At 71.9% G+C, this 226767-nt stretch carries 213 protein-coding genes and 2 pseudogenes (2 of these 215 running past the window's edge); 117 read left to right on the top strand and 98 right to left on the bottom strand.

Going from position 1 to position 226767, the window contains the following annotated elements; genetic code table 11:
* Positions 1 to 560: the 5' portion of a Gfo/Idh/MocA family protein gene (locus SMD20_RS09470; protein ID WP_329577796.1), read on the bottom strand. It extends 487 nt beyond the left edge of the window; 560 of the gene's 1047 nt are visible here — the first part of the coding sequence; the start codon lies at positions 558 to 560; the stop codon falls past the left edge of the window.
* Positions 561 to 568: 8 nt separating this feature from the next.
* On the bottom strand, positions 569 to 1336 hold the full coding sequence (locus SMD20_RS09465; protein ID WP_329577794.1) for a ThuA domain-containing protein: 768 nt from the start codon (positions 1334 to 1336) through the stop codon (positions 569 to 571).
* Between the two features lie 150 nt (positions 1337 to 1486).
* On the opposite strand from SMD20_RS09465, the gene SMD20_RS09460 reads away from it, so the two are divergent.
* The 5 genes from SMD20_RS09460 to SMD20_RS09440 all read left to right on the top strand — a co-directional run bounded on the left by SMD20_RS09460 (position 1487) and on the right by SMD20_RS09440 (position 5655).
* Positions 1487 to 1822: a hypothetical protein gene (locus tag SMD20_RS09460; RefSeq protein WP_329577792.1), complete on the top strand. Its 336-nt coding sequence runs from the start codon at positions 1487 to 1489 to the stop codon at positions 1820 to 1822.
* A 445-nt stretch (positions 1823 to 2267) separates the two neighbouring features.
* On the top strand, positions 2268 to 2690 hold the full coding sequence (locus SMD20_RS09455; protein WP_329577791.1) for a cupin: 423 nt from the start codon (positions 2268 to 2270) through the stop codon (positions 2688 to 2690).
* A gap of 96 nt (positions 2691 to 2786) precedes the next feature.
* A complete protein-coding gene (locus SMD20_RS09450) occupies positions 2787 to 2996 on the top strand; it encodes a ferredoxin (RefSeq protein WP_329577790.1) in 210 nt (69 codons plus the stop codon).
* Entirely contained in the window at positions 2986 to 4356 is a 1371-nt protein-coding gene (locus SMD20_RS09445) for an NAD(P)/FAD-dependent oxidoreductase (protein ID WP_329577787.1), read from the top strand. The genes SMD20_RS09450 and SMD20_RS09445 overlap by 11 nt, the downstream gene beginning before the upstream one ends.
* Before the next feature lie 33 nt (positions 4357 to 4389).
* Positions 4390 to 5655, top strand: a complete 1266-nt coding sequence (locus SMD20_RS09440; protein WP_329577784.1) for a cytochrome P450 — start codon at positions 4390 to 4392, stop codon at positions 5653 to 5655.
* Here the strand turns inward: SMD20_RS09440 and SMD20_RS09435 are convergent.
* A complete protein-coding gene (locus tag SMD20_RS09435) occupies positions 5599 to 6372 on the bottom strand; it encodes an SDR family NAD(P)-dependent oxidoreductase (RefSeq protein ID WP_329577781.1) in 774 nt (257 codons plus the stop codon). The genes SMD20_RS09440 and SMD20_RS09435 overlap by 57 nt on opposite strands.
* Positions 6373 to 6521: 149 nt before the next feature.
* Between SMD20_RS09435 and SMD20_RS09430 the strand changes: the two genes are divergently transcribed.
* Entirely contained in the window at positions 6522 to 8825 is a 2304-nt protein-coding gene (locus SMD20_RS09430; protein ID WP_329577779.1) for a HelD family protein, read from the top strand.
* A 22-nt stretch (positions 8826 to 8847) separates the two neighbouring features.
* Here the strand turns inward: SMD20_RS09430 and SMD20_RS09425 are convergent, their stop codons facing one another.
* Positions 8848 to 9303, bottom strand: coding sequence for a MarR family winged helix-turn-helix transcriptional regulator (locus SMD20_RS09425; RefSeq protein WP_329577777.1), 456 nt, complete (start codon positions 9301 to 9303; stop codon positions 8848 to 8850).
* Positions 9304 to 9400: 97 nt separating this feature from the next.
* Between SMD20_RS09425 and SMD20_RS09420 the strand changes: the two genes are divergently transcribed.
* The 4 genes from SMD20_RS09420 to SMD20_RS09405 all read left to right on the top strand — a co-directional run bounded on the left by SMD20_RS09420 (position 9401) and on the right by SMD20_RS09405 (position 16019).
* Positions 9401 to 12625, top strand: coding sequence for an efflux RND transporter permease subunit (locus SMD20_RS09420; protein ID WP_329577773.1), 3225 nt, complete (start codon positions 9401 to 9403; stop codon positions 12623 to 12625).
* A 104-nt stretch (positions 12626 to 12729) separates the two neighbouring features.
* A complete protein-coding gene (gene purB, locus SMD20_RS09415; protein WP_329577771.1) occupies positions 12730 to 14160 on the top strand; it encodes an adenylosuccinate lyase in 1431 nt (476 codons plus the stop codon).
* Positions 14161 to 14173: 13 nt separating this feature from the next.
* Positions 14174 to 14914 carry a GNAT family N-acetyltransferase gene (locus SMD20_RS09410; protein WP_329577768.1) on the top strand — a complete coding sequence of 247 codons (741 nt, stop codon included), beginning with the start codon at positions 14174 to 14176 and terminating at the stop codon, positions 14912 to 14914.
* Between the two features lie 82 nt (positions 14915 to 14996).
* Positions 14997 to 16019, top strand: coding sequence for a DUF4037 domain-containing protein (locus SMD20_RS09405; RefSeq protein WP_329577765.1), 1023 nt, complete (start codon positions 14997 to 14999; stop codon positions 16017 to 16019).
* A gap of 3 nt (positions 16020 to 16022) precedes the next feature.
* Here the strand turns inward: SMD20_RS09405 and SMD20_RS09400 are convergent, their stop codons facing one another.
* The 3 genes from SMD20_RS09400 to SMD20_RS09390 are packed head-to-tail and all read right to left on the bottom strand — an operon-like array spanning position 16023 to position 17941.
* Positions 16023 to 16814: an SRPBCC family protein gene (locus SMD20_RS09400; protein WP_329577762.1), complete on the bottom strand. Its 792-nt coding sequence runs from the start codon at positions 16812 to 16814 to the stop codon at positions 16023 to 16025.
* Positions 16811 to 17134 (bottom strand): ArsR/SmtB family transcription factor, encoded by a 324-nt coding sequence (locus tag SMD20_RS09395; RefSeq protein ID WP_329577760.1) that lies wholly within the window; start codon positions 17132 to 17134, stop codon positions 16811 to 16813. The genes SMD20_RS09400 and SMD20_RS09395 overlap by 4 nt, the downstream gene beginning before the upstream one ends.
* A 45-nt stretch (positions 17135 to 17179) precedes the next feature.
* The gene (locus SMD20_RS09390; protein ID WP_329577758.1) at positions 17180 to 17941 is read right to left on the bottom strand and encodes a MerR family transcriptional regulator; all 762 of its coding nucleotides are present in this window, start codon (positions 17939 to 17941) and stop codon (positions 17180 to 17182) included.
* A gap of 304 nt (positions 17942 to 18245) precedes the next feature.
* Here SMD20_RS09390 and SMD20_RS09385 point away from each other — a divergent pair, with 304 nt between their 5' ends.
* From SMD20_RS09385 to SMD20_RS09370, 4 genes are all read left to right on the top strand, one after another.
* Positions 18246 to 18716, top strand: a complete 471-nt coding sequence (locus SMD20_RS09385; protein ID WP_329577755.1) for an ATP-binding protein — start codon at positions 18246 to 18248, stop codon at positions 18714 to 18716.
* A 643-nt stretch (positions 18717 to 19359) separates the two neighbouring features.
* Positions 19360 to 19611, top strand: a complete 252-nt coding sequence (locus SMD20_RS09380; RefSeq protein WP_329577752.1) for a helix-turn-helix domain-containing protein — start codon at positions 19360 to 19362, stop codon at positions 19609 to 19611.
* 43 nt (positions 19612 to 19654) lie between these two features.
* On the top strand, positions 19655 to 19795 hold the full coding sequence (locus tag SMD20_RS09375; RefSeq protein ID WP_329577750.1) for a hypothetical protein: 141 nt from the start codon (positions 19655 to 19657) through the stop codon (positions 19793 to 19795).
* A 58-nt stretch (positions 19796 to 19853) separates the two neighbouring features.
* A complete protein-coding gene (locus SMD20_RS09370; RefSeq protein ID WP_329577747.1) occupies positions 19854 to 20315 on the top strand; it encodes a nuclear transport factor 2 family protein in 462 nt (153 codons plus the stop codon).
* Here SMD20_RS09370 and SMD20_RS09365 read toward each other — a convergent pair.
* Together SMD20_RS09365 and SMD20_RS09360 are read right to left on the bottom strand one after the other, a co-directional pair.
* On the bottom strand, positions 20309 to 21070 hold the full coding sequence (locus SMD20_RS09365) for a phytanoyl-CoA dioxygenase (protein ID WP_329577744.1): 762 nt from the start codon (positions 21068 to 21070) through the stop codon (positions 20309 to 20311). The two genes, SMD20_RS09370 and SMD20_RS09365, sit on opposite strands and share 7 nt — an antisense overlap.
* 68 nt (positions 21071 to 21138) lie before the next feature.
* Positions 21139 to 22092, bottom strand: a complete 954-nt coding sequence (locus SMD20_RS09360; protein ID WP_329577741.1) for a radical SAM protein — start codon at positions 22090 to 22092, stop codon at positions 21139 to 21141.
* Positions 22093 to 22210: 118 nt separating this feature from the next.
* Between SMD20_RS09360 and SMD20_RS09355 the strand changes: the two genes are divergently transcribed.
* From SMD20_RS09355 to SMD20_RS09320, 8 genes are all read left to right on the top strand, one after another.
* Complete coding sequence (locus tag SMD20_RS09355) at positions 22211 to 22537, top strand: DMT family transporter (RefSeq protein ID WP_329577739.1); 327 nt, start codon at positions 22211 to 22213, stop codon at positions 22535 to 22537.
* Positions 22534 to 23091: a TetR/AcrR family transcriptional regulator gene (locus SMD20_RS09350; protein WP_329577736.1), complete on the top strand. Its 558-nt coding sequence runs from the start codon at positions 22534 to 22536 to the stop codon at positions 23089 to 23091. Before SMD20_RS09355 ends, SMD20_RS09350 begins: the two co-directional genes overlap by 4 nt.
* Positions 23092 to 23111: 20 nt before the next feature.
* Positions 23112 to 23666 carry a GNAT family N-acetyltransferase gene (locus SMD20_RS09345; RefSeq protein WP_329577734.1) on the top strand — a complete coding sequence of 185 codons (555 nt, stop codon included), beginning with the start codon at positions 23112 to 23114 and terminating at the stop codon, positions 23664 to 23666.
* Positions 23663 to 23959, top strand: a complete 297-nt coding sequence (locus SMD20_RS09340) for a DUF952 domain-containing protein (protein WP_329577732.1) — start codon at positions 23663 to 23665, stop codon at positions 23957 to 23959. Before SMD20_RS09345 ends, SMD20_RS09340 begins: the two co-directional genes overlap by 4 nt.
* Before the next feature lie 679 nt (positions 23960 to 24638).
* Positions 24639 to 24893 carry a hypothetical protein gene (locus SMD20_RS09335; RefSeq protein WP_329577730.1) on the top strand — a complete coding sequence of 85 codons (255 nt, stop codon included), beginning with the start codon at positions 24639 to 24641 and terminating at the stop codon, positions 24891 to 24893.
* Positions 24894 to 25444: 551 nt separating this feature from the next.
* Entirely contained in the window at positions 25445 to 25996 is a 552-nt protein-coding gene (locus SMD20_RS09330) for an RNA polymerase sigma factor (RefSeq protein ID WP_329577727.1), read from the top strand.
* The gene (locus SMD20_RS09325; RefSeq protein ID WP_329577724.1) at positions 25993 to 26805 is read left to right on the top strand and encodes a hypothetical protein; all 813 of its coding nucleotides are present in this window, start codon (positions 25993 to 25995) and stop codon (positions 26803 to 26805) included. The genes SMD20_RS09330 and SMD20_RS09325 overlap by 4 nt, the downstream gene beginning before the upstream one ends.
* Positions 26806 to 27121: 316 nt before the next feature.
* Complete coding sequence (locus SMD20_RS09320) at positions 27122 to 27628, top strand: MarR family winged helix-turn-helix transcriptional regulator (protein ID WP_329577721.1); 507 nt, start codon at positions 27122 to 27124, stop codon at positions 27626 to 27628.
* Between the two features lie 43 nt (positions 27629 to 27671).
* On the opposite strand, the gene SMD20_RS09315 is transcribed toward SMD20_RS09320, so the two are convergent.
* Positions 27672 to 28619 carry an NADP-dependent oxidoreductase gene (locus SMD20_RS09315; protein WP_329577719.1) on the bottom strand — a complete coding sequence of 316 codons (948 nt, stop codon included), beginning with the start codon at positions 28617 to 28619 and terminating at the stop codon, positions 27672 to 27674.
* 340 nt (positions 28620 to 28959) lie between these two features.
* Here SMD20_RS09315 and SMD20_RS09310 point away from each other — a divergent pair, with 340 nt between their 5' ends.
* On the top strand, positions 28960 to 30588 hold the full coding sequence (locus tag SMD20_RS09310; RefSeq protein WP_329577716.1) for a helix-turn-helix domain-containing protein: 1629 nt from the start codon (positions 28960 to 28962) through the stop codon (positions 30586 to 30588).
* Between the two features lie 81 nt (positions 30589 to 30669).
* Positions 30670 to 31698, top strand: coding sequence for a tyrosine-type recombinase/integrase (locus SMD20_RS09305; protein WP_329577713.1), 1029 nt, complete (start codon positions 30670 to 30672; stop codon positions 31696 to 31698).
* Positions 31699 to 31821: 123 nt separating this feature from the next.
* Here SMD20_RS09305 and SMD20_RS09300 read toward each other — a convergent pair whose 3' ends face one another.
* Genes SMD20_RS09300 through SMD20_RS09285 form a run of 4 tightly spaced genes read right to left on the bottom strand, consistent with a single transcriptional unit; the run spans position 31822 to position 36245 of the window.
* Complete coding sequence (locus SMD20_RS09300; RefSeq protein WP_329577710.1) at positions 31822 to 33984, bottom strand: peptidase domain-containing ABC transporter; 2163 nt, start codon at positions 33982 to 33984, stop codon at positions 31822 to 31824.
* 58 nt (positions 33985 to 34042) lie between these two features.
* Positions 34043 to 35041 carry a TIGR04500 family putative peptide maturation system protein gene (locus SMD20_RS09295; protein ID WP_329577707.1) on the bottom strand — a complete coding sequence of 333 codons (999 nt, stop codon included), beginning with the start codon at positions 35039 to 35041 and terminating at the stop codon, positions 34043 to 34045.
* Positions 35038 to 36018, bottom strand: a complete 981-nt coding sequence (locus SMD20_RS09290; protein WP_329577704.1) for an MvdC/MvdD family ATP grasp protein — start codon at positions 36016 to 36018, stop codon at positions 35038 to 35040. Before SMD20_RS09290 ends, SMD20_RS09295 begins: the two co-directional genes overlap by 4 nt.
* 56 nt (positions 36019 to 36074) lie before the next feature.
* Positions 36075 to 36245, bottom strand: coding sequence for a hypothetical protein (locus tag SMD20_RS09285; RefSeq protein WP_329577701.1), 171 nt, complete (start codon positions 36243 to 36245; stop codon positions 36075 to 36077).
* A 238-nt stretch (positions 36246 to 36483) separates the two neighbouring features.
* Here SMD20_RS09285 and SMD20_RS09280 point away from each other — a divergent pair, with 238 nt between their 5' ends.
* Positions 36484 to 37119 carry a hypothetical protein gene (locus tag SMD20_RS09280; RefSeq protein WP_329577699.1) on the top strand — a complete coding sequence of 212 codons (636 nt, stop codon included), beginning with the start codon at positions 36484 to 36486 and terminating at the stop codon, positions 37117 to 37119.
* Positions 37120 to 37179: 60 nt separating this feature from the next.
* Here the strand turns inward: SMD20_RS09280 and SMD20_RS09275 are convergent, their stop codons facing one another.
* From SMD20_RS09275 to recD2, 5 genes are all read right to left on the bottom strand, one after another.
* Positions 37180 to 37830: a response regulator transcription factor gene (locus tag SMD20_RS09275; protein WP_329577696.1), complete on the bottom strand. Its 651-nt coding sequence runs from the start codon at positions 37828 to 37830 to the stop codon at positions 37180 to 37182.
* Positions 37827 to 39989 (bottom strand): sensor histidine kinase, encoded by a 2163-nt coding sequence (locus tag SMD20_RS09270; protein WP_329577693.1) that lies wholly within the window; start codon positions 39987 to 39989, stop codon positions 37827 to 37829. The genes SMD20_RS09275 and SMD20_RS09270 overlap by 4 nt, the downstream gene beginning before the upstream one ends.
* A 104-nt stretch (positions 39990 to 40093) precedes the next feature.
* Positions 40094 to 40591, bottom strand: a complete 498-nt coding sequence (locus tag SMD20_RS09265; RefSeq protein WP_329577690.1) for a GNAT family N-acetyltransferase — start codon at positions 40589 to 40591, stop codon at positions 40094 to 40096.
* Between the two features lie 34 nt (positions 40592 to 40625).
* Positions 40626 to 41828 carry a L,D-transpeptidase gene (locus SMD20_RS09260; protein ID WP_329577687.1) on the bottom strand — a complete coding sequence of 401 codons (1203 nt, stop codon included), beginning with the start codon at positions 41826 to 41828 and terminating at the stop codon, positions 40626 to 40628.
* 123 nt (positions 41829 to 41951) lie between these two features.
* Positions 41952 to 44183: an SF1B family DNA helicase RecD2 gene (gene recD2 / locus SMD20_RS09255; protein WP_442942463.1), complete on the bottom strand. Its 2232-nt coding sequence runs from the start codon at positions 44181 to 44183 to the stop codon at positions 41952 to 41954.
* Between the two features lie 80 nt (positions 44184 to 44263).
* Between recD2 and SMD20_RS09250 the strand changes: the two genes are divergently transcribed.
* A complete protein-coding gene (locus SMD20_RS09250) occupies positions 44264 to 44518 on the top strand; it encodes a TetR-like C-terminal domain-containing protein (RefSeq protein ID WP_329592482.1) in 255 nt (84 codons plus the stop codon).
* A gap of 16 nt (positions 44519 to 44534) precedes the next feature.
* On the opposite strand, the gene SMD20_RS09245 is transcribed toward SMD20_RS09250, so the two are convergent.
* On the bottom strand, positions 44535 to 45299 hold the full coding sequence (locus tag SMD20_RS09245) for an NAD(P)-binding domain-containing protein (protein ID WP_329577681.1): 765 nt from the start codon (positions 45297 to 45299) through the stop codon (positions 44535 to 44537).
* 121 nt (positions 45300 to 45420) lie between these two features.
* On the opposite strand from SMD20_RS09245, the gene SMD20_RS09240 reads away from it, so the two are divergent.
* Positions 45421 to 45993: an RNA polymerase sigma factor gene (locus tag SMD20_RS09240; RefSeq protein ID WP_329577678.1), complete on the top strand. Its 573-nt coding sequence runs from the start codon at positions 45421 to 45423 to the stop codon at positions 45991 to 45993.
* Positions 45990 to 46982 (top strand): hypothetical protein, encoded by a 993-nt coding sequence (locus SMD20_RS09235; protein ID WP_329577676.1) that lies wholly within the window; start codon positions 45990 to 45992, stop codon positions 46980 to 46982. Before SMD20_RS09240 ends, SMD20_RS09235 begins: the two co-directional genes overlap by 4 nt.
* Here the strand turns inward: SMD20_RS09235 and SMD20_RS09230 are convergent.
* The 6 genes from SMD20_RS09230 to SMD20_RS09205 are packed head-to-tail and all read right to left on the bottom strand — an operon-like array spanning position 46973 to position 54220.
* Positions 46973 to 47431, bottom strand: coding sequence for a GbsR/MarR family transcriptional regulator (locus SMD20_RS09230; protein WP_329577674.1), 459 nt, complete (start codon positions 47429 to 47431; stop codon positions 46973 to 46975). The genes SMD20_RS09235 and SMD20_RS09230 overlap by 10 nt on opposite strands.
* Positions 47428 to 48246, bottom strand: a complete 819-nt coding sequence (locus SMD20_RS09225; RefSeq protein ID WP_329577671.1) for an alpha/beta fold hydrolase — start codon at positions 48244 to 48246, stop codon at positions 47428 to 47430. Before SMD20_RS09225 ends, SMD20_RS09230 begins: the two co-directional genes overlap by 4 nt.
* Before the next feature lie 41 nt (positions 48247 to 48287).
* Complete coding sequence (locus SMD20_RS09220; RefSeq protein ID WP_329577669.1) at positions 48288 to 50645, bottom strand: penicillin acylase family protein; 2358 nt, start codon at positions 50643 to 50645, stop codon at positions 48288 to 48290.
* A gap of 10 nt (positions 50646 to 50655) precedes the next feature.
* Positions 50656 to 52989, bottom strand: a complete 2334-nt coding sequence (locus SMD20_RS09215) for an FtsX-like permease family protein (protein WP_329577667.1) — start codon at positions 52987 to 52989, stop codon at positions 50656 to 50658.
* Entirely contained in the window at positions 52986 to 53696 is a 711-nt protein-coding gene (locus SMD20_RS09210; RefSeq protein WP_329577664.1) for an ABC transporter ATP-binding protein, read from the bottom strand. The genes SMD20_RS09215 and SMD20_RS09210 overlap by 4 nt, the downstream gene beginning before the upstream one ends.
* Positions 53693 to 54220, bottom strand: coding sequence for a PadR family transcriptional regulator (locus tag SMD20_RS09205; RefSeq protein ID WP_329577661.1), 528 nt, complete (start codon positions 54218 to 54220; stop codon positions 53693 to 53695). The genes SMD20_RS09210 and SMD20_RS09205 overlap by 4 nt, the downstream gene beginning before the upstream one ends.
* Positions 54221 to 54342: 122 nt before the next feature.
* On the opposite strand from SMD20_RS09205, the gene SMD20_RS09200 reads away from it, so the two are divergent.
* Positions 54343 to 57747, top strand: coding sequence for a serine/threonine-protein kinase (locus SMD20_RS09200; RefSeq protein ID WP_329577657.1), 3405 nt, complete (start codon positions 54343 to 54345; stop codon positions 57745 to 57747).
* A 10-nt stretch (positions 57748 to 57757) separates the two neighbouring features.
* Here SMD20_RS09200 and SMD20_RS09195 read toward each other — a convergent pair whose 3' ends face one another.
* From SMD20_RS09195 to SMD20_RS09185, 3 genes are all read right to left on the bottom strand, one after another.
* Positions 57758 to 58120: a DUF488 domain-containing protein gene (locus SMD20_RS09195; RefSeq protein WP_329577654.1), complete on the bottom strand. Its 363-nt coding sequence runs from the start codon at positions 58118 to 58120 to the stop codon at positions 57758 to 57760.
* A 103-nt stretch (positions 58121 to 58223) separates the two neighbouring features.
* Positions 58224 to 58664 (bottom strand): YybH family protein, encoded by a 441-nt coding sequence (locus tag SMD20_RS09190; RefSeq protein WP_329577653.1) that lies wholly within the window; start codon positions 58662 to 58664, stop codon positions 58224 to 58226.
* Between the two features lie 57 nt (positions 58665 to 58721).
* Complete coding sequence (locus SMD20_RS09185) at positions 58722 to 59159, bottom strand: MarR family winged helix-turn-helix transcriptional regulator (protein WP_329577649.1); 438 nt, start codon at positions 59157 to 59159, stop codon at positions 58722 to 58724.
* A gap of 104 nt (positions 59160 to 59263) precedes the next feature.
* Between SMD20_RS09185 and SMD20_RS09180 the strand changes: the two genes are divergently transcribed.
* From SMD20_RS09180 to SMD20_RS09165, 4 genes are all read left to right on the top strand, one after another.
* On the top strand, positions 59264 to 59596 hold the full coding sequence (locus SMD20_RS09180; RefSeq protein WP_329577647.1) for a DMT family transporter: 333 nt from the start codon (positions 59264 to 59266) through the stop codon (positions 59594 to 59596).
* 20 nt (positions 59597 to 59616) lie between these two features.
* Positions 59617 to 59937 carry a DMT family transporter gene (locus SMD20_RS09175; RefSeq protein WP_329577645.1) on the top strand — a complete coding sequence of 107 codons (321 nt, stop codon included), beginning with the start codon at positions 59617 to 59619 and terminating at the stop codon, positions 59935 to 59937.
* A gap of 86 nt (positions 59938 to 60023) precedes the next feature.
* Positions 60024 to 60635, top strand: a complete 612-nt coding sequence (locus SMD20_RS09170) for a TetR/AcrR family transcriptional regulator (RefSeq protein WP_329577643.1) — start codon at positions 60024 to 60026, stop codon at positions 60633 to 60635.
* A 41-nt stretch (positions 60636 to 60676) separates the two neighbouring features.
* Positions 60677 to 61504: an SDR family NAD(P)-dependent oxidoreductase gene (locus tag SMD20_RS09165; protein ID WP_329577640.1), complete on the top strand. Its 828-nt coding sequence runs from the start codon at positions 60677 to 60679 to the stop codon at positions 61502 to 61504.
* 5 nt (positions 61505 to 61509) lie between these two features.
* Here the strand turns inward: SMD20_RS09165 and SMD20_RS09160 are convergent, their stop codons facing one another.
* Together SMD20_RS09160 and SMD20_RS09155 are read right to left on the bottom strand one after the other, a co-directional pair.
* Complete coding sequence (locus SMD20_RS09160) at positions 61510 to 62106, bottom strand: cyanamide hydratase (RefSeq protein WP_329577637.1); 597 nt, start codon at positions 62104 to 62106, stop codon at positions 61510 to 61512.
* Between the two features lie 30 nt (positions 62107 to 62136).
* Positions 62137 to 63774, bottom strand: coding sequence for a serine hydrolase domain-containing protein (locus SMD20_RS09155; RefSeq protein ID WP_329592481.1), 1638 nt, complete (start codon positions 63772 to 63774; stop codon positions 62137 to 62139).
* Positions 63775 to 64000: 226 nt separating this feature from the next.
* Here SMD20_RS09155 and SMD20_RS09145 point away from each other — a divergent pair, with 226 nt between their 5' ends.
* Positions 64001 to 64939 (top strand): helix-turn-helix domain-containing protein, encoded by a 939-nt coding sequence (locus SMD20_RS09145; RefSeq protein WP_442942461.1) that lies wholly within the window; start codon positions 64001 to 64003, stop codon positions 64937 to 64939.
* On the opposite strand, the gene SMD20_RS09140 is transcribed toward SMD20_RS09145, so the two are convergent.
* Positions 64915 to 65367 carry a winged helix-turn-helix transcriptional regulator gene (locus tag SMD20_RS09140; RefSeq protein WP_329577634.1) on the bottom strand — a complete coding sequence of 151 codons (453 nt, stop codon included), beginning with the start codon at positions 65365 to 65367 and terminating at the stop codon, positions 64915 to 64917. The genes SMD20_RS09145 and SMD20_RS09140 overlap by 25 nt on opposite strands.
* Before the next feature lie 129 nt (positions 65368 to 65496).
* Between SMD20_RS09140 and SMD20_RS09135 the strand changes: the two genes are divergently transcribed.
* Positions 65497 to 66369, top strand: a complete 873-nt coding sequence (locus tag SMD20_RS09135) for an aldo/keto reductase family oxidoreductase (protein ID WP_329577632.1) — start codon at positions 65497 to 65499, stop codon at positions 66367 to 66369.
* A gap of 250 nt (positions 66370 to 66619) precedes the next feature.
* Here the strand turns inward: SMD20_RS09135 and SMD20_RS09130 are convergent, their stop codons facing one another.
* Positions 66620 to 67063: a VOC family protein gene (locus SMD20_RS09130; RefSeq protein WP_329577629.1), complete on the bottom strand. Its 444-nt coding sequence runs from the start codon at positions 67061 to 67063 to the stop codon at positions 66620 to 66622.
* A gap of 95 nt (positions 67064 to 67158) precedes the next feature.
* On the opposite strand from SMD20_RS09130, the gene SMD20_RS09125 reads away from it, so the two are divergent.
* The 5 genes from SMD20_RS09125 to SMD20_RS09105 are packed head-to-tail and all read left to right on the top strand — an operon-like array spanning position 67159 to position 71143.
* On the top strand, positions 67159 to 67656 hold the full coding sequence (locus SMD20_RS09125) for a hypothetical protein (RefSeq protein WP_329577627.1): 498 nt from the start codon (positions 67159 to 67161) through the stop codon (positions 67654 to 67656).
* 45 nt (positions 67657 to 67701) lie between these two features.
* Positions 67702 to 68556 (top strand): transporter substrate-binding domain-containing protein, encoded by an 855-nt coding sequence (locus tag SMD20_RS09120; RefSeq protein WP_329577624.1) that lies wholly within the window; start codon positions 67702 to 67704, stop codon positions 68554 to 68556.
* Between the two features lie 60 nt (positions 68557 to 68616).
* Positions 68617 to 69450 carry an amino acid ABC transporter permease gene (locus SMD20_RS09115; RefSeq protein ID WP_329577622.1) on the top strand — a complete coding sequence of 278 codons (834 nt, stop codon included), beginning with the start codon at positions 68617 to 68619 and terminating at the stop codon, positions 69448 to 69450.
* The gene (locus tag SMD20_RS09110; protein WP_329577618.1) at positions 69447 to 70217 is read left to right on the top strand and encodes an amino acid ABC transporter ATP-binding protein; all 771 of its coding nucleotides are present in this window, start codon (positions 69447 to 69449) and stop codon (positions 70215 to 70217) included. The genes SMD20_RS09115 and SMD20_RS09110 overlap by 4 nt, the downstream gene beginning before the upstream one ends.
* A complete protein-coding gene (locus SMD20_RS09105; RefSeq protein ID WP_329577615.1) occupies positions 70214 to 71143 on the top strand; it encodes a DMT family transporter in 930 nt (309 codons plus the stop codon). Before SMD20_RS09110 ends, SMD20_RS09105 begins: the two co-directional genes overlap by 4 nt.
* Here the strand turns inward: SMD20_RS09105 and SMD20_RS09100 are convergent.
* From SMD20_RS09100 to SMD20_RS09085, 4 genes are all read right to left on the bottom strand, one after another.
* On the bottom strand, positions 71070 to 71372 hold the full coding sequence (locus tag SMD20_RS09100) for a hypothetical protein (protein WP_329577612.1): 303 nt from the start codon (positions 71370 to 71372) through the stop codon (positions 71070 to 71072). The genes SMD20_RS09105 and SMD20_RS09100 overlap by 74 nt on opposite strands.
* Positions 71369 to 72031, bottom strand: coding sequence for a GntR family transcriptional regulator (locus SMD20_RS09095; RefSeq protein ID WP_329577609.1), 663 nt, complete (start codon positions 72029 to 72031; stop codon positions 71369 to 71371). Before SMD20_RS09095 ends, SMD20_RS09100 begins: the two co-directional genes overlap by 4 nt.
* Before the next feature lie 127 nt (positions 72032 to 72158).
* Positions 72159 to 73205, bottom strand: a complete 1047-nt coding sequence (locus tag SMD20_RS09090; protein WP_329577606.1) for a hypothetical protein — start codon at positions 73203 to 73205, stop codon at positions 72159 to 72161.
* The gene (locus SMD20_RS09085; protein ID WP_329577604.1) at positions 73202 to 73687 is read right to left on the bottom strand and encodes a SigE family RNA polymerase sigma factor; all 486 of its coding nucleotides are present in this window, start codon (positions 73685 to 73687) and stop codon (positions 73202 to 73204) included. The genes SMD20_RS09090 and SMD20_RS09085 overlap by 4 nt, the downstream gene beginning before the upstream one ends.
* Before the next feature lie 312 nt (positions 73688 to 73999).
* Here SMD20_RS09085 and SMD20_RS09080 point away from each other — a divergent pair, with 312 nt between their 5' ends.
* Genes SMD20_RS09080 through SMD20_RS09060 form a run of 5 tightly spaced genes read left to right on the top strand, consistent with a single transcriptional unit; the run spans position 74000 to position 88248 of the window.
* Positions 74000 to 78520, top strand: coding sequence for a hypothetical protein (locus SMD20_RS09080; RefSeq protein WP_329577601.1), 4521 nt, complete (start codon positions 74000 to 74002; stop codon positions 78518 to 78520).
* An 18-nt stretch (positions 78521 to 78538) separates the two neighbouring features.
* Complete coding sequence (locus tag SMD20_RS09075; protein WP_329577598.1) at positions 78539 to 81376, top strand: phospholipase D-like domain-containing protein; 2838 nt, start codon at positions 78539 to 78541, stop codon at positions 81374 to 81376.
* Positions 81377 to 81413: 37 nt separating this feature from the next.
* Positions 81414 to 87230: a hypothetical protein gene (locus SMD20_RS09070; RefSeq protein WP_329577595.1), complete on the top strand. Its 5817-nt coding sequence runs from the start codon at positions 81414 to 81416 to the stop codon at positions 87228 to 87230.
* A gap of 42 nt (positions 87231 to 87272) precedes the next feature.
* A complete protein-coding gene (locus tag SMD20_RS09065) occupies positions 87273 to 87428 on the top strand; it encodes a hypothetical protein (protein ID WP_329577592.1) in 156 nt (51 codons plus the stop codon).
* A gap of 25 nt (positions 87429 to 87453) precedes the next feature.
* Positions 87454 to 88248: an arginase family protein gene (locus tag SMD20_RS09060; RefSeq protein ID WP_329577589.1), complete on the top strand. Its 795-nt coding sequence runs from the start codon at positions 87454 to 87456 to the stop codon at positions 88246 to 88248.
* 57 nt (positions 88249 to 88305) lie between these two features.
* Here the strand turns inward: SMD20_RS09060 and SMD20_RS09055 are convergent, their stop codons facing one another.
* The 5 genes from SMD20_RS09055 to SMD20_RS09035 all read right to left on the bottom strand — a co-directional run bounded on the left by SMD20_RS09055 (position 88306) and on the right by SMD20_RS09035 (position 91275).
* Positions 88306 to 88689: a hypothetical protein gene (locus tag SMD20_RS09055; protein ID WP_329577586.1), complete on the bottom strand. Its 384-nt coding sequence runs from the start codon at positions 88687 to 88689 to the stop codon at positions 88306 to 88308.
* Positions 88690 to 88859: 170 nt separating this feature from the next.
* Positions 88860 to 89162 (bottom strand): hypothetical protein, encoded by a 303-nt coding sequence (locus SMD20_RS09050; RefSeq protein WP_329577582.1) that lies wholly within the window; start codon positions 89160 to 89162, stop codon positions 88860 to 88862.
* A gap of 237 nt (positions 89163 to 89399) precedes the next feature.
* On the bottom strand, positions 89400 to 89807 hold the full coding sequence (locus SMD20_RS09045) for a hypothetical protein (RefSeq protein ID WP_329577579.1): 408 nt from the start codon (positions 89805 to 89807) through the stop codon (positions 89400 to 89402).
* A gap of 794 nt (positions 89808 to 90601) precedes the next feature.
* Complete coding sequence (locus SMD20_RS09040) at positions 90602 to 91021, bottom strand: hypothetical protein (RefSeq protein ID WP_329577575.1); 420 nt, start codon at positions 91019 to 91021, stop codon at positions 90602 to 90604.
* Between the two features lie 29 nt (positions 91022 to 91050).
* Positions 91051 to 91275, bottom strand: a complete 225-nt coding sequence (locus tag SMD20_RS09035) for a hypothetical protein (protein ID WP_329577572.1) — start codon at positions 91273 to 91275, stop codon at positions 91051 to 91053.
* Between the two features lie 15 nt (positions 91276 to 91290).
* Here SMD20_RS09035 and SMD20_RS09030 point away from each other — a divergent pair, with 15 nt between their 5' ends.
* Positions 91291 to 94332: an AfsR/SARP family transcriptional regulator gene (locus tag SMD20_RS09030; protein ID WP_329577569.1), complete on the top strand. Its 3042-nt coding sequence runs from the start codon at positions 91291 to 91293 to the stop codon at positions 94330 to 94332.
* 957 nt (positions 94333 to 95289) lie between these two features.
* On the opposite strand, the gene SMD20_RS09025 is transcribed toward SMD20_RS09030, so the two are convergent.
* A complete protein-coding gene (locus SMD20_RS09025; protein WP_329577566.1) occupies positions 95290 to 96009 on the bottom strand; it encodes a TetR/AcrR family transcriptional regulator in 720 nt (239 codons plus the stop codon).
* 70 nt (positions 96010 to 96079) lie between these two features.
* Positions 96080 to 97357: an FAD-dependent monooxygenase gene (locus tag SMD20_RS09020; protein ID WP_329577564.1), complete on the bottom strand. Its 1278-nt coding sequence runs from the start codon at positions 97355 to 97357 to the stop codon at positions 96080 to 96082.
* 261 nt (positions 97358 to 97618) lie between these two features.
* Here SMD20_RS09020 and sigJ point away from each other — a divergent pair, with 261 nt between their 5' ends.
* From sigJ to SMD20_RS09005, 3 genes are all read left to right on the top strand, one after another.
* Positions 97619 to 98563, top strand: a complete 945-nt coding sequence (gene sigJ, locus SMD20_RS09015) for an RNA polymerase sigma factor SigJ (protein WP_329577561.1) — start codon at positions 97619 to 97621, stop codon at positions 98561 to 98563.
* A 93-nt stretch (positions 98564 to 98656) separates the two neighbouring features.
* Positions 98657 to 99862 (top strand): NAD(P)/FAD-dependent oxidoreductase, encoded by a 1206-nt coding sequence (locus tag SMD20_RS09010; RefSeq protein ID WP_329577558.1) that lies wholly within the window; start codon positions 98657 to 98659, stop codon positions 99860 to 99862.
* A gap of 46 nt (positions 99863 to 99908) precedes the next feature.
* Complete coding sequence (locus SMD20_RS09005) at positions 99909 to 100316, top strand: nuclear transport factor 2 family protein (RefSeq protein WP_329577555.1); 408 nt, start codon at positions 99909 to 99911, stop codon at positions 100314 to 100316.
* Positions 100317 to 100330: 14 nt separating this feature from the next.
* Here SMD20_RS09005 and SMD20_RS09000 read toward each other — a convergent pair whose 3' ends face one another.
* The 4 genes from SMD20_RS09000 to SMD20_RS08985 all read right to left on the bottom strand — a co-directional run bounded on the left by SMD20_RS09000 (position 100331) and on the right by SMD20_RS08985 (position 104319).
* Entirely contained in the window at positions 100331 to 101275 is a 945-nt protein-coding gene (locus SMD20_RS09000) for a hypothetical protein (protein ID WP_329577552.1), read from the bottom strand.
* 38 nt (positions 101276 to 101313) lie between these two features.
* Positions 101314 to 102312 (bottom strand): zinc-dependent alcohol dehydrogenase family protein, encoded by a 999-nt coding sequence (locus SMD20_RS08995; RefSeq protein WP_329577549.1) that lies wholly within the window; start codon positions 102310 to 102312, stop codon positions 101314 to 101316.
* Between the two features lie 58 nt (positions 102313 to 102370).
* Complete coding sequence (locus SMD20_RS08990; RefSeq protein WP_329577546.1) at positions 102371 to 102814, bottom strand: GNAT family N-acetyltransferase; 444 nt, start codon at positions 102812 to 102814, stop codon at positions 102371 to 102373.
* A gap of 62 nt (positions 102815 to 102876) precedes the next feature.
* Positions 102877 to 104319, bottom strand: a complete 1443-nt coding sequence (locus SMD20_RS08985; RefSeq protein WP_329577543.1) for an MFS transporter — start codon at positions 104317 to 104319, stop codon at positions 102877 to 102879.
* A 349-nt stretch (positions 104320 to 104668) separates the two neighbouring features.
* On the opposite strand from SMD20_RS08985, the gene SMD20_RS08980 reads away from it, so the two are divergent.
* The 5 genes from SMD20_RS08980 to SMD20_RS08960 all read left to right on the top strand — a co-directional run bounded on the left by SMD20_RS08980 (position 104669) and on the right by SMD20_RS08960 (position 108990).
* Positions 104669 to 105805, top strand: a complete 1137-nt coding sequence (locus tag SMD20_RS08980) for an MFS transporter (RefSeq protein ID WP_329577540.1) — start codon at positions 104669 to 104671, stop codon at positions 105803 to 105805.
* Positions 105806 to 105889: 84 nt separating this feature from the next.
* On the top strand, positions 105890 to 106603 hold the full coding sequence (locus SMD20_RS08975; RefSeq protein ID WP_329577537.1) for an ABC transporter ATP-binding protein: 714 nt from the start codon (positions 105890 to 105892) through the stop codon (positions 106601 to 106603).
* On the top strand, positions 106600 to 107289 hold the full coding sequence (locus SMD20_RS08970) for an ABC transporter permease (protein WP_329577535.1): 690 nt from the start codon (positions 106600 to 106602) through the stop codon (positions 107287 to 107289). The genes SMD20_RS08975 and SMD20_RS08970 overlap by 4 nt, the downstream gene beginning before the upstream one ends.
* A gap of 4 nt (positions 107290 to 107293) precedes the next feature.
* A complete protein-coding gene (locus SMD20_RS08965) occupies positions 107294 to 108394 on the top strand; it encodes a sensor histidine kinase (protein ID WP_329577531.1) in 1101 nt (366 codons plus the stop codon).
* Positions 108394 to 108990, top strand: a complete 597-nt coding sequence (locus SMD20_RS08960; protein WP_329577528.1) for a response regulator transcription factor — start codon at positions 108394 to 108396, stop codon at positions 108988 to 108990. Before SMD20_RS08965 ends, SMD20_RS08960 begins: the two co-directional genes overlap by 1 nt.
* A gap of 108 nt (positions 108991 to 109098) precedes the next feature.
* Here SMD20_RS08960 and SMD20_RS08955 read toward each other — a convergent pair whose 3' ends face one another.
* Positions 109099 to 109608, bottom strand: a complete 510-nt coding sequence (locus SMD20_RS08955) for a signal peptidase II (RefSeq protein ID WP_329577526.1) — start codon at positions 109606 to 109608, stop codon at positions 109099 to 109101.
* Between the two features lie 270 nt (positions 109609 to 109878).
* Here SMD20_RS08955 and SMD20_RS08950 point away from each other — a divergent pair, with 270 nt between their 5' ends.
* Complete coding sequence (locus tag SMD20_RS08950) at positions 109879 to 110496, top strand: TetR/AcrR family transcriptional regulator (RefSeq protein WP_329577523.1); 618 nt, start codon at positions 109879 to 109881, stop codon at positions 110494 to 110496.
* A gap of 76 nt (positions 110497 to 110572) precedes the next feature.
* On the top strand, positions 110573 to 111829 hold the full coding sequence (locus tag SMD20_RS08945) for an MFS transporter (protein WP_329577520.1): 1257 nt from the start codon (positions 110573 to 110575) through the stop codon (positions 111827 to 111829).
* Between the two features lie 136 nt (positions 111830 to 111965).
* Here SMD20_RS08945 and SMD20_RS08940 read toward each other — a convergent pair whose 3' ends face one another.
* Complete coding sequence (locus SMD20_RS08940; protein ID WP_329577517.1) at positions 111966 to 112703, bottom strand: SDR family oxidoreductase; 738 nt, start codon at positions 112701 to 112703, stop codon at positions 111966 to 111968.
* A gap of 104 nt (positions 112704 to 112807) precedes the next feature.
* Between SMD20_RS08940 and SMD20_RS08935 the strand changes: the two genes are divergently transcribed.
* Both SMD20_RS08935 and SMD20_RS48330 read left to right on the top strand, forming a co-directional pair.
* Complete coding sequence (locus tag SMD20_RS08935; RefSeq protein ID WP_329577514.1) at positions 112808 to 113167, top strand: winged helix-turn-helix transcriptional regulator; 360 nt, start codon at positions 112808 to 112810, stop codon at positions 113165 to 113167.
* Between the two features lie 30 nt (positions 113168 to 113197).
* Positions 113198 to 113646 (top strand): annotated as a pseudogene (locus tag SMD20_RS48330) (IS982 family transposase); the annotation flags it as partial.
* A gap of 81 nt (positions 113647 to 113727) precedes the next feature.
* Here SMD20_RS48330 and SMD20_RS08930 read toward each other — a convergent pair.
* On the bottom strand, positions 113728 to 115638 hold the full coding sequence (locus SMD20_RS08930) for a multicopper oxidase family protein (protein WP_329592479.1): 1911 nt from the start codon (positions 115636 to 115638) through the stop codon (positions 113728 to 113730).
* An 813-nt stretch (positions 115639 to 116451) separates the two neighbouring features.
* Positions 116452 to 117570 carry a tyrosine-type recombinase/integrase gene (locus tag SMD20_RS08925; RefSeq protein ID WP_329577512.1) on the bottom strand — a complete coding sequence of 373 codons (1119 nt, stop codon included), beginning with the start codon at positions 117568 to 117570 and terminating at the stop codon, positions 116452 to 116454.
* A 121-nt stretch (positions 117571 to 117691) separates the two neighbouring features.
* Here SMD20_RS08925 and SMD20_RS08920 point away from each other — a divergent pair, with 121 nt between their 5' ends.
* Complete coding sequence (locus SMD20_RS08920; protein WP_329577510.1) at positions 117692 to 119083, top strand: hypothetical protein; 1392 nt, start codon at positions 117692 to 117694, stop codon at positions 119081 to 119083.
* A 161-nt stretch (positions 119084 to 119244) separates the two neighbouring features.
* Positions 119245 to 119427 carry a hypothetical protein gene (locus tag SMD20_RS08915; RefSeq protein WP_329577507.1) on the top strand — a complete coding sequence of 61 codons (183 nt, stop codon included), beginning with the start codon at positions 119245 to 119247 and terminating at the stop codon, positions 119425 to 119427.
* Between the two features lie 284 nt (positions 119428 to 119711).
* On the opposite strand, the gene SMD20_RS08910 is transcribed toward SMD20_RS08915, so the two are convergent.
* Complete coding sequence (locus SMD20_RS08910; RefSeq protein ID WP_329577504.1) at positions 119712 to 120545, bottom strand: aldo/keto reductase; 834 nt, start codon at positions 120543 to 120545, stop codon at positions 119712 to 119714.
* Positions 120542 to 120718 carry a hypothetical protein gene (locus SMD20_RS08905; protein WP_442942459.1) on the bottom strand — a complete coding sequence of 59 codons (177 nt, stop codon included), beginning with the start codon at positions 120716 to 120718 and terminating at the stop codon, positions 120542 to 120544. Before SMD20_RS08905 ends, SMD20_RS08910 begins: the two co-directional genes overlap by 4 nt.
* 876 nt (positions 120719 to 121594) lie before the next feature.
* On the opposite strand from SMD20_RS08905, the gene SMD20_RS08900 reads away from it, so the two are divergent.
* Entirely contained in the window at positions 121595 to 121927 is a 333-nt protein-coding gene (locus SMD20_RS08900) for a hypothetical protein (protein WP_329577501.1), read from the top strand.
* Here SMD20_RS08900 and SMD20_RS08895 read toward each other — a convergent pair.
* Positions 121896 to 122258 carry a nuclear transport factor 2 family protein gene (locus tag SMD20_RS08895; RefSeq protein ID WP_329577498.1) on the bottom strand — a complete coding sequence of 121 codons (363 nt, stop codon included), beginning with the start codon at positions 122256 to 122258 and terminating at the stop codon, positions 121896 to 121898. The two genes, SMD20_RS08900 and SMD20_RS08895, sit on opposite strands and share 32 nt — an antisense overlap.
* A 441-nt stretch (positions 122259 to 122699) precedes the next feature.
* Between SMD20_RS08895 and SMD20_RS08890 the strand changes: the two genes are divergently transcribed.
* Complete coding sequence (locus SMD20_RS08890) at positions 122700 to 124049, top strand: glycosyltransferase family 2 protein (RefSeq protein ID WP_329577496.1); 1350 nt, start codon at positions 122700 to 122702, stop codon at positions 124047 to 124049.
* Between the two features lie 91 nt (positions 124050 to 124140).
* Positions 124141 to 125751 carry a polysaccharide deacetylase family protein gene (locus tag SMD20_RS08885; protein ID WP_329577494.1) on the top strand — a complete coding sequence of 537 codons (1611 nt, stop codon included), beginning with the start codon at positions 124141 to 124143 and terminating at the stop codon, positions 125749 to 125751.
* On the opposite strand, the gene SMD20_RS08880 is transcribed toward SMD20_RS08885, so the two are convergent.
* The 7 genes from SMD20_RS08880 to SMD20_RS08850 all read right to left on the bottom strand — a co-directional run bounded on the left by SMD20_RS08880 (position 125708) and on the right by SMD20_RS08850 (position 132176).
* Positions 125708 to 126364: a response regulator transcription factor gene (locus SMD20_RS08880; protein ID WP_329577492.1), complete on the bottom strand. Its 657-nt coding sequence runs from the start codon at positions 126362 to 126364 to the stop codon at positions 125708 to 125710. The genes SMD20_RS08885 and SMD20_RS08880 overlap by 44 nt on opposite strands.
* Positions 126361 to 127551: a sensor histidine kinase gene (locus SMD20_RS08875; RefSeq protein ID WP_329577488.1), complete on the bottom strand. Its 1191-nt coding sequence runs from the start codon at positions 127549 to 127551 to the stop codon at positions 126361 to 126363. Before SMD20_RS08875 ends, SMD20_RS08880 begins: the two co-directional genes overlap by 4 nt.
* A 62-nt stretch (positions 127552 to 127613) precedes the next feature.
* Positions 127614 to 128372, bottom strand: coding sequence for a MerR family transcriptional regulator (locus tag SMD20_RS08870; RefSeq protein ID WP_329577485.1), 759 nt, complete (start codon positions 128370 to 128372; stop codon positions 127614 to 127616).
* Between the two features lie 10 nt (positions 128373 to 128382).
* Complete coding sequence (locus SMD20_RS08865) at positions 128383 to 129267, bottom strand: DUF2268 domain-containing protein (protein WP_329577482.1); 885 nt, start codon at positions 129265 to 129267, stop codon at positions 128383 to 128385.
* A 149-nt stretch (positions 129268 to 129416) separates the two neighbouring features.
* The gene (locus SMD20_RS08860; protein WP_329577479.1) at positions 129417 to 130100 is read right to left on the bottom strand and encodes a TetR/AcrR family transcriptional regulator; all 684 of its coding nucleotides are present in this window, start codon (positions 130098 to 130100) and stop codon (positions 129417 to 129419) included.
* Positions 130097 to 131620 (bottom strand): N-acyl homoserine lactonase family protein, encoded by a 1524-nt coding sequence (locus SMD20_RS08855; protein WP_329577476.1) that lies wholly within the window; start codon positions 131618 to 131620, stop codon positions 130097 to 130099. Before SMD20_RS08855 ends, SMD20_RS08860 begins: the two co-directional genes overlap by 4 nt.
* Positions 131621 to 131726: 106 nt before the next feature.
* Positions 131727 to 132176: a hypothetical protein gene (locus SMD20_RS08850; RefSeq protein ID WP_329577473.1), complete on the bottom strand. Its 450-nt coding sequence runs from the start codon at positions 132174 to 132176 to the stop codon at positions 131727 to 131729.
* A 213-nt stretch (positions 132177 to 132389) separates the two neighbouring features.
* On the opposite strand from SMD20_RS08850, the gene SMD20_RS08845 reads away from it, so the two are divergent.
* The 3 genes from SMD20_RS08845 to abc-f all read left to right on the top strand — a co-directional run bounded on the left by SMD20_RS08845 (position 132390) and on the right by abc-f (position 135852).
* On the top strand, positions 132390 to 133127 hold the full coding sequence (locus SMD20_RS08845; RefSeq protein ID WP_329577470.1) for a VOC family protein: 738 nt from the start codon (positions 132390 to 132392) through the stop codon (positions 133125 to 133127).
* Between the two features lie 131 nt (positions 133128 to 133258).
* Positions 133259 to 134119 (top strand): SDR family oxidoreductase, encoded by an 861-nt coding sequence (locus SMD20_RS08840; protein WP_329577467.1) that lies wholly within the window; start codon positions 133259 to 133261, stop codon positions 134117 to 134119.
* Between the two features lie 47 nt (positions 134120 to 134166).
* Positions 134167 to 135852 (top strand): ribosomal protection-like ABC-F family protein, encoded by a 1686-nt coding sequence (gene abc-f, locus SMD20_RS08835; RefSeq protein WP_329577465.1) that lies wholly within the window; start codon positions 134167 to 134169, stop codon positions 135850 to 135852.
* Here the strand turns inward: abc-f and SMD20_RS08830 are convergent.
* Positions 135776 to 136267 (bottom strand): hypothetical protein, encoded by a 492-nt coding sequence (locus SMD20_RS08830; protein ID WP_329577462.1) that lies wholly within the window; start codon positions 136265 to 136267, stop codon positions 135776 to 135778. The genes abc-f and SMD20_RS08830 overlap by 77 nt on opposite strands.
* Before the next feature lie 179 nt (positions 136268 to 136446).
* On the opposite strand from SMD20_RS08830, the gene SMD20_RS08825 reads away from it, so the two are divergent.
* Entirely contained in the window at positions 136447 to 137853 is a 1407-nt protein-coding gene (locus SMD20_RS08825) for an MFS transporter (protein WP_329577459.1), read from the top strand.
* Positions 137854 to 137862: 9 nt separating this feature from the next.
* Here SMD20_RS08825 and SMD20_RS08820 read toward each other — a convergent pair whose 3' ends face one another.
* Positions 137863 to 138558: a response regulator transcription factor gene (locus SMD20_RS08820; protein WP_329577457.1), complete on the bottom strand. Its 696-nt coding sequence runs from the start codon at positions 138556 to 138558 to the stop codon at positions 137863 to 137865.
* Positions 138555 to 139769: a sensor histidine kinase gene (locus tag SMD20_RS08815; RefSeq protein WP_329577455.1), complete on the bottom strand. Its 1215-nt coding sequence runs from the start codon at positions 139767 to 139769 to the stop codon at positions 138555 to 138557. Before SMD20_RS08815 ends, SMD20_RS08820 begins: the two co-directional genes overlap by 4 nt.
* A 188-nt stretch (positions 139770 to 139957) precedes the next feature.
* On the opposite strand from SMD20_RS08815, the gene SMD20_RS08810 reads away from it, so the two are divergent.
* The 13 genes from SMD20_RS08810 to SMD20_RS08750 all read left to right on the top strand — a co-directional run bounded on the left by SMD20_RS08810 (position 139958) and on the right by SMD20_RS08750 (position 151621).
* Positions 139958 to 140320 (top strand): DUF6223 family protein, encoded by a 363-nt coding sequence (locus SMD20_RS08810; RefSeq protein WP_329577452.1) that lies wholly within the window; start codon positions 139958 to 139960, stop codon positions 140318 to 140320.
* A gap of 44 nt (positions 140321 to 140364) precedes the next feature.
* Positions 140365 to 141138 (top strand): metalloregulator ArsR/SmtB family transcription factor, encoded by a 774-nt coding sequence (locus SMD20_RS08805; RefSeq protein WP_329577449.1) that lies wholly within the window; start codon positions 140365 to 140367, stop codon positions 141136 to 141138.
* A complete protein-coding gene (locus tag SMD20_RS08800) occupies positions 141135 to 141515 on the top strand; it encodes a VOC family protein (protein ID WP_329577446.1) in 381 nt (126 codons plus the stop codon). The genes SMD20_RS08805 and SMD20_RS08800 overlap by 4 nt, the downstream gene beginning before the upstream one ends.
* A 64-nt stretch (positions 141516 to 141579) precedes the next feature.
* Positions 141580 to 142845, top strand: coding sequence for an APC family permease (locus SMD20_RS08795; RefSeq protein WP_329577444.1), 1266 nt, complete (start codon positions 141580 to 141582; stop codon positions 142843 to 142845).
* Between the two features lie 104 nt (positions 142846 to 142949).
* Complete coding sequence (locus SMD20_RS08790; protein WP_329577442.1) at positions 142950 to 143681, top strand: hemerythrin domain-containing protein; 732 nt, start codon at positions 142950 to 142952, stop codon at positions 143679 to 143681.
* A gap of 52 nt (positions 143682 to 143733) precedes the next feature.
* Positions 143734 to 144366, top strand: a complete 633-nt coding sequence (locus SMD20_RS08785; RefSeq protein WP_329577439.1) for a TetR/AcrR family transcriptional regulator — start codon at positions 143734 to 143736, stop codon at positions 144364 to 144366.
* Positions 144367 to 144431: 65 nt separating this feature from the next.
* Positions 144432 to 145004: a DUF1707 SHOCT-like domain-containing protein gene (locus SMD20_RS08780; protein ID WP_329577436.1), complete on the top strand. Its 573-nt coding sequence runs from the start codon at positions 144432 to 144434 to the stop codon at positions 145002 to 145004.
* An 87-nt stretch (positions 145005 to 145091) separates the two neighbouring features.
* Positions 145092 to 146288, top strand: a complete 1197-nt coding sequence (gene trpB / locus SMD20_RS08775) for a tryptophan synthase subunit beta (RefSeq protein ID WP_329577433.1) — start codon at positions 145092 to 145094, stop codon at positions 146286 to 146288.
* The gene (gene trpA / locus SMD20_RS08770; RefSeq protein ID WP_329577430.1) at positions 146285 to 147100 is read left to right on the top strand and encodes a tryptophan synthase subunit alpha; all 816 of its coding nucleotides are present in this window, start codon (positions 146285 to 146287) and stop codon (positions 147098 to 147100) included. The genes trpB and trpA overlap by 4 nt, the downstream gene beginning before the upstream one ends.
* Positions 147097 to 147852 carry a GntR family transcriptional regulator gene (locus SMD20_RS08765; protein ID WP_329577427.1) on the top strand — a complete coding sequence of 252 codons (756 nt, stop codon included), beginning with the start codon at positions 147097 to 147099 and terminating at the stop codon, positions 147850 to 147852. The genes trpA and SMD20_RS08765 overlap by 4 nt, the downstream gene beginning before the upstream one ends.
* Positions 147853 to 147924: 72 nt before the next feature.
* Positions 147925 to 148434 carry a PadR family transcriptional regulator gene (locus tag SMD20_RS08760; RefSeq protein WP_329577423.1) on the top strand — a complete coding sequence of 170 codons (510 nt, stop codon included), beginning with the start codon at positions 147925 to 147927 and terminating at the stop codon, positions 148432 to 148434.
* Positions 148431 to 149123 carry an ABC transporter ATP-binding protein gene (locus SMD20_RS08755; protein ID WP_329577420.1) on the top strand — a complete coding sequence of 231 codons (693 nt, stop codon included), beginning with the start codon at positions 148431 to 148433 and terminating at the stop codon, positions 149121 to 149123. The genes SMD20_RS08760 and SMD20_RS08755 overlap by 4 nt, the downstream gene beginning before the upstream one ends.
* Entirely contained in the window at positions 149120 to 151621 is a 2502-nt protein-coding gene (locus tag SMD20_RS08750) for an FtsX-like permease family protein (RefSeq protein ID WP_329577417.1), read from the top strand. Before SMD20_RS08755 ends, SMD20_RS08750 begins: the two co-directional genes overlap by 4 nt.
* Here SMD20_RS08750 and SMD20_RS08745 read toward each other — a convergent pair.
* Both SMD20_RS08745 and SMD20_RS08740 read right to left on the bottom strand, forming a co-directional pair.
* A complete protein-coding gene (locus SMD20_RS08745; protein ID WP_329577415.1) occupies positions 151601 to 152215 on the bottom strand; it encodes a cysteine hydrolase family protein in 615 nt (204 codons plus the stop codon). The genes SMD20_RS08750 and SMD20_RS08745 overlap by 21 nt on opposite strands.
* A 109-nt stretch (positions 152216 to 152324) precedes the next feature.
* Positions 152325 to 153458: pseudogene (locus tag SMD20_RS08740) on the bottom strand (MFS transporter); the annotation flags it as partial.
* A 135-nt stretch (positions 153459 to 153593) separates the two neighbouring features.
* On the opposite strand from SMD20_RS08740, the gene SMD20_RS08735 reads away from it, so the two are divergent.
* The gene (locus tag SMD20_RS08735) at positions 153594 to 154544 is read left to right on the top strand and encodes a LysR family transcriptional regulator (protein ID WP_329577412.1); all 951 of its coding nucleotides are present in this window, start codon (positions 153594 to 153596) and stop codon (positions 154542 to 154544) included.
* On the opposite strand, the gene rph is transcribed toward SMD20_RS08735, so the two are convergent.
* From rph to SMD20_RS08710, 5 genes are all read right to left on the bottom strand, one after another.
* Positions 154523 to 157051, bottom strand: coding sequence for a rifamycin-inactivating phosphotransferase (gene rph, locus SMD20_RS08730; RefSeq protein WP_329592477.1), 2529 nt, complete (start codon positions 157049 to 157051; stop codon positions 154523 to 154525). The genes SMD20_RS08735 and rph overlap by 22 nt on opposite strands.
* A gap of 129 nt (positions 157052 to 157180) precedes the next feature.
* A complete protein-coding gene (locus SMD20_RS08725) occupies positions 157181 to 157846 on the bottom strand; it encodes a response regulator transcription factor (protein WP_329577409.1) in 666 nt (221 codons plus the stop codon).
* Positions 157843 to 158991, bottom strand: a complete 1149-nt coding sequence (locus SMD20_RS08720) for a sensor histidine kinase (RefSeq protein ID WP_329577406.1) — start codon at positions 158989 to 158991, stop codon at positions 157843 to 157845. Before SMD20_RS08720 ends, SMD20_RS08725 begins: the two co-directional genes overlap by 4 nt.
* 38 nt (positions 158992 to 159029) lie before the next feature.
* Positions 159030 to 159431: a hypothetical protein gene (locus SMD20_RS08715; RefSeq protein WP_329577403.1), complete on the bottom strand. Its 402-nt coding sequence runs from the start codon at positions 159429 to 159431 to the stop codon at positions 159030 to 159032.
* Positions 159432 to 159566: 135 nt separating this feature from the next.
* Complete coding sequence (locus tag SMD20_RS08710) at positions 159567 to 160214, bottom strand: nitroreductase family protein (RefSeq protein WP_329577400.1); 648 nt, start codon at positions 160212 to 160214, stop codon at positions 159567 to 159569.
* A 141-nt stretch (positions 160215 to 160355) separates the two neighbouring features.
* On the opposite strand from SMD20_RS08710, the gene SMD20_RS08705 reads away from it, so the two are divergent.
* Positions 160356 to 160835 carry a MarR family winged helix-turn-helix transcriptional regulator gene (locus SMD20_RS08705; protein WP_329577398.1) on the top strand — a complete coding sequence of 160 codons (480 nt, stop codon included), beginning with the start codon at positions 160356 to 160358 and terminating at the stop codon, positions 160833 to 160835.
* A 131-nt stretch (positions 160836 to 160966) separates the two neighbouring features.
* Here SMD20_RS08705 and SMD20_RS08700 read toward each other — a convergent pair whose 3' ends face one another.
* From SMD20_RS08700 to SMD20_RS08680, 5 genes are all read right to left on the bottom strand, one after another.
* Positions 160967 to 162973 carry a PQQ-binding-like beta-propeller repeat protein gene (locus tag SMD20_RS08700; RefSeq protein ID WP_329577395.1) on the bottom strand — a complete coding sequence of 669 codons (2007 nt, stop codon included), beginning with the start codon at positions 162971 to 162973 and terminating at the stop codon, positions 160967 to 160969.
* A gap of 455 nt (positions 162974 to 163428) precedes the next feature.
* Positions 163429 to 165393 (bottom strand): outer membrane protein assembly factor BamB family protein, encoded by a 1965-nt coding sequence (locus tag SMD20_RS08695; RefSeq protein WP_329577392.1) that lies wholly within the window; start codon positions 165391 to 165393, stop codon positions 163429 to 163431.
* A gap of 309 nt (positions 165394 to 165702) precedes the next feature.
* Positions 165703 to 166941, bottom strand: a complete 1239-nt coding sequence (locus tag SMD20_RS08690; protein ID WP_329577389.1) for a DegT/DnrJ/EryC1/StrS family aminotransferase — start codon at positions 166939 to 166941, stop codon at positions 165703 to 165705.
* Between the two features lie 20 nt (positions 166942 to 166961).
* Positions 166962 to 167711: an amidohydrolase family protein gene (locus SMD20_RS08685; protein ID WP_329577387.1), complete on the bottom strand. Its 750-nt coding sequence runs from the start codon at positions 167709 to 167711 to the stop codon at positions 166962 to 166964.
* Between the two features lie 37 nt (positions 167712 to 167748).
* Complete coding sequence (locus tag SMD20_RS08680; RefSeq protein ID WP_329577384.1) at positions 167749 to 168417, bottom strand: amidohydrolase family protein; 669 nt, start codon at positions 168415 to 168417, stop codon at positions 167749 to 167751.
* Between the two features lie 279 nt (positions 168418 to 168696).
* Between SMD20_RS08680 and SMD20_RS08675 the strand changes: the two genes are divergently transcribed.
* The 3 genes from SMD20_RS08675 to SMD20_RS08665 are packed head-to-tail and all read left to right on the top strand — an operon-like array spanning position 168697 to position 172156.
* On the top strand, positions 168697 to 169422 hold the full coding sequence (locus SMD20_RS08675; RefSeq protein WP_329577382.1) for an amidohydrolase family protein: 726 nt from the start codon (positions 168697 to 168699) through the stop codon (positions 169420 to 169422).
* Positions 169419 to 170195 (top strand): amidohydrolase family protein, encoded by a 777-nt coding sequence (locus SMD20_RS08670; protein WP_329577379.1) that lies wholly within the window; start codon positions 169419 to 169421, stop codon positions 170193 to 170195. Before SMD20_RS08675 ends, SMD20_RS08670 begins: the two co-directional genes overlap by 4 nt.
* Positions 170192 to 172156 carry a hypothetical protein gene (locus SMD20_RS08665; protein WP_329577377.1) on the top strand — a complete coding sequence of 655 codons (1965 nt, stop codon included), beginning with the start codon at positions 170192 to 170194 and terminating at the stop codon, positions 172154 to 172156. Before SMD20_RS08670 ends, SMD20_RS08665 begins: the two co-directional genes overlap by 4 nt.
* Before the next feature lie 22 nt (positions 172157 to 172178).
* Here the strand turns inward: SMD20_RS08665 and SMD20_RS08660 are convergent, their stop codons facing one another.
* From SMD20_RS08660 to SMD20_RS08640, 5 genes are all read right to left on the bottom strand, one after another.
* Positions 172179 to 173066: a dihydrodipicolinate synthase family protein gene (locus SMD20_RS08660; protein WP_329577374.1), complete on the bottom strand. Its 888-nt coding sequence runs from the start codon at positions 173064 to 173066 to the stop codon at positions 172179 to 172181.
* Between the two features lie 62 nt (positions 173067 to 173128).
* Positions 173129 to 173989, bottom strand: coding sequence for a carbohydrate ABC transporter permease (locus SMD20_RS08655; protein WP_329577371.1), 861 nt, complete (start codon positions 173987 to 173989; stop codon positions 173129 to 173131).
* The gene (locus tag SMD20_RS08650; protein WP_329577368.1) at positions 173986 to 174906 is read right to left on the bottom strand and encodes a carbohydrate ABC transporter permease; all 921 of its coding nucleotides are present in this window, start codon (positions 174904 to 174906) and stop codon (positions 173986 to 173988) included. The genes SMD20_RS08655 and SMD20_RS08650 overlap by 4 nt, the downstream gene beginning before the upstream one ends.
* Positions 174899 to 176146, bottom strand: coding sequence for an ABC transporter substrate-binding protein (locus SMD20_RS08645; protein WP_329577366.1), 1248 nt, complete (start codon positions 176144 to 176146; stop codon positions 174899 to 174901). The genes SMD20_RS08650 and SMD20_RS08645 overlap by 8 nt, the downstream gene beginning before the upstream one ends.
* 86 nt (positions 176147 to 176232) lie before the next feature.
* The gene (locus SMD20_RS08640; protein WP_329577365.1) at positions 176233 to 177372 is read right to left on the bottom strand and encodes a DegT/DnrJ/EryC1/StrS family aminotransferase; all 1140 of its coding nucleotides are present in this window, start codon (positions 177370 to 177372) and stop codon (positions 176233 to 176235) included.
* A gap of 65 nt (positions 177373 to 177437) precedes the next feature.
* On the opposite strand from SMD20_RS08640, the gene SMD20_RS08635 reads away from it, so the two are divergent.
* A complete protein-coding gene (locus SMD20_RS08635; RefSeq protein WP_329577362.1) occupies positions 177438 to 178643 on the top strand; it encodes a hypothetical protein in 1206 nt (401 codons plus the stop codon).
* A 10-nt stretch (positions 178644 to 178653) separates the two neighbouring features.
* Here SMD20_RS08635 and SMD20_RS08630 read toward each other — a convergent pair whose 3' ends face one another.
* The 3 genes from SMD20_RS08630 to SMD20_RS08620 form a co-directional block, all read right to left on the bottom strand.
* The gene (locus SMD20_RS08630; RefSeq protein ID WP_329577358.1) at positions 178654 to 179709 is read right to left on the bottom strand and encodes a dihydrodipicolinate synthase family protein; all 1056 of its coding nucleotides are present in this window, start codon (positions 179707 to 179709) and stop codon (positions 178654 to 178656) included.
* 45 nt (positions 179710 to 179754) lie between these two features.
* Positions 179755 to 180762 (bottom strand): NAD-dependent epimerase/dehydratase family protein, encoded by a 1008-nt coding sequence (locus SMD20_RS08625; RefSeq protein ID WP_329577356.1) that lies wholly within the window; start codon positions 180760 to 180762, stop codon positions 179755 to 179757.
* A gap of 87 nt (positions 180763 to 180849) precedes the next feature.
* Positions 180850 to 181734 carry a Gfo/Idh/MocA family protein gene (locus SMD20_RS08620; protein ID WP_329577353.1) on the bottom strand — a complete coding sequence of 295 codons (885 nt, stop codon included), beginning with the start codon at positions 181732 to 181734 and terminating at the stop codon, positions 180850 to 180852.
* 133 nt (positions 181735 to 181867) lie between these two features.
* Between SMD20_RS08620 and SMD20_RS08615 the strand changes: the two genes are divergently transcribed.
* Both SMD20_RS08615 and SMD20_RS08610 read left to right on the top strand, forming a co-directional pair.
* Entirely contained in the window at positions 181868 to 184348 is a 2481-nt protein-coding gene (locus tag SMD20_RS08615; RefSeq protein ID WP_329577351.1) for a hypothetical protein, read from the top strand.
* A gap of 197 nt (positions 184349 to 184545) precedes the next feature.
* Entirely contained in the window at positions 184546 to 185538 is a 993-nt protein-coding gene (locus SMD20_RS08610; protein ID WP_329577349.1) for an aldo/keto reductase, read from the top strand.
* 21 nt (positions 185539 to 185559) lie between these two features.
* Here the strand turns inward: SMD20_RS08610 and SMD20_RS08605 are convergent, their stop codons facing one another.
* From SMD20_RS08605 to SMD20_RS08580, 6 genes are all read right to left on the bottom strand, one after another.
* Positions 185560 to 186552, bottom strand: a complete 993-nt coding sequence (locus SMD20_RS08605) for a hypothetical protein (protein WP_329577347.1) — start codon at positions 186550 to 186552, stop codon at positions 185560 to 185562.
* A 74-nt stretch (positions 186553 to 186626) separates the two neighbouring features.
* Positions 186627 to 187010 carry a DUF6069 family protein gene (locus SMD20_RS08600; RefSeq protein ID WP_329577344.1) on the bottom strand — a complete coding sequence of 128 codons (384 nt, stop codon included), beginning with the start codon at positions 187008 to 187010 and terminating at the stop codon, positions 186627 to 186629.
* Positions 187011 to 187032: 22 nt separating this feature from the next.
* Positions 187033 to 187500 (bottom strand): SRPBCC family protein, encoded by a 468-nt coding sequence (locus tag SMD20_RS08595; RefSeq protein ID WP_329577340.1) that lies wholly within the window; start codon positions 187498 to 187500, stop codon positions 187033 to 187035.
* Positions 187497 to 187832, bottom strand: coding sequence for an ArsR/SmtB family transcription factor (locus SMD20_RS08590; protein ID WP_329577337.1), 336 nt, complete (start codon positions 187830 to 187832; stop codon positions 187497 to 187499). The genes SMD20_RS08595 and SMD20_RS08590 overlap by 4 nt, the downstream gene beginning before the upstream one ends.
* A 282-nt stretch (positions 187833 to 188114) precedes the next feature.
* Positions 188115 to 188528 carry a VOC family protein gene (locus SMD20_RS08585; RefSeq protein WP_329577334.1) on the bottom strand — a complete coding sequence of 138 codons (414 nt, stop codon included), beginning with the start codon at positions 188526 to 188528 and terminating at the stop codon, positions 188115 to 188117.
* Between the two features lie 125 nt (positions 188529 to 188653).
* Positions 188654 to 189922, bottom strand: a complete 1269-nt coding sequence (locus SMD20_RS08580) for an ABC transporter substrate-binding protein (RefSeq protein WP_329577333.1) — start codon at positions 189920 to 189922, stop codon at positions 188654 to 188656.
* Positions 189923 to 190266: 344 nt separating this feature from the next.
* Between SMD20_RS08580 and rsgA the strand changes: the two genes are divergently transcribed.
* Complete coding sequence (rsgA, locus tag SMD20_RS08575) at positions 190267 to 191343, top strand: ribosome small subunit-dependent GTPase A (protein ID WP_329577328.1); 1077 nt, start codon at positions 190267 to 190269, stop codon at positions 191341 to 191343.
* A 41-nt stretch (positions 191344 to 191384) separates the two neighbouring features.
* On the top strand, positions 191385 to 191897 hold the full coding sequence (locus SMD20_RS08570) for a GNAT family N-acetyltransferase (RefSeq protein WP_329577326.1): 513 nt from the start codon (positions 191385 to 191387) through the stop codon (positions 191895 to 191897).
* A gap of 30 nt (positions 191898 to 191927) precedes the next feature.
* On the opposite strand, the gene SMD20_RS08565 is transcribed toward SMD20_RS08570, so the two are convergent.
* Entirely contained in the window at positions 191928 to 193025 is a 1098-nt protein-coding gene (locus SMD20_RS08565; protein ID WP_329577323.1) for a helix-turn-helix transcriptional regulator, read from the bottom strand.
* Positions 193026 to 193203: 178 nt separating this feature from the next.
* On the opposite strand from SMD20_RS08565, the gene SMD20_RS08560 reads away from it, so the two are divergent.
* Positions 193204 to 194640 (top strand): FAD/NAD(P)-binding protein, encoded by a 1437-nt coding sequence (locus SMD20_RS08560; protein ID WP_329577320.1) that lies wholly within the window; start codon positions 193204 to 193206, stop codon positions 194638 to 194640.
* On the opposite strand, the gene SMD20_RS08555 is transcribed toward SMD20_RS08560, so the two are convergent.
* On the bottom strand, positions 194641 to 195522 hold the full coding sequence (locus tag SMD20_RS08555; protein WP_329577317.1) for a helix-turn-helix transcriptional regulator: 882 nt from the start codon (positions 195520 to 195522) through the stop codon (positions 194641 to 194643). It abuts the gene before it with no gap.
* 70 nt (positions 195523 to 195592) lie between these two features.
* On the opposite strand from SMD20_RS08555, the gene SMD20_RS08550 reads away from it, so the two are divergent.
* Positions 195593 to 195814, top strand: coding sequence for a hypothetical protein (locus SMD20_RS08550; RefSeq protein ID WP_329577316.1), 222 nt, complete (start codon positions 195593 to 195595; stop codon positions 195812 to 195814).
* A 192-nt stretch (positions 195815 to 196006) separates the two neighbouring features.
* Here SMD20_RS08550 and SMD20_RS08545 read toward each other — a convergent pair whose 3' ends face one another.
* On the bottom strand, positions 196007 to 196252 hold the full coding sequence (locus SMD20_RS08545) for a hypothetical protein (RefSeq protein ID WP_329577314.1): 246 nt from the start codon (positions 196250 to 196252) through the stop codon (positions 196007 to 196009).
* 164 nt (positions 196253 to 196416) lie between these two features.
* On the opposite strand from SMD20_RS08545, the gene SMD20_RS08540 reads away from it, so the two are divergent.
* The gene (locus SMD20_RS08540) at positions 196417 to 196971 is read left to right on the top strand and encodes an RNA polymerase sigma factor (RefSeq protein ID WP_329577311.1); all 555 of its coding nucleotides are present in this window, start codon (positions 196417 to 196419) and stop codon (positions 196969 to 196971) included.
* Positions 196971 to 197807, top strand: a complete 837-nt coding sequence (locus SMD20_RS08535; RefSeq protein ID WP_329577309.1) for a hypothetical protein — start codon at positions 196971 to 196973, stop codon at positions 197805 to 197807. The genes SMD20_RS08540 and SMD20_RS08535 overlap by 1 nt, the downstream gene beginning before the upstream one ends.
* Before the next feature lie 103 nt (positions 197808 to 197910).
* Here SMD20_RS08535 and SMD20_RS08530 read toward each other — a convergent pair whose 3' ends face one another.
* Positions 197911 to 198954, bottom strand: coding sequence for a LacI family DNA-binding transcriptional regulator (locus tag SMD20_RS08530; protein ID WP_329577306.1), 1044 nt, complete (start codon positions 198952 to 198954; stop codon positions 197911 to 197913).
* 197 nt (positions 198955 to 199151) lie between these two features.
* Here SMD20_RS08530 and SMD20_RS08525 point away from each other — a divergent pair, with 197 nt between their 5' ends.
* The 14 genes from SMD20_RS08525 (at position 199152) to hydA (ending at position 215166) form a co-directional block, all read left to right on the top strand.
* Positions 199152 to 200099, top strand: coding sequence for a dihydrodipicolinate synthase family protein (locus SMD20_RS08525; RefSeq protein WP_329577303.1), 948 nt, complete (start codon positions 199152 to 199154; stop codon positions 200097 to 200099).
* Positions 200096 to 200383, top strand: a complete 288-nt coding sequence (locus SMD20_RS08520; RefSeq protein ID WP_329577300.1) for a (2Fe-2S)-binding protein — start codon at positions 200096 to 200098, stop codon at positions 200381 to 200383. The genes SMD20_RS08525 and SMD20_RS08520 overlap by 4 nt, the downstream gene beginning before the upstream one ends.
* Positions 200380 to 201840, top strand: a complete 1461-nt coding sequence (locus tag SMD20_RS08515) for an FAD/NAD(P)-dependent oxidoreductase (protein ID WP_329577297.1) — start codon at positions 200380 to 200382, stop codon at positions 201838 to 201840. Before SMD20_RS08520 ends, SMD20_RS08515 begins: the two co-directional genes overlap by 4 nt.
* Positions 201837 to 202994 (top strand): NAD(P)/FAD-dependent oxidoreductase, encoded by a 1158-nt coding sequence (locus SMD20_RS08510; RefSeq protein WP_329577294.1) that lies wholly within the window; start codon positions 201837 to 201839, stop codon positions 202992 to 202994. The genes SMD20_RS08515 and SMD20_RS08510 overlap by 4 nt, the downstream gene beginning before the upstream one ends.
* 8 nt (positions 202995 to 203002) lie before the next feature.
* Entirely contained in the window at positions 203003 to 204292 is a 1290-nt protein-coding gene (locus tag SMD20_RS08505) for an amidohydrolase family protein (RefSeq protein WP_329577291.1), read from the top strand.
* Positions 204289 to 206340 carry a hydantoinase/oxoprolinase family protein gene (locus SMD20_RS08500; RefSeq protein ID WP_329577288.1) on the top strand — a complete coding sequence of 684 codons (2052 nt, stop codon included), beginning with the start codon at positions 204289 to 204291 and terminating at the stop codon, positions 206338 to 206340. Before SMD20_RS08505 ends, SMD20_RS08500 begins: the two co-directional genes overlap by 4 nt.
* Positions 206337 to 208070 carry a hydantoinase B/oxoprolinase family protein gene (locus SMD20_RS08495; RefSeq protein WP_329577285.1) on the top strand — a complete coding sequence of 578 codons (1734 nt, stop codon included), beginning with the start codon at positions 206337 to 206339 and terminating at the stop codon, positions 208068 to 208070. Before SMD20_RS08500 ends, SMD20_RS08495 begins: the two co-directional genes overlap by 4 nt.
* Before the next feature lie 93 nt (positions 208071 to 208163).
* Positions 208164 to 209762, top strand: coding sequence for an ABC transporter substrate-binding protein (locus SMD20_RS08490; RefSeq protein WP_329577281.1), 1599 nt, complete (start codon positions 208164 to 208166; stop codon positions 209760 to 209762).
* 26 nt (positions 209763 to 209788) lie between these two features.
* Positions 209789 to 210853, top strand: a complete 1065-nt coding sequence (locus tag SMD20_RS08485) for an ABC transporter permease (protein WP_329577278.1) — start codon at positions 209789 to 209791, stop codon at positions 210851 to 210853.
* Positions 210850 to 211707, top strand: a complete 858-nt coding sequence (locus SMD20_RS08480; protein ID WP_329577275.1) for an ABC transporter permease — start codon at positions 210850 to 210852, stop codon at positions 211705 to 211707. The genes SMD20_RS08485 and SMD20_RS08480 overlap by 4 nt, the downstream gene beginning before the upstream one ends.
* Positions 211704 to 212564: an ABC transporter ATP-binding protein gene (locus tag SMD20_RS08475; RefSeq protein ID WP_329577272.1), complete on the top strand. Its 861-nt coding sequence runs from the start codon at positions 211704 to 211706 to the stop codon at positions 212562 to 212564. The genes SMD20_RS08480 and SMD20_RS08475 overlap by 4 nt, the downstream gene beginning before the upstream one ends.
* Entirely contained in the window at positions 212561 to 213355 is a 795-nt protein-coding gene (locus SMD20_RS08470; RefSeq protein ID WP_329577269.1) for an ATP-binding cassette domain-containing protein, read from the top strand. The genes SMD20_RS08475 and SMD20_RS08470 overlap by 4 nt, the downstream gene beginning before the upstream one ends.
* A 12-nt stretch (positions 213356 to 213367) precedes the next feature.
* Positions 213368 to 213757 (top strand): allophanate hydrolase-related protein, encoded by a 390-nt coding sequence (locus tag SMD20_RS08465; protein WP_329577266.1) that lies wholly within the window; start codon positions 213368 to 213370, stop codon positions 213755 to 213757.
* Complete coding sequence (hydA, locus tag SMD20_RS08460; RefSeq protein ID WP_329577263.1) at positions 213754 to 215166, top strand: dihydropyrimidinase; 1413 nt, start codon at positions 213754 to 213756, stop codon at positions 215164 to 215166. Before SMD20_RS08465 ends, hydA begins: the two co-directional genes overlap by 4 nt.
* Here the strand turns inward: hydA and SMD20_RS08455 are convergent.
* Positions 215141 to 216367: an MFS transporter gene (locus SMD20_RS08455; RefSeq protein ID WP_329577260.1), complete on the bottom strand. Its 1227-nt coding sequence runs from the start codon at positions 216365 to 216367 to the stop codon at positions 215141 to 215143. The genes hydA and SMD20_RS08455 overlap by 26 nt on opposite strands.
* Before the next feature lie 190 nt (positions 216368 to 216557).
* On the opposite strand from SMD20_RS08455, the gene SMD20_RS08450 reads away from it, so the two are divergent.
* Both SMD20_RS08450 and SMD20_RS08445 read left to right on the top strand, forming a co-directional pair.
* Positions 216558 to 216740, top strand: a complete 183-nt coding sequence (locus SMD20_RS08450; protein ID WP_329577258.1) for a hypothetical protein — start codon at positions 216558 to 216560, stop codon at positions 216738 to 216740.
* A gap of 52 nt (positions 216741 to 216792) precedes the next feature.
* A complete protein-coding gene (locus SMD20_RS08445; RefSeq protein WP_329577256.1) occupies positions 216793 to 218937 on the top strand; it encodes a hypothetical protein in 2145 nt (714 codons plus the stop codon).
* A 106-nt stretch (positions 218938 to 219043) separates the two neighbouring features.
* Here SMD20_RS08445 and tsaA read toward each other — a convergent pair whose 3' ends face one another.
* Entirely contained in the window at positions 219044 to 219445 is a 402-nt protein-coding gene (tsaA, locus tag SMD20_RS08440; protein ID WP_329577253.1) for a tRNA (N6-threonylcarbamoyladenosine(37)-N6)-methyltransferase TrmO, read from the bottom strand.
* Between the two features lie 88 nt (positions 219446 to 219533).
* Between tsaA and SMD20_RS08435 the strand changes: the two genes are divergently transcribed.
* The 7 genes from SMD20_RS08435 to SMD20_RS08405 all read left to right on the top strand — a co-directional run bounded on the left by SMD20_RS08435 (position 219534) and on the right by SMD20_RS08405 (position 226263).
* Positions 219534 to 220379, top strand: coding sequence for a metalloregulator ArsR/SmtB family transcription factor (locus SMD20_RS08435; protein ID WP_329577250.1), 846 nt, complete (start codon positions 219534 to 219536; stop codon positions 220377 to 220379).
* Positions 220376 to 220975, top strand: a complete 600-nt coding sequence (locus tag SMD20_RS08430) for a dihydrofolate reductase family protein (protein ID WP_329577247.1) — start codon at positions 220376 to 220378, stop codon at positions 220973 to 220975. The genes SMD20_RS08435 and SMD20_RS08430 overlap by 4 nt, the downstream gene beginning before the upstream one ends.
* A 148-nt stretch (positions 220976 to 221123) precedes the next feature.
* Positions 221124 to 222338, top strand: coding sequence for a L,D-transpeptidase (locus tag SMD20_RS08425; protein ID WP_329577244.1), 1215 nt, complete (start codon positions 221124 to 221126; stop codon positions 222336 to 222338).
* A gap of 119 nt (positions 222339 to 222457) precedes the next feature.
* Complete coding sequence (locus SMD20_RS08420; protein WP_329577242.1) at positions 222458 to 223444, top strand: LLM class flavin-dependent oxidoreductase; 987 nt, start codon at positions 222458 to 222460, stop codon at positions 223442 to 223444.
* A 71-nt stretch (positions 223445 to 223515) separates the two neighbouring features.
* Positions 223516 to 224301 carry a neutral zinc metallopeptidase gene (locus tag SMD20_RS08415; RefSeq protein WP_329577240.1) on the top strand — a complete coding sequence of 262 codons (786 nt, stop codon included), beginning with the start codon at positions 223516 to 223518 and terminating at the stop codon, positions 224299 to 224301.
* Between the two features lie 284 nt (positions 224302 to 224585).
* Positions 224586 to 225047, top strand: coding sequence for a hypothetical protein (locus SMD20_RS08410; protein ID WP_329577238.1), 462 nt, complete (start codon positions 224586 to 224588; stop codon positions 225045 to 225047).
* A gap of 61 nt (positions 225048 to 225108) precedes the next feature.
* Positions 225109 to 226263 (top strand): NADH:flavin oxidoreductase, encoded by a 1155-nt coding sequence (locus tag SMD20_RS08405; RefSeq protein ID WP_329577235.1) that lies wholly within the window; start codon positions 225109 to 225111, stop codon positions 226261 to 226263.
* Between the two features lie 181 nt (positions 226264 to 226444).
* On the opposite strand, the gene SMD20_RS08400 is transcribed toward SMD20_RS08405, so the two are convergent.
* Positions 226445 to 226767: the end of an alpha/beta fold hydrolase gene (locus SMD20_RS08400; protein ID WP_329577232.1), read on the bottom strand. The gene runs 517 nt beyond the window's last position; 323 of the gene's 840 nt are visible here — the last part of the coding sequence; its start codon lies beyond the right edge, outside the window; it ends in the stop codon at positions 226445 to 226447.

The raw sequence follows: 226767 nt of genomic DNA, 5'->3' as shown, positions 1-226767 counted from the left end.
ATCGCCATGTCCTGCAGCAGCGGGTGCTCCAGCGTGGACAGGAACGCCGCCCCCCGGTACGGGATGAAGAACTCCGACGTCATCAGCCCGACCGGCCCCAGCTCGGCCACGGTGCGCCGGTAGGCGACCAGGCCGCGCTGGTGGCGGCGGTTCTGGCTGACGGCGAACAGCCGGCGGGACTCGTCGGCGGCGCGCACCATGGAGCGGGCCTCGTCCAGGGTGACGGCCATCGGTTTCTCGCTCAGCACCGACACCCCGCGCCGCAGCGCCGTCACCGTCACCTCGTAATGGGCCTGCGGGACGGTGCAGTTGACGACGAAGTCGGGCTCCTCGCCGTCCAGCAGCGAGGTCAGGGACGCGCCGGTGGGCAGGTCGTCCAGGCCGAGGGCGTGGGCGGCGGCGCGGGCCCGCTCGGGGGCCACGTCCACCCAGCCGGCCAGTTCGACGCCGGGGTGGGCGAGCAGCTCGGGCGCCCACTGCCCGCCGATGAACCCGGCTCCGGCGATCACCGCGCGCAGCGGCCGGTCCGCTTCCACGGTCGCGAACGTCGCTGACGTCATCGTGCCCCCTACCAGGTGATCGGGGTGTGGGCGTTCTGGAGCGGCTCGCCGGTCCCGGCGTCCGGGGCGGCCCACAGGACCGCGTTGGCCAGCACCCGCCGTACGTCCGGATGGTGGTAGACGGGGTAGTTCTGGTCGCCGGGGCTGAAGTAGAAGACGCGGCCGAGTCCGCGGCGGTAGCAGCAGCCGCTGCGGAACACCTCGCCGCCGGCGAAGCCGCTGACGAAGACCAGCTCGTCGGGCTGGGGGATGCCGAACGGCTCGCCGTAGGTCTCCTGCGCCTCGATGACCAGCGGGTGGGGGACGCCGCGGGCGATGGGGTGGCCGGGGGAGACCGTCCAGACCAGCTCGCGTTCGCCGGCGTCACGCCAGTTGAGCGTGCACGTGGTGCCCATGAGCGAGCGGAAGATCTTGGAGTAGTGGCCGGAGTGCAGCACGAGCAGACCCATGCCGCCGAGCACGCGGCGTCGTACGCGCTCGACGACCTTGTCGTCCACCTCCTCGTGCGCCATGTGCCCCCACCAGGTGAGCACGTCGGTGGCGGCGAGGACCTCGTCGGTGAGCCCGTGCTCGGGCTCCTCCAGGACGGCGGTACGGACCCGTGCCCGCGGGCCCAGCGCCTCGCGCAGCCCGTCGGCGATGGCGCCGTGGATGCCGGTGGGGTAGCGGCGGCGTACCTCCTCCTCACGCTGCTCGTGGTAGTTCTCGCTCCACACGGTGACGTTGAGCGGGACTTCGGCTGTGTGGTCGGCTGGGGGTGGGACGTGGGCCGCCATCCGTTTCCTTCCGGTCGTCGATCGTCGTCCCTTTTCCTCCCCCGCCGCCCCCGCTACGGAACTAGTGATCTACTTTGTAAAGACGCTCGGTGGTTTCACTGCAATAGCGAACCAAACAGAAAAAGCACAAACACCATCAACAGAGGGGAGGTGTTTGTCAACGGCCCCAACTTCTCCGTGTATCGGCATCCGGAGCCCGTCCAGATTGCCTCGGTGCCCCTGCCTGCCGCCGGCTCCTACCTCCTCCACGCCGAAACGATCTTCGAGCAGAACCCCAGCGGTACTCCCGACAGCCGACCCATGAAGGGCTGGCAGGCAGCAACCGTGGGTGCCGAGGAAACGGGTGCGCTCTCGTTTGAGAGTGCGGTCACCACCACCGCGCCCGGCCCGGTGAATCTGGTCTGCCACGGCTTGTGGAACGTCGACATCAACTTCACCGGGGGCTTGCTCATCGCGCAGGCTGTGCCCAAGATCACCAAGTTCTGACCTCGGTGCTCGACTTTGGCCCCGCCGCCCGGTGCGGCGTGCGGCGGGGTCGGGGGCGCTCAGCCGGTTGGTTCGGCTCCTGGGCGTTCTTGTCCGGTGTCGGTGGCTGTCTCGTGTCGTTCCTCTTCGGCTTTGCGTTCGGGGTTGGGCGGGGGTTCGATGGGCTCGGCGGGTACGGGGCGTGGGGAGGAGGTGTGGACGTCGCCTCCGGAGCGTTCGGCGACGATGTCGCTTTCTCCGTTGACTCGGCCTACCGCCGCGGGGAGGTCGGTGTTTGTCCCGTCTTGTGCGTTCATGACCGGCATCTGCCCGACAGGTGGCAGGTGAAGCGAGGGGGTGTACTTCCGGTGTCGTACGCGGGCCGGTCGTCGGTCCCGATGAGGTAGGGGAAGTTCGCTCCGCTCGCCGGATGTTCCCGGGGTGTGGCCGGCGAAGAATTCCCGGTATGAGTGTGACCCCGATCGATCTGTTCGCCTCGTCCATCCACCTCGGTCAGGAGGGCGGGATCCGCGCCGGGAGAAGGACCGCTGACCCCGACCAGGACGGCTGGCGGCTGACGGCGTTCCATGCCAGGACGGGTGCGGACGTGCACGTCGGTCACTGGGAGGTTCATCCGGAGGCCGAGGAGATCGTCTCCTGCCTGGTCGGGAAGATTCGCCTCTTTCTCCGTCCGGAGGGGCCTGGGCAGGAGGAGGAGGAGGAGGTCAGGCTGACGGCGGGTACGGCCGCGATCGTGCCTCGTGGGCGGTGGCACCGCATCGAGCTGGACATTCCGAGCACCATCATGGCGGTGACGCTGCCGCGGGGCAGTCGTGTGGAGAGGCGGGCCGAGGTTCAGGCCGGTGCGCCGGCGCGGCCACCTGCCTGAACCGTCGGGTATTGCCGTTTCCTCGCCGCTCATCCGATTTCTCTTTGCCGTCGCTCCGGGCAGGAACCGGGGGGAGGCGACGGAGGGAGCGGTGGGATGCAGATCGTCGTGGACCTCACGCGCTGCCAGGGCTATGCGCAGTGCGTGTTCCTCGCACCGGAGGTGTTCCACCTGCATGGGGAGGAGGCGCTGCTGTACGACCCGGCCGTCCCCGCCGGCCAGGTCGGGCGGGTGCGTGAGGCCGCGGCGGCGTGCCCGGTCCAGGCCATCCTCCTCGGAGAGGAGGTGGGCTCCGGTGGACGGTGATCCGCGCGAGGGCCGCATCGTCGTGGTCGGCGCGTCGCTGGCGGGGCTGCGGGCCGCGGAGGCGCTGCGTGAGCAGGGCTTCATCGGTTCGCTGACGGTGGTGGGGGACGAGCCTCATCCGCCCTATGACCGGCCGCCGCTGTCGAAGCAGGTGTTGCTCGGTCAGGCGGCGGCGGACGGGACGGGGCTGCCGATGCGGCGGAACCCGGACGCCGAGTGGCTGCTCGGGATGCCGGCCACCGGTCTGGATCCCCTGCGGAAGCGGGTGTTGCTGGCGGACGGGGAGTGGCTTGCCTATGACCGTTTGCTGATCGCGACCGGGACGCGGGCGCGGCCCTGGCCTCATGCGGAGGAGGCGGCTCTGGACGGGGTGTTCACCTTGCGCACGTGTGACGACGCCGGGCGGCTGGCCGAGCGGCTGGCGGCGGGGCCGCGGCGGGTGCTGGTGATTGGTGGCGGTTTCACCGGTTCGGAGATCGCCTCGGCCTGCCGGGAGCGGGGGCTGGAGGTGACGGTCACCGAGCGCGGTCCGGCGCCTTTGGTGGGGGCGCTCGGTGGCACGCTGTCGAAGCTCGCCGCGGGGGTGCAGCGTGCGCATGGTGTGGATCTGCGTTGCGGGGTGACGGTGACCGCGCTGCGCGGGGACGGGAGGGGCCGGTTCGCCGGGGCGGATCTGTCCGACGGTGGCCGTGTCGACGCGGATGTGTGCGTGGTGGCGTTGGGGGCGGTGCGTAACGTCGAGTGGCTGGCGGATGCCGGGCTGGCGGCGGGTCCGCGCGGGGTGGCGTGCGACGCCGGGTGCCGGGCTTTCGACATGTACGGGATCGTCACCGATGACGTTTTCGTCGCCGGTGACGTGTCCCGGTTTCCGCATCCGCTGTTCGAGTACCAGTTGCTCTCGCTGGAGCACTGGGGCAATGCGGTGGCGCAGGCCGAGGTGGCGGCGCACAACATGATCAGTCCGGGGCCGCTGCGGCGTCCTCATCTTTCGTTGCCGGCGTTCTGGTCGAGCCAGTTCGGGCTCAACATCAAGTCGGTGGGCGTGCCCACGTTCTCCGATCAGATCGTGCTCGCGCAGGGGTCTTTGGACGAGCGCCGCCTGGCCGTGGTGTACGGCTACCGGGGCCGGGTGACCGCGGCGGTCACCGTCAACATGGCCAAGTCGCTCGAGTACTACGAGCATCTGATCGAGACGGCTGCTCCGTTTCCGCCGGGGCCTGGTGCGGCGGACCGGCCGCTCGCCGCGGAGCTGACGATTCCTTCCGATGTGCCGGACCCGAAGAGGTTGTCGCACGGTCCGACGGTCGCGCTCACCGGCCATCTGCCGGATCGCCGGCTGACGGTGGTGCGGCATGCCTGATTGTCGCGCCCGTTCACGAGGAGCCGAGACGCCATGACCGCTGACACCCTGCTGGAACGGATCACGGACTACGCCTGCCGTCCTGATCCTTACCCTTTGTACGCGGAGTTGCGTGAGGCCGGTCCGGTGGTGCGGCAGGCGGACGGCAGTCATCTGGTGGGCACGTACCACGAGATCAACGCCTTGCTTCATGATCCGCGGGTGAGTGTCGATCCCCGTAACGGCCTGGTTCGTGATCCGGTCCTGTCGGAGCGGGAGGAGCTTCCCTTTCTCCTCCTCGACGATCCGGCGCATCATCGGCTGCGGACGCTGGCGATGCGGCCGTTCGGCCCGCCGCACAGCCCTGGCCGGGTCGACGCCATGCGTGGTCAGATCGCCGAGCTCACCGGTGAGCTGGTGGACGGGCTCCGGGGCCGGGCGGAGATCGATCTCGTCGACGACTTCGCCTATCCTCTGCCGGTCACGGTCATCTGCCGGTTGCTGGGCGTCCCGCGGGAGGACGAGCCGTTGTTCCGCCGCTGGTCGGACCTCGTCGTCGCCTCGGCCGACGTGCAGCCGGGCGAGGAGGCCGCGGAGCGGGCGCGTACGGGCCGGCAGGCGCGGATGGAGATGGGCCGGTACCTGGTGGATCTCGCCGAGCAGCGCCGTGGGGGTTCGGGCGAGGACATGCTGTCGGCCTTCGTCAACGAGCCGGATCCGGGCCTGCGGCTGACGCGGGAGGAGCTGGCGGAGACGGCCGTCCTGCTGCTCATCGCCGGTCACGAGACCACGGTCAACCTGATCGCGAACGGGGTTTTGACGCTGTTGCGTCATCCTGAGGAGCTCGACCGGCTGCGCCGGGATCCGGGTCTGCTGCCCGGCGCGGTGGAGGAGTTGCTGCGCTACGAGCCTCCGGTGCATCTGCGCAGGCGTGTCCCTCTGGTCGACCTCGACATCGCCGGCTCCGTGGTGCCCAAAGGTGAGCCTCTGATCCTCGTGATCGCGTCGGGCAACCGTGATCCCTGGCGGTTTCGTGAGCCGGACCGGTTCGATCCGGCCCGGGCGGACAACCAGCATCTCGGTTTCGGCGGCGGCGTCCATCTCTGTTACGGCGCGCCGCTCGCCCGGATCGAGGCCCAGGCGGCGCTGGGCGCGCTGATTCCGCTTCTCGGGGCCGTCACGTTGGTGGAGGATCCGCCGCCTTACCGGCGCAATGCGATGTTGCGTGGTCCGCGGCACCTGCCGCTGCGGGTGCGGCCGGCGCTAGTGGACGGAGAAGCCGCCGTCGACGAACAGCATCTGGCCGGTGACGAACGCTGATGCGTTTCCGGCGAGGAACACCGCCGCGCCGGCGAAGTCCTCCGGGACGCCGTTGCGGCCGGTCATGTGGCGGGCGGCGAGGGCTTCGACGCGGCCGGGGATGGCCTGGGCGGGGGCGGTCAGCGGGGTGAGGACGAAGCCGGGGATGATCGTGTTGACGCAGACGCCGGCGGTGGACCAGGCTTCGGCCTGGGAGCGGGTGAGTCCGGCGAGGCCGGCTTTGGCGGCTCCGTAGGCGCCGCTGTCGCCGAAGGCGCTGATGGACTGCTGGGAGCCGATGTTGATGATGCGGCCCCAGCCGCGGGCGGCCATGCGCGGGCCGAAGTGCTGGCCGAGCAGGTAGGGGGCGGTGAGGTTGACGGCGACGGTGAGCTCGTAGTCGTCGGTGGTCAGCTCGGCCATGGGTTTGCGGATGTTGTTGCCGGCGTTGTTGACGAGGATGTCGATCTCCCCCGCGGTGTCTTCCATGCTGTCGCAGACGCGCTGGACGTCGCCGCGGTCGGCGAGGTCGGCGCTGATGCAGGTGGTGGTGACGCCGTGGCGGCGCAGGCGGGCGGCGGCCTGGTCGAGCTCGGCGGGGCGGCGGGCGACGAGGACGACGTCGGCTCCGGCGCGGCCGACGGCCTCGGCGATGGCGTAACCGATTCCGGAGCTGCCGCCGGTGATGAGGGCGCGGCGGCCGTGGAGGGAGAACAGCTCCTGCAGATAGTGCGACACGGTCGCACAAGGTAGCACCTGGGCGGATGCGGGGCGCGCGCGTGGGGGAGGGTGCGGAGATTGCGCGGGCGTGGCGGCGCGGAGTAAGCTCGAATACTCGCATTTACGCGCCAGCTTTCACAGGCTTCCCGATAGGAGTATATCACTCGATGGCTAACCGTCAAGATGGTCTCGCCGAAGCCCTTGACACCGAGCAGCGCACCGTGTCGTGGCTGTACGAACTGCTCGACCTCGCCAGGGAACGCGCGCAGACGGCGCTGCGCCAGGCGTACGGCCGCGGCGGCGGCACCCGTCAGGCGATGGTCGAGCGTGAGGCCCTGGCCTCGGAGCAGGCGCGCAGGCTGGCGCAGCTCAACGCGGTCGAGCGGGGCCTGTGCTTCGGCCGGATCGACGAGCGCTCCGGCCCCAGCACCTACATCGGCAGGATCGGGCTGCGCGACGAGCGGCACGAGGCGGTCCTGATCGACTGGCGGGCGCCGGCGGCGCGGCCGTTCTACGTGGCCACGGCCACCGACCCCGGCGGCCTGCTGCGCCGCCGCCACCTGCATCTGAAGGACCGCCGCGTCGTCGCGATCGACGACGAGGTGTTCGACCTGGAGCGGATGAGCGAGAGCGACCGGCGCACGCTGGTGGGGGAGGCGGCGCTGCTGGCGGCGCTGCGCCGGGGCCGTACGGGCCGGATGGGCGACGTGGTGGCCACCATCCAGACCGAGCAGGACCGGGTGATCCGGGCCGGCCTGCAGGGGGCGCTGGTGGTGCAGGGCGGCCCGGGCACCGGCAAGACGGTCGCGGCGCTGCACCGGGCGGCGTACCTGCTCTACACCCACCGCGACGTCCTGGAGCGGCGCGGCGTGCTGGTGGTCGGCCCGAACGCGATGTTCCTGCGCTACATCGGCCAGGTGCTGCCGTCGCTGGGGGAGACGCAGGTGGTGATGACGACGGCCGGGGAGATGTTCCCGGGCGTGCGGGCGACGGCGGTCGACGCGCCGGCCGCCGCGGTGGTCAAGGGCGACCTGCGGATGGCCGGGGTGGTGGCCGCGGCGCTGGAGCTGCGCCGCCGGCCGCCGGAGGGCGACCTGGTGGTGGAGCTGGACGGGCTGGCGCTGCGGGTGCCGCACGAGACGTGCGTGCGGCTGCACGAGCGGGCGCGGGCGGTGCGGCTGCCGCACAACATGGCCCGCAAGCTGTACGTGAGCGAGCTGCTGAAGGAGCTGGCCCGGGCGGAGGCGCGGGCGCTGGAGGAGTCGCTGCACATCGAGGAGCTCGCCAACGGCGACCCGGAGATGGAGGAGCTGGCCCAGCCGCTGGACCTGGAGGGCGACCTGGACGAGCTGGACCTGGACCTGGCCTCGGGGCGGCTGTGGGACGAGCCGGCCGTGCGCCGCGCCGTCGAGGGCCTGTGGCCGGAGCTGACGCCGCAGCGGCTGATCGCCGGTCTGCTGTCGGACCCGCGGGCGCTCGCGTCGGTCATGCCGCCCGGCCTGGACGGGGCGCCCCTGGTGCGCCCGGCGGACGCGCCGTGGACGGTGGAGGACGTGCCGCTGCTGGACGAGGCGGCCGAGCTGCTGGGCGAGGACGACTCGGCGCGGCGCGCGGCCTCCCGCCGTACGAGGGCGGAGCAGGACGAGGAGCTGCTGTTCGCGAGCGAGGTGCTGCAGACCACCGGCGTGGCCGAGGAGGGCGTCTTCGCGCGGGCGGACGTGCTGGCCGGGCGGCACGCCGACCCGGGCGCGGAGCTGACCACGGCCGACCGGGCGGCGGCCGACCGCGGCTGGGCGTACGGGCATGTCATCGTGGACGAGGCGCAGGAGCTGTCGCCGATGGCGTGGCGGATGGTGATGCGGCGGGTGCCGGCCAAGTCGCTGACGGTGGTGGGCGACATCGCGCAGACGGGTTCGGCGGCCGGGGCGCTGTCGTGGGGCGAGGTGCTGGACCCCTACCTGCGGGGCCGGTGGCGGATGGAGCACCTGAGGGTCAACTACCGGACGCCGGTGGAGATCATGGACGTGGCGGCGGACGTGCTGCGCGCCTTCGACCCGGCGCAGGAGCCGCCGGAGTCGGTGCGGTCGGGGGAGTCGGCGCCGCGCGCGGTGCGGGTCCCGCTGGACAGGCCGGCCGAAGGGCTGGTGGAGCTGGTGGCGCAGGAACGGGCGGCGATCGGTGAGGGCCGGGTCGGGGTGGTGACCTCCGACGCGCTGCGCGAGCTGGTGGCCCGGGAGTTCCCGGCGGCCGACCTGGACGCGCCGGTGACGGTGCTGACGGTGACGCAGGCCAAGGGGCTGGAGTTCGACGCGGTCGTGGTGGTGGACCCGGCGGGCATCCTGGAGCAGTCGCCGATGGGCGGGCGGGACCTGTACGTGGCGGTGACGCGGGCGACGCGCCGGCTGACGGTGGCCTACGAGGGCGAGTTGCCGGCCGTTCTGTCCCGCCTGGCCGAAAGCTCCCCCGCGTAGGGGCCGCCGGGGGCCGCCGGGGTCAGGAGCCGCCGAGCTTCTCCGCGGCGGCCCAGATCGCCCGGGTGACCTCGTCGAGCGCGCGCAGGGTCTCGGTGTCGAGGTGGTCCATGATGCGGCGCATCTGCTGGCTGCCGACGCTGTTGACCTCCTCGAGGAAGGCGGCGCCGGCGGCGGTGAGCTCGACCCGGCGTACGCGCCGGTCGTGGGGGTCCTCGTGCCGGCTGACGAGGCCCTGGGCGAGGAGGCGGTCGACGATGCCGGTGACGGTGCCGGGGCCGACGCCGAGGCCGGCGGCGATCTCCTGGCCGCTGGCCGAGCCGCCGCGCGCGGACAGGAGCATGACGACCTTGAGCTGGCGCATCGTGAGGTTGGAGGTGAACAGGGGAGACGGATGCTGGGCGAAGACGCGTCCCAGGTTGCGTTGCGTCTCGTTGATCCTGCGGATCAGGTCTTCGCGTTCGTCGTTCACTTTCACCTCTCGCTTCCTGAGAAGGTTATCAGGAAGCTTTGATGTGTCTAAATATTCGCCTGATGCGAAGTGTTAGTCTAAGCCGAACTCTTGGAGGGGGCTTATGACCGCTTTCGCCAGGTTGAGCCTGGTCAACCGCACTCTTGTGATCCTGATCGCGGTCGTGCTCAGCGCGTTCGGCGCGTTCACGATCCCGCAGCTGAAGCAGCAGTTGCTGCCGTCGTTGTCGTTCCCCGGCGCGTTCGTGATCGCCCCGTACCCGGGCGCGTCGCCCGACATCGTGGAGGAGCAGGTCGCCAAGCCGATCGAGGACTCCTTCCAGGGGCTGGACGGCATGGAGGCGCTGACGTCCACCTCGCGGGAGGGCGTGGCGCAGGTCCAGGTGGCCTTCGAGTACGGCACCGACATCGAGGCGTCGCTGAACAAGATGCAGCAGGCGCTGAACCGGGTGACGCTGCCGGACGGCGTCGAGCCGCAGGTCGCGGCGGGCAGCACGGACGACATCCCGGTGCTGGTGCTGGCGGTCGGCGACGGCGGCGACCAGCAGGCGATGGCCGACAAGCTCAACCGGATCGTGGTGCCGGCGGTGCAGGGCGTGGAGGGCGTGCGCGAGGCGGCGGTCACCGGCGTCCGCGACGAGGTGGTGACGATCGAGCCGGACGCCGGGAAGATGGCGCTGGCCGGGGTGTCGCCCGCGCAGATCCCCGAGGCGCTGAGGGCGAACGGCACGCCGATCCCGGCGGGCACCCTCACCGAGGACGGCAGGGCGCTGACCGTGCAGGTCGGCACCCGGGTCGACTCGCTGGAGAAGCTGAAGAACCTGTACCTGACGCCGGCCCAGCCCCAGCAGCAGCCGCAGCAGCAGCAGCCTCCGCAGGCCCAGCCCCAGCAGGCCCGCACCCCCGCCTCCCAGGCCCAAGCCCAGGCCCAGGCTCAGGCGCGGTCGTTGCGGCCGGTCAAGCTGGGCGACGTGGCCACCATCAAGCAGGGCGTCGCCGCGGCGACGTCGATCACCCGCACCGACGGGCGCTCCAGCCTCGGCGTGTCGGTGACGATGACGCCCGACGGGAACGCGGTGTCGATCTCGCACGAGATCCACGACCTGCTGCCGGACCTGACCAAGGCGCTGGGCGACGGGTCGGACACGGCGGTGTCGGTGGTGTTCGACCAGGCCCCCTACGTGGAGCAGTCGATCGAGAGCCTGACCACCGAGGGCGTGCTGGGCCTGGTGTTCGCGGTGCTGGTCATCCTGGTGTTCCTGCTGTCGGTGCGCTCGACGCTGGTGACGGCGGTGTCGATCCCGCTGTCGGTGGTGATCGCGCTGATCGTGCTGTGGGCGGGCGGCTACTCGCTCAACATGCTGACGCTCGGCGCGCTGACGATCGCGGTGGGCCGGGTCGTGGACGACTCGATCGTGGTCCTGGAGAACATCAAGCGGCATCTCGGCTACGGCGAAGCCAAGCTGCAGGCGATCCTGACGGCCGTGCGGGAGGTGTCGGGCGCGGTGACGGCCTCGACGCTGACCACGGTGGCGGTGTTCGTGCCGATCGCGGTCGTCGGCGGCATGGTGGGCGAGCTGTTCAGCCCGTTCGCGATCACCGTGTCGGTGGCGCTGCTGGCGTCGCTGGTGGTGTCGCTGACGGTGGTGCCGGTGCTGGCGTACTGGTTCCTGAAGGCGCCGCAGCTCACGCCCGAGCAGGCGCGCAAGCTGCGCGAGGAGGCCGAGGCCAAGGAGCTGCGCTCGCCGCTGCAGCGCGCCTACCTGCCGGTGCTGCGGTTCGCGACGCGGTTCAAGCTGACGACGGTGCTCATCGGGGTGGCGGTGTTCGTCGCGACGATGGGCGTCGCGGGCGCCCTGCAGACGAACTTCCTGGACTCCTCGGGGCAGAACACGATCTCGCTGTCGCAGCGGATGCCGGTCGGCACCGACCTGGAGACCACCGACAAGGCGGCCAAGAAGATCGAGCAGGTGCTCGCCGACGACGACCAGGTCGAGATGTACCAGGCGAACGTGGGCGGCGGCAACGCGATGGCGGGCGCGTTCGGCGGGGGCGGCGGCTCGGACCGGGCGTCGTACTCGGTGACGCTCGCCGACGGGGCCGACACCCCGGCGGTGGAGCAGCGGCTGCGCGAGAAGATCGGCAAGCTGACCGGGGTCGGTGAGGTCACGGTCGGCGCGGCCGGCGGCGGCGGCTTCAACGCCGACGGCATCAGCGTCATCGTCCGCGGCCCCGACCTGGACACGCTGCGGGCCGCCTCCGACCAGGTCGCCAAGGCGATGGGCGAGGTCAAGGGACTGCGGGACGTCTCGTCGAACATGGAGGCGTCCGCGCCGCGCATCGAGGTCGTCGTCGACCGGCAGAAGGCGGCGGCGCGCGGCCTGTCGGAGGCGCAGATCGGGCAGAGCGTGGCGCAGGCGTTCCGCGGCGCGCCGCTCGGCCAGGTGACGCTGGACGGCCGCAACAGCGACCTGGTGCTGCGCGGCGCCGAGGCGCCGCAGGACGTCAAGGAGGTACGTGACCTGCCGCTGATGACGGCCTCCGGCGTGGTGCGGTTGTCGTCGGTGGCGCAGGTCAAGGAGGTCGCCGGGCCCACCCAGGTGACTCGCATCGACGGCGAGCGGTCGGCCACGGTGACGGCCAAGGCCGCGGACGCCGGCGACCTGGGCGCGCTCACCCAGCAGCTGCGCGACAAGCTGGACGGGCTGCAGCTGCCGTCGTCGGCCTCCTACGAGCTGGGCGGCGCGTCGGCGGACCAGGAGGACGCCTTCGCCGATCTCGGCATGGCGATGCTCGCGGCCATCGCGATCGTGTTCCTGATCATGGTGGCGACGTTCCGCAGCTTCGTGCAGCCGCTGATCCTGCTGGTGTCGGTCCCGTTCGCGGCGACCGGCGCGATCGGGCTGCTGGTCGCCACGGGCACCCCGATGGGCGTGCCCGCGCTGATCGGCATGCTGATGCTGATCGGCATCGTGGTGACGAACGCGATCGTGCTCATCGACCTCATCAACCAGTACCGCGAGCAGGGCATGGGCGTGGTCGAGGCGGTCATCGAGGGCGGCCGGCGGCGGCTGCGGCCGATCCTGATGACGGCCGTGGCGACCATCTGCGCGCTGACGCCGATGGCGCTGGGCGTGACGGGGTCGGGCGGGTTCATCTCGCAGCCGCTGGCGATCGTGGTGATCGGCGGGCTGATCTCCTCGACGCTGCTCACGCTGGTGCTGGTGCCGACCCTGTACACGATGGTCGAGCGGGCCAAGGAGCGGCTGCGTCGCCGCCCGCAGGCGCCGGCGAAGGAGGAGAAGGTGCTGGAGCCGACGCCGTCCTGACGGCGCGACAGTAAATGCGGGCCCGGCCGCCGGTGACGGCGGCCGGGCCTTTCCCCGCCCCGGGCGTGCGACGTGGCCGGGGACGATGCCTACACTTGTCGAACGTGACTTCCAAGCCGCGCATCCCGAACGTCCTGGCCGCCCGCTACGCCTCGCCGGAGCTGACCCGCCTGTGGTCGCCCGAGTACAAGATCGTCGCCGAGCGGCGGCTGTGGCTGGCGGTGCTGCGGGCGCAGGCGGAGCTGGGCGTCGCGGTGCCGGCGGGCGCGATCGACGACTACGACAAGGTGGTCGAGCAGGTCGACCTGGAGTCCATCGCGGCGCGTGAGCGGGTGACGCGCCACGACGTGAAGGCGCGCATCGAGGAGTTCAACGCGCTGGCCGGGCACGAGCAGGTCCACAAGGGCATGACCTCGCGCGACCTGACCGAGAACGTCGAGCAGCTGCAGATCCGCGACAGCCTGCTGCTGGTCCGCGACCGCATGGTGGCCCTGCTCGCGCGGCTGGCGACGCTGGCCAAGGAGCACGAGGCCACGGTGATGGCCGGCCGCTCGCACAACGTGGCCGCGCAGGCCACCACGCTCGGCAAGCGGTTCGCGACGGCGGCCGACGAGCTGCTGGTCGCCTACCGGCGGCTGGAGGAGCTCATCACCCGCTACCCGCTGCGCGGCATCAAGGGCCCCGTCGGCACCGCCCAGGACATGCTGGACCTGCTCGGCGGCGACCGGGCCAAGCTCACCGCACTGGAGGGCCGGGTGGCCGAGCACCTGGGGTTCGCCGGCGCCTTCACCAGCGTCGGACAGGTCTACCCGCGCTCGCTGGACTTCGAGGTGGTGACCGCTTTGGTGCAGGCCGCGGCGGCGCCGTCGTCGCTGGCCAGGACGATCCGGCTGATGGCCGGCCACGAGCTGGTCACCGAAGGGTTCGCCGAAGGCCAGGTCGGCTCCTCGGCCATGCCGCACAAGATGAACACCCGCTCCTGCGAACGGGTCAACGGCCTGGCGGTCGTGCTGCGCGGCTACGCCTCCATGGTGGGGGAGCTGGCGGGCGACCAGTGGAACGAGGGCGACGTGTCGTGCTCGGTGGTGCGCCGGGTGGCGCTGCCGGACGCGTTCTTCGCCTTCGACGGGCTGATGGAGACGATGCTGACGGTCCTGGACGAGTTCGGCGCCTTCCCCGCCGTCATCGCCGCCGAACTGGACCGCTACCTGCCGTTCCTGGCCACGACGAAGATGCTGATGGCGGCCGTGCGGGCCGGGATGGGCCGCGAGCAGGCCCACGAGCTGATCAAGGAGCACGCGGTCGCGGCGGCGCTGGCGATGCGCTCGCGCGGCGCGGCCAACGAGCTGCTGGACCTGCTGGCCGGCGACGAGCGTTTCCCGCTGGACCGGGAGCGGCTGGACGCGCTGCTGGCCGACCGGGTGTCGTTCACCGGCGCGGCCGCCGACCAGGTGGAGGCCGTCGCGCAGCGGGTGGCCGAGATCGTGGCCGCGCATCCCGAGGCGGCCGCCTACCGGCCCGGCGCCATCCTGTGACCCGCCCGCAACGTTGACGCGGGAGCTGCGCACACCGGCCGACGTACGGTCGGCGTGCGAGAACGACGACCTGGTCATGTGGGCCGCCCAGGGACTGCGGCCCGGCGCGCGGGCCTGGGCGGCGGGCGGCGCGGTCGTCGCCGCCTGCCCGGACATCTCACGCGGGGACCGGCTGGCGGTGCGGGGCCGGCCACGCGACGCCGCGCCGCTGGTGCGGCACGCCCTGGCCGAGCTGGGGCCGTCGTACCGGCCGCTCGGCGAGGCCGAGCTGATCCGGCAGGTCGCCGCCGCGGTGGACGGGCTGCGGGCGGGGCCGTCCTTCTCCTGGATGAGCCTCACCGAGCTCCGCCACGACGCCGGCGAGAACGGCGTGGACGGGGTGGGGTGGCTGGACGGCGCCGAGGCGGAGATCACGGCGCTGCTCGCGGCCGACGCCCCCGACGCCTACGCGGTGCCCGGCGGCGTCGGGGTGCGCCGGTGGGCGGGGCTGCGCGACGGCGACCGGCTCGCCGCGGTCGCCGCCGACGCCTGGTCGGCCCCGGACGTCGGGCTGCTGGCCGGCGTCGCGACCCGCGCCCCCTGTCGCGGGCGCGGGCTGGCCGAGCGGGTGTGCCGGTGGGTGTCGGGACGGCTCATCGACACCTACGGGCGGGCTGCGCTGATGGTGGACGACGACAACCCGGCCGCGATCCGCGTCTATGAGCGCATCGGCTACCGGCGCCGCCAGGTGATGACCTCCTCCGTCACCGCCTGACCCCCGCCCCGGCGGGCGGGGCGAAAATCGGGTGAGGTTCGGGCGGTGCTGGTGCAGAGTTGACGGCGTGATGTCCGATTTCATGCCGGGTATTGAGTTGTCGCGGGCTTTCTACCACGAGGTGGTGGCGCCGCTGGTGCCGCGGACCGCGCACAGCGCCGCGCTGGTGGGGCCGGGGTCGGAGGTGCTGGCGTTCGACACCGCGCGCTCGGCCGACCACGACTGGGGGCCGCGGGTGCTGCTGTTCGTGCCGGGCGAGCAGGTGGCCGAGGTGGAGGCGCGGGTGCTGGCGGGGCTGCCGGAGCGTTTCCGCGGTTTGCCGACCGTGTTCCCCTATCGCGGCCGGACCGGGCCCGGCGTACGGGTGTGCGAGCCGGGCGCGTGGCTGCGCGAACACCTGGGGTTCGACCCGCGGGCGGGCATGTCGCTGCTCGACTGGCTGTCGGCGCCGTGGCAGCGGCTGGCGGAGGTGACCCGCGGCGAGGTCTTCCACGACGGGCTGGGAGCTCTGGAGGCGGCGCGGGCGGCGCTGCGCTGGTACCCCGAGGACGTGTGGCGGTATGTCCTGGCCTGCCAGTGGCGGCGCATCGCGCAGGAGGAGCCGTTCCCCGGCCGGTGCGGGGAGGTGGGCGACGAGCTGGGGTCGGCGGTGGTGGGGGCGCGGCTGGCCCGGGAGGTGATGCGGCTGGCGCTGCTGCTGCGCCGCCGCTACCCGCCCTACGCCAAATGGCTCGGCAGCGCCCTGGCGCGGCTGCCCGGGTCGGCGGAACTGGGGGAGTGCCTGGGGGCGGCGGTGGCCGCGCGGTCGTGGCGGGAGCGGGAGGAACGGCTGTCGGGCGCCTACACCCGCCTGGCGGCCCTGCAGAACCGGCTGGCGCTGGCCGAACGGCTGGACGAGGGCGTGCGCGGCTTCCACGACCGGCCGTTCCGGGTCATCGGAGGGGACCGGTTCGCCGAGGCGCTGCTGGCGTCGGTGTCGGACCCGGCGATCCGGGCGCTGCCGGTCGCGGGATGCGTCGACCAGCTGTCGGACTCCACGGAGGTGCTGGTGGAGTCCGGGCGGGCGCGGGCGCTGACGGCGGCGGCGCTGGGCCTGACCGCCTGACCCTCAGTTCTCCTCCGCGAGCTCCGCGGCGAGTTCCGCGATGCGGGAACGCCAGGCGGGCAGCGCGGCCGGGTCGCCGGTGCAGGTCAGGACGAGACGGGCGCCGTGGCCGGTGCCTTCGCCCAGCTCCCAGCGGACGCTGCCGCCCGGTGTCCCGTACTCCAGGAGCTTGCCGGGCTCGGCGCGGGTGACGGGGCCGGCCGGGACGGCGGGCACGGTGAACGGGGCGGGCGGCGGCTCGCCGACGGCGGCGCGGTCACCGTCCAGCTGCCGCCAGACGTGATCGGCCGGGCGGACGAGCTGGCGTTCCACGCGTACGGTGCCGCCGTCGCAGGTCGCGCCGTCAAGGCCGAGGATGTGGACGTAGTCCTCGTGCAGCCGCCCCGTCTCCGGCTGGCCGGCGGCGGGGGAGCGGCCGTCCAGATGGGCGAGCAGGGCCATGAGGCAGGTGTGCCAGCCGGAGGCGAAGCTGGCGGCGCCGTACCGGTCGGAGAAGGTGTGGGTGAGCGTGAGCAGGGTGCCGCCGCTCTCGTCGGGCTCCAGCTCCCACCGCAGATGGTCCTCGCCCCAGGTGTGGGCGAACAGACGCGGCGGCTCCCGGTCGGTGACGCGGCCGTCGGGGCCGAAGCCGTAGCCGATCCGCTCGCCGTCGATGGTGACCTCCGCCGGGAACCAGGCGGCCAGGTGGCGCGGCTCGGTGATGGCGCGCCAGACCTTCTCCGGCGGGTGGGACAGACGGCGCCGCATGCGCAGCGAGGTGCGGCCGTCGGGGTGGAGGGTGAGGTCCTCGTTCATCGCACGTCCTTCCCGGGCTCGTCCGGCATGGCGTCCAGATGGGCCTCCAGCCGGTCGAGGCTGCGGGTCCAGAGCCGGCGGTAGGGGGTGAGCCAGGCGTCGATCTCGGCCAGGGGAGCGGGGGTCAGCTCGTAGAAGCGGCGCTGGGCGTCCTTGTGCACGGTGACGAGACCGGCGCGGCGCAGGGCGCGCAGGTGCTTGCTGGTGCCGGGCTGGGTGAGGCCGAGGCGGGAGGTGAGCTCGGTGACGTGGCGGGGGCGTTCGAGGAGCAGATCGAGGATGTGCCGGCGGGCGGGCTCGGCGAGGACGTCGAAAGGCATGCCAGCGAATATACCCGCGCGGTTATATGACCGCAAGGGCATGCATCAGAGGTGGTGGCGGGCGGCGTTGGCGTGGATGGCCTCCCTCACGTAACCGGCCAGGCCCGGCAGGACCGCGTCGAAGAACGCGGTGAAGCGGGCATCGGTGACATACAGGTCGCCGAGGCGGCGGTGAAGGTCGTGGCCGCAGTCGTAGAACCAGCGATGGACATGGCCACGGTGACGTTCGGCCAGATCCATCGCGTGCTCACCGCCGGCCGGCAGCCCCGCCTCGCACGCCTCGGCGAGCGCGCCGGTGATCGCCGCGGCCTCGGCCTTCAGCTCCAGCCAGTCGGCCTTGGTATAGGAGGCGACCCGGCGGCGGCTCTCGGCGTAACGGGGGTCCGCGCCCCAGCGGGCGGCGGCCTCGGCCTCGTGCTCCTCGGGCCGGAAGTCGCCGAACACCTCGAAACGTTCGGCGGGGGTCAGGGTGATGCCGCTGGTGTGTGCGTGGATGGCGCGTTCGACGGCGGCGATCACGTGGCCGAGATGCCGGGCGCGGGCGGTGAGCAGCTCGTGCTGGCGGCGCAGGTGGGTCAGCTCGTCGGCCCGGGGCTCGTCGAGGATGACGGCGATCTCCTCCAGGGGGAAGCCGAGCTCCCGGTAGAGGAGGATCTGCTGCAGGCGGGCGAGATCGGCGTCGGTGTAGCGGCGGTAGCCGGCGCGGGTGCGCTCGGTGGGGGTGAGCAGGCCGATCTCGTCGTAGTGGTGCAGGGTGCGTACGGTGACGCCGGCGAGGCGGGCGACCTGGCCGACCGACAGACTCATGCCTTCCACCATGGACCCTCACGATGGGTGAGGGTCAACTCCTTTGCCCGGCACGTACGTACGTAGGTACTCAAATAGGGATTTCTCACCTCTTGGTGGGGCGGGGTGTGCGGGCATGGTGAGCGAGTACCCGGAGACCGGACGCACCAAGGATGGGGGGATCCGACATGTGCCAGCACCAGCCTCCGTACCCGCCGCACGGCGGCACCGCCCGCCCCGCGGCCCACCAGCCCGAGCGGCGACGGGACCTGCCGCGCAACGGAGCAGCCCGCACGCCGGCGGCCGGACACCGCGGGGGATCGGCATGAGCCCCGCCTGCACGGCCACGCCCGCCGCCATGCCCGCTCTCCTGCCCGCCCTCATGCCGTCACTCATGCCCGCCTGCCTGCCCATGGTCGCCGCGTCATGGACGCTGCCCGCCACGGCCTCCTCGGTGCCACGCGCCCGCCGGGCGGCACGCGGACTGCTCGCCGAGTGGGACGCGCCCCGCGAGACAGGGGAAGCCGCCGAACTCCTGGTCAGCGAACTGGTCACGAACGCGGTCCGGCACGCGCACGGCCCCGTCGTGCTCAGCATGTGGGCCCGCGGCGGCCGGCTGCGCTGCGAGGTGGCCGACGCCGACCCCCGCCCGCCCCGCCCCCGCCACGCCGGCGAACAGGACGAAGGCTCCCGCGGACTGGAACTGGTCCAGGCGCTCGCCGACGCGTGGGGGAGCACCCCCTCCCGGCGCGGCAAGATCGTCTGGTTCGAGCTGGCCGCGCCGGGGCGCGCGTGAGGTTCCCCTGCTCACGCGCGCCCCGGCGCCGCGCCCTCACCCGCTCACGCCACAGCCACCCCATGAACAGGCAAAAACTTGCTGTGGGTTTTGGCAGGAACTGCCCCGGATAAGGGGCCGGACATAACCTGAGAACGACGGCGGGCGGCGGCGCACGAGGCGAACGCCGGCTCCGCCACCTGTGAGGCGCCATGACAACGGTGACGACCAGCAGCATCCCGAGCGGGCAACCCGCCGAGGTGATCGGCCCCGAGAGGCGATCGCGGCGGACTCGCCGGGACCGGCATCGACCCCCAGGACGACCCGGGGGAGGAACCCGCGCCGACTCGCGAGGACCACGCGGACGGCGTACGCTCCCGCAGGCCCAGGACCTGCGGACAAGAGCGCGCCCAGCGCCGCGCTTATTACCGCGAGCAGCCCGCCCGCTCCACCCCACCCGCACGCGGACCCGGCCGGACCGCCTGGCCGCCGTGTCGGTGACCCGCCAGGCCGCGCGACACCCGTCGCAGCCGTCCCGCCACGCCGGACAGCGCCGCCCGCGACCCTGCGAGCACGGCCACCGGCCTGCCGCATCACTCGATCACCGGTTATTACCCAGGTGAGCGAGCGATAACAATACCGGTAACGGTATAGAGTGAGCCCCATGGTGCGACCACCGCTGACCCCCGAAGAACGGCTCCGCGGCGAGCACCTCGGCACGATGCTCCGCCAGGCCCGCGGCGAGCGCAGCATCGTCGAGGTCGCCGCCGCCGCCGGCATGTCCGCGGAAACCCTCCGCAAGATCGAGACCGGCCGGATCGCCACACCCGCGTTCTTCACCATCGCCGCCCTGGCCGACGTCCTCGGCATCTCACTCGACCAGCTCGCCACCCGCACCACCCCCGCCCCCACCTGACCCGGCGTCAGCCCAGCTCAACCCCCTTGTTACCGTCGGTCACATGGACACGGGGGAGCGCCGCCCGCCGCCCAGGCCCAGCCTGCCGCGGCGCCTGCTCATCCTGGCCGCCCTGGCCACGGTCATCCTCGCCGCCGCCGCGCTCGGCGCCGCCTCCTTCCTGCTCACCACGACCACCCGCTGACGGTTGGACGTCTGATCGCCGCCAGCGGAGAACCGCCCCCAGCGGCGAAGCTTGCGCCATGAGCACCACCACCGATCACCCCGACGGGCCGGCAGCCGACGCCTGGACGGTGATGCAGAGGTTCTACGCCGCCGAAGCCGCGTACGTCGCCGCAGGCGGACTCGGCAAGGCGAACTACGCCCACGTCGCCGCCCACCTCGACCCCGAAGTGACCCTGCACCAAGCTCCCGGACTCCCCTTCACCGGCACCGGAACCTGGCGCGGCCACGACGGCATGGAACAGTTCCTGGCCCGCTTCAGCGAGATCTGGGAATCGATGGAGTTCCTGGAGCAGGAGCACTGGGGCGACGAGAACACCGTCGTCGTACGCAACCGCGTCCGCTTCCGCGCCCGCGCCACCCGACAGGAAATCGACACCCTCATCGTGCAACTGATCACCGTCAGGGACGGGCGCATGCTCGAATGCCGCCCCTTCTACTGGGACCCCGCAGCCATCACCGGCGCCTGCGAAAGTCAGTGACCGGCCGCCCGCGCCAGCGGGGAATCCGCACCCGGCTCCAGCGGACGCGACAGGAACACCGGCGCCTGCGCCATGAACCGCGGCTCGGCCCCCAGATGCTCCTGCGCCGCGTGCACCGTGAACGGATGCACCAGATACACATCACCCGGAGAACCGGTCGCCAGCGCCACCGGCCGGTCCCGGCCCACCTCCTCGAACGCCGGCCCGATCTCCATCACGTCCCGCACCCGATCGTCCAGCAGCGCCGCCATGTCCCGCTGCGAACCCACCCGGATCCGCGTCGGCGCGTCCTGCGGCCCCACCTCCGACAGCAGCACCAGCAGCAGCAACGTGTGCGACCGCAGGCTCACCCCGTACGTGCCGTCCGCACGCGGGGTGTTGGCGTCGATGTGCCAGCCCCGATCCTCGGCCGGCGGCACCCGCGGGAACCGCACCGGCACATTGCCCAGACTGCCGAGCGGCACCCACCCGCCCGCGCCCGCCACCGCGTCCAGCGCCGACGCCAGCCGCGCGCTGCCCACGATCCGGCCGAACGGCCCCTCACCCGTCAGGTCCGCCGTCCACACCACCGGCTGCGTCCACCCCGACGGATCGTCCGGCGACAACCCGATGCGCTCCCACAACAGCGCCCGCGCCGCGTCGGCCACCTCGCCCGGCACGACCGACTCCACCTTGACGAACCCGTCGGCCACGAACGCCTCGACGTCGACCGCGCCGCCGCTCATGCTGGTCTCGCTCATGCTGGTCTCGTTCATGCGCCGGAACGCTAGCAGCGCCCACCCACCCGGATCGACCCAATTTCCCGGCCGGGGGACAGGCGCGATCAGACCAGCGAGAGCTGCGCCACCCGCGGCTCCCGCACCCGCGCCTCACCCGGCCCGAACGCCATCCCGTACACCTGGCACAACTGCGCGATCTGCCCCGTGATGCGCCGCTCGTAGTCCGGCGACGGCAGCCCCGCCCGGTCGTACAGCTCCTCGTAACGCGCCACCAGCCGCGGATGCGCCTCACCCAGCCACTCCAGGTACCACTCCCGCGTCCCCGCCGGCAGCCGCAACACCACCGGCTCCACCGCCCGCGCCCCCGCACCCGCGATCCGCCGCACCGTCGCCCCCAGCTGATCGGCCGCGTCACTCAGCAACGGCAGCACCGGCGCCATCAGCACCCGGCACTCCACCCCGGCCTCCGCCAGCGCCGACACCAGCTCCAGCCGCGCCTGCGCCGTCGGCGCCCCCGGCTCCACCGCCCGCCGGATCCGCTCGTCGACGAACGCGATCGACACCGCCACCCGCGCCCCCGCCTCCGCCAGCAACGCCGCGTCCCGCAACACCAGCGCCGCCTTCGTGTAGACGGTGAACGGCACCCCCGCCTCCGCCAGCGCCCCGATCACCCCCGGCATCAGCCGATAGGTGACCTCCGCCTCCTGGTAGCAGTCACCGCTGACGCCCACCGCCAGCTCCGCACCGCCCCAGCGCGCCAGATCCGCGCGCAACCGCGCCACCGCGTTCGGCTTGACCACGATCCGCGTGTCGAAATCACGCCCCGCGTCCAGCCCCAGCCGCCGATGACCCGCCCGCGCCCCGCAACCCCGGCACGCGTGCGCACAACCCCGATAGGGGGAGACCGCCCACTCCTGCGCGATGCCCGCCACCGGCGGCACCCGCTCGATCATCGTCCGGGCCTGCGTCTCGTAGAAGCCGTCGCGCAGCACCGCGCGCCGCTCGATCAGCGGTCGCTCATCGGCGGCGTCAACCAGCGGAAGCGCGTCCCAACCCACACCTTCCAGTGGAACACGTATTCGACTGCGTTTTCAAGCAGTTCCGGCACACCCGGGGGAGCGGAGCCGGACGATAAACTGGGACACCCGTACCAATTCACCCCCAAGAAGGAACACCATGGCCTGGCTCCTCCTCGCCCTCGCCATCGCCTCAGAAATCCTCGCCACCAGCGCACTCAAACTCAGCAACGGCCTCACCCACATCGGCTGGACCATCGCCGTCGCCGCCGGCTACATCACCTCCTTCACCCTCCTCGCCCAAGCACTCAAACTCCAACTCGACATGGGCACCGCCTACGCCGTCTGGTCCGGCGCCGGCACCGCCGCCATCGCCCTCATCGGCGCCGCCTTCATGGGGGAGACCCTCACCCCACTCAAGATCGGCGGCCTCCTCCTCATCATCGCCGGCGTCATCGTCCTCAACCTCGCCGCCCGCACCCCATGAAAACCCCCAACCCCGCCACCCAGGCCCGCTCCCGCCGACGCCGCGCCACCCTGCTCAACGCCGCCGTCGACCTCCTCGCCGAAGGCGGCTTCGCCGCCGTCACCCACCGCGCCGTCGCCCAGCGCGCCCACCTCCCACTCGCCGCCACCACCTACTACTTCGCCTCACGCGACCAACTCCTCGCCGAGGCCTTCGCCCAGCTCGTCGAGACCGAACTCACCACCACCGCCACCTGGATCACCCACCACGGCCTCACCGGCCTGCCCCACGCCCTCACCACCGACACCGACCGCACCCGCCAGCTCGGCCTATGGGAGCTGTACGTCCACGCCGGCCGCGACCCCGTCCTGCAACAGATCGCCCGCCGCTGGACCGACGGCTGCACCCACCTCATCGCCCAAGCCCTCGACCTGCCCGACACCGACCCCCGCGCCCGCCTCCTCTACACCACCCTGTCCACCCTCTGGCTCGAACTCATCGTCGAACAACGCCCCGCCGAACAAGCCCGCACCCTCCTCACCCACGCACTCGAAACCCTTTTGCCACCCCGCTGACCAATCCCTACACTGCCCCCGTGCTCCAACCCACCTACCCCATCACCACCCCCCGCCTCTCCCTGCGCCCCTTCACCACCGACGACCTCGACGCCGTCCACGCCTACGAATCCCGCCCCGACGTCACCCGCTACCTCCACTGGGAACCCCGCGACCGCGACACCAGCCGCGAAGCCCTCGCCAAGAAAGCCACCCGCACCGCCATCCACGCAGAAGGCGACGCCCTCGACCTCGCCATCACCCTCCGCCACAACGACGAGCTCATCGGCTCAGCCCTGCTCATCTGGACCAGCGACACCCACCGCCAAGGCGAGATCGGCTACATCCTCCACCCCGACCACCACGGCCACGGCTACGCCACCGAAGCCGCCCACGCCATGCTCACCCTCGGCTTCACCGGCCTGCACCTGCACCGCATCACCGGCCGCCTCGACGCCCGCAACACCGCCTCCGCCCGCGTCCTCGCCAAACTCGGCATGCGCCACGAAGCCACCCTCGTCGACAACGAGCACGTCAAAGGCGAATGGGCCAGCGAAACCATCTACGCCATCCTCGAGACCGAGTGGACCCCATGACCATCCACCACCTCGCCCTGGCCACCGACTGGCACCACGCCACCCACGCGGGGGAGTACCGCATCTCCACCCTCGGCCGCACCCTCGACGAAGAAGGCTTCATCCACTGCAGCCACGACCTCGACCAGCTCCACCAGGTCCACGACCGCTACTACACCCACGTCACCGAGCCCCTGCTCGTCCTCGACATCGACCCCACCGGGCTCGACATCCGCACCGAGAACGGCTACCCCCACCTGTACGGCCCGCTACCCGTGACCGCCGTCACCCACATCCGCCCCTACACCGCGTGACCGGCACGGCGACAGCGGGGGAGAAGCACCCCGCGACGCAACCCGGGCAGGACGCCTCTACCCGTACGACGACACGCCCCGTGACCACGGGCACACCCATGACGTCCACCAGGGACCCGGCGCCGGCCCGCGCAACAACCCATAACCGTCAGCGCACCCGCTGACCGAGCCCCTTAACGAACCACCCGCAACGACGCCTCACGCGGCCGCCCCGCAGCCACCATCGGCGGCATCGGCGGCGCCGCCTCAGCCACCGGAACAGGCCCCTGCGCCGGCTCCACCGGCACCCTCGGCGTCGGACGCGCCACTTCCCGCGTCCGCTCCTGCGCCACCCGCTCGGCGCAGCCACCCCCGCAATAACCGTTCGTCACGATCAGCCGCCCCCGCAGCTTCGTGTACGCCTCCTTACCGGAAGCGGGCAGAACCCCCTGACACACCGGGCATAAGACGGACTCGATCCCCATGTGCTGCTCCTCTCGCGGCGCGAATAGCAGGAGCTCCACCCTAAAGCCGCGATCCCGCACAAGGACAGCGTTTCCACACAAGGTCAACCTTGCCGTCAGAGCCTGCGAGGGGACCGGGCCCGCCGCGGCCGATCCGGCCTACTTGACATAATGTGCATTATCGAGCAAACACACATGTGCCGAATAAAGCACCCCGCACCGGGAAGACGCACCGCATGTACCCCCTGGAGATCACGACCCCGAGCCTCATCGCGCTCACGGCCGTCATCACCGCAGCCGCCATCTGGCTCGCTATCCTCGCCGTGCGCCTGACCCAGCGGCCGCGTAACCGGCTGAACCCGAGCATCGATCTCGTCGACCAAGCCCGCGAACTCAAAGCCCTCGGCCAGATCCAGGAAGCCGTCTTCCTGGTACGCGGCGAGACCGGCATGAGCCAGCGAGCCGCCGCCCGGTTCGTCAACCGGCTGTGAAACCTGGTTTGGCCGGGTCGCTCCCCGGCGACACTGGATAATGCCGGAAATGATGCGATACCGGACAGAATGTGGGTTCTGTCCGGTTAGATCTGTATTGCGCTTTCCGGTAGCAACAAGTCATCACCGCTCCTACTGCCGCCCCGCTGTTGGCTCGCGGCAGCTCCTGTGCGCTCGCCGGCGACCTTGGCCGCAACGGGCGTTGACGAACTTGAAGAAGGGGTAAAATCTCACCCCTCACCTCTCCCCCGCATTTCAGGGTCGTCGGCACGGACCCATAGTCGGCGGGCCGTGGGTTCAAGTCCCACCTGCCCTACTCACCAATGCCGCGCTCGACCTGGGGTTTCTCGGTTTGCGGGTGTTCCGGTTGAGGATCCCCTTACGGAACGCGGTCCGGCAGGCTGGGGCGGTACTGCATGCGCTCGAGTCGGGGCCGGATCAGGGCGCAGGAGCCCGACAACCGGATTTCGGTGGCACTGAAATCATCCAGTCTCTGCAGGACATGTGTTGGGTGTCGGATACCCGTGGTCTTGTAGAGAGGAAGTGAGTTCGTGCGACCACCTGACAACAGGCGTCGCCGCTTCGAGGAGTTGTACCAGGCCAATCATGATCCGGTGCTCGGGTACGTGGTACGGAGGACGGCGAATGGCCATGATGCGGCGGACATCTTAGCCGAGACTTTTATGACCGCATGGCGGCGGCTGGATGACGTGCCTGCAGGCGACAAGGCACGAGCCTGGCTGTTCGGAGTGGCGCGCCGGGCGCTCGCGAATCATCACCGTGGTGAACGGCGGCACACGGCACTGACCGCCCGGCTGGCATCCGAGCTGAGCGCCATCCAGCGGCAGCCGAGGGAGGAGTCGGCCGACCTGGATGTCTTGGCGAAGGCGTTCGCGGACCTGCCTGATGGCTACCGAGAAGTGCTGTCGCTCGCGGATTGGGAGGGCATGTCCATCGCCGAGATCGCAGTTGTGCTGGACTGTTCGGCCAACGCCGTACGGATTCGCCTGCATCGGGCCCGTCGCCGCCTGGCCCGCGCTCTTTCGACAGACCCTCCAGGACGTGTAGTGCGCGCCCAGGTACCGGAAGGGGACTCCGTATGACCAAGATTTCGATCAGCCGCCTCAACCCCGTCACCGACAGCGAGATTGCCGCGCTGGTGAGCACAGGGGCCAGGGACGAGCTGGCAGAGCACATCACAGCGGCTCCCCCGGAACCTGCACCCCGGTCTCGGTGGCGTCGGCGCCTGATCGTCGGCGTTCCGCTCATGGGGGTGGCGACGGCCGCCGCGGTGGCCGCATTCTCGTCCGGCTGGGTCGGGTCGCAGCGTGCCGAAGCAGCGGTCCTCTCCTTCCAGCGAGAGGACGGATACCTCGTCGTCCGGGTACAGGACCCGAACGCTGATCCCGAGCGTTACCGGGAGGAGTTCCGGCAGCGAGGAATGAACATCGACCTCAAGCTGGCCCCCATTAGCCCTGATAAGGCCGGCAAGGTCCTGTTCATGGAGGATCGCGACGACCCGGCCGGCCGAATCAAGGCGGTTGAGGGCTCGTGCGGGGAGCATGCGTGCTCCGTGGCCGTCAAGGTGCCGGTGGGCTACCGATCGTACGCCAGCATCGTCTTCGGCCGTGCAGCGGAGCATGGGGAGATGTACGACACGGGTCCGGGCGACGAGCCGGGCGAGGGCATCGGTCTGCCCGGCATCGACAAGTACACCGTGCCGGAGGCGGTCGCCATCCTCCGCGCGCGTAACGTACTCATCGAGTACCGCTATCAGTATCGTGGGTCTGACCGGCCGTATCCCAACGGCATCCCCGCCGACAAAGTCGATCCTGACTGGTACATCCACGAGGGTCTGCGCGGCACGGAGAACCAGGCGATTCTGTTCGTAGGCCCGGAACCCGAGGGTTGAGGCCGCCGCCGAGATCGTCATGCAGGCGCACGTACGATCTCACCGTCGCCAACGCTCCAAACGGCGGCGCCGTCTTCACGCTGTGTCTGCCATGCCGTGCTTCCCGGCCCCGGATGGAGACCCCGCAGGAGGACGCCACTCCTCCGCCACGCGCTCGCCGCCGACCTCGCGTCCCTCCTGGCCGTGGTCCGCGGGCGGCGTGCGGCCCAGTGACGTGGTTCCCGCCGGGATCCGCCGAGCGGGCCTGTCGTCTCCCCCGCGACGGCGGTGCTCCCGGCCCCGGGCGGTGCGAATTCGAAGCAGTAGGGTGGGTGGCGTGAGTGACCCGACGGCCGGCCTGAATACTGAGCAGCTTGGCGCGTACTTCGCGCTGATGGAGGTCAGCAGTCTCCTGCAGTACGCGGTGGAGGAGCACCTGCGGGCCGACGGCGACCTCAGCTGGGTGCAGTTTCAGATCCTGGCCCGGCTGGTGGACGCGCCGGAGGGCAGGCTGCGGATGACTGACCTGGCCGATGGCGTCGTGTACAGCCGTAGTGGCCTCACCTACCAGGCGGGTCTGCTGGACAAACGTGGCCTGATCACCCGTTCACCGTCGCCGGAGGACGAGCGCAGCGTGATGGTGGCCGTCACGGACGCCGGCCGGGAGTTGGTCGCCCGGGTGCTCCCTGGGCATGTCGCCCAGGTGCGGGGGCTGTTGTTCGAGGCGATGAGCGACGAGGATCTCGCCGCGCTCAGCGGTGTGCTGGTTCGCGTCCGCGCCCACATGCGCGCCACCCCGCCGCGGTCCGCGAAACCCCGTGCCGGCCGCAACCGGACCGGCTGATCCGTCGCGTCCGCTGTGGCCGTCCCTCTCTCGGTGGCGGGGATCAGGTGGCGGCGGGCGCGACGATGACGACCTTGCCGTGCAGCTCGCCCGCGGCGGCCTGGGCATGGACCGCCGGCAGTTCGGCCAGCGGGACGTGCCGGGCGACGTCCACGTGTAGCTCGCCGGAGTCGATCAATGCCACCAGCTGCCTCAGCTGGCCGGCGTCGCTGCGGACGAACAGGTCGATGCCTCGTACGCCGCGTTCCTCGTCGGAGGGTGCGGGCATCCACACGGTCGTGTTCACCAGCACTCCCCCGGGGTGGATCAGGGTGAGCAGCGCCGCCAGCTGCTCCGGGTCGATCGGGGCGAGGTTGAGCACGACGTCGACCGGCTTGCTCACCGCCGCGCTCACTTCGGTGGTGGTGTGGTCGATGATCTCGTCGGCGCCGGAGGCCCTGACCTGGTCGCGGCTGTGCGGGCCGGCCGTGGCGATGACGTACGCGTCGGCCTGCTTGGCCAGCTGTACGGCGTAGCCGCCGACTGCTCCGCCGGCGCCGTTGATCAGTACGCGCTGGCCGCTGGTGAGCCGGGCGTGGTCGAAGAGGGCCTGCCACGCCGTGAGGCCCACCACTGGCAGCGCGGCGGCGTCGGGCAGTGGGATGCTCTTGGGTGCCGGCGCCAGGATCTCGGCCGGCGCGAGGACGTATTCTGCGGCCGCGCCGGTCCCCGTCATCGGCAGGAAGCCGATGACCTGGTCGCCGGGTTCGATGCCCTGCACGCCCTCACCCAGGGCGTCGATCGTGCCGGAGACGTCGAGGCCGGGGGTGTGCGGGAGCGTGACCGGGATGGGGCCTTGCATGAAGCCTCCGCGGATGTTGCCGTCCACCGCGTTGAACGATGTCGCGGCGACCTGGATCCGTACCTGTCCGGGACCGGGGACGGGCTGCTCGACTTCCTCCTGACGCAGGACTTCGGGGCCGCCGTACTCGTGGAAACGTACTGCCTTCATGGCGGAGCTCGCTTTCGATGAGGATGTTGCTTCGAGTTCGAAGCAACTGTCGAGTACTCTAGACCCGCTTCGAATTCGAAGCAAACGCGCCGCCTGTGGGATGGGACACAGTGCCGCAGGCTGTCAGCCGCACCGGACGAGCCTTGAGGCATCGGGCGTTCCGGCCAGTTCCATGCCGCGCTGGCGGTGATGGCGGCCGGGTGGGAGGCTCGCGCCTTCGCCCGGTTCCTGAACGGCAACGCCGACGTGCTGCGGGAGGGCATGCTGGCCGCGACGCGCTGAACGAGCAGGACCGTCCAGCGTTCATGGCACGTTTGTGACGGTGAGCGGTGGGCATTGAGTGCTGCTGTGCCGCGCCCCCTGCCGCGGGAGGTGGTGTCCGGCGCGTCGGGGGCTCCGGTCGAAGGTCCATCTCATATGTGAGATATGGTCAGCTCTTATGACAGATGATTACCTGGTACGAATCGGCCGGTTGATTCGGGATGCTCGCCAGCATCGCGGATGGACGCAGTTGCAGCTGGCGGACGCGCTGGCGACGAGTCAGAGCGCGGTGAACCGGATCGAGCGCGGCAACCAGAACATCAGCCTTGAGATGATCGCCCGGATCGGCGAGGCGCTCGACAGTGAGATCGTGTCGCTGGGGTACGCGGGTCCGATGCATCTGCGGGTGGTGGGTGGCCGGCGGTTGTCGGGCAGCATCGATGTCAAGACGTCGAAGAACGCGTGTGTGGCGTTGTTGTGCGCGTCGCTGCTGAATTCGGGGCGGACGATCCTGCGCAAGGTGGCGCGGATCGAGGAGGTCTACCGGATTCTGGAGGTGCTGGCCTCGATCGGGGTGCGGGCGCGGTGGATCAACGAGGGCAGTGATCTGGAGATCGTGCCGCCGGCCCGGCTGGAGCTGGAGGCGATGGACACCGAGGCGGCGCGCCGTACTCGGAGTGTGATCATGTTCTTGGGTCCGTTGATGCATCGGACGGAGCAGTTCCGGATCCCGTACGCGGGGGGTTGTGATCTGGGGACCCGTACGGTGCAGCCGCACATGTCGGCGTTGCGGCATTTCGGGCTGGACATCACGGCGACGGGCGGGTTCTATCACGCGCGGGTGGACGGGTCGGCGGCGCCGTCGCGGCCGATCGTGCTGACGGAGCGGGGTGACACGGTGACGGAGAACGCGCTGCTGGCGGCGGCGCGTCATGACGGTGTCACGGTGATCCGCAACGCGTCGTCGAACTACATGGTGCAGGACCTGTGCTTCTTCCTGGAGGAGCTGGGCGTGCGCGTGGAGGGGGTGGGGACGACGACGCTGACCGTGCACGGGGTGCCGGTGATCGATCGGGACGTGGACTACTCCCCCAGTGAGGACCCGGTCGAGGCGATGAGTCTGCTGGCGGCGGCGGTGGTGACGTCGTCGGAGCTGACGATCTGCCGGGTGCCGGTGGAGTTCCTGGAGATCGAGCTGGCCGTCCTGGAGGAGATGGGGCTCGATTGTGATCGGGGGCCGGAGTATCGGGCGGCGAACGGGCGTACGCGGCTGGTGGATCTGACGGTGCGGCCGTCGAAGCTGGTCTCCCCGATCGACAAGATCCATCCGATGCCGTTCCCGGGGCTGAACATCGACAACGTGCCGTTCTTCGCGGCGATCGCGGCGTCGGCGCAGGGGTCGACGCTGATTCATGACTGGGTGTACGACAACCGGGCGATCTATCTGACGGAGCTGACGCGGCTGGGGGCGTCGGTGAAGCTGCTGGATCCGCATCGGGTGCTGGTCGAGGGGCCGACGCGGTGGCGGAGCGCGGAGATGATGTGTCCTCCGGCGCTGCGGCCGGCGGTGGTGGTGCTGCTGGCGATGATGGCGGCGGAGGGGACGTCGGTGCTGCGGAACGTGTACGTGATCAACCGGGGGTACGAGGACCTGGCGGAGCGGCTGAACGCGTTGGGGGCGCGGATCGAGACGTTCCGCGACATCTGAGGCGCCCCGCGTTTTCGTCGGTGGGGTCGGTTACGGTCGTGGGTGATCGTGTGTCCTGGCGGCGTGCAAGGGGGTTGGCGGGTGCGGCCTGCGGAGCTCGAGCGGTTGACGGTGGTGGAGGCGGCTGACCGTTATGTGGAGCTGGTGCGGGCGCGGACGGTGACGGGGGGTTTGTCGGCGTCGACGGCGGAGGTGTACGCGCGGGACGTGGCGACGCTGGTGGAGCTGGCCGGGGCGGATCGGGTGCTGGACGATCTGACGGGCGAGGACGTGGACGCGGTGCTGCTGGCGTTCGCGCGTAAGCCCGACGGCCGCTCCCCCGCCGGGTCGGGCGGCAGGGGGCAGTCGCCGTCGTCGCAGGCGCGCTTTCGCCGGTCGGTGTCGGCGTTGTTCAAGCATGCGGCGCTGGTGGGGTGGGTGCAGGTCAATCCGATGCTGCACGCGACGGTGACGGCGAAGGAGCGCGGCGGGCTGCGTCCGCATCGGCGGGCGTTGACGCGGGAGCAGGCGCAGGGGCTGATCGGGGCGGCGCGGCGGCTGCCCGAGGAGCCGGTGGGGGCCGGCAAGCGGCGTGATCAGCGTACGGAGCTGCGTGACGGGCTGATCGTGTTGCTGCTGGCGACGGTGGGCCCGCGGGTGTCGGAGCTGACGCGGGCGAATGTGGAGGACTTCTTCACCAACGACGGGGTGCGTTACTGGCGGATCTTCGGCAAGGGCGGGCGCACCCGGGATGTGCCGTTGCCGGATGACGTGGCGCGGGTGCTGCAGGCGTATCTGGAGCAGGGGCGGCGGCCTGCGGCGGTGGAGGAGAAGGCGTTGCTGCTGTCGTGGCGGGGGCGGCGGCTGGCGCGGGGTGATGTGCAGGCGGTGATCGACCGGGTGCTGGCGCGGGTGGATCCGGATCGGCGGCGGTCGGTGACGCCGCACGGGCTGCGGCACACGACGGCGACGCATCTGCTGGCGGACGCGGTGGACATGGACGCGGTGCGGCGGGTGCTGGGGCACAGCGATCTGTCGACGCTGGGGCGTTACCGGGACGAGTTGCCGGGTGAGCTGGAGGTGGCGATGCGGACGCATCCGCTGCTGCGGCGTGAGGGGCCCGGCCAGTAGCGGCGCCGGCGAGCAGCCGGTGGCGCCGGCCGTGCACGGCGGCAGGCCGCACTGCCTGCGCACCGGCGTGCTCGGCACGTCCGGACGGGTGAGCCACCACCGGTTCGACGGCCGGCAGTGGCATCAGGGTCTGGACATCCCTTCGCCCGCCGCGTTCGGGCGGGCCTGGGCGGCGAGGAGCTCGGCGTACCTGCCGGGCACGGCGATCAGCTCCTCGTGGGTGCCGCGCTGCACGACGCGTCCCTGGTCGAGGACCACGATGAGGTCGGCGTCCCTGACCGTGCTGAGGCGGTGGGCGATGACGATGCGCGTCTGCGGGAGCCAGGCCAGGTTGGCTTCGACGACGGCCTCCGTGGCGCTGTCGAGGTTGCTGGTGGCCTCGTCGAGCAGGAGCACCTTGGGCCGGCACAACAGGGCGCGGGCCAGGGCCAGACGCTGCCGCTGGCCGCCGGACAGGCCGCCGCCCTCGGTCAGCATGGTCTCGTACTTCATGGGCATGGCCATGATCTCGTCGTGCAGCGCGGCCGCCTCGGCGGCCGCGACCACCCGCTCGAGCGGTGCGTCCGGGTCGTTGAGCGCGATGTTCTCGCGGATGGTGCCGTTGAACAGGGACGGGTCCTGGGTGACGACGCCGAACTGGCGGCGCAGGGTGCGCAGGTTGAGCTCGCTCGCGGGCACGCCGTCGTAGCGGATCTCGCCCTCGACCGGGGTGTGCAGCGCCAGCAGGAGCCTGGCGAGCGTGCTCTTGCCGGAGCCGGAGGCGCCCACCAGGGCGATCTTCTGGCCGGGGTGGATCGACAGCGTGACGCCGCGCAGGGTCCACGGGCCGCGCGGGTCGTGGCGGAAGCCGACCTCGTGCAGCTCGATCCGGCCGCGCAGGCGCAGCACCTCGATGCCCTCGTTCGGTTCCGGGGTGGAGACGAGGATGTCGGCGAGCCGGTCGAAGTGGGCGCCCGCCTGCTGGAGGCTCTGCAGGCTCGTCATGAGCGAGCCGAGCGGGGTCAGCGCGGCCAGGGCGATGGCGTTGAGCGCGATCAGCGCGCCGGCGGAGAGTTCACCGTCGAGCACCCGCCAGGCGCCGATCCACAGCAGCCCGAGCGGCGTGACGACGCGGATCGCCGAGACGACGGCGTCCAGGAGGCCGTGGGTGAGGCCGACGCGCACGTCCGCGTCGAGTTGCTGGGCGAAGTGCTCCGACCACTGGTCCATCGCCCTGCGCTCGGCGCCTGACGCCTTGAGCGTCTCGATGCCGCTGAGCGTCTGGATGAGGGTGCTCTGCGACTTCGACAGTGCTGCCAGCTCCTGCTGCGTCAGCAGGTGGACGCGCCGGGACGTGGCCAGCAGGAGCAGCGACTGGAGCAGCACCACACCGGTCAGCGCCGCCCCGAAGACCGGGTCGCGGGCGTAGACGAGCACGAGGTAGCCGAGGGCGAGCGGCCCGTCGAGCACGGCGGTGATGATCTGTCCGGTGAGCAGCTCGCGCAGGGTCGAGACGCTGGAGGCGCGGGTCACCAGGTCGCCGGTGCCCCGCCGGGTGAAGTACGTGTAGGGCAGGGCCACCAGATGGCCGACCACTCCCTCGCTGAGCTCCTGGTCGGCGCGGGCGCGTACGGTCACCAGCAGCGCCGACCGCAGATACCCCAGCAGGAGCTGGGCCGCCCCCGCGACCAGCACCGCCATCCCCAGCAGCGGCAGCAGGCCGGCGGCGTGCCGTGGCAGGACCGTGTCCAGCAGCAGCTCGGAGAAGAGCGGCAGGGCCAGGCCGAGCAGTTGCAGCAGCAGCGAGGCCACGATGACCTGCGCGAGCAGGCCGCGCCGGCGTTGCAGCAGCGTCCGTACGAACTCCCGCCGCCACGCCCCGGCCAGTGACGACGATCCGCGCCGGAACCCCGCCCCCGGCTCGAAGGCGAGCAGCACGCCGCTGAACCCCGCCGCGAACTCCGGCGGGGTCAGCCGCCGCCGCCCCTGGCCGGGATCGACGATGTCCACCCGGTCGGCGGCCCACCGTTCGACCACCACGAAGTGGCTGGACTGCCAGTGGGCGATGGCCGGGAGCGGCGCCCTGGCCAGGTCGCCGGGGGCGAGCTGGAACGCCTTGGCGGTCAGCCCGTATTCGCGTGCGCCCGCCACGATGGCGCGGGCGCTGAGGCCGTCGCGGCCGACGCCCAGGCGGGCGGCCAGCTCGGTGACGGTCGTGCGGTGGCCGTGATGGCGCAGCACCATCGCCAGGCACGCCGGCCCGCACTCGGTCTGCGTGTTCTGGAGCACCACCCGCAGGCGGCTCACCGGACGCCCCCGGTGTGCACGGCCTGGCCCGGCGGGAGGGCGCGGCGTCCTGGCTGGGTCACAGCCAGTGCCAGGTGATGTCGGCCGCGGCCCGCCGCCCGGCCATGTACTCCGCGAAGCCCGCGCGGCCGGCGGCGGCGAGGGTGCGCGGGTCGGCGGGGTCGGCGGGCCGGCGCTCGCGGACGATGCCGAGCAGGTGGGTCTTGCCGTGGGGGACGGGTCCGATGACGGCGCCCTGGGGGGCGGCGCGCAGCGGTTCGGGCAGGTCGAGGGCGGGGCCGTCGGCGGTGGTGACGGTGATCGGCTCGCGGGAGGCGAGGGCGTGGAGGAGGGCGGCGGCGGGGTCGGGAGCGCCGGCGATCGCGGCGAGGCGATCTTCACGGCCTTCCCCCCATAAGGCCCACACCTGGTCGAACTCGGCCGGGTGGCGCTCCAGGTAGTCGTGCGCCGTCTCCTGCTCGACGCGCGCACGGACCCGCTGCTTGAGCGCCAGGCCGTCGATGTGATGCGCGTAGGCCGTCTCGTTCAGGCCGACGGCGTCGAGCCAGCTCATCAGCGCGGCGCGGCTGTGCAGGCCGTTCCTGATCCGGTAGCCGTCGGACGCCCGCTGCAGCTCCTCCTGGGTGGGCGGGGGCTCCCTGCCCGCCAGGTCGCCCAGGATGCAGTGATCGATCAGCTCGTCCTGGAGGGTGGAGCTGCGCCCGGCCCACGACCGCAGGGTGAGCAGCGCGTTCTGGATGAGCAGGGCGTGGCCGTCCACGGTGACGACCCGGCCGGAGGCCCAGTGGGTGGAGTGGTCCACGGTCCAGGGGACGCCGTCCTCGGCCGGTGCGGTCAGCGCCACGCTTCCCCCGCCGGGGTGGGCCAGCACGAGGTCGTAGTCGACGAGGGGGCTGCCCGGCCGTACGTCGGCGACGAGCTGGGCGCGGGTGCCGGGCCTGGCCGCACGCCACTCGGCGACGGCCCGCCGCGCCTCGGGCACGCGGTCGCGGCGGCGCGGCAGCGCCCGCAGCAGGTCCACGGCTTCGGTCAGGGTGGCGGCGAAGGTGCTGGTCATGCGGATTCACCCGGGTGTTCTGTGGCGGTGAGCCAGTCGGCGATGGCGGCGGAGACGGGCAGGCCGGTGGCGCTCTCGATCCAGCCCCACTGTCCGGCGGGGTTGATCTCCAGGTACACGTACTCGCCCTCGGGAGTGAGGATCATGTCGATGCAGCCGTAGTTCAGGCCGAGCGCGGCGGTCAGCTCCAGGCAGCGGCGCTCGACCTCCACCGGCAGCCGGTGGACCGCGTACGTGGAGAACGTCTGCTCGTAGTGGCGGTAGTCGTAGCGGGTCGCGCGTGATCCCTGGGAGTGGATCTCGGCGGCGAACACCCGCTCTCCCACGACCATGATCCGCAGCTCGACGGCCTTGCTGACGTACGGCTGGAGGATGGCGGGAGACAGGGCCAGGCGGTGCCTGTCGGTGAGACGGCGGCGGGTGATGGGCGTGGTGTAGTGGGAGTGGTCCTCGCCGTCGACCCGGAACTCGACGAACTCCACCTCCTTGGCGATCAGTTCGCCGCCGGCCTCCTCCCAGAACGGGATGAGGTCCTCGTCGTCGTTGGTGACGAGGGTGTCGGGGGTGGTGAAGCCCAGCGCCGCCGCGACGCCGAGGTTGACGAGCTTGTTCTGGGTGCGGAAGACGTCCAGGCTCCTCGCCGGCAGCCAGCGGCCCGCGAGGGTGTGCTCCCACCCCTGCAGCAGGATGGCGGCCATCTTCTCGACGTAGCGCCGGTGCCCGTCGTCGGTGACCCCGGGCGCGCGCGGACGGGTGGGGTGGCGGTTCCAGATCGCGGTGAACCGGGAGCAGTCGTAGGCACGGCCGTCGGCGCGCAGGGTGTGCCGCCAGGAGCCGCCGGTCAGGCGCGAGCTGATCGTGGCGCCGGCGGGGTAGTCGCCTGGGTCCCACCACAGGAACTCGGCGTCCCGTTTGACGAGCTCGGGGACGACCATCTCCACCGAGTCGTCGTCCTTGCCGCTGAGGATGAGAATCAACGAACTTCCTATCGTCAGAGGCGGCGTGCCCGCGCGACGCGGGCACGCCGCTTCCTTTACAGCACGACTACGTGCATGTGGTCCTGCCTGTCGACGGTCTGCCCCAGGTGGCTGCTGGCGGTCCACAGGCACATCTTGACGTGGCGCTCCGCGCCGCCGACGATGGCGTCCAACGCGTCCTCGGGCAGCTCGGCTGCGCCGTCGAGGTCGTCCAAGCGAATGCTCATTCTTCTTACACCTCCCCCTGCAACGATCTTTCGTGTTCCGGACAGGACGAGATCATTCACGCCGGGCGTCCCGGGCGCCCAGGGTGAGGAGTCCCGATGTTGCCCGCGGAGGGCGAGGCCGGTGTCCCGGGCCGCGCGAGGTCAAGCCGTGACGGCGCGCGTGGCTCCGCTCCCTGGCCGCCCGGGACGCCCGGCGGGGATCGTGCTGCCATCGTCCGGCTACGAAGGAGTCACGGCAGTGTCCGAGCGCATCGTCCCCAGCAGCGTCGACCCGAGCAACGTCGACCCCAACGCAACCTCTTCGCCCGCGCGCCCGGTGGCGCGTCCGGGCCACGTCCGGGCCGCCGGGCTGCTCCTGGCCGCCGGCGCCACCGCCTGGGCGGCCTCCACCGTCATCGTGGGTGACAAGATCAAGGACGGCATCCACGACCTCGACACCATCACGGGGATGGTGTTCGTCGCGGGCCTGCTCGCCTTCGTCCGGCTCGTGGCGGTCACCCGCGGCGCCGGCGACGGCTGGACGCGGATCATCCCCCACGGCCTGCTCGTGGTGCTGGCCGGGGCGTTCCTGCTCAACGCGCTGTCCTTCGGCTACGCCCGCCACGACGACTTCCCGCTGCCGCTGATGATCCTGGACGCCTGCTGGCCGCTCGGCCAGCTCGGCATGCTGGTCCTCGGCGTCGTCATCGCGGTGAAGGGCCGCTACCGGGGCGCCCTGCGCTGGCTGCCGCTGCTCGCGGGCGCCTGGTTCCCGGTGACCATGGCCGCCGACCTCGCCGGCGGCTCGGCCGTCTCGGTGTACGTCAGCGCCGCCTGGCTGCTCGGCATGCACGCCCACCTCGGCGTACGGCTCGCCGCCCGTCCCGCCCTCTGAGGCGGGAGCGCCGCCCGGCCCGCCCTCGGAGCCGGGCGGCGGGCGCGGGCGGCGCGCCCGTCACTGGCCGAGGCCGGCCTGCCTGGCCTGGATGATGGCCTGGGCGCGGTCGGCGACCTGCAGCTTGGCGAAGACGTTGGAGACGTTGTTGCGCACCGTCTTCGGCGACAGGGACAGGCGCTCGGCGATCAGCCGGTTGGACAGGCCGGTCGCGATGAGGTCGAGGATCTCCCGTTCCCTGGCAGTGAGCTGCGGGAACGGCTTCTCGACCGGCGGGCGCAGGGTGGCGAGCCTGGCGAAGTAGCGCGTCACCCGCTCGGCCAGCGCGGGCCCGAAGATCACCTCGCCGCTGGCCACCGCCGTGATCGCGCGCAGGATCTCGGTCTGGTCGGCGCCCTTGAGCAGGTAGCCGCGGGCGCCGGCCAGCATGGCGGCGAAGACGCTCTCGTCGTCCTCGTGCATCGTGAGCACGAGGACGTGGGTGCCGGGGCAGCCGGCGGTGATCCGCTCGGTCGCCGCCACACCGTCCAGGCGGGGCATCCGCAGGTCCATCACGACGACGTCGGGGGTCAGCCGCACGGCCTCGGCGACCGCCTCCTCGCCGTCGGCGGCGGTGCCCACCACCTCGGCCTCGCCGGTGGAGTGCAGCATCATTCTCAGGCCGTCGCGGTAGACGGGATGGTCGTCGGCCAGCAGCACGCGGGGCGTCACGGCGCGGTCACCGCCTCAGCCGGCAGGGCAGGCAGGGCGGGCAGGACGGCGTGGACGCGGGTGCCGCCGGCGTCGCCGGCGTCGCCGGCCGACACGGCGCATCGCCCGCCGAGCTCCTCCGCCCGTTCGCGCATGCCGACCAGCCCCACCCCGACCACCGCGCCGGGGCGCAGCCCGCGCCCGTCGTCCGTCACCTCGACCTCCAGCTCGTCGCCCGCCACGGCGACGCGCACGTGACAGTGGGCCGCGCCCGCGTGCCGGGCGACGTTGGTCAGAGCCTCGCAGACTATCCGGTAGGCCGCCACCTCGGTCGCGGCCGGCAGCGCCGCCAGGTCCCCTTCGGTCTCCACCTGGACGGCGAGGCCGCCGTCGCGGAACCTGGCGGCCTCGTGGCGCAGCGCGCCCGCCAGGCCGAACTGGTCGAGAGCCGGGGGCCGCAGGTTGTGCACGAGCCGCCGGACGTCGCCGAGCATGGTGCCGAGATCCGCCTTGACCTGCTCCAGCGCCTCGCGGGCCGCGCCGGTGTCGCGGGTGAGCAGGTTGTGCGCGGCCTGCACCTTCAGCGCGGCGGCGGCCAGGGTGGGGCCCAGCCCGTCGTGCAGGTCCCTGCGCAGCCGCCGCCGCTCCTCGGCGACGCCGGTGACCAGGCGTTCGCGGCTGTGCTGCAGTTCCTCGGTGAGCGCGGTCGCGCGGATGGCGGCCGCGGCCTGGCGGACGACGTCGGCCAGCAGGCGCTGGTCGGACTCGGCCGGCCAGGTGCCGGGGCGCGGCACGAGGGCGAGCCGGCCGATCGCCGCCTCGCGGTAGGCGAAGGGCAGCACGACGACGTCCCCGGCCGGGACGCCGTGCTCCACGATGACGGTCCGCCCGTCCGCGCGGTCCAGCTCGACCCGCGCGTACGGCGAGCCGAACGTCGCCGACACGGCCTTGGCGACCTGCAGCAGCAGCTCCTCCGGCCGGGCCGACTCCTCCAGCCGCCGGGCCAGGGCGGAGACCACCTCGTACGGCTCGGTCCGTCCGGCCAGCACCCGGTCGACCCACCGCCGCACCCGCTCGCGCAGCGGGGCGTAGATCACGCCCACCGCGACCGCCGCCAGCACGGCCGCCTCCGGCTCGCCGATCAGCGCCCCCAGCCCGGCGAAGATCGGCACGTCGACCGCGACGACGGCCAGCGCGAGGCCGCCGTACAGCAGGGCCCAGCCGAGCAGCGGATCGATGTCGTAGAGGCGGTACCTGCTCACCGCGATCAGGACCGCCGCGGCGAGCGCCACCAGCGAGGCGACGAAGGCGAAGTCCTGCGGCAGCCCGCTCACCACGGCGGGCACCACGATCAGGATCGCGTTCAGCAACGCCGCCAGCAGCATCCAGCGCAACTGCGCCCGCAGCACGCCCCGCGAGCCCCTGAAGCGCCACGCGAACGCCGCCACCGAGACGAGGAGGCTCACCACCAGCAGGGCGGGCGCCACCGCCGTCCCCGCGCGCCACACCGCGTCCGGGATCGGGGGGAGCGGCGCGTCGATGCCGGGCCAGTGGCCGCCGGACGACTCGACGTGCCAGGGGACGCCGAGGAACACCACGACCGTCAGGGCCGTCGCGCCGAGCGAGAGCCAGGCGGCCGGCCGCCAGCGCGGCGAGGGCAGACGTCCGTCGGGGAAGAACAGCAGCACGAGCAGCGGCAGCAGGTTGAGCAGCGGTCCCAGCCGCGCGCCGGCGTAGACGGCCGGCGGGGTCAGCGGCAGCGCGCCGCCGTGCCGGGTCAGCGACAGCACCGCGTACGCGCCGGCCAGGCCGTTCACGCCCGCCACGACCCCTCCGGCGATCAGCAGCCAGGTCATGAGGTGGCGCGGCACCCGGACCGCCAGCACGCCTCCGGCGATCGCCAGGGCCGCGGTGGGCACCGCGGACGCCCACACGGCCCAGTTCAGCGGTTCGGGCCGGGTGACCGTCCCGGTCGCCACGTCGATCCAGGTGGCGGCCACGGCGGCCAGGACGGACAGCGCGGCGAGCGCCAGCGCCACGGCCGCGAGCCGCCGATCGGCCGTGGCCGGGGACGCCGGCCTCACGGCGTCCGGGCGGGCCGCGGCGGGAGGGTCCTGGGCGGCGGGGGCGCGCTGATCGGGCGGGGCCGGGACGCGGCTGCCGGCGGAGGGGTCGGGCACGACGCCCAGATTGTCACACCGATCCCGGGGAGCGCATGGGAGCGGTGTCCCGTCCTGGCCGGGTCACCTGTCCCGGGCGGCGCCCCGTCTCTTCCCTCGGGGGGTCAGGGGCGGCGGTGCAGGAGCATGCCGGGCCACTCCCCCACGGTGAAGGGCGCCTGGCGGGTGAAGCCGCAGCTTTCGTAGTAGGCGACCAGGCGGCCGTCGTCGCCGGCGTAGCAGTCGACGCGCAGGAGGTTCAGGCCGCGCTCGCGGGCCTGGCCGGCGGCGTGGTCGAGGAGGGCGCGGCCGACGTCGTGGCCGGCGTGGCGGCGGTCGATGACCAGGGCCTGGACGTAGAGCTCGGGTTCGGGGGCCGGGGTGACGTAGTCGTGGGCGTCGCCGAGCACGACGCAGCCGGCGGGCAGGCCGTCGCGTTCGGCGATGCGCATGCCGCCGCCGTGGGCCCAGCGGGTGACCTGGTCGGTGCGGCGGGGGTTGCCGGTGAAGGGCTGGTCGCCCCACTGGCCGGTACGGCCGCGGGCGGCCAGCCAGGCGACGGCGCTGTCGAACATGGCGAGGACGGCGGGGACGTCGTCGGGGGTGCCGGGGCGGATGTGCACGTCGGGTGGTGTTCCTGGGAGAGAGAGGGGCGGGTCAGGCGTTGTCGTCGTGCAGGGCGCTGCCCTTCTTCCACTGGGAGAAGGGCAGCTGCCAGTAGCCCCAGCCGTTGTCCCATTCGAGCTCGCGGTCGGTGCCGGTGATCTCGACGACGTCGCCGCGCTGCATGGTGTCGTAGAACCAGCGGGCCTGGTCGGGGCGGGCGTTGACGCAGCCGTGGCTGACGTTCTGGCGGCCCTGGGCCCAGACGTTGTCCTTGGCGTGGACGTACTCGCCGGAGTTGGAGATGCGGACGGCGTGGTTGATCATCACGTCGTAGTAGCCCTCGTCGCCCTTCTTGCGGCCCGGGGAGATCATGCGGACGGGGTTGCCGCGCTCCATGGTGAGGTGGACGCCGGAGGTGGTGGTGTATTCGCGGGTGGTGGCCATGCCGGCGCTGATGCGCATGGTCTGCACGCGTTTGCCGTCTTTGTAGACGTACATCATATGGGTGCGGGTGTTGACCTTGCTGATCTGCTTGGCGCCGATCTTGAGGGTGGCGGTGTAGTCCTTGGTGCCGTACAGGCCCTTGCCGGCCTTGATGCCGGTGATGCCGGCGTTGAAGGTGACCTTCTGGTGGGCGGGCCAGTATTTCGCGGTGCGGTAGATGACCTTGCTGTCGTTGACCCAGCGCCAGGCGCCGTCCACGGGCTTCTCCGCGTCGATCTTCAGGGCGCTCTCGATGGCGGCCTTGTCGGTGACGGGCTGGTTGAAGGTGACGATGATGGGCGCGCCGACGCCGAGGGTCTCGCCCTTGGCGTTGGGGGTGACGTCGATGACCTGCAGGGCGCGCTGGGGTTTGGCGGTGGTGAAGGTGCTGGTGGAGGTGGTGGCGCCGGCCTTGGCGGTGACGGTGTAGTCGGTGGAGGGCTTCAGCGGCGTCCGGGAGATCCAGCGGGTCTTGTCGGCGTTGTAGCGGCCTTCGATCTCGTCGCCGCCGGCTTCGACGGTGACGTTCTCGAGGGTGCCGCCGGCCGCCGCCACGACGATCTTCTTGTCGGGGCTGACGGTGGCGCTGCCCTCGGCGGGGCTGATCTTGACGACGGGGGCCTCGGGGGTGGCGCTGGCGGTGGCCTCGGGCGCGTCGGGCCGGCCGCCGGCGGCGTTGCCGCCGGTCGACGAGCAGGACGTGGTCAGCGCGGCGGCGGCCAGCAGGGCGAGCGAGACGGCCGGTGTCCGCCAAGCGGTCGCTACGTTCACAACTGTCCTCTCCCCCGGGATGGTCATCGCACCCCAAAAACCTTAATGCTCCTGCATGTAAGACGAGGAATCATATGGGAGAGTTCGGTCACATTTACATCACTGTTGAACGATCAGGCCAGCTCAACGCGGGGTCAGGCGGTAGGTCAGACCGGTGTGCCGCCGGCCGGCGCCCTTGGTGCGGACGGCCTGCGCCAGTGCCCGGCGGGAGCCGACGATCACCACGAGTTTCTTGGCGCGGGTGATGGCGGTGTAGAGCAGGTTGCGCTGCAGCATCATCCAGGCGCTGGTGGCCAGCGGCACGACGACGGCCGGGTATTCGCTGCCCTGGGAGCGGTGGATGGAGACGGCGTAGGCGTGGGCGAGCTCGTCGAGCTCGTCGAAGGCGTAGTCGACGTGCTCGTCCTCGTCGGTCAGGACGGACAGCTTGTGCTCATCGGGGCGGATGTCGGTGACGATGCCGACGGTGCCGTTGAACACCCCGGCCGCGCCCTTGTCGTAGTTGTTGCGCAGCTGGGTGACCTTGTCGCCGACGCGGAAGACGCGCCCGCCGTAGCGGCGTTCCGGCATGCCCTCGCGGGCGGGGGTCAGGGCCTCCTGCAGGGCGATGTTGAGCGCGCCCGCGCCGGCGGCGCCGCGGTGCATGGGGGCCAGGACCTGTACGTCGCGGCGGGGGTCGAGGCGGAAGCGGCCGGGGATGCGGCGGGCGACGACGTCGACGGTGAGCGCGGCGATCTCCTCCGGCTCCTCGCAGGGGAACAGGAAGAAGTCCTTCATGCCCTCCAGGACGGGGTGGCGGCCGGTGTTGACGCGGTGGGCGTTGACGACGACGCCGGACTCCTGGGCCTGGCGGAAGATCTGGGTCAGGCGCACGCGCGGGATCTCGGGCGCGGCCAGGAGGTCCTTGAGCACCTCGCCGGCGCCGACGGAGGGCAGCTGGTCGACGTCGCCGACGAACAACAGGTGGGCGCCCGGGGCGACGGCCTTGACGAGCTTGTTGGCCAGCAGCAGGTCGAGCATGGAGGCCTCGTCGACGACGACGAGGTCGGCGTCGAGGGGGTTGTCGCGGTCGAAGGTGGCCTCGCCGCCGGGACGCAGCTGCAGCAGCCGGTGGACGGTGGTGGCCTCGTGACCGGTCAGCTCGGCCAGGCGCTTGGCGGCGCGGCCCGTGGGGGCGGCCAGGATGACCTTGGCGCGTTTGGCGCGGGCCAGGGTGACGATGGAGCGTACGGTGAAGCTCTTGCCGCAGCCGGGGCCGCCGGTCAGGACGGCGACCTTCTCGGTGAGGGCCAGGCGGACGGCCTGGCGCTGCTCGGGGGCGAGCTCGGTGCCGGTCTGGCGGTGCAGCCAGGACTCGGCGCGTTCCCAGTCGACGTCGGCGAACGCCTTGAGCCGGTCGTGGCCGGCGTTGCGGCCGCCGCGCAGCAGGGTGAGCAGGGTGCCGGCCAGGGACAGCTCGGCGCGGTGGAAGGGCGGCAGGTAGACGGCGGGGACGGTGTTGTCGCCCGCGGGGACGTCCTCGGCGACGACGCCCTCGGCGGCGGCCAGCTCCTGCAGGCAGGTGGTGACCAGCTCGGCGGGCACGTCGAGGATCTTGACGGCGTCGGCGGTGAGGTTGGGGGCCGGCAGGTAGCAGTGGCCGTCGTCGGCGGCCTGGGACAGGGTGTAGCGCAGGCCGGCCTTGACGCGTTCGGGGCTGTCGTGGGGGATGCCGACGGCCTGGGCGATGGTGTCGGCGGTCTTGAAGCCGATGCCCCAGACCTCGTCGGCGAGCTTGTAGGGCTGGGTGCGCACGACGGAGATGGACGACTCGCCGTACTGCTTGAAGATGCGCACGGCGATGGAGGTGGACACGCCGACGCCCTGCAGGAAGATCATCACCTCTTTGATGATCTTCTGTTCCTCCCAGGCGGCGGCGATCATCTTGGTGCGCTTGGGGCCGAGGCCGGGGACCTCGACGAGGCGTTCGGGCCGCTGCTCGATGACGTCGAGGGTGTCGGTGCCGAAATGGTCGACGATGCGCTCGGCCATCTTGGGGCCGATGCCCTTGATGAGGCCGGAGCCGAGGTAGCGGCGGATGCCCTGGACGGTGGCCGGCAGCACGGTGGAGTAGGACCACACCTCGAACTGGCGGCCGTAGCGGGGGTGGGAGGTCCAGCGGCCGTTCAGCCGCAGCGACTCGCCGACCTGCGCGCCGAGGAGGGGACCGACGACGGTGAGCAGGTCGGCGCCGGTGCGCTCGGTGGCGACGCGGGCGATGGTGTAGCCGGTCTCCTCGTTGGCGTAGGTGATGCGTTCAAGCACACATGAAAGTTCGGTGCCGGGGCCCTGCGCACCCGCGTCTGTCCTCCCCACGCCGATGAGATTAGGGCAGACCTACGACATCGCGACACCCGCCCGACACCGGCGACCTGGAGGCTGGCCTCAAGACGGTGATGCGGGCGACGGTGGCCGAGTTCGCCGACCCGGCCTTCGAGGGGCCGGTCCGCGCGCTCAACGAGGAGGCCAAGAAGGAGCGGCTGCGCAGCGCGCAGAAAGCCGGGCAGCTCGCCGCCGGCGCCGACCTCGACCTGGCGCTCGAACTGCTGTACGCCCCCCTCTACCAGCGCTGGCTGCTGCGCTCCGGCCCGCTCACCCCGCAGTACGCCGACGCCCTCGTCGACGCCTTCCTCAACGCCATGCGGCCCTGAGTCCCGCCGGCGCGGGTCAGCCGAGGTCGGCGAGGACCGCGTCCAGGACCTTGGTGAGCGCTTCGGCGTTGCCCGGGTCGAACCAGGTGGTGCGCACCCGTTCGTTGAGCCCGTTCGGGGTCTCGTGGTCGGCGGCGAGGCGCTGCAGGGAACGGCTCTCGTCGGCCAGGGAACGCCCGGCCGCCTCGAACAGGCCGCGGACGTAACGCTCGGCCTCCTCGGGGGCGAGGCCGTGGCCGGCCGCCCACGTCGCGAGCGTCGCCAGGAACGAGTAGTGCGTGGTCAGCGTGCCGGTCAGCGCGGACATGACGTTGAAGGCCGCCTCGTCCGCGACCGGCAGCGCCTCCCCCAGGCGGGCGAAGAAGGCGTCCACGGCCGGGTGCGACGGGTACGTCACGGTGACGCAGCGGCGTTCACGTACGGAGGGCAGGGGGATGGCCCGCGCCAGCGGAGCGCCGGGGCCCACGATCCGGCGCAGGTCGGCGAGGAGGAGGCCGGCCATCACGCTGACCACGACGGTGCGCTCGTCCACCCGCAGGCCGGCCAGCGCGTCGTGGACGTCGGGGCGGCGCACGGCGACGATCACCAGGTCGGAGCGGTCCACCACCTCCTGGTTGCCGGCGCACACCTGGACGTTGGCGTGGCGTCCGGACAGTTCGGCGGCCGCGCGGGCGCCGCGCGGCGACAGGTGGATGCGCGGCGGATGGTCGACGCCGTCGCTCAGACCGTCCACGATGGCCCGGCCGATCTCGCCGACGCCGATGATCCCGATGTGCTGCACGGTGGCTCCTTGGTGAACGGTCAAGCGCGCGGGCGGTCCTGAAATGATCGCTGCCGGGCGTACATAGGCAGAGGTGTCAATGTAAATGACCCGATGAGGAGATCTGCCATGGGAACCGCCCGTGGATGACCAGCGGCGGGCCAAGTTCGAGGCCGCCTACAACCAGGCCTACGGCCTGATCACGGCCTACGCCGCGCGCCGCTGCGACTCCCCGCAGGACGCCGCCGACGTGGTGGCGGAGACGTTCACCGTCGCCTGGCGGCGCGTCGAGGAGCTGCCGGACGGGGCGGCGGCCACACCCTGGCTGTACGGGGTGGCGCGCAAGGTGCTGGCCAACCACTTCCGGGGCGACAACCGCCGCCGGGCGCGCACCGCCGAGCTCGACGCCGAGATGGCCGACCTGTACGGCCACTCCCCCGACACCGAGGTCGAGCTGGACGCGATCGGCCGGGCGTTCAGGAGCCTGCCCGGGGAGGACCGGGAGTTGCTGTCCCTGGTCGCCTGGGAGGGCCTGGACCGTGAGGAGATCGCCACGGCGCTGGGGTTGTCGCGCAACGCCGTACGCATCAGGCTGCACCGCGCCCGCAGGCGCCTGGCCCGCGCGCTCGCCCGAGCGGGCGAGCAGCAGGGCGAGCAGCAGGGCGAGCAGGCAGGCGCGGGCAACCCGCTGATCCCGTCGGAGAGGTCGCTGTGAGGGAAACCGTGAACAACAGGGACACCATGAACAACACCGGCGACACCGGCGACATCGCCGCGATCAGGGCGCTGGCCCGGGTCGAGCCCGGCGGCCGGGGCGGCGAGGCGTCCGGCGCGGCCGGGCGGGCGCTGCTGGCCGCGATCACCGCGCAGGAGCCGACCCAGGAACCGGCGCAGGAGCCGGCGGCGCGGCCGGTGCGGCGGCGGCTGAGGCGGCCGGTGTTCGGGCTGGCGGCCGCGGTCGCGCTGGCCGCGGGCATCGTGGCGGTCCCGATCGCGCTGCGCGACGGCACGCCCAGCTCCTACGCCGTCACCCTGGACGACGGGACGGTCACGATCCAGATCCGCGACTTCGACGACGCCGCCGGGCTGGAACGGCGCCTGAAGGAGCTGAAGGTGCCCGCGAGGGTCGACCACGTGCCGGAGGGCATGATGTGCCGGGAGCCGCGCGGCACGTTCGTGAAGAACATCCCGCGCGGCCTGTACAGCCTGCCGGAGAACATCCCCGGCGAGACCGAGGGCTGGCAGATGCGGATCAACACCAGGCTGTTCGGGCCCGGCCAGACGTTCGTGTGGACCATCAGCGGCAAGGGCGGCACGACCACGACGTACCTGATGGAGGGCCCGGTGGCGGCCTGCGAGCCCGTGCCCGCGCCCACCCCGCAGATCAGGGAGCCGGAGTTCCGCGTCGCGACCACCAAGGGGCGTTCGCTGGAGGGCCTGCGCGTCGACGAGAAGACCGTCGGCGAGGTCCTGCCCGAGCTGCGCAGGCGCGGCAGGAAGGTCGTCTTCGCGGTCATCTCCGTGCCGCCGGGCAACCCCGGTGGGTACGGCATCGAGCGCACCCAGAAGGAGCCCGTCGGCGACGGCTTCGTGGTGTGGGAGGCCGAGGAGAACGCCGAAGGGGTGATCCGGCTGCTGGTGACGGAGCAGCGGCTGGACAGCAACCCGGTCTACGGCGGCCCCCGGGACGCGCTCTACGACTGACGCGGCCGCGTCCGGCGGCGGTGGCTCGCCAGCAGTTCGCCGCCGACGTCGACGTAGCCGGCGAACAGTCCGATCACGTCGTCGAGCCGTTCCCGCGCGGGGCCGGGAGCCACCAGGTCCTGGCCCTCGCGCAGGGCGGCGATCAGCGTTCTGGCGCGCGCCTGGCTGGCCTCCAGCAGCGACTCGATCCCCGCCGTGGCCTCGACCAGGAGCCGCCTGCTGCCGGGCTGCGGGATCACCCTGGCCAGCCCCCAGGAGGCGAGCTGCCGTACGGCGGTGCTCACCGCTCCCTTGCTCAGTTCGAGCTCGGCGGCGATCGTGTCGTGCGAGATCGGCTCCTCGCCGAGCAGCAGCAGCCCGTAGACGCGGCCGGTCGCGTGCGGCAGGTTCCAGGAGGCCAGCAGGTCACCCACCGAGGTGCAGAACGCCCGCCGCTCGTCGGCGCTCATCGCCGGGCCTGCCCGGGCGCCTCGATCGCGGCCAGGAACGTCTCGATCGCCTCGTTGACCACCCGGGGGTTGTCCTGGTTGGCGATGTGGCCCGCGTCCGGGACGACGACCTCCTCGACGCCTTCGGCGGCGGCCCAGCGGGGCATGGCGGAGGCGATGTCGCCGGTACGGTCCCGCTCACCGCGGATCAGGCACAGCGGCACCGGCGTACGGTAGCCGGGGTCGGGGTCGAGGAGGGCGACAGTGGCCCGCCAGGCCTGCAGGAAGTCCTTCTTCGGCAGCGCGCCGAAGGCCCGCCGGGCGTCGGCCCGCGCCTGGGGGGTGACGGCGGAGGCCGCGGCCATCAGCGGCGGGAGCGCCCTGGCGGGGATCGCCGCCAGGATCGGCGCGGCGGACCGCAGCAGGAGCCGGTCCCAGGAGGACAGCGGCGCGGTGTTCGGCGCCGAGCCGATGACGACCAGGGCCCGCGCGAGGCCGGGATGCCGCCGTACGACGGCCTGGCCGAGATTGCCGCCGAGCGACTGCCCCACCAGGACCGGCCGGTCCAGGGCCAGGTGCTCGACCAGCGCGCGCAGGTCCGCGACCGCCTGCCCGGCGGTGAACGGGACGCCGGGCGGGCGGGAGAGGCCGTGGCCGCGCAGGTCCCACAGCACGACGCGATACCCGCGCTCGCGCAGGTGGTCGCGCTGGGCGTGGAACATCACGTGGTCGGCCCCGGCCCCGTGGGTGAACACCAGGGGGACGCCGTCGCCGCCGCTGTCGGCGTAGCGCAGGTTGCAACCTTGGAAGGGGAACACCGACGGTAGATTCAGCATTCTCTGAATATAGTGAACTTTCCCGCCGTGTGCCCCATCCCCTACCGCAGTCTCGTCGTCGCGAGCTTCGGGTACGCGCTGATCTCGGCCTCGGTGAACCGCCCGGTCACCCACTGGCCGCGCGCGAACAGCTCGGTCTGGTCGGCGTGGTGCGGCGAGGCCGGGTTCGCCGACAGCGAGTACGTCAGCACCGTACGGGCCCGCGGCCCGGCCGGCGTCAGCTCCACCGCCATGAGGAAGCTGGAGCCGGTGTTGACGTCCGGATAACGGCCCTGGTCACCGAGCTCGCCACCGGTGCGGATCCGGTCGAAGCAGCCCTCACCCTCGGTGCAGCCCGGCACCGGTACGGCGCCGTAGCGCTGCGCCTGGCCGGGCGTGAGCGTCAGCGGCAGACCGGCCGCGGTGAACGCGCGCACGGCGTCGGCCAGCGCGCTCTCCACCACCGGGTCGGTGACGTCGAGGCCGCGCGGCGTGGTGAGCGGGTGCGCGGCGTCGAACGGCACCTTCCACCAGCCGTCCGGAGGGGCGGGCGTGCCGTCGCCTCGCGGGTGGGGGCGGTTCAGGCCCAGGAAGAACTCGCGCCACAGGATCGCGCCGCGGCTGTCGAGGCGGGCCCGCCCGTCCCAGGCCGCCAGCGTGGCGCACGCCTGCCGTACGTCGGCCTTGGCGCCGTCGCTCGCCGTCATCACGGGCTTGGCCCGGCACAGCGCGCGCAGATCGGCGCGCAGCAGCTCCGCGCTCAGGTTGCGTTTGCCGGTCGCGATGCGCTGGAGGGTGTCCAGCGTGAAGCCGGCGGCGCCGAGCCCGTCACGGCCCGACAGCCGCTGGGCGATCATGTCGAGGCCGACCCGGGTACGCAGGTCGCGTTGCGTCCCGGTCTCGCCGTAGACGCGCGGGTAGCCGGTCAGCGGCGCGGCGGGGTTGGTCAGCCAGGGGCCGGCGTTGGCGTTGGTGACGTAGTCGGCGCGGGCCAGCCGGGGCTGGGCGGCCGGGCCGAAGATCCCCGGCTCGATTGCGTCGGCGTCCCTGCCCCACAGGCAGTCCGACCGGGAGCCGTCCAGGACGAGCATGCGGGGGTCGTCGCCGGAGCGGCAGCGGCCGGCCTGCTCGTCGGTGACGTGCGCGACGATCGAGGTGTCGGCGAAGTACGCCTGGCCGCCGGCGTCCGCGGCCAGCGTGTAGACGAACGGCATGCCCTGGTGGACGTCCTGCGCGCGGCGCAGCCCGGCCACGTCGCGGGCGGCCGCGATGGCCAGCCACTCGTCGGCGAAACGCAGGTTGGCGGCGTTGGCGTCGGCCAGGGCGAGCGCGCTCTTGTCCGTCCAGTCCACGCCGAGCACCGGGCCGTAGCGGGAGGTGTGGACGGCCGTGGTGACCTCGCCGATCGCGCCGCCGGCCTCGCGTACGGCGACCTTCACCTCCTGCCGGCCCATCGGCTCGGCCCTGCCGTCCACCAGGTACGTGGTGCGCGCGCCCGGCACGAGCGTGAGCCGGTACAGGGTGAAGTGGCCGGCGTGGGAGACGGTGTGCGTCCAGGCCAGGCTCGCGTTGTGGCCGATCTGCACCATGGGCGTGCCGTACAGGCTGCCGCCCGACACGTCGAGCACGCCCGGGATCGTCAGGTGGACCTGGTAGAAGCGGCGGCTGCCGTTCCACGGGAAGTGCGGGTCGGCCAGCAGCATGCCGTGGCCGTCGCGGGTGGCCTCGCGGCCGAGCGCCCAGGCGTTGCTGCCGGGGGCGGGCGTCCTGCCGCCCGGCCGGTCCGCCTTGGCCTCCTGCGGCGCTTTCCTCGCCGCCTGGCCGGAGGCGGCGATGGCCTCCTTGAAGGAGGAGCTGCCGCCCAGGCGGGCCAGGTCGAGCAGGTTCATCCAGACGTCGTCGGCGGTGATGGGGCCGACCCATTCCTTGCCCCGGCAGGTCGGGTCCGGCAGCCGGGCCACGCCGGTGTCGCTCAGGTAGCGGTTGTAGCCGGCGACGTAGCCGTCCACGAGCGCGCGCAGCTCGGCGCTCGGGCCGTACGGCGCGGGGCGGGCGAGCACGCGGCGCAGCACGCCCGACGAGCGGACGTAGGTGTAGTAGGCGTCGCTGGCCAGGTTGGAGATCGGCTCCATGACGTCGTCGGACGTCACCTCCGCGCCGAAGTGGCGTGAGCGCTCGCCGCGCAGGGTCAGCACCCATGAGGCCATGACGCACAGGTTGTCCTGGGCGAAGGCGTAACCGTAGCCGTAGCCGAGGCCGCCGTGGTCCTTGGCCGAGATGTGCGGGATGCCGTACTCGGTGCGCCTGATGTCGGCGGCGTAGCGGCCCGCGTCCGCGGCCGCCGGCGCGGCCACGAGTAAGGAGGCGGCCAGCACAACGGTCAGCACGGGGGCCAGGCGCAGGAAAGCTGTTCTGGTCATCGGCCGGTCCTCATTCGAAACGGGCGTTGTCGGGCGCGGTCACGCGCTTGAGCAGGGGCAGGCCGGCCAGGACGATCAGCAGCGCGGCCAGCAGCCCGCCGCCGACGGTCAGCAGATAGCCGGCGCCGGGCAGCGCCGCCGGAGCGCTCTTGATCGCGAGCTGGTCGATCACCGGCCCGGCCACGCCGAAGCCGGCGGCCGCCGCCACCAGGGCGGCCAGCAGCACGGGGACGGCCGTCTCCAGCACCACCACCGTGGACAGGGTCCGCGTCGGCGTGCCGGACAGCCGCAGCAGCGTGAACGGCTGCCTGCGCTCCACCACGCCCCCGGCGACCGCCACCAGCAGGCCGCAGCCCGCCACCAGCAGGGTCAGCGCGACGATGGCCAGCGCGACGCGCTCCATCTGGTCCAGCAGCACCTCGCGGAACCGGGCGACCTCGGCGAACGTCAGCGGGGTCTCGGCGCTGCCGGAGCCGGCCACGTACGGGGTGAGCGAGGTGCGGATGCGCTCACGGACGGCCGGGTCGTCGGCCCGGATCAGGACCGCCGCCAGGGAGAGCCCGCCCGAGACCGCCGCCTTACCCGCCCCCGCCTTACCCGCCCCCGCCTTCCCCGAGCCGCCGGGCGCGGCCGGGCTGGTGGGGTCCACGATCGGCAGGTTGCGGTCGACCGACAGCAGGTTGTCGCTGGTCAGCAGCCGGTTGAAGTCGGCCGACACCGCGTCCACGCCCGGCGGGCACGCGCCCAGCGCCGGGAAGCGGGCCAGGTCGTCGCACTCGACCACGTGCCCGAGCATGAAGTCGAGCCGGCAGCCGGGCCCCGGGTCGCACGGCAGCGGCCCGGCGGGCGGGTCCTGTGTCCCGGTCCTGCGGTAGATCGGCAGCACGGTGACGCCCGGATGGGCGCCCACCTCGGCGAGCAGTTCGTCCGCCTCGTCGGGTTGGAGCGGCCGGCCGGGAGCGGCGTCGGCGTAGCCGAACGGGACCCGCATCACCTCGTTCAGCGTGCCGCCGCCCGCCGCCCGCTGGCCCGAGACGACGGCCGGGACGATCCCGGCGACGGCCGTGCCGATGAAGACCGCCAGCACGATCCCGTTCACCGACCGGAAGGCCGTCTTCGGGTCGGCCGCCAGGCGCCGCGCGGCCAGCAGGGTCGCCGCGCCCCGGGTGAGGCGGGCGGCCAGCCGCGCGGCCAGCATCGTCAGCCACGGCCCCGCCACCACCAGACCGACCATGACCAGCGCCAGGCCGGCGTCGGCGAGCACCGGGTCCGGCTCCCTGCCGCCGCCCGCGAACGCCGGGCCCGTGAACAGCCCCAGCCCCGCCAGCAGCGGCAGCACCCGCCACCATCCGGGGGCGGCGGCCCGCGTCCTGCGCGCCGCGCCGAGCGGGGTGATCCGCACCCGGCGCAGCGACCACACGGCGGCGACCGCCGCGGCGAGCGGCACGCCCGCGACCACGATCGCGTACTGGAGCGCGGTCGGCGCGACCACGTCGGGGAAGAAACGCGAGCCGGTGACGGCGACGGCGGCCAGCGCGGGCCGTACCGCCTGGAACAGCGCCACGCCGGCGAGCGCGCCCAGCAGCGCGCCGAGCGCCGCGTCCGCCGAGGCGATCGCGTTGATCTGGCGCGCGGTGGCGCCGGCCAGCCTGACGGCGGCGAAGCGGGCCTCGCGGCGGGCCGCGGCCAGGCGCGTGGCGGTGCCGATGAGGACGAGCAGCGGCACGATCAGGCCGATGGCGGCGATGCCGAACCCGTGCTCGTACAGGGCCGTCATGTCGTCCGCCGCCGGGTCTCCGGCGATGGTGTCGACGGCGACGGTGCCGGCCATGCCCGCCAGCTCGGCGGGGGTCCGGCCGACGACGGCGACCAGGTCGTCGGGGCCGGACAGCGCCGCCCGCCCGACGAGGCCGGCGCGGGCGCCGGGGAAACGGCCGGCGAGCTGCTCGTGCGGTACGGAGGCCATCAGGTCGGCGAGCGCGGGCGAGACGTAGTGGCGTCCGGCCGCGGGCAGCGCGGGCAGGCCGGGCATGGCCGGGGCGGGCGTGCCCGGGTCGAGGACGGCGACGTCGAGCCGTTTGATCGGGCGGCCGGCGTAGGAGTCCTGGCGGTGGTTCCACAGCACCGCGCCCGGGGTGGCGCCCAGCGCCCAGCCCGCCGGCGCGGAGCCCGTCGTGCACTCCCAGCAGGGGCGCTCGGCGGTGACGCGGAAGGCGTTGAACAGGGCCACCGTGGACAGCAGCACCGTCACCCCCAACGCGACGGCGGCGCCGACGAGCACCAGCCGGACGGCCCCCTCCCTGCCGCCGCGCAGCGCCAGCCGCAGGCCCAGCCAGAACGTCATCGCACGGCCTCGCCGGCGTAGGGGTCGGTGACCTTGCCGTCGCGTACGATGACCTCCCGGTCGGCGCAGGCGGCCACGCGGGAGTCGTGGGTCACCACGATCACGGTGACGCCCTCCTGGCGGGCCAGGCCGACGAGCAGGTCCATGACCTTCTCGCCGGCGAGGGAGTCGAGCGCGCCGGTGGGCTCGTCCGCGAAGATCACCTTGGGCCGGGTCACCAGCGCGCGGGCGATCGCGACCCGCTGCGCCTGCCCTCCCGACAGCTCGCCGGTGCGCCGCTCGCCCAGGCCGTCCAGCTCCAGCCGCTCCAGCCAGCCGCGCGCCCGCTCGTAGGCGTGCCTGCGCCCGGTCCTGCCGAGCAGCAGCGGCAGGGCGACGTTGTCGGCCGCGGTGAGCTCCGGCACGAGCTGGCCGAACTGGAAGACGAAGCCGAACGCGGTGCGGCGCAGCCGCGACCGGCCGGCGTCGCTCAGGGTGTCCAGCCGGTCGCCGTCGAACCAGACCTCGCCCGCGTCGGGCGTGAAGATGCCGGCCAGGCAGTGCAGCAGCGTGGACTTGCCGGAGCCGGACGGGCCCATGATCGCCAGGATCTCGCCCGCCGTCACCGACAGGCTCGCCTCGCGCAGCGCCGGCGTACGGCCGTAGGAACGGCTGATCGAACGGGCCCGCAGCAGCGGGCCCGGCGCGGGAAGCGCGTCGATGGTCATGCGCGGCGCACCGTCTCCGCCAGCGCGCCCAGCCGGGCCGTGGTCACGTCGATCCAGCGCAGGTCGGCCTCCAGGTGGAACAGGGCGTGGTCGGCCAGCAGGGCGTCCACCAGGGCGCCGCCGCGTTTGACCTCCGACAGCTCGCGCATGCGCCGCATGTGTGTGGCGCGCTGCAGGTCGAGGTAGCGCTGCGCGTCGTGGCCCAGCATCAGCGCCAGCACGACCTTGGTGAACAGCACCGTCTGCAGGAACGGCTCCGCCGCGACCGGTTCGGTCAGCCACGCCTCGACCTCCTGCTTGCCGAGCGGGGTGAGGGAGTAGCGCTTGCGGTCGGGGCCCTCGCCCGGCTCGCTCCGGCCGGCGGTGACCTTGCCGTCGCGGGCCAGGCGGGCGAGCGTCGAGTAGACCTGCCCGAAGGGGAGCGGCTTGCCTCGGCCGAAGTAGGTGTCGTAGGCGCGCTTGAGGTCGTAGCCGTAGCTGGGCTCGCGGTCCAGGAGGCCGAGGAGGGCCAAGGGGACTGTCATGGCCGGAGACTATACACCAGGGGTATACACGCGGCGCATAGACGATGATCGTCGTGGATGCGAACCTTGTCGGGCCGACCGGCATCGAACCACGCGACGTCACTGATCAACCGGGGAGAACGATGGCGACGGCACTGCTCGACGGGGACCCGCAGCGGCTCGGGCCGTACTGGCTGGCGGGGCGGCTGGGCGCGGGCGGGCAGGGCGTCGTCTACGAGGCCTACACCGAGGACGCCCGCCGCGTCGCCATCAAGGTCCTGCACAGCGACCAGGCCGCCCAGCTCGGCAGGGAGGCGGCGGCCGCGCGGCGGGTCGCCTCGTTCTGCACCGCGAGCGTGCTCGACGCCCGGCTGGACGGGCCCCGGCCGTACATCGTCAGCGAGTACGTCGAAGGCCCCAGCCTGCGCCAGGTCGTGGCCAGCGGCCGCCGCTTCGCCGGAGGCGACCTGCACCGCCTGGCCACCGCCATCGCCACCGCCCTGACCGCCGTGCACGACGCGGGCGTCATCCACCGCGACCTCAAACCGGACAACGTGCTGCTCGGCCCGGACGGCCCGCGCGTGATCGACTTCGGCATCTCGCGGACGGCGGAGATGTCGCTCACCGAGACCGGCCTGATCACGGGCACGCCCACGTACATGGCGCCCGAGGTGTTCACCGGGCACCGCGCCGGCGCGCCGGCGGACGTGTTCGCCTGGGGCGGCATCGTGCTGTTCGCCGCCACCGGCGTCGACCCCTTCCAGGCCGAGAGCCTGGGCGGCGTCATGCACCGGGTGCTGTCGGCCAGCCCCGACCTCGGCGTGCTGCCCCAGCAGCTCCAGCCGCTGGTGGCGGCCGCGCTGGCCAAGGACCCGCTCGGCCGGCCCACCTCCCGCGAGCTGCTGCTCGCCCTGGTCAGCGGCGGCGGGCGGCTGGACATGGCCCGGCTGCTGGCCGAGGGCGGGCGCGCCGCCACCCGGATCGCGGTGCAGGCCGACGACCCGGCGCTCGGCACGCTGGCCGAGCAGGCGTACGGGATGCTCGGGCCGGTGGAACGCGAGCTGGTGGCCGAGGTGTTCCTGCGGCTGGTCACCGTGGACGAGCAGGACGAGCTGACCGTGCGGCGGGCCGCCGAGCCCGAACTGCTCGGCGGCCGGGCGCCGCACGAGGCCGAGGCCGTCGAACGGATCCTGACGGTGTTCGCGTACCTGCTGGCCAGGAAGGGCGAGGAGATCTGGCTGGCCCGGCCGGCGCTGCCGCACGCCTGGCCCAGGTACCGGCACTGGATCGACGCCAACCGCGACGGGCTGGCCGCGCACCGCGACCTCCTCACCGCGGCCCGCCGCTGGCAGGCCGGCGGCCGGCGCGACGGCGACCTGCTGCGCGGCAGCGGCCTCGACGACGCCCTGCGATGGGCGGCCGACCGGCGGCGCGACATCACCCTGTCCCCGGTGGAGCGGGCCTTCCTGCAGGCGAGCGCCGACCTGGTCCGGCGCGGCGCCAAGCGGGCCCGGCTGGTCTCGCTCAGCCTCGGCGGACTCCTGGTGATCTCGCTGGCCGCCGGCGGGCTGGCCGTGCAGCAGGGCATCGTCGCCGACCGGCGCGCGGAGGAGATCGCGGCCTCACTCGGCCGGTCGGAGGCGGCCCGGCTGGCCGGGCTCGCCCAGCAGGCACGCCTCACCGACCCCCGGCTCGCCGCGCGGCTCAGTGTCGCGGCGTGGAGCCTGGACCACACCCCGCTGACCAGGGAGGCGCTGATGACGGCCCTGGCCGGGCGCGAGTCGGCGGCGTTCACCGACCCGGCCCGCGCCGCCGACACCGTACGCGCCCTCGGCGCCGACGGGCGCAGCCTGGCCGGCGTGACCGGCGACGCCGCCCAGGTGTGGGACGTGCGCACCGGCCGGCGGGCCGGCGGCGTCACCCGGCTGGGACTGGCGGGGGACCAGGTCGTCGCCGTGGCGCTGGCGTCCTCGCGCCGCACGCTCGCCGTCCTGACCGACCGCCGCGTACGCGCCTTCGACCTCGCCACCGGCAAGGCGATCAGGACGTGGACCTTCGCCCGCCCGCTCGACCTGGTCAACAGCTGGGCGGAGCTCGCGCACGCCGACGACCGGGCGGTGACGATCCGCCGCCCCGGCGGCGGCCTGCGGTGGGACGTGCGGACCGGCGGGCGTACCCGGCTGCCCGAGGCCGAGGTGGCGAGCGCGGACGGCGCCTGGCGGGCGGTCCGGCGGGCCGGAGCCGTCCGCCTGACCCGCGCCGGGAACGCCCCCGTCGACCTCGGCCTCGAGGACGGCGCTGGCAGCCAGGGCGCCTGGAACGGCGGCCGGATGACGGTCAGCGGCGACGGCACGCTGGCCGCCTCGGTCACCGGCTCGCAGATCCAGTTCTGGCGCATGGCCGACGCCCAGCTCCTCACCACCATGCCGCTGCTCGGCAACCCCGACGCCGGCGGAGAGGAACCCCAGGGCGCCTTCGACGGCCGTACCTTCCGCTACCTGGTGGAGGACCGGGTCTTCTCCGTCGACGTCGGCGACCTCGCCCTCACCCCGGCGCGCACGCCGATCGATTTCGGCAGGCTGAGCCCGGACGGCCGCCTGCTGGCGGCGCAGACCGGCGAGGTGACCCGGCTGCGCCCCGTCACCGCCGGCACGACGGGGGGAACGCTGCCCGCTTCGGACGACGTGTTCTTCAGCCAGGACGGCAGGCTGCTGGCCGCCGCCGGCGAGGACGGGGCGCGGATCGTGGACGCCGCCACGCGGGCCGTCCTCGGCGCCGTCACCCCCGGCCCGCGCGGCATGGAGCTCGTCACCGCGGCCTTCAGCCCGGACGGTACCCGCCTGGCACTCGTCCTGCGCAGCAGCGACGACGGGCGCGCCACGGCCGAGCACGCCGTCCAGGTGTGGGACTGGAAGGCCCGGCGCAGGCTCTGGACCACCACGCTGCCGACGACCAACGACGTGGCCTTCTCCCCCGACGGCGCGCTGCTGGCGGTCGCCGGCGCCGGCCAGCGCCTGCTCGACGCCGCCACCGGCCGTCCGGCGGGCCCGCCGTTCGCCGCCACCGGCCGCGACACCCTCGCAGCCCGGATCTTCTTCCTGCACAGCGGCAAGGGCGTGGTGGTCCTGGACTCCCGAGGCCGCCTGACGCCGTGGAGCACCACCGGCGAACGCCTCGGCCCGGTCTTCCGCGAGAAGTCCGGCGAGCCGTCCGTCGCCGCCTACTCCCCGCGCGACGACCTCGTCGCCCTCGGCGTCGGCGAGGGCAGGGTACGGCTGGTCGACCCGGCCACGGGCACCAGCCTCGGCCTCCTGCGTGACACCGCCGGAGGACAGGACCCCGACACCGGGCAGCTGCAGTCGATCGCCTTCACCGCCGACGGCGCCGCCGTCCTGACCCTCGGGCTGGACGGAGCCGTCCACACCCACGCCATCGCGCCGGCCGCCGTCGTCAAGGCGCTGTGCCGGCGGTCGGGCGGCCCGCTCACCGCCGCCGAGTGGAAGACCCACGTCCCCGCGCTCCCGTACCGCGACGGCTGCGCGGGCTGAAGCGGGACGGTCACCGCTTGCCGGACAGCCACTCGGCGAGGACGGCGGCCTGGCTGTGGTCCACGTCCTTAGTGGCGGTCAGCAGCGTGAGCCGGTCCTCGGAGGCCAGGTCGCGCAGATGATCCGCGGCCGGCCGGTGCCCGGCGTCGCGCAGTTCGTCGAGGTAGCGGCGGCGGAACTCGGGGAAACGGCCGGGGTCGTGGCCGTACCACTTGCGTAGTTCGCTCGACGGGGCCACGTCGCGCAGCCACTCGTCCAGGTGCGCGTCCTCCTTGCGCACGCCCCGCGGCCAGACGCGGTCGACCAGCACCCGGCGGCCGTCCTCGGGCGAGGATTCCTCGTAGATCCTGCGGTAGGTGACGTCCTTGCTCATGGCAGCGCTCCCAACCGGCCGGGCATGGCCTGCCAGACGACTGCCCCCGGGGCCGGACGCCGAACCGGCCGGAACGCGAGACCCGGCCGGAACGCGGCGGACGTCAGGGCTGGAGGTCCGTCACTCCCCTGCCGGTCGCGAGGTCGAACGGCACCGAGACCTGGTCGTGCACGATCAGCCACTCGCCGTCGATCCTGCTGAAGCAGAAGGTGGCCCGGACCCACATGCCGCCCGCCGCCGCCCCGTTCTCCAGCGTGCCGCTGAGCCGGCCCAGACCGTGCCCGAACGCGACGCCGTCGCCCACGGTGAGCGTCAGGTCGCGCAGCTCGTACGTCACCTTCTCGAACACCGCGAACACCTTCGCCCAGTTGCGCAGCTTCGCGGCCACGCCCACGTGCTGGAGCGGCGGTTCGACGTCGAAGGAGACCACGCCGGGCGCGTAGGCCCCTTCCAGGGCCCGCAGGTCCTTGGCCTCGATCCCCTCCACCAGCGCCTCGATCCGCCGCCGGATCTCGGCCTCGCCGCTCTCGTCTCGCCTGGTCATCGTTTCCCCCATCCGTCGGGTGTCTTTACCCGTACGACGAAACGGCGCCGCGAAAGGTCAGGCCGGCGCGCCCAGCGCCGTGAGGGCGGCGGCCAGCCGCGGGTCCTCCCGCCCCGCCTCCTCCAGCGCGGCCTTCAGCGTCTCCTCGTACGTGCGGCCGGCCTCGGCGTGCCGGGCGCGGCCCGTCTCGGTGATGACCGTGTAGACGCCGCGCCTGTCGTCCGGGCACAGATCCCGGTAGGCGAAGTCCGCCGCGTTCAGCCGCGCCACCAGGCGGGTCACCGAGCTCTGGTTGAGCCCGACCTTGTCGGCCAGCTCCTGCATGCGCAGCTCGCCGGCGGGCGAGGCGGCGAGGTGGCCGAGCGCGCGGAACTCCGACAGGCCGATGCCGTGCCTGCGCTGCAACGCGGCGGCGAGCCTGCTCTCCACGCGGGTGTGCAGCAGGATGACGCGCTGCCAGGCGGCGGCGGCGTCCGAAACCGTGGTGGTGGCCATGGGACCTCTCAATTCGGAAGACCGGCTTGACACGAGGATACATGTACATGCAACATCCTTTCCAGCAGTTCACTTGCACGTACATACAAATAGGAGCCCCTCCGATGGCCTGGATCCACCTGCTCATCGCCGCCGTCTTCGAAGTCGTCTTCGCCCTGGCGACCAACGCCACCGAAGGATTCACCCGGCTCTGGCCGTCCCTGCTCACGGCCGCCGCCGCAGCCGGCGGGATCTTCTTCCTGAGCCTGGCGCTCAAGACGCTGGACGTCGGCGTCGGCTACACCGTCTGGACCGGCATCGGGTCGGTCGGCACGGTCGTGCTGGGCTCCGTGATCTTCGGCGAGGAGATCACGGTCTGGAAGGCGCTGGCCTTCGTCCTGATCATCGGCGGCGTCCTGGGACTCAAGCTGTCCGACCGCCTCTCCCCCGCCGCCTGAGTCCGAAAGGAAACGTCATCATGGCCTGGATCTACCTCTCCATCGCGATCGTCTTCGAGATCGGCTTCGCCCTCGGCACCAACGCCACCCAGGGCTTCACCCGGCTGTGGCCGTCGGTCTTCACGCTGCTGTCGGCCGCCGGCGGCATCTTCACCCTCAGCCTGGCGCTCAAGACGCTGGACGTCGGCGTCGGCTACACCATCTGGACCGGCATCGGCTCCATCGGCACCGTCGTCCTCGGCGCCCTCATCTACAAGGAGAAGATCACGCCCGCCAAGCTCGGCTCGTTCGCCGCCATCATCGGCGGCGTCATCCTCCTCAAGGTCGCCGCAGGGATCTGACCGGGTGCGGAACCCAGGCGCGGGACAGGTTAAGCTACAGGTGTAAGAAAACTTGCACCTGTAGCTTTTCGTGAGGACGACGTGCCGTGGCCACCAGAGACACCCCCACCGTGCCCGGCGACCCGCGCGTGCGCCGCACGCGATCGGCCCTGGCCCGTGCGCTGATCGAGCTGGCCGAGGAGCGGGACCTGGCCCGGATCAGCGTCTCCGACGTGGCCGGGAGCGCGGGAGTGAGCCGCTCGGCCTTCTACGACCACTACCGGGACGTGCACGAACTGGCCGAGGACGCCTGCACCGCGATGATCGACGACCTGATCGACTCCCTGCCCGGCCCGGCGCTCGACTCGGCGGACCTGGCCGGCGAGGCGATCGAGTCGCTGACGGCGTTCTTCGACCGCCTGGCCGCGCACGCGGGGCTGTACCGCGCGCTGCTGGGGCCGCAAGGCAGCGCCCGCGTGGCCGGCCACATCCGCGGCCGCATCGCCGCGGTCATCCACGACCGTCTGACGCACGCGGACGCCACCGGCTGGCCGGAACACGTCCCGCACGACGTGACGGCCTCGTTCACCGCCGGCGCGCTCATCGGGGTCGCGGTGGACTGGCTGGAGCACGGATGCACCCGGCCCCCGGCGACGATGGCCGCGGCCATCTGGCCGCTGGTCAACGCCCACTACCGCGTCAGCGCCGGCGCGAGCTGAGCGCCCCTTTCCGATCTGTCGCCACCTGAAGGAGAACCCCCATGTCCACTGCTGATGTGTCCGGCAAGTCCCTGGCCGAGCTCGTCTCCCTGCGCGGACGGCGCGCGGTCGTCACCGGAGGCGCCCGCGGCCTGGGCAAGGCCATCGCCGCGCGCCTCGCCGAGGCCGGCGCCGACCTGCTGATCGGCGACCTCGACGAGGAGCAGGCCACGGCCGCGGCCAAGGAGCTGGCCGAGCGCCACGGAGTGCACGCCATCGGCGCCGCCATGGACGTCACCGACGCGGCCGCCGTGGCCGCGGCCGCCGACCGGGCCGTGGCCGAGCTCGGCGGCCTGGAGATCTGGGTGAACAACGCCGGCATCTTCCCCGCCGTACCCCTGCTGGAGATGACCGAGGAGACGTGGGACCAGGTGTTCGCCGTGAACGCCCGCGGCGTCTTCGTCGGCGCGCGCGAGGCCGCGCGGCGCATGTCGGCGCCGCGCGGCGGCAGCGACAGGGGCGGCGTCATCGTGAACATCGTCTCCACCGCCGGTTTCCGGGGCAGCGCGCCCGGCCTGGCGGCGTACGTCGGATCCAAGCACGCCGTCCGCGGCCTCACCCGCGAGCTGGCGCTCGAACTGGCCCCGCTGGGCATCCGCGTTCTGGGGGTGGCGCCCAGCTTCGTCCCCACGGAGGGCAACCTGGCGATGGCCGCCGCGGCCGGCGTGAACCTCGACGAGATCCCGCCGACCGACCTCATGCTGAACAGCCCGATCGGCCGGATCGGCACCCCGGACGACATCGCGCGCGTCGCCCTGTTCTGCGCTTCGGACCTGTCGGCGTTCATGACCGGCAGCACCCTGCTCGCCGACGGCGGCGACACCGCCTGAGCTTCTCAGGCCGGGTGCGTCTCCAGCGGATTGGCGGCGATCCGGCCGGCGACGTTCCTGCGCACCGACGCGGCGGCCGCGCTGCCCGGCTTGCGCCCGGCCTGGTCCTTGAAACAGCCGAGGAACTCCGCGCCGAAGCCCAGGCGCGGATAGCGGGCGAGGACCGCCGCCCTGGCCGGCGCGGGGAACTCCTCCGCGTGCCGGCCCACCACCTCCCAGCTCGTCGCGACCTGCAGCACATGCGCCTCCGGATCGCCGGCCGCCGGCACGTCGTCGCGCATGTGCAGCACGATGATCTCGCGGGCTCGGGCCGCCCGCTCCCGCGGCCAGCCGGCGGCCACGCCGAAGACCCACGCCAACTCGCCTCCGGCCTCCTCGAACGGCAGCCGGTGACTGTCGAAGGGCTCCGTCAGGCCGGCGTCGTGCAGCAGCGCCGCGACGCAGTACAGCTCGTCGTCGAACGCGATCGCGTGCGCCGCGCCGTACATCGCTCCCCACACGTACGAACGGATGCAGTGGTTGAGCAGCGCGGGCGAGCAGTAGCGGGTCGCCACGGACAGCGCGGCGGCGGTCGCGGGCGTGTTCGGGAACGTGATCACCATCACGGAGTGTAGTCGGCTGCTGCGGCGCGGCTACGCCGCCGGAAAGCCGACCGCGTTGGCCGCGTCGGCCTCGAAGCAGTCCGTCGTGGCGAACGCGCCGACGTGTTCCTCGAAGAAGCTCCTGACGCCGTCGAGCGCGTCGTGGACGATGACGTTCACCGCCCTGGTCCCGTCGGCGCTCGCCACCGCCATCGTCCACCGCGCGCCCGCGGGAAGCCTGCCGTACGCCTGCTTCAGTGAATCCCAGAAACCGTCGTGGTCGGAAATCCGGGAAACAGCCATCACGTGCACCGTGGCGCCCTCCTCGTCGATTCTCGGATTGACCCGGCAATTGAGGTGGAGATATCGCGCGGCGCCGTTCTCGAAATCGTAGATCGCGAGAGTCTGGGGTTCCTCGGCCGGATGGGCGGGCGGCATCAGGAAATGGGTCTCGCTGATCGGGAGCAACTCGTGATCGAGCCGTTCCGGCCTGCCGAGGAACTGCGCCTCCATCGGGTTCAGGGTGGATCTGAGGTGAAGCTTCCCGCTTTCGGCCGCCACTTCGAAGCGGTTGCCGGGGCGTTCGTAGACACCTTCGTACCGGGACAGGTCGAGGACGAGGCCCGGGTCGGGCTCCGGCAGGTCGGGGATCGTGACCGTGCCGAGGCCGGCCAGGATCTCGTTGAACACCTGGCGGTAGAGGCCGTCGCGCGGACCGGCGTTCGTCAGCATCGTGACGGCGATGCCCGGCTCCGGCAGGATCCGCAGCCGGGCGCTCTGGCTGATCGCGCTGCCGTCGTGCGCGTAGACGGTCTGCCCGTGCCAGTCGCACACGACGAGACCGAGCGCCCATTCCGGCCCGAACATGTACGGGTCGGGCACCGGGACCCGGGACCGCGTCATCTCGCGGATGATGCCGGGCGAGACGATCTCGGTGCCGTCCGGGGCCTTTCCTTCGTTGAGGAAGACGTACGCCAGCGTGAGCAGGTCGCGGGCCGTCGTGTTGACGTTGCCGCCGGGGCCGAAGGCACGCGGCAGGTGACCCAATGGCGACAGGATCGGCCCTTCGTCGAGGGACAGGACCAGGTGTCCGGTCGCGGCCAGGCTCTCGTCCACGTGCTCGCGGCGGGTGCTCGTCGAGGTCAGCCCCAGCGGTCCGAACAGGCGGTCCCTCATGATGTCGTCCCACCGCCTGCCGTCGATCACCTCCATGACGCGGGCGAGGATCGCGTAGCCCAGGGCCGCGCTGTAGCCGTGGGTGTGACCCAGGGGGTGGACCTGGCGCGCGCCGGCGATGTTGGCCACCATGCGCTCGTACACGTCGTCGTCCTCGCCCGGATCCCCGTAGCTCTCCTCGATGCCGCTGGTGTGGTTGAGGAGATGGCGGGCGGTGACGCGGGCGCTGACGCCGGGGTCGGCGACCCGGAATCCGGGCAGATAGGTCCGCACCGGCTCGTCCAGGGCGGCTTTCCCCTCGTCGACGAGTTGCATGAAGGCGAGGGCGGTCCAGGTCTTGGACACCGAGCCGCACTGGTAGACGGTGCCGGTCGTCGCGGGCTCACCCGTGGAGACGTCCTTGACGCCGACCGCGAAGTCGGTGATCTGCCCGTCGCGCAGGATCCCGATCGTGGCTCCCGGGATCCGGTGCTCCGCCAGCAGTTCGGACACGCGCGCCCGCATCCGGGTCACGTCCAACGCTCTCTCCATAAGTGTCGCCTCAATCCTGTCGAATTCTTTCCGGGCGGGGAAAGGCTACGTTGCGTTCATGAAAGCGTCAACGAAAAGCCGCCGAAAAAGCGGCTCTATACGGGGTCTCGACGCGAATCGTTGCAATGAGATTGTCGATGAATGCAATTCACGGCGAACAGTCGTTGCAATGTACTGTTGGTGAACGCACCGACAGGAGGACGAGCCGATGCCCGGAGGAAGGCTGACCCACGAGGACCGCCGGCAGATCGCGATCTGGCTGGCCGAAGGGCTGGGCTACGCCGAGATCGCCAGGCGGCTGGGCCGGCCCACCTCCACGATCAGCCGCGAGGTGGCCCGCAACAGCGCGCCCGGCGGCTACCTGCCCGACCGCGCCCAGCAGAGCGCCGGGCAGCGCGCCCGCCGCCGCGGACCGGCCCAGGCCGCCGAGCCGCCGGCCGGCGGGTGGCCGTCCGAGCCCGTGCGCGGCTTCGTCGAGCGGTTCGCGACGCTGCTGGTCGGGACCGGTTTCCCCCGGATGCCCGCCCGCGTGTTCGTCTGCCTGCTCACCGCCGGCACCGGGAGCCTGACCTCCGCCGAGCTCGTACGCCGGTTACAGGTCAGCCCGGCGTCGGTGTCCAAAGCCGTCGGCTACCTGGAGACGACCGGGCTGATCAGGCGCGCCAAGGACACCGGCCGCCGCGAGCGTTACGTCGTCGACGACGACATCTGGCTCCGGGCCCTCGTGGCCGACACCGGGGCACACGCCGAGGTCGCGGCGGCCGCGCGGAGCGGCATCGAGATCTTCGGCCCCGGCACGCCCGCCGCCGCCCGGCTGGAACGGATGGCGCGGTTCTTCGCCTGGATCGGCGAGCAGCTGAACGGCCTCGCCGACGCCGCCGCCGGCGACGCGCTCACCGTGGTGGCCGCCCTGGTGCACGCCGCCCGGCCGCTCACCATGGACGACCTCGCCGCCGCGCTGGGCTGGCCCGCGCGGCGGGCGGCGGCCGCCCTGGACACGCTCATCCGCCGTCCGGACCTCGCCGACCCGCTCGCGGTGGAGCAGGCCGGACGCGGCGCGTACGTCGTCGCCCCGAGGCCCGACCGCCTGAGCCCCGCGCAACGCGAGGCGCTGACCGCCGGTCAGCCGGCGTCCCGCTCGTCGTAGGTCTCGCGGTGGGCGAGCACCTCGTCCATGTGCGTCTCGGCCCAGGACTTGAGGCCGCGCATCATCTGGTGCAGGGACAGGCCCAGGTCGGTCAGCTCGTACGTGACCGTGACCGGCACCGTCGGCTTCACGGTGCGGGTGACGAGACCGTCGCGCTCCAGAGAACGCAGCGTCTGCGTGAGCATCTTCTGGCTGACGCCGGCCAGCAGCCGGGACAGCTCCGAGTAGCGCATCGGCCGGGGCTCGCCCGTGCAGCCCGCCTCCGGCTGCGGCTGCGGCGAGCCGCCGCTGCCGAGCGCGGCCAGGATCAGGGTGACCCATTTGTTGGAGATCCGGTCGAGCAGCTTGCGGCTGGGACACACCGCTATGAAAGCGTCGTACTGCGCCTTGGCTTGCGCCCTCTGCTGGGCCGCCGTCGTCGTCGCCATCCGCTGCTCCTCCAACCGGTGGGTGCCCTACGTACTCCGAAGTGCGTACTTCCTGTCAGGAAGTTACCTCACCATACTGAAGCAAGGAGCCGTCAGGCACCACCTCGTACGACCTGAGAAAGCAGAGACATGAGCACGTTTTCCCCTTCGCTTCCCGGCGGCACCTGGACCCTGGGCGACCTGACCGTCACCCGGTTCGGCTACGGAGCCATGCAGCTCGCCGGCCCCGGAGTGATGGGCCCGCCCGCCGACCGCGACGGCGCACTCGCCGTCCTGCGCGAGGCCGTCGACCTCGGCATCACCCACATCGACACCGCCGACGCCTACGGGCCGCACATCACCAACCAGCTGATCCGCGAAGCGCTGCACCCCTACCCGGACACCCTGCGCATCGTGACCAAGGTCGGCGCGACCCGGGACGAACAGGGAGGCTGGCCGCCCGCCCGCGAGCCCGAAGACCTGCGCCGCGCCGTCCGCCACAACCTGGACAACCTCGGCCTCGAGACGCTGGACGTGGTCAACCTCCGTCTCGGCGACGCCCAGGGCCCGCGGCCCGGCTCGCTCGCCGAGCCGTTCGAGACGCTCGCCGAACTCCAGCGACAAGGGCTGATCCGGCACCTCGGCGTCAGCAACGCGACCGCGGACCAGGTCGCCGAGGCACGCGCGATCGCGCCGATCGTGTGCGTGCAGAACATGTACAACCTCGCCCACCGGCAGGACGACGACCTGATCGACGAGCTCGCCGGGCAGGGCATCGCCTACGTCCCCTTCTTCCCGCTCGGCGGCTTCAGCCCCCTGCAGTCCTCGGCGCTCACGGCCGTGGCCGCCCGGCTGGACGCCACGCCGATGTCGGTCGCCCTGGCCTGGCTGCTGCACCGCTCGCCCAACATCCTGCTCATCCCCGGCACTTCGTCCGTCGCCCACCTGCGCGAGAACGTCGCCGGTGCCGGACTCCCCCTCTCCGACGGAGACCTCGCCGAGCTGGACAAGATCGGCGGCTAGGCGGGGGTGACCGGCCCGGACTCGTCCGCGAAGATCACCGCCTGGACAGGCGAAGGCCTCGATGACCCGGCGGGTCACCCCGGGCGGCGGACGGTACGCACTGATCCCTGAACGTTACAAAACCGTACAATCGCTCCACAGGTGACAGTCCATACGATTTCTCCACCAACTCCTATCTATCGGACGGCCTTCCTTGGTCCCTCCCTCACCGCCGGGCACGGGCGGCGCCGTGCCGGCGGCGAGGTCGGGCTCAGTGTTGCGTCCTGCGGACCTCAAGCGTCACGCCGGCGCCCTTTCGGGTGTCGAAATAGCAGAAACCGGAACCGTCACTCCTGCGCCCGCGCGCGATGACGTCCAGACCGAGGGCGCCCGCCCGGGACTCGGCGTCGGCCAGATCCGGGGATTCGAAGCCGAGGTGGTAGACGCCCTCGCCGAACTCCTCCAGGAAACGCCGTTGCGGCGAGTCGAGCGGCGGCGGCTCGCACAACTGAAGCTGCACATTGTCGAGGTCGGCGCACTTGTAGCGCATGGCGGCCGACGCCTCGGCGTTGGGGACTTCGTACTCGACGTACGGCGTGCCCTTCGGGTAGTCGTACCACGGCCCGATGCCCAGGCTCTCGTAATAGGCGACGGACCGATCCAGGTCGGCGACGACGACGCACACGTGGTGCAGCGTCCTGAAGTGGTGGGTCACTTTGCCCTCTCCAGCGGTAGACGAGATGCCCGAATCTCTTGTATACAGACCTGTGTACGGTAACACATGCAGGTCAGTCCACCAGGAGATGTTTCATGTACTACTTCGGCTACTGCACCTACCTGCTCGACGAGGAGCTGCGGAAATACCTGCCCGAGGCGGTCCAGGTGACCAAGGCCAAGGCGGTCAACCATCAGATCCAGTTCCGCGCCGCCGGGGAGCGCACCGACCGCGGCTGGTGCCACCTGGCCAACGTCGGCACCTACGGCAAGGCCGCCCAGGGCATCGTCTTCGAGGTCGACGACACGCGGATGAAGGACGAGTTCGACGACTTCGACATCGTCTACCTGACCGTCCAGGGCGACGACGGCAAGTCCTACGACTGCTTCACCTACATCCTGTCGCGGCCCGGCGTCCGGATGCGCCCGCCGCGGTTCTACTGGGAGCGCGTCCCCAACGGCCTGAAGGAGCAGAACTTCCCCGCCGACTACCAGGCCGAGGTCCAGCGGATTTTCGACGAGGCCGCCGAGTGCCCTGACTTCGAGCGTCCCATGCCCGCGGGCAAGCCCGGACGTTCCGCCGACACCCGCTGATCCCCACCCGCCCTCGTCACCCCCCAGATCCAAGGGGAGATCCCCATGAAATTCCGCGTGCTGCCCACGGCCCTTCTCACCGCTGCGCTGCTCCTGACCGGCTGCTCCGCCGGCGGTGAGACCACCGCCGCGACGAACGCGAAGGCGCCGACCCTGGAAAAGGGCACACTGAAGATCGGCTCGCAGCAGTCGTACATCCCCGGCGAGTTCCGCGCCGACGGCTCAGGGCCCCTGCAGGGCTTCGGTGTGGAGCTCGTCGAGGAAGTCGCCCGACGGCTCGGCCTGACCCCGCAATGGGTGCAGAGCGACTACTCGGCCATCATCACCGGCCTGCAGTCCGGCCAGTTCGACCTCGGTTCCGGCGGCATGAGCCCCAACCCCGAACGGCTGCAGCAGGTCGACATGATCGGCTACTTCCAGTCCGGCGCGACGTACCTGGTCCGCAAGGCGGACGCGGCCAAGTACGCCACCGGCGAGTCCATGTGCGGACAGAAGCTCGGCATGCTGGAAGGTTCCACGACGCTGGAGAAGGCGGTGGCCGCGCTCAACGAGAAGTGCTCCTCGCCCATCCAGATCGAGTACTACACCTCCACCCCCCTGGGCCTGCAGGGCCTGCTGTCGGAGCGCATCGCCGCCTACGCCCCCGATGTGGCGCAGGCGCAGTACATCGTGAAGGAGAACCCCGACCAGTTCGCCACCACGAACTACCACCTCGTCGACTACCTCATCAACTTCACGCTGGTGAAGGACAAGAACTCCGAGCTGCGCAACCAGATCTACGCGACGCTCGAGGCGATGATGCGGGACGGCACGTACACCAAGATCCTCGACAAGTGGAACCTCAAGACGGGCGGCCTGACCAAGCCCGCCTACAACGGCGACCTCGACGCGAAGCCGTGACGATGACGGAGCCCGGTACGGCGGCGTGGCCCGCCGTACCGGCCCTGTGAGAGAAAGCCCATGAACACCACATACTGTCCCGTCAGGAAACCCCGGCCCTGGGGCCAGATCGCCCAGGCCGGCGTCGTCGTCGTGGCGCTTCCCCTGATCATCTGGCCGTTCGTGTCGTCGGACGTGTTCGATCTGGCCACGGTCGGCCGCTACCTGTTCTCCGCGACGATCGTCCAGGCCGTCTGGAGCACGCTGTCGCTGGCGACCCTGAGCACCGCTCTGGCCATCGTGCTGGGCACGGTCATCGCGCTGGCGCGCATCAGTGAGAACGCCGTCCTGCGGGCCGCCGCGACGGGCTACATCTTCGTCTTCCGCGGCACCCCCATGCTGGTGCAGCTGCTCATCTGGTTCTACGCCGTGCCCCGCGTCATCGGCCAGATCAGCCTGAGCGTCCCGTTCACCGACACGGTGCTCATCCCGCAACAGCCGGCCAGCGCCTTCTTCACTCCGTTCATCGCCGGCCTGTTCGCTCTCACCCTGGCCGAGAGCGCCTACATGGCCGAGGTGGTCCGCAGCGGCATCCAGGGCGTGGACCAGGGCCAGCGGGACGCCGCGCGGGCGCTGGGCCTGCGCCGAGGAAAGATCATCCGGCAGATCGTGCTCGTCCAGGCGTTCCGCATCGTCATGCCGGCCGTCGGCAACCAGTACATCATGATGATCAAGAACACGTCGCTCGCCTACGCGATCGGCTACTCCGAGATCCTCCTGTCGGTCAGCCGCGTCTACTACACCAACTTCAAGTATCTGGAACTGCTGCTCGTCGCCGCCTTCTGGTATCTGGTGCTCACCGCGGCCATCACTGTCCTGCAGCATTTCATCGAGAAGAGGTGGCCGGCGCGATGACCGTCAAGCTGCGAGCCGAGCACGTGTTCAAGTCCTTCGGCCGGACCCAGGTGCTCAAGGACGTCTCGATGGACCTGCGTGACGGCGAGATCGTCGCGCTGATCGGCCCCTCGGGAGCCGGCAAGTCCACCTTCCTGCGCTGCGTCAACGTCCTGGAGATCATCGACTCCGGCCGGATCGAGGTCGACGGCGAGCTGTTCGGCTACCGCGAGGCCGGTGACCACCTCCAGCCGCTGGGCGACAAGGAGGCCAGCCTCCAGCGTTCCCGCATCGGCATGGTCTTCCAGCATTTCAATCTCTTCCGCCACATGACGGCCGTCGAGAACGTCGCCTTCGGCCCGCGCGAGGTGCTCGGCCGCGACCGGGCCGAGGCGACCCGGCAGGCGATGGACCTGCTCGCCCGGATGGGCCTGACGGGCCGGGAGCACCACTACCCGCGCCAGCTCTCCGGAGGTCAGCAGCAGCGGGTCGCCATCGCCAGGGCACTGGCCATGGACCCCAGCCTGATCCTGCTCGACGAACCCACCAGCGCCCTGGATCCGGAGCTGCGCGTCGAGGTCGCCAACGTCATCCGCGACCTGGCCCGCGAACGATGCACGATGCTGCTGGCCACCCACGACATCCCGCTCGTGGAGGACATCGCCGACCGGGTCGTCTTCATGGTGGACGGCGCGGTCGTGGAGGAGGGCCCCACTGAGCAGATCCTCAGGTCCCCCGTTCAGGAGCGTACGGGCGCGTTCCTGACGAAGATGACCAGCAGGGCATGAACGTCCTGCTCTACGCGGCGATGACCACGATCTGGGGAGCCAGCTTCTTCTTCACCGCCATCGCCCTCGACGGCTTCAGCCCGTACATGATCGTTCTCATCAGGACGGCGCTGGCCGCCGCGGTGCTCGCCGTCTTCCTGCGTACGCGCCGGCGGCGCCTGCCCTCCTCCCGCCGGGAGCTGCCGCACCTGCTCGTTCTCGGGGCTTTCAACATCGCGCTGCCCTTCACCCTGCTCACGGCGGCCCAGGAGCACGTCAGCTCCTCCACCACGGTGGTGCTGTCGGCGACCACGCCGGTGTTCGTCTTCCTCATGGCCGTCCTGGCGGCCAGGACCGAGCGCTTCGACGCGCTCCGGCTCGGCGGCATGGTGGTGGCCTTCGCCGGGATCGGGCTGCTGTCGGGACCGGGTCAGGCGGACGGGGAGGGGAACTGGCAGTGGCAGCTCGTCGTGGTGGCCAGTTCGATGATCTTCGCGTGCGGAAACGTCTACACCAAGCGCTTCCTGTCACAGCTGGCGCCCTCGGTCATCGCCTGCGGGCAGTTCGCGGCCGGGGCGCTCGTGCTGCTCCCGGTCACGGCGGCGACCGGGCACCTCACCGTCGACCGGCCGGGGCCGCTGCCGATCCTGGCCCTGCTCGAACTGGGCCTGCTCGGCTCGGCCGCCGGCTATCTGCTCTACTTCCGGTTCATCATGCTCTGGGGATCGACCGCCGCCTCGGTCAACACCTACTTCCAGCCGATCGTCGGGCTGCTCCTCGGCGTGCTGGTCCTCGGCGAGCGGATGGCGGGCGCGCAGTGGGCCGCGCTCGGCGTGACGCTGCTCGGCCTGCTGCTGTTCGGGTACGCCACCGTCAGGGCGAGCCGGGCGGGACCCGGCCGCCCAGCCGCAGTACGAGACCGTCCGGTCCCGGCTCGGCTGCCCTGATCAGCCACATCCGGGCGGGCAGCGCCGTGCCCGCACCGGTGGTGTGGGCCGTCACGGACAGCAACGCGCCCGCCGCGCCGCCGCCGGCGGGCAGCAGCACCTCCGCCTGTGCCCGCGCCCCGTCCGCGAAGTTGATCACCAGGCCGACGGGGCGCAGCTCATCCGGCCCCGGCAGCACCACGGCCGCGCCGGGGAACAGATGGGTCCACGCGGTGGACGCCTCGATCACTGCAGGCCCAGAGACGCGCGAATGATCCGGATGGTCGCCGCGACGTGCTCGCGTGCCACCCGCGCGGCGTTGTCGCCGTCACCGGCCCTGATGAACGCCACCAGCTCACGGTGCTGGGAGTTGACGACCTCGTCATCGGCCGGCGTGAACACGACCGGCTGATGGAAGTTCCAGTAGTTGACCTTCGTACGCCGGTAGAACTGCGTGATCAAGGAGTTCGCGGCGCCCTCGGTGATGAGGTCGTGGAACTCGTTGTTGAGCTGGTTGAGCGTCACGCGCGAGATGCCGGGCTGCTCCATCCGCTCGATGAGTTCCTCGATCCTGCCGAGCCGCTCCCCGTCGAGACGGCCCGCGGCCAGGTAGGCGGCGTGCGCCTCGATCCCGGCCCGCGCCTCGATGATCTCCAGCATCTCCTCCGGCGCGTGGTCCCGTACGATCCAGCCCTTGCGCTGGACGACCAGGCCCTCCTGGCGAAGGCGCAGCAGGGCCTCACGCACGGGAGTCCTGCTGACCTGCAACCAGTCGGCCAGTTCCTCCTCGACCAGCCGGTGGTTGGGGCGGAACTCGGCGGAGAGGATCGCGTCGCGCAGACGCTCGTGCACGACGTCGGCCATGAACTCCGTCGTCGGGCGTTTCTTCTTGTCAGGCGTCACGGCCATGCTGAATGTCCTGCTCCCGATACGCGCCGAGGATGCTGTATACAACATTGTACACAGCCAGGACAAGGCCGCGCCCATCAGCGGGTGGCGGCCATCCTGCAACCTATACCCGCCGAGCCGCCGAGGCCTACGGCTGAGGGACGGCGGCGAGGTTGACCACGCGTACCCTGCCGCCCTGCGTCCAGGAGACGACACCCTCACCCACCGACCATCGCCTGCCGCCCGCCGGCAGCCGGGTGCCCTCGAACGTCACGGTCGTCCGGGTGCGGGCGTCGTAGATCTCGCCCGAGCCGACGAAGAACCGATCCCGGTACGGATAGCCGCGCAGCCCTCGGCGGACCTCGTACCCGCTGCCGTCGCCGCGCTGCACGACGGTGTCGTTCCCGCGGGTCCCGGTGCACCAGGTCGCTCCGCAGCGCAGGCGGACGACGCCGGGCGCGGGACGGACCTTGACGGCGGCTCCCGTCCGCAGATCCACGACCCTGGTCGGATTCGTACGCACGTCCAGAGGCTCGTCCGTCGCCCACGGCCACTCCACGAGCTGCAGGCCCTTGGACCCGGGCACCCGTTCCGGGACCCCTCCGTCGATGTTCATCCGCCAGACCCCGTCCAGCGGCGCCGACCACACGAGGTCAGGGCCGGCGAGCGCCAGACGATCGACGTTCTCGCCCGGGATCGGCCCGACCTTCCTCGCCCCTCCGCCGGCGCGCAAGGACGCGACCCAGGCATGCCCGCCGGCGACCCAGGCCACCCGCTCACGGTCGACGGCCAGCAGCCGCGGCACCTGCCCGAGGCCGGTGACGACGGTCCGCGAACTCCTGGAGGCGGCGTCGTAGACCTCGAACGTTCCCCGCTCGCCCCAGACCAGCACCTCCGTGGCGCTGATCGCCGCCAGCGGCCTGGACCGCCCGGGAAGGGTGAACACCGCCTCCGGCCACACCCGGTCGACCGCGTTCCGCTCCGGCCCCGGCTCGGCCGTGTCCACGCGCGGCACGGGCCAGGCGACCGTCACGACGAAGGCCAGGGCCGTCGCGCAGACCGCCGCGAGCGCCACCTGGGTCCGGCGGTGAGCCCGGCGCCGCCGCCTGGCCAGCACGCCGGGCAGCACGTCTCGGTCCTCGGCCCGGTCGGCGATGGTGCGCAGCGCCTGGGCCAGCTTCTCCTCGGTCGTCATCCCCACCTCCCCGTTAGCGCGTCCGCACGGACGCGGAGCGTCGCCAGCGCGCGCGACGCCTGGCTGCGGACGGTCGCCCGCGAGATCCCGAGCCTCGCCGCGATCTCCTCGTCGGCCAGATCCTCGTAGTAGCGCAGCACCAGCACCGCGCGCTGCCTGGCCGGTAAGGCCCGCAGGCGCTGCCAGATCTCGCCGAGCTCGTGTTCGTCCTCGTGGACCGGCGAGGGAACCTCGGCCGTGAGCTGCTCCCGCCGCCTCCTGCGCCACCAGCTCACATGCTGCCGGGCCATGATCGTCCGCACGTACCCCTCGGGGTCGTCCTTGTTGCGTACCCGGCGCCACGAAGAGCTCAGCTTGAGCAGCGCCTCCTGGACCAGGTCGGCCGCGTCGTCGGCGCTGCCGGTCAGCACCAGGCCGTAGCGCAGCAGCGCATGGCTCCTGGCGCGGACGAACTCCTCGAACTCCACCTCCCAGGGACGCACGGGCCGGCGTCCCCGTTGCAAAAAACCTGCCGTCTCGACCAGCTCCCCGGGCTGGCGTTCGCAGGGCGGTCCCCCATTGACGGCTTACCCAACCGGTCCCATGCTGGCGAGGGGGCCTTACGGGATGACGGGCCACAAGAGGCTGGCGCGATGAGCTTCCTACGTGCGAATGCTGTCTCATGCTTGGACGGAGCGGGCCAGGACGGTGTGCACCTGTTGTGGGCGCCGCCTGCGACGGCCGGCTACTCCACGGACGGCTTCTCGGTGCAGCGCAGAGCCGCTCAGAAGGCACCTGCGCCACTCTGCTTCACTGTGGACGAAGCCGCACTCGGTGAACTGGACGCCAAGGGTTGGATCGGCACCGCGCAGGGCGCGCTCTCGCTGCGGCGCGTGGGCGGCCCCGTGTTCCCTCCAGGAATGCTGGACGATCCGTACGACGACCCCACCAAGCCCGAGCGCCCGATCTGCGTGGACTTCTCCGGGCGAACGCCAGGGAACGTGCCGAATCCGCTGCCCGAGAGCGGCATGGTGTTCGCTGTCCAGGACCGGCAGGGCCAATCGCCGGCGCAGGCGAGCATCACTCGGGTCGGCCTTGAATACGACGCGCGGGTCGAGGTGCGGCTTCCCCGTGCCCGGGCCGTCAGACTGGAGGTGCGCGGCCGGGTAAGGGTGGAGGCGTGGAACGCCGACGGCTCGGCGGCCGCCTCGGCCACCGGATCCGGGTCGCTCACGACACTCGAACTCGCCGGGACGGCCATCACCCGGATCGTGCTGGAGACCGGCGGAACGGGCGAGCCCGCCGAACTGATCCGGCTGTGCGCGGGCCGATGGCGATGCGTGACGCCAGCGCCCCGGCCGGGAACCGGCCCGAACCCGCTGTTCCTGGACAACCTCGCCTTCGAGGAGAGCGGCGCGGCGGAGACACGGGCGGTGACCTGGGGCGGCCTGACCGGACTGGACTGCGGCCAGGGACTGGACGTCACGCTGCTTGGTCTTCCCGCGCGAACCGTCAGCTTCACGGTGGCTCGGTTCGCCGGCGAGGGCCTGGCACAGGTCTACGACGGATCGGGAGCGCTGTTGGACGAGGTCCGGATATCCGGTCCAGGGGCACGGCCGTTGACGTTCCGACTAACCGGCAGGGCGATCCGCAGGCTCGTGATCACCCCCGACAACCGCGAGATGCTTCTGCTGGAAACCTGCGTCGAGACCGACACCCGGCCCCCTCTGGGCCCCGGCCCCGTGACGCACGTCCCGCCCGAGCCCGAGCTGTTCCTTCTCTACGAGCTTGAGCTGTACACCAGCCAGAAGGTGAACCGCGTTTCGGCGGACACACCCTACGCGCTGACCATCCTGATGCTCGGCCACGAGGTGGTGGCGGCCCGGGAGGGCGACCCGCACGACCAGAGGTTCGCCGCGGGGCCGGCAGACAAGATGTTGCTCTACGCCCGGAGCGCTCTTCGGGAACTGACGATCTGCGTGGACGGGCCGGTGGAGGAGGAACAGGACTGGGCAGGCGTTCCGTACCTGGTCACCGGCATCCAGCTGCCGATCGGACAGCTGGACGGCACCCTCGGAACACCCGCCGCCGAACTCGCGGCCGCGCGGGCCCGAGCCCTCCCCGGCGAGCAGGTCGATCCGCAGACGTTCGCGGACGTCACATCCGCGCTCAAGGAGACGCTGGAGGTGTCCCGCGGGCTGAGCCCCGTGAGCGCCACGCTACGGACGCGCGCCGACGCGACGGACCCCTTCCACAGCCTCCAGGCATGGCCGTTCGTGATGTCCCTGGCGGTCGATCCGCTGTGGCGGAGGGTCCTCGGCTTGGGCTGGCTGGACACGACGGCCGTCTCGGGAACGACCTACGACTACCGGATCACCGGCAGGTTCCGCCGCGGAGACATCGACGAGATCCTCTACGGCTTCCAGAACGTGCCGCTCGGCACGACCCTGCCGATTTGGTTCGGCTTGGGGCCGTTCCGCTGCCGCACACCCGCCCCCACGACCGTGGACCTTCACCCCGCCCCGGCACCGGGTGCGCTACGCTCCGCCTGCCGCAGGGGCGTGGCCATCACCCACGACAGCCCACTGGACATCTCTGTCGGCTGGCCGACCAGGCACATCGTGCTGGATCTGGCGCCCGGGCACGACCTTGCGGCCGACGGCTACGGCCACCCTCCCGGATCACCGCTCCCCACCTGGCAGGAGCAGGTTCCCGCGGGCGGCCGTGTCACCCTGACTTTCCCCCAGGAGATCAACCGCGTGGTCCTGACCGGGACCGGCTTCCTGTTCGGCCTGCGAGTGCCCCGGTCGGCGTCCGCGGACCCCGACGAGGCCGTTACCGTCTCGGCGGTCCTTCGCGGCGTCCGGCACACGGGCTCCCAGCCGCCTCCAGCCCCGGCTTTCCTCGGGACGGTCAACCTGCAGGAGCCGCCCGCGCCGCTCCCGCCGGACGGCGTTCCCGTCCCGCCGCCCGCATTGGGATTCCGGCTGCGCTGGCTCCCCCCGTACGACGCGAACCCGATGCCGTGGCCGCCGAACCTGGGCGCGCATCCACCCAGCGACGCGATGGCCTTCGTCATCGAGCGCCGCAGAGTCGACACCGGCGGTCCCTACACGTCCCTGGAGCGTGACGGCACGAGCCTGCTCGTTTTCGGCAACCGCACCGCGCGCGGCGAGCCCGCACCGCTGGTTCCCGGCACGGATCTGGCGGCCGCGTTCCCCGAAGCGTGCCCGCCCGAACCCCCGGTGACGACTCTCATGGACCTGGACGACGTGCTCGTCACCGAGCAGGCGGGCGGGCCGCCACCGGGCAGCCTGCACCAGTACCGGATCTTCTCCGTGGACGTTCTCGGCCGCCGGTCCGCCTCGGCCGCGACGGGGTCCGTCGTCCGCCTGGAGAAACACCGCCCTCCGCCCCGGCCCGTCGCGCCCCCGGATCCACCGCCCCCGCCCGGGACCGCCGAGCCCTTCGGTGTTCGCGCCCGTGTGCTGCACCGGAATGACGAGGGGTTGGACGCCGGCGACCTGGACAGGCTTGGAACGGCCACCAACGCCGTGGTGCTGAGCTGGGGCTGGACGGACGAGGAACGCGCGCGTGATCCGTTAACCCGGGAGTTCCGGGTCTACTGGCAGCCCGCGCCTCCTGATGCTGTCCCGGGCCGGCTCACCGGGCCCGCGGTCAGGACCTCCGACGGCTGGGAGATGACCGCGTCCCTTGACAGCGCCATCGCCCCCTCCGCGATGGCCGGCCGTTACCTCTCGACGGGCGGCCGCCCGCACGAGGTCCTTTCCCACACCGGCGGTACGTCGGTCACCGTGGTCCTGCGCCCGTCCAGGCTGTCCGGCGAGCCGCCCGCCGAAGGCCCGTTCGTCTTCCAGCCGCACCTGGACGGAACGGAGCTCCGCCCGTTCGCCTGGGCCGAACGAGTGGCCACCTACCCGGTGACCTCAGCCAAGAGGTACGAGCATGTCCTGCGCGACCGTCTCGCTCCTGACGCCGCCGGCCCTCTGGCGCGCGCCTGGATCGGCGTGAGCGCAGCGGACGGCGAGAGCTACGTGCCGGACGAGTTTCCCGGCGGAGACCGCCCCGGTAACGAGAGCAGCATCGTGCCGGTCGTCGTGCAGGCCCGCTACCGGGGACGGCCCGTCCTCAGCGCCGCCGACGCGCTCCCCGACGTCCCCGAGCATGTGACGACCGAGCCGGTCCTGCCGGCCGTCCCTGTGACGCTGGACCTCCCTGCGATCCTGCCGGACCTCCAGGTACCGGCAGGACACCGCCTCCAGCTGGACCGGTTCGGCGCTGCCGAACTCGTCACCAGGCTCGGCGTCACGGCCGACGGCCGGTTCCGCCTCGCCCTGCCCGACGGCGCCTCCGAGCAGTGGAGTCTGAGCCCGCCCGACCACACCGCCCTCCTCGCACAGATACGCGGAGGCGAACCCGGCCGGATCGAAACGCGGTTCCTCCTGGACGCCCTGCTGCGCCACCGTCCCGCCCTGGAGACGCAGTGGCAGGCGGCCCTGCCGTCTCCGGTGCCGTACGGCACGGTCTCCTTCGACCTTCCCGGACCGGCCGAGCGCCACTTTCTGCGCGTACGTCTGGCCGATCAGGCCGGGCACCTGTCCGCCGAGGCTGCGGTCCTTCCCTTGGCGGTCCGGGTGCCCTCGCCGCGCCCGCCCGGCACCCCCCGGTTCACGGCCGAAGCCGGCGCCGGAGGGACCGTGACGGTCTCCGCGCTGGTGGGCGACTCCTTTGACCTCGCCTGGCTCCTGATGTTCGTGCACCAGGCCGCCCCGGCCGACGCGCTCATCGACCCGGCGGCGACGGTCCTGCGCATGCCGAACCGTCGTGATCTGTACCCCGACGATGGCGTCCGCCTGCGCCTGTCGGACGGCACCCTCCTCGCTCCCCGCCCCTTCGACGTGGCCGCGGGCACGCTCGACCCCCCGTACCGGCAGGTCTCCTGCGAGCTGGGTCCAGCGCCGGAGAAACGTCTGACGCTATGGGCGGTCGCCCTCAGCCGTGACGGCATCCCGTCACCACCGAGCACCGGACGCACCGTGCTGGTGCCGCCAGGCCCGCTGAGGCTCCCGGCCCTGACCGTGAGGGCCACGGACGGGCGCGACGAGGTGTCCTGGGCCGCGGCCGACGGCGTCCGCCTGTGGGCGCTGGAACGCAGCCTTGACGGCGCCGCATGGACACAGGTCACCCCCTGGCTCCCCGCGCACCGCACTGAGGCCGTGCTCGAACTTCCGCCCGGGCGGCCCCGCCGGTACCGACTCGCCGCACAGGGCACCTGGTCACGCTCCGGGCGCGGCGACCCGGTCAGCCTCCTCTGACCCCGAACGGAGCCTGCAGTGCCCTCTTTCTTCTCGCCCCTGACCACGCCGGACGCCTGGACGTACGAGACGGTCGGCCACGTGATCGTCCCGGCCGGGCTCCGCTACGGCGGCTACCGGTTGCGCGGCCTACGCGCCACGCCGCCTGCCGGCGGCACGGCCGGCATCCGCGCGCCCGCCCTCGGCACGCTCCGCAAGGCCATCGGCGGCGGAACGGCCGTCGTTGAGCTCCAGCCGGACCCGTTCCCCGCCCGCCGCCTGATGGCCGCGCTTCCCTGGGGTCTGCCGACCTTCTACCTCGTGCTGCCCGACGACGGCTCGCTCGTCGCGTTCTCCGACGGCGACCTGGCGGCGGGCGGCGAGCCGCTCTGCTCCGGTACGGCGGTCACCATCCTGATGGCCGTCCAGGACAGGCTCGTCCTGGACCCGCCCACCTGGGCCGCGCAGATCCTCGGGGCGATCACCGCCGTACGCGGCGACGCCGCGGACTGGAAGCCATTCCACGACGCGATCGCGCCGCTCGGCCGGCACACGTCCGCGCCGGTCCTGCTCCTGGACCACACCGGCGAACCGCGGATGTCCGGCGAGGTCGACATCGTCCTCGGATCGGCGGCGTACAGGGCCGAGTTGGAGCCCGGCGACGACGGGGACCTGCAGAAGGCCGTGTCCAGGAAGCACCGGGCCGACCACAGGGCCATGCCCATCGCGGACCTGTTCAGCGCGGGCGGCGCCGTCACCATACGCCCGGTCCCGGCCGGCGCCGCGGAGATCCAGCTCGCTCGGCTGGAGGACCAGGCCGCGGCCGCCGGCGAGCAGGCCGTGTCACCGGCCGCCAGGCATCTGATCTACACAGACCTGGGCCAATGGTTCGCGCGGCAGACGGCCGTGTCGGAGGACCCCGCCGACTTCCCGCTGCACCGCTACACACGCGGCAACCGCGTCCGCTACTTCGTGAACGGCCCGGAGTACTTCCACGACCTCCTGCTCGCCCTGCACGACGCCGCCCAGTCCGGCGCCGGCCGGTTCGACCTGGCCGGATGGTCCGTGGATCACCAGGTCAAGCTCATCGTCCCCGGCCCGGACGACCCGGACGACCTGCCCGTGACGCTTCAAGACGCCTGCGCGGCGCTCGGCCTCAAGCACGGTGAGGTGCGCATCCTGGCGTCCCGGCTCTACCAGCTCAATCCCGGCTCGTCGGTCTCCTTCCACCTGGGCGTGCTGCTGACGCTGGTGACCTCGGCGGTCGTCACGCTGCGAGGGGTGCCGGCGATCCGGACCGACGGCTCAGGCGTACTGGTCTGGTTTCTGCTGCTCATCGGCGCCCAGCTCTACCTGGACCGGCTTTTCAGCGCGAGAGGCGAGCCCTTGGAACAGAACAAGCCGGCCGTCGATGAGCTCAGCCAGCTCCAGGGCGTCTCCTGCGTCTACTCGCCCTATCCCGCGACGATCGACGACAACACCGTCCGCTCCCCCGACACCCTCATCCTGCGTACCTTGTACGACGCCACCACCCGCTTCGGCGTGCATCACCAGAAGCTCGCCCTGGTCCGGAACGCGACCCGGACGATCGGCTACTGCGGCGGCATCGACATCTGGCCCGACCGGCTGGACGACGCCCGCCACCTCGCTGCGTTGCCCTTCCACGACGTGCACGCCCGGGTCGAGGGTCCCGCGGTCCGCGATCTGGCCCTCACCTTTCATCAACGCTGGAAGCGTGACGGCGACGCCAACGCCGCGCACGAACTGTCGAACGCCGTGTGGGAGAGCCTGGGGACGGACATCGTGCAGGTCGCGCGGACCTACTTCCGGCCCGCCGCGCCGGCGCGGCGGTTCGCCTTCGCTCCGCAGGGCGACATGACGATCCACGACACGATACTCAACGCCCTCCGTTCCGCCCGCGAGTCCGTCTACGTACACGACCAGTACTTCACCCCGCCCCAGGACTACCGTGACGCGCTGATCGCCGCGGCGGGACGGGTGAAGAGCCTTGTGGTCGTCATGCCCGGACTGCCCGACCAGCCGTTCGGTGAGATCATCAGGACTGGTCTGATCAAGGATGTGTACGACGCCGCCGAGGACGGCGTCGTACACATCGGCTACCCGCGGCTGCGGTGGCGGCTGCCGGGCAACGACCGCCGAGCTTCGTCGGGCAAGTGCCGGCTCGCCGAGAGTGTCGCCGCCGCTGACACGGTCGTGGCGGTCGGGCCACCTGCCAGGGTGCCACCGCCCCCGTTCTGGCTGGCGGTCGAGGGCGAACTGATGTACGTCCACGACGAGATCGGCAGCGATCCCGAGATCCGGCGGCTCGTGGTCGTCCGCGGCGAAGGCACCCGGCTGGTACGAGGCGGCCCGGCTGCCGAGGGTGCCCGGGCCCGCTCCCATCCGGCCGGGGTGACCGCTTCGGTCGTGCACCTGCCCGAGGTCTACGTGCACGCGAAACTGATGATCGTCGATGACGTGTTCCTGAGTCTGGGCTCGGCCAACCTGAACCGGCGCGGCATGTCCCACGACAGCGAAGCGAACATCTTCACGGTTCCGCAGGCGCTCAAGGCCGACCCGGCCAACCCTGTCGCCGCGCTGCGGCGGCGGCTGTGGGCGGAGATGGCCGACCTGCCTGAAGGGCTCGCCGCACCGCTGCTGCGCGACCCAGCCGACGCCGCGCGGCTCTTCCGGCGCTCGCCGCTGCTGGGCAACCGCCTCGTCACCACCGACACCCGGCCGACGCACCTGATGTACGGCGCGTCCACCGGGGACGGCGCCATCAGCGACATCCTGCAAGGCATCGGCCTGGGGCTCGTCACCGCCGACCACCCCCTGCTGTTCGACAGCGTCATCGATCCCGGCACGAGTTCGTGAGGGCCGGGCGCCGGTCATCCGGACGGGAGATCTGAACATGCCGCGACCCACCCGCCTGTTCGACCTGTTCGGCGACTTCACCGGCGATTGGCCGCTGTCGGTCGTGCAGTACTTCGCCGGCCTCCACGCGCCCGGGTCGACCACGCCGGACCCCGGTTCCTGGCTGCGGTCGCTCAACCAGGGAGTGCGCCTCGTCGACGTCCACGCCGGCGTGTCCGGCGACCGGGCCACGGTGGAGGCCGCAGCGCTGCTGGACCTGGGGCAGACCGGCTACCTCGGCGGCTTCCCGTTCGTCATCGCCTCGATGCCGGATGTGGAGTTCCGCATCCAGGAGGTCATCTCACCCGCGGCGGCGGTCCGGGTCTACGTCAGCGCGGCGGACGATGGCACGGAGGTGCTCCTGGAGGGTCTGCCGGTGGAGATCCGGCTTCCCGTGGGCCTGGTCTCGCCGTATCCGAGTGGAGAGCGGGCCACCGGCGACTTCCAGCCAGGACGTCATGACGACCTGCGGATCGTTTATCGAGACATGGACGTCACGTCGGTGTTCGTCCACGTCAGGCTGCACGTGACGGCCGCCGGGGAGACCACCGTGCGCACCGCTGTCCCAGTCGGGTTCTCCGACTGCGAGTTCCTCGGCCTCGCCTGCCTGAACGTCCACGACTTCCAGCTCCTGCCCTCGCCCTCTCTCGCTCCGACGCCCGGGCCGGACCTGGAACCGCTGGAGCCCGACGGCGCGGAGTGGCTCCGGCACGGTATCCGGCCCTGGATCCCCGGGGTGGCCGGACCCTACGACGGCTGCTTCGGCGCTCGCTCGGTCGAACTGGATCCGGCACGCCCGCCGCTCGCGGACGCCCTGCGCGCGCTCAGCGGCCGGGCCGGGCACGCCGACGCCCCGTACACGAGCGGGCCCAGCGGGCTCACGCTGCCGCCGGCGGAACCCGTGAGTCAGGCGGAACTCGTCCTCGAGGACGTCGTCCTGCCGTTCTTCGGGATCCCGCTGCCCCGACATGTCACCATCGGGCTGCGGCGGCGCACGGTCGCCGCGTCCGACCCGGTGGCCGAGACCTCCTTCGAGACCGCCCCGATCCTCGTCGGGATCAATGCGGCCCCGCTGGTGGGAGTCATGGTGGAGTCCCTGTTCTACCGCTCGATCACGCCGACCAGCGCCGACGCGGGGCTGACCGTGTCCGTCGCGTTCCTGCTGAGCGGGGAGGGCGCGGCGAAGCACGCTGTCGGCCTCACGGTCGAGGACGGGTGGACCTTGCTGGCGACGTACCGGCGCGACACCGACCCGGAGACCGGCCGGCCGGTGACGCGGCCGGAACGCGACGCGGTAGACGCTCTCCTGCATCACGAGATAGGCGGGAACATCGTCGACGTGATGGCCGTGCGCGTCGGCTACGCGCTCGGCCGGGCGATCTCGGAGCGCCGCAGCTTCGGGGAGTGCTTCGAGCTGACCGCCGACCTGCTGGTGTACCTGCCTGCCACAAACCCGGGCCCGGCTGGACTCAGGTCCCTCGACGGACAGGCGGTGCAGTTCCTCGCCGAGCGGATCGGCTGGCGCGACGGCACGATCAGCGCCGGCGGGTTCAGCCTGCCGGACGGGGTCGTCGGTCATCTCGGACCGTTCTTCGTCTACGTCAAGGAGATCGGCTTGGTGGCTGAGGACGGGGCGAGCTACTTCAGCGTCTCGGGAGGGCTCGGCTTCGCCTGCCCTCCAGGAACAGCAGGCGGCGCCGGGGTCGAGCGGCTCCGGCTGCGCGTCGCCGGCTCGACGGCGGCTCCCTTGGTCAAGCTCGGCGGCGCTTTCATCTTTCTTCGCGCCGGTTCGTTCGCGCTGGAGGTGGGCGGTTGGTACGTCGATGAGTACATCGGCCCGCTGCACCGCAGCGAGTACGCGCTGACCGGATCCGTCCAGGTACCGCTCTTCGACGGGATCCAGCGTTTCGGCGTGGACGTTCTGTGGGGGTCCATTACCGGCCCCGACACCGACCTCCGCTACTGGCTCATCCAGCTCTTCTTCCAGGGGTCGATCCCGATCAGCGTGGTCGAGCTTCGCGGCGCCCGGCTGCTGTTCGCGAACGACATGCAGCCCAAGCTGGTCGACCCTGGGCCCGGCGAGCTGCGCTACTACAACTGGTACAAGCGGACCGACCCGGTGACCGTGAAGGGCGACCAGCGGATCGCCGCATGGCGGCCCCGCGCGAACTCCTGGGCTCTGGGCATGGGCGCCGGGATCTCCTTCGCCAACGCCGGCAAGGTCATCGAACTGGGCGCCTTCGTGCTGGTCGTGATGGGCCCTGACGAGCGCGGCGTCCTGGTCACAGGGGAGGTCCGGCTGCTCAGCTCGTCCGAGGCCGTTGGCTACTTCGCACTGGAACTGGACCTCGCACGGCACCGCTACAGTCTGCTGTCGGGCGTCCGCCTGCGCATCTCGACGTTCCTGGAGTCGTCCCCGGCGTGGCTGGACGGGATCCTGGCGATCGAGGGCACGGTCTTCCTGTCCAACGATCCCGCGACACTGGCGATCGGGCGGCTGGCGGACGAGCGGAGCTGGCTGTCGGCCCGGCTCGACCTCGACGTCTCCTTCCTCGCCCAGGCGCATTTCCTCGTCGGGCTCTGCCTGGAACTCGTCGAGGGCCCCGACGGCGTCAACGGGTTCGGGTTCGTGCTCCGGGCAGAGGTCGACATCGACGCGGGCATCATCCGTGCCTCGGCGTTCGTCGGCCTCGGCCTCAGCTACGCGGTGTTCACGACCGGGTCGGTCGACCACCTGTTCCGCGCCTGGGCGGAGGCCGGGCTGCGGATCGTGCTCTTCCGCTTCCTCAGGTTCGGCATCACGGCACGCGTGCAGTACAGGCATGTCGGCGCGTGCCCCTCACGCGATGAACTGCAGGGCGAGGTGCGGCTGGAAACTCCCTGGTTCCTGCCCGACGTCACCTGGCACTGGGAGCACACCAGCGGCACCCTGGAGGTGGCGGCGCTGGCCTCGGCGGCCTCCCCGCTCCGCTCGGCCGCCGCCCGGCTGGACTCCAGCGACGAGGTGCTGCCCGTGGTCGTGGTCCGCGCCGACGCCTCCTGGGACGGGCAGGGCCCCTCCCGGCCCATGTCGGTCCGGACGTTGCGCGAGCCGGGTCCCGCAGAGGCCGAGCGGCTCACGCTGCTCAGTGGTCCCGACGCCCCCGCTCCCGTTCCCGTGGACGCGACCATCGAGCTGGAATGGTCCGTCGCGGTCAACGACCGGCTCGGGCTGTCCACCAGGATCGCGTCCGGCCGCGGTGACCAGCGGACCGGCGACCTCCGTCTGGCGTACGACCTGGTGGAAGTACGGATCCGGCGGCGCCCTCGGTACGGGCCGGACCGGGCGTTCCGCCCGCTGGACACGGTGACGGAGCTGGGGGTCGAGTTCACGGAGCGGGGGCCGGAGATCAAGGGTTCGTACGAGGCCACCGCGCTGGCCATGCTGTGGGATCTGGACGTCCGCGCGGACGGCGCGCCCACGACCAAGAAGCTACGGCTCAACGCCGCGACGCCGTTCGGGTTCACCGTGTCCAACCCCGAGACCGACGAGCAGACCCTGGAGGCGTCCCCTGCCTGGCCGTGCTGTGCCGGGCCGGCGCGTGGCGAACCCGCTCCCGGCCACCAGCTCAGCTTCCGGGCCGAGCGGGTCGGGGAGGATCTGCGGCTACCGCGGTTCTTCGCCGGGACGCAGAGCACGGTCCGGTTCCTGTCGCCCGCCCGGACAGCGACGGGCAGCCAGGGGCACACCGCCGGAGTGCTGTCCGCCGGCTCTTTCCTGCCGGCCTTCCGCGTCGACCTCGACGAGGACGCGGCGGCCGTAGTCCTGGCCTACGGGTGCTCGGGCAGCACCTTCGTCCATCTGGTCGACGCCGACGGTGAGCTCATCGAGGTCCGTGATTTCCCCGCCTCATCCTCGGTCCAGCAGGTACGGCTGGTCGCCCGGAGGCCGATTCGCAGGGTGGACGTCTGGGTCGCGCCGCCCGCGTTCCTCCCGGCGCAGCTTTCTGCCTGGCTCGAACTCGACGTCATCGCCTACCTCCCGGTCGCCGACTGGCGCGACCGGGAGGAGAAGCGGCTCGCCTGCGCGCGCCCCGGCAGAATCACCGGTTACGAGGGCAGGGGAAAGCTCGCGTTCCTGCCCAACTTCGAGTACGAGATCGCCGTCACCACGCGGGTCTCCGTGACTCATCCGACCGTCCCTGCCGAGCGGGCCGACGTCGTGGAGTACGTCTACTTCCGGACGAAGGGCCTACCGGGACTCAACGCGACGGAGCGGACCGGCGCCGAACTCGACCCGTACGTCCACCATCTGTACCGGGGCGGATCTGGCACCCTCTACCGGGAAGAGCCCGTGGCGGCGGTCTTCACCGAGGGATTCCAGGTGGCCGTCCCCCTCACACTGCGCCCTGGCGGCTCCGCCGAGGAGAACCTGACGGTCCAGCGCATGCATTTGGTGGCCCGGTCGGACACCGCCGCCGCGAACGCGACACCGTTCGACACAACCAGTGCGGACTGGATCGCCCTCCACCGTCAGCAGCCGTCCGAACTCGTCACCGCCTGGGTGGGCACGAAGACCCAGCCGATCACCACCGGGGCGAAGCTGACGAGCGAGGACCCCAAGCGGGCGCGCCTCGCGGCGCTCACTCAGCGCCCGGACGCCGCCGGCTGCGCACCCGCCGATGCCCGCCAGACCATCGGGACGGTCCTGCTGGCCACTCCCACGACCGGCCTGTGGCCTGCCGGATCCAGGTGCAGCGCGACCGTCCGGCTCCAGGACGCGCCCTTTGTGGACCGGCGGCCGTTCGCGCCCGGGGACGAGACCGCTTTTGAAGCCCTGCTGGACTCCGGGCCCGGCGGCAGGTGGACGACCGACGACTCTGGTCTCGGCCCCAGCGCCCCAGGTGGCCGAGCCTACGCCGTCTTCGGGGAGCCCGGATGGGACCATATGACCGTTCAGGTGACGATCGCCCATGAGGGGACCGCGGCCGGGATCGGGCTGTCGCTCTCGGCCTCGAGCACCGCCGCGCGAGGCCTGTTCGCCCTTGTCGAAGGCGAACGGCTCGTACTGCGCCGACGGTCCCCCGGCGAGCTGGACGTCACGGTCGGCCAGGCCGACCTCACAACTTCGGCGCCCTGGCTGCTTGAGGTCACCGCCTTCGACGACCGCGTACGGGCCAGCGTCGGCGATGTCCGGATCGAGGCCGACAGGGACGAGTTCCGGGAAGGGCGGCTCTGCCTCGTCGCCGACGGCACCGCCCGCTTCACCTCGCTGCTGGTCACCGGGCTGGACCTGTATACGTTCCCCTTCACGACGAGTCGCTACACCTCGTTCGCCGAGCACATCCGGAGCTTCCGCGGAGCTCTCCCCGCGCTCGGGCCCGAAGCCATGGGGCCCGGGACGACGACGTCGACGGTCGCCACGCTCTCCGCCGAACCCGCGCCAGGCGGCGACCCCGCCGCCCGGCAACGCACGTTCGACCGCTGGATCTCCGCGCTCGGCATGCCAGTCGAACAGGACGTCAGCTCGCTCAGGCTGATCCGGTACGTCGAGGACGGCGCGACCGCACTGCTGCTTCTGCAGACGCCGGAACCGCTCGACTTCACCTCCGAGACACAGCTCCAGCTGACCCCTCGGACGACCGCGACGCCCGTCCCCTGTACGGTCCTCCAGGACGGGCCCGGTCTGGCCGCATTGATCGTCCCGGCGAACCCGCTCCCCGCAGGCGCGTATGCCCTCTCATTCACGCTGGCACGCCGCCGCTGGGAGGCCGCTGAGGCTGCTGACGGGCTGGACCACTACACCGCCTCGGCCACACTTGACCTGGCCTGGTGAACCTCCTCAGCGCTTCCTCAACGAGGAGGGGCGTGGGAGAAGGTGGAGATCCACTCGCCGTCCACCTCGCGGGTGTTCCAGCCGATGACCAAATGGGGCTCCAGGGTCTCGATCAAGGCCCCGGCCGCGCGTACGGTGACCACCAAGCTCGACCCGGACAAGCCCGCACTCCAGCTCCCCCCGGCGCCCGAACGCTGAAGGGACTCTTGCGTAGTCTCGCCTCATGACGACCGCGTTATGCGTACCGCAATGGCAAGGATCGGCGTCGGACAGGGCGCCGCGGCTGATGGCCGGCGCCCGCCGCGCCGCCGGGCTCGTTCCCGCCGATGCGGTGGTGACCGTACCGGTGGCGGAGGCCGGCGGTGACAAGGCCGCCGGGGTCCGCGCCTACGACGTGCTCGTGGAGAACCAGCGGTTGACGCGGAAGGCGCTGGCCGGCATCGACGACCGGGTGATCACCGTCGGCGGCGACTGCGCGGTCGACCTCGCGCCCATCGCCGCCGCCCGCGCCCGCTACGGGGACGCTCTGACGGTGCTGTGGATCGACGCGCACCCGGACGTCTACAGCCCGCGGACCCTCCCGTCGGGAGCCTTCCACGGGATGGTGGTGCGCGCGCTGCTCGGAGACGGGCCGGCCGGCCTCGCGCTGGAGCAGCCCCTGACCCCGCGGCAGGTGATCATCGCCGGGGAGCGGGCCGGTGATCCGTCCGAGCACGAATATCTCGCGAAGACGGGGCTGCGCAGGTACGGCGTGGACGACCTGGAGCGCGTGCTCGACGGGCTGCGCGGCCCCGTGTACGTGCACATCGATCTCGACGTCCTGGAGCCCGCCGCCTTCGACGCGACCTGCTACCCGGAGCCGGACGGCGTACGGCCGCAGCGGCTGGCCGACCTCGTCTCCCAGGTGGACGACATCGTCGGGGCCGCCATCACCGAGTACGCGCCCTCCGGCGACGACCTCGACCCCGGCGAGGCCGAGACCATCCGCCTGCTGGCCGCCGCGCTGACCGGCCGCTGACCGGTCAGGTCCGTACGTAGCGGCGGAACGTGCCGTCGGTCTCCTGCTTGAGCCGCGTCACCATGGACTCGGCGTCCTTGCGCGGACGAGCGCGAGCCCTTCGGGGACGGTCTTGAGGGTGTCGGCCTCGCTGTAGCCCCGGGAAATTTCCAACGGATTTGCCTGACCTGCAGCGATAGGATCAAGCTTGGAGAGCGTGATCTCGACGGTGATGTGCGGATTGTCCAGCTGCGGGAGCTGAAGCCCACGCTTGAACTCCTCGGCATCGTCCGGCATCACCTTCGGCTGAACGGTGACCTTGACTTGACCGGTCTCCTCATCTGAGTGCGCCAGCATCGTGGCCACCTCAGGACGGGATCGGAGCCAGGAGACGACCGTGTCCTGGGCCCGCCGGAGCTCCGAGGCCGAGAATCCCTTGCCGCCGATCAGGGTGACCTCCATGGGGAGGGTCCTGGCCAGCCCGATCGCGCGAGCAGGGATGGGACCCTTGAAATCGTACCCCTCGAAGTCCGTCGGGTTGGGCGACGAGGTAGCAGCCACCCGGGCCGCGTATCGCTTGACGACCTCCTCCGGGGATCGGCCCGACGACGCCGCCTCTCGCTTGAGCCGCTTCAGGGTGGGCCGATGCGCTCTGGGCTGATCGGCCCGCGTTCGCCAAGGTCGCCGCCGCCGCGCACCCCGGCGACGTCCTGCCCGGACCACTGTCCAACCTCCACGACCTCGCCGCCAACGACGCGACGACCGCGCTGCTCATCAACGTCATCACCGCCGCCGGGCAGTTCCAGCGCGACCTGCAGAACGAGCTGACCGCCGAGGGCATCGCTGCGGCGGAAGCCGAAGGGCGCTACCGAGGCCGGCCGCCCGCGCTGACCGGCACCCGGCTTGAGGAGGTGCGATCGGCGTTCGCCGACCACGGCACCTCCATCGCGGCTCTCGTCCGTGCGCATGGAGTGAGCCGGGCCGCCATCCGGACCCGCGCTGATCGGACTTCTGCCCGGCCGGCCGGGTCCGCCCGCACTCATCCCGGCCGGGGATCCTGCCGAAGCGTCCCACTAAGTTATTCGCGGGTACGGCCAACGGCTGCCCGCAGGTTCCCCGACCCCCCGTAACCCCCGCCTTCAACGCTCTGTAGCCGCCTGCAACCACTGAATCTACCCGCAGGTGCCTACCTTGACGTGATTCGAGTTCTTGTTGGCCACGCGAGTGCCATTCTTGTAAGCGCTGATCCGAGTGTAGAACTCATAGCAGGAACGTGCCTCCAAGTTCCCGGCGAACACATCCGGAGCGCTCCACGTCGCGGAGCCCTGATTGGTGCGACAAGCCATCGTGTAGTCCGAGTAGCCGCTCGAGTTCTTTTTTCCCATGATTACCACACAAACGTTGGTGTAGTCGCCGTTGTTCGTCATGCTGCCCGACCCCTTGATGTACCGCCCATCGACGATGGTGTAGCCGATGTGGATGACGGAACCTGCGGCTTGTGCTGGGGCGGCGCCTAGGACGCCGCTGGCTACGATTCCCGCCGCACCAATAACTGCCGTAATCTTCTTGAGGTGTTTCACTTGCTAGTCTCCTGTAACTGAAGGGGTGTTGGGGGTTGCGTCTCGGCACCTTGCCGCGCCGGCGCCGTGAGTGTTCGTCGCCGGGGCCAACCTGACCAGATTCAGCTTGGCCCCGGATCCTTCGGCTCTTATGGCCGGCAGTCCGCTACTGTCCGCAATACATTCGAGTACTTGGTAGTAGTGCCCGAGGTGTGCTTCCAGACGGCCTTCGCGCGCCAATCCCGCCAATCCATCATGGTGTCCGCCCTGCAAGGAAGATCCTTGAAAGAGTACGACTTCTGAGAAGGCGTGACGATCCCTGATATCGTGACACGAGTTTGACTCACGTCACTCCAGCCGCCAAGCGCAATCTTTGTCTGGAGCACAATTTCGGCTGAGTGGATCGCGCGGTTCGGGCAGCTGGTGTAGCTCGCCGACCCCTTGATGTATGCGCCATCCTTGATGGTGTACCCGATGTCCATCTTGGTACCGCTACTGCAGTTGATGGCCGCACTGGCTGGCTGGACCTGCCCTACGATCGAAATCCCAAGCGAAAGGGCAAGTACGCCCAGGCGAGCAACGGTCTTCCGCACAGATAATCCTTCCCTGATTTGCGAAATTTCGTGTAACGCGGCCGTTGCAATGTGGACTTCCCGGCACGCTTCAGCCGTCGCGTTGTTCCGATTCTTCCGGCACCAATGCCGTTCCGATGCGCAGTAATGCAGGTGTAAGAGGCTGGTTGACCTCAAAGGGGCCCCGTTGCACCTCATAGTCCGCTAATCGGGGGTATGGACGTGACTCAGGTTTCGGGGAAGCTACTCGCACGGAACGGTGATCGAGTTCGAGCGCAACTCCGTCTTTCCGCCGTCTGAATGGTAGAAGACCACAAAAGTGTCGTATTTGCTCGTGATCCTCGGGTTTTGGCAAATACGATCCTTGGGCGAGAAGGACCGACTCGATGGTGTGGCGATGCCCTTGATCTCAACCTCTGTGGCAAACAGCCGACCACCGTTTCTGCGTATCCAGATCTCGGCCCGGGATATCGGCCGATCCGGGCAGCTTGTGTAGCTGGCCGAACCTTTGATGTATCCGCCGGAAAGGATGGTGTACCCGATGTCCGTCTGGGTGCCGTTGGCGCAACCGGCGGCTGCCTGTGCCGGCGTCGACGGTGCCAGAAAGAGCGCCGTTGCCAGGCTGCCGACGGCAGCTGCCGACTTGATCCGCGTCAGTTTCATATGATCCCTACTTTTGGTAGCGAGAAGAGTCACGGCAGGTGACCTCGGACGTCGATGATCTTTTCGGCGCAGCGGTCGGTGGCGATGATGATGCCGTCCAAGCTGAGATGGACGAGGCCGGCGTCGGTGGCGTTTCCGGTCGCGTGCACTAAGCATGCAACCGTCGAGTTGCCGTTAGGGTTGGCAAAGCATTGGCAGCGGCCGTCAGGAGTATGGCTATGCGATTCCGGGTGCTCGGTCCAGTCGAAGTGCACGCTGATGACGGCCGGGTGCTGAGCCTGGTGCGCCGGCAGGAGCGTTGTCTGCTGGGAATCCTGCTGCTGGAGGCGGGCCGGGTGGTGTCGGTCGAGCGGCTGTGCAGCCTGCTGTGGCAGGACGACCCGCCCGAGCGGGCGCGTCAGTTTCTGCGCAGCATGGCCTCGCGGATACGCGCGCTGCTGGCCGAGGCCGGCGAGGCGGAGCCCGCAGTGACGTTGGTATCCGACCGGGGCGGCTACCGGCTGATGGTGTCTCCGGACATGGTCGATGTGCACCAGTTCCGTCGCCTGCTCGAGATCGCGGCCGCCACCCCCGAGTTGAGTGAGCGGGATCAGATGCTACGAGAGGCGCTCGCCCTGTGGGCCGGTCCGGCGCTGCACAATGCCGCCGACGAGCAACTGCGGCAGCGGATCTGCGCCGATCTGGACGAGCTGCGCTTATACGCCGTCGAGGAATCCGTGGCGGTCGGCCTGGAGCTGGGCCGCCATCACGAACTCATCCCCGAGCTTGCACGACTGACCGGCGAACACCCGCTCAGGGAACGCCTCGTCGGCAGTTACATGCTCGCCTTGCACCGGGACGGACGCTCCGGTGACGCGCTGGAGGCATACGCCCGGACGCGTGACCGGGTGGCCGACCAGCTCGGTCTGGACCCCGGTCCTGCCTTACGCGAGCTGCACCAGGCGATTCTCCGTGACGAGGTTGACCTTCCGCCACCAGCGACATCATCGCACCCTTCTCGACCACCCACGCCCGGTGTGCCGGCGCAGTTGCCTGCCGACGTGCAGGGCTTCATCGGCCGCGAAGCTGAACTGGCCCAGCTCGATGATCTTCTCGATGAGGAGAGCACATCGCTGACGGTTGCCGGGACGCTCGCCGCCGGATCTCCGGCGGTGGTGATCTCGGCCGTGTCGGGTACCGCCGGTGTGGGCAAAACCGCCCTGGCGCTTCGATTCGGGCACCGGGTGCGTTCCCGGTTCCCCGATGGGCAGTTGTATGTCAACCTGCGCGGCTACGACCCCGATCAGCCGATGACCGCAAGCGACGCGCTGGCCCGGTTCCTTAGCGTCCTGGGCGTGCCCGAAGCGGAGATCCCCCTGGAGGTGGACGAGCGATCGACCCTCTACCGCAGCGAGATCGCCGATCGGCGTATGTTCATCCTGCTGGACAACGCCTCCTCGGTCGAGCAAGTCCGCCCGCTGCTGCCCGGCACCGGGACGTGCGCGGTCGTGGTGACCAGTCGCGACAGCCTCGCCGGGCTGATCGCGACACACGGTGCCCGCCGTGTCGAACTCGACCTGCTTACGCAGGACGAGGCGGTTGTCCTGCTGCGCACCCTGATCGGCCCGCGGGCCGACACCGATCCCGACGCCGTCGCGACTCTCGCCCAGCAGTGCGTCCGTCTGCCGCTGGCTCTGCGGGTCGCCGCCGAACTGGCCGTCTCCCGTCCCCTGACCCGCTTGGCCGAGCTCGTCGCCGAACTGGCCGACCTCCAGTCGCGGCTGGACCTGCTGGACGCCGGTGGTGATCCTCGCGCGGCCGTGGCCACGGTCTTCTCCTGGTCCGTGCGGCACCTCTCCGCCGAGACCGCTCGCGTGTTCCGGCTGCTCGGTCTGCATCCCGGATCCGGCTTCGACACCTACAACGCCGCCGCGCTGGCCGGCAGCTCGTTGCCGGAGGCGCGCCGCGCCCTGGACACGCTCGCCCGGGCCAACCTCGTGCACCATGCCGGCGCCGGCCGGTACGGCATGCACGACCTGCTACGCACCTACGCCGCCGACCTGAGCGCGGCCTGTGACGGGGACGGACAGCGCGGGGCCGCGCTGGAGCGGCTGTTCGACTACTATCTGGCCACCTCCGCGGCCGCCATGGACACGCTCTACCCGGCCGAAATCCACCGCAGGCCCCGGATCCCCGCGCCCGCGACCCCCGTCCCGGACCTGGCCGACCCGGGCGCAGCCCGCGGCTGGCTGGAGGCCGAACAGCCCACTCTGATCGCGGTGGCCGCCCACACCGCCGCCCATGGCTGGCCCAGCCACACCAGCCGGCTGTCCACCACCCTGTTCCGTTACTTCGAAGCCGGCCACAACATCGACGCACTGACCATCCACCGGCACGCCCTGGATGCCACCCGGCAGGCCGGAGACAAGGCCGGACAGGCACACGCACTCCATGGCCTCGGAAGTACCTACCTGAAGTCCGGCCACTACGAACAGGCCACCGATCACCTCGAACCGGCTTTGGATCTCTTCCGCCAGGTCGGCGACCCCATCGGTGAAGCGCGCGCCCTGAACAACCTCGGTGGTGCGGAGGACAGCCGGGGCCGCTACAGCCGAGCCACCGAATACTGCCGTCAAGCCCTCGAGCTTTACCGGCGTACCGGCGATCAACTCGGCGAGTCCCGCGCGCTGGTCAAACTCGGCGCGGTGGAGATGCGCCAAGGACACTACGGCGAGGCCACCCACCACCTCCGGCAAGCCCTTCTTCTGGGCCGGCAGACCGGCGACCGTCTCAGCGAAGCCGACGCACTCGACATGCTCGGGTGCGTCGAGCATCGGCAGCGCAGCTACGACCGAGCGGTTGACCACCACCGGCAAGCCGTGGACCTGTACCGGGATACCGGCGACCGAACCGGTGAGGGCATAGCGCTGGCCAACCTCGGCGTCGACTACCTGGGCCTGGGAAAACACGACGATGCCCTCGGGTTCCTCCAGCAGGCTCACACCTTGTTCCTTGAGGACGGCGACCACGAAGGACAAGGCATAGCGCTCAACGGCCTCGGCGAAGCCACGTACGCCGCCGGGCACCACGCCGACGCCGTCACCCACCACAGCGCCGCCCTCACCATCGCCGACGACAACGGCGCGGTGGATGAGCAGGCCCGCGCCCACGCCGGCCTCGGCAAGGCCCATCAAGCCCTGGGCGACCTCGCTCGCGCCCGCCATCACTACGAGCAGGCAATCACGCGCTACGCCGATCTCGACGTGCCCGACGCCGACGATGTACGAGGACACCTCGCCGCCCTGGATCACGTGAGCACCAGCCGGCCGTAACCGCCCCTGTTCACCATTGTTCCGTTGGCGAGCCGAACGGTCGGGCCCGCGGAAACCCAACGCTGATGCTCGCTGCGCCCTATGCCGAGGACCACCTCGAATCGGATGCATCGGAGTCCCGGCCGTCCCCTCGGATGGGCCTCGCTGTAGTCCCGGGGAAACTTCCAACGGATTTGCCTGACCTGCAGCGATAGGCAGGGCCTGCACGGCGGGCGAGGGTCTCGGCGTAGCCGGCGCGGGTGGTGGCCGCCTTCACCGACTCCAGGAAGCGTTCGACCGCGGCCGTCATCGGCGCCCTCATCGGCGAGGCGGGCGGGGGCCCGGTGGCCGGGGCCGGCGGGCCGGGGAAGCACACGACGGACACAGACGTCCTCCAGACAGGCGATGTGTGGCGGCGGAGGTCGAGCTGGGCGAACACCGGCCAAGACGATCAGGCCGGGCGTGACAACGCTGACCAAGATGGTGGCCACCGCCTGAACCGGCGCCACCGCGCCAACTTGGGAGAAGGTCGCGCACCTGCTGACCAGTCAGTTACGCGCGGATCTGGATCGGCGCGGGTTTGCTCCCGCTGACCGTACTCGGCCAGAACGTCCGGATCGATTCCCAGTCGCTCGGCCAGATGGGCCACTGCCGCCGGCGGCGCCGCACCACCTCATCCGGCACGAACCCTAGCCAGGCAACGTGCCGAGTTGGACGGCAAGGCCGAGGCGGTCAGTCGGGCCACGGCCACGACCCGGGTCGACATCGACACCCCCGCACCGCCACCGGTCAGAACCGTACGAACCGTGCAGGTCAGGCAAATCCGTTGGAAATTTCCCCGGGACTACAGCGAGGCCGTGTCGGAGAAGGCCCACCGCTCGGGTCGGCCCGACCCGGACGCAAGGTAGCTTTCATGACCTCTCGCAGAACCGTCCTCTCAGAACGGCGTCAGCGCCAGGTCATGCGACATGGGCCGATTCATTGCTGGAGGGTCTGGCTGCGGGCGATGACGTCCAGGATGCCGTCTCTGGTCTGGCGGAAGACGGCGGCGGCGTCGGCGGCGGCCGCGATGATTGCCTGCTCGGTGGGCGCGACCGTGGGTTCGAGGACGAGGGCCACGGTGTCGGCGAGGACGTCGGCGGGGTCACCGGTGCTGGGCGGGGCGGAGTCCGGGTTGGACATGGCGATGCCGAAGCCGGTGAGCATGGCGTGCATGGCGTAGGACTGATCGGCCAGCGGGCGGTCCTGGCGGAGTAGTCGGTGCCGGCGCAGGATCGGCATGACCGCCTCGCACATGGCGCTGGGCCGAGTGCGGTCGAACAGGTCGCGGTCGCTGACCTGTTCGGTGAGCAGTCGCAGCAGTTGGGCGTCCTTGGTGGCGAGGCGGCGTGCCAGCGGAGATCGCAGCCCGGTGCGGATCAGCAGCGGGGCCAGGCGGCGTGGCAGGACGGCGGCGGGGTCGGCGGTGATGCGGGCGACGATCTCGTCCAGGAAGGCCAGCAGTTCGCGGGCGAACAATCCGAGGATGAGGTCTTCCTTGGTGGGCCAGTACAGGTAGACGGTGCCCTTGCCGACCCCGGCCGCTGCGGCGATCTCGCTGACGGTGACCTTGTGCACGCCGTGGTCGGTCACCAGTTCGCGCGCGCTGTCCAGGATGCGGGCGGCTTTGGGCGAATGATGTTCGACCAGCTGACTCACTGTGCTCCTCCACGGTCGTGCTGTCGGGTCGCGCTCCGTCAGGTTGTTCGGCCAGGTTGTTCAGCTCTGGTCAGGGAGCGGCGACGTCGATGTTCTTGGCCTGCATGTCCTTGTTGTTAAGCATTCTCCTGCCCATGACCTTGCCGACGCCCGGCATCCGCATCAGGCGCATCATTCCCGCCCGCAGGAGAAGCTCTTTACGGTCGTGCGGGGTGAATATGCGGCGTCCGGGCAGGGCGCTTTCCTGCTGCAGGTGGATGAACGGCCGCATCCGTGCCTCCCAGGCCCGTAGCGCGCCGGGTACGTCATCGGGATGGCGTTGCAGCATGGTGCCCAGCAGTTCGCCGCCGGCCATGCCGCTGGAGGCGCCCATGCCCGCGTACAGAGTGACACACCAGGCCGAGTCGCCGATCAGGACGACCCGGCCGTGGTGCCATTGCGGCATCTTGACCTGTTGCACCGAGTCGAACAGCGCATCAGGTGCCTCCTCGTAACGTGTCAGCAGTCCTTCCAGCAGCGGGCCGGTGGGTTCGGGGCCGTAGGCGGCGCGGATGGACTCGATCGGCGGCCGGCTGAATTCGGCGTCGATGTCGCTCGTGCGGTAAGAGAACAGCAGGCTCGGGGCGTGGTCGGCAAAAGGGAAAGCCCACACCGAACGGCCCGGTTCGGCCAGGACCAGGCCCTCGTGCAGGGCGAAGCCGTCGACCGGGCCGTCCAGCACGGTGGCGCCGATCATGTAGTTCAGCGGGTGCAGGTACTCCTCGGGGCCGAAGGCGAGCTTGCGCACCGTGGAGCGCATGCCGTCGGCGCCGATCACCAGGTCGAAGCGCTCGGTGACGGTGGCATCGGCGGCCGCGTCGTGCAGCGTCACCTCCGCCGCGGCGTCGTCCTGAACGATGCGGGTGGGCACGGTGGAGTAGCGGATCTCCACATCGTCCGGCAATGCCGCGAACAATCCTCGCTCCACATCCCCGCGCAGCAGTGGCCGGGGGCCGGCGGCCATGGCGAAGGGGTTCATACCGGGACGGCGGCCTCCCGCCCGGTCTACCTCGTAGCTGGTGACGTGGGGGCCGCTGCGGTCTCCGATGGCCTCCAGCACGCCCAGGCGCCGGGCCGAGGCGATGCCGGCGCCGAACAGGACGATGAAGTATCCGCCGGAGCGGCGTGCGGGCGCTCGTTCCACCACGACCGGCTCCCACCCGACCTGCCGCAGCCGCAGCGCGGTGGCGATGCCGGCTATTCCCAGCCCGACCACCAGCGTGCGGCCGGTCTTACCGACGTTCGTCATGTCGACTCCTCTCGGGGGCTTCCAGCTCAGAATAGCCAACAAACTGACCAGTTTGGTCATTCTGGTCAGTTGAGGCGGTCCCCCTGTGGCTTTGCGAGCGCCGTGACGGCGAGCCGACCGCAGCGCAAGAAGTCCGCCGCGCTTTTTCTCTGGCGGCTGCGTGCCTGGACCGGCTCCGGGCTGGGGCATGAACGCGTCTCGGCGGGGCGCTGGTCTTCGACTACCGCGCGGCTTCGGCGAGAGCGACGGCGAGCCGCGCCAGGTCCCCGACGTCAGCGCCGCGATCGTCTGAGGAAGACGCGACGACCTAGGATCGGGTACATGTCCCTGACCGCGGACGACGTCGACCGGTTCGAAGCCGCCAGGCCGCGCCTGGAGGCCATCGCCTACCGCCTGCTCGGCTCCGCCACGGAGGCCGAGGACGCCGTGCAGGAGACGTTCCTGCGCTGGCAGGCCGCCGACGTCGGCCACGTCGAGGTCCCCGAGGCGTGGCTGACGAAGGTCCTCGCCAACCTGTGCCTCAACGAGCTCGCCTCCGCGCGGGCGCGCCGTGAGACCTACGTGGGTCAGTGGCTTCCCGAGCCGCTGTTCGCCGGGGACCCGATGCTCGGCCCGGCCGACACCGCCGAGCAGCGCGAATCGGTCTCGTACGCGGTCCTCACCCTCATGGAACGCCTCGCCCCCAACGAGCGGGCGGTGTACGTGCTGCGGGAGGCGTTCGACTACCCGCACCGGGAGATCGCCGAGATCCTCGACATCACCGAGGCCGCCAGCCAGCAGATCCTCCACCGCGCCAAGAAGCGCGTCGCGGACGGCAAGGCCCGCACCGAGATCGACGAGGCCGCCACGCGGCGGATCGTCGAGGAGTTCCTGGCGGCCGCCACCAGCGGCCGGATCGAGCCGCTCCTGCGCCTGCTGACCGAGGACGCCGTCGCGATCGGCGACGGCGGCGGGAAGGTCCCGGCCCGCGCCAAGGCGTTCGAGGGCGCCGTCGCGGTCGCGACGTTCCTGCGGGGCCTGTTCAAGCCCGCCGAGGCCAAGCGGGCCCTCATCGGCGGCTCGCCCGAGGTCCACGTCTGGACCGCCAACGGAGGTCCCGCCCTCGTGGCCGTCGTGGACGGCCGGGTCGTCGGCGTCATGTGCCTGGAGATCACCGCCGGGGGCATCGCCGCGTTCCGCAGCCAGTTCAACCCCGTCAAGCTCGACCGCGCGACCGCGCGGTGGACGGCCGCCGGCCACGGGGAGCCCGTGATCGACGGCCTGTGATCCGAGATGTGAGGCGCTTCACACCCCGATCCTGTCAGGAAACGGCGCGCTGCCCGGTTCAAGAGGCGAACCTCGCCAGACAGGAGCAAGGGCATGCAGCACCGCATCATCGTTCTCGGAGCCGGATACACCGGAGCCATCGCCGCCGGACGCCTCGCCAAGCGGCTCCGCCGCGAGGACGTCGCCATCACCCTCGTCAACGCCGAGCCCGACTTCGTCGAACGCGTCCGCCTGCACCAGCTCGCGGCCGGTCAGGACCTCAAGCCCCGGCCGCTGCCCGCGATGTTCGCGGGCACCGGCGTCGAGCTGCGGCTCGCGCAGGTCACCGGCGTCGACGCCGACCGCAGAACCGTGGCCGTCGCCGACGCGAACGGCACCGCAGAGCTCGCCTACGAGACGCTCGTCTACGCCCTCGGCAGCGGCTGGAACGCCCAGGACGTCCCCGGGGCCGCCGAGCACGCGTACGAGCTCGCCGGCCGCGCCGGAGCGCTCCGGCTGCGCGAGCGCCTGACCCGCCTCGACGCCGGGCAGACCGTGCTCGTCGTCGGCGGCGGCCTGACCGGCCTGGAGGCCGCGTCCGAGCTCGCCGAGGCCCGCCCCGACCTCGACGTCGCCCTCGCCGTACGCGACGGCCTCGGCGACTGGCTCTCACCCAAGGGCCGCGAGCACCTGCGGAAGGTCTTCGGCCGGCTCGGGATCACCGTTTACGAGCACACCGACGTCACCGCCGTCGCAGCCGACCGCGCCGCCACCGCCGACGGCCGGACCATCCCGGCCGCGGTCACCGTGTGGACCACCGGCTTCGCGGTCCACCCGATCGCGCGGGCCACCACCCTGGAGGTCACCGGCACCGGCCAGATCGTGGTCGACGGGACCATGCGCTCGGTCTCGCACCCGGACGTGTACGCGATCGGCGACGCGGCCATGGCGATGGGCCCCGGGGACAAGCCGCTGCGGATGTCGTGCGCCTCGGGAGGGCTGACGGCGTGGCAGGCCGCCGACGCGATCGCGGCGCGCCTGACCGGAGGCAAGCTCCCGGCCACGCCGATCCGCTACTTCAACCAGTGCGTCTCGCTGGGCCGCAAGGAGGGCCTGATCCAGTACGTCACCGCCGACGACCGCGCCGTGCGGGCGGTCCTGACCGGCCGGCTCGCCGCCGTCTACAAGGAGCTGGTCTGCAAGGGCGCCGCCTGGGGCGTCGCGAACCCGACGTTCGGGCTGCCGAGCCGGCGCCGCCGCGTCACGCGGGCGCGGGCCGCGGCGGCCCCCGGTCTGCCCGTATCCGCCTCCCGTGAGTAATAATGACAGCATTCTAGAATGCAGTCTCTAATTCGGGAGTTGGCGCATGTCCACAGCGCTCCACGTCGTCGAGAACTTCTACCGCGCCGCCCAGGCGGCCGACGGCGCCGCGATCCTGGCCCTGCTGCATCCGCGGTTCCGCGCTCACACCGCACCGGGCATGCCCTGCGGCGCCGGTGGCACCTTCCTGGGGCCGCAGGAGGCACTCACCCGCATCTGGGGAGCGGTCTACGCCGATTTCGACACGGCCCCGTTCGCGGAGACCTGGCATGAGACCGCCGACGGGCTCATCGTGGTCACGGGCCAGTACCGGGGCGCCGCCCGCGCCACCGGCCGTCCCCACCGAGCCGAGTTCGTCCACCTGTGGCGGGTCACCGACGGCCGGCTCTCCTGGCTGCACCAGTACACCGACACCGCACGCTGGCACGACGCCCTCGCTCCCGCGGCCGCCTGACCGCGGGAGGCCGGCTAGGCCGGGCGCAGAAGCTCCTCGCGCCTGGCCAGCAGCCGGGCCCGCTCGGCCAGCAACTCGGCCCGGAGCGTCTCCAGGTACGCCCCGGTGTCGCGCACCCACTGCGCCAGCTTGGTCACCCCGGCCCTGGTCTTCTCGATGCGCTGATGCTTGAGCGCGTCGGTGATGATGTTGTCGAAGAAGGTGTCCACGAACCACCGCGTGTCCACCTTGGGCATCACCGGCCGGGCCGCGACGACGCCGGTGTCGGCCAGCTCGCGGGAGAAGACGTCCAGAGCCCGCTGGGCATGCCAGGCGGCCTGGTCGGCGCTGGTCAGCTTGCTGTGCTCGTAGGCGTCGGCGAGCAGGCCGCCGCCGAGCATGTCGAAGGTGGAGGCGTTCCTGGCGGAGCCGAGGAAGCCCAGCACGACGTTCAGCGCGTCGAGCGCGCCCCGCCCCGCCTGGTGGGCCTCGTCGCACTCGCGCACCTCGGCGCTCGACCGGTCGAGCGCGGCGGCGAGGTCGGCCAGCTCGCGGGCGCGCGGATCGCCGCTGTCGATGAGCTGCCGCTCCTTCTCGGCCAGCAACCGGGCGTACTCCCCGGGCGCGGGCGCGAGCACGGCCAGCTCGGCGTCGGCCGCCGCCGCGTCGGCTTCGAGGTGCGCGAGCCGGGCCCGGTGACCGTCGACGCGTTCCCTGGCCACGGCCGCCTCGGCGCGCTCGCGCTCCAGCCGCTCCTCGCGGTTGCCCAGCACGCGGGCCAGGACGGCGGACAGCCCGCCTTCCAGCCGGGCGACGTCACGCTCCTCCTCGGCCAGCGTGGACTCCAGGTCCTCCAGGGTGCCGCGGACGTCCGCGATCTGCTGGGCGGTGGTCTCGCGCAGGCGCCGGACGTGCTCGGCGCGGTGCATCCTCGCGGCCGCCTCGCGCAGCCGTTCGTCGAGTTCGGATGGGAGGGTCACACCATGACGACGAACGGGCCGCACCGGACGTTCCGGTGTCAGTGGTCCACGGTGATGACGATCTTGCCGAACTGGTCGCCGGACTCCATGTGCCGATGCGCCTGCACGACCTCCTCCAGCGGGAACACCCGATCCACCACCGGCCGGAACGCCCCGCTCCGCAGCCCCGAGGCGACGAACGCGGCGGCGCGGCGCAGCCGCACCGGGTCCCTGGCGATCTCCAGCATCGTGTACGTCCGCATGTTCAGGGCAGGCATGCCCAGGTCGAACCCGGGATACGGGGTCGGCAGGCCGCTGAGCGCACCCCACAGGAACAGCGTCCCGCCCGCGGCCACCGCCCTGGCCAGGTCGATCACGCCCGGACCGGCGACGGCGTCGAAGACGTACCGGGCGCCCTGGCCGCCGGTCAGCTCCAGCACGCGTCCGGTCACGTCCTCCTCGTCGGAGACGATGACCTCCGCCGCGCCCTCGTCGAGCAGCTGCCGGGCCTTGGCGCGGGTACGGGTGACCGCCACCGGTACGGCGCCCAGGCGGTCGGCGGTGTGGATCGCGGCCAGTCCGACGCCGCTGGAGGCCGCGTTCACCACGGCCACATCCCCCGCCCTCATGCGGCCGATCTCCACCATCGCGCCGTAGGCGGTCAGATAGGGCATCCACACGGCCGCGCCGGAGACGGCGTCCAGCTGCTCGGGGCGGTGCAGCAGCGCGGTGGCCGGCACGATCGCCCGCTCGGCGTAGACGCCGTAGTCGTTCTGGGAGAAGTTGGGCACGACGCTGACGGGCTGTCCCTGCTCGAAGCCGGTCACCCCCGGGCCGACCGCCTCGATCGTGCCGGCGGCCTCGGAGCCGAGCCTGGCGGGCAGCCGCTTGACCGGCTGGATGTAGTGGCCGCTCCTGAACAGGGCCTCGGCCCTGTTGACGCCGATCGCCTCCACCCGGATGCGCGCCTCACCCGGTCCGGGCTCACCCGGGTCCCGGTCCTCCAGCCTCATCACCTCGGGCCCGCCGAGTTCGTGGAACAGCACCGTCCTGGCCATGGGGACCCCTTACACCACGCATAAGTACGAAGCCTGTCGAACTTCGATGGCTATCGTACTATGCGCGGTTGCGCCGGTAGGTGTAGAGGACGAGCCCGTCGTGGAACCTGCCCACCTTGTCGTAGAGCGCGCGAGCCGGGGCGTCCTCCAGCGTGTTCCAGTAGAGGCCAGGGAAGCCCTGCTCCTCGGCGTCCCGCGCCACCCACTCGAGCACCGCCGTCGCGACCCCCCGCCGCCGGACCTCCGCGTCCACGAACAGGTCCGCCAGATAGCACCTCCCCGCGTACCAGACGCTGGCGTGGAACAGGTAGTGCGCGATGCCGACCATCCTGCCGTCCAGCCGGGCGGCGACCCCGCGGGTCCGCTCGTCGCCGAGCAGGCGCCGCCAGGCCCGTTCGTAGTCGTCGTCGCCGCGTTCGACCTCGAAGTACGCGTCCTTGCCACGGGCCAGCGACTCCCAGCGGGCGCGATCGGACGCGGTCAGGAAGTTGATCTCCACCATGGCGCCCATCCTGCCCGAAGGCCAGGTCCGGGTGCTCCGGGGCCCGGAGCACCCGGACGCTGTCAGCCGGCGGGGCGCAGGTCGGCGGTGTCCGCGGCGGCCTCGGCGCGCGGGCCGGGGAGCCTGAGCGCGGCCAGGACGGCCGTCAGCATGACGACGCCCAGGACGTAGACGGCGACACGCATCCCTTCGGCGGAGGCGGCGCGCAGAACCTCGCCGGACAGCCCTTCGATGCCGCGGTTGGCGACGGCCACGAGAACGGCCAGACCCGCGGCGGTTCCCACCTGCAGCGCGGTGGAGGCCACCCCGGAGGCCAGGCCCTGTTCGTCCGCCGGGACGCCGGTGCCGGCGGCGATCCACATGGCCTCATAGGTGATGCCCATGCCCAGACCGATGACGACGACCCCGGCCAGGACGGTGAGGACGGATCCGTCCTCGTACATGCCGGGGGCCAGCAGCGCGGCCCCCACGGCGTTGAGCCCGATGCCGGCGACCAGCGTGCTCCGGGTGCCGAAGCGATGGTTCAGCCGCTCGCTGAGGAAGTTGCCGACCGTGATCGACAGGGTCGGGCCGAGGAACGCCAGCCCGGTCTCCAGCGCGCTCAAGCCGAGGACATTCTGGAAGTACAGCGTCAGGAAGTACGGCACGGCCTGCATCGTCAGCCCGAAGACGAAGATGACCATGATCGCTCCGCTGAGCGCGCGGTTGCGGAACAGCCGCAGCGGCATCAGCGGCGTCCGGCCGCGGGCCTGGAGGCGCAGGAACGCGGCCAGCAGGACCACCGCCAGAACGGCCGCCGCGACCACCTCGGTCCGCGCCCAGCCGGCCTCCGAGCCGTGCGCGACCGCGAAGATCAACATGGTGACGCCCGCGGTGCCGGTCAGGGCTCCGGGCACGTCCACGCTTCCCCTGGTGGCACGGCCGTCGGCGGGCAACAGGGCGAAGGCGGCGAGGGCACCGGCGACGGCCAGCGGGACGTTGACGTAGAACACGGCCGGCCAGCCCAGCGCCTGGGTGAGCACCCCGCCGGCCAGCGCGCCCGCGGTGAGCCCGCCGGCGCCCGCCATGGCCCAGACCGTCAGCGCGCGGTTGCGTTCCCTGCCCTCGGCGAAGGCGGTGTTGACCAGGGCCAGCACCGCGGGGAACAGGATCGCCCCGGCGAGGCCCTGCAGGGCGCGCGCGGCGAGCAGCACCGCCGGCGCCGTGGCCAGGCCGCCCAGCAGGGAGGCCACGCCGTACAGCGTCATGCCGAGCACGAACATCCGCCGGCGTCCCACCAGGTCGGAGAGCCGGCCGCCGAGCAGCAGGAAGCCTCCGTACAGGACGGCGTACATGGTGACCACCCACTGCAGGGTGTGCGGCGTGAAGCCGACATCGGCCGCGATGTCCGGCAGGGCCACGAAGATGATGGTGAAGTCGAGACTGATGATCAAATGCCCGAGCGCGAGAAGCGCGAGGCTCCACCCCGGCCGGCGGCTGCGGGCCGGGGACTGATCGATGGACATGGGTGTGCCTTTCGTCCGTGATGGTGCGGTGGCCTGTCATGGCTGCACCGGACCGGCGGACATTTGTTGGCACACCCCTTCAGAGCGCTGGGATGGGCGGCGCCCGGGCTCGGTCCGTCCGGTCCGGTCATCGCCCCTCCTCCCCCGCGTGTTCGGCGTCGTGTGCGGTACGACTATGGCGCTCGCCACGGCCCACGGGCATCGGACGCCCGGCGGGCATGATCCGGGACCTTGGACCTAGGACCCGGGGCGTCCCGGAAGTGCCACCGATAACCCCTTGCGGTGGGACTGGTGGGATTGGTGGGGTGTTCGCATGGACGGTGGCAGGGCTCGATGGCATGGACCGGCGGTGCTCGGGGCTCTGATGCTGGCCGCCTTCACCTTCAACACCGCGGAGAACCTGCCGGTCGGCCTGCTGGAGCTCATCTCCGCGGACCTGCGGGTGTCCCTGTCGGCGGTCGGTCTGCTGGTCACCGGTTACGGCGTGACGGTGGCCGTCGCGTCGGTGCCGATCGCCCACGCCGCGCGGGCCGTGCCCCGGCGTCACGTGCTCACGGGACTGCTGGCCGCGCTCGTGGTGTCCAGCGTCGTCGCGGCGCTGGCCACCTCCTACTGGCAGCTCCTCGGAGCGCGGCTGCTGACCGCGCTCGCCCAGGCGCTGTTCTGGGCCGTGATGGGGCCGGTCGCGGTGGGGCTGTTCGCGCCCGAGGTCCGGGGACGGGTGGTCGGGGCGCTGTCCCTCGCCGGTTCGCTCGCCCTCGTGCTGGGCATCCCCGCGGGCACCTGGCTGGGGCAGCAGAGCCACTGGCAGGTGCCCATCGCCCTGCTGGCGGCCCTGGGGTTCGTCTCGCTGGTGACGATCGCCGTTCTGCTGCCGACGTCGCGCCCGGAAGAGGAGCCCGCCGCCTACGCGACCGGCCCCGACGTACGGCGGTTCTGGACGGTGCTGGTGGTCGGAGCCCTGTCCTCCGCCGGGGCGTTCACGGGATACACCTTCATCGTGACGTTCCTGGGCGGCGTGAGCGGGTTCACCCCTGGCACGATCAGCGTCCTGCTCGTGGGTTTCGGGGTCGCGTGTCTGGCCGGGGTGGGCGTCACCGGGGTGTTCCTGGACCGTTTTCCGCAGTCCGCGCTGGCCGTCGCCGTGACCACGCAGGCGGCGGGCATGCTCGGCCTGTACGCGTTCGGCCCTCACCAGGCGGCGGCGGTGGCGTGCCTGATGCTGATGGGCAGCGCGCTCGGACCGGTGTTCATGACCACGCAGAACGCGATGCTGCACTGCGCGCCGGGCCGCACGGACATCGCCCTGGCGGCGAACTCCGGCGCCTACAACGCCGGCATCGCGGCCGGCGCCGCGCTCGGTGCACTGGTCCTGCCGCTCGCCGGGGCACGGGGCACCTTCCTCGCCGGCGGGCTGCTGACCGCCGCGTCCTGCGCGGTCCTCCTCGGCGGCCGGCTGCTGGGCGGGCACCGTCACCGGCTATGACCGAGGGGGCATCACCCGGATGGAGGATGCCGGGCGACGCGATGGGTGATGTCGCGTGGGCCGCCGCAACGGGAGCCTTGAGGCATGGAAGCCATCGAGGTGACAGACCTGCGCAAGAGCTACGGGGACACCAACGCCGTGGACGGTGCGACGTTCACGGTCCACGCCGGGGAGACCTTCGGCATCGTCGGCCACAACGGCGCCGGCAAGACCACGACAGTGGAGTGCCTGCTCGGGCTGAAGCGGCCCGACGGGGGCACGGTTCGGGTGCTGGGCCAGGACCCGGCCCGCGAGCGGCGGGCCCTGGCCCAGCGGATCGGGGCGCAACTGCAGGAGAGCGCGCTGCCTGATCGGATCAAAGTGGCCGAGGCGCTTCGGCTGTTCGCCTCCTTCTACCACCGCCCGGCTGACTGGCGGCAGGTGATGGAGCGCTGGAGCCTGAGCCCGCTGGCCCGCAAGGCCTACGGCGACCTGTCCGGCGGGCAGAAGCAGCGGCTCATGCTCGCCTTGGCCCTGGTCGGGGACCCCGAGGTGGTCGTGCTGGACGAGCTGACCACAGGTCTGGACCCGGTGGCTCGCCGGGAAACCTGGCGGCTGGTCGACGACCTGAAGCGCTCCGGCACCACCGTGGTGCTGGTCAGCCACTACTTCGACGAGACCGAGGCCTTGTGCGACAAGGTGGCCGTCTTCGCCCGCGGCCGGGTCAAGGCCATGGGCACCCCGGACGAGATCATCACCCGAACCGGTACCGCTTCCCTGGAAGAGGCGTACTTCGCCCTGGAAGGAGCCACCCGATGAAGGCGTTCACGGCCTTGACGGCCACCGAGCTGAGGCTGCTGTCGCGCGACCCCGCCTCGCTGTTCTTCATGATGGCCTTCCCCCTCATGCTGCTGGTGCTCAAGCGCGGCGAGGGCGCCTCGGTCCCCGGCTACATCGCGATGATCGCGGCCATCGGTGGCATGGGAGCGCTGCCCGGCATCGTGGCCGGCTACCGCGAGCGCAAGGTGCTCAAGCGGCTGGCGACCACGCCGGTCTCCCCCCTGCTGCTGCTGGGCGCCCAGCTGGTGGCGCAGGTCACCGCCGCCTTGGCCGGCTCGACGCTTCTGGTGACCGCCGCGATCGTGTTCTTCGGCGCAAAAGCGCCTGCGAACGTGCCGGCGCTGGCCGTCACGTTCGTGCTGTGCTCAGTGATGGTCTGCGCGCTCGGCTTCGTGATCGCCGCGATCATGCGCAACGCCAGGGGCGCCGGCCTGATCGGCATGCTGGTCATGTTCCCGATGATCTTCCTGGCCGGCGCGGCCGTCCCCCGCAAGGCGCTGCCCGACTCGCTGCGCCAGATCGGCGACTTCCTGCCTTTGACCCCGGGTGTGGACGCGCTGACCAGTGCCTGGGCCGGGACCGCCGCGTTCTTCCCGATGCTGATCCTGTCGGGGATAATCGTCGCGGGCACGGCCCTGGCCGTGGCGATGTTTCGATGGGAGTGACGAGGTGAACGTCTGGGAGGCGCGCTGGTTGCACGCCTTCCACCTGCTCTTCTACGCCTGCCTGGCACTGGGGCTGATCTTGTCGATCGGCGAGCGCGCCGGCCCGGCCCCGGTGTCCTTGGTGGTGGCGGCGCTGATGGCCGGCTGGCACGGGTTCTTCGTCGTCCGCCGGCCGCACCTGCTCGGCCGGCTCCACCCCATGGCGCTCCACTTCGCCGTGCTGTGCGCTCTCTACGTCGCGCTGGTGCTCACCGACCGCTCCTTCGACGTGGTCATCTTCGGACTGATGCCCCAGGCGTACGTGATGCTGCTCACGCCCTGGTCCTACGCCGGCGCGGTAGTGACGATCTTGTGCACCTTCGCCGCGAGGGGCTATTTGGACGACCCTGGCGCCCTGTGGCGGCTTGCAGGCAGCTGCGGCCTGGTGGTGGCGATCGGCCTGTTCGTGACCTACGTCATGCGGCAAAGCGCGCAGAACAAGACGGTCGGGGTGCTGGAGGAACGGGCGAGGCTGGCCAGGGAGATCCACGACACCCTCGCCCAAGGGCTGAGCGGGATCATCACCCAACTGGAGGCGGCCGAGCAGGCCATGCCCGGACAGGGCGCTCCTGACCTGCCCTCCGTGCGCAGGAGAATCACGCTGGCCAAGGAACTGGCCCGCGACAACCTCCGAGAAGCCCGGCGCTCGGTGGACGCGCTGCGGCCCGGCCCCTTGCAGGAGGCGCGCCTGGAGGAGGCGCTGACGCAGGTCGCCCAGCGGTGGGCGGACGCCTGCGAGGTGAGCGCGACCGTGACGGTGGACGGCACCCCTCGGCCGCTGTCTGGGGAGGTGAGCGGCACGCTGCTGCGTGCGGCGCAGGAAGGACTGTCCAACGTGGCCAAGCACGCCCAGGCGGGCAGGGTGGCCATCACGCTGACCTACATGGACGATGAGGTGACGCTGGACGTGTTCGACGACGGCACAGGCTTCGACCCGAGGGCGCACGCCTCCGGTTACGGGCTGGCGGCCATGGGGGAACGTGCACGCGGCGTGGGCGGCACGCTGACGGTGGAGTCGGCGCCGGGAGAGGGGACCGCACTGTGCCTGCGCATCCCCTCAGGCTGATGATCGTCGACGACCACCCGGTGGTCCGCGACGGGCTGCGCGGCATGTTCGACCATGTCGGCGACATCGAGGTGGTCGCCGAAGCCGCCGACGGGTTCCAGGCTCTGGCCATGGCCCGGCGGGCGCGACCGCACGTCGCGCTCATGGACCTGCGCATGCCCGGCCTGGACGGCATCGGCACGATCGAGCGGCTGCGCACGGACCACCCGCAGATCAAGGTGATCGTGCTGACCACCTATGACACCGACGCCGATGTGACCCGGGCCATGGCGGCCGGGGTGGCGGGCTACCTGCTGAAGGACGCGCCCCGCGAGGAGTTGCACCGGGCGGTCCGTACGGCCGCGGCGGGCGGCGCCGTCCTGGCGCCGTCGGTTGCCTCCGCACTCATCAGCAGGCCCGCGGCGCCGGAGCCGAGCCCGCGCGAACTGGAGGTGTTACGGCTGGTGGCGCGAGGCGCGGCCAACAAGGAGATCGCCCGGGCCCTGCTGATCAGCGAGACCACCGTCAAAACCCACCTCAAGCACGTCTTCGCCAAGCTCGGCGTCGAGACCAGGGCTGCGGCCGTCGTCGTGGCGATGGAACGCGGGCTCCTGTAGCGCCGGCGGCCGTCGGAGAACGATCACGGAGCGGAAGGCGTCTCGCCGATCATGAGGGAGGTCCCTCGCATGGCTTGCTGTCGCCTGCCGATGGTCCCGGGCCAGAAGCTAGACGGACTTCTCGCTCGGCACCCTGGCGAGCGGCACACCGCGCAGGCTGAGCAGTACCATCGCAACGCACCCGCAGGTGAGTGCGATGTCGGCGACGTTACCCACGAACAGGCCGTAGTCGATGAAGTCCACGACGTGCCCGCGGGCGAAGCCGGGCTCGCGGAAGAGCCGATCGCCCAGGTGAGACGCCGCCCCGCCGAGCAGCACGCCCAGCACAAGCGCCCAGGCGGGGGAGGCCAGCCGACGCGCGGTGTAGAGAATGCCGGCCACTGCGGCTGTCGCCGCCAGGGCGAACACCCATGTCGCGCCGGTGCCTATGGAGAACGCGGCGCCGGGGTTGTACAGCAGCCGGAAGTGAATCAGAGGGGGGATCACGGCGACGCGCTCACTGTCGGACAGCGTGGAGACCGCCCAGAGCTTGGTGAGCTGGTCCACGACGAGGACCACCGCAGCCAGCATGAGCATCATGCCGTACAGCCGGCTCGAACCCCGCTCTAACCGCATCATTCATGGCCTCCGTGCTGTCCAGCCAATATTCCCCTGAGACTACTAGGTGTACTGACCACGGACGTTGGTGACAGCGGCACGGCCGCGTGGTGTGAGTCGACCAAGATTCACATCCGCCGGAGGCCCTCATGCCCTACCGTGATGCCCCGCTGACCGAACCCGGCCGCGGGCGGTACTTATTCGCTTGTCCCCCTACCTATTGGTAGGTAAACTGCGTCGCCATCCCGGAAAGCCTCATCGGGCTCAGAACGAGACAGGAGATGGGCGGTCGTGACCCAGCAGGTCGACACCCGCACCCGCGCGCGTGACGAGTTCGCGCGGCTCCTGGCCGAACGCGGCTACCTCGGGGTGTCCCTCGAAGAGGTCGCCACGATGGTGAAGGTGAAGAAGGCCAGCCTCTACCACCACTTCCCCGGCGGGAAGGTGGCTCTGTTCGCCGCGGTCGCCCACCATTACATCCACGAGTCCAGCACCTGCCTGCGGGCGGCGCTGGACTCCGGTGACACCGTCCGCGACCGGCTCCTGGCCCTGGCCGGCGCCTACGCACAAGGCGCCTTCAACTCCGTCCTCGGCGACCGCATCTACGACGCCACCCGCCACGTGGACGACGCCACGCGCGCCGAGATCTCTCACGCCTACATGCAGGCCCTGGTGGCCCCCGTCACCGAGCTGATGGAACGGGCGGTCGAGGCCGGAGAACTGCGGCAGGCCGACCCGAGGTTTCTGGCTCTGGCCTTCATGGAACTGGCCGCCGTCGCCCAGCCACTGCCGCCGGAGGTGGCCCTGCCTCCGCAGGAACGCCCGGCGCCCACCCCCTGCCGGCGACTGGCTCAGGACGTCGTCGATCTCTTCCTGTACGGTGCCGCGCCTGACCGGCCCGACATCTGACCCCCAGGCCCGACCCAGCCCAGCCCACGCCTGTCCGGCGACCGACCACGTCCAGCGCGAGCGGAGAAAAGACCAGATGACCACGACCACCCGCTGGCGGCGTAACCTCGCCCTGTTCCTGACCGGGCAGACCGTGTCGTTGTTCGGCTCCATGATCGCGCAGTACGCGGTGATGTGGTGGGTGACACTGCAGACCCGCTCCGGGCTGGCGGTGGCACTCTACGCGGTTGCCGCCTTCCTGCCCCAGGGCGTGGTGTCGATCTTCGGTGGGGTGCTCGCCGACCGGATGAACCGCCGGGTGCTGGTCATGGTCGCCGACGGCGCCATCGCCCTGGCGACGCTGGTGCTCGGCCTGCTCATGGCCAACGGCGTGACCGACCTGTGGATCGTTCTGCTGGCCGTGGCGGTCCGGTCGCTGGGAGCCGGGGTGCAGACGCCCGCCGTACAGGCGATGATTCCGCAGATCGTGCCGGGTGAGCATCTGATGCGCGTCAACGGGATCTTCCAGACCATCCACTCGGCGATGGCGCTGCTCGCCCCTGCCGTCGCTGCTGCGATCTTCGCCTCCTTCGGTCTCGTCTCCGTCTTCTTCCTGGACGTGGTCACGGCGGTGATCGGGATCGGGCTGCTCGCCCTGGTCGCCGTACCGAGCCTGGAGCGCGCGGCCGAGGCCCGCGTCTCTTACCGGCAGGATCTGGTCGATGGGATGCGATACGTCCGCACCCACCCCATCGTGCGCTGGCTGCTCATCGTGTACGCCGTCATCTTCCTGCTCACCGTGGCGCCCTCGTTCGTCACGCCACTGATGGTCGCGCGCAGTTTCGGCACCGAGGAGTGGATGCTGGCGGCACTGGAGATCGCCTTCAGCCTGGGCATGTTGCTCGGCGGCGTGCTGATGTCCACCGTGCTGGCCAACCGCAGCCGGATAGGGCTGATCCTTGTCGCCGTCTACGGCTTCGGGCTCGCGACCGTGGCGCTCGGGCTGAGCGGCAACCTGTGGGTCTTCTACGGCTTCATGTTCGTGTTCGGACTGCTGGTGCCGCCGTTCTCGACCCCGTTCATGACGCTGATCCAGGAGACCGTCGAACCGGCCATGCACGGGCGCGTGTTCAGTTACCTCGGTATCGTGATGGCGCTGGCCACTCCGGTCGGCATGGCCGGGTTCGGCCCGCTGGCCGACGTGGTCAGCGTGCAGGTCCTGCTGATCGTCGCGGGGCTGGCCGCCATCGCCGTGATCGCGATCGCGTCCCGCCTGCCCTCGGGCCGGGCCACCATCGCCGCCGCCCGCGCCACGCACGCTTCCGATGCCGAGGCCGCCCCCGTGGACGCCTGACTGCACGGAGCCGTTCTCATCCGGAGCAACGGTCGTCCTCGATGAGCGTTGCCGCGGCCGTCGGTGATGCGGGTGTGGGCGCCGGTGGCGTCGTAACGAAGCTGGTGGTGATCGACTTGCTGACGGTAGGGCATGCCTAGCCGGGAATGAGCTGGGCGCCGGCGTCCACCGGGATGTGGGCGCCGGTCACCGCGCCGAACCCGCCGTCCACGACCGCGCCGATCACCGCGGCCACGTCCTCGGGGTCGACCATCCGGCCGAGTACCGAGCGTCGTGCCAGCGAACGCTCCACCTCTGGGGTGCGCATCGCCGCGCTGCCCTCGGTGCGTACGGCGCCAGGAGCCACGACGTTCACGGCGATCCCCCACGCGCCCGCCTCGGCGGCGACGTGCCGGGCGAAGGAGTCGAGCGCGGCCTTGGCAGTGCCGTGCGCGATCGCGCCGGGGCGGGCGAGGCCCGCGCTGATGCTGGAGACGTACACGATCTGGCCTCCCCGCTGCTTGCGCATGAGGGTGAGGACCCGCTGGGTGACGTGGAAGACCGCGGCCAGCTCGCCGGTGATCTTGCCTGCGAAGTCCGCCCAGGACAACTCGGCGAGCGGGGCGAACGGCGGGCTGATGTTGGCGTTGCAGATGAGCGCGTCCACCCGCGGGCAGGCGCCGACGAGCTTGTCCACCTCGCCGGGGTCGCGCACGTCGGCCCGCACGGCCCGCGCCGTACCGCCGGCCGCCTCGATGCGCTCGACCACGGAGGCGGCAGCCGCGGTGTCGGTGCGGTAGTTGACGATCGCGCGGAAGCCGCGTCGAGCCAGTTCCTGCGCCGTCACGGCGCCGATGCCGCGGCCTGCGCCGGTGATGAGGGCGGTGCGTTCCATGGACGCCGACACTAAGCTGCGTGCTAACGAAAAGTAAGAGCGTACCTTTTGGTTAGCAACATACCGCCGGGTCGGCGGTCAGGTCGGGGAAGGGATGGGGGCAGGTGAGTGACGCATTCCACAAGGACTGCCCGGCGCGCATGGTGCTTGACCATGTCTCGGGGCGCTGGGCGGTGCTCGTGCTGACGGCCCTGCGCGACGGCCCTCAGCGCTTCCATGAGCTGCGGGCGAAGGTTGAGGGCGTCAGCGAGAAGATGCTGTCCCAGACGCTGCGCACTCTCGTCCGCGACGGCTTCGTCCACCGGACGGTCAAGCCGTCCACGCCGCCGCAGGTCAGCTACGCCCTGACCGGTCTCGGCGGGGGCGTCACCGGGGCGCTGCAGCCGCTGTTCGACTGGGTGCGGGATCACGCGGGCGACATCCTCGACGCCCAGGCCGCCCACGATGCGGCCGCCTCCGGCTAGATGCTTGATTCCAAGGGCTGAGGTTCGGCGATTGCCTGCGGACGTGCAGCGATCGACGATCAGCTGATCGCATCGCCCGATCTGGCGCCGGAACGTCCTGCGACGGGCCCGCGCCTCGAACTGAGCGACGCCGAACTGGTCACGCTGGCGGTGCTGCCGGCACTGCCTCGGCTTCATCTCCGAGTGACGCTGGCTACGCCACGCCCGCGCGCACCTCGGCGGCCTGTTCCCCTACCTGCCCGGCCAGTCCGGCTACAACAAACGGCTGCGTGCCGCCACCGGCCTGGTCCTGCGCCTGATCCGTATCCTGGGCCGGGACGCCGGCTTGTGGAGCGACAATGTGTGGATGGCCGACAGTGTGGCCGCTCCCGGCAGACGGCCCCGCGCAGCAACCTGGCGGGCTGGGCCGAATACGGCTACTGCCCCTCCCATTCGCGCTTCTTCTGGGGCTGCGGCTGCACCTGCTGTCGAATGGCGGCCGATGGTAACGCTACAAATCCATACGATCACATAGCGACATCACGGACATCGACTCGCGAACCGCACTCTGAGACCGGCGCTCATGGGCTGATGCGGTAGGGGCGCATCATTTCGTTGTCCTCGTGTTCGAGGATGTGGCAGTGCCAGACGAACAGACCTGGCCGGTCGAAGGTGGCCTTGATCCGGGTGACCTGGCCCGGGTAGGCGATGACGGTGTCCTTGAAGCCGCGCTCCCAAGCCTCCGGTGGCCGGGCGGGGTCGTGGAACGGGCGGCGGTCCACAATCTGGAAGAGGACTTCGTGGATGTGGATCGGATGGGCGTCCATGGTGAAGTTGTGGATCTCCCATGTCTCGGTGGCACCGACGGCGGGGTTCTCGGTGATCGGGTCGGACCACATCTTCGCCGTACCGCCTCGTTCCAGGGTGCCCAAAAGCACGGCCGCCGGTCCCGTGCCCGTCACCACCCTTGAGGCCCGCTCCAGCAACGCTACTTTGCGTGTGGTGCCGGCCGCGCCGAGTGGGGTGAAGGTGGGCAAGACGAGATCGACCGGTGGCACGCTGCGGTCGGGTGCCGTCAGCGGGCGTACCGTGAATTTCAGGACCTGCCCTGTTGTTGCCGGGTCGGCCGGAGCGGCGGCGTGGCGGCCGTGGAAGGGGCCGTCCGGGGCCTCGTTGATCAGGAACAGTTCCGTCCCCGGGCGGACGTCGGTGAAGTCGACGATCACGTCGGCGCGTTCTGCCGGGGCCAGCAGGACCTCCCCGAGCTGCACGGACGCGGGCAGGAATCCTCCGTCGGATCCGATCTGCCAGAAGGGAAGGGCAGCGGACGCGGGCCGTCTAGCCATCGGATTCGTGACGATCTTCAGATCGAGGAAGCGACCGTTGCACCCGTTGAGGAGCCGGAACCGGTAGCGCCGCGGCTCCACCGCCAGATGCGGCCAGGTGCGGCCGTTGGCCATCATGGTGGTGCCGTAGAACTCCGGGTTCCAGATGGGCGGGATGTCACTGCGGGGAATGTACGGTCCGGCGAACCGGTCGAACTGCCTGCGGCTCACCGGGTAGAACAGCGAGCCGTCGGCGGCGAAAGTCCTGTCCTGGATGACGATCGGGATTTCGTGGACTCCCTGCCGTCCGGTCGCGCCGGAGGCGGCTGCCGGCCCCGGCAGGACGCCCGGCGCGAGGTCGGCGGGACCGCCGCGCAGGAGGTAGAAGCCGGCGAGTCCGGCGTAGACGTTGAGGCGGGTGATCCCGAGGGTGTGGTCGTGGAACCACATGGTCGCGGGCCGCTGGTCGTTGCCGTAGTGGAAGGCCGCCGATCCCGCGCTCCAGGCGGTTTCGTACCGGTCGGCGAAAGCGGCTGCGAAACCGGCGTACTGCGATCCCTCGGTTGCGTACCCTGGCGGGATGTCCCGTGCCGCCGGCAGGAACCACGCTTCGGGATGGCCGTCGCTGTGGTCGGAGCTGTGCCCGCCGTGCAGGTGCGTGACGATCGGGACCGGCCCGAGGTAGCGGCCGGGTGTGTTGGCGAAGGCCGGTCGCGAGTCACGTCCCGCTTGTCCCCCGGGAGGATTGGCCCAGTGCAGTGTCGGATCCACCGCCAGCGGATGAGCAAGAGTCCTCCCGTGGCCGTCGACCAGCTCGTTCACCCACTTGACCTGTACGGGACGGCCGACTCGGGCCTCCACTGTGAAAGCCGGGCTGTTGAAGCTCCGAGGCACCCCCACTGCCCCGTAGCCCAGTACTGTCGTGGCCGGGCTGCCAGGTGGCAGGACCTGCAGGCGGAGCTGTCGCACGCCGATCACGTACCGGTCGGTCGGGCCGGTTGTCGAGGCCGGTGGCATCACGGGCGGAATCGGCAGCGGGACGACGTACTTGGCGATGGACGCAGGGTTCATCAGGCTGCCGAGGAGGGCCACGGCAGGGTCCGAGCGGGAAACCAGGAGGACGGCTCCACCCGCTCCGGCCTTCAGGAACCCCCGTCTCGTGATCATCTCCACCTCCCATTCCCAGGCGAGGGCCAGGACCTTCGCTTCCAGCCTCCGAAGGGCCGCTGAGCCGCTTCCGGAATGCCGACAAAGCGCCTGTCGGGGGTTATGTACCCTGTGTGAGCCGTTGACGGCGGGCCTTTGCCGTGATCCAGCCGTTTCCCGCCTCTGTGCAGAACCATCTGCGGGCCCCTGAGTGGCGAACCGGTGGCAGGTGCCGAGCAGCGCGGTCACAGGGTCGACATCGTCGTCGGGGGCGGGTGGATTGCCGCGCACGGGCCTTCACGAAGGTGGTGATGACGAGGTCGGGGTGGAGGGCGAAACGAAGGCAGCGTCGCCGTACCACGGCCCAACGGCGCGCATCAGGGATCCACGCGCCGGGCATGGCGCCGACAAGGAGTTGCCGAGCGCGTTGGTGATCTTGGGCGGCCGGCCCGCGAGGTCGTAGTCGTAGCTCGTGGCGTTGCCGGCCGGGCTGGTCTCGGTCCTGACCTGGCTGACGGCGTTCACGGTGTAGCCGGGTGATCTTGTTGCCCGGCCGGGCCTGCTTGGTGAGGCGGCCGGCGTCGTTGTAGCCGACGTGAACTGGCGGGCCGTCCATCCAGGGCGGACCGCCAGCGGTTCATCTCGGCTCCCGTTGCCCTGCGCGATCACAAGTCGCGGCGGTCGCCGCTCCTGCGCACCGCACCCCGCTTTCCCGTACGCGCCCCTGCCCGGCCCCGGCTGCGTCGGCGCCTACGTCACAAGCTCACGTCGATCCAGGTCTGGGCAGCCATCGTGGGCATCATCGACAGCCTCACTTCCAGCGAACGGTCCTTGTCATGGTGCGGCGGGAGGCCGATGGTCAGCGGATGTCTCGGACAGCAGGGGCGCGACGGTGGGGACGCGGAGTCGTTCGACGGCGTCGCGGGCTTCTTCGTCGGGGCGTACGTCGTAACCGAGGGTGGTGCTGGGGCTGGCATGGCCGGCCAGGCGGGCGGTCATGATCGCGTCGGCCTGCGGCAGGAGGTTGGAGATGAAGGTGCGGCGCAGGTCGTGGGGCCGTACCGGGGTGGTGGCGGCCTGTTCGGTGCGTTTGGCGAGGATGTCGCGTACGGCCTGGGGGTTCATCTGCCAGGGGCGGCCGTCGGGTGCGGTGCGTACGGTGCCGCCCCGGGTCAGGCGCGGGAACAGCGGGCCACGGTGGGTGCCACGGCGGGCGAGCCATGCCTCCAGACGGCGGGCGGCGAAGGTGTTGACCGGGATGCGGCGCTGCTTGTCGCCCTTGCCGATAACGGTAAGCATGCGCCGGGCCCGGTCGTAGTCGGCGTACTGCAGGGCGACCAGTTCGGCGCGACGCAGGCCGCAGGCGTCCAGTACGGCGATGACGGCCGCGTCGCGCAGCCCGGCGCCGGTGACGGCGCCGGCGGGTGAGCGGTCGGCGTCACAGGCGGCGATGAGGGCGCCGATGACGGTGTCCGGGACGTGCTGGCCGGCCGGTTCGCGGTGGCCGGCGAACGGGGCCAAGGCGACGGCCCGCTGGTGGTCGTCGGTGCTGAGCAGGCCGAGCTTCCAGGCTTCCTTGAGCACGCCGCGCAACGCGGCCAGGTGCTTGTTGCGGTAGGCGGGCGACCAGTCCATCTGGTCGATCTGCTCGCGGATCCAGGCGGTGTGCTCGTAGCGCAGGTGGTGCCAGGGCTGGCCCTGGCCGGTGACGGCGGCGTCGTCGAGCCGGTCGCCGGTGAGCATGCGGGTGATGTGGTCCAGGCAGATCCGCATGCCGCGGCGGGAGTCGGCGCTACCGAGACGTCCTAGGTAGAGCAGGTACGGGTCGCGGGCGGGCGCGATCGCCGTTGCGGCCGTCGGCGCCAGTCCGGCGGCGGAGGCGGGGAAGGCCGGGAAGGCGGCTGTGGGGAGCGGGCGGGACCCTGGCCCCGGGACAAGCTCGGACTCGATCACAGAGCAACCCTAGCAGAGATGATCTTTGAGAAGTTCACTTCTCAGTGATCATCGGAGAAACGCATTAGCGATATGCGAAAGCTGATCTGTACAACGCACATGCTGATGCTAAATTCAGCTCGTGACGGAAACCACTTCCGACGGCGAGCCGACCGCCCCGTCGCCGACGCTGTCGAACGGCCTCCCCCTCGAACCGGGCGAGATCCCGGCATCCCCGGGACCCACTGCAGGACCGAGCACGGGACAGGACGGACAGGAACCGGCCCGCGGCGGCCGCGGACACACCCGCGACTGCCTCGCCCTCGACACCGACGACGTGCTGCGCCAGTGCGCCCGGCCCGGCTGCGGCCGCGCCAAGCCCGAGCGTGAGCCTGGCAAGGGCGGCCGCCCCAGCAAGTACTGCTGCAAGCTGTGCGCCAACGAGGCCAGCCGAGCCGCCGACAGCGCCCCCGCCGCGGTGGCCACGCACACCGCCGTCAGCGCCTTCACCGCCGAGGCCGGCCAGATCCGCGCCGCTCTGCACCAGCGCGACGCCCAGCTGGCCGCCGAACGCGAGCACCTGCAGCAGCTGGACGAGCGCCTCACACAGGTCTGGGACGCAGTCGCGACCCAGCTCGGCCAGGCCGAGACAAGCGTGCAGCAGGCCGAGCAGGACGCCGAACAGGCCCGGACCTCCATGCGCGCCGCCCTGGCAGCGCAGCGCACAGCCGAACAGGAACGCGACGCCGCCCTGCGCGCCCAGCAGGAGGCCCTGCACGCCCAGCGCGAGGCCGAACAGCACCGGGACCGCATCCACGACGAGGCCCGCGCCAACGCCGAACGCCTCGGCGTGCAGATCGGCCGGCTCACCGCCCAACTGCACGACGAGCAGGCCCTGACCAGCCGCCAAGCCGAGCAGCTTCGCACCCTGGACGCCGAGGTGTCCCGCGTCACGGACCTGGCCGAACAACGCGCCGCCGCCCTCGCCGAGCGCGACCGTCAGCTCTCCCAGGCTCACGCCGACACCCGCCGCCTGACCGAACACCTCGAACAGGTCACCGCGCACCTGGCCACCACCCGGCAGCAGCTCGACCAGGCCACCACGCACGCCGAGCAGGCCCGCGCCGAAACCCGCGCGGTCCGCGACGACCTGGCCGAACGGCAACGCCGCTTCGACGAAGACCTCGACCGGCTCCAGGCCCAACGCGACCAGGCCCGCCTGGCCCAAGCCACCGCAGAAACCCGGCTGGAGATGGCCGAACGCGAGCTGCAGACCCTACGCCGCCAGCTTGCTGCCGCCCAGGCGGCCACCGGCCTGGTGGTGCCGCCACTCGCCGACGTCGACGGCCGGCCCGGCGTACGGCTATCGGATGCCGCCGTCCACGCCGTCACCCTGCAGGACGGCGTGGTCCTGCTGCACCACGCCGACAGCGCGATTCCCCTCGGCGACGCCTCCCAGTCGCCGCCGCGCGCCCGAGCGCTGAGCGCCGCCCTGCAGGCCGTCGCCGTTCCCGCTGCCGACCTGGGCGCATGACCATGCCCGGGGTATTTCGGGGACCGCTGAGCGTTGCCCCGCGAGACCGCGGCCGAGCATGGACGACCGGCTGCCGGCAACGCGCAGACCTGCCCTCTTCAGCCGCGCTTCGGCCCTCGGCCGACGAACCTGTACGCGAACGGCACTTCCCCACCGAGCGGATGCGGGCACTCGTCGGAGTCATCCTCTATGCCGCCGCAGGCCTCATCGGGTACCTGGTCGCACCGCTCGCCGGCCTGGTGATCTTCGTGGTGCTGCCGGTGTTCTACGCCCTCACCAGCGCCGGTCTGCACCAGGTGCCTCTCCCACCGGATCGCGCATCGCCCCCGACCTCGGGGAGGTGACGGCCAGGCGCGGAAGCTGGTCAACCCGCAGATATGCCACCGCCATCGTCGATGCCCTCACGCACCGACGCCTGGAGGGGTGCCGCCCGTTCGGCTCGGCGCCACCTTCGCCCACTGGCTGCAACAGCACCGCACAAACCGCGTACGCGTCCGAGGCCCGCGACCGCGCACCTCAGATTGTGCAGTGCGCCGACCGCCGGCAGTGCACCGTGCGGCGCCTTGTTCTCGCCAGAGGAGGACGACAGGCCGGTCCAACCTCCTGCAAGACGGGCTCGGCAGGGTGATCACAGCATGTCGAGCGGCACCTTGTGGTCGGGCGCGGGGAAGGCGCGGTCCAGCGTCGCGAGGTCGTCGGGCGTCAGCCGCAGGTCCAGGGCCGCCGCGTTCTCCTGGACGTGGTCACGGGTGGCGGCTTTGGGTATGGCGATCATCGAGTCGTCGCGCAGGACCCAGGCGAGCGCCACCTGCGCAGGCGTCGCGCGGTGGGCGGCCGCGACCTCGCGCAGTGCGGTGGAGCCGAGCAGGCGTCCCTGCTCGATGGGCGAGTACGCCATGACGGGCATCGAGCGCCGCCGGCACTCGGGCAGCAGATCCACCTCGGGCCCGCGGCGGCTGAGGTTGTAGAGGATCTGATCAGTCTGGGGGGTCGTCCCGGAGGGAAGTGCGGCCAGGTCGCCGACGTCGAAGTTGCTGACTCCCCACGAGCCGATCGCGCCGTCGCTCACGAGGGAGTCGAATCCCCTTACGGTCTCCGCCAGCGGCACACTTCCCGGCCAGTGCAGCAGGTAGAGGTCGATGTGGTCGGTGCCGAGCCGGCGCAGGCTCTCATGGCAGGCGGCCCGCACCCCGTCATGGTCGGCGCGGCTCGGCAACACCTTGCTGATCAGGAAGACCTCGTCACGGCGACCCGAGATCGCCGCGCCGACCAGGCTTTCGGCACCGCCGTTGCCGTACATCTCGGCGGTGTCGATCAAGGTCAGGCCGAGGTCCAGGCCGGCCCGCAGCGCGTCCATCTCTTCGTCACGGCGTACAGGATCCTCGCCCATATGCCAGGTTCCCTGGCCGAGTGCCGGGACCAGGACGCCCGACGGCAGTGCGACGGTGCGGATGGCCGTCATGTGTCTTCTCTTCCTCGCCGGCTCGGTGGGCGCCCCTCGTACATGTGCAGGTCCGACCCGCAGATGTTGGTCGCGGTGACGTGGATCAGGACGTCGGTCGGCCGTTCGACGCGGGCATCCGGCACGTCCTTGACCACCACGTCGCGGACACCGTTGTAGACGAGTGCTTTCATGCTGTTCCCTTGATTGGTTTGCCAGGTGCCCGCGGGCTGGCGTGCGCTCGTATGCGGCGGGTGATGCGGTGGATGCGTTGGCCGGCGGCAATGCGGGCCCAGTGCCGGTGAGCGAGGCGGGCCCAGCTCACGGCATTCCCTCGAAGTTCAGGGCATAGGTTCCGTCTCTGGTCAAATGTCGCCATCGATATGCCCGGCTCGTACGAGGCACGCCGATCCGGTGAGAGCTCAATGTGAAACAGGCTGAGCACGAGGAAACGGCAGAGGAAACGCCGGTGACAGACCTCACGCGGGACGTGGCGTTCAGCCGCGTGGTGTTCGCGATCGTCATCACGCAGCTGATGCCTGATCGGAAGGCGCCGCACTCCCGCTGGGCGAGCTGCCGAAGGAGTGGCCGAGGTACCCGGCCGACATCACCTCCCATCAGCACAGCGGTGCTGATAGGCAGCCCGCTGTCCGGTATGGCTGGCCCCTACTGGCTACCCAGCGGCTGGGCCATCCTCGGCCAGTTCCTGCCCCGGTGCCCGCGGTGCCTCCGGCAGCCTGGCCCGCGCCAACAACTTCTTCGACTGTGCCGGAGCCGGCGCCCCTGTCCTGGCTGCCTGGGTCCTGGCCGGCCTGCTGCTCATCCTCATCGCCGACCGCCGCAACCACCCACACCTCGCAACACGTGGTGCTCGCCACGGCCGCCGACGCCTTCCTGGCCACCCTGCGCACCGCCAACCCCAACACTCACCGCGCCTACGCCTCGGCCATCGACCGCACCATCGAGCGGCTCGGCCGCGACCGGCCGCTCGCCGATGGGACAGCGGCACCGCCCACTTGCTGCCCCGGCTCCTCCGACTCCCGGACGGCAGCACGCGCACGAACGGGCCGGTGTTCCTGTTCGAACGCCGCCCGGTCCCGGCCCGTCGCCCGGCGGCCGCCGACATCTGCCCGCACACCGGCCGCGCTCGCCTGGGCTACGACCGCGCCCGCGTCCTGCTGGACAAGTACGCCGGCCTAGACCTGCACCAACTGCGCCACAGCGCCGCCACCCACCTCGGCGGCAAGACCCGCCACAAGAACCCCCGCACCGCCATGCGCTACGTCAAGCCTGGCGCCGAAGCCATCGCCAAGGTCACCGAGGTTCTGGGACCCCGACGGCGGGCCGTCGTCGGACAACGTGTAGGCCGTGTCAATCGGTCGTGCCGGCGTGCACGGCGATGATTCGCCAGCCGTGCGTCTCGTCGTACAGCCAAGTACGGGTGTAGCGCATCCTGGCCGCGAACGGCGCACCGGAGACGGTGCCTTCGACGGTGCCGAGAAACCACGTCACCCCGGTGCGCCCATCGGCGAGCACGGTCAACTCCTCCTCGGCCACCTTCGTCATCACCTGCGTCCGAGTGCGGTGCAGCTCCAGGTCGTCCGCCTTGGTCGCGACGTTCGCACCGAAGGTAAAGATCAGCCGATCATCCAGCAGCCGATCCAGCGCCTCGACATCTCCAGCGAGCTGCGCGGCCTGGAGCCGGCGCTCGGCGTCCCGCAAGTCTTCCATCATGAGATCCACCCTCCCAGCCGGCGCCGTAGCCGCGCCAGGACGTTCACGCTCGGCTGATCTTTGCAGTCCGATCCAGGGACTCCGGTCGACCGATCCTGACCATCAGTCCCGACCGGCGGGGGGACGCGAGCTGAGCTGTGACGCGACGCCACCTGTGGCACGTCATAGCCCGTCTTCCGCAAAGCTATGGTGTCAATCCTTTCCGGCCTCAGCGGCCCTGGCTAGGGTGCTTCTCGATCAACTGGCGATCACTCATTCACGCCCAGCACAGGGGATTTCGTGCGCCCTCCATCCGTTGTTGTTCCGCCCGCCGTCACCGCCGCCGACACGCCGCGCCCCCGAAGATCCCAGGAGGGTCTTTCGCCCAGCGCGTCGCGCGCGAAACGGATCCGTGCGCGGCTGCGCCGTCTGGACCACGGCGTTCAGCACGGCATCCGGCGGGTGGCGACGCTGGTGCTGCTGTTCCCGCTGCTCCTGCTCCTCGGCCGCGCCATCCCGTACGTGCTCCAGGCTCCGCTTCTGCTCAGCTACGGCTGCCTGGTGCTCGCCTCCACAATTGTGATCTTCTATCTCGCCTACACCAGGTACGCCGACCCGGCCGTGCATCCGCCAAGCGCACACCGCCGCGGCCGCGACACGGACCTGTTCGTCCCGCTGCCCGCTCAGCCCACCGTCAGTTTCCTGGTCGCGGTGCGCAACGAGGAGTCGGGCATCGAGGCGTGCGTGCACTCCATGGTGGCGGGAGACCTCGACGGTGTGCAGGTCATCGTGGTGGACGATGCCTCTACCGACGGCACGCCGGACGTCCTGCGGGAGCTCGCCCGCGAGCTCCCGATCGAGGTCCTCTTCCTGGAGGAGAACGTAGGCAAGAAGCGGGCGCTCGTCCGCGCCATGGAACGTGCCAAAGGGGACGTGATCGCTTTCACCGACTCCGACTGCGTGCTGGCCGCGGACGCCCTGTCCCGCTGCGTCACCGCGCTCGTCAGGCACCCCGAACTGGGCGCGGTCAGCGGGCACGCGCGCGCACTCAACGCTGAGCAGAGCGTCCTCTCCCGTGCGCAGGACGTGTGGTACGAAGGCCAGTTCCGAGTGATCAAGGCGGCCGAGTCGGTCTTCGGCGCGGTCGTCTGCGTCTCCGGGCCGCTGGCGGTCTTCCGCCGGGACGCCATCTACAACTACCTCCCCGCCTGGGCCGAGGACCGTTTTCTCGGCGCGGAGTTCCGTTTCGCCACCGACAGGCAGCTCACCGGATATGTCCTCGGCCAGCGCTACCGCGGGCGCGGCCTGAAGCGGCGACACGCCGATTCGCCGTTCGTGCGCGACGTCGACTACCCCGAGCTTGCCTGGCGCACGTCGTACGTACGCTCGGCCCGGGTCTGGACCACGGTGCCCGACCGGCTCCGGCCGTTCCTGCGCCAGCAGATCCGATGGAAGAAGAGCTTCATCCGCAACATCTTCTTCACCGGCACGTTCATCTGGAGGCGCGGGGTGGGGGCCGCCGCTCTGTATTACGTGCACATGCTGTGGGTGCTCGCCGCCCCGGTGCTCGTGATCCGCCATCTGCTGTGGGAACCGCTCACCGGCATGTGGCTGATGACCTGGCTGTATCTGTCCGGAGTGGTGATCAAAGGATTCTTCTGGGGCATGGCGTTCAAGTTCGGCGCGGACGGCTCGTCGCGCTGGCGTTATCGGCTGGTGATGAGCCTGCTGTCCTCGGTGCTGCTGTCGTGGCTGCTGCCGTACGCCGCCGTGACGATCCGGCGCAAGCACTGGTTCCGGGGGGCCTCGTGAAACGGCTGCTCAGCCCGGTCGCCGGGGTGCTGCTCGCCATGGCGATCGGCGCACTGTACGTGTTCGTGCTCAGCCGAGGGGGGTGGCTGCCGTGGCAGATCCTGTGACCGGACGCGGCGCCGCCGTGCGGCTGGTCAGGGCGAGCCTCACGCTCCTGGCGCTGGCGGCGGTGGCCGCGCCCTTCGTGCTGTCGTGGCGGCTGCACGAGCATCTGAGGTCGGTCGCCGAGCAGGAGACCACCAGCCCTGGCCCGCTCCCGGCCGACGCGGTGGCCGGCTGGCGCGGCCTGGCCGCCGGCCTTCCCGATCGCGCCGCGCCGGTCGTCCTCACCTACCACGACATCCGTCCCGGCGGCGGCGGCCCGTACACGGTGACGCCGCAGCAGTTCGAGTCGCACCTGAGCGCCTTGCGCGCGGCGGGATACGAGACGCTGTCGGGGGCGGAGCTGGCCGCGTACGCGCGGGGCGGACCGGTGCCGCGACGGTCGGTCGTGATCACGTTCGACGACGGGGCGCGCGGCGTGTGGATCTACGGCGACGCGATCCTGGCCCGTCATGGCATGCGGGCCTCGGCGTTCCTCATCACCGGCATGGTAGGCCGCGGGACGTACTACCTGTCCTGGGAGGAGATCTCCCGGATGGCGGCTTCGGGACGGTGGGACTTCCAGAGTCACACCCACGACCTGCACGCCCGGGTCGCGACCGGGCCCGGCGGGCGGACCGGGTCGCTGCTGACCAACCGGGTCTACTCCCCCGCGACCGGCGAGTGGGAGAGTCCCGCCCGCTGCCAAGCGCGCGTCCGAGCCGATTTCGCGGCGGCGTTCCGCGCGTTCCAACAGCATGGGCTGCCGCGGCCGGCCCTGTTCTCCTACCCCTTCTCCGACTCCGGCGACGGCGGGCCGCCGGAGCCCTCGTCGACCGGTACGACGAGTGGGGCCTTCGCCGACCGCATGATCAAGGACTCGTTCGTGCTGGCGATGAGCAACCACGCGTCGCGTCCGATGCCGCCGAGCCGCAGATCCTCGGCGGCGCAGGAGTACGAGCGGCTGGAGGTACGGGCGGACACGACGGCCGACGTCCTGATGCGCGAGGTGACGCGGCGCGTCGAGATCCCTCCCCGGGGAACGCCGCTGGAAGACCACGAACGGTGGACGTCCGCCGGCGGGGAACCCGTGAGGCCGGGCGACTTCCCGCTGACCGGCAGGCACCCGCAGCCGGGCCACGACACCTACAGGTACGCCGCCTACGCCCCCTACAGCTCGGCGGACTGGGACGACTACACCGTGGAGGTGCAGGTGTCCCGGCTCGCCGCGAACACGAACACCGCCAGCCTCCACGCCCGCATCGGCGGGCGGGAGCCGGTGGCGATCCGGCTGTCCACGCGCACGGCCCAGCTCATCAACGGCCGGAGCGGCGGGGGCGTCCTCGCCGAGCACCCGCTCACACCCGGTGCCACGCACCACGTGCTGCTCACGGTGCGAGGAAGCCGGATCGTCGCGCTGGTCGACGGAGCGATCCGGCTCAGCGCGCCCAGCCGCCACGGCGCCGACAACACCGGCGGCATCGCACTGTCGATCGTTCGCGACGGCGCCGGCCGGCGCTGGCCGGTTTTCACCGACCTGCGCGTGACTCCGGGTGGCAGCCCCGGCCCGGCGGCGATCACTTCGACGGTGACACCAGGCCCGCCTCGTAGGCGAGGATGACCAGCTGGACCCGGTCGCGCGCGTCGAGCTTGCTGAGCAGCCGGCCCACGTACGCCTTGACGGTGGCGACGCTGATGACCAGGTCGGCGGCTATCTCCGTGTTGGTCAGGCCGCGGGCGATCAGGGTGAGGACCTCGCGTTCGCGCTCGGTGACGCCCTCCAGCTCGCGCGGTACGGGATCGGGTGCGGGGCGGCCCGCGAACGCCTCGATCAACCGCCGGGTGACGCCCGGCGCGATCAGGGCGTCGCCGGCGGCCACGACCCGGATCGCGGTGAGGATGTCGTCCAGGGCCATGTCCTTGACGAGGAACCCGGATGCGCCCGCGCGGAGCGCGCCGTGAACGTGCTCGTCCTCGTCGAACGTGGTCAGGACGATCACTCGGGCCCGGCTGGGGCCCTGGGCGATCAGCCTGGTGGCCTCGATGCCGTCCATGACGGGCATGCGGATGTCCATCACCACGACATCGGGGTTCAGCTCCTCGGCCAGTTGGACGGCCTGGAGTCCGGTCGCGGCCTCGCCGACGAGTTCGAGGTCGGCGGCGTCGGAGATGACCAGTTGCAGGGCGGTGCGGATCAGTGGCTGGTCGTCGGCCAGCAGGACGCGGACGGTCATCGCGTCTCGGTGGTCAGGGGCAGGCGGGCCGTGACGCGGAAGCCGCCCTCGGCGCGCGGTGCGGCGGAGAAGGTGCCCTGCAGCAGGTTGACGCGCTCCCGCATCCCGACCAGGCCGAAGCCGCTCTCCGGCGGGCGGCGCGGGCCGCGGCCTCCGTCGAGGACCTCGACGGCCAGCTCGTCGTCGCCGTATGCGATCGACACCTGGCAGCGGCTCGTGCCGGCGTGGCGGACGACGTTGGTGATCGCTTCCTGGATGATGCGGTAGGCCGAGACGTCGATCTCCGGCGGCAGCGGGCGGCGTTCGCCCAGCCGGCGCACCTCGACGTGGACGCCGGCGTCCGTCGTCGTGGCCGCGAGCTTGTCGAGGTCCGACAGGCCGGGCGCCGGGTCGAAGGGACGGCTCTGGTCGCCGTGGCGCATGGCGCCGAGCATGCGCCGCAGTCCGGACAGCGCCTCCCGGCCGACCGTCTCGATGTCTCCGAGCGCCTGGCCCGCCCGGCCCGGCTGGGTGTCGATGACCCGCCGGGCGGCGCCGGCCTGGAGGGCGATGACGCCGATGCTGTGGGCGACCGTGTCGTGCAGCTCCCGCGACAGGCGCAGGCGTTCGTCGGCGACGGCCTGGGCGGTGGCCGTGGCGGCCAGCGTCTCGGCGTGCTCGCGGGCCTGGCGTACCGAGTGGCCGACCAGCCAGGCGATGACAGCCGTCATGGCCACCGCCAGCTCCGCCGAGGTGCCGGCGGGCCAGCCGGCCAGCACCCGGACGGTCAGGTAGCCGGCGAGGACGGTGAGCGCGCCGAGCAGGGCGAGGATCCCGGTCCGGCGGGCGCGTCCGGCCGCGATGAAGTACAGCGCGACATCGACCGCCAGGAACTGCGCCAAAGGGATCTCGGCCACGCCCAGCGGCACACACGCGAGGATCGCGGCGGCGAGCAGCAGGCCCAGCGCCGGCAGCGGCCGCCGGCGCAGCAGGACGGCGGCGACGTGCGCCAGCACGGTGGCCGCCACCAGGAAGGCCAATCCATCCCATTGGTAGAAGTAATGCCCGGCCAGTTTGGCGGGCCCGGACTCGCCGGGGAGCCTGATGCGGATGAGGAAGGTGAACACCAGGCCCGCCCACCAGGCGAGGGCCGTCCACGCGCCGGGTGGGACCCGCTTCAGCGGCGGCGAGGGCGGTGTCACGTGCATGCCCGGAATCGTAACGGCGCGTCCGCGACCCCCGCATCGGACCACGGGTGTACGACCAGGGGCTACATCCGGGTCCGCGCGTACGTCCGCAGGGCGTCGCGGACGAGTCTCGCCCCCGCTTCGTCGTCGTACATGCCGGCGAAACGGGGGTCGTCGACGTACATGTCCCCCAGGCATTGCACCATCTCGATCGAGCGCTCCCGGTCGCCCTCGGCCGTGGGGGTGCCCGGGATCCGGCTCAGCCACCGGACGTGCCGGGCGGCCAGTGACTGCGCGTGTTCCGACGCCGGAGCGGCCCCGGCCTTCGCCGCGGCGACCCACGCCGCGACGAGGTCGTCGGTGTCCTGCTTCCAGGCCCGCTGCTGGTCGAGGGTCTTGCCGTGCCACCAGTCGTTGCTCACCTGGTACGCGCGCTCGCCCCAGCGTGCGACGACCTCGTCCTCGTAGTGGTCGTTGAACCCCGCCAGCAGGACGTCCATCCGCGGCTCCGCCCCCTTCCGCAGGGCGTCGAGCGTGTCACGTACCGACCGGACCTGCCGTTCGATGCGGTCACGTTCCTCTTCCAGCGCGGCGAGGTGGGCGCGGAGCCCGTCGCGGACGTCCACCTCGTCGGCGAGGACCTCGGCGATGGCCGGCAGGCCCATGCCGAGCCGGCGCATGAGCAGGATCCGCTGCAGCCGTACGACCGCGGCCGCGTCGTAGTAGCGGTAGCCGTTCGTGCCCACCCGGGACGGTGCCAGGAGCCCGACGCGGTCGTAGTGACGCAGGGTGCGGCTGGTGACGCCGGCCCTCGCCGCGAGTTCCTGGATCGTCCACTCCACCGTCCCAGTGTCACCTGTTCCTGAGCGTGGCCGCGATGATCTCCGCGCTGTCGGCGTACAGGGCCTGGGCCGCCGTCTGCCCGGTCTCCGCCAGGTAGGTGTCGACCAGCCGGCTGCCGGCGGCGTACCCGGCGCCCATCGGCAGCCCCACCGGGGGCAGGCCGAAGCGCTCGGCGCTGGGGTCGCCGTGCACCCAGGCGGTGAAGTTCTGCATGCCGGTCACGTCGAGCCCGGCGAGCACCTTGGCGAAGACCTCGTCGTCGTGCAGGTGCGGCACGCCGATCCGGGTGTGGCCGATCTCGTCGCCGTAGAGCCGGCGGGCGAGGGCGTCGGCCAGGCCCTCGGAGACGATGTGCTCGCCGACCGTGACGGTCGCCGGGTCCCACACGACGCCGCCCGGGCTGAACCGCAGGTTGTGGTGCAGCTCGTGGACGGCGGTGCTCTCCAGCCGTTCGACGTTCTCGGGGAAGGGCCAGAACGTGATCAGGATCTGGCCCGAGATGCCGCCGAACCCGGTCACTCCCTTGCAGGGCCCCATGAAATGCTCGTCACCCGGGTCGCCGAGCACGAACAGCACGTTGATGTCCGGGACCGCCAGCCCCGGCGTCGCCTCCCGCAGCACGGCGAACGCGTCGTCGACGGCGCGTTGCATCCGCTTCCAGGCGTCGGCCGCCGCCAGGGTCTCGAGCGCGTCGAGGCAACGTTCCTCGTCGCGGTCGATCGGGAATCCGGACTGTTGGAGGTGCGTGGCCACCAGGTCGATCTCGCCGGGATAGTAGCGGTACATGCCCCTGACGGGCTCCAGCATCGAACGCAGCAGGTCAGCGCGGTCAGCGGCCGGGGCCAGCAGGATCCGGCGCATGGCGGAGCAGGTGTCAAGAACGGTGATGGACATGGCCCCGATGCTAGAAGTTGACGCAGCGTCAAGGTCAAACCCCGCCTACGCGCCCAGGCGGGGAGCAGGAGCCGGGCGTTGCGGTGGCCGATGCGTAGCCGGCGCGTAGCCGGCGGGGATCAGGTGCTGCTGGACGTCGATGTATCCGGTCATGGGGGCTCGGGTCCCTCTTCCTGATGGTCTTCGGGCCGGCGGTGGGCCTCGGGGGTCCGCTGTCCGGGCTGCCGCAGCAGCCGGTCGGCCTGCTGGAGAACGGCTTCCAGGTAGTGGCGTGTGGCGGCGGAGTCGGCCTGGGCGTCCGGTCTCATGAGCATGCGGTACATGGCCGCGCCCAGAACCATGTCGATCACGGTGTCGAGGTCGGCGTCGGCGGCCAGGAGCCCGTCGCGGCGGGCGCGTTCCAGCGCGGCGTGGATCAGCCGGCGGCGGGGCTGGATGTACTGGTCGCGGTAGGTGGTCAGCAGCGACGGCTGCGTGACGCTGGAGCCGATGAGCTGGGCGAGGACGGCCCGGAACCGGGCGTCGCCGAGGGTGTGGACCCAGGAGTCCATGAGCCGCTGGTCGGCCGGCTGCGCCGCGAGGTCGGCGGTGGCCCAGATGTCGGCTTCCGGGACAAGAGTGCGGGCCTGTTCGATCGCCTGGGTGAGCAGTTCCTCCTTCGTGGACCAGCGGCGGTAGATGGTCACCTTCGCCACGCCGGCGCGCTTGGCGATCTGCTCGAAGTTCGCGCCCTCCAGGCCGCGCTCCACGAACAGCTCCAGCGCCGCCTTCATGATCGCCGCGTCGGCGTCGGGGTCGCGCGGCCTGCCCCGAGTGCGCCTCGTGTCGGTCATCGGAACTCCACCCGCCCCACGGGTGCGCCGGACGTCGGAGCGACGAAGCGGGGCGTGTGCCCTGGCCGTAGCCGCCAGCCGGGTGTGAGGACGGTCTCCATGTGCGCGCGCAACCGCCGCAGCCCTGCCTCGCCGGGTGCTCCCTGGGCGAACGCGGAGGCGACCAGGTCGGACTGGTAGCGGGTGTTGTCGTGGGCGAACAGCGGCACGGTGTCGGCATCGGAGGCCAGCAGGGTCTGGATGCGCCGGGCGGCCTCGAGCTGACGGGCCGTGTCGGCGCCGCCGATGGTCATTTGCCTGACCTGGTCGATGGCCAGGTGAGGCAGCGTGTAGAGAGTGTCGCCCGTGAAGAGCACGTTGCCGCCGTCCACGCGCAGCAGCACGCACATGTGCCCGGGAGAGTGGCCCGAGGTGGGCACCAGGATGACGCTGCCGTCGCCGAAGTGGTCCTGAGCGGCGGGGAAGGGGCCGAAGGCGCCGGAGCCGAAGGCGGGGAAGGAGAGGTTGTTCCTGACCAGGTCGAAGGAGTACGGGTAGATCGTGCCGTGTTCCCAGTCGCGGCGGTCCAGCACCACGGTCGCCTGGGGCAGGTGGCGCAGTCCTCCCGCGTGGTCGTCGTGGACGTGGGTGAGGAACACGGTGGTGATCTCCTTGGCGTCGTAACCGAGCCGGGCCAGGCGGACCCGTAGGTCCTGCTCGGGGGTCAGCCGGTATTCGTCGCGCTGGGTCAGCAGGCGCGAAACCATCTGGTTGTGGTTGTAGTACCCGTCGTGATCGTGGGCTTGTTCCCAGTTGACGCCGGTGTCGACCAGCATGAGGCCGTGCCGGGGGTGGTCGATGAGATAGGCGTACACCGGCACCGCGATCTGGGCCTTGTCCACCAGAGTGCGCAGGTAGCCGTTCAGCCCTTCCCAGCCGTCCAGGCCGCCGTAGAACTGGCCGTAGGTGACGATGGTGTCGCCCGCATGAAGGGGGAACACCCGCACGGCGTCGTCGAGAATCGGCCGCCGCGCGCCCGTGGCACGCACGGCCGCCTGCCGCTCGCTCCGCGCCAGCACCTCACGGCGGTGCCGTTCCACCTGGCCGGCCGAGAGGCCACTGGCCGCGCCCAGCACCAGCCCGGCGCCGGCGGTCAGGAAGGCCCGCCTGGTCTGCGGGGCTCCACGGTCACCCGCCGCCTGGCGTCCGCGCAGGAAAGTGGCCGCCGCCCATGCCAGGCAGGTCGCGGCAGCCAGGGCGAGCAGCACCGGCAGGTCCGCGATGTAGTAGACGACCGCGAGGTAGAGCCCCAGCGTGCTCAGGCCGGCCGGAACGCCGAGGAATACCAGCACACGGCGCCGCGTGGACAGCGGGCCGAGCATGCCGGGCCACAACAGCCCGGCCGCCGATCCGGCCAGCAGCAGCCCGTACGCCACCAGCAGCGGCGCCGGCACGTCCTTCAACCGCAGGACAACCAGCCAGACAGCGCCCACCGCGAGAGCGAGAACCAGTAACCCGATCTTGCACAGGAACTTCAGCATCCGATCACCCCCATTTTGTTAACGCATCCGGTTGCGTTTACATAATAGGGGCCATCACCATCGACCCGCTCCCCCGCCCCTGGTTCCGCCAGAGACGGGTGCAGGATCACCCGCGGTGCAGGGCCGCCGCGGTGTCGTCGGCGATGTGCTCGACCGCCGCCATCGCGCCGAAGGCCAGCAGGTAGACCGTGCAGTGGTCGCTGAACCGACGGTCGGTGGACCGCCAGGCGGCGACGTCCTCGTCGGTCAGGTCGCGCGGGGCGAGTGCCGCGAGGACCGCGACGAGAGCACCGGCCCGCTCCCCCTCGGACAGCCCGTCCAGCGCCTGCTCCAGCCAGGAGCCACGCGGGCGGCACCGGCCCCGGTGGGCGGCGACGACCTCGGTGACGGCCGTCGCCGCGGCGGGCGCCAGGAGCCCCGCTCCCTGCGCGGCGACGGCCGACAGCGTGGCGTAGGCGGCACCGACGGGGTGGCCGGCGGCCCAGGACGGCTCCTGCCCGGCGGGCATCCCCTTGAGCAGCGGCAACGTGTCCCCCGGCCGCAGCCGCTCCCACATCCCCCGCAGGTCGGGGCGACGTGACGTACCAGGCTCGGCATGCGGGTCGTGTCCTTTCCATGACACTCGACGTGAGAGAGGAGTCCTGATCGTCGCGTACGGGAGCCGCGGCGTCGTCGTGCGGCCGGAGGCAACGGGCCGTGCGCCCGCCGTCGTACGGCGGGTCCCGGCTACGACCGCCGGAGCAGGGGCGCGGGCTTAGGGTTGGCGGGCATGGGGCTGCAACTGGTTCAGGTGAATTTCAAGGCTCGGGACGACGCGGCGCTCGGCCGGTTCTGGGCGGAGGCGCTCGGCTGGGGCGTCTCCAGCGAGGGGCCCGGCGTGACCAACGTCGAGCCTGTGGGCTTCACGTGGCCGGACCCGGCCGCCGTGTGCGTCGACGTGGTCAGCGTCCCGGACCCCGAGACGGTGAGGTACCGCGCGCACCTCGATCTGGCCACCACCTCGGCCGCCCATCAGGCGGAGCTGGTGGCGCGCCTGATGGAGCTCGGCGCGACGCCGGCCGACGTGGGCCAGGGCGACGTGCCGTGGACGGTCCTGGCCGACCCGGAGGGCAACGTTTTCTGTGTGCTGGAGCCCCGGGAGATCTACCGGGACACCGGGCCGATCGCCGCGGTGGTCGTCAACTGCGCCGATCCGCGGGCCATGGCCCGGTTCTGGGGGGAGGCGGTCGCCTGGACCGTCCATGAGGCGGGCGACGATTTCGCGCGGCTGCGCTCGCCGAAGGGCGTGGGGCCGTATCTGGAGTTCATCAGCACGCCCGGCGGGAGCAGCGTGTGGACCCGCGTCCATCTCGACGTGCTGCCGTACCCCGGTGAGGATCAGGCGGCGGAGGTGGCCCGGCTGGAGGCCCTTGGCGCGAGGGTCATCGACATAGGCCAGGGGGACGTCCGGTGGCGGGTGCTGGCCGACCCGGAGGGCAACGAGTTCTGCGTCCTGCGCCCGGCCTGAGGCCGCGACCGGCGGATTTCAAGACGAGACGGTCCGTCTTGACGTGACGAAGGAGAGCCGGTACCTTCACAGCATCAACACGAGACGAACCGTCTCGTGTTGCGAACCGCCAACCGATCGGAGATCGCGTCATGCGCACCCCGGAAACCGCCGCCCCCCGCACCTGGTTCATCACGGGTGCCGGTCGCGGCCTCGGCCGCGCGTTCGCCCTGGCCGCGCTGGAGCGCGGCGACCGGGTGGCCGCCGCCGCCCGCACCGTCACCCCGGAGGACTTCCCCAGCCGGTACGCGGACCGCCTGCTCGTCCTGCCCCTGGACGTGACCGACCGCGCCGCCGTGTTCGCCGCCGTGGACACCGCCGCCGAGCACTTCGGCCGGCTCGACATCGTGGTCAACAACGCCGGCACCATGCACTCGGGCATGATCGAGGAGTTCACCGAGGCCGAGGCCCGCGCCCAGCTCGACGTCAACTTCTTCGGCGCGATGTGGGTCTGCCAGGCCGTCCTGCCGCACCTGCGCGCCCAGCGGTCCGGCCACATCGTGCAGGTCTCCAGCATCGCCGCGCTCGGCGGCTTTCCCAGCACCGGCATGTACAGCGCGAGCAAGTTCGCGCTGGAGGGCATGAGCGAGGCGCTGGCGATGGAGGCCGCGTCGTTCGGCGTCAAGCTCAGCATCGTCCAGCCCGGCGGCTACTGGACCGACCTCTACACCAGCATGACCACGGCCACGCCCAAGGAGGAGTACGGTCCCCTGCGCGCCGAGCTGGAGAAGCAGTGGGCCGAGGGCTCGATCGACAGCGAGCCGCACCTGGCCGCCGAGGCGCTGCTGAAGCTGGTCGACAGCGACGACCCACCGCTGCGGCTGCTGCTCGGCAGCATGGTGTACGACCTGGCCTTCGACATCTCCCGGCGGCGGATGGCGACCTGGGCCGCCTGGGAGCAGGTCAGCCGCGACGCCGAGCACGCCGTTCCCGCCCCGGGGAGCGGCCGTTGACGCACCCACCACGCCCCCGGCCGTACCGACACCAGGAGGACGCTCATATGCGCATCGGTCATCCCTCGCCCGGCACCCAGCTCGTCCTGTCCGGAGTCACCGCGCGCTATGACGACAGGATGGTGCTGAACGAGATCTCGCTGACCGTCAAGCCCGGCGAGAAGGTCGGCGTGATCGGCGACAACGGCTCCGGCAAGTCCACGCTCCTGCGCCTGCTCGCCGGCCACCGCCGCCCCGACAACGGCTCCGTCACCGTCACGGCGCCCGGCGGCATCGGCTATCTGGCCCAGACTCTGGATCTGCCGGCGACCGCCCTGGCCGGCGACGCCATCGACGTCGCGCTGGCGGACCTGCGCGACCTGGAGCATCGGATGCGGCGGGCCGAGCTCGGCCTGGACGACGCCACGCCCGCCGAGCTGGCCCACTACGCTGACCTGGCCGCGCGGTTCGAGGCCCGCGACGGATACCAGGCCGACACGCGGGTCGAGATCGCGCTGGCCGCCCTCGGCCTGCCCGGCCTTGACCGTGACCTTCCGCTGAACCTGCTGTCGGGCGGGCAGCGGGCCAGGCTCGCGCTGGCCGCGACCCTGGCCGCCGCTCCCGAGGTGCTGCTCCTGGACGAGCCCACCAACGACCTCGACGACCAGGCCGTCGCCTGGCTGGAGAACCAGCTGCGCGCCCATCGGGGCACCCTGGTCGTCGTCACCCACGACCGGCTCTTCCTGGAGCGGGTCACCTCCACCATCGTGGAGGTGGACCACGATCTGCGCACCGTGCGCCGTCACGGCGACGGCTACCCCGGGTTCCTGGCGGCCAGAGCGGCGGCGAGGGCCCGGTGGGCGCGAGAGCACGAGGAGTGGCGCACCGAGGTCGCGCGCCAGGAGGAGCTGGCCGACTCCCACGCGAGACGGCTGGCCGCCATCCCGCGCAAGGCACCGGCCGCCTTCAGCGGCGCGGGCGCCTTCCGCGCCAGGTCACGGGCGCACGGGGCGATGAGCAGGGTCCGCGGCGCCAGGGAACGGCTGCGCCGGCTCCACCTGCACCGCGTTCCGCCGCCTCCGCGGCCCTTGCGGTTCGCCGGCCCTCTCGCCACCACGGGCGCCGACGACCTCCTCGTGGAGCTGACCGACGTGCGGGTCGGCGAGCGCCTGCACCTCGAGTCGCTGCGCCTGCGACCAGGAGCGCGTCTTTTGGTCACCGGCCCGAACGGAGCCGGCAAGACCACGCTCCTCCGCGTTCTCGCCGGCGAGCTCGTGCCCGACAGCGGCACCGTCCGCAGCACCCCCCGTGTGGGTCATCTGCGTCAGCACGGCGACCTGGCGTACGAAGGAGGCACGCTCCTGGAGGCGTTCGCGGCGGGGCGCCCTGGAGATCCGGCCGAACACGCCGACGCGCTGCTCGCGTTGGGGCTCTTCCACGCCGCCCAGCTCGCCGCGCCGGTCGGCACTCTCTCCCCCGGTCTGCGCCGCCGGCTCGAACTCGCCCGCATGGTCAGCCGGCCGACCGACCTGCTGCTCCTGGACGAACCCACCAACCACCTGTCCCCTGGCCTGATGGACGACCTGGAGGAGGCTCTGGTCGCCTATGAGGGCGCGCTCGTCGTCGTCACGCACGACCGGCGCGTGCGGGCCGGGTTCACCGGCTCACACCTGGAGCTCAGGGCGGGCAGGGCGGAGCTGCCCGGTCGTCGGCCTCGCCCAGCTGCTCTTCCAGCCGCTCCAGGCCGCCCCTGATGAGCCGGCCGTAGTCGTCGTCGCCGAGCCTGCCGATCTCGGCCCGCGCCTGCCGCAGGTGCTCGCGGGCGAGGTCGAGATCGCCCAGCTTGCGGTAGCACTCGGTGAGGTTGAGGTGCAGCGACGGGTACAGGCCGGCCACCGAGAGCGCGACTCCGGCCTCCGCCAGGCGCTCGTCGGTGATCCGGCCGACGGCGGCGAGCGCCCGCAGGTCCCACACGAGCTCCTCGTGCACGTCGTCCTGCACGTCGGCCATGGCGTGGGCGAGAACGCAGATGTACAGCGGGTCGCCCTCCTCGCCGCCGATGTCCTCCCAGATCTGGGCGAACAGGTCACGAGCGGCTTCGCGCCGGCCTTGGTGGTGATGTAACTCCACCCCTTGGCCGATCCGGAGGACCGTCGGGTCGGTGATCATCGGCAGCCCCTTCGCCATCGCGGCAACAGGGGGCCAGCCTATGCGCATCAGGAAACACTGGCGAAACACGATGTGATGTACGACACTCTCTTCCTAGAACCCTGTTTTAGAACAGCGTTCTGCGCTCCCGTGCCGCCGTACCACCCCACACGGGAGCACCTAGCACGGAGGAGAAAGACATGGTGAAGGCCGTCGCCCGGGAACGCCGCCGCCTCGGAGCCCCGCCGCCAGGCGGCATCAACGCGACAGATCCCAATCCCTTCGGATGGGGACCGTTCGTGGTGCTGTTCATCGTGGGAATGGTCGACCGCATCGAAGCCAACCTGATGTCGGGCGTACTGCCCCTCATCCAGGAGGAATGGGGTTTCAGCGACACCGCGGCCGGATCCATCCCGACCGCGGCGGCGCTGGCCGCGGCGCTCGTCGCGCTGCCGGCCGGCTACCTCGCCGACCGGCACAGCCGTACGAAGATCATCGCTGTGGTGGTCCTCGTCTGGGCCCTGGCCACCCTGGGCTCCGGCCTCGCCGCCGGCTTCGCCTTCTTCTACTTCACGCGGGTGCTGCTCGCCGCCGCGGAGAACATCGACAACCCCGCCGCCGGCAGCCTGCTCGCCGACTACTACCCCGCCGCGACCCGCATGCAGGTGTACGGCTGGACGCGGATGACCACGTACCTGGGCGGCGTCGGCACGCTGCTCGGCGGCGTCATCGGCCAGGCGTTCGGCTGGCGGGCCGCGTTCCTGCTGATGGCGATACCCGGAGCGCTGACCGCCATCCTCGTGTGGCGGCTGCGCGAGCCGCAGCGCGGCGAGATGGACCGGATCATGGCCGCAGCCGGATCCTCCTCCGCGCCCGCACCGGCGCCCGGCGCCCTGGAGCCGCCGCAGGCCGGGCCGCCCGAGGCCGACCCCGCCCCCACCCCCGACGCGACCGTGAAGCGGCCCTTCTGGCCGCAGGTCCGTCAGGTCCTGGCCATCCGCACCCTGGTCCTCGTCTCCCTCGGGGTGATGATCCTGACCCTCGGCCTCGGCGGCGTCTACTTCTGGCTGCCCTCCCTCATGGTCCGCGGGTTCGGCATGGAGATCGGCGCCGCCGGCAGCCTCAGCGGCGGCATCACCATCGTGGGCGTCCTGGCCGGGACCGTGATCGGCACCCGCCTCGGCAAGCGGCTGCACGGCCGGGTCCCGGGCGGCCGGCTGCTCGTGGGCGGCACCGGCATCACCGTCGGCTCGGCCGTCCTCGGCGCCGCCCTGATCATGGACTCGTCCGCGGCACTGGTGATCCTCCTCCTGCTGGCCGTCATCATCTCCTCCACCGCGATCCCCACGTGCACGGCGTGCATCGCCGACGTCGTGGCCGCCTCGTCGCGGGGGGTCGGCTTCGCCGTCCTGCAGGTCCTGCTGACGATCGGCGCCGCCTTCGGCCCGCTCATCGTGGGCATCGCCTCGGACGCGACCGGCTCCCTCCTCGTGGCCATGTACGCGCTGATCGTGCCCATGATCCTCGGCGGGCTGGTGGTGCTGGCCTCCCGCAACTCGTACGAACGGGAGGCCGCCCGCGTCCTGGACAACGCCAGGAACTCCTGAACCAGGGGCCTACGTCCCGGGGCTGACCAGCCCTGTCCGGTAGGCGATGACGACCAGCTGGGCGCGGTCACGCGCGCCCAGCTTCGCCATCGCGTGGCTGACATGGGTGCGCGCGGTCGCCGGGCTGAGGAACAGCGCGGCGCCGATCTCCTGGTTGCTCAGGCCCTGTCCCACCAGGGCCAGCACCTCGCGCTCGCGCTCGGTCAGCACCGCGAGCCGGTCCTCCGCGGCCCGGGCCGCGGTACGGCGCGCGGTGAACTGGCCGATGAGGCGCCGGGTGATCCGCGGCGCGAGCAGCGCGTCCCCGGCGGCGATCACCCGGATGGCGTGCAGGAGCTCGGCCGGTCCCGCGTCCTTGAGCAGGAAGCCGCTGGCGCCGGCCTGGAGGGCGTCGAAGACGTACTCGTCGGTGTCGTAGGTGGTGAGGATGAGGACGCGGACCTGCTCCAGCCCGCGCGTCCGCGCGATCTGCGCGGTGGCCTCGATCCCGTCCACCCTGGGCATGCGGATGTCCATGAGGACGACGTCGGGGCGGGTGGCGCGGGCCCGTTCGACGGCTTCGGCGCCGTCGGTCGCCTCCCCCACCACCGTGATGCCGTCCTCGAGGTCGAGCAGGACCTTGAACCCGGATCGTACGAGACCCTCGTCGTCGGCGAGCAGTACCTTGATCGACGCGCCGTCCGGCGGCGAGCCGGCCGCGTTCACAGGCTCGGCCCGGTCGGCGCGAGGGGTAGCCGTGCCCTGACCTCGAACCCGCCGTCCGGGGTCGGCCCCGCGTCGAGCTCTCCGCCGAGCAGCTGACAGCGCTCGCGCATGCCGGCGATCCCGCGGCCGGGCCTGACCGGCCCCCTGGGGCGCTGACCCGGGACGGCACGGCGGCCCTCGTCGGTCACGCGGATCTCCAAGGACTCGATCCCCGGGTTCAGCGCCACCGTCACCCGGGTCGGCCCGACGTGGCGGACCACGTTCGTGATCGACTCCTGGACGATCCGGTAGGCGGCGCCTCCCACCGCGCTCGGCAACGGCGCGCCCGGCACGCCCTCCTCGACCTCGACGTCGAGCCCGGCCTCACGCGCCTTGGCGGTCAGCTCGTCGATCTGCCCCAGCCCGGGGTACGGCACCCGCTCGCCGTCGTCACCGTCGTCGTCCCTGAGCACGCCGAGGATGGCCCGCATCTCCCGCAGCGCGCGGGAGCTGGTCTGCTCGATGGCGCGCAGCGCCTCGCGGGCCACGTCGGGCCGCTTGTCGAGCACGTGCGCGGTGACGCCGGACTGGACGTTGATGATCGCTATGGCGTGCGCGACCGTGTCGTGGACCTCGCGCGCGATCCGCAGCCGTTCGGCGTCCACGCGCGCCCGCGCCTCCTCCTCGCGGGTGCGTTCGGCCAGTTCGGCGCGTTTCTGGGCGTCGGCCGCGATGACCTGCCTGGACCGTACGGACTCGCCGAGCGCCACGCTCATGACCGACGCGCCGATCCGGAAGTACACCCAGCCGATGGCGGCGCTCGGCTCGATGTCGGCCGCGGCGACCAGCCAGCAGGCGGCGAGCACCGAGGTGCCCACGCCGGCGAACACCAGCGACCGGCGCCCGTCACCGTAGGCGGCGACGGTGTAGAGGGCGACGAAGAGCCCGAGCCAGCCGGGCCCGTCGGGGAAGTCGAGGGTGTAGTACGCCAGGCTGGCGAGCGCGGTGGTGAGGAACACCGGCACCGGCCACCGGCGGCGGACGGCGACGGCCAGGCCGCTCACGATGAGCAAGACATAGCCGAGGTTGCCCAGGTCGGTGAGGGGACGCTGGACCACCTCGCCGGCATTGCGCACCATCGTGCCCTGAACCTGCATCACGGTGATGAAGAGCGCGAGCAACACCTCCTGCGCCGGCATCGGCAGGCGCAACGACGCCACGCGGTGTTTCATGCCGCGATCCTATGGTTTCCCCGCTTTGAGCACCCTCCGCCCGGACGCGCGGCCGCCTACGACGACGGGCGTACCGAGGGACGAGCCGGCTACGCGGAACTACGTAGCCGCGGCCGACCGCCGGCGGAGGCCGGGGCCGCCTCGACGGCGTGATGATCGAGCCGTCATCTTCCGCGAAAGGATCCTCGATGTCCGTCCACCATCTGCTGGCGAGCACGCACGTTCTGGCCCAACCCGTCGACGCCTACGCCATGACCACCGGGCGTCTCTGGTCCATGGTGGGCATAGCGCTGGGGCTGGCCGGCGTCGTCATCGGCGCCCTGGCGCTGGCCCGCCGCTCGACCCGCCCCGTCACCAGGAGAAGGGGGGCGATCGTGGCCCTGGCGACGGGGCTGGCCGGCACGGTCGTCGGCGCCCTGGTCGTGGCCGCCGCCGAGGGGGGTCCCGGCACCGGCTACGGAATCGTCGGGGGATGGGTGTGCCTGGTGGTCGGGCCGGTCGCCATGGTCATCGGCGGGCTGGCGCTGGCCCGCTCCCGCCGTACCGCCTGACCGTGGCCGAATACATCAAACGAGTTTGATGTATTGTGCGGAGCATGGAGCTGTCCGGTCGGGCCGTCCCGCCGCCGTTCGTCCGGCTGGCCGCCCACGAGGTGCGCTGGCGGCTGCTGAGCGAGCTGGCGCGCGGCGACCTGCGGGTGCGGGAGCTCGTCGCCCTGGTCGGCGAGCCACAGAACCTGGTCTCCTACCACCTGCGGCTGCTGCGCTCGGCCGGGCTGGTCACCGCCCGCCGTAGCAGCTTCGACGGCCGCGACAGCTACTACCACCTGGACCTGGAGCGCTGCGCGGACGCGCTGGCCGCCGCCGGCGCCGCTCTGCATCCCGCGCTGCGGCTGTCCCCCGCCGAGACGGCCGAGACCGCCGACGCGGCGGGGGCGCCCTCCGTGCTGTTCCTGTGCACCGGCAACAGCGCCCGCTCACCCGTCGCCGAGGCCCTGCTGCGCCACCGCGCCGGCGGCCGCGCCGAGGTGACCAGCGCCGGCAGCCACCCCAAGGCCCGCCTGCACCCCCACGCCGTACGCGTGCTGCGCCGCCGGTACGACATCGACGCCGCCGATCAGCGCCCCCGGGGCCTGGACACGCTGACCGGCCGCCGCTTCGACTACGTGATCAGCCTGTGCGACAAGGTCCGCGAGGTCTGCCCCGACTTCGCCGGCCACCCGCGACGCCTGCACTGGAGCATCCCCGACCCCGCCGCCGACCAGGACGGCTACCCCGCCTTCGACCGCACCGCCGCCGAGATCGACACCCGTATCCGGCACCTGCAACCCGTCCTCTTCCCCGCCCCACGCCAGGAGGTCCGGCCATGACCACAGCCGACCAGGTCGCCAGCGTCCGCTACATCGTCGACGACGTCCGAGCCGCCGTCGACTTCTACACCGCCCACCTCGGCTTCACCGTCAACCTCAACGCCGCGCCCGCCTTCGCCGACGTGGTACGCGGACCGCTGCGGCTGCTGCTGTCCGGCCCCACCAGCTCCGGCGCCCGCGCCACCCCCGCCCGGGACGCGGGCGCCGGCCGCAACCGCATCCACCTGATCGTGGACGACCTGGACGCCGAGGTCGCCCGGCTGCGCGAGGCGGGCCTGCCGTTCCGCAGCGACGTGGTCACCGGCCCCGGCGGGCGCCAGATCCTGCTCGCCGACCCCGCGGGCAACCTGGTCGAGCTGTTCCAGCCCGCCCCCTGAACGCACCAGAACGGGCGACAGTATCGTGGGCCGGGATCGGGGTCCGGGGAAACGGGAGGTCACCGTGGCGGGCACGTCCGCCGGTCAGGACCGGTTGGAACGGCGGCTGGGCCTGACCGACGCCGTCGTCATCGGGCTGGGCTCCATGATCGGCGCCGGCGTCTTCGCCGCCTTCGCTCCTGCGGCGCGCGCGGCCGGCTCGGGGCTGCTGCTCGGGCTGGCGCTGGCCGCGCTGGTCGCCTACTGCAACGCCACCTCCTCGGCGCGGCTGGCCGCCCGTTATCCCACCTCCGGCGGCACCTACGTCTACGGGCGCGAGCGCCTGGGGGACTTCTGGGGCTACCTGGCCGGATGGGGTTTCGTGGTCGGCAAGACCGCCTCGTGCGCGGCGATGGCCCTGACCGTGGGCGCCTACCTTTGGCCCGAGCACGCGCACGCGGTCGCGGTGGCCGCCGTGGTGGCGCTCACCGCGGTCAACTACGCGGGGATGCACAAGACGGTCTGGCTGACCAGGGGGATCGTCGTCGTGGTGGTGTCCGTGCTGGCCGCGGTCGTTCTGGCCTGCCTGACCTCCGGCGCCGCGGACGCCGCCCGCCTCGACGTGACCTCGGAGGCCACCGTCGGCGGGGTCCTGGAGGCGGCGGGTCTGCTGTTCTTCGCCTTCGCCGGCTATGCCCGCATCGCCACGCTGGGCGAGGAGGTCCGTGACCCGGCCTGGATCATCCCCCGGGCCATCCCGCTCGCGCTCGGCCTGACCCTCGTGGTCTACGTGGGGGTCGCGGTGGCGGTCCTGAGCGTGCTGGGCGGCACCGGCCTGGGCCTCGCGACCGCTCCGCTGGCCGAAGCCGTCCGCGCCGCCGGGCTGCCCGCCCTGGCGCCGGTGGTCGGCGTGGGCGCCGCGGTGGCCGCGACCGGTTCGCTGCTGGCGCTGATCCTGGGCGTGTCCCGTACCACGCTGGCCATGGCCCGCGACCGGCACCTGCCGCACGCGCTGGCCGCCGTCCACCCCCGCTTCAAGATCCCGCACCGCGCCGAGCTGGTCGTCGGGGCGGTCGTGGCGGTCCTGGCCGCCACGGCGGACCTGCGCGGCGCGATCGGCTTCTCCTCCTTCGGCGTGCTGGTCTACTACGCCATCGCCAACGCGAGCGCGTGGACGCTCACCCGCACCGAGGGCCGCCCGGCACGGCCGATCCCCGCGGTCGGCCTGGCCGGCTGCCTGGTCCTGGCCTTCGCCCTGCCGCTCTCCTCGGTGATCGCCGGGGCCGCGGTGCTGGCCGCCGGCGCGGCCGCGTACGGCCTGCGCCGGGCGATCACCGCGCGCTCGGCGTAAGCGAGCGCGCCGGGCAGGGGGAAGCATTACCTCCGCTGCCGCGTCGGATCACCGGCGACCGGGCAGGCATGCCGTGTTGGACTGGCTGGGGACCGGAGCGGACGATGAGCGACGCAGCACGGGACGACCGCGCGGCACCGGACGTGCGCCGCCGTAACGTGCTCGGCCTGCCCGTCGCCCTGGCCTGCGGCACGGTGGTGTCGGCCGCGTGCGCGACGTCCACCCCTGCCACCATCGGGAAAAAGGCCGAAGAAGAGGTGCCGGTCACGCCACCGGAAGACCTCATGCGCGAGCACGGCGTGCTCAAACGCATCCTGTTGATCTACCGCGAGGGCATGCGGCGGATCGGCGCCGGCGAGGCGGTGCCGATCCGGCCCCTGCACGCCGGGGCCGGCATCATCCGTACGTTCATCGAGGAGTACCACGAGGAGCTCGAAGAGCGTTACGTCTTCCCGCGCCTGGTCAGGGCCGGCAAGCTGACCGACACCGTCTCCGTCCTGGTCCGGCAGCACCAGCGCGGCCGCGTGCTGACCGGCCGCATCCTGGACGTCACCGCCAGGCCCGTCCCCAAGCGGGCCCGTGGCGACCTCGCCGCCGACCTGGCCGCCTTCGTCCGCATGTACGAGCCCCACGAGGCCCGCGAGGACACCGTCGTCTTCCCCGCCATGCGCGAGGTCGTCCCGCCCAAGGAGTTCAGCGAGATGGCCGAGACCTTCGAGGACGAGGAGCACCGCCGGTTCGGCCCGGCCGGCTTCACCGGCGTCGTCGGGCAGGTCGCCGACATCGAGAAGACGCTCGGCATCTACGACCTGAACCAGTTCACCCCTCGCAGATGACCCTGCCGAACGCTGACGGGACGGTCCTGCCGCGCGCCCTAAACTGCCGGTCATGGCACCAAGACGCAGGCGCGACCCTGCGGAGTCACGCGCCGAGCTGGTGGCGGCCGCGGCGGAGCTGATCAGGCAGCGGGGCCCGGACAACGTGAGCCTGCGGCAGATCGCCGAGGCCGCCGGGGTGGCCCACGGGCTTGTGTCCCACTATTTCGGCAGCTATGCCGCCTTGGTCAGGGAGGTGCTGCGCGTCGAGAACGACCGCATCGAGGCGCGGGTGCGCGAGCGCATCGGCGCCGAGGGCGGCGTGCCACTGGCGGCGGACATCATGGACGTGGTCTTCGACACCCTGGCGGACGAGCGCTACCTGCGCCTGTTCGTCTGGGCGGAGATGCACGCCGACTACCGGGGCGCCACGCGGCCGGAGCTGGTGGAGCTGGTCGACACGATGGAGGCCGGGATCAGGGACGCGCTCGCGGGCCGGCCGACGCCGAGCCGGTCGCGGATCGAGGCGGTGGTGCTGATCGGGCTCTCGGCCGCGTACGGCTTCGCCATCGGCGGCCGGTCGTGGCTGGCGGGCCTGGGTCACGACCCCGATGACCCGGCGCACGCGGCGGAGTTCCGCGTCCAACTCGCGCGGATGATAGGCGCCCACATGGTGGAGGAGTCCGGGGCGGAGGCGGCCGGCTAACTTGTTCTCCAGTTGGAGAATAAGATGGTCCTGCCCCCGCTGATCCCGCAGACAGGACCGAGAGCATGGCCGAACACCCCGACCGTCAGACCCGCCCCTCCGACGAGGAGCGCGAGCAGGCGGCCCGGCGGCTCCAGAACGCCGCCGCCGCGGGCCGGATCGAGCTGGCCGAGCTGGACCAGCGGCTGAGCGAGATCTACGGGGCCCGGACCCATGGCGAGCTCACGCACGCGGGCCGCGGCCTGCCCGAGCCGGCCAGGACGGACTCGCTGGTGGTGGCGGACGAACCCGGCTCCCGTTTCGCCTTCAGCGTGTTCGGCTGGTTCAGCCGCAAGGGCCGCTGGGTCGCCCCGCGGGCGTTCACGTCGTTGTCGATGTTCGGCGGCGGCGAGATCGACCTGCGCGACGCCCGCTTCGCGAGCCAGGAGATCCGGGTGCGCGCCTTCGCCCTGTGGGGGTACACGGAGGTGATCGTGCCCGATGACGTGGAGGTCGAGGTCAAGGGCTTCGGCCTGTTCGGCGCGTTCGACAGGAGCGCCGTCCGCAGCAGGCGGGGGGCGCCGCGGATCGTCGTCAGCGGCCTCGCCCTGTTCGGCGGCGTCGGCACGAAGGCCAAGCCGGCATCCGGACCGTCCTGACGGAGCGGTGGTGGCGGGCCGGGCCCGTCCATGTCACACTCACTGTTATAGAACTCTCCTCAGAGTTCTATACGATGGGAGTATGGCATGCGAAATGTGCTGCCCTGGCGAGAGCCGGCCGGGACGATGGGCGAGCCCCTGACGCGGGGCCGGTTCGGCGAGTACGGCGGACGGTACGCCCCGGAATCCCTCGTGGAGGCGTGCCGCGAGGTGGACGAGGCGTTCCGGGAGGCGTGGGCGGATCCGGGGTTCCGCGGCGCCCTGGCGCGGCTGCTCGCCGTGCACGCCGGGCGACCGACCCCGCTCACTCCGGCCCGCCGGCTGTCGGAGGCGCTGGGCGTGGAGCTGTACCTCAAGCGCGAGGACCTCACCCACACCGGATCCCACAAGATCAACAACGTGCTGGGCCAGGCCCTGCTGGCCACCCGGATGGGACGGCGCAGGCTGATCGCCGAGACCGGCGCGGGCCAGCACGGCGTGGCCACCGCGACCGCCGCCGCCCTGCTCGGGCTGGAGGCCACGGTGTTCATGGGCGAGCGTGACATCGAGCGGCAGGCGCTGAACGTCTTCCGCATGCGCATGCTCGGCGCCGAGGTCGTCCCGGTGACCACGGGCAGCCGCACGCTCAAGGACGCCACCAGCGAGGCCATGCGGCACTGGGTGGGCGCGACCGCCGACTCCCACTACTGCATCGGCTCGGTCGTCGGGCCGGATCCGTACCCGTGGCTGGTCAGGGAGTTCCAGCGGGTCATCGGCGACGAGGCCCGCGCGCAGTGCGCCGCCGAGCTGCGGACCGGCGTGCCGGACCATGTGGTCGCGTGCGTCGGCGGCGGGTCCAACGCGGCCGGCACGTTCGCCGGGTTCGCCGACACCCCGGCGCGGCTGGTCGGCGTCGAGGCGGAGGGCGGCGCGGGGGCGGCCCGCGGCCGGCTCGGCGTCCTGCACGGCTCCCGCTCGCTGTTCCTGCAGGACGACGACGGGCAGATCCTCCAGGCGCACTCCGTGGCCGCCGGGCTCGACTACCCGGGCGTCGGCCCGGAGCACGCCCACCTGCGCGACCTCGGCCGGGCCCGCTACGTGACGGTGACCGACGACGAGGCGATCGCCGCGGCGGTACGGCTGGCGCGCACCGAGGGCATCGTCCCCGCGCTCGAGTCGGCGCACGCCCTGGCCTGGGTGATCCGCGCGGCGGGCGACGGGGAGCTGGCCGCGGGATCGACGGTGCTGATGACGTTGTCCGGCCGGGGCGACAAGGACGTCTCGACGCTGAAGGAGCTGCTGTGACAAACTCCGCCCTGACCGCCGGCGCGGTCGAACGCCACCTGCGCGCCCGCCGGGACGCCGGCCGCGGCCTGCTCATGCCGTACGTCACCGCCGGGATCACGCCCGGCTGGACCGACTACCTGCGGGCGTTCGCCGCAGCCGGGGCGGACGCGATCGAGGTCGGCCTGCCCTTCTCCGACCCCACCCTGGACGGCGTCACCATCCAGCAGGCCAGTCAGGCGGCACTCGACCGGGGGGCGAGCACCCGCCGGATCCTCGCCGACCTGTCCGGGCTGCCGGACCTGGGCGTGCCGCTCGTCGTCAGCACCTACTACAACCTGGTGCTGCACGACGGGCCCCGGGCCTTCTGCGAGGCGCTGCGCCGGGCCGGGGTCGGCGGCCTGATCGTGCCCGACCTGCCGGTGCACGAGGCGGACGAGCTGACGGACGTCGCCGCCGTCACCGGGATCGAGCCGGCCCTGCTGGCCTCGCCGTCCACGCCGCAGGAGCGGCTGGCGGAGATCGCCCGCCACAGCCGCGGATTCGTGTACGCGGTGTCGGTGATGGGCACCACCGGTGAGCGGACCGCCCTCGCCGCGTCGGCGGCGGAGCTCACCGAGCGGATCAGGCGCGTCACCGACCTGCCGGTCTTGCTAGGATTCGGCATCTCCACCCCGGACCAGGCACGCGAAGCCCGCCGGCACGCCGACGGCGTCGTGGTCGGCGCCGCGGTCATGCGGCGGGTGCTCGACGGGGCCGGACCGGACGACCTGCAGTCGTTCCTCATGACCCTGCGGCAAGCTCTCGACCAGGAGTGTGACCGACCACGATGACCCCCGACGCCGGGCACGAGGCGAGATACCGCGCCATCGCCGCCGACCTCGCCGCGAAGATCCGGTCGGGACAGTACGCCCCCGGGGAGGCGCTGCCGCCGCAACGGGAGCTGAGCGCCTCCTACGGGGTGACCCTCATGACGCTGCGCCACGCGCTGCGCGAGCTCAGCGACGAGCGGCTGATCGTCCAGCGGCCCGGAAAGGGCACCTTCGTCGCCCCGCCCCACCTGGCCTACCAGCTCGACTCGCTCCGCAGCCTGGCCGACGACCTGCGCCGGCAGGGCCATGACGTGCGCACCGAGGTGATCGGGCGGGCGGTGCGCAGGGCCCCCGCCGGGATCGCCGCCGAGCTGCTGCTGCGTCCGGGCGACAGCGCCCTGCGGCTGGAGCGGGTCCGCGAGTTCGCCGGGCGGCCCGCCGTGCACCAGGTGTCCTGGGTCCGCCGGCCGGTGGCCGACGAGATCCGCGACCGCGACTTCGCCGCCGTCTCCCTCTACACGGCCCTCGCCGACGCGGGGGTGACGGTCGCCCGGGCGTCCGAGGTGGTCCGGCCGGGGCTGCTCGACGCGGCCGCCGCCCGCCATCTCCACGAGCCGGAGGGCGGCCCGGTGCTGGTCAGCACGCGGATCACGTACGCGCTCGACGCCACGCCCGTGGTGTCCGACCACGCCACCATCCTCGGCAGCATGATGGAGATCCGCACCGAACGCGCCGCCACCGGCCTCTCCCTCACCTGGGGCGCCACGAGCTGAATGCCCGGCGCGCTCAGCCGCCGGACGGAGTTCTCTTGCTACGGGCATACCGAGTATGCATACTGAGTATTCATGTCGATCAGACACGGGCTGCTCGCTCTGCTCAGCACGGGGTCCCGCCACGGCTATCAGTTGCGGGTCGAGTTCGAGGCGTCCACGGGGGCGACCTGGCCGCTCAACATCGGCCAGGTCTACACGACGCTGTCCCGGCTGGAGCGTGACGGCCTGGTCGAGCCGGGCGAGTCGGACGAGCAGGGCCGGGTCGTCTACACGATCACCGCGGCCGGCCGGGAGGAGCTGGCGCGATGGTTCAGCACCCCCATCGTCCAGTCCGACCGGCCGCGGGACGAGCTGGTCATCAAGCTGGCCATGGCCGTCGCCGCCGGCCGGGCGGACGTCGCCGAGGTCATCCACAAGCAGCGGACGGCGACCATGCGCGCCCTCCAGCAGCTGACCACGGCCAAGCGCGCGGCCACGGACGGAGCGGCCCAGCGGCTCGTGATCGACTCCATGATCTTCCAGGCCGAGGCCGAGCAACGGTGGCTGGACCACTGCGAGGCCGTTCTGAAGGAGGAGAGATGACCTACGTACGGCTGGACGGGGTGACCCGGGTCCACGGGGAGGGAGCGACGGCCGTGCACGCGCTCAAAGGCGTGAGCCTGGAGGTGGACGTGGGCCAGCTGGTCGCGGTCATGGGCCCGTCCGGGTCCGGCAAGTCGACCCTGCTCAACCTCGCGGGCGGGCTCGACCGGCCCACCTCCGGGACGGTGCACGTCGGCGAGCAGGACCTGGGGGCCGTACGCGATCTGGCGGCGCTGCGGCGGCGCAGCGTCGGCTACGTCTTCCAGGACCTCAACCTGATCACGTCGCTGACCGCGGCGGAGAACGTGATGCTGCCGCGCGAGCTCGACGGCGTACGGTCGGGCCGGGCCAGGGAGGAGGCCATGGCCGTGCTGGCGGAGGTCGACAGCGCGGACCTGGCCGACCGCTTCCCCGAGGAGCTGTCCGGCGGGCAGCGTCAGCGGGTCGCGATCGCCCGCGCCCTGGTCGGCGAGCGGCGCCTGCTGCTGGCCGACGAGCCGACCGGAGCGCTCGACACGCGCACCGGCGACGAGATCCTGCGGGTGTTACGCGCCCGCTGCGACGCGGGCGCGGCGGTCCTGCTGGTCACCCACGAGCCGCGCTACGCCGCCTGGGCCGACCGGGTGGTGTTCCTGCGCGACGGGATGATCGCCGACACCACGGACACGCCCCTGGCGAGCGCCCGATGAGCGCCCTTCTGGCCGCGCTGCGCATCTCCCGCCGGAGCGCGTGGCGCTCGCGGGGGCGCAGCGCGCTCATCATGGTGATGATCGGCCTGCCGGTGCTGGTGATCACCGGGCTGTTCACCCTCGTCGAGACCATGCACGTCTCCGCCCGTGAGGGGCTCGCGGCCGAGCTCGGCGCGGCCGACGCCCGCATCTGGCAGGCTCCCGCGGGCTCGGAGCTCCGCCAGGAGCCGAACGGGGCGAGCTGGAGCTCGGGCGACGACGGAGCGTCCGCCGTCCGGCGCAGCCCGTCCGAGGTGGCGGCCCTGCTCGGGCCCGGCACCCGGCTGGTCCCGTTCACCACCGGCGTGTTCCAGCCGGGGGCCGAGCGGATCGACGCGCTGCGGATCGACCTGCGCGACCCCCTCACCAAGGGGATGCTGACGCTGACCGAGGGCAGGCTGCCCGCGGCCGGGGAGGTCGCCGCGACACCCGCGTCCGGCCTGCGGCCCGGCGAGGTCCTGCGGATGCCCGGCGCGGCCCCGCTGACCGTGGTGGGCGTGGTCGAGCACCCGCACCGGCCCTCGCTCCGGCAGGTCGTGGGTCCTGACGTCTCGCCCGTGCAGGTGGAGGAGTTCTGGTCGCCGCACGAGTACGGCCCGGGCTGGCTGGCCGACACCCCGAGACCGGTGACCTGGAACGACATCCCCGCGCTGAACGCGGCCGACCTGTACGTCACCTCCCGCGCCATGATCTCGGACTCGGTTCGCATCCTGGTCCGTATCGGCCCGATGAACGTCGCGGGGACGGCCGGGCTCGGCGTCATGGTGATCATGGTGGTGCTGGAGACCGTACTGCTGGCCGGGCCGGCCTTCGCGGTCGGACTCAGGAGACGGCGGCGGGAGCTCGCCGAGATCGCGGCGCAGGGCGGCTCCGCCGCGCATCTGCGGACGATCGTGCTGGCCGACGGGCTGGTCCTCGGCGGTGCGGCCACGTTCGTGGCGACGGCGCTCGGCGTCGGGGCCGGCGCGCTCGGCGCCCCGATCGTGGCGCGATGGACGGCGGGGACGATCGGCCCGGTGGACGTGCCATGGGCGGCGGTGCTGGCCGTGGCCGCGCTGGGCCTGATCTCCGGGATCACCGCGGCGCTGGTGCCCGCCGTCCAGGCGGCCAGGCAGGACACCGCGAGCGTGCTGGCCGACCGTCCGCCCGCCGCCGCCGACGGGCCGGGACGTCCCCTGGCCGGGGTCGTGCTGGTGCTGGCCGGGCTGGGGGCGACCGTGGTGGCGCGCCGCCAGTCGGAATCGGTCTGGGTGTGGGCCGCCGCGGTGCTGATCATGATCGGGCTGCTGGTGCTGACCCCCTGGCTGGTCCGCTTCACCGGGCGGGCGGCCACGCGGCTGCGGCTCCCGCTGCGGGTGGCCGTCCGCGACGCGGTCCGCCACCGCTCCCGTACGACGAGCGCCGTGGCGGCCGTCATGGCGGTCACGGCCACGGCCGTCGCCATGGGCATCGGCGCCCAGAGCCAGACCATGGACTGGCGCAAGGCCTACACCTCGGCGCGCCCGACCGGCATGCTCGCGATCTGGGGCGGCACCATGAGCGACGCCACCTGGAGCAGGCTCCGCGCGGAGGCGGCCCGCCAGCTGCCCGGAGTGCCGCTGGCCGCCGGCTACCAGGCGCAGGACGCCCAGGGCCGCCGCTACGCGCTGCGGTACACCGTGAAGTGGAACGGCATACGTACCCGTCGCACGGCGGCCATCGGTGACCGGGCCCTGCTCCGGCTCCTCCAGGGGCGGGACGACCCGCGGGCGGCCGAGGCGCTGGCGAGCGGCAAGGCCGTGGTGTTCGACCCGGCCGCGGTGCGCGACGGCAAGCTGGCGCTGCGGGCCGGCTCCACGTCCGGTCCCCCGCGCAAACTCGAGGTGCCGGCGGTCGTCGCCGCGCCCGCCGACGAGCACCAGGGCGGCGCCCTGCTGCCGCGCGCCCTCGTCGAGCAAGCGGGGTTCGCCACGGCGGAACGCCAGCTCTACGCGATGCACCGGCCGCCGGCCGGCTCCACGCTGGGGCGCGATCTGGCCAAGGTGACCGGCCGGGTCACGGTCGCCTCCGAGGAGGGCTACCGCAACCTGCCCAGTCCCGGCCTGTGGGGCTGGCTCGTGGGCGCCGTCGTCCTCGCCGCCGGCGGCACGCTGGCCGCCACCGGCCTGGCGGCGGCCGACATGCGGCCCGAGCGGGCGACGATGCTGGCCATCGGCGCGCCGCCGGCGACGTTGCGGCTGGTGGTGGCAGGTCAGGCGCTCTACGTCTCCGGGCTCGGCGCGCTGATGGGGCTGGCCGCGGGAACGGTGACGGGCGTGGCGCTCAGCCGGCCGATGACGACGCACGGAGCCGGGGATCCCGCCACGATCGCCGTGCCGTGGCCGTTCGTGATCGCCGTGGTCGCGGGGCCGCCCCTCCTGGCGACGGCGGCGGCGCTGATCACCAGGACCAGGCTGCCCCTAGCCCGCCGGCTCCAGTGACCCGGCACCGCCCCCGGGCAGGAGCGCGCGCAGGCCGGCCGTGTCGATGACGTGGGCCAGCCGTGGGAAGACGCCGGTCATCAGCGCCTGGTGGACGTCCGGGTCCGGGTCGGCGACCGCGTCGGAGAGGACGTAGAGCCGGTAGTCGCGGTCGGCGGCGTCGGTGACGGTGGACAGCACGACGCCGCTGGTGGTGACGCCGGCGACGACCAGGGTGGTGATCCCGCGCTCCCGCAGCCGCCGGTCCAGGTCGGTCGTGGACAGGGCGCCGACGCGGGTCTTGCGCACGACGATGTCGCCGGGCTCGGGGGCGAGCCGGTGGTGGACGGCCGTGGCGGGATCGGCGTGGTGCAGGAGGCGCTGCCGGCCGAGGAAGGAGAAGGTCTCGTTGGCCGGCGGGATCGCCGCCCAGTCGGCTTCGGTGAATCCGACCCGTACGTAGGCGACGGCGGCGCCGTGCGCGCGCAGGTCGGCGATGGCGCCGGCCACCTGCGACAGCGGCTCGGCCGGGTCGGGGAGCGCGGCCAGGGTCGCCTCCTGGTAGTCCAGGACGAGCAGGGCGGTCGTGCGGGGGTCCAGCGGCGGGACGGTCATCGTCTTTCTCCTTTTGGATGGTGTCAGGCAAGGTGGGAGGCCGGGTCGGGCGAGGGAGCAGCAGCGGGGTCACCAGCAGGAGCACGCCGGCCAGGCCGATGGCCGTACGCGGGCCGAGCAGGCCGCCCAGCACCCCCCAGACGGCGGTGAGGAGCGCGGTCGAGGCCCGGGTCGTCACCGTCCAGGCCGTCAGCGTGCGGGTGACCCGTCCGGACGGAGTGCGTTCGAGGCGGCAGGTGGCCTGGACGGGGTTGAAGACCCCGCAGCAGAAGATGAGCCCGAGCTCGACGCCCATGACCAGCAGGAGTCCCCCGGTGCCCGGCCCCACGAAGGCGAGGCCGGCGGGCCAGAGCGCGCGGAGCACACCGGACGCGACCAGCATCCGGTGCTGCCCGAACCGGGCGACGAGCGGCCGGGCCAGCCGCGCGCCGAACAGCCCGCCGATCGCGGGGAAGGCGAAGGCGAGGCCGTACTGCCACGGCGCGAACCCGAGCTCGCCGAGCATCAGGACGGCGAGCAGCGCGTCGATGGCCATCACCAGGCCGTTGAACAGGGCGGTGTTGAAGAACAGCGGCCGCAGCGTCGCGTCGGCGAGGATGTGCCGCCAGCCGTCGAGCAGGTCCCCGGCCCGCAGGCGGGCGGCCGGCCGGGGCCCGGGGCTCGGCTCCCGGCCGCCGATCGCGCGGATGCCGAGGGCCGAGAGCAGGTAGCTGACCGCGTCGGCCAGCACCGTCGCCACCGGGCCGAGCAGCCCGATCGCCGCGCCGCCGAGGGGCGGCCCGACGATCGTGGTCGTCCAGGCCGTGGACTCGAAGCGGGCGTTGGCGACGAGCAGGTCACCGGCCGGCAGCAGCGTCTTCAGGTAGGCGCCGGACGCGGCGCGGAAGGTGATGTCGGCCGCCGCGGCCACGACCGAGACCAGCAGGAGCTGGACGAAGGTGAGGACGCCGAGCACGTACGCGGCCGGGATCGTCAGCAGCGCCGCGAACCGCAGCAGGTCCGTCCCGATCAGCACCGGCCGCTTGCGCCGGAACTCCACCCACGGGCCGAGCGGCACCGCCACGGCCGCGCCCACGGCCGCCCCGACGGCGGACAGCGCGGCGACCTCCGCCGGCCCTGCGTGCAGCACCTGGACGGCGATCAGCGGGAACGCGCCGAAGGCCAGCCATGTGCCGAGGGCGCTGGTCCCGTACGCTGCCCAGAGCCACCCGAACTCCCGCCCCAGCCGATGCCCGCTCCGCATGCTCGACGCTCCTCGCCGCTCGTCCGCCACAACCGATCCGTGATCGGTGAGCATCAAAGCGTGCGAGGGAGCAGGGGATCAAACAACCCGGATCGGCCCAGCCACAACCAGATGTTGTACCTATAGGGTGTCGGCGTGGATCTCGAAACCGTACGGACGTTCGTCGCCGCCGCCGACGCGGGGCAGTTCCAGGAGGCCGCCGCCGAGCTGGCGATCACCCAGCAGGCCGTCTCCAAGCGCGTCGCCGCGCTGGAGCGCGACCTCGGCGTGCGGCTGTTCACTCGGACCCCGCGCGGCGCCGCGCTCACCATCGACGGGCAGGCGTTCCTGCCCCACGCCCGCGAGCTGCTGCGGGTCGCCGAGCGCGCGGTCGCGTCCGTACGGACCGGCAGCCGGGCGCTGCGCGTCGACGTGCTCGCCTCGCGCGGCGCGGCGTCCGGCCTGATGCGCGCCTTCCACCGGGCCCACCCCGAGATCGAGCTCGGCGTGGTGATGCTGCACGACATCGAGGCGGCCGTCGCCGCCCTCCGGTCCGGCACGATCGACGCGTCCTTCCGCGCCGTCAACACGCCCGGCCGGCCGCTCCCGGAGGACCTCGCGTCCGTACGGGTGCTCGACGAGCCGCTCGAGCTCCTCACCGGCCCCGCGCACGCGCTGGCCTCCGCCCGGTCGGTGACCCCGGCCCAGCTCGCCGGGCACCGCATCTGGATGCCCGGCCTCGCCCCCGGCACCGAGTGGGCCGCCTACTACGACGACCTCGTCGCCGAGTTCGGCCTCACCATCGAGGCGACCGGCCCCAACTTCGGCTCCGACGTGCTGCTCGACACGATCGCCGACACGCCGGCGCTGGCCACGTTCATGGGCGGGCACACCCGGCTCGTCTGGCCCGCCGGCCACGGGCTGCGCCGCATCCCGGTGACCGGTCCCGTGCCGGTCTACCCGCACTCGCTCCTGTGGCACCGCGACAATCCCCACCCCGCGCTGGCCACCCTCCTCGACCACCTCGCCGCCGTGGCGGATCACGGCGGCGCCGGAACGTGGGTGCCGGAGTGGGCCGCGAGGGATCAGTCGAGGAGCTCCACGTAGCCGTCGGTGCCGTTGAGGCGGATCCGCTGCCCGTCCCGGATGAGCCCGGTGGCCCGTTCGACGCCGACGACGGCCGGCAGGCCGTACTCCCGGGCGATCACCGCCCCGTGCGTCATGGGGCCGCCCACCTCCGTCACCAGTCCGGCGGCGGCGACGAACAACGGGGTCCAGCTCGGGTCGGTGTAGGCGGTGACCAGGATGTCGCCCGCCTCCAGGTCGGCCCGCGCCATGTCCGTGACGACCCTGGCCCGGCCCTCGACGGTCCCGGCCGAGGCGGGGAGGCCGGGCAGCGCGCCGGACGGGACGTCGTCCCGCCGGTAGCGGCCGGTGACGACCTCGCCTTCCGAGGTGAGGACCCGGGGAGGGACGAGCGTCTCGTACGACCGGAACGCCGCCCGCCGCTCCGCGACGAGCCCGGCGTCCGCCTCGCCGGTGGTCACGACCTCCCGCAGCTCCTCGAAACGGAGGAAGAAGACGTCGTCCCGCTCGCGCAGGACACCGGACCGGACGAGACGGTCGGCCTCGCGCAGCAACGCCTGCTTGTACGCGAAGTAGCGGCTGATCATGCCGTACTTCGGGTATTCGCGGTAGCCGGTGAAGGCGCGGACACGGTCGATCATCCGCTTGGTCTCCTCCGCCTTCTGGTCCCCGTCGGGCAGGTCGCGCAGCCGCGTCAGCACGTCCTGTTCCTTGCGCCGCGCCTCCTGCAGTCCCTGCTCGAAGTGCCGCCGGCCGGCGCCCGGTTCGAAGTTCCTGACGTTGCCGAGGATGGTGGGCACGAGCATGGCGGGGTTCTCGCTCCAGCGCGTCCTGGTGATGTCGATCTCGCCCGCGCAGCGCATGCCGTACTCGTCGAGGAAGCCCCGGATGGCGTCCCGCGCCTCGCGCCCGCCGGGCAGCCCGGCCAGCTCGTCCAGGAAGGCCGGGCCCTCGCGGCCTTCGTCGGCGACGCGGCGCAGGTGCCCCACGACCTCGGCGTGCGGCCGGACGGCGTCGGCGACGTCGAGGAGCGCCAGCCCCATCTCGGAGGTGACGTTGTGCGGGACCGACTGGGTGAGCACGTCGGCGGCGTTCTTCTCCCCCAGCCACGTCTCCAGGTGGTCGTTGAGCCACCAGGACGCCTCCATGCCCGCCATGATCGCCTGGTAGCTGCGCGGGCTGAACAGACCGCGCCGCAGCTCGGCGAGGTCAGCCAGGATGAAGTCCAGCAGCTCCGGCCCGGACAACGTCGCGATCGTGCGCCGCAGGGTGGCGATGTGCTCCTGGTCGGCCTGGATCAGCTCGGTGACGACGGCCGGATCGGGCTCGGCCGGGGCGGGCGGCACGGGCGGCGCGCCCGTGGCTGGGTCGTCCGGCCGCGAAGGGATGAAGTCGCCGCGGTCGAGGATGGTCCGCAGGGCGTCCCGCATCCACGGGTCGTCCTTGCCCAAGGTCGCGAAGAGCCCCTCCCGGCCCCGGGGCGTCGCCAGCTGGGCGGCCACGTCGACGAACAGCCGCCCGCCTGCCTCGTACATCGGCCGTGGCGTCGTGAGCTGCCACACCGAGAGCCCCAGCGGCTTCATCGCGTCGGTCATCATCTGCTGGTGACCGACGGAGACGTAGACGTGGTTCTCCCCGTCTGCGGTCTCCGGGACGGGGAACAGCGTGGTGATCGGCCGGCTCTGGACGATGTGGACATCGTCGCCGGTCAGGCACCACTCGATGTCCTGGGGGCGGCCGAAGTGCGCCTCGATCCGCCGGCCCAGCCGGGCCAGGGCCACGACCTGGGCGTCCGTCAGGATCGGCCGCGTCTCGGTGGCGAGCGCCGTGGCGCGGACCTGGTCGTCGCGCACCGCGTAGACGTCGCCGGTGACGCGGCCGGAGACGAGCGCCTCGCCGAGCCCCTGGACGGCCTGCACCGTCGCGACCTTGCGGTTGGAGGTCACGGGATCCGCGGTGAACAGGACCCCGGCCGCGTCCGGGTGCACCATCCGCTGGACGACCACGGCCATCAGCACCTTGCGGTCGTCGAAGCCGTTGCGCCGCCGGTAGGTGACCGCCCGCTCGGTGAACAGCGACGTCCAGCACCGCCGGACCTGCCGGACGATCTCCTCCAGGCCCACGACGTCGAGGTAGGAGTCCTGCTGCCCGGCGAAGGACGCGCCCGGCAGGTCCTCGGCCGTGGCGCTGGAACGCACCGCGTACGCGGCCTGCGCCCCGAACCCGTCGAGCGCGTCACTGATCGCCGCCACGAGGTCGTCGGGCATGGTGACGTCCTCGACGGCGCGGCGGATCTCGGCGCTCAGGGCGCGGATCCCCTCGCGGTCGTCCGGATCCACGCGGGACAGCCGGTCGAGCCGGGCGCCGAACGACGGCTCCGCGGTCACCACCCGGCGGAAGGCGTCCGTCGTGACGCAGAAGCCGTCCGGCACGCGGACGCCGTCGATCCGCGAGAGCTCGCCGAGGCCCACCCCCTTGCCGCCGACGTCCGCGAGGTTGGTCGAGTCGATCTGCGCGAAACCCAGCACGTCACCCAATTCGGTTGCTCCATCGTTCGTCGGGTCGGTACGCAACGGGCAAGTATGGAGCACTTTTTTACTTCTCATGAGGGGCGGTGATCTGCTATAGAGTGAAAAGGGAAGGCCCGCATGACCATGTCACGTGCCGGGCCTGATCAGGCCGCTCTCGTAGGCCAGGATGACCAGTTGGACCCTGTCGCGCACGTCCAGCTTGGCGATGGCCCTGGTGATGTGGGTCTTGGCGGTGAGCGGGCTGATGGAGAGCCGCTCGGCGATCTCGTGGTTGGAGAGTCCGAGCGCCACGAGCTCGACCGTCTCCCGTTCCCGTGAGGTGAGGGCGGCCAGCCGCTGTCCCGCGCTGGGCGTGAGATCCTGCCGGTGGGCGAACTGCTCGATGACGCGCCGGGTCACGCCCGGCGACAGCAGCGCGTCTCCCCCTGCGACGGCGGCGACCGCCCGGCGGAGTTCGGCGGGTTCGACCTCTTTGGTGAGAAAGCCGCTGGCTCCGGCCCGGAGTGCGGCGAAGACGTGCTCGTCGGTGTCGAACGTGGTCAGGATGATGACGCGACAGCCCGGAGCGGCCGGGTCCGTGAGGATGCGGCGGGTGGCGGTGATCCCGTCGGTGCCCGGCATGCGGATGTCCATGAGGATGACGTCGGGGCGGGTGCTCGCGGCCAGCCGTACGGCTTCGTCGCCGTCCTGGGCTTCGCCGACGACCGTGATGTCCCGGGAACGGGCCAGCAGGCTGCGGAAGCCGGCCCGTACGAGTGCCTGGTCGTCGGCGAGGAGCACCTTGATCGTCATGCCGTCGAGCCTGCCACAGGGATGTCGGCCCGCACGGCGAAGCCGCCGCCGGCGACGGGGCCTGCGGTGAGCGCGCCCCCGAGTGCGCTCACCCGCTCGCGCATACCGGCCAGACCGTGGCCTTCGGCGACATCGGCGCCATCGGGGATGCTGCGGCCGTCGTCGGTGACCTTGACGGTGATCGAGCGAGGCCGGTAGCCGATCGTCACCTCGGCCTTGCCCGCCCCCGCGTGCTTGAGCGTGTTGGCGAGGGACTCCTGCACGACGCGGTGGACGGCGATGGCGGTGATGGCGGGGACGGCCGCGCGGTCACCGTGCTCGTCGAGGGTCACCTCGAGCCCGGCGGCGCGGGCGTCGGCGATGAGCGTGTCCAAGGAGGCCAGATCCGCCTGGGGCACGGTGTCGCCGGGATCGTCACGCAAGATCGTGATGAGGGAGCGGACGTCGGTCATCGCCCGGTTCCTGACGTCCTTCGCCACGCGTAGCGCGGCGGCGGCCGCTGCCGGGTCGTCCTCCAGAGCGTCGGCGGCGACATTGAGCTGCACGCCGACGACGGCCAGCGTGTGGGCGACGACATCGTGAACCTCGTGCGAGACGCGCAGCCGTTCCTCGGCGGCGTGCGCCCGGCTGTCGGTCTCGCGCAGCCGCTCGCGCCAGCGCGTCGCGGCGGCGTAGGTGAGGCCCGCGGCGATGAGGATCGCCAGGAGTAGCCCTTCCCCCGCGACGTGGATCACGTAGCCGGTCGGGTTGATGTCCAGGAGCCGGCGGGCGTCGACCGCCGAGTAGACCAGTTGGGCCAGGCCGATGACGGGCACCCAGCGCACGCGCGACGTGGTGGCGGCGGTGAAGTAGGCGACCGCGGCCGGCCAGATCCAACCGGCGGGAGACCAGTCCACGGTGAGGTGGTAGACGAAGATCCCGCCGATCGACAGCAGCAGCACGGTCATCGGCCAGCGGCGTCTGACCAGCAGGAGCCCTCCGAGCAGCAGCCCGAGGGGAATCGGGCCATGCCAGGGGTTGTGCACGCCGGTGGCCAGTGCCACGGCGACGAAGAAGACCAGCGTGAGGACGGCGAGCGTGATGTCGGTGATCCGGGCGAGGTGCCGGACAGGCGCGGGTGCGCGTCGTGGGGGTGGTTCGGCCATGCGGAGGCTCTTTCTCGACGAGGGGTGACGGGTTCGGATCAGACGTGGGTGACCAGGAGGGTCACGCCCGCCTCGCCGCCACAGTCGACGAGAACGGGGCCGACGCCGTTGCCGATCGTGGGCGCGAGGGTCGCCTTGGCCACGAATCCCTTCGGATCGTCCTCGACGATGCGGACATTGCGCAGCACCGGGTGCTTCCTGTCGAGCCCGGCCAGCACGGCCTTGAGCCCCTTGCCGCCGCCGCAGTGACCGGTGATCGTCACCTCCTGGCCGCGCCGGGTGGTGGGGTTCGGGCTGACCTGCACCACCGCCCTGGCTCCCTTCGGCGGCTTCGCCGCGGCCGTCGCAGCGGTGGCCTGGCCGGCCTGGGCACCGGCCGGTGCCAGCAGGCCGGCCGTCAGGCTCAGCCCGGCGATCGCGGTCATCACTCTCTTGTTCATGGCGACTTCTCCCGTTCTCATCCTGCTTTCGGACGAGAAAACGCTAGGGCGGGCCGCGGCGGGAGCGCGTCGTCCATCGACTGTCACTTGACCTTGCACCGTTCGGTGTACGCGTTGCACCGAACGGTGCAGGCATCACCAGCGATCCCAGTGCAGCACCTCCTCACGCGGGATGCGGGGAGCGGGCTTGAAGTCGGTGCCGATGGTGAAGGCCAGCGGGATGAAGGCGGCCAGCATGATCTCGTCGTACGGCACGCCGAGCACCTTGGCCAGCTCGGGTTCGAGCGGCCCTTGCGCCGTGGTCCACACCGTGCCCAGGCCGCGCGCGCGGGCGGCCAGCATGAAGCTCCAGACGGCCGGCAGGATCGATCCCCACGCCCCGGCCTGCACGGCCACGGGAGCGCGGTCGGTGCGTCCCTCCACGCCCGGGATGACGAACGCGGGCACCCGGTGGATGTTGTCGGCCAGGTGGCGCAGACCGTCGAAGACCCGCTCGGTGGAGCTGGAGTGGTAGTTCATGCGCCACAGGTCGCGTTCGGTCAGCGGTTGCCCGGAGGCCAGCGGCAGGGCGCGCAGGAAGATGTCGGCCACGGCCCGCCGCTGCTCGGGCTCGGTGACGACGAGGAAGTGCCAGCGCTGCCGATTGCGCCCGGTGGGCGCCTGCACGGCCAGGTCCACACACTCCTCGATCAGCTCGCGCGGCACCGGGCGGGTGAGGTCGAGCCGCTTGCGTACGGCGCGGGTGGTGCTCAGCAGCTCGTCGGGGGTGAGGTTCAGCGTCATGATGTGGTCATTCTCCATCTGCGAGCAAACAATTGGCGGACAGACGGTTGAGACCGTATGCCTGCAAATCATCTGCCGTCAAACAGTCTGTGTGGAGATCGATTCGCGGTAGACTCGCGGCTGACCACACGAGGGAGAGTCATGGCGCCGACGACCAGAACGACGGACCGGGGGACGGCGTACTTTCCGCAGCTCGCCGCCGAGCGGCTGGACATCGCGCTCTGCCGGGCGTCGGCCGCCGTGGCCCGCGCCGCCGACGTGCACGCGACGAAGGAAGGGCTCGGAGTCGGGCAACACCTCGTGCTCCAGATGCTCGACGCCGTCGGCCCCTGCTCCCAGCAGACGCTCAGCGAGGAGCTTCGGATCGACCGCAGCGTCATGGTCGGCATCTGTGACGACCTGGAGAAGGCGGGCCACGTCCAAAGGGAACGCAACCCCCGCGACAGGCGCTCCTACGCCGTCACCATCACCGATGCAGGCCGCCGGCGGCTCACCCAGGCCCAAGCCTCGATCCCGGCCTTCCTCGACGACACCTTCCAGGCCCTCACCCCCGGCGAGCGCGGCCAGTTGAGCACGATCCTCGCCAAACTCCTGCAGGCCGGAGCCGTCAACCCTCGCTGACCCCAGCGTGCCTGCCGGTCACTCCGCGGTCGTGGAGGGCCCGGCCGGGGTTGGGATCCGCCCCCGCCGCCGATCCGGATCGGACGTCCTGTTCCGGAGGTCCGCCAGGTCGGCGGGCCTCCGGGGCGGTGTCAGCTCTGGGGCGGGGTGACGGTGAGCAGGGGGCAGCGCGGGTTCAGGTCGATCCTGGCCAGGTGCCGGCCGCTCAGCGCCCAGGCCTTCCAGGAGCCGGGCTCGAAGTGGAGCTGCGGGTTGGTGTACCAGTCGTCCCCCAGCCCGGTGGCCAGGTGCGTGGCGGTGTCGCTCAGCTCGTAGGCGTTGCCGCCGCCGAAGAACGTGCTGACGAACACCCGGCCGCGGTGGACGGTCAGCTCGCCGTACCCGGACAGGGTCCCCTGGTGCCTGACCGTTCTGGTGGCCAGGTCCAGGGCGATCCAGGCGCCGGAGTTGCGCTTGTACACGCCGTAGAGGAGCCCGTCGTGCACCTTGACGTCCTGGAAGGTACGGAAGCCGGCGACCGGTTCCACCTGCCACAGCACCGTACGGGACCGCAGGTCGAACGCCGCGACCGACGCCGCGGTGTGCACCGGCGGGGTGCCGCCGCCGCCGAGCACGTCGCCGCCGAGGTACACGATGCCCTTGCCGGCGTCCAGCGACAGGCTCATCAGGCTCTGGCCGGGGATGACGCCCTTGTAGACGTCGATGTGGCCGGTGCGGGGATCGACGATCGACAGGGCGCCCTCCAGCTCGGCGCCCAGGGGGGCGGAGGCGACCAGCAGCTTGTCGCGTACGGGGTCGTACTCGATGTCCCAGGGGCGCTGCTGGCCGTGTCCCAGGTAGCCGAGGCTGCGGACCTCGTCGGTGTGCAGGTCGATGGAGATGATGTTCCCGCTGGGGTAGACGGCGGCGTAGATCTTGTCGCCGCGGCGTACGAGGTCCTTCGGCTCTCCGGGGACGCGGAAGCGGCGCTGCTTGCCGGTGCGCAGGTCGCGTACGTCCATGAAGAAGTGACCGCCCACGTACAGGGCGCGGTTCGGCACCAGCAGCATGCTCTGCGGGCGTTCCGCGCCCGCCGGCAGGCCGGCCTCGATCAGGTCGGTGAAGGTCGAGCGCCCGGTGCCCAGGTCGAGCGACCACATGCCGCCGCTGCCCGAGAACCCGACGAGGGTGCCGTCGCCGGTCAGCGCGAGCTTGCGGGTCTCGTCGTCCTGGGAGGGCGGGCCGGCGATCCGGGTGGGGGCGCTGTCGCCGGTGCGGTAGCGGTAGACGGCGCCGTCGGGGCGTGAGGTGCCGTAGACGGTTCCGTCCGGGGCCACGGTGAGCGCGTCGAGGCTGCTGGTCGGGCCGAGGGGGACGTTCCTGGCGTCGGTGCCGTCCTTGCGCACGTCGATGAGGGTCTGGCCGCTCACCGCGAGGATCCGGTCGCCGTGTTCGACGACCACGGAGATGCCCGTCGTCCCTTGGGCCAGCTCGGTGACGGCGCCGGTCGCCCGGTTGATCGCCATGAGCTTGCCCTTGTCGAGCAGGCCCGCGTAGACGTTGTCGGCGTCGGCGGCGAGCGCCCTGACGTAGCGCTCGCCGGTGGCCAGCACGCCGAAGTCGCGTACGGCGCCGGTGGCCGGGACGTACTCCCTGACCCGGCCGTCGGGGTAGGTGCCGGCGTAGATCGTGCCGTCGGGGGCGGCGGCCAGCGACCAGATGTAGCCGCCGTTCTTGCCGAACGAGGCCAGGTGCGCCACCTCGCCGGTGGCCGGGTCGAACCGGTAGAGGTCGGGCACGGGGTAGGTGCCGACGTAGACCTTGCCGCCGGCCACGGCGGTGGCCCAGCCGCCCTCCGGCTCCCCGGCGGCCGGGCCGTCGGGCAGACGCACGCTCCGGACGACCGTGCGGGTGTTCACGTCGATCTCGGCCAGCACGGGCGGCTTCTGGCCGCGGGTGACGACGTAGGCCTTGTCCTGGTGGACCGCGGCGCCCACGATGGCTCCGGTCATGGACGCCGGCCCGAACGTCTCCACCCGTGGCGCGGCGCACGAGGACGGCTGCGCCGGGGCGGCCGCCTGGGCCGGGGACGCGGGTAGGAGCAGGCCGGCGGCCAGGACGGCCAGGACGGCGGGGACTGCGAGGGGTCTGCGCGGCACGGCCGCACCTCCACAAGAGCGTGTTGTCCGATTTTGGCCCCGCAGCGACTCGGCCAGGCCCGGCCCGGGGCTCGGCCGGGCCGGCCGCTCCTCCAGCTCCGCTGTCGTCCGCACGCGGCCTCCTCGGTTCTCGATTTACGGCCCAGACCGTAACTGGACGAAGCTCCGGCTGTCAACGGCGACCAGCTCAGAAGGGGACGGCAGAAAGGAGGAGCCGCGCGTACTTCAGGCCGTGGTCTCAGATGACCGCAGGTTCTCAAGGCCGCGGGTTCGGAAGTCCTCGCGCGCGCGGGCCGGCGCACCGGGACGGGGCCCGTGCACGACGATCGGCGGCGGGCCTTCGACGCGCGGAAACTCCACGTGCGATCCGTCCTGCCGGGACCGGTCCCGGCAGGCGCGGGTGTGGCGCGCCGGCCGAGGTCCGGCCAGGGTTCGGCCCGGATCGGGTGGAACCGCTAGGAGATGGTCACGGTCGGGCAGCGCGGATCGAGACGCACCCGGGCCAGGTCCCGTCCCACGATCGTCCAGGCGTTGTAGGTGCCGGGCTCGAACTGCAGCTGCGGGTTGGTGTGCCACTCGTCGCCGAGCCCGGTCGCCAGCAGCTTCGCCTCCGTCCCCAGCTCGTAGGCGTTGCCTCCGCCGAAGAACGTGGAGGTGAACACCCGGCCCTTGTGAACCTGCAGTTCGCCGTGTCCCGACAGCAGGCCCTGGTGCTTGATGGCGCCGGTGGCGGGGTCCAGGGCGATCCAGGCGCCGAGTACGCGCTTGTAGACCGCGTACAGCAGGCCGTTGTGCACCTTGAGGTCCTGGAAGGTGCGGTGGTCCGGCAGCGGGTCGATCGTCCAGCGCACCTTGCGCTTCTTGAGGTCGAAGGCGGCGATCGAGGCCGTCGTCTTGACGGGCGGAGTGCCGCCGCCGCCGAGCACGTCGCCGCCGAGGTAGACGAGTCCGCGCTCGGAGTCGACGCTCAGGCTCATCAGGCTCTGGTCGGGGATGACGTCCGGGTAGACGTCCATCTTGCCGGTGTCGGGGTCGAGCACCGTCAGGGCGCCCTTCAGCTTCGCGCCGGTCGGCGCGGAGGCGACCAGGATGGTGTCGGTGACAGGGTCGTGCTCGATGTCCCACGGCCGCGACTGGTCGTGGCCGATGTAGCCGAAGCCGCGCACCTCGTCGGTGCGGACGTCGATCGAGATGATCTGCCCGCTGGGGTACAGCGCGGCGAAGACGTTGTTCCCTCGTCGCACCATGGCCTTCGGCTCACCCACGACACGGATCCTGCGCTCCTTGCCGGTCCGCAGGTCGCGCACCTCAACGGCGAAGTGGCCGCCGATGTAGAGGGCGCGGTCGGGCACCAGCAGCATGCTCTGGGTCCGCTCGGGACCGGCCGGGAAGCCGGCGTCGATGAGGTCGACGAACTCGGACTCGCCGCTCCGCAGGTCCAGCCACCACATGCCGCCGCTGCCGGCGAACCCGACGAGCTGCTGCCCCATGAGCTTCAGCGCCCGCGTCTCCTCGCCGGGCGAAGGCGGATCAGCGATCTTGGTGACCGCGTCCTGGCCGGTGCGGTAGGTGTAGACGGCGCCGTCGGGGCGCGAGGTCAGGTAGACGGTGCCGTCGGGAGCCACCTCGAACGCGTCGAGGTTGCCCACGCCGGTGTCGAACTGCCGCTTGTCCGTGCCGTCCTTACGCACGTCGATCAGCGTGCTTCCGCTCGCGGCCAGCACCCTGTCACCGTAGAGCGTGACCGTGCCGACGGCCGCGGGCCCCTGGGCCAGCTCCCTGACGGCTCCGCTGACCCGGTCCACGGCCATCAGCCTGGCCTTCTCCAGCAGGCCGACGTAGGCGGTGGTGCCGTCCACGGCCACGGCCCTGGCGTAGTGCTCGCCCTGGACCAGCACGTCGTATCTGCGGACCGCGCCGGTCGAGGGGACGTACTCCCACAGCCGGCCGTCGGAGGAGGTGCCGAGGTAAAGGACGCCGTCCGGCGCGGCGGCCATGCTCCAGACGAAACCGCCGTTCGCCCCGAAGGAGTGCAGGTGCGCCACCTCACCGCTGGCCAGGTCGTAGCTGTAGAGGTCGGGCACGGGATAGGTGCCGATGTACAGCTTTCCGCCGGCCACCGCGGTGGCCCAGCCGCCTTCCGGCTCGCCGGGCTTGGGGCCGTCAGGAAGCGTCGCGGTACGGGTCACCTTGCGGGTCTCCAGGCTGATCTCGGCCACGACCGGCGGTTTCGGCCCTCGGGAGACCACGTAGGCGTGCCCCTCGTGGACGGTGGCGCCGACGATCGCGCCCGTGACGGAGGCCGGGCCGTACTTGGTGACGGCCTGGGTGAGGCAGCCCGGCGTGGCCGTGGCGTGCGCGGGGGTCGGTAATACCAGAGCGGTCAGGACCATGAGCAGCGCCACACAGATACGCGGCACGGCCGCACCTCCAATAGGTTCGTCCACGCACAATTATGGTCAGGACCGTAATAGGCGAAATGACGGCTCGTCAACATTCAAGGCGCGTCTGACGGTCTTGCCGACGTCGTGGCGCGGTGCGTTCCGGGCCGCGTGGGATGGGTTGCCGCCCAGGGGTGGCGTAGGTCTCCGGTCAGGCGGCGGCCGAGGCGCAGCCGGGTGTGGGCGATGAGGAGCAGCCAGGTCCAGCGGTCGGCGGCCTGGGCGGCGTGCAGCTCGGGCCGGTCCTGGTGTCCTCGATGATGGGCAGCGCACCTATGAGCTCCTGGATCACGGGAGAGATCGAAGCAGGGGCGGGCTCGCGAGGACCTTCGCCAGGGCGTCGGCGATGTGGGCGGCGCTGGAGGGGTCGTCCATGAGCATGGGCTGGCGGACCCAGAACACCTCATGGGCGGCGGCCTCCGCTGACGGGCAGGGCTCCGCGCGGGCGCCCGCCTCGATCAGCGCGGGCATCGTGCCGAGCGGCGGGTAGCCGGCGTCGAGAGGGACGCCTTCCGCGGCCATGGCCGCCAGCAGGGACGGCCGCTCGAAGGGTGTCCGGATGCGGAGCATGAGCAGGTGGCGCGAGTCACGGGTGGTGCCGGGCGGCTGCGGCACCACCGTCACTCCGTCCACGCCGCCATCGGACGGCGGACGCGTCGCGCCACCGCCGCGGCCGGCGGCTGGCCCGAGTGCCGCCAGTTCGCGGTCCAGGGCGGCGGCGAAGGCGTTTCTGCGATCGATCTCGTCGTCGAGCCGGTCGAGCCAGGGCAGCAGCAGGGCGGCCTGGATCTCGGTCAGGCGCAGGTTCCAGCCGACGCGCGGATGGCCGTACCAGGCGCCGTTCAGCGTGCGGCCCACGTTGCAGGCCGACCAGACGGCCTCGTGCACCTTCGGGGAACGGCAGACGATCAGCCCGCCCTCCCCCGCCGTCATGGCCTTGCTGGACTGGAAGCTGTAGACCCCGGCGTCGCCCAGCCCGCCGACGGGGCGGCCCCGGTAGGCGGCGCCGTGCGCCTGGGCCGCGTCCTCGACGACGGCCAGTGCGTGCCGTGCCGCGATCGTGTTCAGTGCGTCCATGTCGGCGGGGCTGCCCGCGAGGTGCACCGGCACGATGGCGGCCGTGCGAGGGGTGAGCGCCGCCTCGACGGCGGGCGGCGACAGGTGGAGGTCGGCGGCGTCGACGTCCACGATCACCGGCGTGGCGCCGGCGAGCAGGACCGCCGTGGCCGTCGCGACGAACGTGTAAGCCGGGACGATCACCTCGTCGCCGGGTCCGACGCCGAGGCCGCGCAGCGCGGCGAACAGACCGAGGGTGGCGTTGCCGACGGCGACGCCGTGCTCGACGCCGGAGCGGCGGGCGAAGGCGGCGACCAGGTCCGCGCAGGCCGAGCCGTCCTGGGTGGCGCCCCATCGGCCGCTCTCCAGGACGGAGGTGACGAGCGCGCGCTGGGCGGCGTCCAGCGGGGGCGGCCACGACGGCCAAGGCTCGGTGCGCACGGGGGTGCCGCCGTCGATGGCGAGCTTCATGGACGGTCTTGGGGACGGGTTCACGGACGTGGTCCTTCCGCGCGGAGGATGCGGGCGAGGTTGCCGCCCTGGATCAGGGCGCGGTCGGCGGGGTCGAGCGGGGCGAGGGCGACGCGGCCGAAGCCGGTGCGCAGGTCGAGGAAGCAGGCGTCGGAGCCGTAGATCACGCGGTCCGCGCCGACCAGACCGGCCAGCCGGGCGATCCACCGCCCGGTCATCTTGGACCCGCAGATCTCCAGGTGGACGTCAGGATGGTCGCGGACGAGCCCGGCGGCACGGACGAAGCCGTGCGGCCAGAGGCCGGCATGCCCGAGCAGCAGCGGGACACCGGGATGCCGCCGCGTCACCGTGACGAACCGCTCCGGGTCGCTCCAGGGCGAGTCCGTCTGACCGTGGGCGAGGACGGGCAGGCCCAGCTCCCAGACGGGGTCGTAGCGGCGGTCGTCGAGCGCGCACTGGTGCACGTCCGGATGGATCTTGACGCCCCAGACGCCCCGCTCCACGAGGCGGTTGCGCTGGTGCGGGTTGTAGACCTGCCAGACCCCGAACCGGCCGGGGTGCCGCTCGGCGGCCTCGAACGCGAGCCGGTTGCCCTCCTCGGCGCTGGGGCCGACGGCGAGCAGGTGGCTGATGCCGATGGCGTCGATGCCGAGGCGGTCCATGAGGGAGACCATGCCGCCGGCCGTCGGGTCGGGGATGAGGAAGTCCGGCCACGAGCCGAGGTGCCCGTGCGCGTCCAGAATCACCGCAGGCGTGGTGTCGGGGATCACCGGAGGTCACCTCCGTACGGGACGCGGGCGTGAGAGATCACAGCAGGTCGCCTCCCGACGCGATCAGGGCGATGTCGGCCTCCGGCAGGTCGAGGTGGTCGAGCAGGAAGCGGGGGCCGCAGTCGTCCATGACGGGGGCGCCGGTGCCGAACACCAGTCGCCCGGCCCCGAAGTGCCCGGCCAGCCATTCGACGCCGCGCTGCGTGTTGACGGTGCCGATCTCCACCCACAGGTTCGGGATGGCGGCCATGAGCTCCCCGATCGCCCGCAGCCGCCGGTAGCCGGGGTTGAGCAGCAGGATGCGCTGCCGGGGCAGCTCCCGCGCGAGCGCGAGGAGCTGTCCGGGCGTGGTCTCGTCGAAGTCGATGGCCGCTGTGACGCCGAGCGCCGCCAGCCACCGCAGGGCCGTCGGCCCGGTCAGCTCGAAGCGGTGCCGTGCCGGGCAGAGCCTGACCATGGGCACGTCCCAGTCCGGCACGGGCTCGAACGGGTCGGGCAGCAGCACGGGCACCGGCAGGAGCCGGGGGTCGCCGAGGCCGAGCAGCGCCTCGTTCCCCGCGTGGGCGTCGGAGTAGAGGCTGAGGGTGTGGGTGACGTAGGCGCGGTCGATGCCCAGCCGCTCCATCTCCGGCCGGGGGTCCTCCGGCAGGTCGTCGAAGGGGACGGGGCCGACGAGCCGGTGCGCGTCCATGACGGTGTACGCCATCAGAGCGCCGGCGGGGTGACGGTGAGCAGGGGGCAGCGCGGGTCGAGGCCGATCCTGGCCGGGTTCCGGCCGCTCGTCGGCCCGGCACACGAAGGCGCTTTCTGCGTGGCGGCCACCCGGGCCGCCTGGGCCGGTGGTACCAGTAGGAGCAGTCCGGCGGCTGGGATCGCGAGGACTGCGAGGGGTTCACGCCACACGGCCACACCTCCACAAGAGCGGGTTGCCCTATTTTGGCCCAGACCGTAATGTGCTGAGCTCGATAAGTCAATGGAGGCTGGTGTGACGGTGTTCGACGCGAGCAGGCTGATCGGCGATCTCGAAGTGAGCCTCGACGTGGATGTCCTGGTCGGCGCCTACCCCGACCGCGACGGCCCGCCGGGCACGCCGGAATCGACGCTGAACATGCTGGCCGCGCACCGCGTCCGGGCCGGGGCGGTGGCGTCCCTGCGGGCCGCCCTGTTCGACGTGCGTTCGGGGAACGACGAGGTCCTGACACTGGGCCCGCCGGTGGTGCCGGTCGGCACCGTGGACCTGCGCGACCCGATCGGCGCCGTCCGTGAGGTCGACCGGCTGGCCGAGCTCGGCGTCAGGGCCGTCAGGCTCTTCCCCGACGAGCAGGGCGTGGAAGCGGGCTTCCCCTCGATCCGCCACGTGGCCAGAAAGTGCGCGGAACTGGGCCTCACCGTCCTGACCGGCGGCGATGTGCGGCGCTTCTGGCAGCCATTCTCCGGCCTCGACGCCACCGTGGTCTTCCTGGACACGCACTTCTACCACCTGGGCGACTTCCTCGTCGCCGCCGCCGACGAGCCCGGTTTCCACACCTCGACGCGCCTGCTGAACTCCCCCGACGCGCTGGAGAGCGTACCGGCCGACCGGCTCCTGTACGGCTCACGCACCCCGCACTACGAGCCGGTCGTCCCCCTGCTGCGCCTGGCGACCAGCGGGCTGAAGCCGGAGGAGATCGCCGCCGTCGCGGGCGGCAACGCGAGGAGGCTGCTCGGATGATCATCGACGTGCACGCCCACTGGGGCCCCTGGTTCTTCACCATGGACGTGGCCGGCGCCAACATGAGCGCCATGGACCGGTACGGCATCGACCTGTCGATCGTCTCGGCCACCGAAGCGGTGATCTACGACGCGGCGGCGGGCAACCGGGCTCTGGCCTCCTGGCTGGAGACCCAGGACCGCCACCTCGGGTACGTCACCGTCAACCCCCGCAGACTCGCCGACGCCGAGCGGGACCTGCGCGCCTACCTGCCCACCGGCAGGTTCGTCGGCGTCAAGATCCACACCGACTACACCCGGTCCCCCGCCTCCTCGCCCCAGACGCGGGAGGCGCTGGCCATGGTCGCGGAGGCCGGGGTGCCCGCGCTCGTCCACACGTGGGGCGCCACGGTGCTGGACCTGGCCGAGGTCTGCCTGGACACGCCCGGCCTGCGGGTCATCGCCGGGCACATGGGCGCCGACGGCCACACGTACGCCATCGAGGCCGCCGCCGCCTGCGACCGCCTCTACCTCGAACCGTGCTACTCCCACGCCCCCGCCGGCCGGGTCGCGCAGGTCGCGGCGGCGGTGGACCCCGAGCGGCTGCTCTTCGGCACCGACTCGACCCTCATCGATCCGGCCTCGGCGTTCGGCGCGGTGGCGGCGGCGGGCCTGGACGAGGAGACGGCCGAGCTGGTCGCGTGGCGGAACGCCGTACGGCTCTTCGATCTGGACATTACGGACCGGTCCGTTATACCGTGCGGCGACCCCTCACAAGGAGTGACCAGCGCATGATCCCTCGCCGCCGCTTCCTCCAAGCCGCAGCCGCCTCCACCGTCACCTCCGCCGTCGCCCTTCCCGCCGCCCCCGCCTCGGCGTCAGCCCTGCCGGCGAGCTCTGCGCCGTCCGCCGGCCGCGAGCCGAAGGGCACGATCACCGACCTGGGCCCGGCCAGCATGGCCAGCCCCCTGGGCAACGCCGAATTCGTCGGCGACGTGCTCTACCTGGGCTCGCGCGGCCTGGCGCCCAACGTCGTGGGCGCCTGGAATCTGGGCGAGGACAAGGTGACGGCGCACTTCGACATCCCTACCGGCGTGGGCATCTGGGCGATGTGCAAGGTCGGCACCGACGTCTACGTCGGCACCCACTCCCGCTCCGACCTCTACAAGATCGACACCCTCACCGGCGCCACGACCCTGCTGGCCAATTACCCGGATCCCTACATCTGGACCATGGCCGCCTCCCCCGACGGCAAGGTCTACCTGGGCACCTCGCAGCCCGGACGCGTGCTCGAGTACGACCCCGCCACCGGCGCCACCCGCGACCTGGGCCAGGCCGCCCCTGGCGAGGCGTACGTCCGCAGCATCGCCGCCGACGCCACCCACGTCTACGCGGGCGTCGGCAGCAACGCCCACCTCGTCGCGATCGACCGGCGGACGGGCGAGAAGCGTGACCTGCTGCCCGCCGAGGTGGCCGACCGGGACTGGGTGTCGAGCATGTCGATCAGCGACACGCACGTCGCCGGCGGCATGAACTCGCTGGCGGAGCTGATCGTGCTGGAGAAGGCGGAACCGTCGGCGTACAAGGTGGTCAAGGCGACCGCGCCGGGCGAGAAGTACGTCGTCTCGGTGCTGATCCACGACGGCTGGGTCTACTTCGCCGGGCGCCCCTCGGGGACCTTCTACCGCTACAACATCGCCACCGGCGCGTACGAGGTGCTGGGCGTGCCGTTCCCGGAGGCGCAGACCGTACGGCTCCTGGAGCACGGCGGGCGCATCTACGGCGTCCAGGAGCCGGGCATCTTCGTGTACGACCCGGCCGGCGGCGAGATCAGCTACGTCAGCCATGTCGCCAAGGGCTACCGGGCGGCCCCCGAGGAGCCCATGTCCGTGCACTCCGACGGCAAGCGGGTCTACGTGGGCGGCAAGGGCGGCTGTGACCTGCACGACCTGTCCACCGGCCAGGTCACCAGGCTGCCCATTCCCGGCGAGCCGAAGACCATCATGAGCGTGGGAACCACCACGTACCTCGGCGTCTACACCCAGGCCGCCCTCTACTCCCACCGCGCCGGCGACGCCGAGGCCAAACTGCTCTTCCGCACCGGCCACAACCAGGACCGGCCCAAGGACCTCGTCCACGACAAGCTGACCGGCCTGATCGTGATGTCCACCCAGCCGGAGCCCGGCCACCAGAACGGCGCGCTCGACGTGTACGACCCGCGCACCGGCCGGCTCGACACCTACCGGCCGATCGCCGAGCGGCAGACCGTGTTCTCCCTGACCGCGCTGCTGGGCACCGTCTACATGGGCACCAGCACGCAGGAAGGGCTCGGCGCGCCGCCGGTCACGTCCACGGCCAGGCTCGCGGCGTTCGACCTGCGCGGCCGCCGGGTGCGGTGGGAGATCGAGCCGGTGGCGGGCGCGAAGGCCGTCACGAGCCTCAAGCACACCGCGCTCGCCCTGTACGGGGTCACCGACACGGGCCTGCTGTTCGAGGTCGACCTGCTCCGGCGCAAGGTCACGCGCACGCTGAAGGTGTGCGACCGGGGCGGGGACCTGGTGCTGGCCGGACGGTACGCGTACACCAGCGACGAGGACGCCGTCTACGAGATCGACCTGGTGAAGTTCACCTCACGCGCACTCGTGGACGGGCTGGCGAGCGACTGGTTCGGCGGCGGCTCCCGGATCAACATCGACCCGTCCCGCAGAGCGCTCTACGCGCTCAGAGGACGCAACCTCATTCGCATCGCGATCTGACCGGCGGGCGGCCGTCCCGAGGCTACGGGACGGCCGCCAGCACCTTGGCCCGCTCGCCGTCCGGCAGGGCGGGCCCGTACGGATCGTGCGCGTGCTCCTCGGGCACGAGCCCCTCCGCGGCGGCCAGCCAGGCCATGCGCTGGACGTAGCCCTCCATGGGAGCCGTGAACGTGGCCGCCGCCAGCCGGTCCAGCCGCGCGGACGCCTTCTCGAAACCGCGCAGGTCCTCGCCCTCGTACGCACGCATCACCGCCGCCGTCGTCTCCACCGACGCGGCCGCGATGCCCACCAGCGCCGCCTGCGCGCCCCACAGCAGCGAGGGGGCGAACATGCGGTCCTCGCCGGTGATCGCCAGGCGGCCGGCCTCGCGGGTGAGGGCGATCGTCTCCTGGCATCCCATCGCGTCGGACAGCAGCGCCGTCTTCAGACCGGCGACCCCCGGCAGGCTCAGGATCCGGTGCAGGGTGGCGGGCGGGCACGGGTCCGTGTAGAGGTCAAAGGCGATGATCGGCAGCCCGGCCGCCGACCACACCGCCTCGTGCAGCGCCACCCGGTCCCCCGGCTCCGGGAACACGAGCACCCCGTCGGCCCCCAGCTCGGCCGCCATCCGCGCGTCCGCGATCGCCCCGTCCTCCGAAGAGCCGACGCCGACGATCACCGGGACGCCCGCGCGACGGGCGCGTACGATCAGGCCGCCCCGCACGGCCGCGGGCAGGAAGGGCCCGCGGCCGGTGTGGGCGAGCACGGCCAGCGCGCCCGCGCCCGAGGCGACCAGCCGCAGGAAGTACTCCTCCGCGACGTCGAGATCCACCTCCCCCGCCGGGGTCATCGGCGTCAGCGCCGCGGCGGCCAGGCTCCCGCGCAGACGGTCACGCAACCCGGCGGCCCGCGCGTCGATCGGCATGCTCATGCTCGCTCCCTCACGTTCAGGCCGACCAGCGTAGGCCGTTCATCCGCGCGAGGGGGAGCCGGTCACTTCAGGCCGGTCATCGCGATGCTGTTGACCAGGTAGCGCTGCAGCAGGAAGAAGACCACCAGGCACGGCACCGCCGAGACGGCGGCCGACGACATCAGCATCGACCACTGCAGCTCCTCCGTCTTCAGCACCGTCAGGCCGACGGTCAGCGTCCGCGTGGCGTCGCTCTGCGAGATCACCAGCGGCCACAAGAAGTCGTTCCAGTGCCACAGGAAGACGAACACGCCGAGGGTGGCCAGGATCGGCTTGGTCAGCGGCACCACGATCGTCCAGTAGACGCGCAGCTCCGAGGCCCCGTCGACCTTGGCGGCGTCGAACAGCTCATCGGGCAGCCCCAGGATGAACTGGCGCATCAGGAAGACCGCCTGGGAGTTGGCCAGCGTCGGCACGATCAGCCCCCAGAAGGTGTCGACGCCGTCGAGGTCGGAGACGAGCACGTACAGCGGGATGAGCGTGGCCTGGAACGGCACCATCATGGTGGCGAGGAACGTCCACAACATGGCGTCGCGCCCGGGGAAGCGCTTCTTGGCGAACGCGTAGCCGGCCATCGACGCGGTGAGCAGGATGATCACCACCGACACGCCCGAGTAGACCAGCGAGTTGAGCGTCCACTCGGCGAACCCGGACGCGTTCAGCACCTGCGTGATGTTGTCGAGGGTGAGCGAGTCCGGCCACTGGGCCGGCACGGTGGGCTCGCCCCTGGGCGACAGCGCCACGATCAGCATCGCGGCGAACGGGCCGAGCGTCAGCAGCGAGATGACCGCGAGCAGCGTGTAGAGCGGCCACCGCCGGCCGTGGCGGCGGCGCTCCACGGCCGGCCGGTTCTGGACGGCGGGGCGCGTGGCCGTCAACGTCATACGTTCTCCTTGCCGACGAAACGGCGCTGGATCAGCGAGACGACCAGCACGATGGCGAAGAGCACCATCCCCCAGGTGGCCGCGTAGCCGAACTCCCAGAACCTGAAGCCGCGTTCGAAGATGCCGTAGATGAGGGTGTAGCTGGCCTTGGCGGGCCCGCCGCCCGTCATCACGTAGATCGTGTCGAAGACCTGGAACGAGGAGATCGTCTCGATCACCAGGACGAAGAAGATCGCGGGCTTGAGCAGGGGCAGGGTGATGCCACGGAAACGCTGCCAGGGGCCGGCGCCGTCGACCTTGGCCGCCTCCAGGTAGGACCCGGGGATGGCCTTGAGCCCCGCCAGCAGGATGAGCATGGAGTAGCCGAAGCCCTTCCAGCACGAGACGAGGGCCAGGGCGGGCAGCACCAGCTCCGCCCGTTCCATGAAGGCGACGGGCCCGAGGTCCAGCTTAGCCAGCACCCCGTTGATCAGGCCGTCGAACTCGTAGATCCACCGCCAGATGAGGCCGGCGAACACGAAGCTGGTCACGTACGGCAGGAAGAGGATGCCGCGGAACAGCCCGCGCAGAAAGACGATCGAGTTGAGCAGCAGGGCGCTGCCGAGCGCGACAGCCATGACGAGCGGCACGTAGATGGCGGTGTAGACCAGCGTGGCCCGCAGGCTCGACCAGAAGTTGGGGTCGTTCACCAGCCGCGTGTAGTTGTCGGCGCCGACGAAGTTCCAGTCGCCGCCGATGTTCCAGTTCGTCAGGCTCATGCCGGCCGCCCCGAGCGTGGGGAAGATCTTGAAGATCAGGAACAGCACGAGCACCGGGAGCACGAACAGCAGCCCCGTGATCGGGTCACGCAGGCGTCCTCGTCGGTCCCACCTTTCCCGGACGGGCCCGCCGGAGCGGGCCCGGGTCGCCTCAGCCACCGCTGGCCAGCAGTTCGTTGGCCTCCTTGGCGGCGGCGTCGAGGGCCGTCTTGGCGTCCTTCTGGCCGATCAGCGCCGCCTGGATGTGCGCGGCGACCATCGCCATGACCTGGCGGGCCTTGGGGTGGGTGTCGCCGGGGAAAGCGTACTCCAGCGACTTCGCGAACTCCTTGGACGTGGCCGACTGGTCGGGGATCGTCACGTCCGTACGCGCGGAGAAGAAGCCGGACTCCTTGGCCAGCGGCCCTGCCACCTCGGGCGAGGCGAGGTAGGTGGCGAGCTTCCTGGCCGCGTCCTTGTTCTCGGAGTGCTTGGCGAGGACGACGCCGCCGGCGATGCCGAACGCCACCCGCTTGGCCCCCTGCAGCGGCAGGCCGATGCCGACGTTCTCCGCGCCGATGGCGGCGCCGAGCTGGTCGGCGTTGAGCGCCGTGGCCGCGTGGTACATCGCGGTCTTGCCGCCCGCGAGCGTGCCGCCCTCGATGTCGTTGCCCTTGCTGGCGGCGTTCTCCGGCAGGCCGCCCAGTGCCTTGAGGTCGAGCAGGAACTGCAGGCTGGCGATGCCCTCCGGGCTGTTGACGGTCACGCTCTTGCCGTCGGGGGAGAACACCGAGCCGCCGTTGGCCCACAGGATCGGGTAGAAGCTCTGGTTGAGCGAGATCTCCGGCTTGCCGGGATAGTCGAGAACGGCGACCTTGTTGGCGGCCAGTTTGGGGGCGGCCTCCTTGAGCTCGTCCAGCGTCTCCGGCACCTTGGTGACGCCCGCGTCGGCGAAGAGCTTCTTGTTGTAGATGGGGGCGGTGATCGTCTGGTAGATGGGCACGCCGTAGAGCTTGCCGTTCACTGTGAGCGCGGTGAGGGCGTTGGGCAGGTAGCCGCTCCTGTCGGCCGCGACGATGTCGTCGACGGGCTCAAGCGTGCCCTGCTCGGCGTACTGCGGGATCTGGTCGGGGCCGAGGACGACCAGGTCGAAGCCCTTCTTGGAGGCCAGCGCCGTGGTCACCTTCTCCTGGCGGCCGTCCCAGGGCTGCTGGTCGATCGTGACGTCGATCGAGGGGTTCTTGGCCTCGAAGTCCTTCTCCACCTTGTCCCAGAAGGCATTGTTCTTGGCCTGGTCCGAGATCACGGGGTACATCCAGAGCGTCACCGTGCTCTTGTCCGAGCCCGAGCCACCGGATCCGCACGCGCCGGTGACGACGGTGAGGGCGACCGCCATGCCTGCTGCCGCTAGCTTTCTCATTGGCGGCTTCCTTTCCTGAATACCGGTCCTGACCGAAACCTAGTGATGGGGGGATGTCGCGGTCAATCCCTGATACATGAACGTAACTAGGCCCGGGCGGAGTAGTCCGCGACGGCCTCCGCGATGACCTTGACGTGCTCGGACGTGTAGTGCTCGTTCCATTCGACGGTGAGCAGCGTGGCCGCGACCAGCCGTTCGGCCTCGGGGCAGGGGGCGGGGCGGTAGTCCCGCAAGGGGTAGCGCGAGGAGCCGTAGATCGGCCCGTCCCACAGCGGGGCGTGGTTGAGTGGTTCGCGCAGATAGCCGGCCCGCGCGGGGACTCCGGCCGCGCTCAGATGCGCGGCCAGCGCGGCCGCGTCACCGCCGGGCAGGACGATCGGGAACAGCCACCACGCGTGCCCGTCCGGCCGCGGCAGCCCGAGGCCCAGGTCGAGCGCGCGCAGAGCCGCGACCAGCTCGGCGGCCGTGCGGCGCCTGGACTCGACCACCCCGGGCAGCTTCGCGAGCTGGGCGCGGGCGACCGCCGCCTGCAGCTCGGTCATCCGGTAGTTCAGGCCGAGGCTCTCGTGCGAACGGCCCGCGGCGCGGTCCCATCCCTTGTCCGCGAACAGCCGCATCCGCCTGGCCAGCTCGTCGTCGTCGGTGAGCGTCAGGCCGCCGTCGCCGCAGGTGATGTGCTTCCACTGCTGCAGGCTCAGCGTGCCGACGTGGCCCGCGGTCCCCGCGTACCGGCCGCCGGGCAGCTCGGTCAGCCACGCCTGCGCGCAGTCCTCGATGAGCGTCAGTCCGTGCCGGTCGGCCAGCCGGCGCAGCTCGCCGACCTTGGCGGGCGCGCCGAACAGGTGCACCACCATGATGGCGCGGGTGCGTGGCCCGATGAGCGCGGCCACCGCGCCGGGGTCGAGGTTGCCGTCGGACGGATCCACGTCGGCGAAGACAGGAACCGCGTTCTGCGCCAAGATAGGGGCCACGGTCCCGAAGTCCGTGATCGGCGTCGTGATGATCTCGTCACCGGGGTCCGGCGCCGCCGCCACGACCGACAGGTGGAGGGCCGCGGTGCCGGAGGAGCACGCGATCGCGTGGCGGGAGCCGTACAGCTCCGCGACCTCGCGTTCGAGTGCTCGCGCCTCGCTCCCCCAGACGGAGTTGAGCATGCCGGAGCGGATCACCCGCTCCAGCGCCGCGAGCTCCTCGTCGCCGACGGTGCGGCCCGCGGGTTCGGCCATGTTGGGAAAGTGCAGGGTCACCGGATAGCCTTTCGGTCTGGACCGTAAAATGGAAGGAGACGCGGGTGGGTTTCGTCATCGGAGTCGTCGGCCCGCACGATCTGGTCGACGATGTCGCGGCCACCTGCGAGGAGCAGCCCGGCGTGAGCACGCTCCGGCTCGACTACGACCACGAGTCGCAGGCGCCGGCCATCGTCGAGGCCCAGGCGAGCTCGGTCGAGGGCTGGCTGTTCACCGGCATCGTGCCCTACATGCTGGCCCGCGGCGCCGACGTGCTCACCCGCCCCGCCGTGTTCGTCGACTACTCCGGCGCGACGCTGCTGAGCGCCCTCGTACGGCTCCAGCACGAGGGCCAGGACATCACCCGCCTGTCCATCGACACCATCGCGCCCGCCGACGTCACCGCCACGTTCGTCGAGGCCGGGCTGCCCACCGGCGGCCTGCGCACGCTCGGCTACCGGCCGGAGACCACCTCCAAGAAGATCATCGCCTTCCACCGCCGCTCCCCCGACCATCCCGTGATCACCTGTCTCAGCTCGGTGCACGAGGCGTTGCGCGGCGACATGCAGGTGCTGCGGCTGGCGCCGTCGGAGCACTCGGTGCGCACGGCGCTGCGCCAGCTCCTGCTCACCGCCGAGGGCCAGGCCCAGGAGGACGCGCAGATCGCGCTCGGCCTGGTGGAGGTGGACGGCGAGGAGGGCCTGCTGCGCGAGGCCGGGGCGCTGGCCGGCACGCTGGCCGGGTTCCGCGGGGGCACGCACCTGCTGGTGACCACCCGCGGCCCGCTCCACGACGCCACGGGCGGCTTCACGGGCCTGCCCATGCTGGCGCGGCTGGCCGCTCACAGCAGCGTCGCGCGGGTCGGCTTCGGCCTCGGGCGCAGCGCCGCCGAAGCCGAGAGCCTGGCCCGCCGCGCCCTGGCCAGGGCCAGGCGCATCGGCAACGTGGCCGCCGTGCTGTCCCTGCGCGCCGACACCGACATCGTGCTGGAGTCGGTGATCAGCGCGCCCTCCGGCGAGCAGAGCCTGGCGCTGATCGCGCGCCGCGTGGGGCTGTCGGTGCCGACGCTGGAGAAACTGCTGCAGGCCCGCGACGCGGCCGGCGGGGAGGCGCTGACCACCCGAGAGATCGCCGAGCGGCTCGGCGTCCAGCAGCGCACCGCCCGGCGCATGCTGCACCGGCTGGAGCTGGCCGGACTGGCCGAGCGCACCGGCAACCTGACCAGCGGGTCCAGCGGCCGTCCCCTCACGCTCTATCGCCTCACCCTGTAGCCGCTCTCTTTCAGGCCAGCCATCGGTCCAGCCCCTGGGCCACGAAGTCGTCGTCGCGCAACCAGGGGTAGGCGGCCCAGATCCGGTCGATCTCGGCGAGCTGCCCGGGCGACAGGTCCTCCTCGGGATCCAGGCACCAGCGGCCCGCCAGCAGCCCCTGGCGGCGCAGCACCTCGTGGATGCCGGGGATGCAGCCGCGGAAGCCGTTCGCCGAGTCGAAGATGGCCGCGTTGGCGTCGGTGAGGTGGCCGTCGAGGCCGAGCAGCCGGCGCACCGCGGCGTCGTCGCCCGTCCGCGCCAGCTTGGCCTCCTCCAGCAGCTCCACCGCCCGCCGCACCCAGACGGCCCACTGGCCGAGCAGGCCGCCCACGAACTCCACCTCCACCTGCCGCCCGTCCACGACCACCCGGTGCGAGGTGATGAGGTCGGCCAGGATGTGGTCGTCGTTGCCCGTGTAGAGCGCCACCTCGCCGGCCCGGCCGGCCCGTACGACGCCGTGCAGCACGTCCAGCGTGCGGTAACGGTCGAAGGGCGCGACCTTGACGCCCACCACGGACTCAATGCTCGCCAGCCGCGTCCAGAAGTCGCGCGACAGGGGCCGCCCGCCCACCGCGGGCTGCAGGTAGAAGCCGATCACGGGCAGCACCTCCCCCACGGCCCTGGCCCGCGCGAGCAGCCCTTCCTCGTCGAGCTCCCGGTGCGGGCTGAGCAGCACCATGTGGTAGCCGAGGGACCGGGCCAGCTCCGCCTCCGCCACCGCCTGGCGGGTCGGTCCGGTCGCGCCGGCCACCAGCACGACCTCGCGGCCGGACTCCTTGGCCGTGCTCGCGGCCAGTTCGAGCACGGGCGCGAACAGGCCGCCGCCGTGGAGGGCGAACTGCGTGGTGTGCACGCCCACCGCCAGCCCGCCGGCGCCGGCCTCGACGTAGTAGCGCGTCAGCGCGCGCTGGCGGCGCTCGTCGAGCCTCCTGTCCTGCGTCAGGGCCAGCGGGTGCGCCGGGATCACCAGACCGCGCCTGAACAGGTCGCGTACGGACGTCTGCGCCTTCGAAGCCGTGCCGAGCACGTGAGGTCCCCCTTTGTCGTTGCCGTGTGTAGTGAGCACGTGCTTTTAGAAACGCCCGTCGCGGCGGTCGAACTTGGTGGGCTTGCCCAGCAGCGGCCCGCCTTCGGCGACCCAGCGCGCGGTGTGCTCGACCAGCTCGGCGGGGGTCAGCTCGGGGTAGCCGAACAGGCGGTGGCAGCGCGAGGCGTTCGACAGCAGCGCCGTCGGCGCCGGCTCACCGGTGAACACCGGCTCCCTGCCGAGCGCCTCGCCGAGGGCCAGCGCCGCCTGCCGCACCGAGATCAGCTCGGGGCCCGTGACGTTGAGCACGTACGGCGGCACGTCGGCGAGCAGCAGCGAGCGCAGCGTCACCTCGTTGGCGTAGCCCTGCCAGACCACGTTCACCTGGCCCGTCGTCAGGTCGACGGGCTGTCCGGCGAGCACCTTCTGCGCGAGGTCGACCAGCACGCCGTAGCGCAGCTCGACCGCGTAGTTGAGGCGCAGCAGCGACATCGGGGTGCTGTTCCGCTCGGCGAAGTGGGTCAGCACGCGTTCCCTGCCCAGGCAGCTCATCGCGTAGTCGCCGACGGGCCCGAGGGGCGAGTCCTCGGTGCTGCCGCCCTCGGCCACGGGGACGAGCGGATAGACGTTCCCCGTGGACAGTGCGGCGATCCTGCTGCCCGCGAACCGGTCGGCGACGCGTCCCGGCAGGTAGGTGTTGGTGAACCAGGCGGCGTGCTCGCGGCCGCTCGTGCCGAACTTGGCGCCCACCAGGAACACCACGTTGGGCGCGTCCGGCAGCTCGCCCAGGGCGGCCTCGTCGGCGACGTCGGCGGTGATCACCGTGGCGCCCTCGTCCCGCAGCGCCGCGGCCAGGCCGGGCTCGGAGAAACGGGACACCGCGATGATCCGCCTGTCGCCGCCGGTGGCGTTCAGCGCCAGGCGTACGAGGCTCGGGCCGAGCTTGCCGCCGGCTCCCAGGATCATGATGTCGCCGTCCAGCTTGCCCAGATCGTCGACGAGCCCCTGGCTCGGCCTGGCCAGCCGCTCCTCCAGCTCCGCTGTCGTCCGCACGCGGTCTCCTCCGAAGTCGATTTACGGCCCAGACCGTAACTGGGCGAAGCGGCGGCTGTCAACGGGGAGGCGGCGCTTCTCAGGCGGTCAGCAGGCCTCGCGCGCGTGGATCAGCACGTCGAGGATGGCCCTGGTCTCGCTCCACGGCACGGGGCTGGGCGCCCCGCCCACCATCGCGAGGAACGCCTCCATCGTCGCCTCGTACCCGAGGTTGCGGACCGGGTCGTCCCCGCCGTCGATCACGATCGTCTCGCTGCCGTCGCGCCCGTGCAGCGTGACGCTGTAGGACTCCGGCTCCGACACGCCGAGGACCTCGACGGTCGCGGTGACGCCGTCGTCCCAGCGCAGCGCCATCACCCCCGTGTCCTCGGAGCGGAGCGCCGCGTAGTGCCGCCGCGCCCCGGCCGCGCCAGCCAGCCGCACGTCGGGGCCGAGCAGCGCCACCAGCAGCTCCACGCCGTGGAGGCCCATGGTGACCATGGTGCCGCCGCCCTCGCCCGGCGTGTCCTGCCAGGCGTTGTAGCCGGTGGCCCACAGGCCGACGTCGTGCCGTACGGTCGCCCGCACCGCCAGCACCTCACCGCGATCCACCCGCGTGCCCGCGAAGCCGGGGGCGAACCTCAGCACCGAGCTCGACAGGACCCGGTCATGGATGGGCAGCCGGTCGAGCGCGTCGAGCTGGGCCCGGCCGGCGGCGGCGGGTTTGTTCACGAAGCAGGGCAGCCCGGTCTCCAGCACCTGGGCCAGCGCCCGGGGAACCTGCGGGTTGGGCACGGTCAGCACCACCCCGTCGAGCCGGCCCGCGAGCGCCTCCTCCAGGCTGCCCGCCACCTTCGCCCGCGGGTGCTCGGCGCTGAAGCGGGCGAGCCGCTCCGGGTCGGGCTCCCACACCACGAGCTCCGCGTGGCGGGACAGGGTGCGGGCATCGGTGTAGGGGTGGCTGGTGGCGAGCCCGGCGAGTGCGATGCGCACGGTCTGTCCCTCCATATCGGAAACGGCGGCGGCAAGCCTAGCCATCATGACAGCCCGTCATTGACGGGCCCGGCCTGCCAGGTTACGGTCGGGACCGTTATCACGCATGCACGAAGCCCCTGGAGGTGGCGCTGTGCACGTTCCCTCGACAAGGTACGGGCGCGCGACGGCGGCGGCGGCGCTGCTCGTGGCGCTGCTCGTGGCGCCGTTCACGCCGGCCTCCGCGGCCGACCTGCGGCTCGTCAATGACGGTTTCGACAACGGCCTGACCGGGTGGAGCGGCTCGCACAGCCCCGGCGGCGTCGACCCCGTGCTCTGGGACGGGCGGACCACCGCCCGCGTCACCGACACCGACCCCGCGGCCGCCTACGGCAGGGAGAGCATGCCCGGCCTGCCCGCCACCGAAGGGACGCGCTACACCCTGAACGCCCAGGTCTGGGCCGAGAGCGGCACGGCACATCTGTACCTGCGCTTCAGGGACGCCTCCGGCCGGCTCCTTCCCGGCGGCGCGAACGCCTCGGCGACAGGGCGGCGGTGGAATCGCGTGACGACTGCGGGCGTCGCGCCCGCCGGCACGGCCACCGTCTCGGCCCTCATCTATTCGGGCGTGGCCGACGTGGGCACCGCCTACTGGGACGAGGTGCTGATCACCAAGAACGTGACCGATCTCGGCGTGCAGATCGAGAGCAGCGTGCCCAACGCCACCACCTTCGCCGGCGGCAGCGCCTACGCCCTCTACACCGGCACCGCCGACGTCAATCCGCAGCTCGCGGTCATCGACCTGGCCACCGGGACGACGACCAGGAAGATCACCATCCCGGACAGCGCGGCCACGCCGACCGTCGGCGGCTGGGCGGCGGCCACGGCCACCGACGGCAGCGTCTACCTCGGCACCTACCCGAACTCCAAGCTCTACCGGTACGTCCCCGGCCAGTCCACGATGAGCGACCTCGGGCGGGCGGAGGGCGGTTACTCCTTCATCTGGGACCTGGAGGCGGGCGCGGGCGGCAAGGTGTACGGCGGCACGTACAACGACGGCCGCTACTTCAAGTACGACAACGGCGCGTTCACCACCATCGGCAGCGTGCCCATCGTGACCGGCGCCCAGTACGTGCGCAGCCTCGCCCACGACCCCGACGCCAACGCCACCTACCTGGGCACCGGCACGAACGCCGCCCTGATCAGGTTCGACAACGTCACGGGCCGCAAGGACAGCCTGCTTCCCGCGGCCTACGCGAACAACTCCATGGTGGGCGGGCTGACCTGGACCGGGGGCAGGCTGTTCGCCTGGATCGACCGCACGCTGCTCGTCCTGCGCGTCGTCCGCGCGGCCGACGGCTCGTACGCCGCCGAGACCGACGCCACGATCAAGGACGTGGACCTGCAGCACTCGGCGGCCCGCGACGGGAAGATCTGGTTCGTCAAGGAGGGGCTGCTGCACTCCTACGACGTGGCCACCAGGTCCGTGCAGGCCACCTCGGTCCGTCCCGGGCTCGACGTCACCGGGTACACCTGGTCCGGCGGCACCCTGGTCGGGCTCGGCGGGGCCACGGACGGCACCAGGATCTTCAGGTACGACCCGGCGACCGGCGACTGGAGCAGCACACCCGTCTCCGGCACCCCCGTGCTGCCGGCCGCGATCAACACCCTCGGCACGGGACCCGACGGCCGCGTCTACACCGGCGGCTACCTGACCGGCGGCTTCGGCGTCCACGACCCGCTGCGCGGCGACGGCGACGACGGCAGGCCCGACACGCCGACGCCCAACAGGCTCAGCCAGACCGACAGCATGCTGGCGCACGACGGCCGGCTCTACATCGGCGCCTACCCGTCGGCCAAGCTCTACGCCTACGAACCCGGCGGCTCCTGGCCGCCCGCGCTGCTGCACGCCGGCGGTGAGGCGGGCGACAAGGCCGACGACTGCGAGCCGGGCAAGGGGCCGCCGCCGCAGGACCGGCCGTACGCGCTCGCCGGCGGCCCGGACGGCGCCGTCTACATGGGCACGGTGCCGAAGTACGGCAAGCGCAGCGGGGCCCTCACCGTCTGGAAGGAGGGCACGGCCGCGCGGACCCTCTGCGTGGCGCAGGACCAGGCCGTCGTCTCGCTGGCCTACGCGGGCGGCAGGGTGTTCGGCGGCACGTCCACGCGCGGCGCGCTGGGCGTGGACCCGGTCTACGCGCCGGGGGCCTCGGCCACGCTCTTCTCCTACGACCCCGCCACCGGCGCCGTACGCCTGCATCCCCTCCCGCTGACGGCGCCCAAGGCCGTCACGGCACTCAGGGAGGTGGACGGCGAGCTGTGGGGCCTGGCGGGCGGCTCGCTGTTCACGCTCGATCCCGCGCGGCCCGGGACGATCACCACGAAACGGCTCTTCCCCGACCCCGACTACGCCGCTCATCCCAGCCTGGCCTGGCGCGACGGCGTGCTGCTGACCGTGCCGCAGGATCCCGGCCACGTGTACGGCACTCTCGGCGACCAGATATTCATGATCGACAAGTCGACTAAGTCGGTGACCGTCCTGCTGACGGCGGACGGCATGGAAGGACTGACCGCCGACGGCTTCGGCAACCTCTACTACAAGCACGACGAGCGGCTGTACCGGCTCGCTCGATGACCCGCGCGGGCGTTCAGCGCGTCGCTGGAGGCCGACTTCGAGGTCACCGACCCCGCCGAGCCCGGTATGATCACCCCGGCCCGCACCAGGAGCCCATCCTGACGGAGCTGCTGGACGAGGTCATCGCCTGGTCGAAGGCGCTGCGCACGCTGCGCGAGCTGGCAGCGGCCTGACCGATCGACGTTGGAGACCATGTGATGCGTTACCGGTTGCTGGGCCGTACCGGCCTGAGAGTGTCGGAGCTGTTCCTCGGCGCGATGACCTACCGGCAGGTGACGCCGGAGGTGCGGCGGATCTTCGACCTGTACGAGGAGTCGGGCGGCAACGTGGTGGACACCGCCTCGATGTACGGCGACAGCGAGCAGGTCGTGGGCGAGCTGCTGCAGGGCCGCCGCGACCGCTACGTGCTGGCCACGAAGTACACCCCCACCCGTGACCGCACCGACCTCAACGCGGCCGGCAACCACCGCAAGAACCTCGTCCTGTCGCTGGAGCGGAGCCTGCGGCGGCTGCGTACCGACTACCTCGACCTGCTGTGGGTGCACGTGTGGGACCGGCACACGCCGATCGAGGAGACGATGCGGGCGCTGGACGACGTGGTCCGGTCAGGAAAGGTGCTCTACGTGGGCATCTCCGACGCGCCGGCCTGGGTGGTCAGCCGGGCCAACACGCTCGCCGAGTGGCGCGGGTGGACGCCGTTCGCGGGCCTCCAGGTTCCCTACAGCCTGCTCCAGCGCGACATCGAGCGGGAGCTGCTGCCGATGGCGCAGGCGTGCGGGATCAGCGTGGCGGCGTGGGGCGTGCTCGCGCGGGGCGTGCTGTCCGGCCGGTACGCCGAGCCCGGCGCGACGGCCTCGCGGGTGTCGCCCGAGTCCATCGGTGAGCGGGACCGGGCCGCGGTGCGGGCCGTGCTGGACGTGGCGGGCGAGCTGGGCGTGACGGCCTCACAGGTCGCGCTCGCGTGGGCGCTGCGGCGCGGCGTGCACCCGATCGTCGGCACGAGCGGCGCCGAGCAGCTCAAGGACAACCTGGGCGCCTCGGCCGTGGCCCGGACGCTGCCGGAGGAGGCGATGCGGCGGCTGGAGTCGGCGGTGGCGTTCGAGCTGGGCTTCCCCGGCGACTTCGTCGGCGAGGTGGACCGCAGCCCGGACATCTACGGCGACGCCCTCCCCCACCTCGACGGCCGCTGACCCGGCACCGGCTCGGCAGGCTCAGCTCGATTCCCACGCCGGTTCCGTGCTCGGCGCCTTCACCTGGGCGACTTCCGCGAGGTCGTCGAATTCGGGCAGACCGTCGGCGGGAGCGCGGACGACACCGACCTGATTCGGCCTGGGCGGCGCAATGGTCCTGGGCGGGCCCCAGCTCACGATGTCCGTCGTGGCGCCTCCCTGGGTGTAGTACTTCTCCTTCTCCTGCGTGGAGAAGCCCGAACCGAATTTGAAGGGCAGCCCTTTCGCGTCGAAATAGAGCGTCCAGCTCACGACCTTGTTCGCGTAACTCGCGTCCGGCCGTTTCCCTGCGACCTGCCGGAAAGTGGGCGAGAGGGCGTACAGTTCGGCGAACGTGAGGCTGCCCCTGTAGAACCCGGTCCTTTTCAGGTCCGCGGTCTTGCCCGCGGGGTTCGGCAGATTGAATTTCTTCTCGTCGGCGTCGGCGATCAGCGCTTTCAGCGTCCCGAGCTCGAAGATGTTGATGACGTGGTCACTGAAGGCCGTGGCGCCCGCTCCACGATCGCCGCGCCGCGCCCATGTCTTTCCCTGGGGCAGGTCCGCGGTCCACAGCCGTCCCGTGGTGTAGAAACGGCCCTTGGTGTTGATCCAGCGGTGCGGCCGGGTCTGCGCGACCAGGCTCCGGGAGACCGGGTCGCCTTCGGCCGCGCGCTCCTTGGCGAGCGGAAGCAGGTGGCGGTTGAAATCCACCCGGCGCGTGATGCTCGCCGCGACGACCCCGCTTCTGCCGAGGACCAGCGTTCCTTTCTGTATCGGGTTGTAGCGGAACACCTGGGCCGTGTGGTTGGGGTATTTGTTCCGGTTATTGATTTCTACGGAGCCGTACTGCGTGAACGTCACGCTCGCGCCTCTGGCGAGCTGCTCGCGTACCGCACGTATGACGTCGGGAGCGGCGGCCTCCGCCGCGGACGGAACCACGAGCAGGGCCGCCGGGCCGACGATCAGGGCGGATAAGAGGGATGGCAAACGGCGCATCGAAAAGGGCCTCCGAGACCTGGCACAGCAACCGGGTGATCTACAGCAGCCCGGAGCGTACCAGTTCCCTCGAATTACTCACGGCGCAATCTCAAGAGGCCGGCGACGGTCACGGGTACGAGGACGACATGGCACAACGCCAACGCGATCTTGCTGGGGGCGTCGAAGTCGGCGGGCATCGTCATGACCGGGATGGTGCCGAGCGCGATCACCGGGGCGACGACCAACGCCGTGGGCACCACCCATGGCCAGATGCGGGTGAGCACCGCCACCACGGTCATCCCCACCAGCAACGGCAGGACGGTGAAGCCGGCGACGGTAAGCGCGTCGACCTCGGCAGGCCGGCCCGCGGCGGTGAACCGGAAGCCGCCGCCGGCCGCACGCCCGAGCCCGTAGATGACGAGGTTGAGCAACAGCGCGGCCGTCACGGTGGCGACGACGGTCTTCGAGGTGTTCATCCGGCTCTCCGCTCTGCGCGCGTCAAGGCCGCCGCTCGCGGCGCAGGTACGTCTCGATGCGATCGAGCGCACCGGCCCAGACCTCCCGTACGAAGAAGTCACGCACCTCGGCCGCCGGGAATCCGGACTGCACCGCGGTGAGGAGCGTTCCGTCGGCGTGCTCTTCGAAGGTGACCTCGACTGTGGTCGTCATGGTCATGCCGTCCGGGCTGACGCCGGTGGACTCGGTGACCAGGCGGTGCGGACGGTCGATGACCAGGAAGGTCTGCGTCTCACGGAACAGGGTTTCGGGATTCGGTCCCCACACCGCGGTCTGCTTGCCCCCGACCCGCAGGTCCACGTCGATCTCCACGAAGCCGGGCGTCTCGTCGAGGATGCTGAACCAGATCTTCTGCTTCTCGGCGTCGGTGTAGGCGTCGAAGACCTCTTCCGGGGTCGCGGGCAGGACACGGCTCACGCGCAGTTGAGCGGTCTCGATGTTCTGGATCATCGGTCGTCTTCCTTCCTGAGAGTGAAGTAGGCGTCGAGGCCGTCGAGCCGACGTTCCCAGAGCCGCTGGTAGAACCTGATCCACGACATGGCGTCCTCCAGTCGTTCGGCGCCCAGGCGACATCGCCGTGATCGGCCGACCTTCTCCGTGGTGACCAGCCCGGCGTTCTCCAGGACCTGTACGTGCTTCTTCATGCCGGTGAGCGACATGTCGAACGGCTCGGCCAACTCACCGATCGTGGCCGGACCCTGGCCGAGCCGGACGAGGATCTGTCGTCGCGTCGAATCCGCCAGGGCAGCGAACGTCCGGTCAAGGACCTCTTGCTGAACCATATGGTTCACTATACGACACTGAACCGAAAGGTTCAACAACCGGCGGGCCAGCGGCCCGTGGCCCTGGCGGTCTCGATGGCGGCATGGCCTGCCGGCTGCATCCGGTCGGCGGCCGTCAGCGCCTCGGCCCTGGCGACGTTGATGCCGGACCAAGGGCTTCGGCGGGTGCGCGGCGAGTAGCGCTGCAGGTAGTGGTCGCCGTCGAACGCCCGGCGGTGGCTGTCGATCCTGCCCGCCAGGCGGCGGCGTCGTCCAGGAGCAGGGCGTCGCCGGTCATCGCGGTCAGCCCTTCCGGCCCGCGAGGACGTCCATGTAGTGCTGGTTGGCCATGATGCCGAGGATGTTGCCGAACGGGTCGCGCACCGAGGCGGTGACGAACCCGGGGCCGCGCTCGGTCGGCTTGTCGAACGGGGTGGCCCCCATCTCCAGCAGCCGCTCCCAGGCCGCCTCCAGGTCGTCGACGGCCCAGTAGGCGATCGCGCCGCCGCCCTCGGTGCTCCAGCAGTCCGGGGCGAAGCGCGCGTCGACGATGCCGAGCTCGTGCTGGTAGTCGCCGACGCGGAACTCCACGTAGGCCGGGTCGCCCTGCTCGGGCCGCTGGAAGTAGGCCCGTACGCCGAGGAGCTCGGCGTACCAGTCACGGGCGGCGACGACGTCGTGGGCGTAGAAGCTGATGGTGGTGAGTCCGCGGAGCATGTTTCTCTGCCTTCCGTCCGGTGGCTTGTGAGATCGATGCTTCCAGGCAAAGTGCTCACCCAATGAGCACTTTCCGCCGCCGATTCGCGGCACCCGCGAGTCAGTGATCCCCTGGCCCCTGTCCCTCAGCCGGCGATCGAGGCGTTGGCCTCCGTGACGAACTTCTGGGCGGCGGCGTCCGGCGTCATCCGGCCGAACAGCACCTCGTGCGTGTACCGCGTGAGGATGTCCTCCATGGCGCTGGCGAGCTTCGGCGGCGCGGAGGGCGGGTCCGTGAGCTCGCCCGCGATCTCCTTCAGGAACGCCACGGTCTTCTTGTCCACCTCGGGAAGCTTGCCGGTGACCGCCGCCAGCACCTTGGCGTTGGCCGGCAGCCCGCGGTCGCTGAGGACGATCCCGCCCGCGTCCGGATCGTTGACCATGAAGTCGATGAACGCGGCCGCCTCCGCCCGGTGCGGGGACTTCGCCGCGGCGGTGTAGAACATCGCGGGCTGCAGGAACATGCCGCCCGACGCGGCGTCGCCCGCCTTCGGCATGCGCAGCAGGCCGACCTGCTTGCCGCCCGCCGCCTTGCTGATCGCGCCGAGCTCGTTGCTCCACCACATGCCCATCGCGCCGTTGCCGGTGGCGAACAGCGAACGGTCGACGTTCTGGGCGGCCAGCTCCACGGTCTTGGCGACGCCGGGAGAGCCCTTGGTGGCGACCAGTCTGCGTTGCAGGGCCCACCACGCCTTCAACGTCCTGGGCGAGACGCCGATCCTGTTGCCGTCGTAGAAGCGCTCACCGCGCTGGGCGGCGAAGATCTGCAGGAAGGCGGGGTTGAACGCCTGCTGCGTGCCGTAGATCCGGCCGCCGGTCCCGGCGGTGATCGCGGCCGCCAGAGCCGCGTACTCGTTCCAGGTCCATGTGGTGTCGTCCGGCAGTTTCCGCCCCGCCTTGCGGAACGCCTCCGGGTCCACGACGAGGGACCAGGCGTTGACGCCGGTGGGGATGGCGTAGCGCTTGCCGCCGATGGTGCCGGTGGCCAGCACCTTGGCGTCGATGTCGGCGGTGTCGACGATGTCGGAGAGGTCGGCCAGCGTGCCGCGTTCGGCGTACTCGCGCAGGCCGCGGATCTCGAGCGTGATGACGTCCGGGGCCTGGTCGGCGGCGACCTTGGTGGCCAGCGTCTCGTAGTAGTCACCGAAGCCGGAGAACTCGCCCACGACGTCGATGTCCGGGTGTTTCTCCTCGAACTTCCTGATCGCCTCTTCCGTCATCTCGTGCCGCGCTTCGCTGCCCCAGTAGAAGAACCGCAGCTGGGTTCTGCCGCCGTCGCCGCCGCACGCCACGGTGGTCGACAGCACGACGGTGGCCAGCACCGTCGCCATCAGCGGTTTCTTGCCAGAGCCCACGGGTTCGCCTCCTGAGGGGATGGAGGACCTGTTCCGGTCCGGTGGTCGCACAGCACGATGATCGACATCGTGAAGATCGACATCGTGAACGTCGGAGCTTACAACGCCGCGGAGCGCGGTACGACCGATCCTGAGCGGGGTGCTACGCTACGGTCCGTTCGGTATTGGATCAGTGTGGAAGGGAGGTGAGGTTCGATGACCGCGGTGAAGACCGCTGCCCCGCGCAGCGCCCGGACCAACCTCACGTCCCGGGCCCCGGTCTGACCCATTTTCTCCCCCTGCCCTGAGCCGGGCGGGGTGATCTCCGCGTCTCGTCGGGGCCCCTTCTCCGCAAGGGTCTCACGTTGCCACACACGTACACCGATCCATCCGGCCTGTCCCGGTACGGGTGGACCGGCGCACTCGACCGAACCTTCACCGACCACTACGAAGCGGGTCTCGTCCCGGCCCGGATCTCCCGGGTCGACCGCGGCCTGTGCACGGCGATCACCGCGTCGGGCCCGACGCGGGCCACGTTCGCCGCGCCGCACCCGCCCGACCCGCTCCTGACCCCCTGCACCGGCGACTGGGCTGCGCTGCGCCCCGGCGCCGAGCCGCACCTGGTGGCGCTGCTGCCGCGGAGCAGCGCGATCGTACGCTCGTCGGCGGCCAGGTCCTCCCACGGACAGGTGCTCGCCGCCAACATCGACACGGTCGTCATCGCCCTGTCGCTGGCCACTCCCCTGGACGCGGCCAAACTGGAGCGGCTGCTCGCCCTGGCCTGGGAGAGCGGGGCGCAGCCGGTGGTCGCCCTGACCAAGGCGGACCTGGCCCACGACGCCGAGGACATCCGCGCCGAGGCCGAGGCGCTGGCGCCCGGCGCTGACGTCCTAGTCACCAGCGTCGCCACCGGCCACAACATCGACGCGCTGGCCGCGCTGCTGCGCGGCACCACCGTGCTGCTCGGCCCCTCGGGGGCGGGCAAGTCCAGCCTCGGCAACACGCTGCTCGGCGAGGAGCTGCTGGCCACCGGCACGGTACGCGCGCAGGACGGCAAGGGCCGCCACACCACCGTCCGCCGCGAGCTGCTCCCCCTGCCCGGCGGCGGAGTCCTCATCGACACGCCCGGTCTGCGCGGCATCAGCCTGTACGACGCCGCCGACGGCCTGGAGCAGGTCTTCGCCGAGATCGAGGACCTCGCCGAGCACTGCCGCTTCGGCGACTGCGCCCACGACACCGAGCCGGGGTGCGCGGTCCAGGCCGCCATCGCGGCGGGCGAACTGCCCGAACGCCGCCTGCGCAGCTACCGGAAGCTGCAACGGGAGACCGCCTGGGCGGCCTCACGTACCGATGCCCGGCTGCGCGACGAGCGCGTCAGCCAGAAGAAGGCCATCACCAGCCACCTGCGCGCCACCTACAGGTTCCGGGACCAGCAGCAATGACCGGCCATGCCCCGCATCCGCAGAAGGAGACGAACCCGACCATGACCTCTTCCTTCACCACCCGTCCCGAGAGCGCCGGCGACGTCGCCGCCATCCGCGCCGTCAACCTCGCCGCCTTCCCCAGCCCGCACGAGGCCGACCTCGTCGAGGCGCTGCGGGCCGACCCTCAGGCGTGGCTGCCCGGCCTGTCCTGGCTGGCCGAGACCCCCGGCGGTGACCTCGCCGGCTACGCGCTGCTCACCCGCTGCCACGTCGGCGACGCACCCGCCCTCGCCCTGGGCCCGTGCGCCGTCGAGCCGGAGCACCAGCGGCGGGGCGCGGGTTCCGCCGCCATCCGCGCCGCCCTGCGCGCCGCCCGCGAGCAGGGCGAGAACCTGGTGGTGGTGCTCGGCCACGCCGAGTACTACCCGCGCTTCGGCTTCACCCCGGCCTCCGGGTACGGCATCCGCCCGCCCTTCGAGGTCGAGGACAAGTACATGATGGCGCTCGCCCTCGATCCGGCGTGGCCGGTGCCGAGCGGCGTCATCCGCTACGCGGCGGCGTTCGGCGTCTGATCCGTCGCTTTCCGACGCGGCGGACGGCCCTCAGCGTGGCTGGGGCCGTCCGCCGGCGTAGGGCTCGGCGAACAGGTGCGCGACGAGCTCACCACGGCTGGAGATCCCCGCCTTGCCGAAGACGGCCTTGAGGTGACCGCGAACGGTATGGGGCGAGATGAACAGGGCCGTGGCGATCTCGGCGGTCGGCAGGCCCCGTGCCACGAGCTGGGCGACCTCGAACTCGCGGGGCGTCAGCCCGTACGCCTGGGCGACGATGACCGCCAGGTCGGCGGCGGGTGCGGGCTCGATGACGAGCGCCGTCGGGCCCGGCCGTCCGCCGGGGCCGGCCAGGCATGAGGCGCGGCAGGTCAGCCACCGCTGGTCACGGGTCCTGATGCGGATCCTGGCGTCTCCCCGGTCGTGGCCCCGGGCGACGGCTCGCGCCTGCAGCGTGGCGCCGATCAGCCAGATGGGCAGGCTGAGCCCGAGCGCCGTGGGCGTGGACGGTCCATCCGGCAGCAGCGCGAGATAGCGCCGGGCCTCCTCGTTGATCGACGTGGCCTCGCCGTGCTCGTCGAACAGCAGCAGACCGGGCGCGGCGGCGCCGGGCGCGATGTCGGACCCGCCCGGACGGGCGAACCGGCGCAGCATGCCGGCGAGCGGTCCGGACAGCTCGGCGAGCAGCGCGATCTCACGCGTGCCGAACGCCGGCGCTCCCCGCATCCGGAACAGGCTCACCGCGCCCCACGGCCGGTGGCCGATCCGCAGCACGGCCCGCAGTTCGTCGTCCACGCCCTGCCGGTCGAGCAGCCGGCGGAAGCGGGCGCTGCGTGAGGGCAGGTCGCCGGTGGCCGCGCGCAGCCCGGCCACGGGCACGGCCGCGCGGGCGAGGTCACGGAACGGCAGGACGTTCTCCTCCAGCAGCTCGCTCTCCCAGTAGACGCCGCATTCTTCGCCCGAGCCGAGGTTCTCCACCAGCATGGGTGCGGTGACCAGGCCCGTCTCCGGATCGGTGGCCGTCCACACCGCGGCGTCGAACGGCAGGTGCCGCCGCAGCCCGGCCGACGCGCGGCTGAAGAGCTCCAGCGCGTCGGCGGCCCGCTCGGCGGCCGGCAGGATCCCGGCGTGGCGGGGCGGGTGGGTCATCGGATTTCCTCCAGGTGCTGGGGCACGACGTGGGTCAGCTTGCCGGTTCTTCCTTCCTTCGCCAACCCCCCATGTGAGGGGGTCAGCTCCTGCCGATCCCCCGCAAGGAGGGAATGGAGCGCGGTCCCGGCGTCCCCGAGGCTCGAAGCGACCTTTTGGACGAACAGGGAGAAACGTCGTGCGTATCGCGATCATCGGGGCCGGGGCCGCCGCGGTCGGCCTGCTGGACGCGCTGGCCGTCAGCGAGACGGGGATCGGGGAGGTCACCGTGTTCGAGCCGGCCGCGCACCCGTGGCGGGGCCGGCCCTACGGGCCGGATCTGGACGGCGTGCTGGTCAACGCCCCGCCCGCCATCATGTCGATCCGCCATCTGGACTTCGGGCACTACGCCTCCTGGCTGGGCCGGGAGCGCGCCGCCGCCCACCTGGACGACCTGCTGGGACAGCCGCTGGTGCCGCGCGCGCTCTACGGCGCGTACCTGGCCGACACCGCCGAGGCCGCCCTGGCCCGGCTGCGCGAGCGGGGGTGGCGGACACGGCTCGTCGCCGCCCGGGTCGTCGCGGCGGCCCGCTCCGGCGACGGCCTTGGGCTGACGCTGCGTACCGAGGACGGGCGCGACCACCCGGCCGACCGGGTGGCGTTGTGCGTGGGCGGTGGGAGCCCGCAGGACCACTACGGCCTGGGCGGCGCTCCAGGGTTCGTGCGTGATCCGTATCCGCTGGCGTACACGCTCGCCCAGGTCCCGGCCGCGGCCGCCGTCACGGTGATCGGCAGCGGGCTGACCGCCGTGGACGTGGTGGTGTCGCTCGCCGCGCGCGGCCACGCCGGGCCGATCACGCTGGCGTCGCGGAGCGGCCTGCTGCCCCACGTCTGGCAGCGTCCGCTCGGCCACCGGCCCGTGCACGTGACCGTCGAACGGGTGGAGGCACTGTGCCGCGAGCACGGTGGCATCACCCTCGACGACCTCGCCGGGCTGCTTCGCGCCGAACTGGCCGAAGCGGGCGAGGACTTCGCGCACTTCACGGCCGAGCTGCTGGCGGCGGGATCGGAGGAACCCGTACGGCGGTTGCGGCGGCAACTGGCCGCCGTCGGCGACCCGCGCATCGGGCGGCGGGTGCTCCAGGAGACCGCGCACACCGTCGGCCCCTACGCCTGGCGGCTGCTGCCCGAGCCCGACCGGGAACGGCTGCGCGGGCACTTCCGGCTGGCCACCAGCGTCGCTTCGCCCATGGTCCCGGTGAACGCCGCCGCGCTGCTGCGGCTGTTCGAATCCGGGCAGCTCAGCGTCATGGCGGGCGTACGCAAGATCGAGGCCGCGGAGGGAGGGTTCCGGGTCCGGGGCGACGGCGGCGACCTGAACGCCGACGTCGTCGTCAACGCCGTGAACCCGCCGCCCAAGGCGGTGCCCCGCGCGGCCGAGCCGCTGGTCACGTCCCTGCTCTCCGGCGGGCTGGCCGCGCTGCACCCCTCGGGAGGGCTGATCCCCGCCGACCCGCGCCTGCACGTGGTGGGCGACCTGGCCGGCGGCGGTCCGTTCATCACCTCGGGCATCCCCGGAGTCGCCGCGGCGGGCGCCCGTGCCGTCAGCGGACTGCTGGCCACGCGCACCGGCTGATCAGTGGGGCGATCGCTCGTCGTGCGGGGAGCGGGCGGCGTTCTCCTGGGTGGCGGCCCAGCTGGCGAGCAGGCGCAACGCGTCGTGCGCGGGAGTGTCGGGGGCGGCCGTGTAGACGGTCAGGTTGAGACCGGGATCGGCGTGCAGGTCCATGGACTCGTAGTCCAGGATCAGCTCGCCGATCGCCGGGTGGTGGAAGGTCTTGGTTCCGGTGTGGTGCAGGCGGACGTCGTGCTGGGCCCATCGGCCGCGGAAGTCGTCGCTGCGCGTGCACAGCTCGCCGATCAGGTCGGTCAGGTCCTTGTTGTACGGGTCACGGCCGGCCTCGGTGCGCAGGAGGGCGACGATGGTGTCGGCGGCGGTGTCCCACTGCGGGAAGAAGTCCCGCCCGGCGGGGTCGAGGAACTGGAAGCGCGCGATGTTGGGCGGGCCGGTTCGCCGCTGCTGGAAGACCGGCCAGTACATGGCACGGCCGAGCTGGTTGGCGGCCACGATGTCCATGCGGCCGTTGCGGATGATGGCCGGCGCGTCGCTCATGGCGTCCAGCATCCGCTGCAGTCCCGTACGGACCTTCTGCGCGGGCGGGCGGGACCGCGGCCGGGCGCTCGCGGCGCGAGCCAGGTCGAACAGGTGGGCCCGCTCGGCGGCGTCGAGCTGGAGCGCCCGGGCGACGGCGTTCAGCACCTCTTCCGAGACGCCGCTGATGTGCCCCTTCTCCAGACGGGTGTACCAGTCGGTGCTCACTCCGGCCAGGACCGCGACTTCCTCACGCCGCAGGCCGGGCACCCGGCGGCGGGTCCCGGGCGCCAGCCCGGCCTGCTGCGGGGTGATCTTCGCGCGGCGGGTGGCGAGGAAGTCGCGGATCTCGTCTCGGTTGTCCACCTTTCCCATCGTAGGCAGCGGCCGGAGCGTGAAGGGGGTCGAGGTTGTCCCCCCGCTAAGGTGTCCGGCCATGGGCGTCTGCAAGGGCTGGATCGCCGATCTCGGCGACCTGGTGGCCGAGCTGAGCGGGCGCGACGTCAGCGAGTTCGGCGACAGTGAGGTCGTGGCCGACGACGGTGAGGGGGCGGGCGTGGACCGGGTGAGGCCGGAGACGGTCGCCGTGGCGAACAGCTCCTCCCGGAGGGCGGGCGGCAACTTGCGGCCCATGCTCGCCGGGCTCACCAGAGCCTGATCGTCGTTCCACTCGTACGCCGAGTCCGCGAGGAAGTCCAGCGCGAAACGGGCCTTCTGGCGGTGCTCGTCGTCCGGCCAGCCGTCCACCAGCGGCAGCACCGCACTCACCCGCTCGGCGATCCGGTCGAGGAGCGCGTACCCGGGTAGGCCGGGGAAGCGCTGGGCCCGCAGGTCGATGTGGCGGAAGGAGTTAGAAGTTCATCGCGCGTACGCGGCCGATGAAGACGCAGTCGACGAACTCGGCATCGAAGGTGGCCGTCTGTTGCCGCAGCCGGGATCGGTCGAACACGCACCGCTCGAACCGCACATTGCCGAAGAAGGTGTACTCCGCGAAGCGGGTGCGGCGGCGCCCGAGAAGTCGCAGCCGTCGAACGCGCTGCCGCGGGCGCCGAAGCAACGGAAGCGCGTCCCCGTGAAGTCCACGTTCACCAGCCATGCCCGGAGCTCCCCGCGGACGATCCTCGCCTCTTCTCGCCCGCCCGGAAGTAGGGGATCCATGGCGCGGAGTCTCGCATCCGACGCCGCCAGAAATCGGGGTGAAACGATCCGGACGGTCCGGACAGGTACAGGGTGTCGGGACCCCGGACGAGAGAAGGCAGCGTGACTCCCCCTGACCGCAAGCGGCGCTTCGAGGTGATCTACGTTGCCCACTATGCCGACATCCTCGCCTATGTCAGGCGGCGTACGAACTCACCGGACGACGCCGCCGACGCCCTGGCCGAGACGTTCACCACGGCCTGGCGCCGCCTCGACGACATCCCCGACGGGCGGGACGCGCGTTTGTGGCTGTTCGGCGTGGCCCGGCGCGTGCTGGCCAACGGCCGCCGGGCCGAGTCGCGCCGCGGCGAGCTGGTGGAACGGCTCGGCCGGGAGCTGGCCGCATGGGCGGAGCCGGACCGGCCCGGCGGTGTGCTTCCCGGCGTTCGGGAGGCGTTCGCGCGGCTGAGCCCCGACGATCGCGAAATCCTCTCGCTGGCCGGCTGGGAAGGGCTGGGCTCGGACGAGGTCGCCACGGTCCTGGGGTGCTCGCGCGGGGCCGCCCGGCTGCGGCTGCACCGCGCACGTAAACGCCTGGCCAGGGAGTTGCGCGCGGCGGGCGTCGATGTCGCCGCCATCGGACTGCGCGCCATGGAGCTGACGAAGGGAGCGATCTGATGCACGACCTCGACCGCCTGGTGGCGAGCCTCGCCTCCGATGCCGGCCCCGGCATGACGCCGATCGGCAGGGAGCTGCTGGAGGAGATCACGGCGCACTCGGTCACCGCCTCCAGCGCCACCGCTCAGGTCCGCGCGCCCCGCCGGCGCCGGGCGTGGGCGACCGTGCCGGCCCTGGCCGCGCTGGCGACCCTGCTGTCCTTCGGCGTCGCCCAGGCGCCCGCCTCCGCGGCGCTCGACATCCGGCTCGTGGACGGCGACTACGTGATCACGGTCAAGGACCTGATGGCCGAGCCCGAGGTGTACCAGCGCGAGCTCAAGGACAGGGGCCTGGACATCACGCTCGAAGTGGTGGCGACCTCCGCGAGCCAGGCCGGGCAGATCTTCGTGCTGCACGACCTGGACCGGCTGAGAGCCGGCGAGGCGGTGCCCGCCGAGGGCCCGATCACCACCATCGACGCCCCCGGATCCTGCGCCCGATCCGGCGGCTGCCCGATCGGCGTCAAGGTGCCGGCCGACTTCGACAAGAAGGCCCAGATCACACTCGGCCGGCTGGCCAGGCCCGGCGAGAAGTACCGGATGCCGCCCGGCATCGCCATGCCCGGCGAGCCCCTGCACTGCGTGGCCTACGTCAACAAGTCCGTGGCCGAGGTCGGGGCGATGTTGCGCGAGCGTGGCGTGACCCCGTCGTACGTCGCCGACTGGCAGCGAGCGCAGCCTTCGGCCCCCGCCGGCTGGTACGTGCACGACGGCGTCATGAGCGCCGACGGCGAGGCGCTCCTGCTGGTCGGCCCCGAGCCGCGCACCGTGGACCAGGAGGCGCAGCCCCGCTGCTGATCCGCACGCGGAAGCCTCGCGGACGAGGCTCCTCCTGCCGGCGTGGCGCCCGAGAGCGCCGCGCCGGCTCCTTTCACTCGCCCTGGCGGGGCCGCCCTGGCGTTCAGCCCTCGGAACGGGCAGGGGGCGCGGTGGAGTCGCGGATGATGAGCTGCGCACCCACCCGGTACGCCCGGCCGTTGCGGGCCTCCTGGGCGCCGTCGCGCGCGCCGTCGGCGTGCTTCATCTGCTGCAGTAAAAGGTTCATGGCCAGCTCGCCCAGCTCGGCGGCGCCGTTGTCGACCACGGTGATCGCGGGCGACCAGTAGCGCAGCCAGGAGATGTCCTCGTAGCACACGAGCGACAGGTCGCCGGGCACGGAGACCCCGGTGCTGGCCAGCGTGGGCAGGATGCCGAACACCGCCTCGTGGTTGGCCGCGAACAGCGCGGTCATCCGGGGGGTGCGCCGCAGCAGCCGGGTGACGGCCTCGGTGCCGAAGCCGGGGGCGAAGGGGCCGCGTTCGACCAGGGCCTCCTCCACGGCGAGGCCGCGTTCGCGCAGGGCCTGCTCGTAGCCGGCGAAACGTTCGCGCCCCGAGTCGGCGGTGAGCTCGCCGCCGATGAAGCCGATGCGTTCGTGGCCGAGGTCGAGCAGGTGGGAGGTGGCCGCGTGGGCGCCTTCGCGGTCGGCGGCCAGCACGGACGGCGCGGCGCTGTCGGCCGGGCGGCGTATCACGTTGACCACGCCGGTGCCCTCGGCGAGCAGGGCGTTGGTGGTGGCGCCGTTCTTGCCGGTGCCGATCACGATGAGGCCGTCCACGCCGTGCGAGGCGAGGGTGCGCAGGAACTCCTTCTCCCGCGCGGGATCGGCGTCGGTGATCCCGAGCATCACCTGGTAGCCCTCGTCGGCGGCGCGGCGCTGGACCACCTCGGCGATCGTGTGGAAGGAGGCGTTGATGAGGTTGTTGAGCACCAGGCCCACCAGGTGGGACTGCCGCGAGCGCAGGGCGCCGGCCAGCCGGTTGGGCTGGTAGTTGAGCCGGGCCGCGGCCTGCTCGACGGCCGCGCGGGTCTCGGCGGAGATCAGCGGGGATCCGCTGAGGGCGCGTGAGGCGGTGCTGCGGGACACTCCGGCCTCCGCTGCGACCTCCTTCAGTCCGATCCGCATCGTCTCCCCTGTCTGGTGTGGATCTTTGGGATCGATCCCATTATGCACGTGGATCCTGCCAGAAGATCGCCAGTGCGTCGATGTAACAGCGATATTTCTCCGAGTAAAAACCCATATTCCCTCTTGACCGGAATCAACACGGTGCTACAACCTTGTGCAATCGATCCCAAACCAACCCCGCGAGGTCGAGAAACCGCATGGACCGCGACGACGTCACCTGGCACGGCTACTGGCCGGCCGCCCCCACACCCTTCACCGCCGACGGGCTCCTCGACGAGGAGGCCTGGCGCGCGCTCCTGCGCCTGTACGCCGCGCAGGGAGTGCACGGGGTCCTGGTCAACGGCAGCACCGGCGAGTGGTTCAGCCAGAGCACCGACGAGCGCCGCCGGGTCGTCGAGATCGCGGTGGACGAGGTCGCCGGCCGCTTCCCCGTCATCGCCGGCGTCACCGCCTACACCCCGGACGAGGCGATCGCCCTGGCCCGCCACGCCGCCGAGGCGGGCGCCGACGGGCTGCTGGCCACGCCCCCGCCGTACGTCCACCCGGGGCCGGACGAGATCGTGCACTTCTACGACCGCGTCAGCTCGGCCACCGCCCTGCCGTTCATGGTCTACAACTGGCCGCGCGGCGTCGCCGTGGACATCTCCGCCCATCCGGGACTGGCCGCGCGGCTGGCGGACCTGGACAACGTCGTCGCCATCAAGGACAGCACCGGCGACTGGCTGCGCATGCTCGGCACGGTCGAGGCGGTCAGCGACCGGGTCCGGGTGTTCGGCAGCTTCCTGCACCGGCGCGGCCTGGCCGTGCTCATGGAGCTCGGCGGCGACGGCAACATCGACGGCGGCGGCATGGGCGCCCCGTTCGCCGTCCCCTACTACGAGGCGGTCGCCGCCCGCGACGCCGGCGCCGCCCGCGCCTGGGCCGACCGCTACACCGCGCTGTCCTCGCGGCTGATCAACCCCGACTACAGCGGCGTGTTCGGCTCGCCCATCGCCCAGCTCAAGGCCGCCATGCGGCTGCTCGGCCAGCCCGGCGGCCACGTACGGCCGCCGCTGCTGCCGATCGAGGACGAGGCCAGGCTGCGCGCGATCGACGCCGTGCTCACCGAGTCGGGCCTGAAGGCCGCGCTCGGAGCCCGGGGATGAGCGCGAAGGCACCGGCCACCCCGAGCACGGTCACGATCGAGGTCAACGGCCGGCCGGTGAACGCCGTCAAGGGCGTCAGCCTGGCCGCCGCGCTCGTCGGCGACCGCGTCTGGACCTTCCGCCACAACCCGGTCAGCGACGAGCCACGTGGCCCGTTCTGCGGCATGGGGATCTGCCTGGAGTGCGAGGTGACCGTGGACGGGCGTCCCGGCGTACGGGCCTGCCTGACCCCGGTGCGTCCCGGCATGCGCGTCGAGACGGCCGGCGCGGAGGAACGGCCATGACCCGCCACGAGGAGCGGGACGTCGTGATCGTCGGCGGCGGCCCCGCCGGGCTCGCCGCGGCCCGCCGGCTGGCCGGCGCGGGGCTGAGCGTGACCGTCCTGGACGAGCAGCCCGAGCTGGGCGGCCAGTACTTCCGCCGGCCGGCCCCCGAGGTCGCCCGCGTCTGGGGCGAGCACCGTCCCGAGGGCCGCCGCCTGGTCGAGGCCGTACGCGCGGCGGGCGTCGAGTGCCGCACCGGCCACCTGGTCTGGGGCGTCGACGACGACGGCCGCACGCTGCTGGTCTCCGACCCCGCCGAGCACCCGGTGCGCCTGCGCGGCCGGTACGTGATCGTCGCCACCGGCGCCTACGAGCGCCCCTTCCCCTTCCCCGGCTGGCAGCTGCCCGGCGTGACCACGCCCGGCTTCGCCCAGCACCTGGCCGCCGCCGACCACACGCCGGTCGGCGAGCACGTGCTGCTGGCCGGCTCTGGACCGTTCCTTCTTCCCGTCGCCTGCTCGCTGCTGGCCCTCGGCGTGAACGTCGCCGGGATCGCCGAGGCAGGCCACCCCTACCGGCCCGGCCTGCGGGCGCTCGGCGCCGTACGCCACCCCGCGCGGCTGCGCGAGCTGGCCGGGTACGCCGCCCGCCTGGCCCGCGCCCGCGTGCCCCTCTGGCAGGACACCGTGGTCGTGCGCGCCGACGGCGGCGACCGGGTCACGTCCGTGACGCTGGCCGCCACCGCCGCTCCCACGCGGGCGGTGCGCACGGTCGCCGTGGACGCGCTCTGCGTCGGCTACGGCTTCCGCCCGCAGTCCGACCTGGCCAGGATGCTGGGCTGCGCGGTGCGTACGGACCCGGCGACGGGCGACGCGACGCCGGTCCTCACCGCCTCCGGCCGCTCCACCCGCGACGACGTGTACGTCATCGGCGAGGCGGCGGGCATCGGCGGCGCGCCCACGGCGGCGGCCCGGGGCCTCGCGGCCGCTCTCGACATCCTCGGCCGCGAGGGACACGACGTGCCCGCCGCCGAGCTGCACGGCCTGGCCAGGACCGGCCGCCGCCTGGACCGTTTCAAGAAGCTGACCGACGCGCTCTACCCGGCTCCTGACGAGCTGGCGAGGCTGCTGCCGGCCGCGCTGCCGGACACCGCCACGCTGTGCCGCTGCGAGGCGGTCACCGCCGGCGAGGTCCGCAGGATCGCCGGGACCACCGCCGGCGACGTGAACGCCACCAAGGCGTGGACCCGCGCGGGCATGGGCCCCTGCCAGGGCCGCGAGTGCGGCTTCGCCGTCTCGGCCGTGGCCAGGACGTCCCCGGACGTCTTCCCGTCCCGCCTCCCGGTCCGCCCCGTCCCGGTGACGACCCTCCTGGAGATGGCCGCACCCGAGCAGGCCCGATCTGAGCAGGCCCGATCTGAGCAGGCCCGGACGGAGATGGCCCGGACGGAGCCGGCCGGCGAAGGGGAGGCCGCATGACGACCGCCGACGTGGTGATCATCGGCGCCGGCGTGCTCGGCGCGTCGGCGGCCAGCCGGCTCGCCCGCGACGGCCACCGGGTCGTGGTGCTGGAACGCGGCGCCCCCGGCCGCGAGGGCTCCGGCACCACCGCGGGCAACCTGCACGTGCAGGCGGTCCACACCCGCCGGCCCGGCCAGGCCGTCCCCCTGGACAGCGCCCGCTTCACGCCGCTGCAACGCGCCGCGAGCGACCTGTGGCAGGACGTGGAGGACGACCTGGACGCCTCGGTCGAGCTGCGCCGCAGCGGCGGCTTCACCGTCGCCGAGACCCCCGCCCAGGTCCGCGAGCTGCACGACAAGCAGGCATGGGAGGACGCGGCGGGCATCACCACCGAGATCCTCGACGGCGACGCGGCCCGCGCGGCGCTGCCCCAGCTCGGCCCGAGCGTCGCCGCCGCCACCTGGTGCCCGCTCGACGGCTACGCCAACCCGCTGAAGGTCACCCCGGCCTACCTGGCCGACGCGGTGCGGCACGGCGCCGAGCTGGTGCCGTTCGCGCCGGTCACCGGCGTCGCCCGCGACGGCGGCGGCTGGCGGGTGACGGCCGGCGCGCGGCAGGTCGTGGCGCCGGTGGTGATCGACGTGGCCGGGCCGTGGCTGCACCGGATCGCCGCGCTGGCGGGGATCACGCTCGACCTGGCCCCGGTGGCGATCCAGATGCACGCCACCGTCCGCTCCCCCGCCGGGCTGCCGCACCTGGTCCAGCACATCGGCGAGGGCCTGTCGGTCAAACAGGTCAGCGCGGGCAACCTGCTGGTCGGCGGCGGCTGGCCGGCCCGCCGGCTGAACCTCGACGGCCGCAGCGACGCGGGCGTGGACAGCATGGTGGGCAACATGGCGCTGGCCGTGCGGATCCTGCCGTTCGTCCGCGGGCTGCGCCTGCTGCGGGCGTGGGCCGGGCCGCTCGCCGCCACCCCCGACGAGATGCCGGTGATCGGCGAGGTGCCGGGCAGCCCCGGGTTTCTCGTCGCGGGCGGCACGTACGCGTTCACCTTCGCCCCCCTGTGGGCGGAGACCCTGCGCCGCCTCGTGGCCGGCGCCGAGCCGCCCGTGGACATCTCCGACCTGGGACCGGAGCGGCTCATGCAGAACCTCCCCGAGAAGAAGAGATGAGGAGACAGGTGACAGCGACAGACGGGCGAGCGCCCGCGAACGAGCCGGTGTGGCTGTCCGGCGGGCATGTCGTGGACGTGCGGTCGGGCAAGGTCCGGCGGGACACCAACGTCGTCGTCCAGGGCGGGCGGATCGACCGGATCACCGCCGAGGCCCCGCCTCCCGGGGCGCGCACCGTGCGGCTGGGCGGACGCTACCTGCTGCCCGGCCTGATCTCGGTGCACACGCACCTGTCGGTGGTCTACCCGTTCTCGGCCACCGACGAGGCGGAGGACTCCGGCATCACGGCGCTGCGCGCCCTGTCCCGGGCCCGTGACGCGCTGTACGCGGGCGTCACCACCATCCGCTCCGTGCACGAGCAGAACCGCGCCGACCTCCTCGTCCGCACCGCCGCCGGCCAGGGATGGGTGGAGGCGCCGCGGATCGTGGGCGCCGGCCGCGCCATCTCCACGACCGGCGGGCACGGCCACGGCAGCGCCTGCGTCTACGCCGACGGCTACGACTCCTTCCTGCGGGCCGCCCGCGCCGAGCTGGCCGCCGGCGCCGACCTCATCAAGATCTTCATCACCGGCGGCATCGCCCACCAGGGCGAGTCGTTCACCGGCGCGCAGATGACGATCGACGAGATGCGGGCCGTGGTCCGCGCCGCCGAGGAGCACAACACGTACGTGACCGCCCACGCCGGCGCCGGCTCGGCGATCCGCGAGGCGCTCAGCGCGGGCGTGCGCGGCTACGAGCACGCCTACGAGCTCGACGCCGACACCGCCCGGCAGATGGCCGCCCAGCGGGTGTACCTGACGCCGACGCTGTGCGTGACCCGCTGCCCCGAGTGGATGGCCGAGCACTCCTTCACCCCCTGGCAGATCGAGCGGGCCCTGGAGGTCGGCCCCGGGCACCTGGCCAGCATCCGCACCGCCATCGCGGCCGGCGTCGCCGACCCCGACGACCCGGAGCGGCCGGGCATCACGTTCCTGGCCGGCACCGACTACCCGCCCGGCGAGCCCATCGAGGACACGGTCGTCGCGGTCCGGGAGATGGAGTTCCTGGCCGAGGCGGGGCTCAGCACCGAGCAGGCGCTGCGCTCCGGCACCCTCGAAGCCGCCCGGCTGGTCGGCCTGCGGGGGCAGGCCGGCGCCGTCGAGGAGGGCCACCTCGCCGACCTGATCGTCACCGAGCGCGACCCGCTGAGCGACCTCTCCGCGCTGCGCCGGATCTCCCTCGTCATGCAGGCCGGGCGGATCGTCCGCGACGACCTGCCCGCCGTTCCCGACATTCACCCCACGGAGGGCGCCCAGTGAGCCAGGACCCCGGCCGCACCCGCTTCGCCGTCGACATCGGCGGCACGTTCGTCGACGCGATCTCCTACGACGACGCCACCGGCGAGCTGCGGCTGCACAAGGCCTCCACCACCCCCGACGCCCCCGCGCGCGGCGTGCTCGACGCCGTCGGCGGGCTCGCCGGCCGGCTGGACGACGTGGAGGCGTTCGTCCACGGCACCACGCTCGGGCTCAACGCGATCCTGCAGCGGCGCGGCGCCGACGTCGGGATCATCACCAACGAGGGCTTCCGCGACCTGCTGGAGATCGCCCGCGCCAACGTGCCCGCCCAGCACATGTACGACTTCTCCTACGCCCCGCCGCCGCCCCTCGTCCCCCGCCGCCACCGCACCGGCGTGCCGGGCCGCATCGACGCCCAGGGCACGGTGATCGAGCCGCTGGACGAGGACGCGGTCCGCGAGGCCGGCCGGCTGCTGGTCGAGGAGCACGGCCTGCGCTCGCTGGCCGTCTGCTTCCTGCACTCCTACGCCAACCCCGAGCACGAGCGGCTCGCGGCACGCATCCTGCGCGAGGCCTACCCCGAGGTGTCGGTCTCGACCTCGACCGACATCACCCGCGAGTACCGCGAGTACGAACGCACCAGCACCGTCACCCTCGACGCCTACATCCGGCCGGTGCTGAACGACTACATCGCCACCCTGGAGTCGCGGCTGAACGACGCCGGGCTGACCCACCCGCTGCACATCATGCGCTCGGGCGGCGGCGCGATGACCTCCGAGCTGGCCCGCCAGGCGCCGCTCATGACGGTGCTGTCCGGACCGGCGGGCGGCGTCGTCGGCGCCTCCTTCCTGGCCCGCGAGCAGAACCTGGCCAAAGTGATCACGTTCGACGTCGGCGGCACCAGCCTGGACTGCTGCGTGATCGAGGACGGCGAGCCCGGCGAGGTGCACGAGGCCGGCATCGACGGCTTCCCGCTGCTCATCCCGATCTTCGACATCCGCACCGTCGGCGCCGGCGGCGGCTCCATCGCCTGGATCGACGAGGGCCTGCTGAAGGTCGGCCCGCACAGCGCCGGCGCGGTGCCGGGACCGGTCGCCTACCGGGCGGGCGGCACCGAGCCGACCGTGACCGACGTGGCGCTCGTCCTCGGCTACCTCGACCCGTCGGGGTTCCTCGACGGCGACATGACGATCGACGCCGACGCCGCCCGCGAAGCCGTCGCGGCCAAGCTCGCCGACCCGCTCGGCGTGGACGTGACCAAGGCCGCGGCGAGCGTCTTCCAGGTGCTGCTGGCCCGCACGGTGGGCGCGCTGCGCGAGATCACCGTGGAGCGGGCGCTGGACCCGCGCGAGTTCGCGCTGCTGGCCTTCGGCGGGGCCGGGCCGCTGCTCGCGCCCATGCTGGCCCGCGAGATGGGCATCGCGACCACGATCGTGCCGCAGGTGCCGGCCGCGTTCTCCGCCTTCGGCATGCTCATGTCGGACCTGGAGTACGAGTTCGCCACCACCGTCCTGCGCCCCCTCAGCGACGAGACGCTGGCCGGGCTGGAGGAGGCGTTCGCCGAGCTGGAGGGCCAGGGCGAGGAGGTGCTGTCCGCGCAGGGCGTCAAGCCCGAGGACCGCACCCTGATCCGCCGCCTGGACGTGCGCTACCACGGCCAGGAGCACAGCCTCGGCATCGACCTGGCGCCCGGCGACACCGCGGCCACCGTGCTGGCCCGCTTCAGCGAGCAGCACGAGGCCCGCTACGGCCACGCGATGCCGGAGCCCGGCCAGATCCTGACGCTGCGGGTGCGCGCGGTCGGCCGGCTGTCCAAGCCGGGCCTGCGCGAGCTGCCGCCCGCCGGCAGCGCCGTCCCCGAGCCGATCGGCGAGCGCCCCGCGTTCGACGTCGCCTCCGGCGAGACGGTCGCCTTCCCGGTGTACGCGCGCGCCACCCTGGGCGCCGGCCACGAGGTGAGCGGGCCGGCCATCGTGGAGGAAGGCACCTCCACCACGGTCATCTTCGGAGACCAGCAGCTCACCGTCGACCGATACGGGCAACTGGTGATCACGGGAGGCCAGGCATGAGCACGGGCGAGCGGCTGGACGGCGCCACCGTCGAGGTGATCAGGAACTACCTGGTCTCGGTGGGCGAGCAGATGCGCCGCACCCTGGTGCGGGCGGCGTTCAACCCGGTCATCTACGAGGTGCTCGACTTCGGCATCTCGATCTACAACGCCGACCTCGACCTGACCGCCGAGGCGGCCGGCATCACGTCCTTCCTGGGCGCCAACGACTACGCCATCGTCAAGGGCGTGGAGTACGTCGGCCGCGACAACCTCGCGCCCGGCGACGTCTACCTGCTGAACTACCCGTACTGGAGCGGCGCCCACTCCTACGACGCGATGCTGTTCGCGCCGGTGTTCCGCGACGGGCACGACGGCCCGGCGGCCTACCTGGCGGTCCGCGCCCACTGGATGGACCTGGGCGCCAAGGCCCCCGGCTACGTCCTGGACTCGACCGACATGCACCAGGAGGGCCTCATCTTCCCGGGCACGAAGATCGTCAGCCGGGGCGAGGTCGTGCGGGACATCATCGAGCTGATCCGCTTCAACTCGCGCCTGCCCGACCTGACCATCGGCGACTTCCACGCCCAGCTCGCGGCGCTGCGCACCGGCGAGAACCGGCTGGCCCAGGTGTGGGAGAAGTTCGGCGGCGACACCGTGGACCAGGCCATCAGGCAGATCATCGAGCACGGCGAGCGGGTCGCCCGCAAGGCCGTGGCCGCCCTGCCCGACGGCACGTGGACGGCCGCGGACTACTGCGACGACGACGGCATCACCGACGACCTCATCCGCATGGAGGTCAAGGTCACCATCGACGGCGACCGCATGGAGGTCGACTTCAACGGCTCCGACGGCGCCGTCCTCGGCCCGGTCAACCTGCCGATCGGCGCGACCGAGAGCCTGGCCAAGGCCACGTTCAAGGAGCTGACGACGGCGCGCGAGCCGTCCAACGCCGGCCACTACCGGGCGCTGACCGTCAAGGCCGACCCGGGCAACTTCTTCAACGCCCAGTACCCGGTGGCGACGTTCACGCAGTGGAGCGGCATCGTCGCCTTCGAGCTGCTGCACAAGGCGCTGGCGCAGGTGCTCGACGGCATCCCGGCGTCCTCGGGCGGCGACGAGCCCGGCTTCATGGCGCTCGGCCACGACCCGCGTACCGGGTCGGACTTCGTCATCAGCAACAACGAGGGCATCGGCTGGGGCGCGCACAAGGACCACGACGGCGCCAACGCCCAGCAGCACCCGTCGCAGAGCGTCGTGCGCAACACCCCGATCGAGGTCCTGGAGCACAAGTCGACCGTCTTCCACGAGCGGCTCGAACTGATCCCGGACTCCGGCGGGGCCGGCCGCCACCGCGGCGGCGTCGGCGTGCTGCGGCAGGTCCGCTACCTCGCCGACGGCGAGGTGCTGTCGATGAAGAAGAAGAGCAAGACCCGCCCCTGGGCGCTGGACGGCGGACAGGAGCCCGAGCCGAGCGAGATGGTGCTCTGGCCGGGCACCGACCGGGCCAAGCGGGTCGGCATGTACCGGGCGACGATGCGGGCGGGGGACCGCTTCGTCAACCGCACCGCGGGCGGCGGCGGCTACGGCGACCCGCTCGACCGCGACCCGGCCGCCGTGGTCGCCGACGTGCTCGACGGCTACGTCAGCGCGCAGGCGGCGGAGCGGATCTACGGCGTCGTCGTGGACGCCTCCGGAGACTGGCGGCCCACACCCGCCAGGGCGTCGCGATCGGCCGCCCCGGGTTCCTGACCGCCCCGGGCCCACCGCCGGGCCCACCGCCGGGCCCACCATCTGGGCACGGCTAGCCGCCGCGACGGCGTACTCATGAAGGGTAGAAGATCCATGTCCCACCCCATCCCCCCGACGGCGGGCCGGTCCCGCCGGGTCCGTCCCTTGCGCCTGGTCGCGGCAGCCGTGGCCGCCTCCCTCGCCCTCACGGCGTGCGGAGGCGGCGGGTCCGCCGCCGGCGGCGGCACGGACGCCCGCAAGCAGACGCTGATCATCGCCGAGAACGAGCCGCCGGCGACCTTCGACCCCGTCCAGGCGGACAACTCCACCGTGGACGAGGTGGCCGTGCCCGCCTACGACACGCTGCTGCGCTACGAGGGCAGCGAGCTGTCGCCGTCGGTCGCCACCGCGTGGAAGTTCAACGACGACGGCACCGCGCTCGACGTCACCCTCCGCGACGACGTCACCTTCCACGACGGCGCCAAGCTGACCGCCGCCGACGTGAAGTACACCCTGGACCGCATCGCCCGGCTCGGCATCGGCGTCGCGTCCCTGGTCAAGGCGTACGACTCCACCGAGGTCGTGGACGACACCCACGCCACGATCAGGCTCAAGCAGCCGTACGCGCCGTTCGCCTCCGCCCTCACCCGCGTCTACCTGCTCAACTCCAAGCTCGTCACCGCCAACGCGGGCGGCGACGACGGCCAGAAGTGGCTCGCCTCCAACGACGCCGGGTCGGGGCCGTACAAGCTGACCGGCTACACCGCGAACCAGGAGGCCCGCTTCACCCGCCACGACGGCTACTGGGGCGGCTTCACCAACCAGGCCAAGGACGTGGTGTTCCGCTACCTGCCGCAGGCCGCCACCCAGAAGACGGCGCTGACCTCGGGCGACATCGACATCGCCATGGACATCGCGCCCACCGACTGGGCGGGCATGGAGAGCTCCGGGTTCACCGTCGACAAGGCCGACACCAACGTGCAGCTCTACGTGTTCTCCAAGATGAAGGACTCGCCGCTGTCGAACCCGAAGCTGCGTGAGGCCATCAGCTACGCCTACGACTACGACCAGCACGTCAGCGCCATCCTCAAGGGCGCCGGCAAGAAGGCCGTCGGCGTGCTGCCGAGCGGCATGACCTGCTTCGACTCCTCCACCCCGCAGCCCGCCCGCGACGTGGCCAAGGCCAAGCAGATCCTCGCCGACGCCGGGCTGAGCGGTGTCAAGCTCACCATGACGTACCTGAAGGCCACCGCCGAGATGGAGCAGGCGGCCACGCTGCTGCAGTCCAACCTGGCCGAGATCGGCGTCACGCTGAACCTCGAGGCCATCACCTACCCGCAGTACGTGGACCGCATGAAGACCAACGAGACCACGCCCGACCTCGGCATGATCTACGGCTTCCCGGCCTACCCGGACCCGGACGCGGTGCTGTACGTGCAGTTCCACTCCACCTTCATCAACAACGGCCAGAACAGCGGCGGCTACGACAACCCCGAGGTCGACAAGCTCGTCGAGCAGGGCCAGCGCGCCACCGGCGACAGCGAGCGGTGCGCCGCCTACGGCAAGGCCCAGCAGCTCATCGCCGCCGACCACTACGCCATCAACCTGGCCAACGCGCAGTACGTGACGGTCCTGCGCAAGGGCCTGACCGGCTACACCTACCAGCCGGCCCACCACCAGACCGTGGACGTCTACAAGGTCCAGGTCGGCTGACCCACCGGCACGAGGAGGGACTCCGCATGGCCCGTCTGCTGCTCCGGCGGCTCGTCACGAGCGTCGTCGTGCTGCTCGGCCTTGCCGTCGTCACGTTCCTGATGACCCAGGTGCTGCCCGGCGACCCCGCCCGTGCGGCCGCCGGGCGCAACGCGACGGCCGAGCAGGTCGCCGCCGTCGCCGCCCGGCTGGGCCTGGACCGGCCGTTGTGGGACCAGTTCCTGGCCTACATGGGGCGGCTGTTCCAGGGGGATCTCGGGACGTCGGTGTTCACCCAGCGGCCGGTGCTGGAGGATGTCGCGGCCATGCTGCCCTCCTCGGTGGAGCTGGTCCTCGCCGCCATGGTGATCAACATCGTGGTGGCGGTGCCCCTGGGCACCTACGCCGCCTGGCGCAACGGCCGGGCGGCGGACGCCGCCGCCCGGCTGATCACCCTGCTGGGCGCGGCCATGCCGGTCTTCTGGCTCGGCCTGATGCTCCAGCTCCTGTTCGCCGCCCAGCTCAGGGTGCTGCCCCTCACCGGGCAGCTGTCCTTCGGCCGGCAGGTGCCCGCCATCACGGGCATGACGTCGGTGGACGCGCTGCTCGGCGGCGACCTGGCGGCCTTCGGCGACGCCGTCGCGCACCTGGTGCTGCCGGCGATCACGCTCGCCGCGTCGTTCGTGGCGGTGGTGGCGAGGACGGTGCGCTCCTCGATGCTCACCGCGCTCAGCTCCGACTACATCCAGCTCGCCCGCGCCACCGGCGCGTCGGAGCTGCGCGTGGTGGTGCTGCACGGGCTGCGCAACGCGCTGGTGCCGGCCAGCACCATCCTCGGCATGCAGCTCGGCTGGATGCTCGGCTCCACCGTCCTGGTCGAGTCCGTCTTCGGCAGGACCGGCATCGGCGCCTACGCGGTGACCGCGGTCCTGCAGAACGACCTGTACGCCGTGATCGGCACCGTTCTCGTGATCGGAGTGGTCTTCGTGCTGGCGAACATCGCCGTCGACCTCGTCCAGCTCTGGCTCAACCCGCGGCTGCGCCATGCCGGCGGCCGCGCCCGCCGCACGGCCGCCACCGCCGAGGCGGCAAGGACGGAGGTGCCCGCATGAGCGCCGCCACAGCTGCGGTGACCGCGCGGATCCGGCACCGGGTGCCCTTCGTGGAGGGCGTCGCCCTGGCGGTGGTCGTCGTCGTGGTCGCGATGGCGGCCGCGGGGCCGCTCGTCGCGCCGCACGACCCGTACGCGGTGAACCTGACCGACGCGCTGCTGCCGCCCTCGGCCGAGCACTGGTTCGGCACCGACGCCAACGGCCGGGACGTGCTGAGCCGGGTCCTGTACGGCGCGCGGGTCACCCTGCCCGCCACGCTGGTCGTCATCGCCGCCTCCACCGTGATCGGCGTGCTGATCGGCACCGTCGCCGCGCTCGGCGGCAAGGTCGTCGACGAGGTGCTGATGCGGATCACCGACATCGGCCTGTCGCTGCCGGCGATCATCCTGGCCCTCGGCCTGTCCGCCGCGCTCGGTCCCGGCCTGTCCTCCGCCGTCATCGCCCTGTCGGTGACCTGGTGGCCCGGCTACGCCCGCCTGGCCCGCACGCTGGTGCGCGAGGTCAAGGACGCCGAGTACGTCGACGCGGCCCGCGTCCTGGGCGTCCCCCAGGGCCGGCTGATCTTCCGGCACATCCTGCCCAACGCGCTCAACACCCTCTACGTGCAGACGACCGTGGACGTCGGCGCGGTGATGCTGGTGATCTCCGGCCTGTCCTTCATCGGCGTGGGCGCCCAGGTGCCCTCCGCCGAGTGGGGCGCGATGATCGCCGGCGAGGCCAACAACCTCACCAACGCCTGGTGGGCCGTGGCCTTCCCCGGCCTGGCCCTGCTGCTGACCGCCCTGGCCTTCAACCTGGTGGGCGACTGGCTGCGGGTGCGCAACGACCCGACGATCCGCCGGGAGGCACGATGAGCACCGCACCCCTGAGCACCGGACCCCTGCTGCGCGTCCGCGACCTGCGGGTGTCCTACCTGTCGCCGGCGGGTCCCGCGCAGGTCGTCCACGGCGTGGACCTCGACCTCGCCCCCGGCGAGCGGGTCGCCCTGGTCGGCGAGTCCGGGTCCGGCAAGTCCGTCACGGCGCGCGCCGTGCTCCGCCTGGACCCCGACGCGCGCCTGTCCGGCCGGATCGAGCTGGAGGGCGTCGACCTGCTGGAGCTGCCGCCACGCAGAATGCGCGAGATCCGCGGCGGCCGCGTCGGCCTGGTCTTCCAGGACCCGCTGGCCTCGCTCAACCCCGTCATGACGATCGGCCGCCAGGTCATGCAGCCGCTCGTCATCCGCGGCGTGCCCAGGAAGGTCGCCCGCCGCCGCGCGATCGACCTGCTGGAACGGCTGGGCGTGCGCGACGCCGAGCACCGCGCCGACGACTACCCGCACCAGTTCTCCGGCGGCATGCGGCAGCGCGTCGTGATCGCCATCGCGGTCATCGCCGAACCCGCGCTGCTCATCGCCGACGAGCCCACCACCGCCCTGGACGTCCGCGTCCAGGCCCGGGTGCTGGAGCTGCTGCGCGAACTGGCCGACGAGCGCGGCATGTCCATCCTGCTCATCACCCACGACCTGGGCATCGTCGCCGGGTTCGCCCAGCGGGCGGTGGTGATGCGCCACGGCCGGCCGGTCGAGACCGGCACCGTCGAGCAGATCTACACCGCGCCCCGCGACCCGTACACCAAGGCGCTGCTGGCCGCCGTCCCCCGCATCGGCGGCGACGTCACCCGGCCGCTCGCCGTCATCGGCGCCCCCGGCAACGAGGAGGAGGGATCGTGAGCGAGCCGCTGCTCCAGGTCCGCGACCTGGTCAAGACCTTCGGCGGGCGGCGCGTCCTGGACGGCGTCTCCTTCGACGTGGCGCCGGGCGAGGTGCTCGGCCTGGTCGGGGAGTCCGGTTCCGGCAAGTCCACCACCGCGCGCTGCGTCACCCGCCTCACCCGGCCCGACAGCGGCCGGATCCTGCTCGGCGGCCGGGACGTGCTGGCCGCCGGGCGGCGCGAGCTGCGGGCGTTGCGCGCCGACATGCAGATGGTCTTCCAGGACCCGTACTCGTCGCTGAACCCGCGCATGACCGTGGCCGAGCTCATCGGCGAGCCGCTGCTCGTGCACGGGCTGGAGCCGGACCGGCGGCGCCGCCGCGAGCGGGCCGCCGAGCTGCTGGAGACGGTCGGCATGACGGCCGAGCACCTGGACCGCCACCCGCGCTCGTTCTCCGGCGGGCAGCGCCAGCGCATCTCCATCGCCCGCGCGCTCGCGGTGGAGCCGCGGCTGCTCATCTGCGACGAGCCGGTCTCCTCGCTGGACGTCTCGGTCCAGGCCCAGGTGCTGAACCTGCTGCGCGACCTGCGCGAACGGCTGGGCCTGTCGATCCTGTTCATCGCCCACGACCTGGCGGTCGTCTACTACCTGTGCGACCGGGTCGCCGTCATGCTCGACGGCGGGCTGGCCGAGATCGGCACCCGCGAGCAGATCTACGGCGACGCCGCGCACCCCTACACCCGCTCGCTGCTCGACGCCGTGCCCGTCCCCGACCCGGCGCTCGCCCGGCAGCGTCCCTCCGGCATCTAGAAGGAGCACCCCATGGAGAATCTGCGCATGTTCGTCAACGGCCAGGCCATGTCAGGCGGCAGCCTGAACACCGCGCTGGCCGGTGCGCGGTTCCTCGGCCCGGCGACGACCGCGCCCCTCTACCGGTTCTACTCCGTACGCGACGAGTTCCCCGGCCTCCACCCCGTCGGCGCGGGCGGCCACGCGGTGCCCGGCGAGCTGTACGAGGTCACCTACGAGATCCTGCGCGAGCACCTGCTGCCGGGCGAGCCGCCCGAGCTGGAGCTGGGCGTCATCGAGCTGGCCGACGGCAGCGGCTCGCTGTCGATGCGGATGCGCGCCGAGGCGCTGCGGGCGCCGGGCGTCACCGACATCAGCGAGGCCGGCGGCTGGCGGGCGCACCTGGCCGGAGCGGGCCGATGAGCGGGCCGACGAGCGGGCCCGAGCCGGTGGTGATCCGCGGCGGCACGGTCGCGGAGGCGGCCTGGAGCGCCCCGGCGGACGTGTTCATCGCCGGCGGGAAGGTCACGGCGCTGGCCGAGCCCGGCACGCCCGCGCCGCCCGGCACGGCCGAGATCGACGCCGCCGGCATGCTGGTGCTGCCCGGCGGCGTCGACCCGCACTGCCATGTCGGCTTCACCTCGGGCGCGTTCACCTCGCTCGACGACTACCGCCAGTGCACGACGGCGGCCGTCTTCGGCGGCACCACCACCATCGTGGACTTCGCCATCCCGCGCCCCGGCCAGTCACCCGCCGACGCCGCCCACGCCCAGCGCGCCAAGGCCGTGGGCGGCCTGTGCGACAGCGCCCTGCACGCCTGCGTCGTCGAATGGGACGACACGGTGCCCGAGCAGCTGCGCTCGCTGGTCGCCGACGGCATGCCGACGGTGAAGATGTTCACCACCTACCGCGGCGAGACGATGGCCGACGAGGACACCATCCTGCGGACCATGTCCACGCTGCGCGACCTGGGCGGCATGGTGGTGATCCACTGCGAGGCCAACCACATCATCGAGGACACCCAGACGCGCTGCTCCCACGACGGCAGGATCGGCGCCGAGCACATGGCGGCCACCCGGCCCGAGCTGGCCGAGACCGCGTCGGTCGCCGAGGTGCTGGCCATCGCCGAGTCGCTGCAGGCGCCGGTCTACTTCGTCCACCAGTCCACGCCCGAGGCCGTCGAGCTGGTCGCCGCGGCCCGCCGGCGCGGCCTGGCGGCCTGGACCGAGTCCGTCGCCCACCACCTGGTGCTGGACGACGGCCTCTACGCCGGGCCCGACCCCGAGCGGTTCGTGTGCTGCCCGCCGCTGCGCCCGCGCCCGGTCGTGAACGGGCTCGCCCGCCACCTGGCCACCGGCGAGATCAGCACGATCGGCAGCGACCACTGCTGCTACGACGTGGCGCAGAAACAGTCGCGCCGCACCGACGTGCGCGCCATGCCGAACGGCCTGCCCGGCGTCGAGACCCGGCTGCCGGTCGTCTTCTCGGAGTTCGTGGCGGGCGGCGCCCTGCCCGTCACCCGGTTCGTCGAGCTGGCCGCCGCCAACCCGGCGCGCGCCAACGGCCTGTATCCGCGCAAGGGCACCCTCATGCCGGGCGCCGACGCCGACGTCGCCGTCTGGGACCCCGCCGCCCGCTGGACGATCACCTCCGGCGCGCTCCACATGGCGACGGACTACACGCCGTACGAGGGCAGGGCGGTGACGGGACGGCCGCGTACGGTGCTGGTCGGCGGCCGGGTGGTGGTCCACGACGGCGTGCTCACCGACCCCGAGCCGCGCGGCCGGCACCTGCGCGCCGGCCCGATCAGTCCTCGTGGGCGATGTGCATGAGCTGCCGCCACAGCAGGACCACGAACACCGCCGACCCGGCGAAGGCGAACCAGAAGGGCGCCGCGACGCCGAACCGGGTGGCGAGGACACCGCCGATCAGCGAGCCGACCACGAGCCCGGCGTAGGTGGAGACGGTGTTGACGCTGCCCACCCGGCCCTGCAGCTCGCGCGGGACCGCGCGCTGGCGCACGGTGACCGAGGTGGTGCCCCAGATGAAGGCGTGGGCGCCGAAGGCCAGGAAGATGCCTCCGGCGACCCACGGCGAATGGGTCAGGGCCAGGCCCAGATGGGTGAACGTCTCGATGATGAGCCCGATCCGCATCAGCGCGCCGAGGCTGACCCTGCGGGTGATGGCGCCGTACAGGCCGGTGCCGAGCAGGCCGCCGATCCCGCCGATGGTGGTCATCAGCCCGAAGCCGACGGCGCCGAGGCCGAGCTGCTCCTGGGTGTAGAGGACGAGGACCGACCAGGCCGCGCCGAACGTGAAGTTGAAGATCAGGATGGTGAGCGCCAGCGTGCGGACGGCCGCGTGCCGCACGGTCCAGCGGAACCCCTCCACCAGCTCCCGTAAGGTGTTCGGCCCGCCGGCCGCGGCCTGCCGCTCGCGGGGCGGCAGCGTGACCCGGGAGACCAGGACGATCCCCGCCGCCACCAGCAGCAGCTGCCCGGCGAACGGCCAGGCCAGGCCCAGCCCGAACAGCGCCGCGCCGACCGGCGGCCCGGCGAGCTGGTTGAGCGTGATGAACCCGGTGCCGAGGCGGGCGTTGGCGATGACGAGGTCGTCCCGCTCGACCAGCATCGGGGTCAGCGTCGCGGTCGCGTTGTCGGCGAAGACCTCGGCGACCGACCGCAGCGTGAGCGCGATCAGCGCCGTCGCCACGGTCAGGGCGCCGGTCATCATGAGCACGACGAGCGCCGCCAGCACCACGGCCCGTGCCGCGTTGGCGACGAGCACGATCACGCGCCGGTCGTAGCGGTCCGACAGCACGCCCGCGTACAGGCTGAACACCAGCGGCGGCGCCCACGCCACCAGCGCCGACAGCGAGATCATCAGCGGGTCGCGGGTCAGCGTCGCGATCAGCAGGGGGCCCGCCGCGGCGGCGACCCCGTCACCGAGATTCGTCAGCCAGCTCGAGGCCAGCAACCATCGAAATCCTGTCCCCAGCCGCGCGGGCAGGACTCGCTCCACCACTGTGATCACGAGCGCACCACCATACGATCGCGGACCATGCACCGGCAACGGGTTTTCGCGTCGCCCCGCTCCGCGGCCGGCCGATGGGCAGGCCCGCCTGACCATAGGATTCCTCCATGATCTTCACCCGGGCGGCGGCGCGCTGGGCACGACGAAGAAGTTCCGCAACATCCAGCAGGGCAGCACGGTCGCGTTCGTCGTGGACGACCTGGCCTCGCTCGACCCTCGGACGCCGCGCGGCGTCGAGATCCGCGGCTCGGCGGTGGCCCTGAGCGACCACGAGCCGCCGGTGCCCGGCCTGGCCCGGCAGATCATCCGGATCAGCCCGCACCGGATCATCTCCTGGGGGCTGGACGGCCCCAGGAAGAGCCGCAAGGTCTGAGGCGCGGCTTCTGAGGCACGGCCTGGCAGGTCCCCGGCGATAAAGTACGCCGGTGGACAACCTGGAAAGCCTCGTCATCACCCGCAGGTTACGTGTGCCCCTCGACGCCGCCCCTGGCGGCGGCCGGCCGGGCCGGGGCGAGGTGGCCGCCCGCCAGCTCGACGCCGCGCTGCTGAGCGTCGGCTTCACCTGCTCGCCGCCGTTGCTGGAGCGGCTGTCGGGGCTGAGCGTGGAGAACGTGATCGATCTCGGCGTACGGATCCTGGCCGCCGTCCGTCACCTGGTCGGCGATCACGTCCGCCACAACGCCTACTTCATCGACTTCCCGCGCAACGTCCCCGCCACGGCCGAGTTCTGGGCCGGCCTGATGTGGCGCTCGCTGCTCGGCCCGGACGCCTCCGACCAGGCGGTCACGCCGGAGACGCTGAACCTGCTCACCCTGCCCGACTACGGCCGCTACCCGCACACCTACGCCGACCTGCTGGCCGCGCACGCCGAGCTGATCCCGCTGGCCGGCGACCGCGTCACCGTGCTGGACCTGGGCGGCGACCTGCGGTCGGAGGCGCGTGAGCTGTACCTCTCCCTGGCGGGCTCGCAGGTGCCGCTGCCGGCCGAGGACCTGGAGGCGCTGCGCGAGCTGGCCGCGTTCTGCGCCGAGCACCTGCCCGAGCTCTGCGCCGGCGAGACCCCCGGCCACATCCCGGTGCGGGAGAACCGCGCCGTCGTCAACGAGGCGCGCCTGGCCGCCGGCCTGCCGCTGCTCGTGGACACCGTGACCGACGTGCTCCGCCTGGCCTGCGGCGTCTCCGGTGGCGACGTCACGCTGGCCACCGCCACCCGGTTCCGCTCCTTCCGCCGCGCCGAGCGCCGCGCCCTGCTGGCCGCCCTGGACGCCGTGGCCACGGACGCCGCCCTGGGCGACGTGCCCCGCCTGCGCGAGCAGTGGAAACGGCTCGGCGAACGCCTGCACCCGCACGAGTACCCGCACCTGCCGCGCGCGGCGCACGTCTTCGACGTCGCCCGCGGCGAGCGCCGGGCGCGCGGGCTCGGCAGCCGCGTGGAGGCGGCGCTGGCGGCCGGGCGCGCTCATGAGGCGGTCGAGCTGCTGGAGAGTTCCCCCGGCGCGCTGCTGCGCCGGCTGGACCACCTGCTGCGCACCGGCACCGAGCCGGAGCGGGTGCTGGCGGCGGCCGCGACGGCGGCGCGGACCGCGTCCGGCCGGGTGCTGCTGTCGCTGCGCGAGCACCTGCACAACCGGCTCGCCCCGGCCGCCGGGCGCGTCTTCGTCAACCGGCACGGCCGGGCCTGGACGAGCGCCGACACCCGGCCCCCGCTCTCCGGGGACGTGCTGGCGCAGGCGGCCGACCTCCTCGACGAGGAGATCACGCGGCGGCTGCCCGACCTCGGCAGGCTCGTCGTCGAGCCCGCCATGCTCGACGTCGCGCTGCCGCTGTCGGGCAAGGCGGTCGCGCCCGGCCTCGGCATGCTGCCGCGCGGCTCGCTGGCGCCGGTCGAGGGGGAGCTGCTGCGCTTCTTCGTCCACTGGCGCCAGGCCGCGCGGCGCACCGACTACGACCTGTCGGCGCTCATGCTGGACGACGCCTACGGCGACCCCGAGTACATCTCGTGGACGAACTACACCAACGACTTCGCCACCTACTCCGGTGACCTGACCACGGCCGCCCACGGCGCGAGCGAGTTCATCGACATCGCCCTCGGCCGGGCCACCCGCCCGGTCATCATCCCCCAGGTCAACGTCTACGACGGCGAGCCTTTCGACCAGGCCGCCGAGGCGTTCTTCGGGTTCATGACCAGGGACGCCGCGCAGCAGGGCCTGCCGTTCGAGCCGCGTACGGTGCGGATGAAGTCCGACCTGCGCGGCGCGGGCCGCGTCGCGCTGCCGCTGGTCTTCCTGCGCGGCGGCGACGGCGGCTGGCGGGTCAAGTGGCTGCACCTGTACCTGAAGGGCAGCCCCGCCTTCAACCAGGTCGAGGGCAACCGGCTGAGCACGGGCCTGCTGGTGCGTTCGATCGTCGAGCGTGAGTACCTGACGGTGCGCCACCTGGCCGGCCTGCTGGCCCGCAAGGGCGGGGCCGGCGAGCACACCACGTACCTCGGGCTGGGGGCGCCCGCCGACGCGCCGGAGGGGGCGCGGATCTACACGCCGGCGACGCTGCACGAGCTGATCCCCGCCTGATAGGGTGAAGATCGCGAGGCCATGGGAGGGCTTCCTTCTCTTTCTTCGAAAAGGCGCTCCAGCCTTCCCGCTTTCCTCGCCTCTGCTTCGGTCCTCGGCGCGGCGCCTAGCGTGCCGCGTCGATGACCGGTTTCACGTCGATGACCGGTGTGCCGTCCACGGCCTCCAGACCGGCCACCCGCACCCGGAGCCCGTCGACCGCGAGCACCCGCACCCGGTGCAGCCCGATCGGGTTGGGCCGGTCGGCGGAGCGGGTGCTGAAGACCCCCGTCAGCGGGTTGCGCGGGTCGTCCCGCGGGCGCACGACCGTCACAGTCCGGTCGGCGAGGTGCAGCCAGGTGAGGACGAACACCTCGTCACCGGCCGCGAGATCGCCGATCCCCTCCGCCATCGCCGGATCGAACGCCAGCCACGCTTCGGGCGCGCCCTCATGGCCCTGCTTCGGGGCGCTCGCGCGATCCGCCAGGGGCGACTCGACCGCGCCGATCGCCCGGATCTCGTACGTCATGATCTCTCCCTATCGCAGATCGTCCCCGGCGCGCCACCCCCAAATTATTCGTTGACACGAATATTCTCTGTGGTGAATGCTTCTCGGCATGGACGCGATCCTCACCGCACTGGCCGACCCGGCCCGCTGGCGGCTCGTGGGGCTGCTGGCCGAGCGGCCCCGGCCCGTCGGCGTGCTCGCCCAGCTCGCCGGAGCCCGCCAGCCCCAGACGACCAAGCACCTGCAGAGCCTTGAGCGCGCCGGCCTCGTCACCTCCCAGCGCTCCGGCCAGCGCCGCGTGTACGCGCTGCGGGCCGGGCCGCTGCGGGAGCTGGCGGCCGCGCTCACCCGGCTGGCCGACACCGCCGACCAGGCCGGCGGCTCCCGCGAGACCTACGACCGCTACGGGCTCAACCTCCACGCGGAACGGCTCGCCGCGAAGGAGCCGGGGTGGGCCGACGGCCGCTCGTTCACCTTCCACCGGTCGCTGGCCGGGAGCCCGGAGGAGGTCTGGCGGCACCTGACCGAGGCCGGCCTGCTCGCCCGCTGGTGGACGCCGGACGACCTGCGCGTCTCCGAGCTCGTCTTCGAGGCGCGGCGGGGCGGCCGGATCGTCCACGAGTACCGCGACGCAGACGACGCCGACGGCTCCGACCTGGTCGTGGGGCGGGCGCGGGGAGTGGTCGACGACGTGCGGCCCGGCGAGCGCCTGGCCTACCGGCTCTCCCCCGAGCTTCCCGGCGGCACCCCCGCCTTCACCGCCCACCTCGACCTCGCTCTGCGGCCCGCCGGCGCCGGGACGGAGCTCGACGTCGACTTCCGGATCACCGACAGCGCGGTGGAGTCCGCGGACTTCGTCGCGGGCATCGAGATCGGCTTCGGCCAGAGCCTCGACAAGCTCGCCGCGATCCTCGCCGGCCTTCACGCCCCCGACACCACCAGGAGCACGACATGACCGAGCCGACCGGCCGCAGGGTGACCGCGAACCTGAGCCTCACCCTCGACGGGCGTTACCACGGCCCTGGCGGGCCGGGGGACTTCGCGGCGTTCGCCCCCTACGTGACCAGCGAGGTCGCGCGCGACCACATGGACCGGATCTGGGAGAGCGCGACGACGGCGCTGCTCGGCCGGGTCAACGCCGAGGGGTTCATGGGCTTCTGGTCCTCGGTCGCCGAGGACGACGACGCCGACCCGCGGGATCGCGGATACGCCCAGTGGCTGGTCGGCACGGAGAAGGTGGTCCTGTCGACCACTCTGGCCGAGGCGCCGTGGGAACGTACCCGCGTGGTGAACGCCCCCGCCGCCGACGTGGTCACCGAGCTGAAGGCCGCCGGCGGCGGCGACATCCTCGTCAACAGCAGCGCCGGCGTCATCAAGCCGCTCCTGTCGGCCGGCCTGCTCGACCGGCTCTACCTCCTGATCGTTCCCGAGATCGCCGGGGGCGGGCAGCGGTTGTTCGACGACGGCCTGCCGGCCTCCAGGTGGAGGCTCACCCATCAGCAGAGCGGCGAACTGGGCGAGATCGCCCTGGTCTACGACCGCATCCGCTAGGGGGAGGTCCGCTGATATGGCGTGATCAATGGTCGTTTGCGACATCTCGGCATGATTACTGTCAGTAGTGGGAATGCCGCTATCCGTATCACTAATGGGCTACGTAGCCCGACTTATGCCTACTTGTGGGGAACTGGAGGCACACACGATGCGGACCGGCGGCACCCTACTTCTCAGCGCCTGCACGGCGGTGCTGCTCCTGACCGCGGCGTGCGCCCCGGGCGAGCCCGGCACCCCGCCGCGGCCACAGGGCGCCCCGGCCCGGCTGCTGATCACGCCCGCCGACGGCACACGGAAGGTGCCCCCGGACACGGGCATCGCCGTCAAGGTCGCCGACGGCCAGGTCACCGGGGTGGTCGTCACCGACGCCGACGGGCGCGAGATCAGCGGCAGCGCCGGCGCCGACGGCACCTGGCGGCCGCAGTGGCCGCTCAAGCCCTCCACCACGTACACCGTGCGCGCGCGGGCCGTCGGCACCGACGGCCGGCAGGTCACCGAGCGGGTCACGTTCACCACCCTGAAGCCGGCGCGGGTGCTGGACGGCGGCCTGTCGCCGATGGACGGCGAGCGGGTCGGCGTCGGCATGCCGATCCAGCTCACGCTGTCGAAGCCGGTGCCGGCGCGGGAGGACCGCGCGGCGGTCGAGCGCGCGCTGACGGTGGAGATGTCCAAGCCCGTCGAGGGCTCCTGGAGCTGGGTGAGCGACCGGGAGGTGCAGTACCGGCCGCGGTCGTACTGGCCGTCCGGCGAGGAGGTCACGGTGGTCGCGCACCTGGCCGGGCTGCGCGCCGGGCGCGGCACGTGGGGCACCAAGGACCGCCGGGTGACCTTCACTGTCGGCGCCGAGCACATCACCAAGATCCGCAACGGCACCCACGAAGCCGTCGTGCGCAAGAACGGCAAGGTCGTCAGGACCATCCCCGTCAGCCTCGGCAAACCAGGCTTCGAGAGCTGGTCCGGCACCATGATCGCCCAGGAGAAGGCTCCCGACATCATCATGGACTCCGCCACCATCGGCCTGCCCGGCCTGTACCGGACGCGCACCAAGTGGAACATCCGCATGACCTACAGCGGCATGTTCTTCCACGCCGCCCCCTGGTCGGTCGGCGACCAGGGCCACCGCAACGTCAGCCACGGCTGCGTCAACGCCAGCACCTCCCACGCCCACTGGTTCTACAACTTCACCCAGCGCGGCGACATCATCAAGGTCGTCGGGACCAAGCACAAGCTCCAGTTCGGCAACGGGCCGACGCCGTGGACCAAGTCGTGGGAGGAGTGGCGGGCCGGCAGCGCCCTGTACACCCCGCAGACGCCGGCCACACCGGCTCCGACGGCCGACCCGCACCGGCCGAGCGACGCCTGACCGCCACGCCCGCGCACCGGCCCCGTCGGCTCTTATAGTCACAATCAGCGGCCCACCGGGATCTATCCGCACAGATCGGTCCCGGTGCCTGACGACCGCCCACGCTGACGGGGGCTTTCATGACCGTATCGGTGTATCTCCTGGTTCTCGGGGACCACCTGCCGGATCCACGCACCGGCGTCTCACCACCGGAACGGGAGCGGCTGCGCGCCGTGGTCGAGCAGGCCGTCGCCGCCGAGCAGGCCGGATTCACCGGCATCGCCATCGGCGAACACCACTTCACCCGCTACATCGTCTCCGCGCCGCAGCTCCTGCTCGCCGCGATCGCGGCCCGGACGACCACCCTGCGCCTGTCCACCGGCGTCACCCTGCTCGCCCACCACGACCCCGTACGCGTCGCCGAAGAGCTCGCCACCCTCGACGCGCTGTCCGACGGGCGGGCCGAGCTCATCGCGGCCCGCGGCGTCTCCAGGGAGACCGACGCCGCCTTCGGCATCTCCCCCGACGAGTTACGGCCGCGCTTCCACGAACACCTGCGGCTGCTGCTGAAACTGCTGCGCGAGGAGAACGTCACCTGGCACGGCACGTACCGCGGCCCGCTGGAGAACGTCACCACCGCGCCGCGGCCCGTGCAGCGGCCGCACCCCACGGTGTGGATCGGCAGCGGATCGCGGGCCTCGGCCGACCTCGCCGCCACGCTGGGCCTGCCGCTCATGCTGCCGAGCACCCTACGCGACCCCGCCGTTCACCTGGACCTGGTCACCCACTACCGGCGCCGCGCCCCCGGCCGCGTCGGACTGCCCAGCCACGTGTTCGTCGCCGAGCACGACGCCCGGGAACGCTGGCGCCCCCACCTGCGGGCCTATGCCTCCTTCGCCGGCCGCTGGCGCGGCGACGGCGCGGCCATCGACCTCGACGACCTGATGGCCGGGGCGGCGATCTGCGGCGACCCCAGCGAGGTCGCCGACCGGCTCAACGCCCAGCAGAAACTGCTGGGCCTCGACACGCACCTGCTGCTGATCGACATCGGCGGGCTCCCCCAGGACGAGGTGCTCGGCGCGATCCGCCTGTTCGGCGAGAAGGTCCTTCCCCAGCTCACCGCCTGACGCGGCGGCAACTTCCAGTCAGCTGTCACCTTTACGCCGCTCTGGCACTTACGGTTGCCGCGACCTCTCAGGTGTTCGCCTTCCCCGGCGTCGCGACCGCCTCCACCAGCTCGGCGACCCAGGTCCAGCAGGCCACCACCGCAGCCACCACTGCGGCGATGAACAAGGGGCTGGCCACCAACAACCGGATCTACAGGACCGGCCGCCTGGCCCGCGTCAACTGCTCGCCCGGCTCCCTGCCCGCCGGAAGCACGAACGCCTACCGGCGCTTCCTGACCCGCGTGACCGACTGCCTGAACCGGGCGTGGAGCACGCAGTTCCGCAAGGCGGGGATGTCCTTCGCCAAGCCGCGGCTGCGCATCATCACCAGGAAGGTCGGCACCGCCTGCGGCGGCTGGGCCACCGGCGCCGCAGGCTTCTACTGCTCCGCCGACCGCACCATGTACATGCTGATCACCAAGAACGAACTGCGGCAGCCGTTCCCGCTGGGGATCGCGCGGCTCATGGCCCACGAGTACGGCCACCACGTCCAGAACATCTCCAAGATCTGGACGTACTACACCGCGGCCCAGGCCAGGGCCGGCAAGGCCCAGCGCCTCGCGCTCTCCCGCCGGTCCGAGCTGCAGGCCGAGTGCTTCTCCGCCGCCTTCATCTCCACCCAGCAGGGCGGCTCGCTGTTCACGGACGCCGAATGGGACTACACCGTGAACTGGTTCCGCCAGAACGGCGCCAAGACCTGGCCGCAGAACGACCACGGCCGCGGCCCTACGCAGGCGGCCTGGATGACCCGCGGCTACAACAACGGCTCCCCCGGAGCCTGCAACACCTGGACGGCCTCCGCCCGCTCCACCACCTGACCCGCCCCCTTTCACCTGACCGCGCCCGGCCGGCACTCCCCGCCGGCCGGGCCGCGTCCCGCGAGCTGGCGGTTCATTGATCGTCAAGTTCTTCTCAACCGCGGCGCCCTAGGGTCCTGCCATGGTCAACCTAGGTCTTCCCGAGATCATCCTCACGTTCCTGATCCCCGCGGTGGTGCTGTGGGTCATCATCTACACCGCCGTACGCGCCGCGATCCGCCACAGCCGATAACAAACCCGCGCGGGAACTGAACCGCGGCGCCGCCTCCTGCGTATCTGGCCACATGCTGCAACGCGTACGGTCCATCGCGGCGTCCTGCCTGATCCTCATCGGCGTGAGCCTGGCCGTGTCCACCTTCCTCACCCCCGACCCGGCCCTCACCACGACCGCCCACGCCGCGACCGCCCACCGGCACGCGCCGCAACCGCCCCCTCCCGGCGACGAACCCCTCCCCGCCGCCGGCATGGAACAGCTCCTGCGAGCCGCCGCCTGCGCCGACCCGCAGGTCCAGGTCGACGCCACCGAACTACGCCAAGTGATCTGCCACACCCCCGCGGGCCGCTACACCATCCTGACCTTCGCCACCCAGGACGGCGCCCGCGCCTGGCTCGACGAAGCCCAGCCGTACGGCGGGACGTACCTCGTCGGCGACCGATGGACCGTCATCGCCGCCCCGGACCTCCTGACCGGCCTCCGCGCCCAGCTCGGCGGCCGCCTCGAAGGACACCACAAGCCGTCCCCGTAGGGGTCGAGGGAAAGCCCCGTCAGTGCTTGACTGAAGGCGGCCCCGACACCCGGAGACCCGCATGGACGTGTTCGACCAGGCCAAACTCGGCCCGCTCACCCTGCGCAACCGCATCATCAAGGCCGCCACCTTCGAAGGCATGACCAGGAACGCCCTGGTCAGCGACGACCTCATCGCCTTCCACCGCGCCCACGCCGCCGGCGGAGCAGCCATGACCACCGTCGCCTACTGCGCCGTCGCCCCCGAAGGCCGCACCGAACGCCGCCAGATCTGGATGCGCCCCGACGCCCTGCCCGGCCTGCGCCGCCTCACCGACGCCGTGCACGCCGAAGGCGCCGCCGCCTCCGCCCAGATCGGCCACGCCGGCCCCGTCGCCAACAGCAAGTCCAACCGCCTGCCCGCCCTCGCCCCGTCCGCGGCATTCAACCCGCAGGCCATCGCCATGACCAGGCGCGCCACCACCGCCGACATCGAACGCATCACCGCCGCCCACGCCACCGCCGCCAAGCTCGCCGCCGAGGCGGGCTTCGACGCCGTCGAGATCCACCTCGGCCACAACTACTTCGCCAGCTCCTTCCTCTCCCCCAGGCTCAACAAACGCGACGACGAGTACGGCGGCCCGCTGGCCAACCGCGCCAAGGTCGCCCTCGGCGCCGCCCGCGCCGTCCGCGACGCCGTCGGCGACCGCATCGCCATCCTGGCCAAGCTCAACATGGACGACGGCGTACGCGGCGGCCTCGGCATCGAAGAAAGCCTCCAGGTCGCCCAATGGCTCGAACGCGACGGCACCCTCGACGCCCTCGAACTCACCGCCGGCAGCTCCCTGCTCAACCCCATGTACCTCTTCCGCGGCGACGCCCCGATCCGCGAGTTCGCCGCGAACTTCAAACAGCCCGCCCACCTCGGCATCAAGCTCGCCGGCGAACGGTTCATCCGCGCCTACCCCTACCAGGAGGCCTACCTGCTCGACTCCGCCCGCCGCTTCCGCGCCGCCCTGAAGACGCCCCTGATCCTGCTGGGCGGCATCAGCCAGCGCGCCACCATGGACCTGGCCATGGCCGAGGGCTTCGCGTTCGTCGCCATGGCCCGCGCCCTGCTGCGCGAACCCGACCTCGTCAACCGCCTGCGGACCGATCCCGCGACCCGCTCGCTGTGCGTCCACTGCAACAAGTGCATGCCGACGATCTACACCGGCACCCGCTGCGTCCTGGCCTGAACCCGCCAAGCAGGACCCTCGTCAACAGATCCCCGGCACGCGCGCGAAGCGCGGCACCGCCTCCGGCGGCGAGCCGAGCAGCGCCCGCCGGTCAGACCCGGAACCGGAACATCCGGACCCCCGAAAACTGTCCGGCCTGCTCACCTACGTCCACGACCACCGACGACCCGCCACGAACCGCTCACCAGCCCAGACCCGCCAGAAAACCGATCAGCGCGGCATTGACCTCCGCGGGCCGCTCCAGCGGCGGCAGATGCCCCGTCCCCGGCAGATCGAGCCGCGCCGCACCCCTGATCCCCTCCGCCAGCAACCCCGACACCGCCTGAATCCCCGGCACGTCGGCCAACCCGTTGATCACCAGAGCGGGACAGCCGACCTCACCCAGCCGGTCCTTCGCCGGCAGATCCCGCTCCGGCACCGGCGGACAGCTCCAGGAACGCTCGAACACCCGCCGCATCATCGCCAGCGCCAGCTCCCACACCTGCGGATCCAGATCATCCAGCC

This window comes from Nonomuraea sp. LP-02 (genome assembly GCF_036289125.1).
GTDB lineage: Bacteria > Actinomycetota > Actinomycetes > Streptosporangiales > Streptosporangiaceae > Nonomuraea > Nonomuraea bangladeshensis.
This window is presented reverse-complemented; position numbering and strand designations above follow the sequence as displayed.

What these genes read in the sequence shown, in the direction of transcription:
- SMD20_RS09465 (WP_329577794.1), bottom strand. Translation starts at nt 1,336, where the DNA reads ATGGCGGCCCACGTCCCACCCCCAGCCGACCACACAGCCGAAGTCCCG.
- SMD20_RS09455 (WP_329577791.1), top strand. Translation starts at nt 2,268, where the DNA reads ATGAGTGTGACCCCGATCGATCTGTTCGCCTCGTCCATCCACCTCGGT.
- SMD20_RS09450 (WP_329577790.1), top strand. Translation starts at nt 2,787, where the DNA reads ATGCAGATCGTCGTGGACCTCACGCGCTGCCAGGGCTATGCGCAGTGC.
- SMD20_RS09440 (WP_329577784.1), top strand. Translation starts at nt 4,390, where the DNA reads ATGACCGCTGACACCCTGCTGGAACGGATCACGGACTACGCCTGCCGT.
- SMD20_RS09430 (WP_329577779.1), top strand. Translation starts at nt 6,522, where the DNA reads ATGGCTAACCGTCAAGATGGTCTCGCCGAAGCCCTTGACACCGAGCAG.
- SMD20_RS09420 (WP_329577773.1), top strand. Translation starts at nt 9,401, where the DNA reads ATGACCGCTTTCGCCAGGTTGAGCCTGGTCAACCGCACTCTTGTGATC.
- SMD20_RS09405 (WP_329577765.1), top strand. Translation starts at nt 14,997, where the DNA reads ATGCCGGGTATTGAGTTGTCGCGGGCTTTCTACCACGAGGTGGTGGCG.
- SMD20_RS09400 (WP_329577762.1), bottom strand. Translation starts at nt 16,814, where the DNA reads ATGAACGAGGACCTCACCCTCCACCCCGACGGCCGCACCTCGCTGCGC.
- SMD20_RS09395 (WP_329577760.1), bottom strand. Translation starts at nt 17,134, where the DNA reads ATGCCTTTCGACGTCCTCGCCGAGCCCGCCCGCCGGCACATCCTCGAT.
- SMD20_RS09390 (WP_329577758.1), bottom strand. Translation starts at nt 17,941, where the DNA reads ATGAGTCTGTCGGTCGGCCAGGTCGCCCGCCTCGCCGGCGTCACCGTA.
- SMD20_RS09385 (WP_329577755.1), top strand. Translation starts at nt 18,246, where the DNA reads ATGAGCCCCGCCTGCACGGCCACGCCCGCCGCCATGCCCGCTCTCCTG.
- SMD20_RS09380 (WP_329577752.1), top strand. Translation starts at nt 19,360, where the DNA reads ATGGTGCGACCACCGCTGACCCCCGAAGAACGGCTCCGCGGCGAGCAC.
- SMD20_RS09375 (WP_329577750.1), top strand. Translation starts at nt 19,655, where the DNA reads ATGGACACGGGGGAGCGCCGCCCGCCGCCCAGGCCCAGCCTGCCGCGG.
- SMD20_RS09370 (WP_329577747.1), top strand. Translation starts at nt 19,854, where the DNA reads ATGAGCACCACCACCGATCACCCCGACGGGCCGGCAGCCGACGCCTGG.
- SMD20_RS09365 (WP_329577744.1), bottom strand. Translation starts at nt 21,070, where the DNA reads ATGAACGAGACCAGCATGAGCGAGACCAGCATGAGCGGCGGCGCGGTC.
- SMD20_RS09355 (WP_329577739.1), top strand. Translation starts at nt 22,211, where the DNA reads ATGGCCTGGCTCCTCCTCGCCCTCGCCATCGCCTCAGAAATCCTCGCC.
- SMD20_RS09350 (WP_329577736.1), top strand. Translation starts at nt 22,534, where the DNA reads ATGAAAACCCCCAACCCCGCCACCCAGGCCCGCTCCCGCCGACGCCGC.
- SMD20_RS09340 (WP_329577732.1), top strand. Translation starts at nt 23,663, where the DNA reads ATGACCATCCACCACCTCGCCCTGGCCACCGACTGGCACCACGCCACC.
- SMD20_RS09335 (WP_329577730.1), top strand. Translation starts at nt 24,639, where the DNA reads ATGTACCCCCTGGAGATCACGACCCCGAGCCTCATCGCGCTCACGGCC.
- SMD20_RS09325 (WP_329577724.1), top strand. Translation starts at nt 25,993, where the DNA reads ATGACCAAGATTTCGATCAGCCGCCTCAACCCCGTCACCGACAGCGAG.
- SMD20_RS09315 (WP_329577719.1), bottom strand. Translation starts at nt 28,619, where the DNA reads ATGAAGGCAGTACGTTTCCACGAGTACGGCGGCCCCGAAGTCCTGCGT.
- SMD20_RS09295 (WP_329577707.1), bottom strand. Translation starts at nt 35,041, where the DNA reads ATGACCAGCACCTTCGCCGCCACCCTGACCGAAGCCGTGGACCTGCTG.
- SMD20_RS09285 (WP_329577701.1), bottom strand. Translation starts at nt 36,245, where the DNA reads ATGAGCATTCGCTTGGACGACCTCGACGGCGCAGCCGAGCTGCCCGAG.
- SMD20_RS09250 (WP_329592482.1), top strand. Translation starts at nt 44,264, where the DNA reads ATGCGGGCGACGGTGGCCGAGTTCGCCGACCCGGCCTTCGAGGGGCCG.
- SMD20_RS09230 (WP_329577674.1), bottom strand. Translation starts at nt 47,431, where the DNA reads ATGAGCGCCGACGAGCGGCGGGCGTTCTGCACCTCGGTGGGTGACCTG.
- SMD20_RS09225 (WP_329577671.1), bottom strand. Translation starts at nt 48,246, where the DNA reads ATGCTGAATCTACCGTCGGTGTTCCCCTTCCAAGGTTGCAACCTGCGC.
- SMD20_RS09220 (WP_329577669.1), bottom strand. Translation starts at nt 50,645, where the DNA reads ATGACCAGAACAGCTTTCCTGCGCCTGGCCCCCGTGCTGACCGTTGTG.
- SMD20_RS09215 (WP_329577667.1), bottom strand. Translation starts at nt 52,989, where the DNA reads ATGACGTTCTGGCTGGGCCTGCGGCTGGCGCTGCGCGGCGGCAGGGAG.
- SMD20_RS09210 (WP_329577664.1), bottom strand. Translation starts at nt 53,696, where the DNA reads ATGACCATCGACGCGCTTCCCGCGCCGGGCCCGCTGCTGCGGGCCCGT.
- SMD20_RS09205 (WP_329577661.1), bottom strand. Translation starts at nt 54,220, where the DNA reads ATGACAGTCCCCTTGGCCCTCCTCGGCCTCCTGGACCGCGAGCCCAGC.
- SMD20_RS09200 (WP_329577657.1), top strand. Translation starts at nt 54,343, where the DNA reads ATGGCGACGGCACTGCTCGACGGGGACCCGCAGCGGCTCGGGCCGTAC.
- SMD20_RS09195 (WP_329577654.1), bottom strand. Translation starts at nt 58,120, where the DNA reads ATGAGCAAGGACGTCACCTACCGCAGGATCTACGAGGAATCCTCGCCC.
- SMD20_RS09190 (WP_329577653.1), bottom strand. Translation starts at nt 58,664, where the DNA reads ATGACCAGGCGAGACGAGAGCGGCGAGGCCGAGATCCGGCGGCGGATC.
- SMD20_RS09185 (WP_329577649.1), bottom strand. Translation starts at nt 59,159, where the DNA reads ATGGCCACCACCACGGTTTCGGACGCCGCCGCCGCCTGGCAGCGCGTC.
- SMD20_RS09180 (WP_329577647.1), top strand. Translation starts at nt 59,264, where the DNA reads ATGGCCTGGATCCACCTGCTCATCGCCGCCGTCTTCGAAGTCGTCTTC.
- SMD20_RS09175 (WP_329577645.1), top strand. Translation starts at nt 59,617, where the DNA reads ATGGCCTGGATCTACCTCTCCATCGCGATCGTCTTCGAGATCGGCTTC.
- SMD20_RS09165 (WP_329577640.1), top strand. Translation starts at nt 60,677, where the DNA reads ATGTCCACTGCTGATGTGTCCGGCAAGTCCCTGGCCGAGCTCGTCTCC.
- SMD20_RS09160 (WP_329577637.1), bottom strand. Translation starts at nt 62,106, where the DNA reads ATGGTGATCACGTTCCCGAACACGCCCGCGACCGCCGCCGCGCTGTCC.
- SMD20_RS09145 (WP_442942461.1), top strand. Translation starts at nt 64,001, where the DNA reads ATGCCCGGAGGAAGGCTGACCCACGAGGACCGCCGGCAGATCGCGATC.
- SMD20_RS09140 (WP_329577634.1), bottom strand. Translation starts at nt 65,367, where the DNA reads ATGGCGACGACGACGGCGGCCCAGCAGAGGGCGCAAGCCAAGGCGCAG.
- SMD20_RS09135 (WP_329577632.1), top strand. Translation starts at nt 65,497, where the DNA reads ATGAGCACGTTTTCCCCTTCGCTTCCCGGCGGCACCTGGACCCTGGGC.
- SMD20_RS09125 (WP_329577627.1), top strand. Translation starts at nt 67,159, where the DNA reads ATGTACTACTTCGGCTACTGCACCTACCTGCTCGACGAGGAGCTGCGG.
- SMD20_RS09120 (WP_329577624.1), top strand. Translation starts at nt 67,702, where the DNA reads ATGAAATTCCGCGTGCTGCCCACGGCCCTTCTCACCGCTGCGCTGCTC.
- SMD20_RS09115 (WP_329577622.1), top strand. Translation starts at nt 68,617, where the DNA reads ATGAACACCACATACTGTCCCGTCAGGAAACCCCGGCCCTGGGGCCAG.
- SMD20_RS09110 (WP_329577618.1), top strand. Translation starts at nt 69,447, where the DNA reads ATGACCGTCAAGCTGCGAGCCGAGCACGTGTTCAAGTCCTTCGGCCGG.
- SMD20_RS09105 (WP_329577615.1), top strand. Translation starts at nt 70,214, where the DNA reads ATGAACGTCCTGCTCTACGCGGCGATGACCACGATCTGGGGAGCCAGC.
- SMD20_RS09095 (WP_329577609.1), bottom strand. Translation starts at nt 72,031, where the DNA reads ATGGCCGTGACGCCTGACAAGAAGAAACGCCCGACGACGGAGTTCATG.
- SMD20_RS09090 (WP_329577606.1), bottom strand. Translation starts at nt 73,205, where the DNA reads ATGACGACCGAGGAGAAGCTGGCCCAGGCGCTGCGCACCATCGCCGAC.
- SMD20_RS09070 (WP_329577595.1), top strand. Translation starts at nt 81,414, where the DNA reads ATGCCGCGACCCACCCGCCTGTTCGACCTGTTCGGCGACTTCACCGGC.
- SMD20_RS09060 (WP_329577589.1), top strand. Translation starts at nt 87,454, where the DNA reads ATGACGACCGCGTTATGCGTACCGCAATGGCAAGGATCGGCGTCGGAC.
- SMD20_RS09055 (WP_329577586.1), bottom strand. Translation starts at nt 88,689, where the DNA reads ATGGAGGTCACCCTGATCGGCGGCAAGGGATTCTCGGCCTCGGAGCTC.
- SMD20_RS09040 (WP_329577575.1), bottom strand. Translation starts at nt 91,021, where the DNA reads ATGAAACTGACGCGGATCAAGTCGGCAGCTGCCGTCGGCAGCCTGGCA.
- SMD20_RS09020 (WP_329577564.1), bottom strand. Translation starts at nt 97,357, where the DNA reads ATGACCAAACTGGTCAGTTTGTTGGCTATTCTGAGCTGGAAGCCCCCG.
- sigJ (WP_329577561.1), top strand. Translation starts at nt 97,619, where the DNA reads ATGTCCCTGACCGCGGACGACGTCGACCGGTTCGAAGCCGCCAGGCCG.
- SMD20_RS09010 (WP_329577558.1), top strand. Translation starts at nt 98,657, where the DNA reads ATGCAGCACCGCATCATCGTTCTCGGAGCCGGATACACCGGAGCCATC.
- SMD20_RS09005 (WP_329577555.1), top strand. Translation starts at nt 99,909, where the DNA reads ATGTCCACAGCGCTCCACGTCGTCGAGAACTTCTACCGCGCCGCCCAG.
- SMD20_RS08995 (WP_329577549.1), bottom strand. Translation starts at nt 102,312, where the DNA reads ATGGCCAGGACGGTGCTGTTCCACGAACTCGGCGGGCCCGAGGTGATG.
- SMD20_RS08990 (WP_329577546.1), bottom strand. Translation starts at nt 102,814, where the DNA reads ATGGTGGAGATCAACTTCCTGACCGCGTCCGATCGCGCCCGCTGGGAG.
- SMD20_RS08985 (WP_329577543.1), bottom strand. Translation starts at nt 104,319, where the DNA reads ATGTCCATCGATCAGTCCCCGGCCCGCAGCCGCCGGCCGGGGTGGAGC.
- SMD20_RS08975 (WP_329577537.1), top strand. Translation starts at nt 105,890, where the DNA reads ATGGAAGCCATCGAGGTGACAGACCTGCGCAAGAGCTACGGGGACACC.
- SMD20_RS08970 (WP_329577535.1), top strand. Translation starts at nt 106,600, where the DNA reads ATGAAGGCGTTCACGGCCTTGACGGCCACCGAGCTGAGGCTGCTGTCG.
- SMD20_RS08960 (WP_329577528.1), top strand. Translation starts at nt 108,394, where the DNA reads ATGATCGTCGACGACCACCCGGTGGTCCGCGACGGGCTGCGCGGCATG.
- SMD20_RS08955 (WP_329577526.1), bottom strand. Translation starts at nt 109,608, where the DNA reads ATGATGCGGTTAGAGCGGGGTTCGAGCCGGCTGTACGGCATGATGCTC.
- SMD20_RS08945 (WP_329577520.1), top strand. Translation starts at nt 110,573, where the DNA reads ATGACCACGACCACCCGCTGGCGGCGTAACCTCGCCCTGTTCCTGACC.
- SMD20_RS08940 (WP_329577517.1), bottom strand. Translation starts at nt 112,703, where the DNA reads ATGGAACGCACCGCCCTCATCACCGGCGCAGGCCGCGGCATCGGCGCC.
- SMD20_RS08930 (WP_329592479.1), bottom strand. Translation starts at nt 115,638, where the DNA reads ATGATCACGAGACGGGGGTTCCTGAAGGCCGGAGCGGGTGGAGCCGTC.
- SMD20_RS08915 (WP_329577507.1), top strand. Translation starts at nt 119,245, where the DNA reads ATGCGGGCACTCGTCGGAGTCATCCTCTATGCCGCCGCAGGCCTCATC.
- SMD20_RS08910 (WP_329577504.1), bottom strand. Translation starts at nt 120,545, where the DNA reads ATGACGGCCATCCGCACCGTCGCACTGCCGTCGGGCGTCCTGGTCCCG.
- SMD20_RS08905 (WP_442942459.1), bottom strand. Translation starts at nt 120,718, where the DNA reads ATGAAAGCACTCGTCTACAACGGTGTCCGCGACGTGGTGGTCAAGGAC.
- SMD20_RS08895 (WP_329577498.1), bottom strand. Translation starts at nt 122,258, where the DNA reads ATGATGGAAGACTTGCGGGACGCCGAGCGCCGGCTCCAGGCCGCGCAG.
- SMD20_RS08880 (WP_329577492.1), bottom strand. Translation starts at nt 126,364, where the DNA reads ATGACCGTCCGCGTCCTGCTGGCCGACGACCAGCCACTGATCCGCACC.
- SMD20_RS08875 (WP_329577488.1), bottom strand. Translation starts at nt 127,551, where the DNA reads ATGCACGTGACACCGCCCTCGCCGCCGCTGAAGCGGGTCCCACCCGGC.
- SMD20_RS08865 (WP_329577482.1), bottom strand. Translation starts at nt 129,267, where the DNA reads ATGTCCATCACCGTTCTTGACACCTGCTCCGCCATGCGCCGGATCCTG.
- SMD20_RS08860 (WP_329577479.1), bottom strand. Translation starts at nt 130,100, where the DNA reads ATGACCGACACGAGGCGCACTCGGGGCAGGCCGCGCGACCCCGACGCC.
- SMD20_RS08855 (WP_329577476.1), bottom strand. Translation starts at nt 131,620, where the DNA reads ATGCTGAAGTTCCTGTGCAAGATCGGGTTACTGGTTCTCGCTCTCGCG.
- SMD20_RS08850 (WP_329577473.1), bottom strand. Translation starts at nt 132,176, where the DNA reads ATGTGGGAGCGGCTGCGGCCGGGGGACACGTTGCCGCTGCTCAAGGGG.
- SMD20_RS08845 (WP_329577470.1), top strand. Translation starts at nt 132,390, where the DNA reads ATGGGGCTGCAACTGGTTCAGGTGAATTTCAAGGCTCGGGACGACGCG.
- SMD20_RS08840 (WP_329577467.1), top strand. Translation starts at nt 133,259, where the DNA reads ATGCGCACCCCGGAAACCGCCGCCCCCCGCACCTGGTTCATCACGGGT.
- abc-f (WP_329577465.1), top strand. Translation starts at nt 134,167, where the DNA reads ATGCGCATCGGTCATCCCTCGCCCGGCACCCAGCTCGTCCTGTCCGGA.
- SMD20_RS08830 (WP_329577462.1), bottom strand. Translation starts at nt 136,267, where the DNA reads ATGATCACCGACCCGACGGTCCTCCGGATCGGCCAAGGGGTGGAGTTA.
- SMD20_RS08825 (WP_329577459.1), top strand. Translation starts at nt 136,447, where the DNA reads ATGGTGAAGGCCGTCGCCCGGGAACGCCGCCGCCTCGGAGCCCCGCCG.
- SMD20_RS08815 (WP_329577455.1), bottom strand. Translation starts at nt 139,769, where the DNA reads ATGAAACACCGCGTGGCGTCGTTGCGCCTGCCGATGCCGGCGCAGGAG.
- SMD20_RS08810 (WP_329577452.1), top strand. Translation starts at nt 139,958, where the DNA reads ATGTCCGTCCACCATCTGCTGGCGAGCACGCACGTTCTGGCCCAACCC.
- SMD20_RS08805 (WP_329577449.1), top strand. Translation starts at nt 140,365, where the DNA reads ATGGAGCTGTCCGGTCGGGCCGTCCCGCCGCCGTTCGTCCGGCTGGCC.
- SMD20_RS08800 (WP_329577446.1), top strand. Translation starts at nt 141,135, where the DNA reads ATGACCACAGCCGACCAGGTCGCCAGCGTCCGCTACATCGTCGACGAC.
- SMD20_RS08790 (WP_329577442.1), top strand. Translation starts at nt 142,950, where the DNA reads ATGAGCGACGCAGCACGGGACGACCGCGCGGCACCGGACGTGCGCCGC.
- SMD20_RS08785 (WP_329577439.1), top strand. Translation starts at nt 143,734, where the DNA reads ATGGCACCAAGACGCAGGCGCGACCCTGCGGAGTCACGCGCCGAGCTG.
- SMD20_RS08780 (WP_329577436.1), top strand. Translation starts at nt 144,432, where the DNA reads ATGGCCGAACACCCCGACCGTCAGACCCGCCCCTCCGACGAGGAGCGC.
- trpB (WP_329577433.1), top strand. Translation starts at nt 145,092, where the DNA reads ATGCGAAATGTGCTGCCCTGGCGAGAGCCGGCCGGGACGATGGGCGAG.
- SMD20_RS08765 (WP_329577427.1), top strand. Translation starts at nt 147,097, where the DNA reads ATGACCCCCGACGCCGGGCACGAGGCGAGATACCGCGCCATCGCCGCC.
- SMD20_RS08760 (WP_329577423.1), top strand. Translation starts at nt 147,925, where the DNA reads ATGTCGATCAGACACGGGCTGCTCGCTCTGCTCAGCACGGGGTCCCGC.
- SMD20_RS08755 (WP_329577420.1), top strand. Translation starts at nt 148,431, where the DNA reads ATGACCTACGTACGGCTGGACGGGGTGACCCGGGTCCACGGGGAGGGA.
- SMD20_RS08750 (WP_329577417.1), top strand. Translation starts at nt 149,120, where the DNA reads ATGAGCGCCCTTCTGGCCGCGCTGCGCATCTCCCGCCGGAGCGCGTGG.
- SMD20_RS08745 (WP_329577415.1), bottom strand. Translation starts at nt 152,215, where the DNA reads ATGACCGTCCCGCCGCTGGACCCCCGCACGACCGCCCTGCTCGTCCTG.
- SMD20_RS08725 (WP_329577409.1), bottom strand. Translation starts at nt 157,846, where the DNA reads ATGACGATCAAGGTGCTCCTCGCCGACGACCAGGCACTCGTACGGGCC.
- SMD20_RS08720 (WP_329577406.1), bottom strand. Translation starts at nt 158,991, where the DNA reads ATGGCCGAACCACCCCCACGACGCGCACCCGCGCCTGTCCGGCACCTC.
- SMD20_RS08715 (WP_329577403.1), bottom strand. Translation starts at nt 159,431, where the DNA reads ATGAACAAGAGAGTGATGACCGCGATCGCCGGGCTGAGCCTGACGGCC.
- SMD20_RS08710 (WP_329577400.1), bottom strand. Translation starts at nt 160,214, where the DNA reads ATGACGCTGAACCTCACCCCCGACGAGCTGCTGAGCACCACCCGCGCC.
- SMD20_RS08705 (WP_329577398.1), top strand. Translation starts at nt 160,356, where the DNA reads ATGGCGCCGACGACCAGAACGACGGACCGGGGGACGGCGTACTTTCCG.
- SMD20_RS08690 (WP_329577389.1), bottom strand. Translation starts at nt 166,941, where the DNA reads ATGAAGCTCGCCATCGACGGCGGCACCCCCGTGCGCACCGAGCCTTGG.
- SMD20_RS08680 (WP_329577384.1), bottom strand. Translation starts at nt 168,417, where the DNA reads ATGGCGTACACCGTCATGGACGCGCACCGGCTCGTCGGCCCCGTCCCC.
- SMD20_RS08670 (WP_329577379.1), top strand. Translation starts at nt 169,419, where the DNA reads ATGATCATCGACGTGCACGCCCACTGGGGCCCCTGGTTCTTCACCATG.
- SMD20_RS08665 (WP_329577377.1), top strand. Translation starts at nt 170,192, where the DNA reads ATGATCCCTCGCCGCCGCTTCCTCCAAGCCGCAGCCGCCTCCACCGTC.
- SMD20_RS08660 (WP_329577374.1), bottom strand. Translation starts at nt 173,066, where the DNA reads ATGAGCATGCCGATCGACGCGCGGGCCGCCGGGTTGCGTGACCGTCTG.
- SMD20_RS08655 (WP_329577371.1), bottom strand. Translation starts at nt 173,989, where the DNA reads ATGACGTTGACGGCCACGCGCCCCGCCGTCCAGAACCGGCCGGCCGTG.
- SMD20_RS08645 (WP_329577366.1), bottom strand. Translation starts at nt 176,146, where the DNA reads ATGAGAAAGCTAGCGGCAGCAGGCATGGCGGTCGCCCTCACCGTCGTC.
- SMD20_RS08640 (WP_329577365.1), bottom strand. Translation starts at nt 177,372, where the DNA reads ATGGCCGAACCCGCGGGCCGCACCGTCGGCGACGAGGAGCTCGCGGCG.
- SMD20_RS08610 (WP_329577349.1), top strand. Translation starts at nt 184,546, where the DNA reads ATGCGTTACCGGTTGCTGGGCCGTACCGGCCTGAGAGTGTCGGAGCTG.
- SMD20_RS08605 (WP_329577347.1), bottom strand. Translation starts at nt 186,552, where the DNA reads ATGCGCCGTTTGCCATCCCTCTTATCCGCCCTGATCGTCGGCCCGGCG.
- SMD20_RS08600 (WP_329577344.1), bottom strand. Translation starts at nt 187,010, where the DNA reads ATGAACACCTCGAAGACCGTCGTCGCCACCGTGACGGCCGCGCTGTTG.
- SMD20_RS08595 (WP_329577340.1), bottom strand. Translation starts at nt 187,500, where the DNA reads ATGATCCAGAACATCGAGACCGCTCAACTGCGCGTGAGCCGTGTCCTG.
- SMD20_RS08590 (WP_329577337.1), bottom strand. Translation starts at nt 187,832, where the DNA reads ATGGTTCAGCAAGAGGTCCTTGACCGGACGTTCGCTGCCCTGGCGGAT.
- SMD20_RS08585 (WP_329577334.1), bottom strand. Translation starts at nt 188,528, where the DNA reads ATGCTCCGCGGACTCACCACCATCAGCTTCTACGCCCACGACGTCGTC.
- SMD20_RS08570 (WP_329577326.1), top strand. Translation starts at nt 191,385, where the DNA reads ATGACCTCTTCCTTCACCACCCGTCCCGAGAGCGCCGGCGACGTCGCC.
- SMD20_RS08565 (WP_329577323.1), bottom strand. Translation starts at nt 193,025, where the DNA reads ATGACCCACCCGCCCCGCCACGCCGGGATCCTGCCGGCCGCCGAGCGG.
- SMD20_RS08550 (WP_329577316.1), top strand. Translation starts at nt 195,593, where the DNA reads ATGGGCGTCTGCAAGGGCTGGATCGCCGATCTCGGCGACCTGGTGGCC.
- SMD20_RS08545 (WP_329577314.1), bottom strand. Translation starts at nt 196,252, where the DNA reads ATGGCTGGTGAACGTGGACTTCACGGGGACGCGCTTCCGTTGCTTCGG.
- SMD20_RS08535 (WP_329577309.1), top strand. Translation starts at nt 196,971, where the DNA reads ATGCACGACCTCGACCGCCTGGTGGCGAGCCTCGCCTCCGATGCCGGC.
- SMD20_RS08530 (WP_329577306.1), bottom strand. Translation starts at nt 198,954, where the DNA reads ATGCGGATCGGACTGAAGGAGGTCGCAGCGGAGGCCGGAGTGTCCCGC.
- SMD20_RS08525 (WP_329577303.1), top strand. Translation starts at nt 199,152, where the DNA reads ATGGACCGCGACGACGTCACCTGGCACGGCTACTGGCCGGCCGCCCCC.
- SMD20_RS08520 (WP_329577300.1), top strand. Translation starts at nt 200,096, where the DNA reads ATGAGCGCGAAGGCACCGGCCACCCCGAGCACGGTCACGATCGAGGTC.
- SMD20_RS08515 (WP_329577297.1), top strand. Translation starts at nt 200,380, where the DNA reads ATGACCCGCCACGAGGAGCGGGACGTCGTGATCGTCGGCGGCGGCCCC.
- SMD20_RS08510 (WP_329577294.1), top strand. Translation starts at nt 201,837, where the DNA reads ATGACGACCGCCGACGTGGTGATCATCGGCGCCGGCGTGCTCGGCGCG.
- SMD20_RS08495 (WP_329577285.1), top strand. Translation starts at nt 206,337, where the DNA reads ATGAGCACGGGCGAGCGGCTGGACGGCGCCACCGTCGAGGTGATCAGG.
- SMD20_RS08490 (WP_329577281.1), top strand. Translation starts at nt 208,164, where the DNA reads ATGTCCCACCCCATCCCCCCGACGGCGGGCCGGTCCCGCCGGGTCCGT.
- SMD20_RS08485 (WP_329577278.1), top strand. Translation starts at nt 209,789, where the DNA reads ATGGCCCGTCTGCTGCTCCGGCGGCTCGTCACGAGCGTCGTCGTGCTG.
- SMD20_RS08480 (WP_329577275.1), top strand. Translation starts at nt 210,850, where the DNA reads ATGAGCGCCGCCACAGCTGCGGTGACCGCGCGGATCCGGCACCGGGTG.
- SMD20_RS08475 (WP_329577272.1), top strand. Translation starts at nt 211,704, where the DNA reads ATGAGCACCGCACCCCTGAGCACCGGACCCCTGCTGCGCGTCCGCGAC.
- SMD20_RS08465 (WP_329577266.1), top strand. Translation starts at nt 213,368, where the DNA reads ATGGAGAATCTGCGCATGTTCGTCAACGGCCAGGCCATGTCAGGCGGC.
- hydA (WP_329577263.1), top strand. Translation starts at nt 213,754, where the DNA reads ATGAGCGGGCCGACGAGCGGGCCCGAGCCGGTGGTGATCCGCGGCGGC.
- tsaA (WP_329577253.1), bottom strand. Translation starts at nt 219,445, where the DNA reads ATGACGTACGAGATCCGGGCGATCGGCGCGGTCGAGTCGCCCCTGGCG.
- SMD20_RS08435 (WP_329577250.1), top strand. Translation starts at nt 219,534, where the DNA reads ATGGACGCGATCCTCACCGCACTGGCCGACCCGGCCCGCTGGCGGCTC.
- SMD20_RS08430 (WP_329577247.1), top strand. Translation starts at nt 220,376, where the DNA reads ATGACCGAGCCGACCGGCCGCAGGGTGACCGCGAACCTGAGCCTCACC.
- SMD20_RS08425 (WP_329577244.1), top strand. Translation starts at nt 221,124, where the DNA reads ATGCGGACCGGCGGCACCCTACTTCTCAGCGCCTGCACGGCGGTGCTG.
- SMD20_RS08420 (WP_329577242.1), top strand. Translation starts at nt 222,458, where the DNA reads ATGACCGTATCGGTGTATCTCCTGGTTCTCGGGGACCACCTGCCGGAT.
- SMD20_RS08410 (WP_329577238.1), top strand. Translation starts at nt 224,586, where the DNA reads ATGCTGCAACGCGTACGGTCCATCGCGGCGTCCTGCCTGATCCTCATC.
- SMD20_RS08405 (WP_329577235.1), top strand. Translation starts at nt 225,109, where the DNA reads ATGGACGTGTTCGACCAGGCCAAACTCGGCCCGCTCACCCTGCGCAAC.